General features: G+C 31.0%; 158 protein-coding genes, 1 pseudogene and 1 riboswitch. Of the genes and pseudogenes, 25 read left to right on the top strand and 134 right to left on the bottom strand.

The window, feature by feature from the left end; all coding sequences use genetic code 11:
• The 4 genes and pseudogenes from BUA92_RS23270 to BUA92_RS10610 all read right to left on the bottom strand — a co-directional run.
• Nucleotides 1-511, bottom strand: a pseudogene (locus BUA92_RS23270) (hypothetical protein); the annotation flags it as partial.
• A gap of 255 nt (nt 512-766) precedes the next feature.
• On the bottom strand, nt 767-1636 hold the full coding sequence (locus tag BUA92_RS10620) for a radical SAM protein (RefSeq protein WP_175550889.1): 870 nt from the start codon (nt 1634-1636) through the stop codon (nt 767-769).
• A gap of 23 nt (nt 1637-1659) precedes the next feature.
• On the bottom strand, nt 1660-3375 hold the full coding sequence (locus BUA92_RS10615) for a methyl-accepting chemotaxis protein (RefSeq protein WP_073019363.1): 1716 nt from the start codon (nt 3373-3375) through the stop codon (nt 1660-1662).
• Nucleotides 3376-3733: 358 nt separating this feature from the next.
• The gene (locus tag BUA92_RS10610) at nt 3734-4078 is read right to left on the bottom strand and encodes a winged helix-turn-helix transcriptional regulator (RefSeq protein ID WP_073019361.1); all 345 of its coding nucleotides are present in this window, start codon (nt 4076-4078) and stop codon (nt 3734-3736) included.
• 128 nt (nt 4079-4206) lie between these two features.
• On the opposite strand from BUA92_RS10610, the gene BUA92_RS10605 reads away from it, so the two are divergent.
• On the top strand, nt 4207-4599 hold the full coding sequence (locus BUA92_RS10605; RefSeq protein WP_073019359.1) for a pyridoxamine 5'-phosphate oxidase family protein: 393 nt from the start codon (nt 4207-4209) through the stop codon (nt 4597-4599).
• 48 nt (nt 4600-4647) lie between these two features.
• Here the strand turns inward: BUA92_RS10605 and purE are convergent, their stop codons facing one another.
• From purE to BUA92_RS10580, 5 genes are all read right to left on the bottom strand, one after another.
• Nucleotides 4648-5142, bottom strand: coding sequence for a 5-(carboxyamino)imidazole ribonucleotide mutase (gene purE / locus BUA92_RS10600; RefSeq protein ID WP_073019357.1), 495 nt, complete (start codon nt 5140-5142; stop codon nt 4648-4650).
• A 17-nt stretch (nt 5143-5159) separates the two neighbouring features.
• Nucleotides 5160-6332 carry a 5-(carboxyamino)imidazole ribonucleotide synthase gene (locus BUA92_RS10595; RefSeq protein ID WP_073019355.1) on the bottom strand — a complete coding sequence of 391 codons (1173 nt, stop codon included), beginning with the start codon at nt 6330-6332 and terminating at the stop codon, nt 5160-5162.
• A 142-nt stretch (nt 6333-6474) separates the two neighbouring features.
• Entirely contained in the window at nt 6475-7629 is a 1155-nt protein-coding gene (locus BUA92_RS10590) for a GGDEF domain-containing protein (RefSeq protein ID WP_073019353.1), read from the bottom strand.
• 136 nt (nt 7630-7765) lie between these two features.
• A complete protein-coding gene (locus BUA92_RS10585; protein ID WP_083553485.1) occupies nt 7766-9553 on the bottom strand; it encodes a PAS domain-containing protein in 1788 nt (595 codons plus the stop codon).
• Nucleotides 9554-9661: 108 nt separating this feature from the next.
• On the bottom strand, nt 9662-10540 hold the full coding sequence (locus BUA92_RS10580) for a LysR family transcriptional regulator (RefSeq protein ID WP_073019351.1): 879 nt from the start codon (nt 10538-10540) through the stop codon (nt 9662-9664).
• 111 nt (nt 10541-10651) lie between these two features.
• Between BUA92_RS10580 and leuC the strand changes: the two genes are divergently transcribed.
• Together leuC and leuD are read left to right on the top strand one after the other, a co-directional pair.
• On the top strand, nt 10652-12052 hold the full coding sequence (leuC, locus tag BUA92_RS10575; protein ID WP_073019348.1) for a 3-isopropylmalate dehydratase large subunit: 1401 nt from the start codon (nt 10652-10654) through the stop codon (nt 12050-12052).
• 13 nt (nt 12053-12065) lie between these two features.
• Nucleotides 12066-12677, top strand: coding sequence for a 3-isopropylmalate dehydratase small subunit (leuD, locus tag BUA92_RS10570; protein WP_073019346.1), 612 nt, complete (start codon nt 12066-12068; stop codon nt 12675-12677).
• Nucleotides 12678-12767: 90 nt separating this feature from the next.
• Here the strand turns inward: leuD and BUA92_RS10565 are convergent, their stop codons facing one another.
• The 3 genes from BUA92_RS10565 to BUA92_RS10555 form a co-directional block, all read right to left on the bottom strand.
• Nucleotides 12768-12989 carry a hypothetical protein gene (locus BUA92_RS10565; protein WP_073019344.1) on the bottom strand — a complete coding sequence of 74 codons (222 nt, stop codon included), beginning with the start codon at nt 12987-12989 and terminating at the stop codon, nt 12768-12770.
• Nucleotides 12990-13089: 100 nt separating this feature from the next.
• Nucleotides 13090-14028: an FAD:protein FMN transferase gene (locus BUA92_RS10560; RefSeq protein ID WP_073019342.1), complete on the bottom strand. Its 939-nt coding sequence runs from the start codon at nt 14026-14028 to the stop codon at nt 13090-13092.
• Complete coding sequence (locus tag BUA92_RS10555; protein ID WP_073019340.1) at nt 14021-14968, bottom strand: LysR family transcriptional regulator; 948 nt, start codon at nt 14966-14968, stop codon at nt 14021-14023. Before BUA92_RS10555 ends, BUA92_RS10560 begins: the two co-directional genes overlap by 8 nt.
• A 173-nt stretch (nt 14969-15141) precedes the next feature.
• Between BUA92_RS10555 and BUA92_RS10550 the strand changes: the two genes are divergently transcribed.
• On the top strand, nt 15142-15744 hold the full coding sequence (locus BUA92_RS10550; RefSeq protein WP_073019338.1) for an NADPH-dependent FMN reductase: 603 nt from the start codon (nt 15142-15144) through the stop codon (nt 15742-15744).
• Nucleotides 15745-15757: 13 nt separating this feature from the next.
• A complete protein-coding gene (locus BUA92_RS10545) occupies nt 15758-18181 on the top strand; it encodes a flavocytochrome c (protein ID WP_073019336.1) in 2424 nt (807 codons plus the stop codon).
• A gap of 100 nt (nt 18182-18281) precedes the next feature.
• Here BUA92_RS10545 and BUA92_RS10540 read toward each other — a convergent pair whose 3' ends face one another.
• The 7 genes from BUA92_RS10540 to BUA92_RS10505 form a co-directional block, all read right to left on the bottom strand.
• Nucleotides 18282-19193, bottom strand: a complete 912-nt coding sequence (locus BUA92_RS10540) for a ketopantoate reductase family protein (protein WP_073019334.1) — start codon at nt 19191-19193, stop codon at nt 18282-18284.
• Nucleotides 19194-19239: 46 nt separating this feature from the next.
• A complete protein-coding gene (locus tag BUA92_RS10535) occupies nt 19240-20265 on the bottom strand; it encodes a saccharopine dehydrogenase NADP-binding domain-containing protein (protein ID WP_175550888.1) in 1026 nt (341 codons plus the stop codon).
• Nucleotides 20266-20342: 77 nt separating this feature from the next.
• Nucleotides 20343-21779 (bottom strand): methyltransferase domain-containing protein, encoded by a 1437-nt coding sequence (locus BUA92_RS22840; protein WP_083553484.1) that lies wholly within the window; start codon nt 21777-21779, stop codon nt 20343-20345.
• Between the two features lie 223 nt (nt 21780-22002).
• Nucleotides 22003-22224 carry a DUF1659 domain-containing protein gene (locus BUA92_RS10515; protein WP_073019330.1) on the bottom strand — a complete coding sequence of 74 codons (222 nt, stop codon included), beginning with the start codon at nt 22222-22224 and terminating at the stop codon, nt 22003-22005.
• A gap of 126 nt (nt 22225-22350) precedes the next feature.
• Nucleotides 22351-22503 (bottom strand): hypothetical protein, encoded by a 153-nt coding sequence (locus BUA92_RS23265; RefSeq protein ID WP_175550887.1) that lies wholly within the window; start codon nt 22501-22503, stop codon nt 22351-22353.
• A 186-nt stretch (nt 22504-22689) separates the two neighbouring features.
• The gene (locus BUA92_RS10510) at nt 22690-22887 is read right to left on the bottom strand and encodes a hypothetical protein (RefSeq protein WP_073019328.1); all 198 of its coding nucleotides are present in this window, start codon (nt 22885-22887) and stop codon (nt 22690-22692) included.
• Nucleotides 22871-23170 carry a hypothetical protein gene (locus BUA92_RS10505; RefSeq protein ID WP_073019326.1) on the bottom strand — a complete coding sequence of 100 codons (300 nt, stop codon included), beginning with the start codon at nt 23168-23170 and terminating at the stop codon, nt 22871-22873. The genes BUA92_RS10510 and BUA92_RS10505 overlap by 17 nt, the downstream gene beginning before the upstream one ends.
• 168 nt (nt 23171-23338) lie before the next feature.
• On the opposite strand from BUA92_RS10505, the gene BUA92_RS10500 reads away from it, so the two are divergent.
• Nucleotides 23339-23680, top strand: a complete 342-nt coding sequence (locus tag BUA92_RS10500) for a winged helix-turn-helix transcriptional regulator (protein ID WP_073019324.1) — start codon at nt 23339-23341, stop codon at nt 23678-23680.
• Between the two features lie 94 nt (nt 23681-23774).
• Here BUA92_RS10500 and BUA92_RS10495 read toward each other — a convergent pair whose 3' ends face one another.
• Nucleotides 23775-24881, bottom strand: a complete 1107-nt coding sequence (locus BUA92_RS10495; RefSeq protein ID WP_073019322.1) for an ABC transporter ATP-binding protein — start codon at nt 24879-24881, stop codon at nt 23775-23777.
• A 109-nt stretch (nt 24882-24990) separates the two neighbouring features.
• Entirely contained in the window at nt 24991-25638 is a 648-nt protein-coding gene (pgmB, locus tag BUA92_RS10490; RefSeq protein ID WP_073019319.1) for a beta-phosphoglucomutase, read from the bottom strand.
• 102 nt (nt 25639-25740) lie between these two features.
• On the opposite strand from pgmB, the gene BUA92_RS10485 reads away from it, so the two are divergent.
• Complete coding sequence (locus BUA92_RS10485; protein ID WP_073019317.1) at nt 25741-26754, top strand: LacI family DNA-binding transcriptional regulator; 1014 nt, start codon at nt 25741-25743, stop codon at nt 26752-26754.
• Nucleotides 26755-26776: 22 nt separating this feature from the next.
• Here the strand turns inward: BUA92_RS10485 and BUA92_RS10480 are convergent, their stop codons facing one another.
• The 17 genes from BUA92_RS10480 to BUA92_RS10400 form a co-directional block, all read right to left on the bottom strand.
• Nucleotides 26777-28957 (bottom strand): glycosyl hydrolase family 65 domain-containing protein, encoded by a 2181-nt coding sequence (locus BUA92_RS10480; protein WP_073019314.1) that lies wholly within the window; start codon nt 28955-28957, stop codon nt 26777-26779.
• A complete protein-coding gene (locus tag BUA92_RS10475) occupies nt 28950-31262 on the bottom strand; it encodes a glycoside hydrolase family 65 protein (RefSeq protein WP_073019312.1) in 2313 nt (770 codons plus the stop codon). Before BUA92_RS10475 ends, BUA92_RS10480 begins: the two co-directional genes overlap by 8 nt.
• Nucleotides 31263-31270: 8 nt before the next feature.
• Nucleotides 31271-32152, bottom strand: a complete 882-nt coding sequence (locus tag BUA92_RS10470; RefSeq protein WP_073019310.1) for a carbohydrate ABC transporter permease — start codon at nt 32150-32152, stop codon at nt 31271-31273.
• 15 nt (nt 32153-32167) lie between these two features.
• The gene (locus BUA92_RS10465; RefSeq protein ID WP_073019307.1) at nt 32168-33103 is read right to left on the bottom strand and encodes a carbohydrate ABC transporter permease; all 936 of its coding nucleotides are present in this window, start codon (nt 33101-33103) and stop codon (nt 32168-32170) included.
• A gap of 91 nt (nt 33104-33194) precedes the next feature.
• A complete protein-coding gene (locus tag BUA92_RS10460) occupies nt 33195-34610 on the bottom strand; it encodes an ABC transporter substrate-binding protein (RefSeq protein ID WP_073019305.1) in 1416 nt (471 codons plus the stop codon).
• A 265-nt stretch (nt 34611-34875) separates the two neighbouring features.
• Nucleotides 34876-35457, bottom strand: a complete 582-nt coding sequence (locus BUA92_RS10455) for a DUF2271 domain-containing protein (RefSeq protein ID WP_073019303.1) — start codon at nt 35455-35457, stop codon at nt 34876-34878.
• 79 nt (nt 35458-35536) lie between these two features.
• A complete protein-coding gene (locus BUA92_RS10450) occupies nt 35537-36424 on the bottom strand; it encodes a VIT1/CCC1 transporter family protein (RefSeq protein WP_073019300.1) in 888 nt (295 codons plus the stop codon).
• Between the two features lie 157 nt (nt 36425-36581).
• Nucleotides 36582-37511, bottom strand: a complete 930-nt coding sequence (locus BUA92_RS10445; protein ID WP_073019298.1) for an ABC transporter ATP-binding protein — start codon at nt 37509-37511, stop codon at nt 36582-36584.
• Nucleotides 37501-38580: an ABC transporter ATP-binding protein gene (locus BUA92_RS10440; protein ID WP_073019296.1), complete on the bottom strand. Its 1080-nt coding sequence runs from the start codon at nt 38578-38580 to the stop codon at nt 37501-37503. Before BUA92_RS10440 ends, BUA92_RS10445 begins: the two co-directional genes overlap by 11 nt.
• A gap of 13 nt (nt 38581-38593) precedes the next feature.
• Entirely contained in the window at nt 38594-39640 is a 1047-nt protein-coding gene (gene opp3C, locus BUA92_RS10435; protein ID WP_021803465.1) for an oligopeptide ABC transporter permease, read from the bottom strand.
• Entirely contained in the window at nt 39633-40574 is a 942-nt protein-coding gene (locus BUA92_RS10430; RefSeq protein WP_073019293.1) for an ABC transporter permease, read from the bottom strand. The genes opp3C and BUA92_RS10430 overlap by 8 nt, the downstream gene beginning before the upstream one ends.
• 120 nt (nt 40575-40694) lie before the next feature.
• The gene (locus BUA92_RS10425; RefSeq protein ID WP_073019291.1) at nt 40695-42332 is read right to left on the bottom strand and encodes a peptide ABC transporter substrate-binding protein; all 1638 of its coding nucleotides are present in this window, start codon (nt 42330-42332) and stop codon (nt 40695-40697) included.
• Nucleotides 42333-42793: 461 nt separating this feature from the next.
• Complete coding sequence (locus BUA92_RS10420; RefSeq protein WP_073019288.1) at nt 42794-45316, bottom strand: cation-translocating P-type ATPase; 2523 nt, start codon at nt 45314-45316, stop codon at nt 42794-42796.
• Nucleotides 45317-45427: 111 nt separating this feature from the next.
• Nucleotides 45428-45533, bottom strand: a riboswitch (NiCo riboswitch).
• 153 nt (nt 45534-45686) lie between these two features.
• Complete coding sequence (locus BUA92_RS10415; protein ID WP_073019285.1) at nt 45687-46646, bottom strand: alpha/beta hydrolase; 960 nt, start codon at nt 46644-46646, stop codon at nt 45687-45689.
• 86 nt (nt 46647-46732) lie between these two features.
• Nucleotides 46733-47005 carry a hypothetical protein gene (locus tag BUA92_RS10410; protein ID WP_073019283.1) on the bottom strand — a complete coding sequence of 91 codons (273 nt, stop codon included), beginning with the start codon at nt 47003-47005 and terminating at the stop codon, nt 46733-46735.
• A complete protein-coding gene (locus BUA92_RS23010) occupies nt 46968-47405 on the bottom strand; it encodes a P-loop NTPase family protein (protein ID WP_073019281.1) in 438 nt (145 codons plus the stop codon). Before BUA92_RS23010 ends, BUA92_RS10410 begins: the two co-directional genes overlap by 38 nt.
• Nucleotides 47406-47631: 226 nt before the next feature.
• Entirely contained in the window at nt 47632-48390 is a 759-nt protein-coding gene (locus BUA92_RS10400) for a hypothetical protein (protein WP_083553483.1), read from the bottom strand.
• Between the two features lie 110 nt (nt 48391-48500).
• On the opposite strand from BUA92_RS10400, the gene BUA92_RS10395 reads away from it, so the two are divergent.
• On the top strand, nt 48501-49091 hold the full coding sequence (locus tag BUA92_RS10395) for a TetR/AcrR family transcriptional regulator (RefSeq protein WP_073019279.1): 591 nt from the start codon (nt 48501-48503) through the stop codon (nt 49089-49091).
• Here the strand turns inward: BUA92_RS10395 and BUA92_RS10390 are convergent.
• Nucleotides 49088-50098 (bottom strand): DUF2974 domain-containing protein, encoded by a 1011-nt coding sequence (locus tag BUA92_RS10390; RefSeq protein WP_242950132.1) that lies wholly within the window; start codon nt 50096-50098, stop codon nt 49088-49090. The two genes, BUA92_RS10395 and BUA92_RS10390, sit on opposite strands and share 4 nt — an antisense overlap.
• 480 nt (nt 50099-50578) lie before the next feature.
• Between BUA92_RS10390 and BUA92_RS10385 the strand changes: the two genes are divergently transcribed.
• The 4 genes from BUA92_RS10385 to BUA92_RS10370 are packed head-to-tail and all read left to right on the top strand — an operon-like array spanning nt 50579 to nt 54165.
• The gene (locus BUA92_RS10385) at nt 50579-51670 is read left to right on the top strand and encodes an ABC transporter permease (protein ID WP_073019275.1); all 1092 of its coding nucleotides are present in this window, start codon (nt 50579-50581) and stop codon (nt 51668-51670) included.
• Nucleotides 51670-52374, top strand: a complete 705-nt coding sequence (locus BUA92_RS10380; protein WP_073019273.1) for an ABC transporter ATP-binding protein — start codon at nt 51670-51672, stop codon at nt 52372-52374. Before BUA92_RS10385 ends, BUA92_RS10380 begins: the two co-directional genes overlap by 1 nt.
• 19 nt (nt 52375-52393) lie before the next feature.
• On the top strand, nt 52394-53062 hold the full coding sequence (locus BUA92_RS10375) for a response regulator transcription factor (protein WP_073019271.1): 669 nt from the start codon (nt 52394-52396) through the stop codon (nt 53060-53062).
• A 17-nt stretch (nt 53063-53079) separates the two neighbouring features.
• On the top strand, nt 53080-54165 hold the full coding sequence (locus BUA92_RS10370) for a sensor histidine kinase (protein ID WP_073019269.1): 1086 nt from the start codon (nt 53080-53082) through the stop codon (nt 54163-54165).
• 136 nt (nt 54166-54301) lie between these two features.
• On the opposite strand, the gene BUA92_RS10365 is transcribed toward BUA92_RS10370, so the two are convergent.
• From BUA92_RS10365 to BUA92_RS10355, 3 genes are all read right to left on the bottom strand, one after another.
• On the bottom strand, nt 54302-55129 hold the full coding sequence (locus BUA92_RS10365; RefSeq protein WP_073019268.1) for an exodeoxyribonuclease III: 828 nt from the start codon (nt 55127-55129) through the stop codon (nt 54302-54304).
• 262 nt (nt 55130-55391) lie between these two features.
• Complete coding sequence (locus BUA92_RS10360) at nt 55392-55991, bottom strand: DUF2271 domain-containing protein (RefSeq protein ID WP_073019267.1); 600 nt, start codon at nt 55989-55991, stop codon at nt 55392-55394.
• A 151-nt stretch (nt 55992-56142) separates the two neighbouring features.
• Entirely contained in the window at nt 56143-58089 is a 1947-nt protein-coding gene (locus BUA92_RS10355) for an alpha-L-arabinofuranosidase C-terminal domain-containing protein (protein ID WP_073019266.1), read from the bottom strand.
• A gap of 193 nt (nt 58090-58282) precedes the next feature.
• Between BUA92_RS10355 and BUA92_RS10350 the strand changes: the two genes are divergently transcribed.
• The gene (locus tag BUA92_RS10350) at nt 58283-59080 is read left to right on the top strand and encodes an AraC family transcriptional regulator (RefSeq protein WP_073019265.1); all 798 of its coding nucleotides are present in this window, start codon (nt 58283-58285) and stop codon (nt 59078-59080) included.
• 122 nt (nt 59081-59202) lie between these two features.
• Here the strand turns inward: BUA92_RS10350 and BUA92_RS10345 are convergent, their stop codons facing one another.
• The 3 genes from BUA92_RS10345 to BUA92_RS10335 all read right to left on the bottom strand — a co-directional run bounded on the left by BUA92_RS10345 (nt 59203) and on the right by BUA92_RS10335 (nt 61524).
• Nucleotides 59203-60057 carry a hypothetical protein gene (locus BUA92_RS10345; RefSeq protein ID WP_139259331.1) on the bottom strand — a complete coding sequence of 285 codons (855 nt, stop codon included), beginning with the start codon at nt 60055-60057 and terminating at the stop codon, nt 59203-59205.
• Nucleotides 60058-60516: 459 nt separating this feature from the next.
• On the bottom strand, nt 60517-60849 hold the full coding sequence (locus BUA92_RS10340; RefSeq protein ID WP_242950131.1) for an alpha/beta hydrolase family protein: 333 nt from the start codon (nt 60847-60849) through the stop codon (nt 60517-60519).
• A 372-nt stretch (nt 60850-61221) separates the two neighbouring features.
• Nucleotides 61222-61524, bottom strand: coding sequence for a hypothetical protein (locus BUA92_RS10335; protein WP_073019263.1), 303 nt, complete (start codon nt 61522-61524; stop codon nt 61222-61224).
• Nucleotides 61525-61739: 215 nt separating this feature from the next.
• Here BUA92_RS10335 and BUA92_RS10330 point away from each other — a divergent pair, with 215 nt between their 5' ends.
• On the top strand, nt 61740-62618 hold the full coding sequence (locus tag BUA92_RS10330; protein ID WP_073019262.1) for a CPBP family intramembrane glutamic endopeptidase: 879 nt from the start codon (nt 61740-61742) through the stop codon (nt 62616-62618).
• A gap of 17 nt (nt 62619-62635) precedes the next feature.
• Nucleotides 62636-63232: a TetR/AcrR family transcriptional regulator gene (locus tag BUA92_RS23735; protein ID WP_073019261.1), complete on the top strand. Its 597-nt coding sequence runs from the start codon at nt 62636-62638 to the stop codon at nt 63230-63232.
• 289 nt (nt 63233-63521) lie between these two features.
• Here the strand turns inward: BUA92_RS23735 and BUA92_RS10320 are convergent, their stop codons facing one another.
• From BUA92_RS10320 to BUA92_RS10310, 3 genes are all read right to left on the bottom strand, one after another.
• On the bottom strand, nt 63522-64502 hold the full coding sequence (locus BUA92_RS10320; RefSeq protein WP_073019260.1) for a VanZ family protein: 981 nt from the start codon (nt 64500-64502) through the stop codon (nt 63522-63524).
• A 155-nt stretch (nt 64503-64657) separates the two neighbouring features.
• Nucleotides 64658-66022, bottom strand: coding sequence for a 23S rRNA (uracil(1939)-C(5))-methyltransferase RlmD (gene rlmD / locus BUA92_RS10315; protein ID WP_073019481.1), 1365 nt, complete (start codon nt 66020-66022; stop codon nt 64658-64660).
• Between the two features lie 200 nt (nt 66023-66222).
• Nucleotides 66223-66552, bottom strand: a complete 330-nt coding sequence (locus BUA92_RS10310) for a winged helix-turn-helix transcriptional regulator (protein ID WP_073019257.1) — start codon at nt 66550-66552, stop codon at nt 66223-66225.
• Between the two features lie 193 nt (nt 66553-66745).
• Between BUA92_RS10310 and BUA92_RS10305 the strand changes: the two genes are divergently transcribed.
• Entirely contained in the window at nt 66746-67072 is a 327-nt protein-coding gene (locus BUA92_RS10305; protein ID WP_073019255.1) for a cupin domain-containing protein, read from the top strand.
• 16 nt (nt 67073-67088) lie between these two features.
• Complete coding sequence (locus BUA92_RS10300; RefSeq protein ID WP_073019253.1) at nt 67089-67469, top strand: VOC family protein; 381 nt, start codon at nt 67089-67091, stop codon at nt 67467-67469.
• Nucleotides 67470-67547: 78 nt separating this feature from the next.
• Here BUA92_RS10300 and BUA92_RS10295 read toward each other — a convergent pair whose 3' ends face one another.
• From BUA92_RS10295 to BUA92_RS10270, 6 genes are all read right to left on the bottom strand, one after another.
• Nucleotides 67548-67910 carry a DUF1540 domain-containing protein gene (locus BUA92_RS10295; RefSeq protein WP_073019251.1) on the bottom strand — a complete coding sequence of 121 codons (363 nt, stop codon included), beginning with the start codon at nt 67908-67910 and terminating at the stop codon, nt 67548-67550.
• 55 nt (nt 67911-67965) lie between these two features.
• On the bottom strand, nt 67966-68406 hold the full coding sequence (locus tag BUA92_RS10290) for a MarR family winged helix-turn-helix transcriptional regulator (RefSeq protein WP_073019249.1): 441 nt from the start codon (nt 68404-68406) through the stop codon (nt 67966-67968).
• A gap of 523 nt (nt 68407-68929) precedes the next feature.
• The gene (locus BUA92_RS10285) at nt 68930-70261 is read right to left on the bottom strand and encodes a DUF4179 domain-containing protein (RefSeq protein WP_073019247.1); all 1332 of its coding nucleotides are present in this window, start codon (nt 70259-70261) and stop codon (nt 68930-68932) included.
• Nucleotides 70262-70274: 13 nt separating this feature from the next.
• Nucleotides 70275-70808: an RNA polymerase sigma factor gene (locus BUA92_RS10280; protein WP_073019244.1), complete on the bottom strand. Its 534-nt coding sequence runs from the start codon at nt 70806-70808 to the stop codon at nt 70275-70277.
• 370 nt (nt 70809-71178) lie between these two features.
• The gene (locus tag BUA92_RS10275; protein WP_073019242.1) at nt 71179-71871 is read right to left on the bottom strand and encodes a DUF4956 domain-containing protein; all 693 of its coding nucleotides are present in this window, start codon (nt 71869-71871) and stop codon (nt 71179-71181) included.
• Nucleotides 71814-72608, bottom strand: coding sequence for a polyphosphate polymerase domain-containing protein (locus BUA92_RS10270; protein ID WP_073019240.1), 795 nt, complete (start codon nt 72606-72608; stop codon nt 71814-71816). Before BUA92_RS10270 ends, BUA92_RS10275 begins: the two co-directional genes overlap by 58 nt.
• Nucleotides 72609-72805: 197 nt before the next feature.
• On the opposite strand from BUA92_RS10270, the gene BUA92_RS10265 reads away from it, so the two are divergent.
• Both BUA92_RS10265 and BUA92_RS10260 read left to right on the top strand, forming a co-directional pair.
• A complete protein-coding gene (locus BUA92_RS10265; protein WP_073019238.1) occupies nt 72806-73483 on the top strand; it encodes a response regulator transcription factor in 678 nt (225 codons plus the stop codon).
• On the top strand, nt 73484-74758 hold the full coding sequence (locus tag BUA92_RS10260) for a sensor histidine kinase (RefSeq protein ID WP_073019236.1): 1275 nt from the start codon (nt 73484-73486) through the stop codon (nt 74756-74758). It abuts the gene before it with no gap.
• A gap of 58 nt (nt 74759-74816) precedes the next feature.
• Here BUA92_RS10260 and BUA92_RS10255 read toward each other — a convergent pair whose 3' ends face one another.
• The 16 genes from BUA92_RS10255 to nifH form a co-directional block, all read right to left on the bottom strand.
• Nucleotides 74817-75302, bottom strand: a complete 486-nt coding sequence (locus BUA92_RS10255) for a hypothetical protein (RefSeq protein WP_073019234.1) — start codon at nt 75300-75302, stop codon at nt 74817-74819.
• 125 nt (nt 75303-75427) lie between these two features.
• Nucleotides 75428-77515, bottom strand: coding sequence for a carbohydrate-binding domain-containing protein (locus BUA92_RS10250; RefSeq protein WP_073019233.1), 2088 nt, complete (start codon nt 77513-77515; stop codon nt 75428-75430).
• 140 nt (nt 77516-77655) lie between these two features.
• Nucleotides 77656-79017 carry a PTS mannitol transporter subunit IIBC gene (locus BUA92_RS10245; protein WP_073019232.1) on the bottom strand — a complete coding sequence of 454 codons (1362 nt, stop codon included), beginning with the start codon at nt 79015-79017 and terminating at the stop codon, nt 77656-77658.
• Nucleotides 79018-79315: 298 nt separating this feature from the next.
• Nucleotides 79316-80473 (bottom strand): mannitol-1-phosphate 5-dehydrogenase, encoded by a 1158-nt coding sequence (locus tag BUA92_RS10240; protein WP_073019231.1) that lies wholly within the window; start codon nt 80471-80473, stop codon nt 79316-79318.
• Nucleotides 80474-80492: 19 nt separating this feature from the next.
• Nucleotides 80493-80975: a PTS mannitol transporter subunit IIA gene (locus tag BUA92_RS10235; RefSeq protein WP_073019230.1), complete on the bottom strand. Its 483-nt coding sequence runs from the start codon at nt 80973-80975 to the stop codon at nt 80493-80495.
• A gap of 46 nt (nt 80976-81021) precedes the next feature.
• On the bottom strand, nt 81022-83148 hold the full coding sequence (locus BUA92_RS10230; RefSeq protein ID WP_073019229.1) for a BglG family transcription antiterminator: 2127 nt from the start codon (nt 83146-83148) through the stop codon (nt 81022-81024).
• Between the two features lie 282 nt (nt 83149-83430).
• Nucleotides 83431-84198, bottom strand: coding sequence for a beta/alpha barrel domain-containing protein (locus tag BUA92_RS10225; protein ID WP_073019228.1), 768 nt, complete (start codon nt 84196-84198; stop codon nt 83431-83433).
• Nucleotides 84199-84213: 15 nt separating this feature from the next.
• Entirely contained in the window at nt 84214-85221 is a 1008-nt protein-coding gene (locus tag BUA92_RS10220; protein ID WP_073019227.1) for a homocitrate synthase/isopropylmalate synthase family protein, read from the bottom strand.
• 34 nt (nt 85222-85255) lie between these two features.
• Entirely contained in the window at nt 85256-85564 is a 309-nt protein-coding gene (locus BUA92_RS10215) for a 2Fe-2S ferredoxin (protein ID WP_021803504.1), read from the bottom strand.
• Entirely contained in the window at nt 85561-88239 is a 2679-nt protein-coding gene (gene nifB / locus BUA92_RS10210) for a nitrogenase cofactor biosynthesis protein NifB (RefSeq protein WP_073019226.1), read from the bottom strand. The genes BUA92_RS10215 and nifB overlap by 4 nt, the downstream gene beginning before the upstream one ends.
• A 4-nt stretch (nt 88240-88243) precedes the next feature.
• Nucleotides 88244-89593: a nitrogenase iron-molybdenum cofactor biosynthesis protein NifE gene (gene nifE, locus BUA92_RS10205; RefSeq protein WP_073019225.1), complete on the bottom strand. Its 1350-nt coding sequence runs from the start codon at nt 89591-89593 to the stop codon at nt 88244-88246.
• Between the two features lie 81 nt (nt 89594-89674).
• Nucleotides 89675-91039, bottom strand: coding sequence for a nitrogenase molybdenum-iron protein subunit beta (gene nifK / locus BUA92_RS10200; RefSeq protein ID WP_073019223.1), 1365 nt, complete (start codon nt 91037-91039; stop codon nt 89675-89677).
• Nucleotides 91039-92622, bottom strand: coding sequence for a nitrogenase molybdenum-iron protein alpha chain (nifD, locus tag BUA92_RS10195; RefSeq protein ID WP_073019220.1), 1584 nt, complete (start codon nt 92620-92622; stop codon nt 91039-91041). Before nifD ends, nifK begins: the two co-directional genes overlap by 1 nt.
• A 23-nt stretch (nt 92623-92645) precedes the next feature.
• Nucleotides 92646-93029: a P-II family nitrogen regulator gene (locus BUA92_RS10190; RefSeq protein WP_021803508.1), complete on the bottom strand. Its 384-nt coding sequence runs from the start codon at nt 93027-93029 to the stop codon at nt 92646-92648.
• 17 nt (nt 93030-93046) lie between these two features.
• Entirely contained in the window at nt 93047-93376 is a 330-nt protein-coding gene (locus BUA92_RS10185) for a P-II family nitrogen regulator (protein WP_021803509.1), read from the bottom strand.
• A gap of 43 nt (nt 93377-93419) precedes the next feature.
• Entirely contained in the window at nt 93420-94241 is an 822-nt protein-coding gene (gene nifH, locus BUA92_RS10180; protein WP_021803510.1) for a nitrogenase iron protein, read from the bottom strand.
• A gap of 511 nt (nt 94242-94752) precedes the next feature.
• On the opposite strand from nifH, the gene BUA92_RS10175 reads away from it, so the two are divergent.
• On the top strand, nt 94753-95697 hold the full coding sequence (locus BUA92_RS10175; RefSeq protein WP_073019218.1) for a substrate-binding domain-containing protein: 945 nt from the start codon (nt 94753-94755) through the stop codon (nt 95695-95697).
• A gap of 59 nt (nt 95698-95756) precedes the next feature.
• Here BUA92_RS10175 and BUA92_RS10170 read toward each other — a convergent pair whose 3' ends face one another.
• The 15 genes from BUA92_RS10170 to uvrA form a co-directional block, all read right to left on the bottom strand.
• Nucleotides 95757-96860: an MGDG synthase family glycosyltransferase gene (locus BUA92_RS10170; protein WP_073019216.1), complete on the bottom strand. Its 1104-nt coding sequence runs from the start codon at nt 96858-96860 to the stop codon at nt 95757-95759.
• Nucleotides 96861-97014: 154 nt separating this feature from the next.
• A complete protein-coding gene (gene pyk / locus BUA92_RS10165; RefSeq protein ID WP_073019214.1) occupies nt 97015-98433 on the bottom strand; it encodes a pyruvate kinase in 1419 nt (472 codons plus the stop codon).
• Between the two features lie 92 nt (nt 98434-98525).
• Nucleotides 98526-99485 carry a 6-phosphofructokinase gene (gene pfkA / locus BUA92_RS10160; RefSeq protein WP_073019212.1) on the bottom strand — a complete coding sequence of 320 codons (960 nt, stop codon included), beginning with the start codon at nt 99483-99485 and terminating at the stop codon, nt 98526-98528.
• Nucleotides 99486-99931: 446 nt separating this feature from the next.
• A complete protein-coding gene (locus tag BUA92_RS10155) occupies nt 99932-103498 on the bottom strand; it encodes a DNA polymerase III subunit alpha (RefSeq protein WP_073019479.1) in 3567 nt (1188 codons plus the stop codon).
• A 129-nt stretch (nt 103499-103627) separates the two neighbouring features.
• Nucleotides 103628-105607 (bottom strand): methyl-accepting chemotaxis protein, encoded by a 1980-nt coding sequence (locus tag BUA92_RS10150; RefSeq protein ID WP_073019210.1) that lies wholly within the window; start codon nt 105605-105607, stop codon nt 103628-103630.
• 131 nt (nt 105608-105738) lie between these two features.
• Nucleotides 105739-106686: a DNA-binding protein WhiA gene (gene whiA, locus BUA92_RS10145; RefSeq protein WP_073019208.1), complete on the bottom strand. Its 948-nt coding sequence runs from the start codon at nt 106684-106686 to the stop codon at nt 105739-105741.
• A gap of 38 nt (nt 106687-106724) precedes the next feature.
• Entirely contained in the window at nt 106725-108050 is a 1326-nt protein-coding gene (locus BUA92_RS10140; protein ID WP_073019206.1) for a gluconeogenesis factor YvcK family protein, read from the bottom strand.
• A complete protein-coding gene (rapZ, locus tag BUA92_RS10135; protein WP_073019203.1) occupies nt 108047-108928 on the bottom strand; it encodes an RNase adapter RapZ in 882 nt (293 codons plus the stop codon). Before rapZ ends, BUA92_RS10140 begins: the two co-directional genes overlap by 4 nt.
• Before the next feature lie 196 nt (nt 108929-109124).
• Nucleotides 109125-110048 (bottom strand): UDP-N-acetylmuramate dehydrogenase, encoded by a 924-nt coding sequence (gene murB, locus BUA92_RS10130; protein WP_073019201.1) that lies wholly within the window; start codon nt 110046-110048, stop codon nt 109125-109127.
• A 68-nt stretch (nt 110049-110116) separates the two neighbouring features.
• A complete protein-coding gene (locus BUA92_RS10125) occupies nt 110117-110839 on the bottom strand; it encodes a phosphatase (RefSeq protein WP_073019199.1) in 723 nt (240 codons plus the stop codon).
• A 31-nt stretch (nt 110840-110870) separates the two neighbouring features.
• Nucleotides 110871-112733, bottom strand: a complete 1863-nt coding sequence (gene uvrC / locus BUA92_RS10120) for an excinuclease ABC subunit UvrC (protein WP_073019477.1) — start codon at nt 112731-112733, stop codon at nt 110871-110873.
• Nucleotides 112734-112748: 15 nt separating this feature from the next.
• Nucleotides 112749-114221 (bottom strand): peptidoglycan D,D-transpeptidase FtsI family protein, encoded by a 1473-nt coding sequence (locus BUA92_RS10115; RefSeq protein WP_073019197.1) that lies wholly within the window; start codon nt 114219-114221, stop codon nt 112749-112751.
• Nucleotides 114222-114224: 3 nt separating this feature from the next.
• The gene (locus BUA92_RS10110) at nt 114225-115445 is read right to left on the bottom strand and encodes an FtsW/RodA/SpoVE family cell cycle protein (RefSeq protein ID WP_073019195.1); all 1221 of its coding nucleotides are present in this window, start codon (nt 115443-115445) and stop codon (nt 114225-114227) included.
• A gap of 13 nt (nt 115446-115458) precedes the next feature.
• Nucleotides 115459-115902: an FHA domain-containing protein gene (locus BUA92_RS10105; RefSeq protein ID WP_073019194.1), complete on the bottom strand. Its 444-nt coding sequence runs from the start codon at nt 115900-115902 to the stop codon at nt 115459-115461.
• 204 nt (nt 115903-116106) lie between these two features.
• Nucleotides 116107-118932, bottom strand: coding sequence for an excinuclease ABC subunit UvrA (gene uvrA / locus BUA92_RS10100; RefSeq protein ID WP_073019193.1), 2826 nt, complete (start codon nt 118930-118932; stop codon nt 116107-116109).
• A 242-nt stretch (nt 118933-119174) separates the two neighbouring features.
• Between uvrA and BUA92_RS10095 the strand changes: the two genes are divergently transcribed.
• The gene (locus BUA92_RS10095) at nt 119175-119792 is read left to right on the top strand and encodes a lactate utilization protein (protein ID WP_073019192.1); all 618 of its coding nucleotides are present in this window, start codon (nt 119175-119177) and stop codon (nt 119790-119792) included.
• 105 nt (nt 119793-119897) lie between these two features.
• Here BUA92_RS10095 and BUA92_RS10090 read toward each other — a convergent pair whose 3' ends face one another.
• The 36 genes from BUA92_RS10090 to BUA92_RS09915 all read right to left on the bottom strand — a co-directional run bounded on the left by BUA92_RS10090 (nt 119898) and on the right by BUA92_RS09915 (nt 154765).
• Entirely contained in the window at nt 119898-120986 is a 1089-nt protein-coding gene (locus BUA92_RS10090) for a DUF871 domain-containing protein (RefSeq protein WP_073019191.1), read from the bottom strand.
• A 20-nt stretch (nt 120987-121006) separates the two neighbouring features.
• Nucleotides 121007-122158 (bottom strand): anhydro-N-acetylmuramic acid kinase AnmK, encoded by a 1152-nt coding sequence (anmK, locus tag BUA92_RS10085; RefSeq protein WP_073019190.1) that lies wholly within the window; start codon nt 122156-122158, stop codon nt 121007-121009.
• Between the two features lie 16 nt (nt 122159-122174).
• Nucleotides 122175-122495 (bottom strand): hypothetical protein, encoded by a 321-nt coding sequence (locus BUA92_RS10080; protein ID WP_073019189.1) that lies wholly within the window; start codon nt 122493-122495, stop codon nt 122175-122177.
• 18 nt (nt 122496-122513) lie between these two features.
• Nucleotides 122514-122825: a PTS lactose/cellobiose transporter subunit IIA gene (locus BUA92_RS10075; RefSeq protein WP_073019188.1), complete on the bottom strand. Its 312-nt coding sequence runs from the start codon at nt 122823-122825 to the stop codon at nt 122514-122516.
• Nucleotides 122826-123055: 230 nt separating this feature from the next.
• Complete coding sequence (locus tag BUA92_RS10070) at nt 123056-124390, bottom strand: PTS sugar transporter subunit IIC (protein WP_073019187.1); 1335 nt, start codon at nt 124388-124390, stop codon at nt 123056-123058.
• Between the two features lie 21 nt (nt 124391-124411).
• Complete coding sequence (locus BUA92_RS10065; protein WP_073019186.1) at nt 124412-124720, bottom strand: PTS sugar transporter subunit IIB; 309 nt, start codon at nt 124718-124720, stop codon at nt 124412-124414.
• A gap of 17 nt (nt 124721-124737) precedes the next feature.
• The gene (gene murQ / locus BUA92_RS10060) at nt 124738-125649 is read right to left on the bottom strand and encodes an N-acetylmuramic acid 6-phosphate etherase (RefSeq protein ID WP_139259329.1); all 912 of its coding nucleotides are present in this window, start codon (nt 125647-125649) and stop codon (nt 124738-124740) included.
• Nucleotides 125650-125809: 160 nt separating this feature from the next.
• Entirely contained in the window at nt 125810-126646 is an 837-nt protein-coding gene (locus BUA92_RS10055; protein WP_073019185.1) for a MurR/RpiR family transcriptional regulator, read from the bottom strand.
• A gap of 155 nt (nt 126647-126801) precedes the next feature.
• Entirely contained in the window at nt 126802-128775 is a 1974-nt protein-coding gene (uvrB, locus tag BUA92_RS10050) for an excinuclease ABC subunit UvrB (RefSeq protein ID WP_073019183.1), read from the bottom strand.
• Between the two features lie 175 nt (nt 128776-128950).
• A complete protein-coding gene (locus BUA92_RS10045) occupies nt 128951-130219 on the bottom strand; it encodes a PDZ domain-containing protein (RefSeq protein WP_073019181.1) in 1269 nt (422 codons plus the stop codon).
• Nucleotides 130220-130233: 14 nt separating this feature from the next.
• Nucleotides 130234-131490 (bottom strand): S41 family peptidase, encoded by a 1257-nt coding sequence (locus BUA92_RS10040; RefSeq protein ID WP_073019179.1) that lies wholly within the window; start codon nt 131488-131490, stop codon nt 130234-130236.
• 71 nt (nt 131491-131561) lie between these two features.
• A complete protein-coding gene (gene ftsX, locus BUA92_RS10035) occupies nt 131562-132452 on the bottom strand; it encodes a permease-like cell division protein FtsX (protein ID WP_073019178.1) in 891 nt (296 codons plus the stop codon).
• Nucleotides 132439-133128, bottom strand: a complete 690-nt coding sequence (gene ftsE / locus BUA92_RS10030; RefSeq protein WP_073019177.1) for a cell division ATP-binding protein FtsE — start codon at nt 133126-133128, stop codon at nt 132439-132441. The genes ftsX and ftsE overlap by 14 nt, the downstream gene beginning before the upstream one ends.
• Nucleotides 133129-133344: 216 nt before the next feature.
• The gene (locus tag BUA92_RS10025; RefSeq protein WP_021803536.1) at nt 133345-134190 is read right to left on the bottom strand and encodes a YitT family protein; all 846 of its coding nucleotides are present in this window, start codon (nt 134188-134190) and stop codon (nt 133345-133347) included.
• Between the two features lie 14 nt (nt 134191-134204).
• The gene (locus tag BUA92_RS10020; protein WP_073019176.1) at nt 134205-135053 is read right to left on the bottom strand and encodes a YitT family protein; all 849 of its coding nucleotides are present in this window, start codon (nt 135051-135053) and stop codon (nt 134205-134207) included.
• Nucleotides 135054-135229: 176 nt separating this feature from the next.
• Nucleotides 135230-136174 (bottom strand): transketolase family protein, encoded by a 945-nt coding sequence (locus BUA92_RS10015; RefSeq protein ID WP_073019175.1) that lies wholly within the window; start codon nt 136172-136174, stop codon nt 135230-135232.
• A complete protein-coding gene (locus BUA92_RS10010; protein WP_021803539.1) occupies nt 136174-136998 on the bottom strand; it encodes a transketolase in 825 nt (274 codons plus the stop codon). Before BUA92_RS10010 ends, BUA92_RS10015 begins: the two co-directional genes overlap by 1 nt.
• Nucleotides 136999-137225: 227 nt before the next feature.
• Nucleotides 137226-137579, bottom strand: coding sequence for a type II toxin-antitoxin system PemK/MazF family toxin (locus BUA92_RS10005; RefSeq protein WP_034856351.1), 354 nt, complete (start codon nt 137577-137579; stop codon nt 137226-137228).
• 7 nt (nt 137580-137586) lie between these two features.
• Entirely contained in the window at nt 137587-137829 is a 243-nt protein-coding gene (locus tag BUA92_RS10000) for a hypothetical protein (RefSeq protein WP_021803541.1), read from the bottom strand.
• Nucleotides 137830-137936: 107 nt separating this feature from the next.
• The gene (gene alr / locus BUA92_RS09995) at nt 137937-139097 is read right to left on the bottom strand and encodes an alanine racemase (RefSeq protein ID WP_073019174.1); all 1161 of its coding nucleotides are present in this window, start codon (nt 139095-139097) and stop codon (nt 137937-137939) included.
• A 24-nt stretch (nt 139098-139121) separates the two neighbouring features.
• Nucleotides 139122-139742: a germination lipoprotein GerS-related protein gene (locus BUA92_RS09990; RefSeq protein WP_073019173.1), complete on the bottom strand. Its 621-nt coding sequence runs from the start codon at nt 139740-139742 to the stop codon at nt 139122-139124.
• A gap of 53 nt (nt 139743-139795) precedes the next feature.
• The gene (locus tag BUA92_RS09985) at nt 139796-141298 is read right to left on the bottom strand and encodes an NAD(P)H-hydrate dehydratase (RefSeq protein WP_083553476.1); all 1503 of its coding nucleotides are present in this window, start codon (nt 141296-141298) and stop codon (nt 139796-139798) included.
• An 8-nt stretch (nt 141299-141306) separates the two neighbouring features.
• Nucleotides 141307-141678, bottom strand: coding sequence for a holo-ACP synthase (acpS, locus tag BUA92_RS09980; protein WP_073019172.1), 372 nt, complete (start codon nt 141676-141678; stop codon nt 141307-141309).
• A 134-nt stretch (nt 141679-141812) separates the two neighbouring features.
• Nucleotides 141813-142121 (bottom strand): DUF6514 family protein, encoded by a 309-nt coding sequence (locus BUA92_RS09975; protein WP_021803546.1) that lies wholly within the window; start codon nt 142119-142121, stop codon nt 141813-141815.
• 211 nt (nt 142122-142332) lie between these two features.
• On the bottom strand, nt 142333-142899 hold the full coding sequence (locus BUA92_RS09970) for a hypothetical protein (protein ID WP_073019171.1): 567 nt from the start codon (nt 142897-142899) through the stop codon (nt 142333-142335).
• A gap of 285 nt (nt 142900-143184) precedes the next feature.
• Nucleotides 143185-143847, bottom strand: a complete 663-nt coding sequence (locus BUA92_RS09965) for a ribulose-phosphate 3-epimerase (protein ID WP_073019170.1) — start codon at nt 143845-143847, stop codon at nt 143185-143187.
• 20 nt (nt 143848-143867) lie between these two features.
• Nucleotides 143868-145400 carry a phosphohexomutase domain-containing protein gene (locus BUA92_RS09960; RefSeq protein ID WP_073019168.1) on the bottom strand — a complete coding sequence of 511 codons (1533 nt, stop codon included), beginning with the start codon at nt 145398-145400 and terminating at the stop codon, nt 143868-143870.
• Nucleotides 145401-145430: 30 nt separating this feature from the next.
• On the bottom strand, nt 145431-145877 hold the full coding sequence (gene rpiB, locus BUA92_RS09955; RefSeq protein WP_073019166.1) for a ribose 5-phosphate isomerase B: 447 nt from the start codon (nt 145875-145877) through the stop codon (nt 145431-145433).
• A gap of 136 nt (nt 145878-146013) precedes the next feature.
• Nucleotides 146014-146685 carry a ribulose-phosphate 3-epimerase gene (gene rpe / locus BUA92_RS09950; protein WP_021803551.1) on the bottom strand — a complete coding sequence of 224 codons (672 nt, stop codon included), beginning with the start codon at nt 146683-146685 and terminating at the stop codon, nt 146014-146016.
• A 76-nt stretch (nt 146686-146761) separates the two neighbouring features.
• The gene (locus tag BUA92_RS09945) at nt 146762-147793 is read right to left on the bottom strand and encodes a zinc-binding dehydrogenase (protein ID WP_073019163.1); all 1032 of its coding nucleotides are present in this window, start codon (nt 147791-147793) and stop codon (nt 146762-146764) included.
• 15 nt (nt 147794-147808) lie between these two features.
• Nucleotides 147809-148849 (bottom strand): galactitol-1-phosphate 5-dehydrogenase, encoded by a 1041-nt coding sequence (locus BUA92_RS09940; RefSeq protein ID WP_073019161.1) that lies wholly within the window; start codon nt 148847-148849, stop codon nt 147809-147811.
• A 42-nt stretch (nt 148850-148891) separates the two neighbouring features.
• Nucleotides 148892-150163 (bottom strand): PTS galactitol transporter subunit IIC, encoded by a 1272-nt coding sequence (locus BUA92_RS09935; RefSeq protein WP_073019159.1) that lies wholly within the window; start codon nt 150161-150163, stop codon nt 148892-148894.
• Between the two features lie 82 nt (nt 150164-150245).
• The gene (locus BUA92_RS09930; protein WP_073019157.1) at nt 150246-150524 is read right to left on the bottom strand and encodes a PTS sugar transporter subunit IIB; all 279 of its coding nucleotides are present in this window, start codon (nt 150522-150524) and stop codon (nt 150246-150248) included.
• A gap of 41 nt (nt 150525-150565) precedes the next feature.
• Nucleotides 150566-151024: a PTS sugar transporter subunit IIA gene (locus BUA92_RS09925; RefSeq protein WP_021803556.1), complete on the bottom strand. Its 459-nt coding sequence runs from the start codon at nt 151022-151024 to the stop codon at nt 150566-150568.
• 75 nt (nt 151025-151099) lie between these two features.
• Complete coding sequence (locus BUA92_RS09920; protein WP_073019156.1) at nt 151100-154051, bottom strand: sigma 54-interacting transcriptional regulator; 2952 nt, start codon at nt 154049-154051, stop codon at nt 151100-151102.
• Between the two features lie 264 nt (nt 154052-154315).
• Entirely contained in the window at nt 154316-154765 is a 450-nt protein-coding gene (locus tag BUA92_RS09915; protein ID WP_073019155.1) for a COG2426 family protein, read from the bottom strand.
• Nucleotides 154766-154982: 217 nt separating this feature from the next.
• On the opposite strand from BUA92_RS09915, the gene BUA92_RS09910 reads away from it, so the two are divergent.
• Nucleotides 154983-156212 carry an FprA family A-type flavoprotein gene (locus BUA92_RS09910; RefSeq protein WP_073019154.1) on the top strand — a complete coding sequence of 410 codons (1230 nt, stop codon included), beginning with the start codon at nt 154983-154985 and terminating at the stop codon, nt 156210-156212.
• Nucleotides 156213-156256: 44 nt separating this feature from the next.
• On the opposite strand, the gene BUA92_RS09905 is transcribed toward BUA92_RS09910, so the two are convergent.
• On the bottom strand, nt 156257-156613 hold the full coding sequence (locus tag BUA92_RS09905; RefSeq protein ID WP_021803560.1) for a single-stranded DNA-binding protein: 357 nt from the start codon (nt 156611-156613) through the stop codon (nt 156257-156259).
• Between the two features lie 96 nt (nt 156614-156709).
• On the bottom strand, nt 156710-157540 hold the full coding sequence (locus BUA92_RS09900) for a YihY/virulence factor BrkB family protein (RefSeq protein WP_073019153.1): 831 nt from the start codon (nt 157538-157540) through the stop codon (nt 156710-156712).
• A 159-nt stretch (nt 157541-157699) separates the two neighbouring features.
• Here BUA92_RS09900 and BUA92_RS09895 point away from each other — a divergent pair, with 159 nt between their 5' ends.
• Nucleotides 157700-158581 carry an aldose 1-epimerase family protein gene (locus tag BUA92_RS09895; protein WP_073019152.1) on the top strand — a complete coding sequence of 294 codons (882 nt, stop codon included), beginning with the start codon at nt 157700-157702 and terminating at the stop codon, nt 158579-158581.
• A 73-nt stretch (nt 158582-158654) separates the two neighbouring features.
• Here the strand turns inward: BUA92_RS09895 and dapB are convergent, their stop codons facing one another.
• On the bottom strand, nt 158655-159491 hold the full coding sequence (dapB, locus tag BUA92_RS09890) for a 4-hydroxy-tetrahydrodipicolinate reductase (RefSeq protein ID WP_139259328.1): 837 nt from the start codon (nt 159489-159491) through the stop codon (nt 158655-158657).
• A gap of 158 nt (nt 159492-159649) precedes the next feature.
• On the bottom strand, nt 159650-160174 hold the full coding sequence (locus BUA92_RS09885; protein WP_073019151.1) for a ferritin family protein: 525 nt from the start codon (nt 160172-160174) through the stop codon (nt 159650-159652).
• Between the two features lie 155 nt (nt 160175-160329).
• Here BUA92_RS09885 and BUA92_RS09880 point away from each other — a divergent pair, with 155 nt between their 5' ends.
• Both BUA92_RS09880 and BUA92_RS09875 read left to right on the top strand, forming a co-directional pair.
• Nucleotides 160330-160875 (top strand): ECF transporter S component, encoded by a 546-nt coding sequence (locus BUA92_RS09880; RefSeq protein ID WP_073019150.1) that lies wholly within the window; start codon nt 160330-160332, stop codon nt 160873-160875.
• A gap of 14 nt (nt 160876-160889) precedes the next feature.
• A complete protein-coding gene (locus BUA92_RS09875; RefSeq protein ID WP_073019149.1) occupies nt 160890-162023 on the top strand; it encodes a pyridoxal-phosphate-dependent aminotransferase family protein in 1134 nt (377 codons plus the stop codon).
• Nucleotides 162024-162089: 66 nt separating this feature from the next.
• Here the strand turns inward: BUA92_RS09875 and BUA92_RS09870 are convergent, their stop codons facing one another.
• The 9 genes from BUA92_RS09870 to BUA92_RS09830 all read right to left on the bottom strand — a co-directional run bounded on the left by BUA92_RS09870 (nt 162090) and on the right by BUA92_RS09830 (nt 171390).
• Nucleotides 162090-163460 (bottom strand): putrescine aminotransferase, encoded by a 1371-nt coding sequence (locus tag BUA92_RS09870; RefSeq protein ID WP_073019148.1) that lies wholly within the window; start codon nt 163458-163460, stop codon nt 162090-162092.
• A 19-nt stretch (nt 163461-163479) separates the two neighbouring features.
• Entirely contained in the window at nt 163480-164955 is a 1476-nt protein-coding gene (locus BUA92_RS09865; protein ID WP_073019147.1) for an aldehyde dehydrogenase family protein, read from the bottom strand.
• Nucleotides 164956-164975: 20 nt separating this feature from the next.
• A complete protein-coding gene (locus BUA92_RS23005) occupies nt 164976-166028 on the bottom strand; it encodes a polyamine ABC transporter substrate-binding protein (RefSeq protein WP_139259327.1) in 1053 nt (350 codons plus the stop codon).
• Nucleotides 166029-166041: 13 nt separating this feature from the next.
• Nucleotides 166042-166851, bottom strand: coding sequence for an ABC transporter permease (locus tag BUA92_RS23000; RefSeq protein WP_073019142.1), 810 nt, complete (start codon nt 166849-166851; stop codon nt 166042-166044).
• Nucleotide 166852: 1 nt separating this feature from the next.
• Nucleotides 166853-167743 carry an ABC transporter permease gene (locus tag BUA92_RS09850; RefSeq protein WP_073019140.1) on the bottom strand — a complete coding sequence of 297 codons (891 nt, stop codon included), beginning with the start codon at nt 167741-167743 and terminating at the stop codon, nt 166853-166855.
• Between the two features lie 10 nt (nt 167744-167753).
• Nucleotides 167754-168893, bottom strand: coding sequence for an ABC transporter ATP-binding protein (locus tag BUA92_RS09845; RefSeq protein WP_073019138.1), 1140 nt, complete (start codon nt 168891-168893; stop codon nt 167754-167756).
• A 258-nt stretch (nt 168894-169151) separates the two neighbouring features.
• Nucleotides 169152-169895 carry an amino acid ABC transporter ATP-binding protein gene (locus tag BUA92_RS09840; protein WP_073019136.1) on the bottom strand — a complete coding sequence of 248 codons (744 nt, stop codon included), beginning with the start codon at nt 169893-169895 and terminating at the stop codon, nt 169152-169154.
• Between the two features lie 13 nt (nt 169896-169908).
• The gene (locus BUA92_RS09835) at nt 169909-170583 is read right to left on the bottom strand and encodes an amino acid ABC transporter permease (protein ID WP_073019133.1); all 675 of its coding nucleotides are present in this window, start codon (nt 170581-170583) and stop codon (nt 169909-169911) included.
• 12 nt (nt 170584-170595) lie between these two features.
• A complete protein-coding gene (locus tag BUA92_RS09830; RefSeq protein WP_073019131.1) occupies nt 170596-171390 on the bottom strand; it encodes an amino acid ABC transporter substrate-binding protein in 795 nt (264 codons plus the stop codon).
• Between the last annotated feature and the right edge of the window lie 233 nt (nt 171391-171623).

Here is a 171623-nt window from a genome sequence, read left to right as displayed (position 1 = left end):
CTCCGGTTACTCCAGTTACTCCGGTTTCTCCAGTTACCCCTGTTTCACCAGTTGCTCCTGTTCCACCTGTCGCTCCGGTTACTCCAGCACCACCTGTTGGACTAACAATATCATCTTCTACTATAACCATAGTTGCTTTTACTGGAACAGTAGAAGCTAAAATTGCTGTTCCTGATCCAATATAGTCTAATGTCAGAGCAACAGGTGCTGCACTAACCTCTATAATGCCAATCCCTACTACTTCTCCTGTTTTAGTAGGCATATTACCTTCTAAAATATCTCCCTGTGAAGATACAGCTGCAAATATAACTGAATTTGGAGCTGTTGCAGTTTGAACTGCTACCCACCAATTAAGAACATATCTTCCTGCTTCATTGAATGTTATTACTCCTGTTACTGGGTTATAACTAACATTTCCTGCTGAGTAAACAGTATTATCAAAAATAATGTTTGATCCAGATGCTATATTTTCTGCTACTAAAAGCTCTAGCTGTAAAGCTATATTACTCATAAATCTCCTCCTTACATATAAAATCTAGCTTATGGTCTTATTTAACCTAAAGCTCGTCATTTTATAATATGTTTACAACAATAGCATAGTTACAATTGATGTATTTCAGTATATTTTTATATACTTTCATGTGTATTAATGTAAAATATAGTAATTAAAAAATATAACAACTTATATACTCCAGAAATCATTTTAATAAAGAAAAATGTCTTAATGCATATTAAAAACTTATATACATTAAGACATAGTATTTGATTAGTTATAATTTAAAAATTGTTTTAAAAAACTTGAGCATTCTTTTCCCTGTTTTTTATATAGTTTATATTTATTAGTTAGTTTTCTATATTGCTCTAAATACCCATCTATTATTGATTGTTCTATTTTGTCATAATATTTGAGATTCTCACTATAATCTTCTTTTAAAATTGCAATCTGTAACTTGCTTTCTTCATAAAATTTATCTAGTTTCTCTAAGTTTGAATGAAAATTATAATGAGTTATTATTTTAATGTTGTTACTATATGCATATTTCTTTTTATACTTTAATAAGTTGTCCTTGATTCTTTCACATATTTTATTCTTAGTCCCGAGATCAAAATTTACATATACACTTATATCTCTATTTATTATTACTTTTATTATTTCATCAGTTAATAGAAATCCATTCGTTATTATATTTACATGATAATTTTCCCCTAGATTATCATGTATATACAGTATCTTATTAAAGTCCACTAGTGGATCTCCTCCATAGAAAACTAAATCACATTTTTCTATTTGATTTGAATAATCCTCTAATATATTCTTAACATTCTTAACAATCTCTTTTTCGTCTACATTTATTTTTATGTGATTACCATCAATGTTACAATTATTACAACTCAAACTACACCTATCTGTAATATTAATCATAATTATAATAGTATTATCATTTAGAAAAACCTGTATTTTATTATCGAATTGAAAAAAATCCTTTGTTTTACTTTTAGGTTTAAATATCAAATTTTTAATATCTGTTATATATCTCTCTAAATGACTACAAATATTCAAATTAACTTCTTTATTGTTATAAGCACATTGATTATAATCTCCTTCATAATATTCATTAGAATTATTATATCTCATTTTATCTCTAAACCCTCTTAACATTATACTTTAAACTTCTGTGCTAGCTCACTCAAGTCTTGGGAAACTTCAGCCTGAGCCTGTGAAGTTTTTGCTACATCTATTACTGCGTCTGTTACTTCATTAATACTTAAAAGTATGTCATCAGTACTATTAGCTGACTCTTCAGCTGTAGCAGATACATTTTGAATAGCTCTATTTACCTGCTCTATAACTTCATTTATCTGATTTGCTGATATTGATATTTCTTTTGTAATACTATTTATTTGCTCTGCATCTTTTTCGTACTGTATACCGGTTTCTAGCAGTAAGTCATAATTAGGTCTTACACTTGCTTCCATATAAACTAAGAAATCTTGTCCACTCTTAGATAAATTCTCAAAAGCATCTTGGACCTGCTTTACCATACTTTGAATTCCATTTACAGCATCACCCGATTGCTCTGCTAATTTTCTAACCTCTTCAGCAACTACAGCAAACCCTTTTCCTTTTTCACCTGCTCTAGCTGCTTCTATTGCAGCATTTAACGCTAGTAGATTGGTTTGCTCTGCTATTGCTCCTATAGAGTCAGCCATTATTTTTACCTCTTCTACTACTTTTCCATCAGCTATAGCTTTTAATATATTATTTTTATTTTCATTAAATATTATGTTTCCGTCATTAATATTTTTTTCTGCTCTTTGTTTTATCTTTTCAGCTCTTTGTTTTATTTGATCAACAGCTCTAAAGGCCTCATTACTTTTGTTTGCTAATTCATTAGTTGTTGCACCAATTTCTTCAGCTGAGGCACTAACTTCTTCAGTAGTTGCGCTAAGATCTTGTATTCCCTTAGATATCTGATTTGTGGCTTCATTTACTACTTCCATTTTACTGGATACCTCTTCTGTAGTTGCAGATAATTCTTCACTTCCTGCACTTATCTCTGATGATCCATTTATAATTTCACTTATAAGAGTTTTAACATTATCCTTTGCTTTGTTTAATTCAACGGTTAGAATACCTATTTCATCCTTAGAATCCACATCTATATCCTTAGTTAAATCTCCTGCACCTAATGCTTTAGCAAACTCTACTACTTTAGAGAGCTTTTTAGCTATTGATAGAGATATTAATAAGCCTAATATAACAGCTAAAACAAATCCTACTCCTGTTATAACAAAGGCAGTTATTTTTGAAAGGTTAAAAATCCTAAGATTTTCATTGTTTGCCTCTTCCGATTCATTAATATTCATCTGTATGATTTTATCAAACCCATCCTGTATCTCAGCTCTTGCCTTACTGATATCATTAACCGCTTTAGATGCTTCGCCATAATTTTCTTTTTTAGCATATTCTATGGCTTTTCCAACACCATCTTTATAAATTATTCTATTAGTCTGTATTTTATCAAAAGTTTCTTTTTCATTTGGATTCATTAAATTTTTTGAGTAATAATCTAATAACTCATCATTTTTACTAAATAAAGTTTTTATCTGACTCTCAAGTTCCTCATTAGTTTCTTTTTTATCATTTTGGTATACCATTTTTAATAAATTAGTTCTAATATCAGAAAAATTTGCATCGGCATCTGTAATTTTAAGAATTGAATTAATGTTGTAACTATATAGACTTACTGCATTGTCATTAATTTTCCCCATGCTATTTATACCCATAGCCCCTACTATACCTATAAATAATGCTACGATGATAAATAACGATACTATTTTGGGTGCAATTTTTAAATTGTTAAACCATTTCATCATTTTTCCTCCCCATTTTTTTACATTTATTTCTCTAATTTCTCTTTATAATGTTGATATACACAAAATAAATATTTTGTACTGAAATACACAACTTTATAAGATTTTTTTTAATATAATTAAATATTTTCAGCATTATAAAATAATAATTATTAATTTATTTAATTTTTTTCATAATTCTTTATAAAAGTTTGTATTGTATGTCATAATATGTTAAAATAAATCGTACAAAATATTTATAAGGTAGGATTATTTTTTATTATTAAATGATTGTAGAAATTTGACGAAAAAAGGAATAGCTTATAAACTAATAGATAGTTTATAAGCTATTCCTTTTCCTTGTTAGATTTACAAAACTCTACTTTGAAACAGAGTTATTCATATACTCTATGTACTTATTTCCAAAAATCTCAAATTCATCTAATACGCTAATAAATTCTCTTCCTATTTCCGTAAGAGAATATTCAACCTTTGGAGGTACCTCTGGATATACATTTCTTTTTATCATTCCAGAATGTTCTAACTCTCTTAACTGTTTAGTCAAAGTTGCTTGCGTAACCTCTGGTAGTTTTCTTTTTAACTCTCCAAACCTAAGAGTCCCTTTTTCCAAATGGTGAATAATTAATATAACCCATTTTCCTGAAAAAACTTTCTGAACCGTTGCATAAGGGCATTTTCCGAATAATTCTAAACTCTTATCCATTTCTCCTCCTAATAGTATCATATAAGATACTTACTATTGCAAAAACACGTACTTGTTATAAATAGACAAACAATATAATATATTTCTATAATATAATTTTATACTATAATATTGAGAGGAGCAATACTATGAACATAGCAGCACAATTTCTTTTTGATGCAAAAACTTTTTATTTAGCAACTAATGAAGGAGGACAACCTCGTGTACGCCCATTTGGAGCTGTAGCAGAATTTGATGGAAAAACTTACATTGCAACTAACAACAAGAAAAAGGTATTTGAACAAATATTAAAAAATCCTAAGGTTGAAATAAGTGCAATGTATAAAGGAAGATGGATTCGTTTGGCTGGAGAATTAGCTGTAGATTCTAGACAAGAAGCAAGAGAAGCTATGATAGAAACTAATCCTGCTTTAAAAAATATGTACAAAGCAGATGACGGCATTTTTGAAGTTCTTTATTTTACAGAAGGAACTGCATCTATTTGTTCTTTTAATGGAGAAACCGAAGAAGTAACTTTATAGGATATAAATAAAAGAACTAAGGCACACTTAGTTCTTTTATTTATATAATTATTTAATTGTACTCTCTAAGTCTTCAGCTTTTTTAAGTACCATACTTTCTAAATCCTTTTTATATTTATCAACTGCATTATAAACTTTTTCGTCTACAGTACCTAAAATTTGAGCTGCCAAAATCCCTGCATTTTTTGCTCCATTAATTGCAACAGTTGCAACTGGAACTCCTGGAGGCATTTGAACTACTGAATATAGTGAATCTACTCCATTTAATGTACTAGTTTTAACTGGAACTCCTACTACTGGTAGAGCTGTCATAGCTGCAACCATTCCTGGTAAGTGTGCTGCTCCACCTGCTCCTGCAATAATTACCTTTATTCCTCTGTCTTTTGCTTCTTTAGAATAACTGTATAATTTATCTGGAGTTCTATGAGCAGAAACTATTGTCATTTCATAAGGTACTTCAAATTGTGCTAAAATTTCAGCTGCTTCTTTCATTACTGGTAGGTCTGAATCACTCCCCATTATTATACCTACTATTGGTTTCATAACTTTCCCCCTCTTTTCTAATGCTTTATTTTAGAAATAACTTTTATGTATTTACTTGCTTCTAGAGCTCTTTCCTTAGCTTGCTCTACAGTTTCCCCAACTGCTGTTAAATGCCCCATCTTTCTATGTGGCTTAGTCTCTGACTTGCCATATACATGAAGATAGGTTCCCCCAACTTTTAAAGCTTCATAAGCTCCCTCTACAAAAGTTTCTCCACTGTAACCTGGTTCTCCTAATATGTTTCTCATCACAGTTGGTATTATTAAATCAGTTTTTCCTAAAGGAAGCCCAACTATTGCTCTTATATGATTTTCAAATTGTGAGGTTATACATCCCTCTATTGTATAATGACCTGAGTTGTGGGGTCTTGGCGCAACCTCATTTACCAGTACCTCTTCATCCTCTGTTAAAAACATTTCAATACACAAGATGCCTGCAGTATCAAAAATCTTACACACTTCTCTAGCTATATTTTTAGCTTTTTCTTCCACACTACTACTTATAGCAGCTGGTACTGAAGTTTCAAATAATATGCTGTCTTTATGTACATTTTCTGCTACTGGATATATAGCTATTTCTTTATCTCTACCTATACAACATAAAACTGATATTTCTTTTACGTATGGAATATATTTTTCAAGATATAGTGGCATAATATCGCCCTTTAATTCTGTAAATGCTTTAATGATGTCCTCTTTTGTTTTTATAAGACTATTTCCTTTACCATCATACCCTCCCAATGCACTTTTCAGCATAGCTGGATATCCAAACTTTTCTATAGCTAATTCTATATCGTGAGCTTTTTTAATTTCTATAAAATCCCCTAATGGAATATTGTATTTTTCAAGTTCTTTTTTCTGATTGTATTTGTTTTGAATTATTTTCAAACTGCTAGATTTAGGATAAACATCATACCCTTTTTCTTCTAGCTCTCTTAAAGCTTCTGTTGATATGTGTTCAAATTCGCAAGTTAAAACATCTACCTTTTTAGCCAGTTCTAATAGTGCCTCTTTATCATCAAAACTTGCTACAATCTTTTCATTTGCTAAACAACTAGCAGGACAGTCTTCTGATGGGTCAAGTATAGCTGTGAAAATCCCCATTTTAGCGGCTTCATTTATCATCATCTTTCCTAATTGACCACCGCCTATTATTCCAACTCTTTTTGAAATAAAATCTTCGTTAATCATAAACTATTCCTTTCATATTTAAACATAATTAATAAATCCCGTTATAATTCATCTTAATTTTAACACGAAAAATTAATTAATACAATAATTATAGGAATTTTATAAAATAACATTCGTGTATATACGAATGTTATTAAGGATTTTACGTATCATAATTCTTGATTAAATGTATTTTATTTCTCCCACTTTCTTTAGCGTGATATAGAGCCTCATCTGCAAATCTGTAGGCCTTTTCAAAACTTAATTCTCCAGCTCCATCAAGAATAGATATCCCAAAACTTGAGGTTATCTTGATTATTGTATCTCCTACCTTAAATTCATTTTTCTCAATAACTTTTCTCAATGAGTCTACTCTTTCTTCAATGTTTTCCTTCTCCATATTGGAAATAAATATTATAAACTCTTCTCCTCCAAATCTAGCTACCAAATCATCAGAAGTAATATTTTCTTCTACTAGTTTTGCAAACTGTTTCAATATTTCATCACCTACCGGATGTCCATACTTATCATTTATCTTTTTAAAAAAATCAATATCCATAACAACTATGTATGATTTACAAGTAGTATGTTTATCCATTAGAAGCTTTTCTAACTGTTCTTTAAAATATCTCCTATTAGGTATTTCTGTTAATAAATCATAATTAGATAAGTATTGAAGTTTTTTGTTACTTTCTTCAAGTTTCATATTTTTATGTAAGTGAGAAACTTGATTGTTATATACAAACTTAGCTAGAAAATATGCAGAAACAAAGAAAAACGCTCCATTCATTAGGTGGGAGAATAATATGTCTTTATTTTTCTGAAATACTATCATCTCTATGATAAAGGTTAAAAAACATGTTATATACATTATATTATTGTAAGGTTTTTTTATAATAATAACTAATCCACTATAGATTATATTCACCCCAAATGCCACTATCTGCCCAGTAGTAAATTGATCTAAGCCAGTAATTAAAGTTATACTAAGCAAAATAATGCCTAAAATAAAGTAGACACAGTTTTCATAAAAACTTATACTTCTAGCTAGTTCTCTTTTAGTTACTATTCTAAAATATACTGCAAAATATAATCCCAGCACTGAAATAATTCCATGCAATATTAAATATGAAATATATATCCACTTACCTGCACTTTCTGAAGATCTTATGCCTGGTAAATCATGAAATATAATTATAAATATCTCCATAAGAGCTGTTATAGTTAGTCCTATCACAAGCCTCTTCATATTAGTAATCGCTATTGATTTTCTAATTTCTAGTTCTTCTTTTTGACTTAAATCCATGGCTATATTCATTCGCAATTATTCTCCATTTTATGTATTTTAATTACTATTATATTACTATGAATTTTTTAATACAATGGAAACTACTTAATGCAAAAAACATCTAAGCCTCTCCCTAAGAACCTAGATGTTTTTATGTTTTCTTATTCTATTTGTTTTTATCTATTTCGGTTACTATCTTTTCTAAAAGATCTTTCGTTTCGAAGTCCCCTCTTTGAGCTATCATTTCTATTGTTGCCATTGAGGACATTGTTTTAAAAAGTATTGGATTCTTAAGTTTACTGAATTTAGGAGAAAGATTAACTAAAAAATTCTTTATATATGGATACTTCTTTACTATCTCCCCTATATTACTATCTTTTGTTATTCCATATTCATTCTCCGGAAGTTCTTCTTTCTTAACATCTGATTCACTATCTTCCTTTTTCTTTGTGCCTTCATTAGTCCAAGATAATAATCTTTGAGTTCCAGTTAAGCTTCTTATCTTAGTAACATCCTGCATCATTTCTAATACGCCTCTGAAGTTACCTTCTTCATCTCTTACTGCATTATAAATAATATATATGAACTTTCCATTAATCTCTAGCCAGAATTCAGCTTCATCCTGTTCCCCTTCTCTAAAGGCTCTTATGATCTCCTCAACCATATGAACACTTTCTCTAGGATGACAGTTCTGTACCTCTCTACCTATGACCCCTGCACTTCTTGGGAATACTCTATGTTTAGTATCACTATAGAATTTAACTATTTCATTTTCATCAACATAAGATAAATCAACTTGAAGATGCTTAAAAATTAAATTTATCTGACTAAGAGTAAGTTTTCCTTGAGCAACATCTAAAACATCATTTTTAGATGAAGAATTAAGCATGCCATGCTTTTGAAGTACTGCCGCCATATCCTTCATAAAGTCATTTTCATTACTTCCATTTAGATTACTCATAACATTACCCTCCTTATTTCCATAAGGTGCTGGTGTTTTAATTAGACAATATCCAATCTCATCATCACCTTTTCTCATCTTCACAAAGTCTTCATCTGAAAGTAAGTCCATTGAAGTTGGAAGTAATATCTCTTCTTCCTTAACCATCATGTCCTCAACCATTTCCATTACTTCTTCTTGAAGCTTTAAGAATTCCTGATCCTTATCTCCCTCTAAAAGTCCTCTAGATTTTCTTATTATTTCTTTAGTATTATTATCTAAAGTCCACATTACTTTTGATGGTTTATCAAATCCCTTACTTTCTAATGCTGGGAATAATTGATTTTGTTTTCTAGAAAAGTGAATGCTTATCTGACCTAATTTATCATATAACTCTAACCATTGATTTTTGATAAACTTCTTGTCTAACTGTTTTTTCATTTTGCTTAAAACTTCTCTAATAGCTGAAATCTCATCTAGATAAGTTTTAACAGGATGACCTGATGGTAAATCAAGTTTTTCACTTACTAATATTCCATCAAAAATCTCTAATATCTCATCCATTCTTTCTGCTAATAAATCATCTGATATTCCATACTTTTGAAGATATTGCTCACATATAGCAAACTCTTGAGCAGTAATCTTTTCAAAAGAATCTTTCATAGTTTTCTTTGCTTCTTCTATAGATATATTTCCCTTTATATAATCTAATTTTATCTCAATTATTTTATTAATCTTATCTTCATCTATATCTAGATTCTCTGTCATCTTTATCTTTTCTAATTTATCAATAGGATAAAAATAAGCATGGTACTCATCATCACTTACTTTTTCCACAAACTTATCAAACCCTTTTTCCTCCATCATTTTATACATAGGAAAAGGTTCAAAATCCTTAATTACATGTATTCCTTCATTTGGTTTCAATTCCTTAATAGCTTTAGTTACACAATCTCTAAAAGAATCATGTTCTCCTCTGCCGTCTATAGTTACATAGTTAATATCTTTTTTCATGGTGTACCTCCCATTATATTAATAAATATATAAACTCTAATTGATAATCAATATCATTAATATAATGATAGCACTTCCTTAAATTTAACTCTGTAACCATTGTTACGCTTATAGGAAATATTTTAAAAAAGTTTTAGCTGCTATAGATAATGGTATGCTTTTATGATAAGCCATTCCTATGCTTCTTTTAGGTATAGGAGGAGTTATTGGAATCTCTACAAGTTCTCCACTACCTAATTCCTTAAGTGTAAAATCTTTTATAACAGCCGTTATACCTAAACCTATTTTAGAAAACTCCACTAATAAATCCATATTACTTATCTCAATTTCTGGCTGAACAAATATATTATTATTACTTAAATACTTATCTATAAATTTCCTTGTTATATTATCTTTTTCTAAAAACATCAGAGTCCCAACATTAAAAATATCATTTATATTTTCAATATTTAATGAATCTAGATATTCCTTGTTAGCTACAAATATATCTTGAATTTCTACTAAATTTATATAATTAAAGAAATCTTCTTCGGGAGGTTCACTTACAAAGCAAATATCAACTTCTCCATATTTAAGAAGCTTCAAGGTTTCTAAGGTAGTTTTATTTATAAACTTTATCTCTATATTTGGATATTCTTTTATAAAATTTTTAAGCTTAGGTATAACAAAATGTTTGCATATAGTAGTACTTACCCCTATTTTTATACTTCCTTGTTCCTTCATCTTAAATTTATCCAAAACAGTTTCCCCTAAAGAAATTTCATTTAAGGCTCTTTCTACATATTTATAGAAAACTTCCCCTTCTTTTGTAAGCTTAACCCCTCTAGAATTTCTGGAGAACATAGTTATTCCTAACACATCTTCTAACTTTTTTATAGACTTACTCACTGCTGGCTGACTTATAAATAGTTCTTCAGCTGCTAAGGATATGTTTCCACACTTTGCTACCTTATAAAAAACTCTATATAATTCTAAATTGCTTTCCATTATATAACCTCCAGTTATATCAAACATAATTAATATATATTTCAATTATAAACCTAAATGTTATAAAATTACTATAAGCAATAAGTCAGACAAAAAAAGGGGGCTTTTTTAATGGCTAAAAAAACATTATACGAAAAAATTTGGGATAAGCATTTAGTTAGTCTTGGGGAAGGCGGACAAAACTTAATCTATATAGACCTTCATTTAATTCATGAGGTAACTTCACCTCAAGCCTTTGAAGGTTTAAGACTTGCAGGTAGAAAAATAAGAAGACCTGATTTATCATTTGCTACTATGGACCATAATGTACCTACTTTAGATAGATACAACATTAAAGATCCTATTTCTAAACAGCAAATGGATACACTAAGTAAAAACTGTGAAGATTTTAAAGTTACATTATTTGATTTAAATAGTCCTAATCAGGGAGTTGTTCATGTTATGGGGCCAGAGATTGGACTTACTTTACCTGGTAATACTATTGTTTGTGGTGATAGTCATACTGCAACTCATGGTGCTTTCGGTGCCTTAGCCTTTGGTATTGGTACAAGCGAAGTTGAACATGTACTTGCAACTCAATGTTTACCTCAAAAAAAATCTAGAACTATGAAAATCGAAGTTAAAGGTTCCTTTAAAGCTGGAATTACAGCTAAGGATTTAATTCTTGGAATCATAAGCAAATATGGAACAGACTTTGGAACAGGATATGTTATTGAATTTACTGGTGAAGCTCTTAAGGCAACTACCATGGAGCAGAGAATGACTATTTGTAACATGGCTATAGAAGCAGGAGCAAGATCTGGTTTATTCCAACCTGATGAAGTTACTTTTGAATACTTAAGAAATAAAGACTATGCTCCAAAAGATGAAGCTTTCGAAAAAGCTGTAGAAGAATGGAAAACTTTATGCTCTGATGAAGATGCAGAGTTTGATACAGTTCTTGAATTTGACTTAGATACCTTAGAACCACAGGTAACTTGGGGAACAAGTCCAGGAATGGGAGCAGGAATTAACGATTTAGTACCTTCACCAAAGGATTATAACGATTTAGATAAACAAAAGTCTACAGAAAAGGCTTTAGAATATATGCACCTTACCCCTGGCACTCCTATGAAAGATATAGAAATAAACTATGCATTTATAGGTTCTTGTACTAATGGAAGAATTGAAGACCTAAGAGCTGCTGCAAAAATAGCACAAGGTCGTAAAGTTTCTCCAAAAGTTACAGCACTAGTTGTTCCAGGTTCAGTAAGAGTTAAAGCTCAAGCAGAAAAAGAAGGTCTTGATAAGATCTTTATAGAAGCAGGTTTCGAGTGGAGAGAGCCAGGATGCAGTATGTGTTTAGCTATGAATCCTGATGTATTAAAACCAGGTGATAGATGCGCTTCAACCTCAAATAGAAATTTTGAAGGTCGTCAAGGTCGTGGCGGAAGAACTCATTTAGTTTCTCCAGAAATGGCAGCTGCGGCTGCAATATATGGACACTTTGTAGATGTAAGAGATTTACTATAAGGAGGATTATTTTATGGAAGCATTTATAAAACATACTGGAATCGTAGCTCCTTTAGATAGATCAAACGTAGATACAGATGCTATAATTCCAAAACAATTTTTAAAGAGAATTGAAAGAAGCGGCTTTGGTAAATTCCTATTTTATGAATTTAGATTTGATGAAGAAGGAAAAGATATTGAAGATTTCGTTCTAAATCTTCCTAAATATAAAGGAGCTTCTATCCTACTTTCAAGAGCAAACTTTGGTTGCGGTTCTTCTAGAGAACATGCACCTTGGGCATTAGAAGATTATGGCTTTAAAGCTATTATAGCTTCAAGCTTTGCAGATATTTTTTATAATAACTGCTTCAATAACGGAATACTTCCTGTAAAACTTTCTTCTGAAGAAATAGAAGCCTTATTTCAAAAAACTGAAACTATCGAAGGTTATAAAATAGAGATAGATTTAGAAGAAAAAAAGGTAAAAGATAATACAGGATTAGAATTTAGCTTTGATGTAGAAGATTTTAAAAGAACTAAACTTCTAAATGGATATGACGATATAAGTCTTACTCTATTAAAAGAAGAAGATATCTCTAAATTTGAAGCAACACATAATACTAATAAAACAGCAGCAACAATTTAAGTAAAAAGTAATCTTCTTAGAAGATAAAATAACTCTATTAAAAAGCCTTGCAGAATAATTTTATTAAATCCTTCTGCAAGGCTTTTTTCTTTATTTTTCTCTTTTATCTTTTCCCTTAAATAAAAGATATATATTAAACAAAACTCCTAAAATACCAATAGGTATAAATATTATAAGTTTTAAGTTATCGGTTTTTTGCCATATTATAACCCCAACTATAATTGCAAATATGATTACAAGGCATAAAGTAAAAATGGTTATATTAATAAGCTTATTATTTAATGAGTTTTTTGACCTAAAATTATCTCCCATAAATACCTCCTTCAAGCCATCTTCTAACACCATTATATTACTAATAAGGATTACTTATCAAGCTTCAAGGGTTACTTCTTAGAGAGAATATTTCTATCTATTAAGTTGTTATTGGATATATCTTTCCCTTAAGATTATTTGTGTAGGCTAAGTTTCCATCCACAGTTATTACAACCGCACCCATATTATTAATTCTATTAACTCTCTGGATAATTGATACAGCATCCAACCCAAACAATTGTGTAGTATATATATCGCAGTCCACGGATTTATCAGCAATAATAGTTAAAGATGCTACGTTACTTTCTATTGGATATCCTGTTCTACTATCAAATATATGGTGATATTTACTTCCGTTTTTTTCTAGTACTCTCTCATATATCCCTGAGGTTACAACGGATTGATTTCTTATTTTGACAAGTGCCACCGCATTTCCTCTTGGCAAAAAGGGATTTTGTATTCCTACTTTCCAGTCACCACCTTCAGATGGTGATTCTCCAAAAACAAGAACATTACCTCCCATATCTACCATAGCTGAACTAGCTCCATTTTCCTTAAAAAATTCCATAACTTTATCAGCAAAATACCCCTTAGCTATGGCTCCAAGGTCTATCTCCATGCCTTCTTTTAATAAATAGACACTCTTTTCTTCATCATCTAGTTGTATATTCTCAGGTCTTAAAAGTTCTAATACCTTTTTTATAGACTCTTTGTCTGGCACATGTGCCTCCTCAAAACCTATTCTCCATAATTTTATCAACGGGCCTATTGCTATATTTAAATATGTACTTTCAGATAAACTATGTTTTTTCCCTATATTTATCAACTCATACAGCTCCTCATCCACTTTTTGTGGAGCTAGTGCAGCTGCTTTTTTAAGCATCCCAAGCTGTGAGTTATCGCTATTAGCGCTAAAAACTTCTTCATAATGAATAAGCATATCACAAGCTTTTTTAGCTAAGTTTTCAGCATCTTTTCCCTTTATATAAAGAGTTATTTTTGTTCCCATTAGATATATAATCTTTGTATACTCATCCATTTTGTTCTCCTATATTAAAACTATTCTGCCCATGAGTTAGAAATGCATCTATAAGGTCTTTATCAATACTCGTAAGTTTTCTTTCACTTAGATATGCAATAAAATAATCTATACTCAACTCATCCATAGGAACCTGATATATATTATATTCAGAGGGGCTCTCCTTTACATAGACACTTTCTGGTATAAAAGTAACTCCCAAATTACTCATTGCAAGATTACGTATAGTATAAATCTCTGTACTTTCCATTATTATTTTGGGCTCTACCTTATAAACACTTAATAGCTGATCTATCTGTTTTCTTATTGCAGAACCCTTAGAAGTAAGTATCATCTTTTGACTCAATATCTTGCTTATGTCCATAGTCCCTTCTGGAATAATGGCTACATCTTTCCGATATAAATCGCAAGAGCGTGGAATAATAGCACGGTATCCGTGTTTTCCCCAGCTAACTGAATTTAAGTTTGGAGAAATATTTCTTGAATTTTGTCCAATCCAAAAATCCAACTCACCATTTTGAGTAAGTTTCTCATTTTTATCTGGTAAAGCCTCCGAAAGCTCTACTCTATAGTTTGGATGCATACCTAAAAATTTTGGTAAAAAGAGAGGTAAAAGGTAGGTTCCAAGACTAGGAAGCACTCCTATCTTTATAACCTTACTACCTATATCTGACACATCTGATATTTCCCTAAGTAGTTTTGCATAGTTATTTTCTATTGAAGTTAAATATTGATAATATATCTTCCCCTGCTCAGTTAAACGATATGGAAGTTTACTACGGCTTATAAGCTCACAGTTTAACTGCTCTTCTACCCTTTTAATAACCTGAGTTAAATACGGTTGAGAAATATAAAGTGATTTAGCAGCTTTTCCATAATTACTGTACTTTAAAATAGCATCAATATAATACAAAATATCCTGAGGATAGCCTTTTGACATTTCATTCATCCCTTTGTGAAACAATTAACTTGTTTATTCTTGTTTTTGATTATAACAAATATGTTATCAAACATCAATAAATAACTATTAGATATAATATATGGAGCATGTTAAAATTATATCAAACATACTACTAAAATTATGAAATTTTGATGTACAGAAAGGGGATTACCATGAAATATTTAGCAATCGTAGGCACCAATTCAGACGTGTCAACTAATCGTATGTTACTTCAATTTATGCAAAAACATTTTTCTAATGAGGCAGATATTGAAGTATATGAAATCAAGGATTTACCTCCATTTATTGAACTTGAGGATTCTGATATTATTCCTCAAAAAGTAGAAGAATTATCTGATAAAATCCTAAAAGCCGATGGAGTAATAATAGCAACCCCAGAGTATGATCATGCCATACCTGCTGTTTTAAAAAGTGCTCTTGAGTGGATTAGTTACACTAGCCAAGCACTTACAGACAAGCCTCTTTTAATAGTAGGAGCTTCTCTTGGTACACTTGGTTCTTCTCGTGCACAAGCACATCTTAGACAAATACTTGATTCACCTGAGCTTGCTGCTAGAATCATGCCAAGCAGTGAATTCCTTTTAGGAAGATCACAAGGTGCATTTGATAGCACAGGAAATCTTATATATGCTGATAAGTTAGCAGAACTTGATGAAATTTTTAGAGAATTTGTTCTATTTACTGATATAACATCAAAACTTTTAGCAGACAAAGTTTTAAATAAAAAAGTTAAAAAATTCACGTGGGAAGAGTAGGAGGATTAGTATAATGAAATTTATAGCAATTGTTGGAACTAGTGCAAAAAAATCATATAATCGTAAACTCCTTCAGTTTATGAAAAAATACTTTGATTCAAAGGCAGAAATAGAAATACTTGAGATTACAGACGTTCCTATGTTTAATCAATCTGATAATCAATCCTCAAGTGAAGTTATACAGATGTTTAACAATAAGATTATAGCAAGTGATGGTGTTATTATTGCTACTCCTGAATATAATCATTCAGTACCATCTAGCCTTAAAAGCTTAATTGAATGGCTAAGCTTTGACCTTCATCCACTTGCTGGAAAACCAGTAATGATCCTTGGTGCTTCTCTTGATACTCAAGGTTCATCTCGTGCGCAACTACATCTTCGTCAAATCCTAGATGCACCAGGGGTAGATGCAAATGTAATGCCAGGATATGAGTTTTTACTTGGAAATGCGAACAAAGCATTTGATGAGGAAGGTAATCTAAACAATGAAAGAACTATAGATTTCCTTGAAATATGTTTCCTACGATTCATGCGTTTTGCAAAGATTGCAAATCAGCTTAATGAAGAAGAAGAATTTACCTTTACTCCAGGAGTATATGAGGTAAGTGCAATAGGTCACAGTGGAAGTCTTCCAATGAAAGTATCCTTTAGTGAAAACAGAATAGAGAGTATAGATATAAATACAGATGGAGAAACAGAAGGTCTTGCCGATGTAGTTTTTGTAAGAATACCAGATAAAATAATCGAAGGACAAACATTAAATGTTGATGCTCTTTCTGGTGCTTCTGAAACTAGTACTGCTGTACTTGACGGTGTAGCTAAAGCAGTTAAGCTTGCAGGAGTTAACCCTGATATACTTAAAAGACGTCCAAAACCTGCTAGTAGCCTTATAAAAGAAGATGAAGAATATACTTGTGATGTAGTAGTTGTAGGCGGAGGCGGTGCTGGATTAAGTGCAGCTGCAACAGCACTTCAAAATGGTAAAAGTGCTATTGTTCTTGAAAAATATCCAGCAGTAGGTGGTAATACCATACGTTCAGGTGGTCCTGTAAATGCTGCAGATCCAGAATGGCAAGTAAAATTTGATGAAAATCCAGGTGAAAGACATACCATCGAAGCATTACTAGATACAGATGAGAGCTTAATTCACCCAGAATATTTAGATGATTTCCATGCACTTAGAAAAGAGTTTTCTGACTATAAGGAAAAGTTTGACACGCAAAAAGGTCATCTATTTGATTCTCCACTACTTCACAGAATGCAAACATATTTTGGTGGAAAAAGAACTGACCTTAATGGCAACTCAATATACGGACAATATGACCTAGTAAAAATTCTTACAGACAGAGCTTTAGAAAGTGTTAAATGGCTAGAGGAAATAGGAGTTGAGTATGATAAAAGTATAGTATTCGCTCCAGTTGGTGCACTTTGGCGTCGTGGTCATAAGCCTACTAAAAGCCATGGTTCATCATTTATACTTGCACTAACAAAATATGTACAAGATAACTCAGGAAAAATCATTACAGATAGTCCTGTAAAAGAATTTATTATAGAAGATGGCGAAATAAAAGGAGTTATAGCAACTGGTGTTAATGGTCAAAAGATAACTGTTCATGCAAAAGCAGTAGTGCTTGCAAGTGGTGGTTTTGGTGCAAACACAAAGATGCTAAAAGAATATAACACCTATTGGAGCGATATTGCTGATGATATAAAAACTACTAATTCCTACGCTATGACTGGTGACGGAATATTACTTGGTAAAACAGTAGGTGCTGCACTTACAGGAATGGGCTTTACTCAAATGATGCCTGTAGCAGATCCTGAAACTGGTGAACTATTCAGCGGAGTTCAAGTACCTCCTGAAAACTTTGTAATGGTAAATAAAGAAGGTAAAAGATTTATTAATGAATTCTCTGGAAGAGATGTTTTAACAAAAGCTTCTATAGAACAGGGTGGTTTATTCTACCTTATAGCTGATGATGAAATAAAGAAAACAGCTGCTAATACAAGTCAAGAAAAGCTAGACCGTCAGGTAGAAGCTGGTACTTTATTTAGAGCAGATACCCTAGAAGAGCTAGCAGTAAAAGTTGGTATGGATCCTGCAGTTCTTATTGATACTATTAATAAGTATAACTCATATGTTGATGCTGGATTTGATCCTGAATTCCATAAAGATACATTTAGCTTAAAAGTGGAGAAAGCACCATTCTATGCTACTCCTAGAAAACCAGCAGTTCATCATACAATGGGTGGACTTAAGATAGACACTAACGCTCATGTATTAGACGAAAATGATAAACCTATTAAAAACCTTTATGCAGCTGGAGAAGTTGCTGGGGGTATCCATGCAGGTAACCGTCTTGGTGGTAATGCATTAACCGATATATTTACCTTCGGAAGAATTGCTGGAAAAACTGCCGTTGATGAAATGAAATAGTTAAACTGTAAAAAAGCTAGATACAAATACACAGAGCCGATAACACGCATAAGTAAAAATGCGGTTATCGGCTCTATTTTTCCTTAAATTAAAGATATAATTAATATCCACTTTCTATAGCTTTAACTCTATCATAAAAATTCTTATTAACAGGGGTTTCTAGTAAGTACTTTTTCCCAAGCTCAAGAACCGCTCCTGAAAACAAGTCTACCTCACTTAAGCGTTTTGCCTCCATGTCTTGAGCCATAGATGGTTTTCCTGTTTCACTTAAACCATCTAATATATTGAGCCAATAATTTAAATCCTCTTCTGTAAGATTAATTCCTTCTTTTTCAGATAACAGAATAACTTCTCTCATAGCTCTAATCATGGTATCTCTAGCTTCACCTTGAACCTGAATTGTTCCATAATTTCCTCTATATAAAGCAACAGTTTGATTAACTCCAACATTAAGCATAAACTTGCTCCATAACCTTTTATACATATCCTTTTGAACCTCATGTGGTAACTCTACACTTTTAAAGAACTCCTCAACTAAGCTTACCTTTTCTGAAATAACACCAGCTTCTTTTTCACCAAAACAAATCATTCCCATATTTTTATAAGTTAGCTTGTTACCTTCCCTTACTGCATCCATTCCCTGAGCTACAGAATATAGAACCTTGTCCTCACCATAAGCTTCTGCAATTAACTTCTCACTAGTTATTCCATTTAATAAAGATAAAATTATTGTATTTTCCCCAACTTGATTTTTTATATCCTTTATAGCATCCTTAAGTGCAATATATTTCACTGCAATAATTACAAGGTCAGAAGGTGCAGTTTTCTCCTCTGGAGTTATAAAATTAAAATCACAAAGCTCATCATTACAATAAATATCTGAATATCTTTTTATTCTATCTTCACTGGCTATAATTCTTAAATCCTCTTTCTTCATCCTTTTAGATAAATGATTCCCAAATAATATGCCAAGAGCCCCAAGCCCTATAATAGATACAGTTTTAATTTTCATATAAAATTAAGCCCCCTTCAAATTAGTCTATAATACCATTATATAACTAATCAAAAGAATTTCTCAATATCGGTAATTCCGTTTCTGTATCAGCGAATGTCAGCTCAAATGATTCATTATTAAGAACTTCTTCAAGGTTCATAATATCAGAAATTTCCAGTATACCTTTTTTAAAATCCATAGTCGCCATTCGTCTTGCTGCTTCTGCAGCAATTAGCCCAGTGAATCTTCCCTCGTTATGTCCCCATGCACATATTCTCTCTTCATCAGCTTGAATGGATACTATAAAAATATCCGTTCCAAATTTAGGTTTTCTTAAAAACTCTTCAGCAAGCTTGTAAATCCTTTTATATTTTAGCAAGCCAAGCAATCCAATTTTTTTACTTCCATAAATAAGGGTTGTTATATTTGGCTGATCAAATCCCAAATATGTTATGAAGTTCTTATGCTTATACTTTTGGTTTAACATATGCTGATCAACAAAATTAAAATTATAGGTTCTTAAGCTATTTCCTTCAGTTACCATTGTATTTTTCAGTTGAAATGGTCTTATATATCCAAGGTTTTTATGGTGGTAGCCTTTTAAGAAATTATCTAAAGTCCATTTGATAGCCGCATCTCCATGCCTTTCTCCCAAACCTAAAACAAGCTGAATATCTATAGTTTCTGCCAAAGGATAGCTACGAACAAATTCCTCCGCCATAAGATTCGTAAGTCCTGGGGCTAATCCAATGCCTAATAAAATTCTACTTAATCCTAAAAGTTTTAACCCCCTTATTTTCTCAATAAATTCCGAGTTTGCAGTCACATCCATATAATCAATTCCATGTCTATCACAATATTCAACCAACTTAGTATTTTCCTGATCCACACAAACAATAACCCATCCAATACCTTGCATCTTCTCAAAGTCAATGTTATGAATATTCATCTCACAAATTTCTGCTTGTATTTCTTGCTTCTCTAAAAATCTTTTTATCTTTTCTCCGCTTCGACCAGCCAAAACCAAGTTATAGTTTTTAAGCTCTCTTGTAATATATTGACCTACTTTACCATGTCCCCCTATAATCATAATTTTATTCTTTGTATCCATTTGCACACTCCCTTTACTATAAAAATATTATAGGAACACCCTTGATAAGCAATCACTTATGAGTGATTTTGAATTAAACTTATTGCATGCTCTAAAAAACCTTTAATAGATTCTAATTTATCACTAGAGGTATTATCAAGAAAATCAAAGAGAGCTTTATCATATTTATCATGGTATTCTTCATGAGCATCATAGGCAACCTTACCTTTTTCAGTCAAATAAATCAAATAGCGTTTCTTATCTTCTGGATCATCTTCTTTAGTAATCAGACCACGTTCACTCAATTTTTGTAAAGTCTTATGAACCACAGGTCTGGTTATTCCATATTTCCGTGCAAGTTCAGCACTATGGATACCTGGATAATCCCCTATTGTTTTAATCATATGAATTTCTCCACGGTAAAATTTCATATCCTCACTTCCAAAATCAAGCATATTTGTTTTACCATTTGCAATTCTCTCTGTCAGCTCAATAAATGAATCAATAACCCCTCTAGCATCTACTGAAAAATCACTGCTGCCCTTTTGATAAATAAGCCCTTCAAACATAGATACTTTTATCTTATCTGCTACAGTAAGACCAGCTTTTTGGAGTGCATTTTCAATCTCCTCTTTACTAGGTGGCAAAGGAATCCCTTCCAAAAAACCTGATAACCAGCTCAACATATTCGTGGGAACATTACCTTTTTTATCTTCATAACTCCCTACGATAAAAAGATATCCACCATCCTTTAAAGAATCAGATACTTTTTGCAAAAATATAGACATATCACCCTCTACAAAATTTAAGATACCTGAGGCAATAATAAAGTCATAAGGTCCTCCTAAGGGATCAGAATTAAAGTTTCCTGATACCACTTCGATATTTTCCTGAACTTTATGTTGTCTCACAATTTCCTTTGTGACTTCAGAAACAGCCTGTGTTTCTATAATTGTAGCTTTACTATTTGGAAACTGTTTAACAAACTCAATATCCAAAATTCCTGCTCCAGCCCCAAGGTCCAGAACGTTCAGAGACTCATTACTATTTGGGTATAACTTAATGATTTCATCAATAAACGCCTGTACTCTTCCAGTATACATTTCTGGAATACTTAAACGTGCAAGCTCCGAAAAATCGTACCCATTCCTACTAACAGTTTGAGTAGTCTTTACCTTTTCTTCAAGTTCTGCAAGAGATGTCATTTTCTCTCTAAATAATAGAGTATCGCCTAAAAAAACTTGGCTATTTCTAGATAAGAAATCTTTTGTTTCTGGTGTATTTATATAAAAGTCTCCTTGTTTATTAACCAATCCACAGGAAATCAGTGATAAAAGCATGAATTCAATTTGATTTTTATCACATTTTATTGCCTTTGCAATATCTTCTGCGGTTTGTGGTGTATCTAGATAAGAAAAAATATTTAACCGTATTGCCGCAAAAAGTAACTGCCCCTCTTGGTAGTTGTGTATTATTTCATAATAACGTTTAGGACTATTTTCAATCTTATACATAAATAAAACATCTCCTTTTTCAGTGGATACCCTCGTTTAAATAACATCATTTTATATTGTTAGTATGGCATACATTCTATTTGTTTGTCAAGGAAACTATATTCTAAAAAAAATTAGACTAATATTAGCGAAAATCATTTTATATAATAATCTTCACTTAATTAGTCCAATCATAATATTCGTTACTATAATTACAATTAAATATATCCTTATCTTTTCCTCTTTATAAATCTATAAGTGAATACTTCACTCCTTTAGATATATTGTAAATAGGTGTGTCTAAAAGTTCCCCTATTGCATGCCCAAGCTCAAATAACTCCTCATCAGTAATATCAGTGTTATTTACATTAATTTGAGTTTTCTTAAATATATCCTTTCCTTCCTTATTAAGTCCTGCTTTATACTCAATAACTAATACATTTTCAACTAAAATTGACTCTATCATATTATTTCTCCTTATTCCTTATATAATTGTACTTATTAAAATCAAATACATATTATATATATGCATAGGAGCCTATTTTTGAACGACAAATATTGATCTTTTTTTATAAAGATTTATTCTTTTCTCTTAGTAAAGCTCGAAATTAAGCTGATTTATCATCTTAACAGTTGTTCTTCTCATCATATAGGTTAGTTTAATTTCAAACTCTTCACCATCAATTTCGTCGCCTTCTTGCATCTCTATATCTATAATATTTTTTTCATCATCAACTTTTGACAAATATTCAAATCTTTTTCCATTTAACTGGTTTTCTGGTTAACTGTTTTTTTGTTTTTCTGGTTAACCAGTTAACTGGTTAACCTCTTAATTGGTTTTCTTCTTAACCAGTTAACTGGTTATTAATTTTATATATAAAGAAAAAGCTCAAGAAAATTCTGAGCTTTTTATATTTTAATATCAAGTAATTTATTTTCTTTTTTTCTTTTTTTTAGATTCGTACATTTTAACATCTAAATACTTAATAAAATCTTTCACTTGTGAATCCCTGATAGGATTATAAATATCATATCCTATACTAAAACTTAATGGGAATTTATAATCTCCGATTATGTTGAAGTTATTAACCTGCTCATTTATGTTTTTAAAATTATCTATATCTATCAATATTCCTCCAACACTCAGCTTCTTTTGTCCATTTAGGTGTAGTAGGATTTAAAATATAAAAAACAGCCACTATAATAGGGAGAATAAGCCTTGCTATACCTGAGTTATTTCCAGTAGTTATGTTTAAAAATAATTCTAAACTTAAAAGTAATCCATTTACTATTAATGCTATCATATATATTTTTTCACTATACTGCATTCTTCCTGTTTTTCTAAAAAAGTTAACAAAAATAATTATTATAATACATAAACCAATAAGCGAATTTTGTATATAATAAAGCATGTTTTTCTCCTTTTTGTTTAATATCTTATTAATAAGAATATAGTATATATTTTCTTATTTCAATAGCTTTTATCTACCGCTTTATCCTTTTTAATATTAAATAATTTCTTTATTAGTAGAAGAAACTTTGTTATTATTAATCTATTAAATTTAATAGAGGTATTATAAATGATTGAATACAAAGATAAAAGCTATGTATGCTTATTGGATTTTGCAATGGATCTTGTTAGAGGAAAATGGAAGGCATTAATTTTATGCCATCTATATAATGAGCCTATAAGATTTTTAGAGCTTCAACGTAAGGTCAAAGGCGTAAGTCAAAAGGTAATGAATGAAAAACTTAAAGAATTAGAAAATGACGAGTTAATAGCTAAAGTGGTATATCCTGAGGTTCCTCCTAAGGTTGTGTATCATCTTACTTCTAAAGGTGTAGCTCTTACTAAGATACTTAAGCAAATGGAAGACTGGTCTCTTGAATATTATCCTGAACTTAAGAATAGCTGTAATTAAAATGTAATAAAAAATAATCTGTGCACCTTATATAATGAATAGTTAGAGGGGTATTCATCTCAACTTATACACAGATTATTTTTAAACTATTAAATTAGAATATGGTGTCTTGATTTTCTTCGTTAAATAAGTGAACTTTATCTAAATCTATCTCAAATTTTATATTATCTCCTATAACTTCTCCTTGATGTTTAGCTGTTTTTATTGTAAATGCCCTATCATTTGCTTTTATATGAAGCAAGACTTCTGCTCCTAAGTTTTCTACTACTTCTATTATCCCATTTACAATATAACTTCTATTACCCTCTTGTTCAGTTACAATTTTTATATCTTCAGGCCTTATTCCCAATATGGCTTGCTTTTCTATATAATTAGAAGCTTTGATTTTATGAGCCTTGTCCTTATCTAGAGCAACTTTTTGCCCAAATACTTCAACTATAATATTTTCATTTTCTTCTTTTACATCTCCATATAAGAAATTCATCTGAGGACTTCCTATAAAGCCAGCGACGAACATATTTGCAGGATGATTATATATTTCAGTTGGAGTATCTACTTGTTGAATTATTCCATCCTTCATAACTACTATTTTACTTCCTAAAGTCATAGCTTCAACTTGGTCATGGGTTACATATATAAATGTAGTTTGAAGATTCTGATGTAATTTAGCTATTTCTATTCTCATCTGGTTTCTTAGTTTTGCATCTAGGTTTGATAGAGGTTCATCGAGTAAAAATACCTTAGCCTCTCTAACCATAGCTCTTCCCATGGCTACTCTCTGCCTTTGTCCCCCAGAAAGTGCTTTAGGTTTTCTATCTAATAAGTGCTCTATATCTAATATTTTTGCTGCATCTCTAACTTTTTTATTTATTTCATCTTTTGGTATTTTTCTTAATTTCAACCCAAAAGCTATATTATCGTAAACTGTCATATGAGGATATAATGCATAGTTTTGGAATACCATTGCTACATCTCTATCCTTGGGAGCTAAGTCATTAACTAATTGACCATCTATGTATAGCTCTCCCTCTGATATTTCTTCAAGTCCTGCAACCATTCTTAAAGTAGTAGATTTTCCACATCCAGAAGGACCTACAAATACTATAAATTCTTTATCTTCTATCTCTAAATTAAAATCCTTTACTGCTGTTACATCCTTTGAATATCTTTTATAAATATGTTTTAATGATAAACTTGACATGTCTTATTCCCCCTAAATATTTTTTCCTCTCATCTGACATCCTAATTTAACTATATCATTGTAGATTTATATCATCAAACTAGAAAATAACTCTTCCTTGTAATATAGCTTAACTAAGAAGTTCATCCCAATCTACATTGCTTTGCATAGTTAATGAATTATAATCTGCACCTAATTGTTCATGTTCTGGTCCTACTCCTAATGATCTCATATGACATGCTCTCGCTGCCACTATTCCAGATTTAGAATCCTCCACTACCAAACATTCTTCATTTTTTAGGTTTAACTTTTTGGCGGCTACTATAAAAACCTCTGGGTCTGGTTTTGACTTAGTAACATCTAGTCCACAGCTTACTTCGTCTATATATTTATTTAATCCTGTTTTCTCTAAAATAAGAGGTGTATTTTTACTTGCTGAACCTATTCCTATTAATACACCCCTATCTTTAAGCATTTCTAAAGTCACTATAACATCTATTAAAACTGCCTGAGAATCAAGACTCTCTAATAATTCAACATAGTACTTATTTTTTTCTTCAGCAAACTTTAATTTATCTTCACGAGAGTAGATGGTTGTCCCTTTTGACAGTACTACCTCTAAGGACTCCATTCTACTTACTCCCTTTTGTCTTTTATTATCTTCTTCTGTGTAATTAGTGATCCCTAATTTGTGGGCTAATTTCTTCCATGCATAAAAATGCATCTTATCTGTTGAAACTAATACTCCATCAAGATCGAAAATTACTCCTTTAATCATTCTGCTATCTCCTTCTGATTTTTTACTATACAATTTCCTGTTTTAATGATAAAATATACCAAAGGTTTAACCTTAAACTTCCCAAGGAGGTGACGTATAAACATGGCAACAATCAAAGATATTGCCAAAACCGTTGGCGTAAGTTGTACAACAGTTTCTAATGTAATTCATGGAAAACCTGGTCGTGTTTCAGCAGAAACCATTATTAAAATTAATAAAGCTATCCAGGACTTAAATTATGTTCCAAACATGTCAGCTCGCTCTTTAGTTTCTAACTCATCAAAGGTTATAGGTGTTATAAATCACATAGTAACTACTCGTGATAAGAATTTTATGGAGGATCCATTTCATTCTATATTCATAGGTGCCATAGAATCTACCTTGCGTGAAAATGGGTATTATCTAATGCTCCGTACCGTAGAAACAAGTCAAGATTTGAACTTTTTTCTTAGAAACTGGAATGTGGACGGGTTAATTCTTACAGGAATTTATGAAGACGATTTTTATAGTGTTTTAACTAAATTAAATATTCCCGTTGTTTTAATAGATAGTTATGTTTCAAATCCTAATATCTGTAATGTAAGCCTTGAAGATTTTAATGGAGGTTATCTTGCTACTAAGTACCTTATCGATCATGGTCATAGAAGCATTGCATTTGCATCCCCCTTTATAAAATACAAAGGTGTTGTATCAGAACGTTTTGATGGTTATAAAAAAGCTCTTTCAGAGGCTAACATAGAATTTAATAAGGATCTTGTGTTTGAACAGGAACTTGATACTCCAACAGCCATTGCTTTAGGAAAATCTCTAGCTAAGCGAGATGACTTTACTGCTATATTTTCTACAGCTGATATATTAGCTGCTGGTATTATAACGGGTCTTAAACAAGCTGGTAAAAAAGTTCCTGATGATATTTCTATAATAGGATTTGATGATATTAATCTCTGTAACTTAATATCGCCTGCCTTAACTACCATTCATCAAGATGCTCATTTGAAAGGCAAGCTTTCTGTTAATTACATAATAGATAAACTTGAAAATAAACCTATCCACCAAAGGGAAACAATTCTTCCAGTTAGAGTTGTTGAACGTGATAGTGTAATGTCTATATCCTAGAATTCAGTAGGGGGAGATTCCTCTACTGAATTTGTTTTATATCGGCTTTATTATTTTCTATATTTACTTGATATAGTTTGTTTAAATAGGACACTTTAAATTTTAAACTCCTCCACCCTTCTGGCATACAAGGCCTTGCCTTAACTACACCATCTTCAAAATATATACCTCCAAAGCCTTCTACAACTGTCATATAAGCTCCTCCAGATGAAGCTGGGTGAGTTCCCCCTATATATATAAGTCCTGCCCACTGTTTACCTCCTCCAAGAATATCAGGAAGTGCTGACTTTAAGAAAAATGGATATGCACTATCAGGCATTCCACACTTACACGCTACTAAAGCATACATGCAGGCACTTAAGGATGATCCATGTTCTGTTCTAGGCTCATAATATTGCCAGTTCTTAAGCATTACTTCTTCTGAATATTCTTTATGAAATAAATTAAGCATGGTTATTACATCTGCTTGTTTTATAACCTTTGTATCTGAAGCAATTCCATATGCTCCACCCCAGTATTCCTTGTCATTTAATAATCTCTCTTTTAACCTATTAATCTCTATATCTTCCAAACTTTCATACCCATCAAATTGTGGAATTATAGATGTTTTATCCTCTGGTTTAGGTATATATATCTTACAGCTTGCATCCTCAAACTTTGATTCTAGTTCCTCTAATGAATATTCTTCCTCAAGCTTCCACTTATTTTTCTTTATCATTTTTATTACATCTAAGGCACTTTCAAAGGTGAACTTGGCCATTCTATTAGTATAAGCATTATTATTAACTCTTTCATGATACTCATCTGGTCCTATTACATCTCTAAGTTCATATACTTCTGAACCCACTTTAGTTAGCAATAAATCATGATAAAAGTTTGCACATTCAATTATTACTTTATATCCACCTTCTGTGATTAAATCATAATCTCCAGTTCTATTGATATACTTCATAATCCCATAAACAATAGCTGAAGAAATGTGAATCTGCTTATCTTTAAAATATGTTCTCATTGGACGTCCTGTAAATACATCTGTTACATTGTAATCTGAACATGCATCATATCCATTTTCTTGGCTTTCCCATGCATAAAAGGCTCCCTTATATCCGTAAAAACTTGCCTTTTTCATAGCGCCTTCTAATGTATCTATTCTGTATTTAAGTAAGGTTTTTGCTACATCTGGTTCAGTATTTAAGAAGAAGTCCAGCATAAACATCTCTGTGTCCCAAAATATAGCCCCCTTATAAGTTTGTCCTGATAATCCTCTTGCTGGAATTGATAAACTTTTAGAATGTCTAGGTGCTATAGAATGCAGATGATATATGGAATAATTAATCCCCTCTTCCGCCTTATCATCACCATCTATAATAATTTCAGAGGTATACCAGATTTTATCCCATTCCCTTTTATGTTCTTCTAATAATTCAAAATAACCCTTGTCCCATATATCTCTTACAAGTTCTACCGTTTCTTCTATTGGATTCTTACAATCTTTACTGGTATATACAGTAATAAACTTATATATTTCGTAAGTAAACCCCTTTTTTGCATTTATGCTTATCTTTCTAAGAAGCTTATTATCCTTCTCAACCTTCTCTTTTTTTGCTTCAAAGTTATATTTAATTTTTTCACTGACGCAAACCCTATCTTTATTTTCATGAGTTAAAGCATTGGAGATTAATACATCCTCTTGTATTGAGTACCTGATCTCATCATAATGAGGTCCATTAATATCCCATACCTCTCCATCTATTCCTGTATATATATTTAACTCTCCATCATAATCCGAAGTAACGTTATATTTCATAAGAATACAATGCTTGTTAACCATTGATGCAAATCGTTCAACCTCAATGCTCAACCGCCCTTTATCTGTACCAAAACTAGTTTTAGATTTAAATAAACCATATCTATAATCTAATGCTAGTGTATTAGTAGAAGGCTCCACCTTCGGCAAACGGTACTCTTGTCCATCAAATTCAACATAGGTGAAAAGAGCATTTGGTGCATTTAAGGGTTCTCTCCAAGCATCTCCTACCTGATCATAAATACCTGATAAATTTATAGCTGCAAACTGCTCCTTTTCATATTCTGGAAGAGTCCCTCTTATCCCAAGATATCCATTTCCTATAAGAAATTTATTGCCGTTTGCTGATATTTTATCCTTGTTATACGAATTTTCTTCTATCAACCAACTAATCATTTTCCCCTCTCCATTCACTTGGAATATTTATTTCCCTTTTTTCTTCACTTAAAGTTATGATTTCTTCATACACTTCAATTTGAATTTCTGTACCATTTAAAGTATAAAATCCTACATTTTCTTTATTAACTTCCACTACTATTACATCATCCTTATAACATAGTCTAAAAGAATATCCATTCCATTCTTTAGGAATCGAAGGTTTAAAACTAAGCACCTCTTTATCTGAACGCATTCCTCCAAACCCATATAAAATATTCATCCAAGCTGCTGCTATAGAGGTTGTATGTAAACCCTCATGTGTATTACGATTGTAGTTATCTAAGTCCATTCTAGTTGCAAATCCAAAGAAATCATAAGCCTCTCTATGTTTCTTTAATTGTGCTGCCAATATTGAGTGTACTGATGGTGAAAGTGAACTTTCGTGAATACATCTAGGCTCATAGTATTCGTAGTTAGCTCTAAGTTCCTCCTCTGTAAATCTGCTGTTATATAAAAGCATAAACATAAGAACATCAGGTTGTTTAATCATGTCGTTACGGTAAATTCTATCGTATGTCCAGTTATGATATAACGGAAAATCTTCTAGGGGAATCTTGTCTACATCTATATGAGGTAAATTGAAAAATCCTTCATGCTGTTCAAAAAGCTTTGTTTCTTTATTATAGGGAATGAACATTTTCTCCCCTATTAAGCGCCAATTTTCTATTTCTTCTTGTTTAACGTTTAACTTTCCAAGGATATTATCATATAAATCTTTATTTTTACTTTCTAATCTCTTTAAAACATCTAATGTATACTCAAGTGTAGTTTTACCCATATAATTTGTGTAACAATTATTGTTTACCATCATTTGAAATTCATCTGGTCCCATTACCCCATAATATCCATATCTTGATTTATCTGCACTCCAATCACCTCTTGTAGCAAGCATTCTGCTTATTTCTATAAGAAGTGGTGCACCTGTTTCAAATACGAATTCTTCATCTTTAGTTATATTCTCATAATGCCATATTCCATATGCAACTGCTGTTGATGGTTGAAGCTGTAGACTTGCATGCTGCCATAGGTTACAACATTCTCTTCCACTTATAGTTGCTATCGGAAAAAATGCACCTTCACAATCTAACTGCTTTGCTCTTGCCTTAGCCTCTGGTAATGTAATTAATCTAAATCTTAATAATTGTTTTGCTGCATCTAGGTTGTTAAAGATGTAGAAAGGTAAACAATATGCTTCAGTATCCCAAAAAGAGTTGCCGTTATATGCTTCTCCCGTTAATCCTTTTGCTCCAATTACATTACTTTGATCTGCTCCATGATAAGTTTGGTGCATTTGGAATATACAAAATCTTACTCCCTGTTGATTTAACTCATCTCCATCTATAACAATATCTGATTCAAGCCAGACTTTTTTCCACCACTCTATACTTCTATCTTTAATCTCATCATATTTAATTGATGTGATATTTTTCTTTTCATCTTCGCATTTAGATATAAATTCATCAAGTGAATCTTTATCATTCTTATTTACTAGATTGCTAATAACTTTAGTAAAGGTAGCTTTTTCACCATCTTTTAAGCTGATTTTAAAGCTTTTTAATATTTTCTTTTCCTCACTAATATCTTCTTCTTTTTCATATATACAATCAAAAGCGCAAGTAGAAAAAACATTTTGCTTTGTATTTATTGTGGTTCCAAGTATACTTAGCCACCTATCTCCACTACTATTTTCACTACATTTCCATAGGTTTTTTTCTGCCATATGATGAATATTTGTAAAATCTAAACCTGATACGATTGTTATATCACCATTAAAATTTATAGGCGTAATATTTATTCTCTGCCCTGCTAGCTTAGCATCTTCCATTGATAAAAAACGTTCAAATTCTAGCTTTACTTCTTTTCCTCCATCTACTTCCCATATAAATGAACGAGTTAAAAGCCCTGTATTTAAATCAAGTTCTCTTCTAAAATCTCTGAAACTACTTTTGTTTAAATCTAAAACTTCATCATCAAGAATTATACGTGTATATAACCAATCTACTGAATTAACCATAAACTCACTATCTTTTATTATTCCCTTGTATGAGGAGCCTGTAATCTCTTGTGATTCATACACTCCATTAAAATAACTTCCAAGGAGGCTATCTCCAGTGTACCCTTCTTCAAAATAACCTCTCACTCCCATATACTCATTTCCCAGGGAGTATATAGATTCAGATACCTCTGAGTAATCTTTATTAAATCCTTCTTCAATGATTTTCCACGAGTCTGTAACATAGTATTTATCCGCTATTTTTGCCATATTTAATTCTACTCCTTTACTGCACCTGCTGTGGCACCATCTGTAATTTGTTTTTGGAATATTGTAAATAGAATAATTGGTGGAATAATCGAAAAGGCTACTGCTCTTAACATATCTACTGCATTAACTTTATTAGAGGAGTGATATGCAAATAACTTAACCATTATTGTTTCTTTTTGAGTACCATTAAGTACTAGATAAGGTAATAAGAAATCTGACCAAGCTGCAGTAACTGTAAAAATAACAACAACCATTACTATAGGTCTAGATAAAGGTAATATTACTCTTAAAAATATTTGAAGTTCTCCACATCCATCTAATTTAGCTGCTTCTATTAACTCTTTAGGCAACCCTTCAAAAAAGTTTTTAAATAGTATTACATAAAATGCATTAGCTCCAAATACCAACCATAGAGGTAAAAATGAACCATTTAAACCTACTTTGTTAATATTCACAAATAATGCTACTATGCTTGTTGTAGCTGGAATTAATAAACTCCACATAACTAATCCTAATATTATTTTGTGTCCTTTAGGCTTGATTATAGCTAACACATAAGCTAAAAGACCATTAAAGGTTACTGAACACAAGGTTCCCCCAATTACTACTATGGTTGAATTTATATAATATCTAACAAATTTTAAGTTATTCCAAGTATCAACATACTTTTGAAAATTAAAAGTTGAAGGTAGTATAGTCGCATCTTTTCTAAATTCACTAATATCCTTAAAGCTAGCTAAAAACACCCATACAGAAGGAAATAAGCATACTATAAGTATTAATAAACATAGTATAAAAATTGTTATAGAAAGTATTTTTGTTTTTAATGATTTCATATCATAATAACGAATTGCTCCATCTGATTTTTCTTTATACTTATTAAAAAACATCTTATAACTCTCCTCCTACCCTTCTTTATTTGCTGTTAGCTTAAAATAAAGTACACTTAATACCGCAAGTATTATACATACAATAACTGATAAAGCTGCCGCTACTGGGAAATTATAATCCTTAAATGCAAAATTATATACTAATTGCATAATTGAAATACTAGCATTATTAGGACCCCCATTAGTCATAACCATTGGTTCATATAAAATTTGAAAAACTGCTATTATTTGAAGAATGAACATTGTCTTACCAAGTGAAAATAACTTCGGTAATGTTATATATCTTATTCTTTGTAATACTGAAGCTCCATCTATGGTTGCAGCTTCATATAGTTCAGGATTAATACTGCTTATACCGGCTAAATAGATTAAAGCTGTAGCTCCTGCACTTTTCCATGTCATACTCATAACAATAAGAGGAATTGTCCAACCGGGGTTAGTTAACCATAGTTGAGGATCTACTCCTATCTTCCCAAGTAAAATATTTAAGGTTCCTGTTCCACCAGGTTTAAATAAAAATCCCCACATTATCACTGTGGCAAGCCCTGGCATGATATTAGGAAAATAGATTCCTACTCTAAATAATCCTTTGAAGTGAATAGTCTCACTTATAAGAATAGCCGCTAATATAGGTGCAAAAAAACCTATAACCAACGACCAACCAATGTAACTAAAAGTATTTTTAAGTGCTGCCCAAAAATCAGGATGAGCAAATACGGTAAAGTAATTATCTAATCCTACAAATTTAACCAGCCTAATTCCATTTGCTTGATATAGTGAAAGTTTAATATTTTCTAATAAAGGTTCCCATATGAAAAAAGAAAATAAAATAAGTGTTGGCAACATAATAGCCCAACCTATTAAATCTTTTCTTTTCAGAACCTTTTTCTTCTTTACTGTAATTTCTGGAGTTGCACAGATTTGTAAATCATTCGTCTCAACTTTTCGCATTCTTCCCACTCCCTATGATTTTTAAGAATCCAAATAGGTTGTCTTATAAAGAAAACCTATTTGGATAACTAGACATATAAAATAACTATTTTTATTTATTTACTTTTTCATCTAAAATCTTTTGGTAATTAACATTAGCTTGTTTCATTAAAGCAGTAACATCAGCATTTTTGTCAGTGATAACTGCTTGTATAACTTTTGTAAGTTCTGAGTATAAATCTTGAGCTGATCCTGGTTCTTCTACACGAAGGTTTCCTTGCTTGTCTATAGCATCAAAATATGAAGAATATAATTTATCATCAACATTTTTGTTATCTTTTAATACTTTTGCTTCAGCATCAAGTACTTCCTTATTAACCCAAGCAGGGAATCTCTTAATTACAGGAATTCCTGTTTCTACTTTTCTCTTAGCATCAGCTTCCATACCTGCTATTGAATCTTCTGTTGCAACTGGTGCCTTACCCATAAGCTCAAGATAATCTAAAGCCGCATTGATTTCAGCTTCAGTAGCATCCTTTGAGAACATATATGGAGTTCCACCAGATAATGAATATTGAGCTCCATTAGGTCCTGCTGGCATAGCAAATATAGCTAAATCTTCTGCAGGAAGTCCATTATTTTCAGTAGGTTGCTCAACAGCATCATTTGCAGCTATATACATAGCAGCAGCGCCTGTTCCTAAGTTAGAGAAACCTGTTCCCCAATCTTCATTTGTAGGATCTGCAGTTAAAACATCATATTTCCATTTCAAATCTTTAACATAGTTCATTGCTTCTATAGCTTCTTTACTGTCAACGTGAGATTTATATTTACCATCAGCTTCTTGTGTAGTTAAAGTAGCTCCAAATGCCCAAGCTATATTAGAAAAATGCCAACCACCAGCTGCATCTTTAGCTAAAAGACATAGTCCAGCACTACCAGTCTTTTGTTTAATAGTTTGAGCTGTTTTAGCTAATTCATCCCATGTTTTAGGAATTATTGGACGTCCATCTGCATCAACTAGCCCAGCATCTTTAAATAATTTAACATTAGCCATAACCCCTAATGCATATCCATCACGTGGAATACCATATATTCTTCCATTTCCATCTGATAAAAGTTTCTTAATTGATGGATTTATTGCTTCATCCCATCCACGCTTTTTCAATATATCTGTTATATCAGCAACATATCCACCCTTAATAAGTTTTTGAGGTTCAGTATACCATGTTTCAAATATGGTTGGTAAGTTTCCAGCTTCAGCCATAGGTACAAATGTCTCTGTAGTGTACTTGTAGTATGATGGAACAACTTCAACATCCTTATCTTTATCTTCTAATTTAGCCTTGTAACCTTCATGTAATGTAATTTCACTTGTCATTGTAGCTTCAGGCCATATTCCAAGTTTTAATTTAACCTTTCTGTCTGAAGTGTTTGCAGTATTCCCAGTTTGTCCACACCCCGATAATACTGACATTGTTAGTACTGTAGTAAGCACTATGCTAGAGAGTTTTTTAAATCTGTTCATAAACTTTCCCCTTCCTCATCTTTCTTATATGTTGATTGATTTAACGTTAAACTAAATATTTTGAAACATTTTCTTTAAGATTAATGATAGTAAGTTGTTAAGATTTAACGTTAAACTAATGATATCATTTACATTTTTTATTGTCAATATTATTTATAGAAATATTTACAAGTTTTATTTGCATAAAAAAACATTATATAAAAAAGAACCCTATATGCTACACATCTTCATATACGATCCTTTTACTTACTTCTATATTTTTATATTATGGATTATATTTTGCTACAACCTCACCTATCATATCACTTTCTTTTGCTTCATTTCCTACATATTGAGGTTCTGCTTTTACAGTTGCTTCTTCTCCACCTATTTCTATCTTTCCACTATAAATTATTCTGCTAGTTAAACTTGTGGTTCCTTCCACAACAAATTTATAGCTTCCTTTTGGTATTTCTGCGCCATCTTTATCTTTAAGATCCCATATATAAACCATATCTCCTGACTTAGGTGTTGCTTCTGTAACTGCATCAATTTCCTTTGTCTTCTTTTTAGAGATGTTTGATTTTTTAACCCATGTAGGAATTGCATTTTCCTGAACCTTATATCCTTTTGTTGCTGTATATTTAGTTACGGATAAGGTTTTTATGTATTCTCCAGAATCACTTTCTATCCATACAGCAAATTGGTTGTTTGAACTTCCACTTTGTCTTACATATGGAAATGATATTTCTAAAGTATTTGGAGTATTTCTTTCTAGGTTTTTTGAAGATTCTTTATTACCACATGCAACAAAAATAAGTGACATACAAATCATAAGCTGCACTGTTATTATTTTTCTAAAGGTCATACTTATTCCCCCTTATGTTTTAATTAATTAACTACCTTAATATATTAAACCTAAATTTAGATATATATACTTTCAATTCTTATATATCTATTCCTAAAAAGCGTTTTACTAATAATCCAATTATAAAAGAAACTACTGCTACTGACAAACTAATTGAACTCATCTCTAAGAATTTTTTCTTAAATGAAATGCTTTTAGCTACTGAAATATAATAATTAAAGGTAGCTATTATTAGAATTACTAAAAATAACATTATAAGTAATGCCTGAACATACATTGAATCTCCAAGAATCATATATGGTAACAGTAGTATTACTACTGTTAATAAATACGCTATTCCTGTGTATACTGAGGACTTAAGGGCATCCTTTCCCCCTTCATTTTTTACTGATAAGTATTCTGATGATGCCATTGAAAGGGTTGCTGATATACCAGTTATAAGTCCAGCTAATAAGATTAAGTTATTGCTTTGCATTGCAAAAGTCCATCCTGCTAAGCTACCTGTAAATTCAACTAAAGCATCATTTAATCCAAGCACCATAGAACCAACGTATCTAAGTTTTTCTTCATCAATCATAGCTATTAATTCTTCTTCATGCTCAATTTCATCCTTAAAAATCTCTTCAACCCTTGGTACTAGTTTTATTAACTCCATTGAGCGTTCGATTCCATTGTCACTATTATAGTCTCTAAGTTTATTTTCCATATTTTTTATTACAAAGGTGTATCCAAGCAGTCTTGCCATAAATACATACCAATATACTATAAACATATTCGGTTCAACATCACACTTAGTATACTGCTTCCATATATTATAATGTTTGTACTCTTCATCCGCTATTTTTAATAACATATCATGGTCATTTTTATCTTTAACAAACTTTGCTATCTTTAAATAAACATAGTATTCTAACTTCTCATCTCTTTGATACTTTTTTATAACTTCCATTAATCTTAAATTCTCCATACTTATCAATCCTCTCTTTTAAAATTTAAGTTATTTTAGTTATCACGACTTCTTTATTATAATGCTCAATTTAATTGTGCACAATCTTTTTCTTTAAAAAGTTTTTGTTAGTTAAAGCAAAAAAATCCCCCAGAAATATAATTCTGGAGGCTTTTCATTATTTATTTGACCAAGTTTTATATTCTTCATCTGTAGCTAATACATAATGACTTCCACTTACATGTTTTTGTTTTCCTTGTTCGTAACTTATTCCACTTGTTTTGTAATCATAGCTTTCTGATATTCTTGTTCTCTCAACAATAGGGTTTGGATGTGGTATTGCTGATAATAGTGATTTTGTATAAGGATGAATTGGATTTGTGAAAATTTCATCCTTTGTTCCTGTTTCTAGAAGATATCCTAAATGAAGAACTCCTATTCTATCTGATATATATTTTACCATGGATAAATCATGGGCTATAAATAAGATAGCTGTGTTTGTTTCCTCTTGTATATCTTTCATTAGGTTTACTACTTGAGCTTGTATAGATACATCTAATGCACTTATAGCTTCATCTGCTATTATAAGTTTTGGGTTCATTATAAGGGCTCTTGCTATCCCTATACGTTGTCTTTGTCCTCCTGAAAATTGGTGAGGATATCTATTTGCATGCTCTTTTGATAAGCCTACTTTTTCTAATATTTTATAAACTTTTTCTTCTCTCTCTTCTTTAGTTTTATAAAGCTTATGAACATCTAAACCTTGAGCTATTATATCTAATACTTTTTTACGTGGATTTAAAGATGCCATTGGGTCTTGGAATATCATCTGCATATTAATTCTTAAATGCTTTTTTTCCTTTTCAGATAATTTTCCTGATATATCAACTCCATCAAAGTTTATCTTCCCTGATGTTGGGTCATATAGACGAATTATTGAACGTCCTATAGTCGATTTTCCGCTTCCTGATTCCCCAACTAATCCATAGGTTTCCCCTGGAAATATTTCAAAGTCCACTCCATTAACAGCTTTTACTGTGTATTTTCTACTTATCTTAAAATGTTGCTTAAGTTCTTTTACTTCTAATAAAGGCTTTTTATTTTCCATCTAGTTTCGCCTCCCTTAACATTCTGTCTATTCTTGCTTTAAGTTCAGAAGGCATCTCAACCTTTGGTGCTTTTTCATGTAAAAGCCATGTTGAAGCATAGTGAGTATCTGATATTTTAAACATTGGAGGTTCTAATCTGTTATCAATGTTTAATGCATAAATGTTTCTTGGTGCAAAAGCATCGCCTTTTACTTCTTCAGCTAAATTAGGAGGGGTTCCTGGTATTGTATATAACTTATCATCTTTTGTGTCTAAGTCAGGCATAGCTGATAATAAACCCCAAGTGTAGGGATGTCTTGGATCATAGAATATTTCATCTATCTTTCCTTTTTCAACTATTTTTCCTGCATACATTACAGCAACATAGTCTGCAACCTTAGCTACAACTCCTAGGTCATGAGTTATATAAATAACTGATATATTCATCTTTTTTTGAATATCTTTTATAAGTTCTATTATCTTTGCTTGAATAGTAACATCTAATGCTGTTGTAGGTTCATCACAGATTAATAAATCTGGGTTACATGCAAGAGCTATAGCTATAACTACTCTTTGTCTCATTCCCCCTGATAATTGGTGCGGATAGTTTTTCAAACGTTTTTCTGCATCAACTATTCCTACAAGTTCTAAAAGCTCTATAGCTCTTTTTTTCGCTTCTTCTTTAGGGGTTTTATAGTGCCATATCATCCCTTCCATAATCTGAGCCCCTATTGTCATAGTTGGATTTAAAGAAGTCATAGGATCTTGGAACACCATAGCTATACGAGTTCCATTTATTGTTGTTCTCATTTCCTTTTTTGAAAGTTTAAGTATATCTACATTAACCTTTTCTTTATCTTTATAATAGGAGAAGTTAATTTCTCCTGATTCTACTTGCCCATTACTGCTAAGTATACCCATAGCAGCCTTCATAGTTACAGATTTTCCGCTACCACTTTCCCCTACTATTGCTAAGGTTTCACCTTTATAAAGGTCTAATTCAACACCACGAATAGCACTAACTTTTCCTGAGGATGTTTTAAAGGATATTGACAAGTCTCTAATTGATAATATTTTTTCTTTTTCCATTTCTTCATCCTCCTTATGATTCTTTCATTTTAGGGTCAAATGCATCACGTATACCATCTGCAAGCATATTAAAGCTAAGCATTAATATAGCTAGTACTATAACTGGAGGCATTATCATATATGGATGGGTTGTAAAAGACTTAAATGACTCACTTATTAATGACCCAAGTGAAGCCATTGGAGGCGGTACTCCTAGACCAATAAAGGCCAAAAATGCCTCTGTAAATATTGCATTTGGTATTGAGAACATTGTGTTTGTAATTATTGCCCCTAAAATATTAGGTAGTATTTCTTTAAATATAATAAAGAAATCTTTTGCTCCTAAGGTTCTTGAGGCAAGTACAAATTCCTGCTCTTTAAGTTTTAACATCTGGGCTCTTGCTATTCTACTCATACCTATCCACCCTGTTATCATAAGTGAGAAGGTAATTGTAGCAAGTCCTGGCTTTAATACAATAATTAAAAGAGTAACTATAACTAAGTTTGGTATACCGTTTAATATTTCTGCAAAACGTTGCATAGCATTATCAACGGCACCTCCAAAATATCCTGATATAAGTCCATAACTTAATCCAAATAACATGTCTATTAAAACTGCTATTAAAGCTATATATAATGAAATTCTGGTTCCCATCCAAGTTCTAGTAAATATATCTCTTCCTAGAACATCTGAACCAAACCAATAGTAAACATCTTTAAGTTCATTATTCTCTAAATATTTGTTTGTTTCTACCTGTCCACCCGATGTATTCATGGTTTCACTACCATCAAAAATACCTAAACTCTCAAGTCCTGGAACTCTAGGCGCTAAATTTTGCTGTGAAATTATCTGTGACTCATATGTATGCCCATTAAGACTTACTCCGATTACAGCCATTAATGTTATTAGTATTATAAAAACTAATCCTATTACTGCTCCCTTATTTTTAACAAAGCGGTTTAATACATCTTTAAAGTAAGGCTGACTAGCATAACTCTTATCGATATGAGATATATTTTCTTCCCCAACTAATTCAAAATCATTAGGTAGAAATTCTAGATTTTCATTTAGTTTACTCATGACCGTCCTCCTTTGCTAATCTTATTCTTGGGTCTATAATTCCATATAAAATATCTACAATAAGCATAATTCCAATATACATAGCGCTATAGATAAATGCTAATGCAACTACTACGTTATAGTCATTTGCTTGTATTGCAGTAACTAATAGACTTCCTATACCTGGTATTGAGAAGATTTTTTCTATAACCAAGCTTCCAGTCATTAATCCTACAACTAAAGGCGCAAGTACAGTTACTATTGGAATAAGTGCATTTCTAAGCTGATGTCTAAATATTAATGCTATCCCATTTACACCTTTACTTTCTGCAAGTAACATATAGTCAGTTCCAAGCACTTCTAGCATTTCTGTTCTAGTGAATCTAGCTATTGTAGCTATGGTAAACATACATAGAGCTATAGTCGGTAATACCGCTGATTTAAATGGTGAATCTGCTGAATAAAGCAGCGGGAATATCGTCCATTTATATCCTAATGAATATGATAAAGCAAGGGCAAATACATAAGAAGGTAAACTAACACCTAAAACTGAAATTACAGTAGTTAATGTGTCCCATATTGTATTGTGCTTTAAAGCAGCTATTATACCTAAAACCAAACCTATTAGTGCTCCAAGCAAAACAGCCTGTCCTCCAAGTCTAAGAGATATAGGCAAACGCATTGAAAGCAATTGAGATATTGGTGTATTTTTCGAAATTGTGTAGGAAACTCCAAAGTCTCCTGTTAGCATATTTTTCACATAATTAAAAAATCTTATAAATACCGGTTGATCTAATCCATATTTTGCATTTAATAAAGCCACTTGATCTACAGTTAATTTTTCGTCATTAAATGGTGAACCTGGCATAAGTTCTAACATTAAAAATAATATTAATAAAATTGCTAATAAAGTGAGTAATGAAACTACTATTCTTTTGAGCAAGTATTTTTTCACGTTGAATTCCTCCTTCTCGGAATACTTAAGTAGCTAATCTGTCTGCTAAAGCTTCTTTTAAGCAATATTACAGTGGTTATAAAATAACCACTGTAATATCTTATTAATGAACATAACTTACTATTTCTTATCGACATTCTTGAAGATTCTATTGATACCAACAGAATGGAATTCAATACCTGATACGCCATCTTTAATCATAACAGCATTACCCTTTTGGTAAACAGGGAAAATAACTGCTTGATCCATTACTATCTTTTCTGCTTTCTTTAATTCTTCCCATCTCTTATCAAGATCTAAAGCAAGATCTCCATCTTGAGCAGATTTTATTATTTTATCGTAATCTGTGTTTGACCAGAAACCATAGTTGTTAGGGCTTCCTGTAGTCCACATATCTAAGTATGTCATTGGATCTGCATAGTCTGGACCCCAACGAGTTAATCCAAGTTCAAATGTTCCTTCTTGCATTCTTTCAACTCTGTTCTTCTTAGGCATTACTTCTAACTTAACAGTAACTCCTGGAAGATTTGTTTGTATTTCTGATTGAATGAATTGAGCTACATTTTGAGCTGATTCAGTATCTTCAACTACCATCTTATATTCAAATTTATCTTTACCTAATTCTTGTTTAGCTTTGTTATAGAATTCTACAGCTTTAGCTTTATCAGTTTTTAGATAAGTGCTTGCTGTTTCACGATAGTCTTTTCCATCTGGTCCTGTTGCAAGTAAGCTTGGTACTGCAAAGTCTGCTACTATAGAACCATCTTTTAATATGTTATCAACAACAGCTTTTTTATCATAAGATAATGCAAGAGCTTTACGAAGATTTTCATTTTCTAATCCAGCAACCTTTTGGTTAGGAGAAATATACCATAGGTATCCTGCCATAATGTTGTGGAATTCTTTATCAGCTTTAAATTGTTCTACTTGTTCTCCAGCAAGTGTTGCAACATCTAAATCTCCATTTTGATATGCAAGCATAGTTTGTTGAGCTTCTTTGATTACTTGATATTGTATACCAGCTAATTTAACCTTGCTAGCATCCCAATAATCTTCATTTTTCTTTAATTCTATTGTTGTTGCAGCTGGTTCATAAGCAGTAATTTTGTATGGACCATTGCTTAAAATAGTATCTGGTGATGTAGCGAATTTATCTCCGCTCTTTTTAAAGAATTCTTCATTAACTGGTAAAAATGAAGGGAATGACAATAATGATTCGAAGAATGGAACTGGATGTGATAATTCTACTACTAGAGTTTTATCATCCTTAGCTGTTACTCCTAATTCATCTAACCCCTTTTTACCTGTTGAAATATCATCAGCATTTTTGATTCCTGCTATACCAGCTATAAATGCATATTCACTAGCTGTTTTAGGATCAACTAGACGCTTCCAAGCAAAAACGAAATCCTTTGCAGTAACTGCAGTTCCGTTAGTCCATTTAGCATCCTTTAATGTGAAAGTATATTTTAACCCATCTTCACTTTTATCAACCTTATCAGCCATTGCCAAAATAGGTGATCCAGCTTCGTCTACAGAATATAATCCTTCTGTAACTGCAGCCATTACTTCAAAAGAAGTACCATCTGTTGCTATTTGTGGGTCCATTGATGCAACTTCAACATCAAGATGTACCTTTAATGTTTTTCCTGATCCTGCTGCGTCTGGTGTGCTTGTACTTTTTCCACCACAAGCTATTAAACTAACTGATATTGTTAGTGTAGCTACCAGAGACAATATCTTTTTAATATTTTTCATTGTATCCCCCCTAAAACTTCTTAAAAAAAAAGATAGAACCTGCCTGTCATTGCAAAACTCCATCGTCTTATTTATTATTATATATTCAATTTTCGCCTTGTCAATAAGTGTATCTATTAACCTATTGTTCATTTTTATAATATTTTTATATAAATTTTATAATTTTCTTAACGATTTGTAAATTGGAGGTTTATTAGTTATAGTATTTTTGTGGAAATTTTAAATTTATTTACTTAAAATTTCCTAATCACTAAATTTATCAAAATAATAAATTTTATCAAAATAATAAAAATTCAGTTATAGGGTAATATTTTTAATAAATGTTACAACTGCATATTGCTATATTATTTGTAATATGCAGTTTTGAATATCAATATATTAAAAGTAAATTCTATTTATTTCAGTAAATAAAAGCCAGTGATTTAATCACTAGCTCTATAGTTGCTATATATTCTTTAATTTCATATTGCTTTTAACTTCTTTATAAGTTTTATAATCTCATACCACAGTACAGCGGATGCTGCTATTATAACAGAAGCAAGGAATTGTACTCCTGTTAATGCTTCAAACTTTAGAAAAGATGCTATTGGTGTATATAATACAACTAAAACAACTAAAATAGTTAAAATATTCACTGCCCACATAACTTTATCTTTCATAAGCCTTCTAACTGTTTGAAATACAAAGTCATCGTTAGAGCTATTAACTTGTACTAAAAATAGATTAGAAATCATTATTATAACTATTCCCATAGCTCTAGCAACCGATGAATTTTCTACATTTTGCTTCAAGATAAAAAGGTAAGTGATAAAGGACGCTGCAAAAATCACAAGCCCTTGAATTATGCTTTTGGTGAATAATCTTAAATTAAGCAACTTTTCTTTCGGATTACGTGGGTTTCTATCCATAATATCCTCTTCCGCAGGCTGTCTTTCTAATACTATAGAACAGGTTGGATCAATTATTAGCTCTAAAAGTACTACATGAATAGGAAGTAACAATATAGCTGCAGGTGAAATTCCTAATATTGGTGCTAATAAGGATGCAAATGCTATAGGAATATGAATAGTAAAAACATAACCTACTGCTTTTCTTATATTATCATAAATTCTTCTTCCATCTTTTATCGTCTCAACTATAGTAGTAAAATTATCATCCATTAAAATTAAATCAGCAGCTTCTCTTGCAACTTCACTACCTCGCTTACCCATGGCAATTCCTATATCAGCATATTTAAGGGCTGGTGCATCATTTACGCCATCACCTGTCATAGCTACAATTTTACCATTTTCTTTAAATGCCTTTACAATACGCATTTTGTGTTCAGGTACAACTCTTGAAAAAATATTAACATTTTTCACTTTCTCACAAAGTTCCTCATCACTCATAGAATTAATCATATCACCAGTTATAATGTTATCACTATCTTTCATACCTATCTTCTTTGCTATAGAAGCCGCTGTAACACCATTATCCCCTGTAATCATTACTACTCTAATACCTGCTTTTTTGCAAACTTCAATATCCTTCTTTACACTTTCACGTGGAGGATCAGTAAGGCCAATAAGCCCTAGTAAATTAAGTGAGCACTCTGTGATTTTTTTAGGTATATCTATTTCTCTCTCTAGCTTTCTTGTAGCTACAGCAATTACACGTAGTCCTTCCATAGACATTTCTAAAATCTTCTGTTCTACTAATTCCCTATCCTTATCACTTAAATTACAAATTGTTAAAATTCGTTCTGGTGATCCCTTGGCTGCTATTACAATTTCACCATCTCTACGCCAAACATGTCCCATCATCTTCAATTCATTTGTAAATGCATACTCCGTAATAAGCTCATCATTAAATAAATGTTCTTTTGTAATTCCAAACTCATTACAATAACTTAACATAGCCTTTTCCATAGGATCGTAAGCATCTGTTTCACATCCAAGTCCCATGGTTTCTATTAATATATTATTATCACAATTAAAAGTCCAGGTTTCCTGTACAGACATCTTATTCATAGTAATAGTTCCTGTTTTATCTACACAAAGCACCGATATAGCTCCCAAAGTTTCAACAGATGGAAGTTTTCTAACTAGAGACTGTTTTTTTGCAAGTCTCCATGCACCCATAGATAAAAATACAGTCATTATAACAGGAAATTCTTCAGGTATCATGGCCATAGCAAGGGTTATACCTGATAAAATACTCTCTATAATTCTTGGTTTAAAAGAATGATCTGGAATATTAAAGTAGGTAAATGTTCCAACAGCTAAAAATAAGACTATTGCTATTAAAGCACATACTTTTACCAACTTACCAGTTTGTTTTTGAAGTGGAGTATCCTCGTCTGGAGCAGAAGCAATATCAACGCCTATTTTCCCATATTCAGTTGAAACCCCAATTTTATCAATTAAAACTGTTGCAGTTCCTTGAGTTACCAAAGTTCCTGCATAACAATAATCTCGTCTCCAATAATCACTTTTTTCCGTAACATCATTTTTTACTACCTTCCATACACCCTCAGCCTCACCAGTTAGAGATGATTCATCAACACAAAGATCATTACAACTTAAGATTACACCATCTGCTGGAATCTTTACGCCTTCATGAATAACCATTAAATCACCAGGAACTAGGTCTATACTGGCAATCCTATTCTCTTTTCCATCACGTATAACAGTAATATGAGGTGCTGATAAATCTTTTAACGCATTTAGTGTTTTATCAGTTTTCCATTCCTGAATTACATCAATACTGATAATACCTATAACAAAAATAAGCATTATGCTACCATCTCTTGGTTCGCCAAGAATAAAATAGATAACAGCTGCAACAATTAAAAGCAGAAACATAGGCTCACAAATTATATGAATCACCTTTTTAATAAAATTTCCCTTTTTCTCTTTTACTAGCTCATTTTTCCCAAAGTATTCTTGCAGTTTTCTTGCTTCCTCTGAACTTAATCCCTTCAGATTCATTTTGTAATTTTCCATAAAAGTTATCTCTCCTTTGCTATTTTAGCAATTATTTGATAGCTCCTTTGCCCCTCATGCAACTATATATGTTCACAAGGGCATGAAAAAAACACACCTATGGAACATAACTACTGTCCCACAGATGTGTAATAAATTACAATCCGCTGCCATGTAAATGGCCCGGCCCCATGACCTGATATAAATCAAGGTTCATCGCCTGCTCAGTTTGTACTGTTGATTATTCATTTCTAATTGAAATGTAATGCAGTGCAAAGAGATATTCTTGCAATACTATTATATGCTTATATCACAAGAAAGTTTATTATATACTCAAGATTATATAAGATTAAAATATTTAATGCAATCATTTCTATAAACTTTCATACTGCTATTTTAAATTTGTTGAAATAAACTCTTTAGTCATTTCTGCAATCTTATCAGCATTTGTCCAGTGCAAATAATGTCCTCCACTAAGAGTTTCAACCTTTTGTATAGATGCATTAGAGACTAACTCTTCATGTAGTTGTAACCAATAATTATCAGCATCTTCTGATTCTTGTGATAAAATCGCTAAGACTGGTAACTTATTTGGATATTTTATATCATAAAGTTCCTTTGTATTTGTGTTTACCATATTAAATTCATTTATCACAGATACATTTACACTATTCCAAGCCGTTGACATCTTCTTCAGCTTAAGTTGTTCATCAGAATAATAATTATTTTGGTTCATACCATCATCAACACTTGGCAAAAGATATGTACTCGCTCTTATTATTCCTAAGGTATTAAGTAATGGCAAAGATGTCGACATATCAGCATCTTTATTGATTTTAGTTTGATTAGGAGCAGATTCGTCAATTCCTATAATTGCCTCTACTTCATCTGGATAATTTATTGCATAATACATAGAATATATCCCTGATATAGAGTGTGGCATCAATATATATGGTCCACTAATTTCTAATTCTTTCAGTGCTAACCTTATTTCTTTCACAATATTATCAGTCGAACGTTCCTTTTTTGTAGTGTCACTAAAACCATATCCAAAATATTCAAGAATTACAACTCTATAATCCTTACTTAATCTTTCTGCCAAAGGCATAAAGTCTGTAATTGGTGAAGCAGTTCCTAAACCACTTAATAACACAACTGTCTTTTCTCCTGACCCACTTACATAAGCTTGCATATTTCTACCATTTACATTTAAAGTTTGACCTATTTTATATTTGTTCTTTTCTATTGGTTTCAAAATATTATGCGTTAAAGCTGAAATTATAACTAATCCAACTATAATTCCAGAAATCCATAGAACCACTTTACCAGCCATTTTAAGTATCTTTTTCATTACTTTTCCCTACATTATTATCATTAGTTTTAATTACTGTTAATGTTTATTTGTTAATTAATAGCTATACAAAATTTATAATATACTTATTTATCTAATCCAATTCTTTTATATGTTTGCATGAATATAATCCCAGAGGCTATTATCCATATTATTACTGCCCTATTTTTTGCATCTACCATCTCAATAGCACCTCCACTAAATATCTTTCTAAAAATTATATCCATATTATAATTTGGCAAAATCCCCGCTACATACTCTACACTTTTACTGGATCTTGAAAATATAGGAGTTCCTATTGTTCCTGCAGCCATTTGATTTTTAACACTTATTCCTACTGTTGCACCAATTTCTATCATAACAATTCTTTTGGGAATAACTTAGCTTCTTAATTTTTGTATTTGAAACGTCTAAAAGTGCTAACTTCATTAATACTTTTTTATAATCAACTTCGTTCCTAAAAATATCTGCAAAAAACTTCATATAATCGTCTATTGTCATATTTTCATAAAGAGCATCTTCTCTTAGTACAATCCCTATGTTTGCTATATTTCCCTTAACATACTCTGAATTTTTAATACCATCTATTAAAATTTCGCCTTTTCCTAATATTTCTTTTCCTAATATCAGATCTAGAAGCAAATCACTTATTTCGTTGCTACACTCTATACTTACGGAGCTTTTTTTATTTAAATCAACATCTATATTTTTTAAGACAATATTATTTTTCTCTTTATACAACTTCTTAATTTTAAGCATAAAATCATCCTTCTAAGTTTTTAATAGTTTCCCCACATGATAAATGAAATATATTAGTCATTTTCTTTAATAAATACTGAAATGCTTCATTACCTGCTATTATACTTTCTTAAAGCCTTATTTATTCTTACAGCCATTGTATCAAATAACTCCATTTACTACCATAAAATTAGCACTTAGATTTATTCTAAGTGCTAATTTAGACTATATAACTCTCTTAAGATGTCTAATCAGTAATTTTTTGATAAGCGTTTTGTAAGTTATCGTTTATTACTATTGCTTCACCATTACTTTCTAATTTAGACTCTTCTTCTAATATTTTTGCTTCATACTTCCATCCTTCTGGTAGTTCCAGTACATCACCTAAATTTTCTAAATCATCAATTTTTAAGTTTTTATTTATATTTTGAGAATATGATTGCATTCTATATCTTTCTCCCTTAGGCGATATTAACTCATAAACCATATTTCCCTTAAAGTAAGTATACACAGTATCTCTTTTAACTGTGTTCTCAGTATATGATGACTCACCTAAACCTTTTTCAAATATAGTTTTTTCTAGAGTTGCTCTTTGCGTCATTTGTATTCCACCAAAATCGGCTACTTTTCCATTTTTCGTATTCCCTTTTGCATCTATTGTATTAACTACCCAATTCCTTGGTCCATTAAGTAATACCTTCATAGCACCATATTCCTTAGCTAACTTTTCAGCATCAATTTTTTCCCATAATTCTTGTGGCAATTCATTGGAATCAATTGAATTATATACCTCAATATATAACTTTGCTCCTTTTCTATAAACAGGTATAATTTCTCCATACCTTAAGTTTCTCCAATCCTTTGGATGCTCAACAAATTGAGTTTTTTCCACTGCGGGGATATGTTTTGCAAGTTCATCAGTATTACCTCCAAATATGTATAATACAACTCCAATTAGAACCGTAACTATTGTAGCTAATATTATAATAGTTTTCTTCTTAATCATTTTAAAACTTCTCCCTTCTTTTTTAAGATACATTTGTTTCATAAAAAATTATATGATATACTTTTGTCCATGTAAATATAGTTGATTTTTATGAAACAGGAGTGGATAAAATGTATCATATCAAGAATGACAAGCGTTCAATACAAACCTCAAAATTTATATATAATGCTCTAAGTTCGCTATTAGAAGAAAAGAAGTATGAAGATATTAAAATTACTGAAGTTATAGAAAGATCTCAAGTTAGTCGTGCAACTTTTTATAGAAACTATGATTCTTTAGATGATATATTACGTTATGAACTAGATCAGAAATTTATTAAATTAAGTGAATATCTATATGCTAACTATAAATCTAATAAAAATACTAACAAAATACATCCATTATCTTTACTAAAACCTTTTTTAAGATTTTGGTATTTAGACTCTCTAATACTAGAACAACTTTTAGCAACTAATAAAAAAGAAATAATAATTGATAATATTTTAAGGACAACTAAGAACTTACTAGAGAAATCAAATATAGAATATAAAGAGAACATATTTTATGACTATATGTTAAATATTAGATCTAATATTATTTTCAGTGTCTTAGAAACATGGGTCTTAAATGACAAAAATCTTTCACCAGATGAACTTTACAAATTAACAATAGATCACTTAAATGAATCATTAACTGCTCGAATCAATGTTAATATGGATTAAAACAAACGTAAATTCTTTACATACAATGACAAAAGAGATCTTATTGTAGCAGAAACAAAACGCTTGGTTTCTGCATCAATACCTCTTACAGCTCCCATGGCTATACCTACTTTTTTGCGCCAATCCTCTGTCAAATCACTAAGGTTTACAACTCCAATGGATTCAAATACACTATAAAGTGTTGTAATGAATAACTCTCGCTTTTCATCATCCAAAGATGAAAGCCAATCATTAATAACGGTATTAGTATACTCTGCATCTTTAGTAAGTCCTTGTGTATATTTAAAATCACGTTCATTAACTACCCATGAAAAAGGGTCATGTTGCATAATCCAAAACTCGTTGCTTTCTACAACAAGATAATCTTCCTGATGCTGCAAAAGCATTCCAACTAAAGATGACTGTGGCAAAGTTTTATGTATCTTTGATTTGATATGTGCATATTTTTCGCTTGTAAAGATTTCTTCTCTAAAGCCAGGTCCATCGTGACTGTAAATTCCAACGATACGTTCTTGTATATCTTGATTACACTCCATAGCTGAATAAACAGCAACATTTCCTCCCTTAGAATGTCCCCCTACCATTAATAGATGTGGAAACCTTTCGGCAACAGCATTTAAATAGACAACGCCCTCTTGCTGAGCAGGAACTGGAGAAATAAAAGCCATGTTGAAGTCCTCTTTCCATCCTACAATAGTAGCATCAGTACCTCTATAGGCGACATAAGCTATCTCATCATCAATTAGGTAAGTTACAGCCGCAAATTGTTTTTGTAAAGTTATATCTAAACTGTCTGAATAGCAGCACATACGAATATCCCTAAACCTTGGACTCATTCCAAGCGCTATTAAAAGTCTATTATTGCTTTTTGGATCTCTGACATTCTTAAGCATATGAGGAATATGTTCTGCTTTTAACAAATCTCCAATTCTTACAGGCTCACTTCTATCTAAAATATTCGGTACAACTTTATTAAAATGAATATATGCAAATTGAGATAAAACCAAGCTATCTACTAGACTGAACTTAGTGGTTTTAAAATCTTCCATTTGTGACTCTGCATAATCTATAATATTCATGTTTTATCTCTCCTAAGCCATTGTTTTAAACTAATGCTAATATCTTTCCGTTTTTTATAATTTATTATGCTTATCCTACAAAGCTGTCAATTGTTTTTTTAGTAACCTTTTTAATTGTATACTTTCCTTTACATAGATAGTATTGTCTACTAAATTTTTATGTTCATTATATCAAATAATATTATTTACTTCCATTTTTATATTCCCTATTCTCCTCTTATTTTTAATTTGGTCATATTCAGGTCACATTACAGCTTTATATTATGTACATCGATAGTCATTACAGCTGTAATATTTATCTTAATATTTTTTGCAATTTGAGTAAAAACGCTGTTAAAAAATTACGTTTGAAAAATAAGACGAATATAAATCACACTCATGATAATCATATAAGGAAAGAGGTAAGTTATGAAATTAGCATGGAAAGAAATAAAACATGGCATATTAAAGTATGCACTGATAGAGAGCATACTAGTTCTGATGATATTTATGGTTGTATTTTTATCAGGACTAGCAAATGGACTTGGTTGGGCTATTAGTGCAACCATTGAAAAGACAGATGCAGAGTATTTCGTAGTAAGTGCAGATGCAGAAAACTTAATTTCAATATCTGATATAAAAACAGATGTACTAGAAGAAGTAGCATCTCAAACAAATGATAATGTAACAAATCTTAATATTAAAAGATCCAATATTAATACATCAGTAGATGAAAAGAAATTAGATATTACTTATTTTGCTATTGATCCAGAAAGTTTTCTTTCTCCAGAAATATCGCAAGGAGAATCACTAAAAGACTCCTCAGTAGAATATCCTGTTTTATTAGATGATTCCTTTAAAGATCAAAATATAACTCTTGGAGATGTGGTAAAGGATTCTGTAACAGGACTTTCTTTAACCGTAGTAGGATTTACACATGATGAAATGTATGGACACTCACCAGTAGGCTTTATCAAGGATGATACATTTACAGCCCTTAATCTACTAGTAAGTTCTTCTTATACTGAAAAGTATAATGCAATAGCAGTTCAAGGCTCAGACATCGATAATATAAATATAAACGGATTAGAAGTGATCGATAAAGAAACGGTTATTAATAATCTTCCTGGCTATTCTGCTGAGCAGTTAACTATTAAGATGATTCTTTGGGTACTAGTAATAATATCAGCAGCAGTACTAGGTGTATTTTTCTATGTAATTACTATACAGAAACAAAAACAGTTTGGTGTTCTTAAAGCCATAGGAATGAAGATGTCAGAACTTACAAGATATATTATTAGTCAGGTTCTAATTCTTTCAATGTTTGGAGTTATTATTGGCAATCTTCTTTCAATTGGTATGGCATCTATTCTCCCAAGTAGTATGCCCTTTGCTCTTAAAATCCCATCAGTTATTATTATATCTATTGTTTTTATCATGATTTCTTTACTCACAAGTTTAGTATCAATAATAAAAGTTGCCAAAGTTGACCCGATTGTTATAATAGGAGGAAACGAATAATGAAAAATGAATATGCATTACAGTTAAATAATATATCAAAATCTTATCAAGATGGTGAACAACAAAATAACATCTTAAAAAATGTTTCTCTTGAGGTAAAGCCAGGTCAATTTATTGCAATTATCGGTCCCTCTGGTTCAGGTAAAAGTACATTTCTATCCATATCAGGTGCGTTACTTTCACCTACAGATGGTAGCGTTGTGGTAGGAGGAGAAAAGCTTTTGAATAAACAAAACAAAAAACTTGTTAAAATTCGTAGAGAAAAGATTGGATTTATTTTTCAGAGTCATCACTTATTTCCTTATCTAACAGCAAAGGAGCAGCTTACATTAGTTCTAGATATGAATAAAAAAAATGGAAAATCTAAAATGAATGCAGATGATATGTTAAATGATCTTGGACTATCAGAATGTTCAAACAAATATCCCTCAAAGATGTCTGGTGGTGAAAAACAACGAGTGGCAATTGCAAGAGCATTTATGAATAATCCAGATGTTATTTTAGCCGATGAACCAACAGCGAGCTTAGATGGAGTTAGAGGTAGACAGGTAGTAGAGTTAATTAAGAAAGAAGTTAAAAAACATAATAAGGCTGCCATCATGGTAACTCATGATGAAAGAGTATTAGACCTAGTTGATGTGGTATACAGATTAGAAAACTCTCAATTAAAAAAGGTAGCTGATTATAAAGCAGTTAATCATTAAGAAGAAAGTAGGTGATAGCATGTTCTCCATTCTTGTTGTTGAAGATGATGAGATACTGAACAGAATGATATGTGCAAAGTTACATCAAGAGTCCTATCATGTTTTTACATCATTTGATGGAAAACAGGCTTTGGACTTACTGGACAAGGAACATATTGATTTGATTATTAGTGATATAATGATGCCAAATATGAATGGATATCAATTAGCCAAAGAGCTTCGTGATGCAGAATATACCATTCCAATTCTAATGATAACAGCTAAGAATCAATTTGAAGATATGGAAAAAGGATTTCGCGCTGGAACGGATGATTATATGATTAAGCCAATTAGCATGAGAGAATTAGTACTCCGAGTAAAGGCATTGTTAAGAAGAGCTCAAATTGCAAACGAGAAGAAGTTAGTAGTTGGCGATACCTTACTTGATTATAATGCACTAACAGTTAAGGTACATGATGAAATCTTCGAAATGCCTCCCAAGGAATTTTACTTACTCTTTAAGCTTCTTAGTAATCCTAATAAGATATTCACAAGACAAGAGTTATTGGATGAGATATGGGGAATGGATACTGATGTAGATGACCGTACTATAGACTCTCATATCAAGAAACTTCGTAGAAAATTTGAACATTGTACTGACTTTGAAATAGTGACAATTCGTGGGCTAGGCTATAAAGCAAAAATATAGGAAAGGATTATAGACCTATGACTAAAAAATTTAGAAAGAACAGAATATCTCTACGTTTTAAGCTTGCATTAGCATCCATTATAATCCTATGCGCTTCCTGCGGAATCGCATATTTCATGGTGCTTATTGGTTTTTCTTTATTTTATAATGGTCCAATCACCAGTAAAGTTGCTTTATTTATGTGTCTTGTTGCTTGTGCTATAACCATGATATTAAGTGTTGTAGCACTTTGGCATTCAGCATCTTATGTAATTAACCCTATTGTTGAAATTAGCGAAGGAGTACAAAAGGTAGCTGATGGCGACTTTTCAGTACAATTATCATTTAATAATAATCATAGAAGAAAGAAAAACGAATTATATCCCGACGAAATTTCTGTAATGGCAAGTAATTTTAACAAAATGACACGTGAATTAAATGGAATGGACTATATGAGAAAGGACTTTATGAGCAATGTATCACATGAAATTAAGACCCCAGTTGCAGCTATTGCAGGTTTCTCTGAAATGTTGTTAGATGGAGGACTTAGTGAAGAAGAACAAAAGGAGTACCTCTCATATATCTATCAAGAATCACAAAGACTTTCTCGTATGAGTGAAAACATGCTACATATGTCTAGATTAGATCATCAGAACATCGTAGACTTGAAGCAGAAAGTTAAAGTGGATGAACAAATTAGACGCTGTATTATTTTACTTGGAGAGAAGTGGCATGATAGGGACATTCAGTATGAACTTCAACTTGAACAATGTAGTATAGTAAGTGACTATGACTTACTCTTTCAATTGTGGACTAATCTAATTGATAATGCTATAAAATATTCAGAACAAAAATGTACCATATGGATTACAACTAAAGTCGTAGATAATTTTTTTCAGTTTTCAATTAGAGACGAAGGAATTGGAATATCTAAGGAAAACTTAATTAAAATATATGACAAATTCTATCAATGTGATGAATCACACAAAATACAAGGCAATGGTCTAGGTCTATCCATAGTAAAAAGAATTATAGAATTGTTAGATGGAAGTATTTTATGTGAAAGTGAGGTAGGAGTAGGAACTACCATGACTGTTATGCTACCTATTAACTCAAAAAAATAAATATATGTTTATCTCTAATGCCTATGAGGATATAGTAGATACTAATAAAGATTCATCAATAAAAAAGAAAACTGGATTTTCTAGGAGTAATGTCCTCTCCCGAAAAATCCAGTTAATGCTTACAATTCTTTATATACTACAAATCAATTTCAAGTAATATTGGCCCATGGTCTTGTCTTGTACCTGAATCAACCATTTCAGATTTTATAACCTTATCCGCAATACGATTACTAACTATCCAATAGTCAATTCTCCATCCAGAATTGTTAATTTTACTAGTTTTAGCTCTCTGAGCCCACCAAGTATAAACATCTTTTATTTCTCCGTGAATATAACGGAAAGTATCTGTAAACCCTTTTAATAAAAGATTTGTGAAACCTTGACGTTCCTCATCAGTAAATCCAGGTGAATTACGATTGCTATTAGGATGAGCCAAGTCTATTTCCTTATGAGCTACGTTGAAATCACCTGTTGCAATAACATATTTATCTTTATCTAGGCTTGCTAGATATTCTGCATATTTTATATCCCAAATCTGGCGTTCTTCCAAACGATTGAGTCCATCCCCTGCATTAGGAGTGTAAACTTGAGTTAAGAAAAAGTCATCAAACTCTAGAGTAATTATTCTTCCCTCATAGTCCATGGTACTTGGTGCACCGATTTCTGGATAGGTAACAACTGGTTCTAAATTCTCCTTATATAAAAACATTGTCCCAGCATAACCCTTACGCGCTGGCTCAACTGAACTGTTCCAAACAACTTTATAATCGGGAAACATCTCCTTCAAAATTTCTAAATGTTTTTTAGAAGGGCCATTACTTGGTAACTTTGTTTCCTGTAAAGCAACTACATCTGGATTATGTTCTATAAACGAATTTAATACATTTTTAGATAATAAAGCTCTTTCTGAAGAACTTGTTAGTGCTGCATTTAATGAATCAATATTCCATGAAATAAATTTCATTACTTATCCTCCTTTATTGACAGATCTATCTCATAAATTCTATGAATTTATCAACAAACTAACTGTAAGTTTTGCCTAGTTATTGTAGAATCTTATAAATTATTGTATCATAATGTATTTACCAAATAAACATAAAGAAAAAACCATTAAATGTAATATATGCATTCGATGGTTTAAATCCTATTTTTTCATAATAATCTTGAATTGTATAACATTGGTTCCAAAATACGTAGATTAAAAATGCCTACTTCTCCATTCTATACTATTTATTATATACTGCTTTTACTTCTCCTATCATATCGCTTTCTTTTGCCTCTTCTGTAGAATACTCAACCTTCGCCTCAGAAGATGAATCAATTCCTCCAACCTCAATCTTTCCACTATAAAGTACACGGCTTTCCCACTTTACAGTGCCTTCAACATAATAATTATATACACCTTTTGGTACTTCATTTCCATCTTTATCTTTACAATCCCAAACATATACTAGATAAGCTGACTTCTTAGGAGTAGACCCCGTAACAGTATCAATCTCCTGTGTACTTCCATCACTTATATTAGATTTTTCTACCCACGTCGGAATAGCATCTTTTCTTTTCTCATATCCTTTAGTTGCAGTAAATTTTGTAACAAAAATAGTCTTTATATATTCTCCTGATTCATTTTCTATCCAAACCGCAAATTGATTAGTTGCATACCCTTTCTGTTTTACATAGGGAAAAGAGATTTCTAATGTCTTAGAAATGCTGTCTTCTCCTTGTTTTATTGTAGGAACTGAAGGTGAATTATTATTACTACAAGCTGAAAAAATAATATTTATAACTATTAAAAATAATAAAGTAATCCCTTTTAAAGCTTTCATATCTTCCTCCTTTAATAAATTAATTAATTTATATTTTAACATATATTTTCCAATACATTTATTAAGATTATTTTACATTTAAAGAACATAAATAAAAAAGACTTTGAAATTTAATTCAAAATCCTTTTTAACTAACTAAGTTTAATGCTTTTTATACATCCTTACAATACATCTTAATCACATAAAATGACCTTGGATTTACTTCATAACTCATGTTGTTTTTTACTTTAATATCATATTTTTTAGGAGCTATATTAAATGGTTCATATATAGAATTAACATCTTTTTTTTGCCCTTCCATAATATACATTTCTCCATCTTCAGCTAGTGAAAATTTAGTTTCTAACTCAACATGAACAGCATGCTCCAAGGTATTAACAAGCTTTACTATTATATATTTTTTTTCCTTATCATAAGAAACAGTAAATGGTATCTCTTCCACATCATTTATTATTTCTAGAAGATTTGTTCCCATAAGTGTGCTGTACATCTTTTGAACATAGTAGCTTGGACTTCCGTAAGAATCCTCCCCATTAAAAAATACCATGTCATGTGACCATTGCATATATCCAAGCCTTGCAAAAAGTGGTGCATAAGAAGCAAGTACAACAACATCCGCATTTCTTTCTATTCCTGTAAGAAATGCTGCTTCTGACAAAGCTGCTTCCCAATCATTAAAGTCAGGTCTATTCATTTCAAAACCATAATGAGCAGCATATTCACCTGCAAAAACTTTAATATCTCTTGGATACTTATCATAAAAATGTACATTATCACAAAGCCACTTTGGTTCTACATAATAGTGTTCATCGACTGCATATACATAACTAGGATTATCATTTACTCTATCCTTATAATAACTCCATGCATCACTATATTTTTTAGAACTTACATCTGGGCCAGCAGAACCAATCAGTTTTATATATGGATATTTTTCATGGATTGCTCTTTCGAATATTTCATATCTTTTGAAAAAGTCTATATTCTCTGTTTCCCATTGCTCATTACCGATACCTATCATATCAAGCCCAAATGGTTCACTGTGACCCATTTGTTCTCTTATCCTTCCCCATCTCGAATCTACAGGTCCGTTTGCAAATTCTATTAAATCAATAGCATCCTGTACAAATTCCTTAAATTCAGGATCATCAATTTCAACTTTTTCAGAAGACATAAATTGGCATGCAAGCCCCACATTTATAACTGGGATAGGCTTAGCTTTTAGATATTCACATAAAAGAAAATACTCATAGTATCCAATTCCCAAACTCTGATTATAATGACTGTATTCACTTGTGTAATTATTTTCTTCGGTGCTTCCATGAACAGCCCAACGATTCCAGTTTACTTTCCTCTCTTCTACCTTTCCTATACTTCTTTTCCATTGATAACGGCTATCTAGAGTATTGCCTTCTACGATACATCCTCCTGGAAATCTTAAAAATCCTGGTTTCATATCTTTTAGCATCTCAGCTAAATCTTTTCTAAAAAGACCAAGAACAGCATCAGAAGATACCATTGATATAAAATCAAAGCAAACTTTTCCTGGCTTACTCAGTTTCACAATAAATTCCCCATATGAAATATCTTCATTAGAGATTAAATCTGCTTGATATCTAACCCATTCAGAGCTTACAGATTCTGTCACAACCACATTGGCTCTTATTTTCTCGTCCTTTACTACGCAAACCTCAATTCCACCCATATAATCTTCTGTTCTTGCATAAAAAGAAATATGATATGTCAAATCTTTTTTCATACAGATTCCATCATAAGCTTTATTAGTAAAACCCATCTGGTTTTCAGATGCTCTAAACTCCAAGTAATGTGGATTTATATTATTTTGTGGTTTAGTTGATTGTATATTTATTTCAGCACCATTTGCATCTTTTGGATAAGCGCCCCAACCATAAAGCCCATCAAATATTATCTCATAATTATCTTTAAATCCCCTAGACTCCACAAATTCAAAAGATCTATTTTCAATCATTTCTGCATACAACCCACCATCTAAGCCATAATTTATGTCTTCAAAGAAAAGACCTATCATTCCTTTATTAATATCTTTACTTAACTTATCTGTTATTTCAATTCTCATAAACATCACCCTTCAAAATAATTAATAAATTTTAATTTTTTCCACTCATTTATGTAATCAGTATACGTTGTCATATATTAAATATCAATTAAGTATCATGCGCTTTTACTAACATATTGTGCAAATTTTATATTGACAATATGTTAGTACAAAAATACAATAAATGTATCAAATTTTTAGGGATGGAATATCTATGCATATAATAAATATAGGCTATAATCATAGCCACGATGCTGATTTCAATATAAGTCGACCCAATGGTTCTGGAAACTATCTATTGCTCCTTCTAAAAACTCCTGCCATATTCACATTAAATGGCTCTGAAATTATAACAAGACCTGATTCCTTCATACTATACAGAGAGGATACCCCTCAGTTCTATCGCTCATTTGGTTCTCAATTTCAAAATGATTGGTTTCACTTTAAAATAGATCCAGAAGAAAAAGATTTATTTAATAACCTTGGGATTCCTCAAGATGAAGTAGTACACATTGGTAATTTAAATGAACTTTCAATAATAATAAATAACTTATGCTATGAAACCTATTCATCAAACCGTTACAAATATGATACTATCGAATTATATCTAAAACTATTCTTTTTAAAGCTAAGCAACAAAATACATAACTCAAATAATGAAATTATAAACACCCATTACAATAAACTATCTATTATACGGACAAAAATATATAATCAGCCATATATTAATTGGAATATTACTGAACTGTCCCACGAACTAAATATGAGTAGGTCTAGTTTTCAGCACTTGTATAAAAAATTATTTGGAATAAGTGCAATTACAGATGTAATTCTAAGCAGAATTGAGCATGCCAAATACTTACTCTCCACAACTGATATTCCAATCAAAAAGATATCAGAAATGTGTGGATATAATAATGATATTCACTTTATGCGTCAATTTAAAAAGGTAACGGAATTAACTCCTACGAAATATAGAGAGGAAAAAAATAATGAGATTAAAATTCAATAAGAGTATATCATTATCTCTTTCCTTATAAGTTTATCTTCCTGCACCACATCCATGTATTACAGATGGTATTTTTACAAAGTATTTTCTCCATTTGCCTTACTTGTAGCCAATTCAGTGTCTTGTTATTCCTCGCATTGTTTTTTCTTTAAAACAATAATTTCAAATAAATCTCCAAATTCATTTTGAAAGCTAAGTTCCTTTTGTTCAAAATGAGAGTCTATGTATGCCTTGAATTTGCTATTCTTTTTCTTTTTCTTATTTAATAGAAAGCCAGTAGAAGTCTCCACGTACCATGAAACATATCCAAATAAATAGTAAACACAAAATGAACTAAAACGCCTTTTCGAATTGTCTATAATTATGATCCCATCATCATTCAACACACTATAGAATTTCTTGAAAAGTATCTTTTGATCAATGTCACTTCTAAGCGAGTACCACAAACTCCCTTTTATGTCGAAGATCACATCAGCTTTTTCTTCCCCTACTTCTAACAGGTACTCTTCTATTTTCAAGGCCTCTTTTCCAGGGAAAAATCGCAGATTTTCATCGTTAATGTCTTTTACAGCATGGTTTTCAATTTCATCTATGTCCGCAATTACAAATTTTATTGAAATACCCTTTTGTTTTAGATCATCATATAGGAATTTTTCATAAATCCCTTTATTTGCCGCTGGGCTCACAAAAGTTAATCCTGATTTTTTGGGGACAAAGTTCTCTTTTTGGATGGCGTTATACATATGTACAAACCAATCGTTTCCTAGAAATCTTCGTGTAGTATCGTACCACTTGTCCAATTGAAAATTCTTTTTAGAATTTATATTTACCTGATTTCTTCTAAAAAGTAACCTTTCCCCGATGCTGAATCTTCCTAACAAAAAAATATATAATACTGATATGGGAAATAAAACAATCAGCAAGGAATTAAATATTATCAAATTATTCACAGCAATATTCTTCATTACGACTTCTGACATAGTCTTTGATTCCACTAAATAAGGTAATACTTCTAACAAACAATTACGAACGTAAAACGGATAAAAAAGCAAAAAAAGTATTGCAAGAGCAAATACAAATAAACGTAAATACCTAGCTCGATTCATAGTAACCCTTCTCCTTCTCTCTTCTTTGATTTTAGAGTTTTCGTCTTTCTAGGTCTCCAATAGCATTAATTAGCAAAGTTACACTATATTATTTTATACAAAAACTCAAAACCTAAACCTTAACGCAAATATTCCTAATTCTGCGAAAAAGTTAGACCCCATAAAGCAAAATTCCCCCAAACTAATTAGTCCGAGGGAACATGTCAATATGAACCACATTAAGCTATTATGTGTGTGAGAATAATTAACACGGTATATAAACGGAATATTATAATTCTTGAAGCCAATTTTCACAAAGTTTTGGCCAGATTGATACCGTGGGTTCATCCTCGCCTAAGCCTGAAGCATTGGGCCTTTGGAGAATATATGTAAATCAAATGGTATATTTAGCTCATTTAGAGCTTGATCAAAAAGTAAGTTTTGGTGCTGAAAATTCCAGTGATCGGTCGCTGTAATCCATAGAAAAGTCGGTGGTGTTTTCGCTGTAACATGTTTATGGTTTGAAGTAAAGTCTATAAATTCATCCACTGTAATATCTTTTGATAATAGAGAATCTGGCGGCAATTTTTCCTTAGAAAAGGGGGCTGTCTCAGCATAACATAAAATGATTGCATTAAGTTTAGAACTCGTTTGATCAATCGGATCGTTAAAATCTGGTTCTCCCAAAAGTATTTATTCCTATTTGATTTAGCCATTTTGCAATTGGTTTTCCTTCATTAATCTTGCCTAAGCCTTGGGGTGTCTTGCTTTAACCTTCCATATTTTCAGCCTAAATCCTACTCTCCTAACACGCTTAAATCGAATCCATCAGAACTTTATTTTAAAAGTCAGAAGATTATTTGAAAGAGCAGGGGATTATTATGGGGTTACACTACCCTTGACATCACTACTACTGTCTCCACATGGCTAGAGTGATCATTATTTATGTCTGCATTCTTGGGAACACTTCCTGTAATCAATAATCACATACCTAGTGCATTATTATTAAAATTCGGTTGTACTTTTGACATTTTTACCTAACACAGCTTCCACCTTGGCCTAGGCCTTATTTAGAGCCTCTTTATATACGAAGACATCCTGAGCACCTGAAACTGTATATGTTTTATTAAACAGGAAATGTGATATTCCCTGTACACCTGTCAGATGGCCCTTTTTTCTTCCAATATAGTAAAATTGGCAGATATAATCGAACCATATCTCTACTACCAAATTAATTTCACTCATCACTCTTTTCTTATTTACTTCTCCTGGTAGGCCTGTTTCAAATATATTTTTTTCTGCGAAGGAAAGGCTTTTCGGTATGATTGCAAGGGTATCTTCTTCCACAACAACATAATCCATGTAAGAACCTGAGGGAACCATTCCCGTGTGCTTTTCACTATGTGGATAGTACTGGTTTAGTTTATATGTATTCTAATAGTTTACCAAGAGCATGATCTTCATGAGTAAAAAAATAATTGACAAATACGAAAATATTAGATATCATACTTTTAACGACCACAGAGTCGGTAATGGTGTAATATCTAATTATAACAATATTAAAGGAGTGTATCAATATGAGTAATAAGATTTTGAATGCAAAAATTGGGTTAAATGTTAAATCATTTATTGGATTGATTGTCGCTGTAGCCATATGGATGATAGGCAGCTTGGGTTTTGTAATGTTGTTAAATATGATTTTTCCAGCAACAAGAGAAGGTTATGCCAGTTTGATTGTTGCATACCTATCTTTTATTTTTCTTCCTATAGGCATTTACATTGCATTGAGATTTGTTTTAAAGACATCTATCAAAGAGTTTCTCTTGAATGGAAACAAAGTTAGTTTGAAAATGCTGATTATTTATTTTGTCAGCACAATAATAATCTTTGTTATATTCATGTTAATCGATTTTTTTATAAATAGGGATTCCTATACTGTGACTATTAATATAATATCAATAATAAAAAACGATCTACTTTTCCCATTAATCCTATTGGCAGCTGTATCAGAAGAACTACTTTTTCGAGGTTATTTATACAATATGTTTATCAAATTAAAAAGAGGAACCTTATGGGCTATCATAATTCCTTCAATACTATTTGCTCTTGTTCATGGACTGAATGCTGAAATGTCCGCAAACCTAATATTAATGCCTCTATATTATTTCTTATGCGGTGTATTATTTTCTTTGGCTAGATATTTTACTGATGGATTAGGTGCATCAACCATAATACATTCGGCTTTTAACGCATGTATGTTTATGCTCTTATCATACTCTGATTCCACCATGGAAGCTTATCAAATACAGAGTATATTCTACAGAAAGTCAATGAATATTGAATATGTTCTACCTGTACTTGTAGGAATTACTGTTGTATACTATTTTTATCAACAACACAAAAAGAGAAATAAGGATGATTTCAATAAATCACATGACAAACAAGTCATAGTATAAATTTACAAGGAGGAAAGATGACTAGACGAAGATTGTCTCCTGAAGAATCGAAACGAATAATATTAGATTCGGCGAAAGAGCTATTCATTAATAATGGTTATAATAAAACCACGACTGTTGATCTGTGTAAAACAACAAATATGAGCAAAGGCAATATTTATCATCACTTTAAGAATAAGGAAGAAATTTTTTTACATGTATTGAAAGAATATGTACAAGAAATAGAGTCAAAATGGAAGGATGCATATGATGAAAATATGACACCCAGGGACAAATTTCTTAAAATAGCTAAGTTATACGGTGAAGATTTTGAGAGCCCTTTACTTGATGCTGCGATGGAATACTCTAAACAATATAAAGATAGTCCTGAAACCCTGGCGATGATTAACGAAATAATGCTGATTGTTGCAAACGAAGTAAAAAAAATATCTGAAGAAGCAGTCGCCATTGGCGATACAAAAAACGTAGATGCAGACTCTTTGGCATTTTCTGTAATGGCAATTCTTATTGGTGTATCTCAATTATGTATATCAACTCAAGAGATGGATAAGATTCAAGCAATTGATATGTATCTAACTACTATGAACAATCTATTCTCGGGGGTTTTTGTATAGTAAGAAATACCGAAGTAAATCCTCCGATGCAATTATATAATATCACCCAAGGCACATCTTTGCTGTTGCAATATTGCCCTCAACGTATTCAGGACGTCTCTTGAAATAACGTAAATCAGCAAAGTCTGTCTCTCAATCTTCACACAGTATTCTGTATAACTCGAGAGGATATCATTGGTTGATTTTGTACCCTACGTTCCTGGAAACATATAATTTCTTTTATCCTGCTTTTGAAAACTCATATCAAGGGAATATATCTATTAAAATCTGATATAAGGTTATTAAGTAATTACTCCCACCAATGTTTTATTTCTGCAATGCTAACATCCCATACTTTAGCGTTTCCAGTAACTATAATTTTAACATCTTCTATTTCCACATCAAAAAACGACTTTACTTTCAATATATCTTTATCTTCGTCTTCATCATTAAATTGGATCCATTCTTCTCCATTGATCACAATCTTAACCGAACCTTTATATACTTCATTGTCTGGAATACCACATTTTGCATAGAACCATAGATTTTTCTTACCTAAATTAAATGAATACTCCTTACCCATTCCATCCTCGCTGCTAAACAAATTAATTTCTGGCTGTACTTCTTCCCCTTGCACGGTAAAAGGAGAAAAATCTTCAGTTATTGGTGTACTTGTATTTACTTCATTTAATGCTTCAATAGGTCCTATTCTTTTATTAACATTTACACAATAATCAATTGTTTCAGAAACAACCATAACTCCAACAATTAGCACAAGCATAGATGCTACTGACGCAACAAGTTTTTTAAATTTAAACTTATAAGAAAATCCTACCCTATATCCCACAAATCCTATCATTGCTCCTAATGTATTTGATATTACGTCCATAATATCAAAGGTACCCATGAAAGTTAAAGATTGCACCACTTCTAAAAATAAAATTGCTGATATGAATAATACTATAAACCTTCTAAAACATACACGATACAACAATGGAACCACTATTCCAAAAGGAATAAAAGCAGCCATGTTTCCAAAATCGTATAGCCATGACATGGTTAGTTCTGGAAACCTTAACGAAATTCCTTCTGGGACAATAATAAACGTATATTGATTATATTCGCTTCTAGCCCCTATTCTATTAAACCCAAAGAACATGAAATACAATATTAAAGTTGTATATACAATAGTTCCTATAAAAACATATATACGTAATTTATCTTTCATCCCCTCAGAACTATCAGCTAACACTTCATTCCCCTTTGGAGCTTTTTCTTTTCCGTTTTTCATACTTTAAATCTCCATTCAAAAAATATAACATATTTTCTGTAACTCATCCAATTTGTCTTCAATGACGTCGATTAACATTATGAGTTTCCTCAAGGAGGCTGAGGCCTCTCCATACAACAATAGATGTATTTAAGGAAACCCCTTAAAATGAAGGCTTACATTCGTGTAATCGATGCTACTGTCTCAACATGCGAAGTTTGTGGAAACATATCTACAGGTTGAACTTTAACTGTTCTATAGCCCAATCCATCTAATATATTTAAATCTCTAGCTAGTGTACTTGGATCACAAGATACGTAAACTATTCTTTTAGGGTTTATAGTCGCTATTGCTTCTAATAGCACCTTTTCACAACCTTTTCTAGGTGGATCTACTACCACAACATCTGCCTTTATTCCTTTAGTTATAAGGTCTGGTATTACCTCTTCTGCCTCTCCTACAAAAAATTCTACATTATCCACATTATTTGCTTCTGCATTTTTCCATGCATCATCTATGGCTTGTGGTACTATTTCAACCCCATAAACTTTCTTAGCTTTTTGTGATAGAAATAGAGTTATTGTTCCTGTACCGCAATATGCATCAAATACAGTTTCTTCTCCTGTAAGGTCAGCAAATTCTAAAGCTTTAGAATAAAGCACTTCTGTTTGTGTTGGATTTACTTGAAAAAATGATAATGGGGATATATTAAACCTAAAGTCTCCTATATAATCAGTTATAGTATCCCTTCCCCAAATAGTTCTAGACTTCATCCCAAGTATTACGTTGGTTTCTTTGTCATTTATATTTTGAACTATAGAAGTTATTCCTTCTATATTATTTGTCATGAGTTCTATAAACTCTTTTTTATATGGAAGCTCACTGGAGTTTGTTACTGGAACTATCATTACCTCTCCAGTTTTAAATCCCTTTCTTATCATAATATGTCTCATGATACCTTTAGGATTATATCTTCCATCTACTGTAGCTGGAGTTATGTTGTATTTCTTCATCCACTTTTTAGTTAGCTCTACAACCTTATCCCCAATCTCATCTTGAATATGACAGGTTTTCATATCAATAATATCATGACTTCTAGGAGCATAAAAACCTATCTTAAGCTCCCCATTAACTAATCCTATAGGTAATTGAACCTTGTTTCTGTATCTAAAAGGATTCTCCATTCCAATAGGCTTTAGAACTATATTTTCATCTAATTTTCCTATTTTAGTTATACAATCCTTAACTCTTTCCTCTTTAAAATCTATCTGAGCCTTGTAGCTTGCATGTTGAAGCCTACAACCTCCACACTTTTCATATATCCCACACACAGGAATTTCTCTTTCTGGAGATTCGTCTATAATTTCTAAAAGCTTCCCATATGCATATGTCTTTTTTGTTTTTACTATTTTAACTTTAACTTTTTCGTTTTTTAATGCACCCTCTATAAATATTGGATAGCTACCAATCTTAGCTATTCCTTCTCCTTCATATCCTTGAGAAATTATGTCTAAAACATATTCTTTATTCTTTTCAACCAAATCTATCACCCTTGCGCTTTCCTAAATTCGATAATATTAGAATATCAGTTAACATTTTTTCATGCAACTATTATCCACACTTACTTCAGATTTATTCACAGCTTAATCAACAAAAAAGGTAAAAGCCTTTTTATTAGTATATGCTTTTACCTTTTCATTATTATATTCAAAATTCAATGCTTATTTTACTATAATTACATTTATATCTTTTCATCATTATGCTTTATATGCGAAACACCCCATGTATTCATAGAATCCAAAATCGGCTTTAATGAGTATCCAATCTCAGTCAATGAATATTCTACTCTAGGAGGAACCTCTGCATAAACCTTTCTTTCTATTATCCCGTCAGACTCCAACTGTTTAAGTTGTTGAGTTAACATCTTCTGGCTTATTCCATTAATTCCTTTACTTAATTCTGAAAATCTTTGAACCCCTTTATTTAATAGGTTTCTAATAATTAAAACCTTCCACTTATGTCCAATCAAATTAACTGTATGCTCAATTGGACAATGTTTATCACATGGCATTTTATTCCCCACCTCATCTTTATTCAATACATACCATTTGGTAAGTACTTAACTAAAAAGTGCCTTATTGCAAAAAGAAAGTTGCTATACTATGATGATTTTACAGCAGTTAATATATAAATTCAAGCGCTTGTATCAGTTCATTATGATTGCTGAATATTAGATATTATAACCATATAAAGGAGAAATAGTAATGCAAAAAATTAATATTGATAACATTACAGACTTTGTAGCTGATAAAAGTGCACGTAAAGGAATATTTAAAGAAGGTCAGCTAGATACAGGTCTTTTACTCTACACCCCTGGACAGACCACCCCTGATCATAAGCATTCAGACATTGATGAGGTGTTTTATATAATTTCTGGAGAAGGTACCATTACCATAAATAATGAGCCAATCTCTATAAAGGAAAAAGATATTATTTTTTCACCGCATGGTGAAACTCATGGATTTAATAATACATCCTCATCCAATTGGGTTGTATTACAAATCAAGATCCAACTACCAAAAGATAATTAATAGGAGGTATTAATTAATGTTTACTCACATTGACCATGTAGCAATCTCTGTTAAAGATAGAGAAAAGTCTATTGAATTTTATGAAAAAAACTTTGGTTTTAAAAAATACTTCGAACATGATGTCCCTGGCATACCTGAGATTGAAAAAGTTGTCTATCTTAAATTAGGGAACACAATTTTAGAACTTGAGCATTGGACAAACAATAAAATAAATTCAGGATCACATTTTTGCCTTATTAGTGATAGCTTTGATGAAGACTACTCTAAATTAGTCGTGGCTGGTGTACCCATAGTGGCTAAACCACATATTCCTAGCCCAAGAACCCCTGAAGAAAAAGGATGGAAACGAGTTGTTTTCAAAGGTCCAGATGATGAATACATTGAATTTAGAGGTTAAACTAATTAAATGAAATCAAAAAGGTAAAAGCTTTTATCATTATATGCTTTTACCTTATCTTTATTGTATATTAAAATTTTATCCCTCTATAAAGGTTTCACAGGCTGTTCCATAAGAGCTTTTAGCCTCTGGCCCAAATATAACTAAATTATCTGCTGAACATTCGCCTCTTTTGTTATATGTACATTTTCTTGCTTCACATTTAACTTCTGGAGACATTAATATTCCGCTATTATTTGAAAACATCTGTTTTAATTCACCAACATAATTAGTATTGCCAACACTAGTAACAGCATTTTTAAAACTTTTTTCAGCAAATGTACCACACTGAGTTCCTGAAGAACTAGAAGCATCATGTCCTGTTACTAATATTACATTTGCAGAACATAATCCCGATATATTGTTAACACAATCCATAGCACTACATCCAAGTTTATTCATAAAATCCAGCTCCTTCTTTTATATTACATCTCTATTATCTACAAAAGAAAGGCTTTTATTCATTATCCAAGTTTTTTATAAAAGTTTCTAAATACTTTTCTAGTAGCTTTATTTCTTGGCTAGATAAACCCTCTGCTGCCTTTTTTATAGTCTCATTATTTATTTGCTCAAGCTCTTCCATATTATATAAAGCCTTTTGCGTTAATAATAAATAAAAACTTCTTTTATCCTTAGGATTTTTAATTTTTTCTATCCATTCCTTATTTATAAGTCTATTAATAACTCCAGACAAAGTTGCTTTATCTAAATTTAATCTTCTTCCTATTTCTAAAGGGGTTAACTCTTCTATATCTCCCTTTAATTCTTCTATATTATAAATATCCTTCAAAACAGACCACTGAACTGCTGTTAATCCCAAATTTTCTAAGGATATATTTATTTTATTCTTTAAAAGTTTTGATGATCTATTAATTAATGTACCTATATTATTATCCATATTATCCTCCATATGGTTAGTATACAAACTAATAATATATTAAAAACGTCTTCCCATCAATAAAAACCTCTGAATTTCTAATTTTGTATCTTTCTTGAGAAAATTAATTTGATGGAGCTTTAAGAGAAGCCCATCAGAATAAAAGAGTCTTTTTAACTTTTTAAATGTTTTTCTTTTTTTCTTTTTTTCTTTTTAAATGTTTAAACATTTAACTTTTTAACTTTTTATTAAACATAGTATTTAATGAATCTAATGAAGCCTGAGAAACAGCTTCTACAGCAACAAGATGTTTAACTCTTTATTAAACATAATCTTAACAAGAATGACTTTAATGAGGCTTGAGAAGAAGCCTCTACAGCAATAATGTGCACTTCTATTCGGTGGACGCGGTTCTAAGCGTCAGTCTAATCCTTCTTTAATGAATTATGATAAAATGACTTTGATGAAGCTGAGGAGCTCTCCTACAGATCAGAAATGACTCTTTAGAAGCCTTAAAGCTAAGCCTCTAAAGAGTCATTGTTTTTTAATCTAGATTTACTGTGAATTTTAAATCATCATATATTTTTATTGTCTTAGATATATCTTGACATTCTATTGTGTAGTTTTTTCTGCTATCTATTTTTTCAAATACAGCACTATATTCTCCTATGTCTTCTTGTTTTGAGGATGTAATTCTATCATAATTCTTACCAGTTTCTTTATCCTTGATATTAATTGGATTAACCAAGAATCCATATTTAGTCTTATAGTAAATTTTTGTTCCTTCTTCTGTTTCTTCTATCTTATTAATAATCATATCACCATAGTTTTCTATGCTAATTTTACTCTCACCATTCATGTTAAGGTCTGTTTTTAGTGTTTCAACATTATTTTCGTATGTTTGAGTAAATGGAATAAATGTTAAGCTTTTGCTATCCTCATATTTTTCTTTAAAATTATATGAAGAGTAATAATTCTCAGCATCTCCTGAACCAGATCCTGATTTCATTTGAAGCATTCTTCCTTTATCATCTACAACTATATAATTTATATCAGTTACATTATCTTCATTTTTTGAGGACGTATAAATTACCGTATTTATAGGTGTTGTAATTACTTTATTTACTTTCATATCTGTAGCTAACTTGTTTAAGTTTTTATCTACGTTTATTTCTTTTACTTTACCATTTACTTTTTCACTTGCTACTTGAATATTAAAACCCCAATCACCTTTTATCTCTCCAAGAAACTCTTTTATGTTAAGAGTTAAAGTAAATTCATCCGGTATCTCTACATATCCTCCAAGTAGCGTTTTATCTTGTACTTCCTTTGGAACTTCATCTTTAGACACCTTAAAAGTCTCTACTCCTATATAAGTTTTATTACCATCTAAAAACTTTCCACTTCCACCCGAAGAAAAAGTTGTTAGATTACCATTTATGAAAAAATCCTTTTCTAAGATATGTGGATTAGATTTCATCGGTTCATCTCTTTCAACAGTATAAGCAACATTTAAATCTATTCCATCATATACTATACTCGAAATTGTAACTTTAACACCGTTACTCTCTTTAGTAACATTTATATCAGAAGAATATTTATCATACTCTTCGTAAACCCCATTATCTAAAAGTTTAAATATAGAACCTATTATAGGTATATTTTTTGCGTAGGCTGGCATTGTTATTCCAAGGGTTAGAAATGCTACAAATATAGCAGCTACTGATAGGGCTATTTTCAGTTTAGTTTTTTTCTTTTTTCTTGTATTTAGGTTTACTAAAGTATCATTAATCTTTGATTTTATGTCTTCTGGAACTTTTATAGTTTCTTTTTTAAGCTCTCTTTTTATGATTTCATCCATGTAATTTTCATTCATCACTAATTCCTCCTTACCTATCCTTTACTATCTCATAAAGTTCTTTTCTCGCTCTTGTAAGTCTGGATCTTACTGTCCCTTCAGGAATTTTCAATATCTTAGCTATATCCTTTTGTGCTATATCTTCATAATAAAACAGTAGTGTTACCATTTTTAAATCCTCATTTAATGAATCTATAGCTTTGCTTAAGTCTAGGTTCTCATAGTTATCTAAATGTGTTTTTTCATTTTCTATATTTTCTATTGAAATCAACTTCCTATTTTTCCTTATTATAGAGTTACTTTCGTTAATCAAAATTCTTATAAACCAAGTTTTAAAATATTCTTCTTTTTTAAGGGAGGATATATTTTCATAAGCTTTTATTATTGTATTTTGAATAGCATCTTCAACATCTTCTTTTGAAGATAGTATTCCTCTAGCAACTCTATAAAGGGTTTTCTCATGCTCTTTTATTAAAAAGGTAAAAGCTTCTTTATCACCATTCTTTATCGAAGTAATTACTGACTCTTTTTTAGCTTTAATTTTTATGAAAGGTATTACCTGCATCCTCTCTCCCCCTATTTCTATCATTCCTTAGCTAAGGTTACACTTATTAGATGTATTTGCTATGGAAAATGCTCGCAACATTTACAAAAATTATTTTCTACAAATTGCTTGTACATAAATATAGTTCGCACACTAATTAGTTGTTTATATAAATATGATATTTTTCACTAATTTTTCTTAAAAAACTACAAAAAAAGAGCACCTTTCGGTGCAAGTAAATTGAATCAGTTGCCATTAGATTCTTATTTTATCTAACTTGGCTATGAAAACGCGCATTTCCATAACATTGATATTATAGCCTAAAACTGCCATGTTTAATTGTTAACATTCTGTTAATTTTATTCTGAATAGGATAAATTCAATATTTTTCTTAATATTCTGCTGTTTCTGGAGCCATAAGTAAAGCTATATTTAGGTTTCCATTTCTACAACGTAGCTCGTCTAAAAATTTCTTTTGACTTACTGTTTTATCCATTGTCACGGTATAAACCAGTTCAAATAAACTTCCTAAATTAGTTGTTTTAACTTTTTTAAGCTCATATCCTGTTGTGAATTTCTCAAATACATCATCAAAAGCACCTTCGTAGTCTAAATCTTCCGGAATAGATATTTTTAATAACTTTTCTGATACATTTTTATTCCCAAAGTTTATTAAACTTAATATAAACATAAGTGCACAAAGGATCGCTGTAAATAATATTGCATAACCTATAAAGCCCGCTCCTGTAGCTAATCCTGCTGCCATAGCAAATAACACATATGATATATCTTTTGGGTCTCCTGGGGCACTTCTAAATCTTATTATTGAAAATGCTCCTGCTAAACTAAAGGCTCTAGCAACATTACTTCCTATCAATAATATTATTATGGCAACTACAGCTGGCAAAAGTACCATGGTTAGTGCAAAGTTTTGTGAGTATAATTTTTTACTGCTTGTTTTCATATAGGTAGTGCTAATTACTCCTCCTAGGATAAATGACGCCCCTATTATTAATAATGCAGTTACTAAAGATATTGTGGAATCAGTTGTTGTGGTTGTTGAGCTGAATATTGATTCAAGCATATGTTAAGTTCCCCTTTCGCATCCATACTATTTTTTATCATATTTTTATATTCATTACCGTATTTTGAAAAACTTGAGCTATACAATTTATATTCAGAAAGTAATTTTGAAAACCATAATGGCACAGTGTTTTCTGCTTTTACTTCCATAAGCCATAAATCATCTTCCACTAAATTATTTCCATAATCACCATACTCAAGTTTTAAATCATATCTTCTGGTTCTTATATTAGTATCAAAAGTTACTCTAAACTCACGATTTTCTTTCTCAAAATAAGCTATCCTGTCATAAGCTATATAAACCTTTGGTTCTAAATCATATATCTTCAATATATAAGATAGTTCCTTTAACACCTGCTTGTTCATATATTCCTTATACTCTGGCTTAATACCTGTATCTAAAAATTCATAGGCTTCATCTAGCTTCAAGGTTGTTCTCCTTTTATTAACTATACCTTTAAACTTTTTCTTAACCTCTAAATATACTTTGTCATTTTCTTCAGGTACTCCATAAGATCTTAGTCTAACTTTTTCCTTATATTTAGGTTTATATAAGGATCTTCTTATTAATAGGTCGTCCTTTGTATCATAATAAAGATTTGATATTTTATAGAACTCATCATTCTGATTAAATTCATCCATTTTCATACGTTTTAGTAATTCCCTCTTAAAGTCCATATATAATTCCTTATTCATTTGAAATTTGTTCTCGTATCTATTAAACACTTCTATAGCCATACAACTCACTCCTTATACTATTTCATTAATTTTTGTTAACAAGAACTTAATAATCTATGTTTAAAGTTTACTTTTTTAACCTTAAACCAACCTTAAAGAGTTTTTTAAGCTAATGTCTATCCTTTCCCCCTTTAAGCTTCATTTAAGCTTAGCTATGATATAATTAGGATAAAAACTACTTTAACAGGAGGAATATTATGAGGATTTTAGTAGTGGAAGATGAGATTCATTTATCAGAGGCTTTATCTCAAATATTAAAGAAAAATAATTATACTGTAGATGTAGTTCATGATGGTGAAGATGGATTAGATAATGCCTTAAGTGGTATTTACGATATTATACTATTAGATATAATGCTTCCTAAAATGGATGGATTAACAATTCTAAAGCATTTACGAAAGGAGGAAATAGCTACTCCAATTATACTTTTAACTGCAAAAGGAGATATCTCTGATAAAGTTAAAGGGCTAGATACTGGTGCAGATGATTATCTCGCTAAACCATTTGCAACTGAAGAGTTATTAGCTAGAATACGTGCTCTTTCAAGACGGAAAAGTGAAGTTATAACAGATAACACCCTAAAAATAGGCTCTATGGAGCTAAATCCAGCTACCTTAAAGCTATCTATGGGTGATAAAGAAATTAAGCTTATATTAAAGGAAAGTGAACTCTTAGAACTGCTTATTATACGCAAAAATGCTGTTACCTCTAAAGAGTTAATAATAGAAAAGATATGGGGCTTTGATTCTGAGGTTGAGCATAATCATGTAGAAGTTTATATATCTTTTTTAAGGAAAAAACTTTTGTTTTTAGATGGGGATGTTGAGATTAAAACCATACGTGGGGCTGGTTATATCTTGGAGGTTAAAAAATAAATGTTTAAAAAGCTTAGAAATAGATTTCTAATTCTCAACCTAGTAATTATTTCTGTAATGCTTCTTATTTCCTTTACTTCTATTTACGCAATAACCCACAAAAATATCTACACTCAGATAGATATGGATTTAGATAAGCTTTCCGGAAATGATGATAAAGGTAACAAACCTAAAATTAATGGTGACATGCCTAATGATAAACAGATGGATGGCCCCCAAAATGATTTTACTAAAGGGCAAGGTCCTATGGAAAGGTATGCCTTCACAGTTACTACTGATGGTAATTGGAACAAGTTAAGCACTTTTTCACGCTTTAGTATCTCTGATGAATTTTATGAATCAGCAAAAAAGGCAGCTATAAATAAGAAGGTTAATAGAGGATATATTTCAGTTGATGATACTGATTTAGCCTTTGTTATAAACCATAATTCTAGTGGTTATAACTTATATTTTTTAGACATAACCTTTCAAAAAAATACTCTCAGAAGTTTGATTTATACATTTACAATTGTAGCCTTCTTTATGTTAATAATCATTTTTCTAATTAGCAGATTTTTTGCTAATAGATCAATTCAGCCTATAAAAGAAGCCTTTGACAAACAAAAACAATTTATAGCAGATGCATCCCATGAGCTTAAAACACCTCTAACCGTTATAAATACAAATGTTGACGTACTTCTTTCAAATAAAGATGACTTAATACATAATCAATCTAAATGGCTATACTATATTAAATCTGAAGCTGAAAGAATGAATAAACTTACAAGTGATTTATTATACCTAGCTCAAGTGGATTATTCAGATGTAAAGATGATTTTTTCTGATTTTAACTTAAGTGAAGCCGTAGAACATATTATCTTAACTATGGAAGGAGTCGTATTTGAAAATAATATCGCCCTTCATTATGATATTGAACCTAACTTAATAGTATCCGGTAATATAGAGCAGCTAAAACAAGTTATAATGATTTTTCTTGATAACGCTATTAAATACACAGATAAAAAAGGTAAAATAAATTTAGTTCTAAATAAAGCCCATAATAAAATCAATTTATCTGTAACTAACACAGGAAAAGGAATTCCAGAAGAACATATCTCCAAAATCTTTAATAGATTTTATCGTACTGATAAATCTCGTGCGAGAGATAGTGGCGGATATGGGCTAGGACTATCTATAGCCAAAGCCATAGTCGAACAACATAACGGAAAAATATCTGTAAAAAGTATTGTAGATAAAGAAACTACTTTTACTATCGAATTACCTAAAAATAAGTAATAAAAGCCTTTATACTAGCTATAACTTAATTGCTAATATAACGGCTTTTTCATATTACCTATTCTACAATATTTAAAATATCTTTAGAGGGTTTTAATGGCCCTCTTGATGAATCAACATAGCCACCTTTATCTCCATATTGAAAACATTCGCTTTCATAAGCTTTATCAGATTTTAGATTAAAGTATAGTCTATAATAATTAATGGGTTGGAAGCCTTCCTTATTTCTTATGTCCATCTTCTGCTCCTCATCATATACAAACTCTATTCCCAAATTATTTTTCATACTTTCTTTAACAAATTTATCTATATCTACTCCATCTTTAACTACCGATATATTTTTCTTATCAATTCTATCATTAGTTAACTCAGCTATTTTATTAAAATTATGGTTACTTTTTTCTATCTCTTCTTGATTTCCGTCTTTATAAACTATAATTTTATCTGGTGTATTTATTGCCGAAGTATTCTCATCATTTTTATTACTACACCCTACTAAAAATAAAAAACACAAAAAAATACAACCTATAGTAACCTTTCTCATATCATCATCTCCTTAATTATGTATAATTTATTTATATTAATTATACATAACTTTCCAAAAAGTAGAAATAATTAAACATAATAAAAAACTATAGCTAAATGTGCTATAGTTTTTTACTAATAAATTTATTGTTTTGTTGGAGCTTGCTGTCCATCAGTTGATGTTTGCCCCTCTGTTGGTCTCTCACCATTTTGAGTTCCATTTCCATCGCTTAGAGGTTGTTGCCCATCAGTTGGTGCTCCTTGCATTCCTCCTTTACCACCTTGACCTTTCATTCCTCCTTGTTGACCTCCTCCTGGGCCCATTTGGTTAGTTCTAGCTTCTGTTACCCCTGATTCTGATAACCAAGTTACTGAGTTAGATATGGAAAAATCAACTACTTTTGTTCCATTAGTATATTTTCCGTTAGTGTAAAGTCCATTTTTTGCTGTTCCTGTTGATGATCCGCCCGAATATAATGTATAAGTTTTATCTTTTTGTATTTCTGGTGAACTTATAACTATAGATTGATAATCCTTATTAGGTGCTATAGTTATAATATCATTTCCTTCACTATCTTCTAAATGCACTATTGTTCCAGCTTGTTGTTTACTAGTATAAATCATGCTAATTGTGTTTTGTGTTGAGCTGTCTGATGTTGCTTGTGCCATTCCTGAACTTCCATAAGCTACTAATAATCCACCTGTCATCTCAAAGCTTCCATCATAGTCCAAGGCTCCATTTCCATCGTTTGTAGGTCCACTAACGATCACAGTTCCATTTGTCATATAAATATATCCGTTTGAGTCTAATCCATCTCCAGATGCATCAACCATAATATAACCACCATTTATAACCAATTGATTATTTTTATTCTCCTGTCCTGGTGCATTATTTTGAGCTGATTCATCATCTCCTCCAGCTGCGTTTATTCCATCATCACTTGCAACTATGTTTATATCTCCTCCATTTATAGTTATTACTGAACCCTCAAGCCCTTCATAACTTTTTGATATATCTATTTTACCATCGTTAATAACTAAAGTATTATCAGCATGCACTCCATCATCTCCAGCTGATAATGATAAGGTGCCTCCATTTATTACTATGCTATTATTTGTGTGTACCGAATCATCAGCAGAATTTATGTTTAATGTTCCTCCAGCTATTCCTATCTCTCCTGATGCTTTTAGACCTTTGGTACTTGTGATATCATCTGTACTACTTGATTCAGATGTTTGCTGTGTATTCGTATTTCCACCTTGTTGTCCTCCAAATCCTCCGGGTCCTCCCATATCATTATTGGTTTTGGCAGGTGCATTTTCACTTCCTCCGCCAGCAGTAATATTAAATTCACCATCTTCTATAAGCAAATAAGTTTCTGCTTGTATTCCATCTTGCTCTGCCTCTATGTTGAATTTTCCACCTTCAATTGCTATAAAACCTTTCGTTGTATCTGCATCATTTGTAGATTTAATACCATCTCCTCCTGCATTTATAGTAATGTTTCCAGAATTGACTGCAACTAAATCTCTTCCAACTATACCATTATCAACAGATTTTACTTCTATATCTCCTCCAGTTATTTTTAAATCATCTTTAGTCTTTATCCCTTTACTGTAATTACCATTTACAATCAATTTTCCTGACCCATTTATAGTAAGATCATTTTTGCTGAATAAAGCTGCATCTGGCTCCTCCTCTGAATCTTCTAATGAATATTCTTTTCCATCCGTTAATGTATTTACTGTGCCTTCTTCAATGGATATTATTGTTTTTCCTGCCTTTTTAGAGTATATTGCAGGATTATCACCGTTGCTTATATCCACTCCATTTAGTACTAATCTAACTATACCTTTATCCTCATTATCGATTAGTATTTGACCATCCGTTAAGGTTCCACTTAATACATAAATACCTGCTTTCGTTATGGTTATTGTGCTATCCTTAACTTCCACCCCATCTCCCTCTACTGTAGCTGATGCTCCATTTAATTTAATGTAATTAGGACTTTCATTTTTCCAATCTATATAACTATCTTCCTCATCGTAACTAACTAATTCACTTATTACTGTGCTTATACTCTTATCACCTATTATTGCTGCTATTGTTTGCTCTGTTGTCGTATTACTTGAAGTGTCTGTATTTGTTGTTGCACCTCTAGTACATGAATATAAAAAACTTGTACACAAAAGTGCTGCTATTAACTTACTATATATTGATTTTCTATTCATATTTAATTCCTCCATTTCATAGGTTTATTTTATTGTGCATAACTTAAACAAACCTTAAATGATTAATTTAAATACAAAAAAACTACCCAGTAGAGAAATTTAATTTCTATCTACTAGGTAGCTCAGTTATTAAGTTTATATTATTTTAAAGACTCTATTAAAGCATCTAACTTAGGATCTGACATGAAATTTTTAATTGTTACTAATTCAGCACTTGGGCAGCTCTTTTTTGCTCTGTCTGCTAAATTTTCTTGAGTTACAACTATATCAGCATCTCCTGGTATTTCATCAACTGATGAATGAGTTACTTCTATATCTAAACCTAATTTTTGAACTTTGCTTCTTATTTTTGAAGCTCCCATTGCACTTGATCCCATTCCAGCATCACATGCAAATACTATTTTATTTACTTTTCCAGTCTTTTTAACTTTTAAGCTTTGTACAGCTTCTTTAGCTGATTCTAAATCTTCTTCATCTTGTACCTTTGCATTTTTAACAAATATTGAAGCTACTAAGAATGAAACTACTGTTGAAACAGCAACACCTGCAATTACTGATAAGAATGATCCTTTAGGTGCTAATGCCATTATAGCTAATATACTTCCTGGTGATGGGCTTGCAACAAGTCCTGCACCTAATACCGAGAATGTGAATACTCCACTAGCTCCACCAGCTATTACTGCTAATACTAATGCTGGGTTCATTAATACATATGGGAAATATATTTCGTGAATTCCGCCTAGGAAATGTATGATTATTGCTCCTGGAGTTGAATCTTTTATAGATCCTTTTCCAAATACAAAGTATGCAAGTAATATTCCAAGTCCTGGACCTGGGTTAGCTTCTAGTAAGAAGAATACTGATTTACCAACTTCTTTAACTTGTTCTACTGCTAATGGACTAAGTATACCGTGGTTAATTGCATTGTTTAAGAATAATATCTTACCTGGTTCTATGAATATTGATACTAGTGGTAAAAGATTTGCATTTACCATAGCTTCAACTCCGCCTTGTAGTATAGTAGTTATTGCTACTACAACTGGACCTATACCTGTGTATGCTAGCATTGCTAAAATCATACCTAAAATACCGATTGAGAAATTGTTTACTAGCATTTCGAATCCAGCAGGTATTTTTCCATCTACTGCTTTGTCAAACTTTTTGATTACCCATCCTGATAATGGTCCCATTAGCATTGCGCCTAGGAACATTGGCATATCAGCTCCAACTATAACTCCCATTGTAGCTATAGCTCCGATAACCCCACCTCTTTGTCCACCTACTGTTTTACCGCCAGTATAAGCGATTAGTAGTGGTAATAAGTATTTTATCATTGGGTCAACTAATTTTGCAAAATAATCATTTGGTATCCAACCTGTTGGTATAAATAAAGCTGTTATAAGTCCCCATGCTATAAAAGCACCGATGTTTGGAAGTACCATTCCACTAAGGAATTTACCGAATACTTGAACTTTGTTTTTAAATCCACCATTTTGACTCATTTTTTATTACCTCCTTTTGATACTTTCATTATACGTTTACAGGTAGTATGATTTCAATCTATAGATACTGCTACATTGTCACCAAGGGTTAGTGACAAATTTTTATATCTTTTTATCTAGATAGTGACACTTCTAAACCATTGATTTTACTGAGTTGTAGCCATATAGTTTTTTTGGAGTCTCTATCTACTCTATAGATTTCAGCCATTCAACTTATATGTTTCTCAAAAATAAATGTTATTATAATGGAAATAGTTAGCAATAAAATTGCTAACTATTTTTATATACATACATGACATTATTTAAATAATTCTCTAACTTGTTCATACTTACTTTCTATACTTATAAGTATGTTTTCATCTGATATCTCAGAAACTTCTTGAACAGCTCCTTTGATTCCTTTTTCTTTTATTAGCTCTTGTAATTTTAAGCTTTGAGGATCTTCTGGGTTATTGTAATATAATACAGCACCTACTCCTAGTAGTAAATTTTCTGTACTTATACCATATGACATAGAGTTTAATAGAGGTTTAACAAGTCTATCACCTTTACTTAACTTTCTGATAGGTTCTCTTCCTACTCTTTTTATATCATCTTGAAGATATGGATTTTTAAATCTAGCTATTATCTTATCTATATACTTTAAGTGAGCATCTCTGTCAAAATCATATTTCTTTACTAATCCATCTCCGCTTTCTACCATAGCGTGGTATACAACTTCATAGATATCATTGTCATTTATGCTTTCTTCTATAGTTTTATAACCTTTTAAATTACCTAAATAGGCAGTTATTGCGTGCCCTGTATTTAATGTAAATAACTTTCTTTCTACATATGCTATAAGATTTCCAGTTAAGTTCATTCCACTTATTTCTGGAATTTCTCCTCTAAATCCGTTTCTGTCTACATTCCATTCATAGTAGTTTTCAACTACTACATCAAGTGGATTCTCCATTTTCTCACTTACTGGAGGAACAATTCTATCAACAGAGCTATTAGGGAAACCTACGTATTTATCCACAGTTTCCTTTTCTTCTTCTGTTAAATATTTAAATATTTCTTCTTTTAAAACTTCTGATGCTCCTACTGCATTCTCACAAGCTATTATGTTTAAGTTCTTTTCTACCCCTTTAGCTAATCTATTTTTTATTCCTTTTGCTAAAGTTTCTGCTATTTTGCTTAATATATTTACCCCTACTGCTGTAGTCATTATATCTGCTTCAAGTATAGCATTCATTAATTTTTCATCGTTTATATTTAAAGCTGAAACATTTTCAACTTTTTCATCTCTTTTTTCGTTATCTAATACATGAACCGTATACTTTTTAAGTTCATTTATTAACTCAACAACGGTATTGTTAGCATCTACGAAAGTAACCTCAAAACCAGAGTGAGCTAAAAGTTCACCTATAAATCCTCTTCCTATATTTCCTGCTCCTATTTGTATAGCCTTCATATCTCTTCCTCCTATTATTTTATACTGCACTAGCAAAAAGTTTGTATATTTTGTCTTTATCTCCAGTTGTATATAACTCTTTTGTTATTTCTTCATCTTCTAATACTACTGCTATGTTTGAAAGTATTTTTATGTGTTCATCACCTATTCCAGCTATACCTATAACTAAATATGCTTTTTCATCATCAAATTGTATTCCATTAGGGAATTGTAATACTACTATTCCTGATTTTTTTATATTTTTCTTAGCCTCACCTATTCCATGAGGTATAGCAACCCCCATGCCTATATAAGTTGTTACAACTTCTTCTCTTTCTTTCATAGCTTGAATATATTCTTCTTCAACATATCCAGATTCAACTAATAATCTTCCTGCCATTTCTATAGCTTCAACTTTACCAACTGACTCTAAACCTAATCTTATATTAGCTTTTCTTAATATATCACTCTCATTTTCTACTGCAACTTCTTCTTTTTTATTTTTCTTAAAAAAATTGAACATTTATTTGCACCTCTTTTTTCTTTTTTTAATTTCTATATTAATGATATTATAAACTTTTTTTATCTGTAATTTTTTGAACAATTTTAAAATAAAACTTAGTATATAAATTTTCTAAATAATTCATTAGCTGTTCTTTATCTTTAACAATAAAATCTTTTACTAAATTTTCATCTTGAATGATAGCTTCACTTATTTCACTAACTGTTTTTAATAATATAGTATTATTTTTCTTAGGTACTATTATTACAACAACAACTTTTAAATTTGGAAAATCTCCTACTTCTTTTTTCGGTCTTATTAATCCAAATTTTACTCCTTGGAATGAATCTAAGGTACAATGTAACAAACTTATCCCAAGTTCCTCTATAAATGTTGATCCTAATTTTTCTCTATATAATAATCCTTCTTTTATAAGAGCCTTTTCATTATTATCTTTTGAAAACAATATTGATGTTTTTTCTATTAATTCTTCTTTTGTGGTTATTTCATTATCTTCATAAACTTCAAAGCTATCTAATAAGGATTTTATTGCGTTTCCATAACTTGTCAGAGTTAATATATCCTCATACTTCTGCTCTTTATTTACTGTTGCTCCTTTTTCATTTCCAGAAATCCTATACCTATTTACTGGCATATTCAAAAACTTATTTATCTTCTCTTTGTCTTTATCAGTTAACATAGGACTTACAATAATACTTGGAAATTTAACATCTAAGTTTATTGTGGATATAATTAAATCTATATCTTTTTCCATTAACATTTTATCATTTATAGTAAATGCAGAAACAGTATCAACTATATCAATATTAGGAAAAAGTATTAAAAGTTTTGCTGATAATAGTCTAGATGTTCCTATACCACTTCCACATGCTACTATTATTCTTGGTTTTGCTAGATTATTTTTTATCCTTTCTATAGCTGCTGCTATATGCATAGCTATATAGGCAATTTCTGATTCTGGTATAGTTCCTTTTCCTATATTCTTTAATACCATACAACATCTTTTGCTGACATTATATATATCTTTATAGTCTTCTTTTATTCTGTCTAACAGCGGATTTCTTATAACCAAATTCATTTTTAGCCTGCTTACAGCTGGTCCTAAATGATTCACTAAATCCTGTTCTAGCTTTTTATCCTTTGTTAGGGGATAGGAAGTTTCAATTTCTGCTGTTTTTATTATCTCCATAGCTAATTTAGATAAATGAAATTGAGTAATATTTTTATAGTCTTCCTTTGAAGTTACCATATCTAGTTTTGCACCTTTAAGATGCATTGTTATATAACCTATTTCTCCATCTGGTATACTAACATTAAAAGCTTCGGAAAGCTTTTTAGATAACTTTCTAGCTATATCAAATTCTGGTAAGTTTCTAAGTTCATTTAGAGCTTCTTCATTAAAATCAATTTTCTCTTCATTTTTTATTCTCTGTATTGCTAGAGATAAATGTACTATAAGCGCTATATATGCACTATCTGCTAGATGTAATTCTTCTTCACCCTCTAATTGAGAAACGTATTTCTCTATAGTTTTAATAGTGTCTTTTTCTATAAGACTTAGCAGTCTATTTTTTATATCTAATTCCAACTTATTTTTATCTTTTTTATCTAAAGATATTTTTTCTTTTATTATGTTTATAATTTGTTCTTCATCTACAAATTCATAAACCATAGAAGTTATTGCCTGCCTTGTCTTGTCTTCTTCTCCTTCTATATATATCCCGAGTCCTGGCTTACGTACTAATTTTAAATCTCTTTCTTTTATCCAACCTTCTAGCTTATCTAAATCATTACTTAAAGTTCCTTCTGATACATTTAATACAGAAGTAAAATAATAAAGCTTGATAGGCTCCTTTGATAAAAGCAACTCACATAATATAAATAATCCTCTTTGTTTAGGCGAGTAATCCTCTATTAAGAATTGATTATTTACTAATTCTAATAGCCTTTTTTTCCCTTCTTGAGTTTCCTTTAATATTAATCCAACTCCAGGTTTTCTTACAAAATTAAATCCATTTGCTTTTAAAAATTTCTCTATATAAGGTATGGTTCTTAAAACAGTTCTTGAGCTTACATCTATTTTCTCTGCTATAGCGTTTATTGTTATTGGATTATCTTTATCAGATTCAATTATGGACATAATTATATCTTTCTCTCTTAAAGTAATGCCCATTATTCCATAAACACCTCTCTCTTAAATTCATACGACGAATCTAGTTTTCTTCGTAAATCCAGCCTTTTATACTATATATTTTAGTTTTCACTGCCTATTTATTCAACCTAAACTTAATCTATCCTAGTCATAATGTATTAGTGACAAAACTAAAAATCCTTTTGTAATAAGTGACATAATTAAATAAGTCCATAAAAAAACTAACTATATTACAATTAAATTGAACAATAGTTAGTTTTTTTATAAAGCACACTATATATACTTAAAATACTAATTTTATTTTTATATTGAGTTTTTCAAAGCTCCATCATTAATGTTAAAAAGCCTAGATGAAACTCTAATAAATTCTTGTAAATTGCAGTTACCAGCTCTTTCCCCTATTCCATTCATAGTGCAATCTACAAATCTTGCTCCGCTTTTAGCTGCTTCAATTGAGTTTGCAAGTGCCATTCCAAAATCATTATGTGCATGCATTTCTATATCTATAGGTACATTTTCTAATATATTAGTAATGGCTGTTCTTGTAGTAGATGGTATAAGTATTCCTACAGTGTCTGCATATCTTATTCTATTTACTCCTAAGTCTTTTAATATTTTAGCCATGTGTATTATAAAATTTATATCTGCTCTTGATGCATCTTCAAATCCTACTGTTACTTCATAATCCTTGTCTTTAACGAAATTAACACATTCTCTCATCTTATTTACAACCCATTTTCTATCTTTTTTAAGTTTAGAGTAAATCTGTATATCTGATACTGGTATACTTATATGAATAATATCTGGATTACAATCTATAGAATCTATCAAATCTTGTTTATTCAACCTATTCCATACAGATATCAATGAATTTTTCTTCTGCTCCATGATTTTATATATGCATCTTTTTTCTATTTCACCCATAGCAGGTATTCCTGCCTCTATTTGATATATTTTGTTATTATCCATGATCTTTGCTATAGCTATTTTCTTCTTTAATGAAAATGCTATATCAGGACTTTGCTCTCCATCTCTTAAGGTTGTATCTACTATAAATATATTATTATTCATGAAATACCTCCTAAATCATTTTATACTATTATATATATCTGATACCTCTTTATCATTTAAGCCTCTTCCTCTTCTTGTGCTTAATTCTCTAATCTTATCTAACATTGTTCCTAATCTATCTTCTTCAATCGGAAGTCCCAATTCTCTCAACTTCTTTTTTATTGCCATTTTTCCTGAATGTTTTCCTATTACTAACCTTCTTTTTATTCCAACTTTGGTTGGGTCAAAAGGTTCGTATATTTCTGGATTTTTAAATATTCCATCTGCATGTATTCCAGATTCAAATTCAAATATATTTTTACCTATGATAGGTTTATTACTTGGTGTCGCATTCCCTGTTATTTTTTCAATTAAGCTTGCCATTTTAGGAAGTACTGATAAATCTTCATCATTTTGTTGATTTAGTATGAAGTTTTTAGAAGCTAGAAGTTCCTCTAATGCACAATATCCACCTATACCACCAAAGCTTGTTGTCACACTTTTCCCCATCATTTTTATCCATTCTATAGCTATTGCAGTAGAACATCCATAATTGTTTTTTGGATTTAAATTTATATTCTCTCCCCATATTTCTTTTAAATTGTAAAATACTTTTTTATAGTCATATAATATTAAATCATCCAATCCAGTTATTCGTATAAAATTATTAGCATTTAACCCTAATTTAAAATTAGAGAAAATTTCTATATCTTTAACATTATTTATATTTATTTCTATCATAAAGTTAACTTTTTCTAAGATATATGAGGGGATATTATTGAGGTTAAAAATTATAAAATTTACATTGTCATACTGGTTCACTTCTAATCTATTTTCAACATTTAATATATATTCTACCCCTTGGGGCAAGGGTAGTAAAATATCTAAAATCCTTGGGGTAACCTCAATATAGTCCCCTCCTATTAATTTAAGATAATTGCATAATTCTCTAAGCTCATTTTTAAATTTTTTAAGCTTGTCGCCATAAATCTCATAAAGTGCAACAAAAGTTTTATCTATAATCGTTATTTTTTTATTTTCCATGCATATTCCCCCTTAGTTGCACTTAAAGTTTATACTATATAAGTAATCTTTCTACTTTTTCTCCACCTTCTATGTGACTATCCATAATTTCTTCTACATCGTCAGGTGTTACAGATCCATACCAAGTTCCTTCTGGATATACCACAACTATAGGACCCTTATCACAGATTGAAAAACAACCTGTGTTAGTTATCATAACTTCTCCTGATAAATCTCTATCGTCAACTTCTTCTATAAATCTTTGAAGTATATTTACAGAATCCTTTGAATGGCAAAACCCCTTTTGAGTTCCATTGATTCTACAACTTGCACACACAAATATATGATGTTTTGGGCTTATCATATTATTTCTTCCTCCTTAATATAAACTAGTTTATTATCCTCTTTATTTTTTATAATTTCTTCAGCCGCAACCTTTATGGCCTTTTCTATTCTTTCATAGGTAACAAAAACCTTTATTCCCTTATCCTTTAACCTATTGGCTGGTGCATCACCAATTCTCAATGTTAAAACTCCTGAACAATCCTCAATTGATCTAAGTATTTTTGATATTTTATCATCTCTCTCGTCGCACTCTTCTGATCCTTGGCAGTATTTTTCTACTGATCTTCTTTCAACTAAAGAAACAATCCCTTCTTTGTAGTCATATATATAAAATTCGGTAACATGCCCAAAATGCTTATCTACTAACATTCCACTTTTTGATGCTACTGCAAATCTTAATGCTGATTCTTCCTCTTTTACTCCATCTTTTGATGAAAAATTCCTAAATTTAATAGATTCATCATTTTCCAATGTTCCTATAGCATCTGCTCTACATTGTTTGCAATGATACATTTGCTCTATATGCTCTCCACATGTCTTTCTTAAATCCATTAGTTCTTTATTACTAACTAAAGGCATATCTTGAAATACGCTTCCCTTAACTGGTATAAGCTGCATTATATTTGTAATAGTTGCTCCATATTCTTTTACTGTTTTTACAACTTCCTCTATATGTTCATCATTGATCCCCTTAAGCATTACGATATTAATCTTGCAGACTATCCCTTTGCTTGTTAAGAATCTAAGCCCTTGCAACTGATTATTTAGAAGAATTGATGCGCCTTCTTCCCCAATATACTTAGTTCCAAAATAGTCAACAAATTTATATACCTTTGCGCCTATTTTAGGATCTACAGCATTCATAGTTATAGTCACATGACTAACTCCTAGTTCAACTAGATCATTTGCATAAAAGGGTAACATCAAACCATTAGTTGATAAGCAGAATGTAACATCTTTATCAAATTCTTTTATTAACTTAAGAGTTTTTTTAGTTTCTTCAAAGTTTGCTAAGGAGTCTCCTGGCCCTGCTATTCCAACAACAGTTAAGTTAGGCATTTTTTCTTTTACAAATTTATATTTTTCAAATGCTTGTTGTGCTGATAATACTTCTGTTGTTACTCCTGGGCGGCTTTCGTTTGGACAATCATATTTTCTTAAACAATAGTTGCAACTAATGTTACACTTAGGTGCTATAGGCAGATGTATCCTTGCATATTTATGAGCCGATCCACAGCTAAAACAAGGGTGAGTTTTAGTTTTTTCATCAATTGATTTAGGTTCTATTGTTACATTTGATACTTCTTCCACTTTCTTTCCCTCCTCTTTATAGAATTGAGTATAAATACTTTTTCTATATTTTCCTTCTTTAACTTCTAATATTTTATTTGTTACTTCATCAATCAGGTTTAAAGAACCAACATATCCTATACTCAATATTCTTTGACCACCTATCCTATCATGTATAGGGAAAGAAGCTCTTATTAAAGGAATCCCTTGCTTCTCTTCTATTCTTCTTCCATCGGAACTTCCAATCATAAGATTTGCTCCAAGATCAAGTGCATATTTTTCTATATCTTTAAAATCCGTATTATCTAGTATTTTATATTCATCTATAAACAATCTCTCAGCCACTTCATTTAATTCATCTTCTATTAATATCTTCATTTCTTTACAAGAGGTTCCTGTAGCAAGTAATACTGGCATAGCACCATTTTCAACACACAGCCTTGCTGTAGAGTAAACAAAATCCGGTTCTCCATATATAACTACCCTAGCCTCGGCATTATATTTATGAGAATCTATCATAGCATCAATATATCTTCCTCTTTGAGCTTTATATCTCTCTGGTACTGGTTTATCAGTTATTTCACTTAATAGTTTTAAAAACTCATCTGTATCTCTTAACCCTCTAGGCACATTGCATCTATAGTTTTTTATGCCAAATTTATCTTCAAGATATTTTCCAGCTGAATAATCATCTTTAACAAAGCTGCTTATTTCAATTGTTGCTCTAGCTCCCCCCATTTTTGATATATCTTTTATATCTGTTCCTGCTACTGATAGCCTGTTGTATTTCTCAGTTCTTGGGGAATCTAGATTCTCAGATATATCTGGAAGTAATATATAGTCAATATCAAAGCTATCCAAAATCTCTTTTAATTCCCTTACATCCGCTGGACTTATATATCCTGTAACTACATTTATTTTGTTATTCTTCTCTTCTTCCATTTCTGTATTTTCCACTATACATCTTAATGCTTTTAGATATCCCTCGTATTGGCTTCCACCATAACCTGGAGATGGAACTGGTATTAATTTCACTTTTTCATCTGGGTGTTTTTCATGAAATATTTTTGATAGACGGGAAACATCTTCACCTATAGTTTCAGCTAAACAAGTTGTGGCTACTGCTATTACCTCAGGATTATATAACTTAATTAGGTTCTCTAGCCCTTTCATTAAGTTTTTTTCTCCACCATAAACTGTTCCTTGCTCTGTTAATGAAGATGAAGCTATATCTATAGGTTCATTATAATGTGTTGCCATGTGCCTTCTAATATATGTACTGCATCCTTGGGACCCATGTAGGATTGTCATTGCTCCTTTTATTCCATAAAAAGCACTTACTACTCCCATAGGCATACACATATTACAAGGATTAACTGTCAAGTTTACGTATTGTTCTCCCATACTATCACACCCCTACTTTTGTATATTTCCAAACTGGACTATTTATTGTTAAGTTTATTTCTTTAGCAAAATTAACAGCTCCTTCAAATCCTGCTAAAGGATGTTTTCTCTCATGATTATGATCACAAAAAGCTATACCAAGCTTATATGCTAGAGGTCTTTCTTTAACACCACCAACTAAAACATCTGCTCCCTTTTCATTCATAAACTTTTCAAGTTCATAAGGGTTTGCATCATCTAATATAACTGTTCCTGGTTTTGCCAAGTTACCTATAACTTCATAATCATCTTTTTTCCCAGTTTGCGTTCCAACCACTACAGTTTCCATACCCAATTCTTCAAACTGCTTTATTAATGATATTGCTTTAAATCCCCCACCAACATATATTGCTGCTTTTTTCCCCTCAAGGTTTTTTCTATACTTCTCTAGTACATTTCCTAAATTAGCTCTCTCTTTTTCTACAAATGCTAGCGTTCTTTTTATTATTTCTTTATCTCCCAAAGCATTAGCTACATTTATAAGAGAAATCATTGTATCTTCTATTCCCATGAAACTTACCTTTATAAATGGTACTCCCATTTCTTTTTCCATTCTTTTTGCAAGATATGTCATGGAACCTGCACATTGAACTATATTTAAACTAGCGCCATCTGCTTTTTGAAGCTCCTCACACTTTGCATCACCTGTTATTTGTGAAACAACATTTATCCCCAAATTATTAAGATAGTTTTTAATTATCCACATTTCACCTGATAAATTAAAGTCTCCTAATATATTTACTCCTTTAATCTTAGGGGACTTAGTTCTTCCTATTAAATTCATAAGAGCATTGCATGCTGTCTTATATCCCATGGATTTATGTCCTGCAAATCCTGGAGACATTACTGGTATAACTGGAATTCCATATTTCTGTTCAGCTTGTTTACATACTGCTTCAACATCATCTCCTATAACTCCAACTATACAAGTTGCATAAACAAATATTGTTTTAGGTGAATGATTTTTCATGATTCCTTCTATTGCACCAGCTAATTTTTTCTCTCCTCCAAAGATTACATCCTTTTCTTTTAAGTCTGTTGAAAAACTATTACGATATAGTTCTTCTCCACTAGATAAACTTCCTCTTATATCCCATGTATAACTAGCACATCCTATAGGTCCGTGAACTATATGGAAAGCATCCGTTATGGGATTAAGTACAACTCTAGCACCACAATATACACATGATCTTTGGCTAACAGATCCAGACACACTTTCACTATCACACTTCATAGAGTTACCATGATCGCCTTCTTTACAAAAAATAAAATCTTTTCTTTCATCTAAAATTTCTGCTACTGGTTTTGCTTCCATAATAAATCACCTTCCTTATAAAGTAAAAAAGGACTTCCAAGGGAAGATTTCCTCCCTTGAAAATCCTTTTTAAAAAATAAATTACATTACCATTTCAAAATCTTCATCTTCACAATCTCTATCTATTCTATCCATTAATGCAGTAAGAATTAATTCTAGAACTCTCATAGCTCCTCTATATCCTACTATTGGCATATATGAATGAACATATCTATCAATAATTGGGAACCCTGCTCTTACGAATGGAATATCCTCAGCTCTTGCTATGTATTTTCCATGAGTTCCACCTATTAATAAATCTACACCTTCATTTTTAATCCATTGATGTAATTCAAAAAGATCGCTAGCAGCTTTTGCTACACATCCTTCTACTCCAAACTCTTCAAATAGAGCTTTAGCAGACTTTTCAAAAGCTATTCCTGGAGTACCTGTTATAACGTATTTAGGAATCATTCCTAATTCTAATACAAACTTAGTTAGTCCAAGTACAGTATCAGGATCTCCATATATAGCAACTTTTTTACCATATACATATTGATGTGAATCAACTACTGTATCAACTAGTTGTCCTCTTTCATCTTCTAAATCTTCTGAAACTTCTCCTTTAGAGAACTTAGATAATTCCATTATAAAATCATCTGTAGCTCCAATTCCTATTGGTAAAAGTAATGTTTTATATGGTACATTACATTTCTTCTCTAAATCTGTAGCTCCTAACTCAGAAGCAAAACTTCCTAGAGCAAGTGTTAATTCACTGTCTCCCATTGCCTTTATATCTTCTATCTTAGTACCGCCTTTAGGATACATTTCATATGTTCCAGTCATAGGAGCATCTAAAACTCCGCTTGTATCTGGAAGCATTGTGAAGTCTATTCCAAAGTCTTTCATAAGACGTTTCATTTCTCTCATATCTCCTGGATTTGTGAAACCAGGAATTACATTTAATTTTCCATTGGAAGTTCCAGTTGAGGTTGCAAGATATTTGATAAATCCTGAAACCATATTAGAAAATCCTGTTACATGTGATCCTACATAACTTGGTGTATTGGTATGAACCATGTATTTTCCTTCTGGAATATTAATTGAAGTTATAATTGAGTTTAAGTCATCACCTATTGTCTCTGATAAACAAGTAGTATGAACTGCAATTATTTCTGGATCATATATTTCAAATAAATTTTTAGCAGCAGTTCTAAGATTGCTTCCTCCACCAAATACTGATGATCCTTCAGTAAATGATGATGTTGAAGCTATAGCTGGTTCCTTAAAATGTCTTGTTAAGTACATTCTATGGAATGAACAACATCCTTGAGATCCATGGCTGTGTGGCATGCATTTATGAACACCTAATGCTGCGTACATTGCGCCAACTGGCTGACAAGTTTTAGCTGGATTTATTTTTAGGGCTTTTCTCTCTTTTACTTCTTTTGGTGTTAAATCTAACATTATACCACACCTCCTAATGTTCCTTCTAATATAGGTTCCTTTTTCCAAGGAGCTACTGTATAGTTCCAAGCTGGAGTATATATTCCCATAGTAACGTCCCTTGCAAAGTTTACAGCTCCTTTAAATCCTGCATATGGTCCACTATAGTCATATGAGTGTAATTGTCTTGATAAAACTCCACCTTTTTGAGCTACAAATTTATCCTTTATTCCTGAGAAGAATATGTCTGGCTTTAATAACTTTAAGAACTCTTCTGTTTCATAATGATTTAAATCATCAACAACTATTGCTCCCTTATCCATGCTTTTTTCCATACCACCGTAGTAGTTTAATGCTATTTCATCTTTTAATTGAGCATATCTTTCTTCTGGAATAACTAATCTGAATTTTTCTGGATCTTTTTCTAATTTTAATTCTTCTATATTTTTAGAATCTGCATCAACTTTCATAAATGGTACTACTTCGCTTCCTTCGTAGTCATCTCTATGAGCAAATTCATAACCTGCCAATAAAGTCTTCATACCTAAACTTTCTAATAGGTTTTGATAATGGTGAGATCTAGATCCTCCAACAAATAATGCTGCTGTTTTTCCAGTTAATTTATTTTTGTATAATTCCATGTATTCTTCGATATCTTGAAGTTCTTCTGCAATTATTTCTTCTGTTCTTTCTATAAGATCTTCATCTCCAAAATACTTAGCAATTGATCTTAATGATTCTATAGTACCATCAACACCTACAAAATTAACTTTTAGCCAGTCAGTACCATATTTAGTTTTCATCATTTCACCAATATAATTTATTGATCTATGACATTGGATTATATTTAAATCTGCTGTGTGTGCACTTTTAAGTTCTTCGTAACTTCCATCACCAGTCATTACTGATACAATATCATAACCGATTTTCTTTAATACTCTGCTGATTTCCCAACCATCTCCACCGATATTATATTCACCTAATAAGTTTATGGAGAATTTTTTAGGTACATAACTTCCTGTTCCTATAACATTTTTCATAAGACCATTGTTAGCTATGTGGTGACCTGCTGATTGAGATACCCCTTTATATCCTTCACAAGAAAATGCTAGAACTTTAATTCCATATAATGCTTCAGCCTCTTTTGCTACTGCATGAATATCATCTCCAATTAATCCAACTGGACAAGTAGAACAAATCATTATTGATTTTGGGCTAAATAACTCAACTACTTCTTTGATAGCTTGTTTAAGTTTCTTTTCTCCTCCAAATACTATATCGCCTTCTTGCATATCTGTAGAGAAACAATATTCTAAAAAGTTTTGTGTGTTTTCATCACTTTTTCCTTTATGCCTTCTTGTTCCCCATGTATAGAAACCACAACCTATTGGACCATGTGTAATTACTGCAACATCTTTTAAAGGTCCAAGTACAACCCCTTTACAACCTGCATAACAACATCCTCTGTTTGTCATTATTCCTGGTATTGTTCTTACATTCGAAGTTAACTCTGGTGCTTCTTCAGATATTTCTCCTATATGAGCTTTTCTATTTTTAAATACTTTGGCACTATAACCATCCAAAACTTTATCTATAGTACTCATTAAATTCACCTCCAAATTTACTTTTATATAACTATTTCTCCAGACTTATTGTCTCTTACTCTATATACTTCATTAACTGGTAAAACAAATATTTTTCCATCTCCCGGATTTCCTGTGGAGTTAACCTTTATAATTATATCTATAATTTTTTTTACATCTTCATCTTTAACTACTAATGTGAATAATCTTTTAGGTATAAGTCTTCCAAGCTCTGATATATTTTCAGCTACAGGTGAGGCAGGTATGTTTTCATCAAGAACTAAATCTTCAATTAAAGCCATATTTAATGATTTTTTCCCTCTCCCTAAAACTTTTCTACAAGTAAATGAGGGGAATCCAGCCTCTGCGAGAGATTCTTTTGTTATATTTACTTTATTCGAACGAATAATTCCTATTATTTCTTTCATTTATAGCACCTCAACTTTTATAAGACTTCTTTTCCACTACTTATGGTATACGCCGTTTCTACTGGAGACACAAATATTTTCCCATCACCAAAAGCTCCTTTTATTCCTGTTCTTGCAGTTCTCATTATTATTCTTATAACATCATCTTTATCTTCTTCATTTTTTACTACTACTAGGATCATTTCTTTTGGTAATTCATCATAATATATATCTCCAACTTTAATTCCTTTTTGCTTTCCACGTCCAAATACATCCATTTTAGTCACTTCTGGAAATCCAGCTGATAAAAGTTCTGATAGTACTGTTCCTACTTTTTCAGGTCTTATAATAGCACGAACCATTAACATAACAATTCTCTCCTCTTATTCACATATGTTCTTTATTATTTTCTTATAGATCCATTAATCCATATTGCATTAATATTTCTTCTAATCTATCTTGGCTCATTGGTTTTGGAATTACAAACATATCGTTATTATCAACTTTACTTGCTAATGTTCTATATTCATCTGCTTGTTCACAAGTTGAATCAAATTCTATTACTGTTTGTTTGTTTATTTCAGCTTTTGTTACCATTGGACTTCTAGGTACAAAGTGAATTAATTGACTTCCTAATTCTTTAGCAAAGTTATCTAATAATTCATATTCATTTGCAACTTTTCTTGAGTTACAGATGATTCCACCTAATCTAACTCCACCAGTGTTTGCATATTTTTGGATACCTTTTGCTATATTGTTAGCTGCATATAATGCCATCATTTCTCCTGATGCTACTATATATATTTCTTGTGCTTTTCCTTCACGTATTGGCATTGCAAATCCACCACATACAACGTCACCTAATACATCATAGAAAACATAATCTAAATCTGATTCGTAAGCACCTAATTGCTCTAGCATATTAATTGAAGTTATTATACCTCTTCCTGCACATCCAACTCCTGGTTCTGGACCGCCTGATTCAACACATTTTATACCTCTAAATCCTGGCTTTAAGATTGAATCTAAATCTACGTCATCTCCTTCTTCTCTTAATGTATCAAGAACACTTTTTTGTGCTAATCCTCCTAGTAATAATCTTGTTGAGTCAGCCTTAGGATCACATCCTACTACCATTATCTTCTTGTCCATTGTAGCAAGCCCTGATGTTAAGTTTTGTGTTGTTGTAGATTTACCTATTCCACCTTTTCCATAAATAGCTACTTGTCTCATTTTTATACTCCTCCTTCAAACTGAATATTTATTATAAACTTATCTAAAACTGAGTTTTAGATAAGATTTATACTTAATTTTAGATAATAAAAAAAGAAGTCCATAATTTAGATAATTCATAAATAACCTAAATTTCTAGACTTCTTTGCCCGCTTAGTTAACAGACTTCTTTGTCCAATATAAAACATAATTTAAATTTCATAAAAATATCATATTTAAATGAAATTTTATCAACTATACACATAATTTTTTATTAGTTTGTTTACTTGTAATTTATGTTCTTAATATTATCATATATTTTTTTGCTTTACAATAGGAAAAATGAAGTTTTTTACTATTATTCTAATTGAAACCTATTATCATTTCACGAATTATAATGATACTGCCAATGTAAATGTTTTTGATATTATAAAACTTTTTTTATTTTTTTTATATTTCATTCGTAAAATTGATTAATATTTCTTCTATGCTATAATTTACTTATATTCCTTATTCGAAAGGAGATTTAATTATGACTCAAGATAAATCCTTAACACCTCAAGAGGTAGCAGATATTTTAAAGATAGCAAAAAATACTGTGTATGAACTAATAAAAAGAGGTGAACTTAAAGCTTATCGAGTTGGAAGAAAATTCAGAGTAGATTTTATAGATGTGGAAGAATATAAAAACAATTCCAGAGACAATAAAAAATCAATATTTAGTGAAATAAGTAGTGTAAATATTGAAAATGCTAAAATAAATCCTCCCATTCCAAATACAGGAGTTATTTTATGTGGTCAAGATGTAGCTTTAGATATTTTGTGTAGACATATTGAATACCATCCCAAGGGCATTCAAATACTTAGATCTTATATGGGATCATACAATGCTTTGTATTCCTTATACCAAGATAAGGTTCATATAGCAACAACTCATCTTTGGGATGGAGATACTGATAGCTATAATATTCCTTATATAAAAAGATTAGTTCCTGGAATACCAACCATAACTGTACATTTAGCTTGCAGAAATATAGGATTCTATGTTAATAAAGGAAATCCTAAAAATATTAAATCCTGGTTAGATTTAGATAAAAAGAACATCTCCATAGTTAATAGAGAAAAAGGCAGCGGTGCAAGGATATTATTAGATGAGCATCTACGCTTACATAATATTGATCCTGAAAAAATAAATGGATATGCTAAAGAATGTACATCTCATCTAGCCGTTGCAAGCGCTATTTCTCGTGGTGATGCAGACTTAGGAATAGGCACTGAAAAAACAAGCCTGCAAGTTCAAGGTATAGAATTTATACCAATGAAAAAAGAACGCTATGAAATAGTTATAAAAAAACAAAATTCTACTATGCCTTATTTTGATATCTTAATGGAGATTTTAAATTCTGATGAGTTTAAATTAGAGCTTCAAGGTCTTGGTGGATATGATATAACTGAAACTGGTAAAATAATAAATTAAAAAAGTGGACTTCGCATCAGCAATTCTTAAATGCTAATGCAAAGTCCTTTTTTAAGAAACTAGCTTGCAATTATTGATGTAACTAAATTAAGTGTATTATCTAGTGAAATCTCCTTAACTATTTTATCTATATTATTTACCATATTTTTTAGTTCTTTAGGATCATTAAATAATCTTTTAATTATATTATTTAAATTATCTCCTTCTGCATATATAGCAGCCTTTTCATTAACTAAAAATCTAACATTCTCTTCTTCTTGTCCTGGTATGTAATAAGGTATTATAATTGGAAGCCTCTTAACTAATGCCTCAGTTACAGTTAAACCACCTGGTTTTGTTATAATCAAACTTGCTCTATCCATTAACTGAGATACATTTGTTGTAAACCCTAAAATTATTAACTCTTTACTTATTGGTACTGTTTTATAGTTCTCTTCAAGTTCTCTTTTTAAAATTTCATTATTTCCACATACAGTTATTATTTTTAAAGGAATATCTAAATTCATTAGCTCAAATAAAGCTTTTTTCATAGATTTTAGTCCCATACTCCCACCCATTAGTAATATAGTAAATTCTTTTTCTCTACTTATACTATTAGTGAAATTCATAAAATCTCTCTTTACAGGAATTCCATAGCTATATATTCTTCCTTTATCTATTCCCTTTTCTATAAGACTTTCTTTCGTGTATTCACTTCCTACTATATAGGCATCCACACTTTTGTCCACATAAGTACTATGAGCTTTATAATCGGTAACTATAGATATAAATGGAATATTAATTTTATTTTCTTTTTTTAGATTTGCTATAACTTTAACCAATAATGGATGAGTAGATATTATTATATTAGGTTTATATTCTTTTATAATTTCATAAGTACTATCCTTTATAGATTTCCCTAATATTCCACCTATACTATTACTGGTTAATTTGTGATTGCTTGCTTTATATAACATTCCAAATAAACTAGGTACTTTAGTTGCAAGAATTTCGTATCCTCCTGATACCAATTTATCTAAAACTTCTCCAGTCTCTTTTATAGGTTCTATACATTTAACTTCGTAGCTTTGTTTTTCAAGCTCTTTTTTTAATGAATCTGCTACTGAATTATGACCTTGTCCTGTTGATGCAGTTACTATCAATACCTTTTTTACAAGATTCATAATAAAAATACCCCCTAAGTTATTTCTTATATTAATTTTATTATAAACCCATAAGATTAAAAGCACCTTAAGTAAATCTAAACAAATTCTTAACTTATTCATAAAAAAAATAAAACTGTCTAAAGATACTTATCATCTTAGACAGTTTTATGTATTATTCTACTATGCTTATTTTCATCATGTTAGTAGCTCCAACTTTTTCAACGGGAACTCCAGCAACTATTACTACTGTATCACCTGACTTAACATATTTAGTTGTTTTAGCTATATCAACAGTTTTTTCCATCATTTCATCTGTTGAATTAACTCTTTCAGCTACTATTGGATATACTCCCCAACTTAAAGCTAATTTCTTTGCAACTTTCTCGTCTGGAGTTACTGCAATAATTGCACAATCTGGTCTACATTGAGATATTCTCTTTGCAGTTGCCCCTGATTGAGTTGATGATATTATTGAACTCGCTTTTAATTCATATGCAGCATTACATGCAGCTCTTGAAATAACTCCACCAATTGCTGGTATATGTCTTTTAGCGCTAGATACTGCTAATTCATAACTTAATTGATTTTCAGTTTCTTTAGCTATTTTAGCCATAGTTTCAACTGATTCTACTGGCCAGCTTCCATTTGCAGATTCACCTGAAAGCATTATAGCATCTGTACCATCTAATATAGCATTAGCTACGTCTGAAACCTCTGCTCTAGTTGGTCTTGGGTTTCTTATCATAGAATCTAACATTTGAGTAGCAGTAATAACTGGTTTACAAGCAGCATTACATTTATCTATAATCATTTTTTGCACAGCTGGAACTTTTTCTATTGGAATTTCTACTCCTAGATCCCCTCTAGCTACCATTATTCCATCAGAAACAGCTATGATTTCATCTATATTGTCAACACCTTCTTGGTTTTCTATCTTAGAATATATATCTATATGACTTCCGCCATTTTCTTCTAATATTTTTCTAATAGCTATAACATCTTCTGCTTTTCTTATAAATGAAGCAGCTACCATGTTAACACCTATTTCACAACCAAATTTAAGATCGGATTCATCTTTTTCAGTCATAGCTGGTAATTTAATTGCTACTCCTGGTACATTAACACCTTTATGAGTTCCAACCATTCCTGTATTTTTAACAACACAGTTTACTTTACCTTCTTCAACTGATTTAACTTCTAATCCAACTAAACCATCATCTATTAATATAGTATCGCCAGCTTTAACATCTTTAGCTAAACCTGTATAAGTTACAGAACATTTTGTAGTATCTCCAACAACATCTCCACCTGGATATATTGTGAAATCTGTTCCAACAGTTAATTCAACCTTACTTGGTTCAAATTTTCCGGTTCTTATTTCTGGTCCTTTTGTATCTAAAAGAACTGCTATTTCTCTATTATATTTTTTAGCTAATTCTTTTACTTTGTTTATTCTTGTTGCATGCTCTGCATGATCACCATGTGAAAAGTTGTGTCTAGATGCATTCATTCCTGCTTCTATAATTTTTGATAAAATTTCATCGCTATCACTAGCCGGTCCAATTGTACATATTATTTTTGTTTTTCTCATAGATAACACTCCTTATTTTTTAATTCCAAAATGCGTAAATAAAATAAATTAAAAATAAATATATTTAAAAAGCTATTGCTTTTAAATTAATTTTATGATGATATTTCAGTAGCTATATCATATAATTTTTCATCAAATTTTCTTTCTATAGCTAACGCTTCATCTATATCCACATCAATTACTTGATTATTTCTTATTCCTATTACTCTAGCAGTTTTTCCTTCTAATAAAACTTCCACTGCTCTATGACCTAATTTTGATGCAAGCACTCTATCGGAAGCTGATGGACTTCCACCTCTTTGAATATGTCCAAGAATAGTAGCTCTTGTTTCAATTCCAGTTACTTCTTCGATGTATGAAGCTAATTCTTCAGCTCCACCTACTCCTTCAGCAACTAAAATTAAATTGTGCATTTTTCCTTTAACTTTTCCTTCTAATATAGTTTTGCATAATTCATCTTTGTCAAAACCTTTTTCTGGCACTACTATTGATTCTGCACCACCTGCAAGACCTGCATATAAAGCTAAATCTCCACAGTTTCTTCCCATTATTTCTACTACAGAAACTCTCTCATGAGAAGTTGAAGTGTCTCTTAATTTATTTATAGCGTCAAGCACTGTATTTAAAGCTGTGTCAAATCCTATTGTGTAGTCAGTATAAGCTAAGTCATTATCTATAGTTCCTGGAAGTCCAACAGTTTTAACTCCAAGTTTAGAAAGAAGTTTAGCTCCTGTGAAAGATCCATCTCCACCTATTACAACTAATGCGTCTACTCCATAAGCTTTAAGTATTTTTGCGCCTTTTTCTCTGCCTTCTTCTGTTTTAAATTCATTACATCTTGCAGTCCTTAAAACTGTTCCACCTCTTTGTATAATATCTGATACTGAACGTCTGTCCATTGGGTGAAGTTCTCCACTAATTAAACCAGCATATCCTCTTTCAACACCCATTACTTCCAATCCATTATGTAATGCGGTTCTTACAACTGCTCTTATTGCAGCATTCATTCCTGGTGCATCTCCACCACTTGTTAAAATAGCTATTTTTTTCATTAATTATGCCTCCTCTACACTATAGGGACACAGCTAGTCCCACATATGCTAAAATTTACCCACCACTTTTAAAAAAAACGTATTAATCCTATTTTCATACTTAATACTACTTATTATTCGAAGTTTTCTCAAAATTATAAATATATTAAGACAAATTAATTTTACTTAAAGTTTCGGGTATTTTCAAGCTTTTTACTAGGTTTTATTACAAAAAATAATGTAATCTATTTCATTTAACTATATTATACCCATTTCTCTTATTAATTATTATTTATTAACTTTTTGTCAAAGCTTTTATAAGATTTAAATATTTAATAAACTATTTAAAAACTTTCAACATTTTTTTCTATAAATCTACATCATATATACTATATCAAAAACCTTTAATTATTTCAAATACAAATAATGAAAAAAGGAGCTCCCAAAAAAATTGAGAGCCCTCATTTTTAATCAACTAATTTTACATTATCATTTCCAAATTTCTTTCTTAGATAATCTAAAGCTCCCTTGTCTAAATCTACCCAACAATCTCTAGATAATCTAAAGTTTTGTTTTTCTTTTTCAGTAAAAATATTAACTGGTGTATCACCTTTGTATTCGGTCAAAAGAACTTTAAGAAGCTTATTAATCTCTTTTGCCTTGCTAGTATTCTCTACGCGAATATAAACTTTTTCTGTGTTTATTTTTTCTAACGGAGTTATATCTTCACACAGAATTTTAGGTAATTCTTCTTCGTTTATACTTACTCTTCCTCTTACTACAACCAAGCTATCCATATTAATAAGTGAATTTACTTTCTCCAAAGTTTTAGGGAATACTACAACCTCCATAGATGCTGTTAAATCCTCTATCTTAACAAATGCCATCATAGTATTGTTCCTAGTTACTTTTCTACTTACATAACTTATTATTCCTGCAACTACAACTCTAGTTCCATCTTCTATAGAATCTTCCTTATATCCACTCATACCAACTGTAAGTACGTCATGTATATCTTCTTCCAAAACTTCCTTTGTAGCCATTATTTTATCTATAGTGGTGCTAGTTTGTAATTTAATACTTTCTTTATAATCATCTAAAGGATGCCCACTTAAATATAAACCAGTCATCTCTTTTTCCATTGTTAAAATATAATTTTTCTTAAATTCATTTATCTGCGGATATGTAACCTCTGGTATAGATACCTTTTCATTAAGATCAATAAATAAATTCATTTGTCCATCTATATTCCTTCTCTTATCTCCAGCAACTGAATCCATAACTTTTTCATGAACTGCTAAAAGTCTTGATCTATATACATTAAAACTATCAAAAGCTCCTGATTTTATTAAGCTTTCAACTGCCCTCTTATTTATAGATGAAAAATCCATCTTATTACAAAAATCTTGTAGGGATGTGAATTTCCCCTTCTCATTTCTTGCTTTTACTATTGATTCTACAACGTTATAACCTACATTTTTTATTGCAGCTAATCCGAATCTTATAGTATCTTCTTTAACTGTAAACTTAGAATAACTTTCATTGATATCAGGTAACAGAAGTTTAATGCCTAATTTTTCTGCCGAGTTTATATAGGCTGCTACTTTATCATTATTTCCCATTACTGAATTAAGCATTGCAGCTATAAATTCTACAGGATAATACCTCATTAAAAATGCAGTTTGATAACCTACTATTGCATAAGCAGCTGCATGGGATTTATTAAAAGCGTAACTTGCAAAGTCAATCATTTGATCAAATATTTTATTTCCAGCCTCTTCTGAAATACCATTACCTACACAACCTGGAACTTCGATATTTCCTTCTTCATCTACTATTCCATAGATGAAGTTTCGTCTTTCCTGCTCCATTACCTCGTGCTTTTTCTTTGACATAGCTCTTCTAACCATATCTGAACGCCCTAAAGAATAACCTGCAAGGTCTCTAACTATCTGCATTACCTGTTCTTGATATACCATAACACCATAAGTAACATCCAATATATTTTCTAATTCAGGTGTTATATATGTAACCTTATCTGGATTTTTTTTACTTTCTATATATCTAGGTATTTCTGCCATAGGGCCTGGTCTATATAATGATATACCCGCAATTATATCCTCTAAAGAATCCGGCTTTAAATCCTTCATGAAGCTAGTCATTCCAGCTGACTCCAATTGGAATACACCTACAGTTTTTCCCTCTCCTAACATCTTATAGACTTCTTTATCATTAGTATTAATATCATCTAAATCGATCTCTATACCTCTATTTTGTCTTATCATATCAACAGCATCCTTCATTACTGTTAATGTTCTAAGTCCTAAGAAATCCATTTTTAATAAACCAAGTTCCTCCAAGGTATTCATATCAAATTGAGTTACAATATTATCTTCATTTTTCTGTACTGGAACATACTCTACCAGTGGTCTTGAAGCAATTACAACACCAGCCGCATGGGTTGATGAATGCCTTGGCAATCCCTCTAAATCTCTACTTACATCTATTAAGTTTCTTACTCTATCTTCATCATCATATAGTTTTTTTAGCTCTGGATTTAGATTCAATGCTTTTTCTATAGTGATTCCTAACATGGTAGGAATCATTTTAGCTATTTTATCAACCTCTGCATAAGTATAATTCATAGCTCTTCCAACGTCCCTTATACAGGCTCTTGGAGCCATTGTTCCAAAGGTTATTATCTGCGAAACATTGCTTTCACCATATTTATCTACAACATAGTCAATAACTTCTTGTCGCCTTTCATAACAAAAGTCTGAATCTATATCAGGCATACTTACTCTTTCAGGATTTAAGAAACGTTCAAATAAAAGATTATATTTTATTGGGTCTATTTTTGTTATACCTAACGTATAAGCTACAATTGATCCTGCTGCAGACCCTCTTCCAGGACCTGTTGGGATGTTATTTTCATTTGAAAATCTTATAAAGTCCCAAACTATTAAGAAGTAATCTACATAACCCATCTGGTTTATTACTCCAAGTTCATACTCTAATCTATCCACAAGTTCTTTTACTTCAGTACTAATAATTTTATATTTCTCTATATTTTCATAAGAGTATTTTTCATTGGTTATATTATACTTTTCTAATAATCCCATAAAACATACATCTCTTAAGTACTCATAAGGATCTTGACCTTCTGGTAGTGGAAACTTAGGTAACTTTGATTTATGAAACTCATAATCAAAATTACATTGTTCAGCAATTTTAATTGTATTCTCAAGTGCCTCGGGAACATAAGAAAATAATTCCCACATCTCTTCTGGAGACTTTAGATAAAACTCATCAGAAGGATATCTCATCCTCTTTTCATCTTCTACTGTTTTTCCTGTTTGAATACACAATAATATATCATGAGATTTATAGTCCTTCTTCTCAATATAGTGAGTATCATTAGTAGCAACTAAAGGTATTCCAGTTTCTTTAGAAATTTCTATAAGACCTGCATTAACCTTTCTTTGCTCTTCTAATCCATGATATTGGAGTTCTAGATAAAATCCTTCTTTAAATATATCCTTATATTCTAAGGCAATATTCTTTGCCTTATTATAATTACCATTATTTAATGCTGAGTTTACTTCTCCTCCTAGACAAGCACTCAATCCTATTATACCTTCGCTATGTTTTCTCAAATATTCATGATCTATTCTTGGCTTATAGTAAAAACCATCCGTTGAGCCCTTTGATACAATCTTCATCAAATTTTCATAACCTTGCTGATTTTTAGCCAAAAGAACTAAATGATGGGTTTCATTTTCACTATCATTATTTTTTATGTACATAGATTTAGGCACCACATAAACTTCACAGCCTAATATAGCTTTTATACCCGCTTTCTTCGCCTCTTTATAAAAATCGACACATCCATACATTACACCATGATCAGTTATTGCTATTGATTCCATCCCTAATTCTTTTGCTTTTTTTATTATTTTAGATATTTTACCTGAACCATCTAACAAAGAGTATTCTGTATGTAAATGTAGATGACAAAACTTCTTTTCACTCACTCCATCACTTCCTTCCCTATCTTCTATTTTAGACAAAAATAGCCCTAAATAAAATAGGTAAATCATCAAAGTTATAAATAAAATAAGACCACTACACAATATTGAAGCGATCTTATTTCAAAAAACACCTTATTCTATTTTAAATATCTCTACGTTCTCTTTCATTACTGCAGTCATATCCTTTAAGTCTTTAGATGTTACAGAAACATCAAGTGATGATTCTTTCATTTCCTCCATCGAAGCCGATATTTCTTGTGCTAATGAAGATATTTCCTGGGAAATTGATGCCACATTTTCACTTTTTATGACGATATCATCCTTATTAGACGACAACCTTTCAACGTACCTACTTACATTATTTATCCTAGGAGTTATTTCTTCAATAGATGATGATATCTCTTTAAAAGAAGTCATCGATGTATCTATTGTCTCTCTTTGTTTCACTATCTCGTTATTCATCTTTTCACTAGTCGAGGAAATATTTCGTGTATCTTTCAATAAATCAGATGCTATTTCAAAGATTTTATTTGAAGCTATTTTACTTTTTTCTGCTAGAGTTCTAACTTCATCAGCTACTACACCAAACCCTTTTCCTGCATCACCAGCAGCCGCCGCCTCTATTGCAGCATTTAAAGCTAAAAGATTGGTTTGTTCTGATATGGATTTGATTACTGAAGTAAACTCATTAACTTTTTTAATATTTTTGTCCATTAAATTTATTTTTTCTTTAAATTCACTAAATGTCACTATAAGCTCTAACAATCCTTGGACAACCATTTCCATAGAGTTATTAGACTTTTTAGCTTTTTCATCAATATCTACCGCTCTAGTATTTATCTCCTCAAATTGTACTACTATTTTATCAAGTTCTCGTCCAAACTTATTCACTATTTCTACTGTATCGGTTAATTCCTGTGCTTGAGTATCACTTCCACTTGCAACTTCTTCTATTGCATGGGCTATGTTTTCAGTTGAATACACAAACTTACTTGAAATATTTGATAGATTTTCGGACTTCATATCAATACTATCTGAATTTATTTTTATTAAGGAAATTATTTCAGAAATATATTGCTGGGTTTTATTAATAGCATTTGCTATGTCTCCAACCTCATCTTTTTTCTTCTTTAAATTCTCTTCTACACCTTTTGTTAAGTCCCCAGTTGAAAGTATAGTCATATGATTGTCTATTTTCTTTAAATTTCGTGTTATTAGGTTTATTATTATTAATGTTGTCAATACGCCAATAATCGCAACTATGCCTCCTAAAGCAGAGAAATACTTTGACAACTCATCAACCTCCTGCTGTATTCCCTGTTTATCTAGGTATTGACCAAATGACCACCCAATTACTTTTATTTTCCCATATGTTATTATATTATCTTTATTGTTGAGTTTGTATTCTCCTGAAGATACCTCACCTTTTATCATTTTTTGTTCTATATCTGCTAATCCAACATTAGCATCGAGCTCACTTAACTTTTTACCTATAAACTCTTTGTTAGTATGTATCTGTATAATTCCTTGTTCATTTAGTATAATCCCTGCCCCATATCCTGAGACTTCCTCTTTAACTATTCTGCTAAGCTCTGGCTCAATTCTATTTACAACTAGTATTTTAGATATCCTACCATCTACTACTATCGGAACTAAATAAGAAAATATAGGATTATTCTCTCCATCAATCCCAACTTTTTTTACTAACCCTTCTCCATTAAGCACTCTAGTTAATAACTCTTTATCTTCAAGCATTCCAGTTGTGTCATCACTATATTTTATGCTCCCATTTTCATCTATAATTCCTATAGATATATGATCCCTTGATTTTTTTTGAGAATCAAGTAAATTTTTTAAGGTTTCCCAGGGAGTTTTTCCATCCTTCAAGATTTGAGAATTAACAATTCCCCACATACTTGTTAAATTATCATTAAAAATATTATTGATATTATTTATTTTTTCATTTGTTAATTCCATTAGAAATCTCTCTGAATTATTGGTTATGTGTTTTTTAGATTCACTTATAGCTACATAAGATAAAACTGAAACTAAAAGAATTATCATAGATACAATTGGTATTAATAGCTGATTTCTAATACTTTTCTTTATCATTGTTTTTATTCCTCCAAACAACCATCTTAATACCAATTTTACATAAAATAATTAAAGGTGTATTATTATTAATACACCTTTAACTGAATCTTTAACATTCATAACAATAACTTAATCTAAGTTTAACTATCTTATTTCCCTCGTAGCTCTTCTGCTATTTTTTCTATTTTTCTTAATCTGTGATTTACACCTGATTTCCCTACTGGTGGATCTAGCATTTCTCCTAACTCTTTTAAAGATTCATCCGGATAATTTAATCTAAGCTCTGCTATATCTCTTAAATTTTTAGGTAATCTTTGAAGACCTATTTCCTTTTGAATGAGTCTTATACTTTCAACTTGTCTTACTGCAGCATTAACAGTTTTACTTAAGTTTGCAGTCTCACAATTTACAAGTCTATTTACATTGTTCCTCATTTCCTTCATTATCCTTATATTCTCTAGCTCTAATAGGCAAGTATGAGCTCCTACTATATTTAAAAGATCAACTATCTGTTCGCCTTCTTTAATATAAACTATATAACTGTTTTTTCTCTGAATAATTTTAGAATTCAATCCAAACCTATTAACAAGTTTACTTAAATCTTTAGCATATTCTTCACTATGAGTCACAAATTCTAGATGATATGCTTTTTCTGGATTAGATATACTTCCTCCTCCAAGTAATGCACCTCTAATATATGCTCTAGCGTTTTCATCACTAGAAACCATTTGTTCTTCTATACCATAGCTTAAAGACATTATGCCTTCAACTTCTTTAAATATACCAGTTTCATAAAGTAGTTCTTTTACTCCCATTTCTTCTGTAACTAGAACCATATAAATATTGTTCTTTTTTAAAGAACTACTCTTTTTAACCATAAGTTTAGAGTGAATACTAAAGTGTTCTTTAAGAAGAGTAAATATTAATCTTGCTGAACCTGGGTTTTCTGTTGTTATCTTAAAACTAATCTGCCTACCACTAAAGGCTAAAGTTCCACTTACCTTCATTATAGCTGATAATTCAGCTAAAGCCTCTTCCCTAGTTATATCTGTATATCTGCATATTTCTCCTTTAACCTTAGATGAAAATGATGACATAGGATCTCCCTTCCCTTTATACTTCCTTTAATATATAATTATTTACTTTCTTTTAACCTTTGGGATAGATACATATACTCTATTATCTTCTTCTTATCATAAAGAAGAGCTTTCTCCATAACTGTAGTCATTATTACTTTTGCGAGTTCCTCTGAATTATGTCTAATGAAGCCATCTTTATATTTAACTAAATTGGCTTCTATAATCTCTATTCCCATCTTATTTATAATCTCTTTATCAATTATTACTTCTTGAGAACCTTCTTCCCTATATTTTTCAATAAGATTTTTAGGTAATTCTTGAACATTTGCTATAACATAATCGACTATATCTTTCCCACAATGTTTATACAAAACTCTTAAATGATCTGAAACTTTAAAATTATCTGTTTCTCCTGGCTGAGTCATTATATTAGAAACATACATTTTTAAACCACTACTTCTCTTAATGGTTGTCGATATTTTTTTTACTAATAAATTTGGCAAAACAGAAGTATATAAACTTCCTGGTCCCATAATTATTACATCGGCTTCTCGTATAGCTGTTAATGCCTCCCTTAATGGCTCCGCATTTTCAGGTATAATCATTAACTTCGAAATTTTAGTTTTTTGGGCAATAGCTTCTTCTGGTATTTGAGATTCACCCTCTACTGTATTACCATTTTCATAAAATGCTTTCAATCTCATGTTTTCCAAAGTAACAGGTATAACTTTCCCTGTTACTGCTAATACCGAACTCATCTTCTGAACAGCATCCTCAAAATTATCTGAAATTCCATCCATTGCAGCTAAAAATAAATTACCGAAGCTTTGATTCTTAAGCCTTCCATCTTTAAATCTATATTGAAGTAGTTCTTCCATCAAGGGCTCTGTATCAGCCAAAGCTAATATACAGTTTCTTATATCTCCTGGAGGAAGAATACCTAAATCTTCTCTTAAATCCCCAGATCCTCCACCATCATCTGCAACTGTAACTATAGCAGTTATATTAGAAGTATAATACTTTAATCCTCTTAGCATTGTGGAAAGACCTGTCCCCCCACCAATTACTACTATTTTAGGTCCTTTTACTAATAATCTTTTTTCATATATAAGATTTTGCATTTTATCTGAATCTAAGGATACCTTTATATATCCTTTATTTATAAGTGCTATTATTCCCCTCATCACTTCAGTTACTGAAACGTATAAAACAAAAATCCCTGTTATTATTAAAAATACATAAAATACTTTATACATGATGCTATACATACTGTGTAAAGCAAGTTCCGTAAAACCGTAAGCTACTAAAAGCACTCCTAATAATCCAAATAAGATCCATCTTTTAACCCTTATTCCAGGTCTTAACCAGTCTAGGAACCTCATAACTTTCTAGCTCCCTTATAGGTATCTTCATTCACATCCCTATGCTCAATTCCAACCGTATAATCATTGCTTAACCTTTCATAAATATCATTAGCAATTGCAACAGATCTATGTCTTCCTCCAGTGCAACCTATTGCAATAATCAATTGTCTCTTTCCTTCTTTAGTATAGTTTGGTATAAGGAATTTAAGCATATCTTCAAGCCTTTCAACAAATCCTATAGTCTCTTCTTGAGATAATACATAGTCTTTAACAGGTTTTTCATTTCCAGAAAAAGGTTTGAGTTCTGGTATATAAAAAGGATTTGGAATAAATCTAACATCAAATACCAAATCAGCATCTACAGGTATTCCATATTTAAAACCAAAGGATAATACAGTTACAGATAATTGCTTTTCTATAACCTTTCCATCTCCATAATTCTCATTTATTTTCTCCCTAAGATCTTTTATTGCATATTTTGATGTGTCTATAATTATATCTGCTCTATCCTTAACTTCCCTTAATTTCTTTCTTTCACTTTCTATTCCTGTTATAACTCTTCCATCTGGAGCTAATGGATGACTTCTCCTTGATTCCTTAAATCTTTTTACTAATATATCATCTGATGCTTCTAAAAATAATATCTCATACTTAAATTCACCATCTTTTAAATATATTAAGCTTTCAAAGAGGTCATCAAAAAAAACTCCCCCTCTAATATCTATAACAAGTGCAACCTTATCTATCTTTCCTTCACTTTGAATACACGCTTCTGCAAATTTAGGTATTAATTTAGGTGGTAAGTTATCAACACAAAAATATCCTAAATCCTCAAGGCTTCTTGTGGCTTCCGTTTTTCCCGCTCCTGACAATCCAGTAACAATTACAAATCTCATAAGTTCCCCTGACAATATTGCCTTAAGCAAAATCAGGATTTCACCGTCCTTTCTACTAAAAATCTATAATAAATTATATCATAAATACTTAATTTTTGTATTAATATTTATGTGCTTACTCCCTCCATTATGATGAATATTATTTTAAATACCACTAAGTAAAAAACTCAGCCCTAAAAGCTGAGTTCTTATTTATCTAATTATCTTTTTCTTCTCCAATTATCCTGACTTCAGTATTAAGCTCCACCCCAAATTTTTCTTTTATTGTTGCTTGAATATGAGCTATTAAATCTAAGATATCTTTAGCAGTTGCGTCTCCTTTGTTAATTACAAAACCTGAATGTTTTTCAGATACAGCGGCTCCCCCTAAAGAGAAACCTTTAAGACCAGCATCTTGTATAAGCTTACCCGCAAAGTATCCAGGTGGTCTTTTAAATGTACTTCCCGCTGAAGGATACTCAAGCGGTTGTCTTTCTTCTCTTCTTCTAGTTAATTCATCTACTCTATTTTTAATTAACTCTTTATCTCCAAACCTTAATTCAAAACAAGCGCTTATAACAACAAAACCATTCTCCATAATATACGAAGTTCTATATCCTAATTTCAGTTCATCCGTTGACAACTTTACTAGTTTTCCATCTCCGTCAATTATTTCGGCCCATTTTATAACATGAGATATTTCTCCATCGTAGGCTCCTGCGTTCATATATACAGCTCCGCCAATACTTCCTGGGATACCACAAGCAAATTCAAATCCTGTCAAAGAATTATCTAGTGCAGCTTCTGAAACCTTAGATAATAAAGCTCCGCATTCTGATATTATAGTATTCTCTTTCACTTCTATATTATCTAACTCGCAAAGTTTTATTACAACGCCTCTTATTCCACCATCTTTAACTAAAAGATTTGATCCATTACCAATTATATAGTATGGAATATTTTCATTTTTGCAAATATTTATAATTTCCACAACCTGCTCTTTCTTTTTTGGATTAAGCAAGTAATCTACTGGTCCACCAACTTTAAAATATATATGTTCACTCATTGGCTCATTTATCTTTATGTCATTTTTATCAAGTATTTTCTCTAGCTTATTTAATAAAAAACCGTACTGATTCATATTGAAACCCCTTCTGATTAATAGTACTCTAATATATAAGTATAATAAATAATCCTAAATTTAACAAGCTATATGTCTTTAAGCTTATTTTTCTTCACTAAATAGTTTATTATCTTATCTTTATTTGTGTTCATTATTAACTCTTCTGGAAAAGAAATTTCTTGTAAAAGTTCATGGGCTACATCAAATTTACCTATTTGAGTACATACATGGGCATCTGAACTGACTATTATATTAACCTCATATTTTTTACATAACTCAATTACTTTTTTACAATTCTTTTCACTTCCTGGCCTTGATCTAAATGAACTATTATTTACTTCTATTATTTTATTCTTTTCTTTTGCTTTTTTTATAACTTTCTCTATACATATTGGGAATTGGGGATTTCCTATATGACCTAATATATCAACCTTTGGGTTTTCCATTACATTTAAAAGTGCATTCGTATTCTGCTCTTCAGTTCCAGATTCTATAACAACATCATGTAAAGATGCAATTATTAAATCAAGTTTATTTTGTGTTTCCATTGGTATATCTATATTCCCTTCAAAGTCTACAATATTAGCTTCGCATCCTCTTAAGTGAATTACATCATACATTTCTCTTGGTAAAACCTTAAGATTATTAAAAAAGAATATATGTGGTCCTCCAGGCATAGCTGGTCCGTGTTCTGTTGTTGCTAAAACCTTAACTCCGTTTTCAGATGCCCACTTAATATTTTCTAACCATGTACTATAAGCGTGCCCTGAATCAATAGTATGTGTGTGCGTATCTACTACATATTTCATAGCTAAAGCCCCTCTTTCTTTCCCTATTTATTTAATTGCCACTAAAGTACTTTTTTATACTATCTGCAGCTTTTTTATCTATTCCAGGTGTTTCTAATAATTCTTCCACAGTGGCTTTTTTGATATTATCTACACTTCCGAATTTTAGAAGTAGGTTTCTTCTCCGCTTTTCTCCTACATAGGGGATATCTTCTAATATAGAATGAAGAGTTCTCTTATCTCTTAAACTTCTATGATAGGTTATAGCAAATCTATGAACCTCATCTTGTATCCTTGTAAGCATATGAAATAAATTGCTTCTCCTTGACAATAATATCTCTTGATTATTATAAATAAGCCCTCTTGTACTATGTTTGTCATCTTTAACCATTCCACAAACAGGTATATCTACGCCAAAACTCTGTAAAACTTCAAGTGCTATATTAACTTGGCCTTTTCCTCCATCCATTAAGATTACATCTGGAAATACAGAGAATTTACCACCTCCAAGAGTTAATTTTCTCTCTTGAATTTGCTTAACTTCTTCTAATCCATGAGCAAATCTTCTTGTTAATACCTCTCTCATACTTTCATAATCATTAGGACCTTGAACTGTTTTTATTCTAAACCTTCTATAATCGCTATTTTTAGGTTTACCTTCTTCAAATACTACCATAGTTCCTACAGAATCCACTCCTTGAATATTTGATATATCATAAGCCTCTATTCTCATAGGCAACTCATCTAACTCTAAAATTTCTCTAAGCTCCTCTAAAGCTACCCTATTTATTTCTTTATCGCTTAATATCTTATCTTTAAATTTATCTAAAGTTACCTTTGCATTTTCTTCTACCATATCAAGAAGATTTATTTTCTCTCCTTTTTTAGGTATCTTTATCCAAACCTTTGACCCTCTTTTTATAGTTAGAAACTCTTCTAATAACTCTAAATCATCTACATCTGGTACATAAACATTCTTAGGTATTTGCGCTGTTCCACCATAAAAACTAGTAATAAATTCTCTTAAAATTTCTCTTTTATTATATCCCGCTTTATCTTCAAATACAAAATGCTCTCTTCCACTGATTTTTCCATCTCTTGAAAAGAATATTTGTACACAACAATCTTTTTCATCACAATAAAGATTTATATAATCTTCTTCTCCTTCTTTAACTGTAAACATCTTTTGTTTCTCTATTATATTTTCTATCGCTAATATCTTATCTCTATAACCTCCAGCTTCCTCGAATTCTAATTCATTTGAAGCCTTTAGCATTTTTTCTTTAAGTTCCTTAACTATATAATTATCTTTGCCGTTTAATATATCTATAATCTGATCTATCATCTTTCTATACTCAGCTTTCGATATAAGTGCAGCGCAAGGAGCCTTGCATAAATTAATATGGTAATTTAAACAAGGTCTTGTTTTTTCCCCACCTTCTATAATTGATCTCTTACAAGTTCTTAGTGGGAATATCTTCTTTATTAAAGTTATAGTCTCATAGACAGCTGTGCCATTTACATAAGGTCCAAAATACTTATTACCGTCTTTAGCATAATTCCTAGTAACGAATACTCTTGGAAAATCTTCATTCATCGTTATCTTAATAAACGGGTAAAACTTATCATCTTTAAGTGCAATATTATACTTAGGGCTATGTTTTTTAATTAGATTACATTCTAATAAAAGAGCCTCCATTTCTGAATCTGTAACTATATATTCAAACTCAGAAATATTAGCCACCATCTTTTTAACTTTTTCTGAATGATTTTTAGAACTTTGAAAATACTGTCTTACTCTATTTTTTAAAACCTTTGCCTTCCCAACATATATAATCTCACCTAAAGAGTTTTTCATTATATAAACTCCAGGTTTCTCAGGAAGGTTCTTCAAATGATATTCAAAATCAAATATAAAAACCACCTCTTCCTATTTGCCCATGGCTGTTTTTAATACCTTTCCTGCAGTTTCTGCCGCTGCTACACCGCCGACTCCTCCATTTTCGATTAACACCGCAATTGCATATTGAGGATTATCTGCTGGAGCAAATCCAATAAACCAAGCATTTGGAACTGCATCTTTCCCATCTGGAAGCTTATAATCGGCTGTACCAGTTTTACCAGCCACATTAAGTCCTTTAAAATAGGTCCATTGACTGTTCTCTCTACTACTTACTACATTTCTCATGTAATCTTTAATTATTGCAGCATTTTCACTTGAAAGGCTTCTTCCTATATTTTTTGTATCTATATTCTTGACGGTCTTCCCATTTTTATCAACTACTGTATTTACAAGTTTAGGCTCAACCATTACTCCATCGTTAGCTACGGCAGAAGCTATTAATGCCATCTGCATAGGTGTAGCTAAAATAGAACTTTGACCTATTCCTGTTTGAGCTATGCTTCCTTTTTCTGAATCATCTATGGTAGGGAATTGAGAAGTTTCTATAACTACTCCATTAGCAGGGATGTTTTTATTAAAATAATAATTCTCTGCTGTAGTCTTAAGCTTACTATTTCCTAAATCCATAGCTAGTGTACCAAAAACCACATTTGATGAAACCCTTAATGCATCCTTTAATCCTATAGAACCATATGAAGCTCCAGCATAGTTACTCAAGGATTGCTTAGAATTAAATACTATCTTTCCGTTATCATTAAAGGTTCTATTCGTAACTCCAGGTAAATTTTCTAATGAAGATGTTAAAGTTACAATCTTAAAGGTTGATCCTGGAGCATACATACCAGCTGTACTTCTATTAATAAGTGGAAAATTTGATTGCGCTCCTGAATTAGCTGCTTTCATAACATCGTCTAAATTATTAGGATCATACGTAGGACTAGAAACCGAGGCTATAATTTCTCCAGTTTTAGGATTTAACACCACTACTGCTCCTTTTTTATTTTCTAATGCTTGATAAGCAGATTTTTGTACATTAGTATCTAATGAGGTAACTAAAGAATTCCCGACTATATCCTCATCTTCATCTATTCTATTTTTAAAAGCTTCTTTAATTTTTAAAGTATCTAATAAACTATTAACCGAATAAGATATTTTATTATAATTTCTTAATTCCTTGTCATAAGTATTTTCTAATCCTGTTAGTCCATACTTTTCATTTGCATATCCTAAAATATGTGAATATAATGATCCTTGAGTATATTTTCTTTCTTGAGTTAATGCATCTTTTCTTTTACTCTCCGTTAGAGCCACCATATTTCTATCATATATAGTTCCTCTTAAAACCTTATTTCTTTCCGCCCACAATCTCTGATTACCTGTTTTTTCTGCTATATCAGGAGCTTTAAAAGCCTGAAAATAAGCTATATAAGTAATTAAAGCTAAAAGTAAAAAAGAAAAAACTATCATTACTTTTTTTATACTACTTTGAATATCTTTCATACTTTAACCCTCCTCTGATATCTTTTGCATAATTCCAAGTGCAAAAAACATTGTTAGCATAGAAGTTCCACCATAACTTATAAGAGGAAGCGTTATACCAGTCAATGGAATAACAGCAAATACTCCACCTATAATTACTAAAACCTGAGCTGCAATCATTGCTGAAAATCCAACTGAAATCAGTTGAGAAAATCTATCTTCGACCTTAAGTGCACTTCTCATACCTCTATAAAATAAAAGGAAGTAAAGCATTAATATACCTATCCCAAATACCATTCCCATTTCTTCGCAAATAACTGCAAATATAAAATCCGTTGTATTTACTGGAATGAATCCTGGATACCCTTGCCCTAGTCCTGTTCCTACCATACCACCTGATGATATAGAATAAAGCCCTTGAACTATTTGATAACTTTCGTTATTTGCATATGCCCATAAATCCTTCCATATAAGAACTCTATTTCTTACATGAGAAAATAATCCATAGGCTACTACTGATCCTACAGAAAATAGCCCTAAACTCATAAATACGTATTTCCCTTTAGCTGTAGCTATATATAATATAGTTACTGAAATTCCAAAGAAAATTAAGGCAGAACCTAAATCTCTCTGTAAAACCATACATCCTATGGATGCCATAACTACTGCTGCTGGCTCCACAAGTTGTTTAAAGTCTCCCATTAAATTCTTCTTGTCTTCATAATTTCTTAAAGCCGAAGCCAGGTAGAGAACTAAAAATATCTTTCCGAATTCTGATGGTTGAAATCCAAAACCTCCAAATAGCACCCAGTTTTTTGCTCCATATTGTTCTTTACCGATAAGTAAGGCCATAGGCATAAACAGAGCCGTAGCCGCTAAAAAATAGTATCTATATCTATTAAAAGTTTTTAGGTCTGGAAGTAATACTATTATAAGAATATAAGCTGTTATTCCTGCTATAAACCATATAATTTGCTTTATAGCAACTTTTTCATCTAATCTATATAAAACTGCTATCCCTATTACTGCTAAAACAGCTGCAAATATAAGTATAAACTTATCTCCATCTGGATAGTATTTTCTTATAACAAAGTGAGAAAACCCTATAAGTATAATTAATACTCCTCCCATAATTAAAGCTCCTATATCTATAGGATCTTTAAGGACTGCTAGATTAACGAAAAGTGCTATGGTTAAAAAGTATACTACTGCTAAAAGTTTTCTTTCATCCTTTAAAGTCTTCATTTTTTCACCCCAGTTACATCACTTTAAATACTACTGTACCTATTTTTATTTCATCATTCATTTTTAACTTCATTCTTCCTTGTAGTTTTTGATTATTAATATAAGTTCCGTTAGTACTATCTAAATCCTCTAAATAAAACTCATTATTTCTCACATATAACTTAGCATGGTTACCTGAAACAAAGGTATCAGATAAAATAATAGAATTATCATCTTTTCTTCCTATTGTTACAGTGTTTCTAACATGTATAAGAGAGCCTTTCTTTAGATTAGAGTTTTGTCCTTCATTAACAACTTCTAACCCATAGGCTAATTTTTCTTTATTAGATGAACCCTTTGTTCTATTTCCGCCTTTTACATCTTTGTACATAATTTTAAGCGCGTAGTAAATAATTATGTATAATACCACAATAAATAAAATTGCAAAGACCACTCCTATCAATTTCTGAAAACTCATGTACTCACCTCAATTATTATTTCATACTCTTATTTATATTGTCTCACTAGTACATTAATGATTATACAACAAAAAAACTACAAATATTGCATTTTTCAGGTAATCTTAAGAAATTCCTATAAAATTATATATTATTTTAGGGTACCCACTAGTCAATTTATGACACTTTATGGATACCCCAACTCAATCAACTTACACCTGATCTTATTCTAAATATTTTTTAAGATATTTACCAGTGAATGAACTTTCAACCTTAATAATTTCTTCTGGAGTTCCTGTAGCTACTATAGTGCCACCTCCATCTCCACCTTCTGGACCTAAATCTATAATATAATCCGCACATTTAATCATATCTAAATTATGTTCAATTACTACTACAGAATTTCCGGCTTCAACAAGTCTTCTAATTATCTGAGTTAATCTATTAACATCATCTATATGTAAACCTGTTGTTGGTTCATCAAGAATATATAAGGTTTTCCCTGTACTTCTTTTTGAAAGTTCATAGGCTAATTTTATTCTTTGAGCTTCTCCACCAGAAAGTTGTGTTGATGGTTGACCTAATCTTATGTATCCTAGACCTACATCATACAAGGTTTCAAGTTTATTCTTAATTCTTGGTAGATTCTCGAAGAATTTTAATCCTTCTTCCACTGTCATATTTAATATGTCATCTATATTTTTACCTTTATATTTTACATCTAAAGTCTCTCTATTATATCTTTTTCCTTTACAAACCTCGCAAGGTACATAAACATCTGATAAAAATTGCATTTCTATTTTTATAATTCCGTCTCCAGAGCAAGCCTCACATCTTCCACCCTTTACATTAAAAGAAAATCTGCCTGGTTTATACCCCTTCATTTTTGCCTCAGTAGTTTGAGAGAAAAGTTCACGGATTATATCAAAAACTCCAGTATATGTGGCTGGATTAGAACGTGGTGTTCTTCCTATTGGGCTTTGATCTATATCTATTATCTTATCTATAGCCTCATATCCCGTTATTTCTTTATGTTTACCTGGAACGATATTAGCTCTATTTATAATTTTATATAATCCTTTATATAAAATTTCATTAACTAGGGTACTTTTCCCGGAGCCAGATACACCTGTAACCATTGTTAGTAATCCTAATGGAATTTTAACATTAACATTTTTAAGATTGTTTTCCTTTGCTCCTTTTATAGATAAGAAGTTACCATTTCCTGTTCTTCTCTCACTAGGTAATTCTACTACTTTTTCTTTTCTTAAATATTGGCCTGTTATAGACTCTTTACAATTCTTAATAACATCTAAAGTTCCAGCAGCTACTATATTTCCACCATGTTCTCCAGCTCCTGGTCCTATATCTACAACAAAATCAGCTTCTTTTATTGTATCATCATCATGTTCAACTACAATAACCGTATTTCCAACATCTCTTAGGTGTTTTAAGGTCTTAATCAGCCTGTCATTATCTCTTTGATGAAGTCCTATACTAGGTTCATCTAGTATATATAAAACTCCCATTAAAGATGATCCTATTTGAGTTGCTAATCTTATTCTTTGTGCTTCTCCTCCTGATAGAGTTCCTGAGTTTCTTGCTAAGTCTAAATAATCTAATCCTACATCCTTTAAGAAACTTAGTCTGCTTTTTATTTCTTTTAGAATTTGTTCACTTATTACCTTATTTTTTTCTGATAACTCCAAGGAATTTATATAACTGAGTTCATCATTTACGGATAATCTTGTGAATTCGCTTATATTTTTCTCTCCTACAGTTACAGCTAAAGCTTCTGGCTTAAGCCTATGTCCTTTACACTTAGGACAATGATTATTGCTCATAAACTTTTCTACTTCACCTTTAATAAGATCAGAGTTAGTATCTCTATATCTTCTTTTAAGATTATTAATTTCTCCCTCAAACGCATGATTGTAGGTTCCTTTAATCCCTTCCTTTGTATAATCTACTGAAACTCTCTCACCCTTAGTTCCATATAATAATAGCTCTACTATGTTTCTTGGAAGATCTTTTATAGGAGTATTCAAATCGAAACCATATTTTTTGCTTAAAGAATTTAATACTGCAAAAGTCCATGCATCTTCCTTAAGTCTTCCATCTCCCCAAGAGGCAATAGCTCCCTCCATTATAGATAATTCCTTATTAGGTATCACTAAATCTTCATCTATTTCCATTAAAGTTCCTAAACCATCACAGTGGTCACATTTTCCAAAAGGAGAGTTAAAAGAAAATAATCTAGGTGCTAATTCATCTATACTTATTCCACAATCAGCACAAGCAAAATTTTCTGAGAACAATACATCTTCTTCTCCAACTTTATTGATTATTACTAAGCCGCCGCTAAGTTTTAATGCCATCTCTAGAGAATCAGTTAACCTTCTCTCTATATCTGACTTTATAACTAATCTATCTACAACAGCTTCTATGTTGTGTTTGTTATTCTTTTCTAGCTTTACTTCCTCTTCAGTAATTTCGTATATTTCTCCGTCTATTCTTGCTCTCACAAAGCCATTTTTTCTTATGCTATCTAAAATCTTTTCATGAGTCCCTTTTCTGCCTCTAACAAGAGGAGATAATACTTGTATCTTTGTTTTTTCCCCCATTGCCATAACATGATCTACAATCTGATCCACTGTTTGCTGGGTTATCTCTTTTCCACACTTAGGGCAATGTGGAGTTCCTATTCTAGCATATAACAGTCTTAAATAATCATAAATTTCTGTAACTGTACCAACTGTAGAACGTGGGTTTTTTGATGTAGTCTTTTGGTCAATTGATATAGCAGGAGAAAGTCCCTCTATGTATTCAACATCTGGTTTATTCATTTGTCCTAAGAATTGTCTAGCGTAAGCTGATAGGGATTCAACATATCTTCTTTGTCCTTCTGCATAAAGAGTATCAAATGCTAAAGAAGACTTCCCAGAGCCTGATAATCCAGTAAATACCACTAGTTTATCCCTTGGAATTTCTAAACTTACGTTCTTTAAATTGTGAACTTTTGCACCTTTAATAATTATCTTATCCTTCATTTAATCCTCCTGTTGATCAATATACTTCTATAGATTCCTATCTAATATTTTTGCCTAAAATTCTGAGTAAATTCAAATTTGTTATATATATTGTTGAACATCTGTTCGTATAGTTTATATTTTAAATCTTTCAAGTGCATTAGTCAACAATCTATTATATAGAAATATTTATATATTTCTATATATTGCTGCTCTCTTATTTATTTGATATACTATTTCTCAAAAGTCTTAGAGGTGAGTAAATGAATCAAAGTATTACTAAATTAATAAATAGTCTTGAAAAAAATAATATGGCTGGCTACTTTGTAAACAACAATGAAGAGCTATTAAATTTAATATCTGAATTAATAATCAAAGGGTCTTCAGTAGGTTCAGGTGATTCTATAACTTTAGAAGATACAGGTATTTTTAAGTTTTTAAGAAATGGCAATTATAGATTTTTAGATAAATTTAATCCATCTTTATCGAAAGAAGAAAAACGTGATTTATATATAAAGAATTTTAATGTTGATACATTTATTACTGGTACAAGTGCCATTACTCTAGACGGAAAAATTTTCAACATAGATGGTAATGGAAGCCGTGTTGCCCCTATGCTCTACGGTCCTAAGCAAGTAATTATTGTGGTTGGTATTAACAAAATAGTTGAAAATCTAGATAGTGCAATCAAAAGAACTCGCCAAATAGCTGCCCCCTTAGATGCAAAACGTTTAGGGAAATCTACTCCCTGTACTAAATTAAATAGATGTATAGACTGTAACCATAAAGAACGCATATGTAATGATTTTGTCCTAATAACAGGTCAATTTATAAAAAATAGAATAAAAGTTATAGTAATTAATGAATCTCTAGGTTATTAGAACTTTAAACAATTAAAACTTTATAACTTTTTATAAAGTTTTAATTGTTTAACTGTATAAAGTTATAACTTTTCCACAAAAAAAACTGCTGCAATGCAACAGTTTCTACTTAACCTCTTTTAATCTAAATTTTTGCCATGGTTCAATAAAATCTAATAAAAACTGTTCTTCTGGAACTATTCTCCCCACAACATTAGATTTTCCTGAGTTTTTCATTTCTTTTTTTACTAAATGCAGTTCCCCTGCATAATGTCCATAAAGACAAGTCTCTATAACTAGATCTCCTTTTTTCATATCTATTGTGTTAAATGGAATAAATTCATGTCCCTTAAACTTAACTCTGCTTTGTGTACTCCTAATAACATAATCCGAAACATCTCCTCTGTTAAAATGCAATTCTTCTAAAAGAATTTTTCTTTCAACACTAGGTACATCTTTATTTATTTCAACATTAAATGATAAACAATATGGATCTATCTCGCTTAATTGCCTCAATTCCTCTTCTGATGCAAAGCAGTTAGCTATTATTATATCATCAATCAATCCAGTAGCCCATAAATGTTTAGCTTGTGCTACTATACCCATTTCTCTATGAATTTCTAAAGTACATAACCCTTCATTTACTGGCCAAGGACCAAATGTAGCCTCAGTGGAGTTTACAAATGCTGCTGTAGTTATTCCTAATTCTTTATACTGTTTTGAGCACTTTATAAAATGATCATAACTTAATCCTGTATATCTATGTGGATAAAAATTATGACAAGCCATTATGTTATTCATATTAGGTTTATAAGATTGAATATTATCTATATACTTTGTTCCTGAGCTCATATTTAATTCTATCTTTAATCCTTGGGGATTATAAGTCATTAAGGATTCCTCGTTCCCTGTAAAACCCATGTCTAACCTTACTCCATAGGCTCCTATTTCCTTAAAAAAGCTTAGGTCTTCATAACTTATATTTAAGTCTCCAAAGACTCTAGGGGAAACGTCAGCCATTACCTCCATATTGTATTTGTTTGCATGCTCAATTGTTTTTTTAAATTCTTCAACAATCTTTTCTTTATCTCCCTCAACGGATAAAAGACAAGTAAAAACTCTCTTAAACTTGTATTTCGCAGCTAAATCTATATAAGCTAAATTTTCTTCTAATGTTGCATGTGTAGGATAAATTGAAATTCCTAATTTTCTCATATCTCTATCTCCTTTTATTTTTATATAGGCGGTAATGTTATATTTCCTAGTATAACTCTTTTGCTTGCCCCTGTAGCTCCCAAAACATTTCCGGCCCTTCTATTAACAGTTTCATAAGCTAATAAGGCAAATGCCACTGCTTCTTTTGCATCTGATGATAATCCTAAATCTTCTTGTATTAATACTTTAACATCCTTAAGTTCTTCTTTAAGCATTTTGATCAGGGTTTTATTATAACTTCCCCCTCCACCTAAAATTACTTCGTCTATTTTTAGTTTTGGAAAAATAAATTTTTTATAATTATAAGCTATAGATTTAGCGGTAAACATGGTCATAGTTGCTATTATATCTTCAGCCTTTAAATCCCCATATTTATTTAAAATACAATCTACTAATTGTTTTCCAAATAATTCTCTTCCAGTAGTTTTAGGTGGTTTCATAGATATATATTCTATACTCATTAGTTCATTAAGTAGGTCTTGCTTTATACTTCCAATGCTTGCAAAATAACCATCTTTATCATATGATATTCCTTTTAAATTTTTAGTAACTTCATCAATTATCATATTTCCTGGTCCAGTATCAAAAGCATAGACATCTTCTAATTTGCAATATCTCGGTAATACAGTAGCATTCCCTATACCTCCAATATTTTGTAAGATTCTATTTTTATCTCCTCTATAAAGCAGATATTCCGTATATGGAACTAAAGGAGCTCCTTGACCACCAGCCGCCATATCCATAGTTCTAAAATTAGAGATAACTGTGGTTTCTGTTTCATATGCTATAATTGCTGGTTCTCCTATTTGTAGTGTTGATTTTATATGTTCTCCATAAGCTTTTGGAATATGAAAAATAGTCTGACCGTGTGATCCTATAATATCCAGTTTATCAATATCAAAATTTGCTTTTTTGCACAAATTTTTTACAGCATTACTAAATGCATATCCTAATTCAAAATTTAAACTGCATATGAGTTCTACATTAGAACTTTCTTTACTTAAGGCTCTTTTTATTTTTTCTTTTAGTTCTTCTTCCAATGGCTCATTTATAAAATCTATTAGCTTTACTTCTATTTTGCCATCCATTTCTACTATATTTATTAATGCCGAATCAATACCATCTAAAGAAGTTCCTGACATCAGTCCCACTACATAGCTTTCTTTTTTCATGACATAACCTTCTTCACTATTTTTTCTTTTTATATTTAGGAATAGTATTATTATAGATTACTCCTTTTAATTCCTTCTTCTCAATCATCAATCTTGTTGTCTCAAAGAATATTATACAACTCATGCCAAATACAAATCCCGATATTTGTAATACAAATTTAGGTAAATTTTCAAATGCCACTGTAGGAATTATTATTATAAAAGGAGCTATAAAAGCAATATACCATCTATATTTCATCAAATTCCATTTTTTCACTTCAATCATGTATTTTGTGAGTTTTGCAGTTATAGCTACAAAAGCTATTAATAGTAATATATTTAAAAGAGTGTTTATCATAAAAAACACCTCCATTTTTTATTTTTTTAATTCTTTTATTTCTTTACACATTTCTATCATTTGAACTATCAAATTTTGTTCTGAGATTGCTGTCATAAGCTGATCTTGTGCATGAACCATTAACAAGCTCATTTCAACTTTTTCTCCATTTATTTCTGACTGTATAAGCTCTGTTTGAGTCTTATGAGATAACCTTAGTTCTTCTTCACTTTTTTTAATTGAATCCGCTGCCTCATCAAACCCTCCTTCTCTTGCAAATTTTAAAGCATCAAAAGCATGTCCTCTTGCGTCACCACAGTGTAATATTATTTCAAAAATTTTTTCTTCCATTATTTTTCCTCCTAATGTTATTATTTTTTTATAGAAAAATATAGCATCATCTATATAACTATATATATATATAACTATATATAGTACTCATGCGGATTATAAGCACTTTCATATCTTTGGCTTTAAGTTCCCTAAAGAAACTACATATCAAAATATAATCTAAAAAGGGAGCAGTCGCTAATAAAATTTATCTGCTAATGCGACAGCTCCATGATTATTTTATAATTTAACTATACTTGAACAGCTCCGTCAACTTGAGCATTTTCTTCTTTAATAAGTTTTGCTTCATATGATTTAAAGAATGGATAGTATATAGCAACACCTATTAATATATTTATTATTACTAGAACAGGTGCTTTCCAGTCACCACCAGTAGCTAGATATGCTCCTATAGGTGCTGGTAGAGTCCATGGAGCATTAACTACAAATCCTGATATCATTCCCGATTTAACTGCTATATAACTTAATATTGTCATTACAGTTGGTGCTAATATAAATGGTATAGCTAATATTGGATTTAAAACTAATGGTACACCAAATATCAAAGGCTCATTAATATTAAATAGTCCTGGAATTAATGAAAATCTTCCTACAGACCTTAGATAAGTCGATTTGGAGAATATTAGAAGTAAGCACAATGATAATGTGGCTCCGGATCCTCCTATCCAAACAAACCATTGATAAAATTGCTCAGGTGCAACATATGATAGTTTATTTGATGCAATTCCATTAGATAAGTCTAAGGCATTTTGTTCTAACATTATTAGCCACATAGGTCTCAATATAGATCCTATTATAGATACTCCATGAACACCTGCTGACCATAATAGAGTTATTAATATAACAGGTAGTACTACTCCAATTAAACTATTTCCAACTATATTATTTATTGGCTTAAAAACATTTATAATTGCTTGGTTTAAATCAAACCTTAATACTACTCTTACTACCCAAGATGCTATTATAACAACAGCTGCTGGAATCAGAGCTTCAAAACTTCTTGCAACAGATTCAGGAACTTGATCAGGCATTTTTATAGTTATCTTATGTTTCTTTAATATTCTTAATGTTTCAACTCCGAATATCATCATAATTATTCCTGTGAACATTCCTGCTGCCCCTAAATTTCCCATAGGCAATATCCATCCCGGAGCAGTTATTTTATCTGCACCTTCAACTCCTGCTTTAATAGCATTATTTACTACTCCATCGATGTTTAGTGGAATTGTCATCATTAAAAAGCCTGCTAATGATAGTACTCCTCCACTCATTCCATCTAGTTTATATGATTTTGCTAAACTATACCCCATACCATATACAGCATAGATAGACATTAGCCCCATTGTTATCCTATATGGAATCATTATATTTGCTACATGTGGTGCTACTAAAGTCTTTAATGAATCTATAGGCGGTTGAGCCACGATAATGAAAAAGCACCCTACTATGATAAGTGATAAAGTTGAAATAATTCCGTCTCTTATTGCCTTTAAGTACCTTTGTTCAGCAAGCCTAGCCATCGGTGGCATAAACTTTTCTTCAATCCATGTTAAAAAATTCTGCATTCTTCATCTCTCCTTCATATATTATTTTTTATGTTTTTTAATTTGTTCTAAAGTCTTTGGAGCTCCTAAAGGTGTATATCCCATAGGTATTATAAGCTCTATTGGTACATTATATTGTGTTGCTTGATTCTTAAAAGTTTCAAATCTATGCTTAACTTGAGGCGCTACTATAGCTAAATCATACTCTCCAGTAGCTAACTCATCCTCAAATTCGGATGTTCCAACAGCCTTAATATCTAACTCAAAATTTTGTCTATCAGCCTCTCCCTTTACAGCTTTTACAACTATTGCAGATGACATTCCCCCTGAACATACCATTAATACTTTCATGTAAATCCCTCCTAAATCTATTTTTTTATTGATTCAATAGCCTTGGCTATGTATCCATAATTTTTATTTAAAATTGTTTCAGCATTTTCCATTTCTAAATTAGAAACAATCATGAATATAGATAATTTTACATTATATTTAGTTTTTTCTAATACTCTTGAGGCCTCCTCTTTACTTACCCCAGTAGCTTCTACTACTATTCTCTTTGCTCTTTCTATAAGTTTTTCATTACTTGCCTTTACATCTACCATTAGATTACCAAATACCTTGCCTATTTTGATCATTACTCCAGTTGATATCATGTTTAAAACTAACTTTTGTGCTGTACCTGCTTTCATTCTAGTTGATCCAGTTACTACTTCTGGCCCTACTACAGGACTTATTGGAATATCTGCTATACCACTAATCTCTGAATCAGGATTACAAGTTAAAGAAACAGTTTTAGCTTGTATACTTTTAGCATATTCTAAGCCTCCAATTACATAAGGCGTTCTTCCGGATGCAGCAATTCCTACTAGAACATCCTTATTAGAAAAATTTATACTTTTCAAATCCTCGGCACAAAGTTCTTTTGAGTCTTCTGCACCTTCTATAGCATTGAACATTGCTTCTTTTCCTCCAGCAATAAAGGCATGTACCAAGCTAGAATCAACGCCATAAGTAGGAGGACACTCAGATGCGTCTAACACACCTAGTCTTCCTGATGTTCCTGCTCCACAATAAATTAATCTTCCTCCATTTTGAACAGCTTCTGCTATGATATCTATAGATTTAGCTATGTTATATATCTCTTTCTCAACTGCTAATGGTACACTTTTATCCTCATTATTTATGAGTTTAAGCATTTCTATAGTAGTCAGCTTGTCTATATTTTTAGTGTTTTTATTTCTACTTTCTGTTACTAGTTTATTTAAATTAATTCCATTCAAAATATCACCTCACGTAAATGTTTTCACCTTCAATTATCATTATACACTTTTGAAATAATATTTCAATATTTATTTTAATTTTATGAAATAAAATTTTATTTTATTCCTATTTTTGTGGAAATAAAAAAACATTTTCTAAAATATAGAAAATGTTTTTCATCTATTTCAATTTTTTGACTATTTCCTTTGTTTCCATTAGCATATCTTCAATTTTATCAAAATTCCCAATAGCTACACCTAGAAATAGTATATCTATAAGTGCCAGTTGATCCATTCTAGATGATATAGCTCCAAATCTTAGTTGTCTTTCCTCATTAGGTATGTTTAAAGATATATCACTTATGCTAGAAAGAGGATTCTTATTACAATTAGTTATACTTATTACTTTTGCTCCTTTTTCTTTAGCTCTTATTACCCCTTCATTTACCTCTCTTGTTTTACCACTATAGGATATTCCTATAGCCACATCTTTATTTGTGATATGTACTGCCGCTGCTAGCTGTAAATGACTATCTATATTAAATATAACCCTTTTATTTATCCTAACTAGCTTATACATTAAATCCATAGCTACTAAAGATGAAGCCCCTATACCAAATAGATATATGGTATTAGCCTCTCTCATTAAATTTATAGCCTCCTCTAAATTCGTAGTATTTATCAAACTATATGTCTCTTTTAAAGAAGTAACCGCCCTATTCACTACCTTTTCTGCTATATCTGATACGGAATCTTTAGGTGAAATAATGGTATCTAACTCTTCCTCTTCGGAATTTGTAGTTTTAGCTATCTCAATTTTCAATTCACCAAATCCAGAAAATCCTAATTTCCTAGAAAATCTTACAATTGAGGCTGGAGAAGTTCCTGTTTTTTCTCCTAACTCTTGTGCCGAAAGATTAACTACCTCTTCTTGATTTTTCAATATATACTCACTTATCTTTTGTTCAGATTGTGTGAAGTCCTCTGAGTATTGTTTCATTCTAACATGAAATCCCATATAACCCTCCAAATTTTTATTGATATCTAATTAATAATTTTATCATAAATCTCACTTATTGTTATATTATTTCATTTATTAATATAATTTAATAAGTATTTTTTTCTATCAAATTTAAATAGGGTTATTGCACTATTAAACATAGTGCAATAACCCTATTTCTTGTCTTTAAGCTTCTTTATCTTATCTCTTAATTCTGCTGCTCTTTCAAATTGTAGATTTTTAGCTGCATCCATCATTTCTTCTTCATATTTCTTTATTAGTTCTGCCTTGTTTTCTATGCTTTCAGTAACTAACTCAGATAATCCGTATACTTCTTGATCCTCAGCAACCTTTGTAGCTTCAATAACCTCTCTTACATCTTTAATTATTGTGGTTGGAGTTATTCCATGTTCCTCATTATATTTAATTTGAATATCTCTTCTTCTATTAGTTTCCTTTATAGCTTTATCCATAGCGTTAGTTATTTTATCTGCATACATAATAACCTTTGATTCAGCATTTCTAGCTGCCCTACCAATAGTCTGAATTAGCGAAGTTTCAGAACGAAGGAATCCTTCCTTATCGGCATCCAATATAGCCACCAAAGCTACCTCTGGTATGTCTAATCCTTCTCTCAATAGATTTATTCCTACAAGAACATCTTCCTCACCCAATCTAAGATCTCTTATTATTTTCATTCTTTCAATTGTCTCTATATCAGAATGCATATATGTTGTTTTTACTCCTAGATCTTTAAGATACTTAGTTAAATCTTCAGCCATTCTCTTAGTTAATGTGGTTACTAACACTCTAAAGCCTTTATCTACAGTATTTTTTATTTGACTGTATAAATCATCTATCTGTCCTTCTACAGGTCTAACTTCAATCACAGGGTCTAGAAGTCCTGTTGGTCTAATAACCTGTTGTGCTATATTAGTAGAATTATCTATCTCATATACAGCTGGTGTTGCAGATACAAAAACAACCTGATTTATTTTTTTCTCAAACTCTTGGAATTTCAGTGGTCTATTGTCATATGCACAAGGAAGTCTGAATCCATACTCTACCAAAGATTCTTTTCTACTTCTATCTCCTGCATACATCGCTCTAACTTGCGGCAAAGTTACATGAGATTCATCTATAAAAAGCAGAAAATCCTCTGGAAAATAGTCAATTAAAGTTTGAGGTGAGGTTCCTGGAGCCCTTCCATCTAGAATTCTAGAGTAATTTTCTATTCCTGTACAATATCCCATCTCTCTAATCATTTCTATATCAAAATTTGTTCTTTGTTTTAATCTTTGAGCTTCTAAAAGTTTTCCTTCTGCATTTAGTTCCTTAAGTCTATCCTCTAATTCAACTTCTATGGTTGTTAAAGCTTTTTCTACAGTTTCATTAGATGCAGCAAAGTGGGATGCAGGTGTTATAGATACATGTTTTCTATCTCCAATTATCTTACCGGTCAAAACATCAAATTCTCTTATCTTTTCAATTTCATCTCCAAAAAATTCTACTCTTATTCCTTTGTTAGATGATGATGCTGGTATTATGTCTAAAGAATCTCCTCTAACTCTGAATGTACCTCTAGCGAAGTCTATATCATTTCTTTCATATTGAATTTCTATAAGTCTTCTCATTATTTCATCTCTATCTTTTTCCATACCAACTCTTAAAGATATAGTAAGTTTCTTATATTCTTCTGGGTTACCTAATCCATATATACAAGATACGGAAGCAACAATTATTACATCTCTTCGCTCTAGTAATGCTGACGTAGCTGAGTGACGTAACTTATCTATTTCGTCATTAATTGACGCATCTTTTTCTATAAAAGTATCTGTATGAGCTACATAAGCTTCTGGCTGATAATAGTCGTAATATGACACAAAGTATTCAACAATATTGTTTGGAAAAAACTCTTTAAATTCAGCACATAATTGAGCTGCAAGTGTTTTATTATGTGCAAGTATTAATGTAGGTTTCTGAACTTCTTCAATTATATTTGCCATAGTAAAAGTTTTACCAGAACCAGTTACACCTAATAAGGTCTGCCCTCTTTCACCATTTCTCAAGGAATTTACAATACTTGCTATAGCTTGAGGCTGGTCGCCTGTAGGTTTAAATTTTGATTCTATTTTAAAGTTACCCATATTTCCCTCCTACTCCTTAATAAAACTAACTTAAATCACTCATCGAACATAAGTTCCTAAATATATTCTATATTTATATTCTCTCTTAGTCAATATTTACTCATTAATTAAAAATGTAAGCTAAACCCATAAATAAATACTTATTTTCAGATTAGCTTACATTACTTATTAGTCTTTATTCTTTATTGTTTTTCCTATTTCTAACCTTCTCTAAAACACTTCTAAAATCATTATCTAAAGGCATAGCATCTTCTTGCTTAACCATTTTAGGAACTAATACTACCCCTATTCTTCTATTTATATCTGGTTTTAATGTATAGTCACATATTATCCCATTTATATTTTTCACTTTTAATTTTACATCATTGAAGCTTTCTTTAACAATCTTATATATTTCAGCTTCATTGCTAATTATTTCTTCATTTATACCAAGTATCTTATCACCACTTTTGATACCAACATCAAATGCAGGTGATCTTGGTGCTACTTCAAGCACACATATTCCTTCTTCATCGCTGGTATATATCGGCGACTTTTTTTCTTCTATGTAGCTAGATAACCTAAGCATTGCTTCATGGGCTAGAGGCATAAATATCAAAGCAATTATACTTCCTGCAATCCCAAGGCCTGCTATCAATGCAACACCACATAATAAAATTCCATAAAGAGAAATTAATGAACCAGACAGTAATGTCTTTTCTCTTTTAGTACTGGAAAAAGTAATAGATGAATATCCTACAACTCCATAATAGGGAAATAATCCTATTATTGCTGTCTTTAAAATATCTAGTGTATAGCTGTGATTAAGTATTGGCCACCAATCAGGGGTTCCTACACTTTGTGTTCCTATATAACTTCCTGATGAATTCATTATTATTAACACAGCTATAGGCAAAGACCAGTATCTATTAAGTGCAAACCCACCTAATATCTTACCATTCTTATTAGTAAATACAGGTATAGCTCCTCTGCTTCCATCAATAATAACTAAAAACCCTTCTACTATATGAATAATTCCTACAAACATTACTAAATGTACTATATCTAGTTTTATTGGAGATTGATCTCCATATATAAACGTTAAAATTAATGTTAAGGCTCCTATTATAGCCCCACTATATGAAAAACATACGAATCTAGGTTTATATAACATCAATAACATTGATACTAAAAACAACCACTCTATCCTTGAATTTTCATTAAACATTATACCAAAGTAAGTTAATAATAAGCTTCCAATTGCACCTGCAAAAATACCTAAAACTATTTGTGACAAAGTAAGTTCTAGGGGAGAGTTAATACTCTCCCCTACTATCATTTTTTGCATAAATGATATCTTCTTATTTTTAAAATAGAACATTACCCCTAATAATATAACAACTATTATCGATGGTCCTATTATCGCAGATGCTACAGATCTTAATGTATATAAGGTTAGATCCATAGTCTTAAATCCTCCTATTTTAATTTTTCTGTTATCAACTCTAAAGCTTTAGCAAATTGAGGATCTTTACTTCTATTATATTTTGCAGTTGCCAATTCTTTTGGATACTCCACTTCATAATCAGCTTCAATTCCACTTTTATGAATATTGTTTCCATTAGGAGTATACCACTTAGAAATTGTTACCTTTAATAAAGTCCCATCGTCTAATTCTAGAGGTCTTTGAACTACACCTTTTCCGAAAGTTTTAGTTCCAACTAAATCCGCTACTTTATAATCTTTAAAAGCTCCGGATACAATTTCTGAAGCTGATGCTGTTCCATTATCTATAAGTACCACTAGAGGCGTTCCAATGAAGCTACCACCTTGTGATAAAGCATGTTCTTCTTGATTATACTTATCTTTTGTTGCTACTATTACTTTATCTTTTTGAATAAATTGAGATGCTACAGATACTGCGGTATGCATATATCCACCTGGATTTCCTCTAAGGTCTAATATTATACCTTTCATTCCTTTACCCTTTAAATTGTTTAAGGTATCTAAAAATTCTTTATCTGTATGTTCATCAAAAGAACTTATTGTAACATATCCAACTCCGTTTGATAACATCTCACCTTCAACAGATTTTACTGTTATAGTATCTCTTTTTAGTTTAATATCAAAATTGCCTTTATCTTCTCTATATAATGTTAGGGTAACGTCTGTTCCTTTTTCCCCTCTGATCATAGCCACAGCTTTGTCATACTCTTTAGATGAAACGTCTTTTCCGTCAACCTTTAATATAACATCACCTTTTAAGATACCTGCTTTTTCTGCTGGAGAACCTTCAATAGGTGTTACAACTACTATATTCTCATCCTTTATGTCAAGTTGTATCCCTACTCCTGAGAAGTTTCCTTGCATTTTACTATTAAAACTTTCAGCCTCTTCTTTTGTCATATATACTGTGTAAGGATCTCCTAATGATTCAGTCATTCCTTTAATAGCTCCATCTACTAATTTATCCTCATCGATTTCACCATCATATTTTAAATAAAGCTCATCTCTAATTGAAAATAGTTTTTTAAATTTCTCTACATTGTCTATTCCTTTAAGTGATTCACTTATTTCCCCTCTTCCCCAAGGAATTACTAGTCCATTTAATGTTAGCCTATTCCCTAAGAAAAAGAAGAAAATATTACTCCCTAGAAATAGCAAGGCAATTATTACTGCTATCAAAATCTTAGGAAATTTTGATTTTCTTTTTACTTCAACAAATTTATTATTCATATTTTGTCTTCCTTTCATACATCCTTGCTTTAAATATATTAACATATGTAGAGAATATTATACCATATTTGTTAAACTATTAAGAATTTTCTAAGAGCTATGAAACTTCCAAATGCACCAATTAATATTCCACCTATTATAAACTCTCCAAGCATCACTGTTAATACATAACTAGGAGATACCAATGTCATAGTAATAAGTTGTTTAGATATTACAGAGAATAATACACTATAAGATGAATATAGAACAATATTAGATAATACAGCACCTAATAAACCTATAATTACACCTTCTATTATAAATGGCCATCTAATAAACCAATCTGTAGCTCCAACAAACTTCATTATTCCAACTTCTCTTCTTCTTGAGAAAACTGTTAGCTTTATTGTATTTATAATTAAGAATAGCGATACTCCTACTAATATTATAAATAGTACTACGCCTACCCATCTTATAGCTTTTGTAAAAGAAGCAATTTTATTAATCAATTCTTGATCATTTTCTACGCTTTCTACGCCAGTCATATCAGATACGGAATCAGCCACTACTTCAGCATATTCTGGTTTCTCTAGTTTTACTAAAAATGAATTGGTAAGTGGATTGTTTTTATCATCATATCCATTAAGTAAATCTTTATATTCATTTAATTGACCTTTAAATTTTTCTAAAGCTTCTGCTTTAGATTCATATACAACATCTTTAACTCCAGTTTCTTTTTTTAACTGTATTTCAATTTCACGTTGATCCATCATTGTAATATCGTCTTTAAGTACTACCATTATCTCAACTTTAGATTCTATATCTGCTACACCTTTACCTATGTTTAATGCTGTTAACAAGAAAACTCCAAATATAAGTAATGTAACTAAAACTGTAGCCATTGATGCAATACTAATAGTTAAATTTCTTTTTATACTTTTAAATGCATCTACTATAAAATATTTTATACTACTTAATTTCATCTTCATACCTACCTTTCATGATGTCTCTTGCTATTGTACCTTTTTCTATAGCTATAACTCTCTTTTTCATAGTATCAACTATGTCTTTAGCATGTGTAGCCATTAATATAGTAGTACCTGCTCTATTTATATCATCTAATAAGCTCATTATTTCTGTAGAAGTTTCTGGATCTAAGTTCCCTGTAGGCTCATCTGCAATTAATACCGATGGATTATTTACTATTGCCCTTGCCAAAGAAACCCTCTGTTGTTCTCCACCAGAAAGTTCATTTGGGAACATTTTGTATTTGTGCGATAATCCAACTAAAGATAATACCATAGGCACTCTTCTTCTTATTTCTCTTTGAGAAGCTTCAACTACTCTCATTGCAAATGCAACATTTTCATACACATTTAGAGTAGGAATAAGTCTAAAGTCTTGAAAAACCATTCCAATTTTCCTTCTATAATATGGTACCTGAGCTCTTTTAACTGCTGATAAATCAGTTCCATTAACTATTATTTTACCATTAGTAGGATCTACTTCTTTTATAAGCATTTTTATAAAGGTTGATTTACCTGCACCTGAAGGACCAACTAGGAAAACGAATTCTCCATTTTCTATTTTTATATTAACATCTACCAGAGCTTTTACGTTGTTATTATAAAGCTTACTTACATTCTTAAATTCTATCATATAAACACCTCTCAATTTTTTCATCAAAATAGTTAGCCAGTTTTGTCATATATAGTTTTATTATAGCATACAAAAAATTTATTATGAAATCCAATTTTTAAAAGTTTTTTAATAATTTCTATTTTTCTGTAGAATTATATCAATATATTTAATATTTTAAAGAAAAAAAGAAGAACTTAGATACAAATCATAAATTCTTCTTTTTATAAAAATTAGCTACTCAGGTAGTATATTAAACCCCTCGCCTAAAACCTCTCTTACGTCATTAACTGTAATAAATGCTCTTCTATCAATTTCTTTAATTTTACCTTTTAGTTTGATGAAATCTCTTCTATTTAAAACTGTATATATTATTTTGGTTTCTTCCTTAGAATAGCCTCCAGTACCATTAATTACCGTGCAACCTCTATCTACTTCGTTAATAATATAATTAACAATTTCTTCACCTTTTGAGGTTATTATCATTACCTGTTTACATATATTAAATCCTTCTATAAATTTGTCCACTAAATTCCCTACCATAAATACACTTATTAAACCAAACATACCTAGGTCTATCCCAAATATATATATTGCAAGTAACGTTACTATAAAATCTGAAATTAGAAGACACTTACCTATATCTAAATGGATGTATTTATTTAATATTTTAGCTATAATAGCGGTTCCACCTGTAGAAGAGTTTTGAGAAAACACTATAGCAATCCCTATTGAACTTATTACACTTCCTATCACAGTAGCAAGCACTAAATTTTCTGTAATTGCTACAGGATTCAAGAACTTTTCAACTACCCAAAGTGATGCCGAAAGCCCAAATGCTGCATACAAACTCTTGGTGCCAAAGCTTCCTCCTATTAATAAAAATGCTAAAGAGAATAAAATAATATTTGCTCCAATCATTATAATCCCTGTAGAAATACCAAAAATCCTGTTAACTACTAGTGCTAATCCTGATATTCCACCTGCTGCAATTTCATTCGGATAAAAGAAATACTCCAACGCAACAGCTAATAATAATACTCCCAGTGTTATTAAGAAGTATTCCTTTATATATTTTTTCATCTTTTGTCCCCCTATTACTCTAACTCTCCAAACCCTTCACCTAATACTTCATGTGCCTCTCCTACTGTAATAAATGCTCTAGGGTCTATTTCTCTTATATAATTCTTAAGTTTAATAAATTCTGTTCTCCCTAATACTGTATATAAAATACTGATATTATTTTTATTAAATCCACCCTTTGCAGTAAGAAATGTACACCCTCTATCTAAATCATTTAATATAAATTCACTTATTTCCATATTCTTATCACTAATTATCTTAATTTCTTTTCTAACTTTGAATCCTTCTATTACCTTATCTATAGTTAATCCATTCAATATAACACTAAAAAGTGCATATAATCCAACATCAATTCCAAATGTAATAGCTCCGGCTAAGGTTACTAAAAAATCCACTGCCAACAGAGACTTACCAATATCCAGCATTATATACTTATTTAGAATCTTTGCTAATATATCAGTTCCTCCTGTTGATGCATTTACATTAAATATAAGTGCCATACCGAGAGAGCTAATTAACGTCCCAAAAACTGCCGCTAACATTAATTCTTCAGTTACAGCTACAGGATTTAAAAACTTTTCAACAGACCACATTACAAACGATAAACCAAAACTTGCGTATATAGTTTTCGCTCCAAAGCTTCCCCCAATAAGTAAAAATGCTAATGCAAATAATATTAAGTTCAATATAAACACGAATGCCCCAGTATTAATCCATGGTAAATAGCTTGTTAGTACTATAGCAATACCAGTAACCCCTCCAGCTGCTATTTTATTAGGTATAAAAAAATACTCTAGTGAAAATACCACCAAAATTATTCCTAATGTTATAAAAAAATAATCTCTAAAAACAGTTTTTTTCATAGCTACCCTCCTCATAAAATAGTTTTTCATATTAACAATTATTTTATCCTTTTTTTATCATTCTATTTTTTGTATTGGAAATTATTAAGTTTTAATATCACCTTTAATATTTTAGCTCAAAAATTAAAAACAGTATAGCAAATTATTCTTGCCACACTGTTTTTTCTGTTTTTAAATTATCTTTTTAAAGAAATAGACTTTTTAACAGCCTTAACTATTTCCTCTGAAGTTAATCCGTAAACTTTAAGAAGTTCTTCTGGTTTTCCACTCTCTCCAAAAGTATCTTTAACACCAACTTTAACTATTGGAACTGGATATGTTTCTGCTAAAACTTCTGAAACTGCTGATCCAAGTCCACCTATAACATTATGTTCTTCAACTGTAACTAATGCACCTGTTTCTTTAGCTGCCTTTGCTAGGAGTTCACTATCTATAGGCTTTAATGTATGTATATTAATAACTCTAGCATTAATTCCTTCACTTTCTAATATACCTACCGCTTCCAAAGCAACATCTACCATTATTCCGTTAGCTATTATAGTTACGTCATTACCTTCTTTTAAAGTTACACCTTTTCCTATAACAAAAGAGTATTCAGGGTTATCGTTTATTACATTAACTGCCGCTCTACCTAGTCTTACGTAACAAGGTCCATTATATTCTGCTACAGCTTTTATCGCTGCTTCTGTTTCTACGGAATCACTTGGCGAAATTACTGTCATATTTGGTATACTTCTCATAAGTGACAAATCTTCTATTGCTTGATGAGAAGCCCCATCTTCTCCAACTGTTAATCCGGCATGTGTAGCACATATCTTAACATTTAATTTAGGATAACATATTGAATTTCTGATTTGTTCAAAGGCTCTTCCAGCTGCAAACATAGCAAAGGTACTTACAAACGGTATTTTCCCACATGTAGAAAGTCCAGCTGCTACAGACATCATATTTCCTTCAGCTATTCCCATGTTTATAAATCTATCTTCACAAACATTTTTAAAATCTGCTGTTTTTGTTGACTTAGATAAATCTGCATCTAATACTACTATGTTCTTATTAACTTGTCCTATTTCTGCCAAAGCCTTTCCATATGCTTCTCTTGTAGCTATCTTTTTACCCATTAGTTTTCTCCTCCTATTTCTCTTAACGCTTGTTCGCATTGCTCTTTATTAGGTGCTGTTCCATGCCAAGCTGCTTCATTTTCCATAAAAGATACCCCTTTACCTTTTATTGTTTTAGCTATGATAGCAGTTGGCTTATCTTTCGTAGCCTTGGCTTCTTCTATAGCATTCAGTATATCTTCATAATTATGCCCATCTATTATGATTGTTTTCCATCCAAAAGCTTCAAATTTCTTATCAATTGGAGATGGATTCATTACTTCATGTATATCCCCATCTATTTGAAGTCCATTAAAATCGACAAATATAGTTAAATTATCTAATTTATAATGTGCAGCACTCATAGAAGCTTCCCATACCTGTCCTTCTTCTAATTCTCCATCTCCAAGAAGGGCGAAAACTCTATAGTCTTTATTGTCTAATTTTCCTGCCAAAGCCATTCCTACAGCAGCAGATATCCCCTGCCCTAATGAACCTGTTGACATATCTACACCTGATAAGTCGTTCATATTAGGATGTCCTTGAAGATTTGATCCAAGTTTTCTTAAAGTTTTTAATTCTTCTACATCAAAATACCCTTTTCTTGCCAAAGTTGCATATAAAACTGGAGCAGCATGGCCTTTTGATAATACAAATCTATCTCTATTTGGATTTTGAGGATCTTTAGGATCTATTTTCATCTCATTAAAATATAGTGTTGTTAGTATATCAGTTGCTGATAAAGATCCACCTGGATGCCCTGACCCTGATTCAGTAAGCATGGATACTATATCCTTCCTTATTACTTTAGCTATTTCTTTTAGTTCAGCAATTTTATTACTCATACTTGTCCCCCTGCTTAAAAATTTATTTTTCTACGATTATTTTCCAGTTGCAATTATAACATATAATATAACATTTTGTATATATAATTGACTTATATAAGCTATATTTTTTACTGTTTATTTTTATTATGCTATACTATTTAATTTAAAATAAAAATAGGTTATTTAAAATTAATCAATTTCAAATAACCTATTAATATAATAATACTTTTAAATTGAGTCTTTTCTTAAGAAAGTCCTAAGCTTATCAATAAAGCTTTATCTACTTTTTTCATATCGCCTTCAGTCATATGACCAATTTTTTCTTTTAACCTTCTCTTGTCCAAAGTTCTAACCTGCTCAAGCAATACTACTGAATCTCTATTTAATCCATATTCTTCAGACGAAATTTCTACATGAGTAGGAAGTTTTGCTTTGTTTATCTGAGAAGTTATTGCAGCCACAATAACTGTTGGACTATACCTGTTTCCGATGTCATTCTGGATTATAATAACCGGCCTTATGCCTCCTTGCTCCGATCCTATTACCGGACTTAAGTCAGCATAAAAGACATCTCCTCTTTTTACTACCATATTGGTCATCTGTCTATCACACTCCGCATAACCACTTCTCGTATTCATCAGTTTCTTGTATACAAGAATCCATACAAGTTTCAGCTAATTCTAAATTAATCTGTGCCATTTCTTCGTAGGCTTTAATTATTTCTGATTCGTTTAAAACTACTTCTTGACCCTCAATATATAATATTAAGTTGTTTTCATTAAATTTACTGTTTTTTTCATTATTATTGAATAAATTTAGTTTTATAGAATTATCCTTTGATATAGACATAACCATTCCTCCTAGGTAGAAAAAGAGTTTATGTACTAATTATATTGCAAATTATGTCAATATGTCAAAGGATTTTATCTCTTCATTTTCCATATTTTAGTTTTTAATTACACATAGTTTCTTATTTTGACAATTTTCTCATTGTTTATGTAAACTCTTGGCACTCTTCTGCCAATCATACATATAATTTCATAATTTATTGTATCTAAAAGTTCTGCTAAATCATCTGCATTAAATCTTGTATTACCATGTTCACCTAAAAGTATTACCTCATCCCCAACGTTTACTGTACCTACATCAGTTACATCAATCATACACTGATCCATACACACAGCTCCTACTATGGATGCTAATTTTCCATTTACAATTACCTTTCCTTTATTAGAAAGTGCTCTTGTATAACCATCAGCATAACCTATAGGCAATGTTGCTATGACTCTTTCCTTATCTGTTTTATACTTTCTTCCATAGCTTATATACATATCTTTAGGAAGTGTTTTAACATGAACAACGCTAGTTTTAAGAGTTAATGCTGGTTTTAAATCTAGTCTTTCTTTTATAACTTCATTGGACGGATAATATCCATACATTATTATTCCTGGTCTTACTGCATTAAAATGTGCCTCTGGTAAATCCATTATTCCAGCACTATTTGATGCATGCTTTATATTAATTTTAATTCCTTCATTCTCTAGGTCATCAACAAACTTATTAAACTTAGCTAGTTGCTCTAATGAATAAGTTTTATCAGCTTCATCCGCTGTAGAAAAATGAGTAAAGATTCCTTCAATATTAATATTAGGTAATTTACTTATTTGTCTAACAGCTTCCATTCCTTTTTCATTTGGCAAGAATCCTATTCTTCCCATACCTGTATCTACTGCAATATGAATTTTAGCCGTTTTATTTTTTTCTTGAGCTATTTCTGAAAGTTTCTTTGCGTACTCCAGATCATAAACGGTCTGCTCTATATTATTATTTAATATATCTTCTGCAAAAGTTAATGGTGTAAAACCTAAAATTAATATCGGTACATTTATTCCAGATTTTATAATCTCTAAAGCCTCTGTTATTAAGGCTACAGCTAAATCAGTAACTCCAGATTTTAACAATACTTGAACAATATCCAAAGCTCCATGTCCATATGCATCTGCTTTAACTACTCCATATATTTTCTTGTTTTCACAAAGACTTTTTATTTGTTTTACATTATGCTCTATACGTCCTAAATCAACTTCTGCCCATACAGGTCTAATACTATTCTCCATTATTCACACCTCTTAATACTCTCTCTATTCTCCTAAATCAAATAGAGTTTCATCCACCTTAGCATCTCGTATAAAATTATTATAAAAGGCTTCTACTACTAATTCTCCTTTTTTATTAAACACTAAAAGCTTTTCTGGAACTCTTTCGTATATATCTACATATAATATGGCTCTATCTAAATTAGGATTATTATTATCAAGCACTACGTTAACTTTAAGATATCTCTTATTTATCTCTTTATCATACTCCATCTCCATAGTACTTCCATCATTTAAATACTTAGAAAGATTGTTAATAAAACTAATTGAATAAAAACTATAATCTTGAGTTGTAGTCTCATAGCCCTTATTTAAAATTTTATCCCAAGCTTTAACCTTTCCTTCATTATTATACACCTGTATTCTATCTTCTCCAAAGTCCACTCTATTACCTTTATTGTCACTATAAAGTTGATTAGTTTCTTCTTTTATTTCTCCTCTTGAATTTTTAATAACATACCTTACGTCACATTGATAACTTTTAAGCTCTCTTATGTCACTTATAATTTTTTCATCACTTCTTGAGAACTTCAAGTACACTATTGAGCAAAAAGATAAGCCTATTGCTAAGAATATAAGTATTAAAAACAGGATTTTTCTCTTCATAATTCCTCCAAACTAATTAATCCTACATTAATACTATTATCACATAATTTTATTTATTCATCCTTTGATACAAACTCTTTTAAAAACAAAGGTAAATTTTCTACTATATTGCTGGCATTAACTATATACATTATTTTTGATAGTTTTTCTCCTATATATCCATGCAAATATGCGCCTAATTTTGTTGCTTGAAATACATCTACTCCTTGTCCCATCAAAGCACCAATTATACCAGACAAAGTATCTCCCATTCCCCCTGAAGCCATGGCGCTATTTCCAGTTGGATTAACACATACTCCATTTCCATCAGATATTACCGTATACAATCCCTTTAATAATAAAACTATATTATATTCTTTGCTAAATTTTTTTACTAATTCTATTCTATTTTCATTTACATATCTTATGGATTTACCAGTTATTCTACTCATTTCTCCTGGGTGAGGAGTCATCACTACCTTACATTTACATTTATGTAACAGACTCAAGTTATTTTCTAGTACATTAATTCCATCAGCATCTATTAAAAGGTTACCTTTAAAAGTTTCAAGAATTAATTTTAACTTATCAAGAGTTTCAACAGTATTTTCAAGTCCAGGGCCAAAAACAATGACATCAGATTTATCTATAATTTCTTTGAATTCCTCTGATTCATAGTCCCCAACCATAGCTTCCGTTAATTTGCTATCCAAAGATGGTTTCAACGTTTTATCTGTATACAGATAAACCAGACCCGCTCCTGCTTTTACTGCAGCTTGAGTACTAAGATATGCTGCTCCTGAGTACCTATTACTTCCTGCAACAACACACACTCTACCAAACTTACCTTTATGATAATGTCTTTTTCTTTTGGGTATAAGATTTTTTACATCTTTTTCTTCTAACATCCAAATACTTTCGGATACTTCTTTTTCAATTTCATTAGGTATTCCTATATTCTCTACTATTAGTTCACCGATATAATCTAATGCTTCGTAATTTATAAAACCTTTTTTAATCGATTGAAATGTAATTGTTTTATCAGAAATTATAGCTTCTCCTAAAGGAACTCCTGTGTCACTACAAAGTCCTGATGGAATATCTATTGAGATTTTATAAGCTTTAGACTTATTTATTTCATTTATCAGCTTTGAATATATCCCATCAATATTTCTATTCAAACCAGTCCCAAAGATGCAATCTACCAAAACCTTACACTCATTTATGCTTTTTTTGAAAACACTTAAATTTTTATCCTCTGACAGCAAGATAATTTCTACTTTTAGACATTCTAACAACCTAAAATTAGTATTAAAATCACTTGTTTTACCACTGGTATCTGCTGCTATAAATACTCTAACTCTCTTATTCAAGTTAAGTAGATGCCGTGTTAATGCTAGTCCATCACCCCCATTATTTCCGGGACCACATATAATTAGTATGTCATCCAAATCTTTAAAGTGTTTCAATAGAGAAAATACCGCATTCTCCATCAATAAAATACTTGGAATACCCCACTTGTCTATTGAGATCTTATCCATTTCTCTTGAAGACTTAGAAGTTAGTATTTCTATCATATCTCCTCCTATATTTTTTCTAATACTACATATGCAACTGCATTTGTAGTATTATGAGATATACTTAAATGAATTCTTAGATTTTCTTTTCCCACCAATTCCTTAGCCTTTCCATGAAGTAAAATACCTGGCTTCCCTAAAGTGTCTCTTGTTATTTCTATCTCTCTTAAAGAGAACCCTCTTACCCCTGTACCTAACGCTTTTGAAAAGGCTTCTTTAGCTGCGAAATTTCCTGCTAAACTCTCATACTTATTTTTTTTATTTTTAACGTACAGTATCTCTGATTCATTAAAAACTTTTCCTAGAAAACTTGTAGTTCTTTCTATTGCATTTTCTACCCTATTTATTTCTATTATGTCAACTCCTATACCATAAATCATAAGCTTCCTCCTGAAGTTTCACTTTATATCTAAAATTTTATACTTAAATTATATAATTACAACTAACAAGTTTTCAAAATAATAATTTTTTCATAATAAAAAGAAAGAGCTCTAAACCCTTTCTATATTATTCTTTAATTAGGAAAATCCATAACACATTCGTCTATTGTTTCTCCTAAAACATCTACTAGATGTATAGGTGATACTCTATACTTATAGAGTAAATCTACCATATTTTCTACTTTGTTATACACTGGAGAAATCTTATTTATACATTCCCTCTCTATATTTATTAAATTTTCATCATTGAAGTCCATCCTTTCAACTTCTATGCCGTAGGCAACCATATTTCTATAGTCGGTTTTAACTAATCTGTACGAATACTCATACCTACTGTTATCTTGTACACTTTCAACAACTTTTTCATTCTTTAAAATAATCATTGATTTTTCTCCCCCTTAATAACTTATAAATCCCCTTTGGCATAAAATAAACTCTAAAAAAATCATATCATAATCTACTAAAAAAACTTTGTCAAACAATGGTTCAAATAAAAAAAACTTTCTATTATTTATAGACAATTTATTTGTAAAAAGAGCAAATCTGTAAACAACTTCCTCCTAATACCCTTTGTTAATGGGGGTTAAAATCGAATTATTTAGTTTTTTGTGGTATTATTTTTGTTAATTCTACATCAAAAGACAAATATGCACATATATCTTCTAAAATAAGTATTGATGCTATTGACATAGGCAGCATATCTTCTCTTACATGAGCTAGTGAATACCTGTTTTTATAACTTTCTGCGACTTCTTTTCTAAATTTAATATCTTTATATATCTCGTTCAATATTCTACATAAATCTTCATATAACTTAATTATAAAAGTTTGCTTCTCTTCATAAGAATACTTTTCACTTAGCTCTATTAAAGTATCTATATCAGTATATTTATATGTAGTTTTTAAATTTTCAATTAAATTTTCTCCTACATAACTACCAATTATCTCTTCATTAATTAGAGCGATCTCACCTTTTGTATTAAATAAAACCATAAATTCTACACTTGTTTTCCCTATGGTCTTTAGCTCCTCTATAATCTGCTTTATATTATTATTAAACTTAGTAGTATAGTTAGTCTCTAACATGAAATACTCTACTTCTCTTGCACATACTAAATTTATAAACTCAAAAAAACTTTTTGACGATATCTTTTTATCCAAGCTAATCCCCTCCTTATGCCAACTTATTCTTACTATTCAAGTACTATTTTATGCATAAGCAGTTAATTTTATTACGAAAAAAGAATCGGATATACCGATTCTTTTAAAAACATCTCTCTAAAAATTCCCTTTTCCATAGCTGAAATTTGTGTATACGTTAACAACCCTAATTGAATTATACCAATATTCGTAAATAAAATCAACTCTAAAATAAAATTGCTATTATTATATTTCATATAAATAGAGAATGTTACAAATTTCAAACTTATAACATTCTCTTTAACATTATTTAAATATTAGTTCTCTTACTATTCTTGCTTTATCTTTATAGCTCTCTTTGTCTTTATTAAACAATGCTGATGTTCCTAATACATACGTGTCTATGTCCCTATTTTTCAACTCTAAAATAGTGTTTTTATTTATACATCCATCTACTTCTATAACAGGTTTTCTGTCAAATGAATTCATATATTCATTTAATTCATCTATTTTATTCAATACGCTATAATTAAACTTTTGGCCTGCAAACCCTGGATTTACCGTCATCATTAAAACCATATCTATTCTTTTCAAATATGGCTTAATACTCTCAATAGAAGTTTCTGGACTTATTGCTAAAGATACCTTTATTCCTTTATTTCTTATACGTTCAATATCCTCATCTATATTTTTACTTGCTTCTATATGAAATGACATAAATTCCGGTTTTAAATATGAATACATATCTATGTATTTGGGTACGTCTACCGTTGCTAAATGTATATCTAATGGTATTCTCGTAGCCTTGCTTATAGCCTCTAATACATATGGTCCCATAGCTAAGTTATTAACAAAAACACCATCCATAACATCACAATGTAGAAGTTCAATATTTGCTTCCTCTAGCCTCTTTAATTCTATAGCTAACTCTAATTGATTAGCACACATTATAGATGCAGCTAACTTCATATTACTCAACCCCTTATAAATCATTGTACAATTATAGTATATTTAGATATATTAGATAAGTCTAGTTCACTATACTTTTCCAAGAAAGGTGCTAATCTATCTAATATTTTATTTACTCCTCCTATACTATCTGATTCAACATTAAGAGGAAGTACGGGTTCATGTAGGGACAATCTAAGTAGAAACCACCCATCTCCAGAATTTTCATTGCAGTTTATCTTTATTCCTTCAAAGTTTTCATGATCTACACTCCAACCTTCAACTTTATAAGCATACTGCTTTACTCCACTTATTACCTGTTCCCCATATGATTTAAAATTCTCTCTTCTTATCTTAAGTCTTATATCTTCACTTTCTTTTGGATGTTTTAATTCCCTAATAAGGCTTGATATCTCTTTTCCTTCTTCTTTAAGCTTAGCCATTTTTATTAATATTTTAGCTATAAGATAAGCACCATCATCTAAAAAGTAGTTTTCCTTTAAAGCTGCATGGCCAGATGTTTCTATAGCTAATTGACTATCTGTGCCTTCTTCATTTAGTCTTTTAGATTCGTTTATTACATTTTTATATCCTCTTTTGAATCTATGATGAACTCCACCTAAAGTACTTATAAACTCAGCTAATCCTGTAGATGTTACTGAATCAGTAACTATTATTGATTTTGGATGTTCTTCAAGCACTATAGAAGATATTAGCCCTATAAGAGAATTCTTATTTATTTCTTCTCCTGTATTAGATACTATTGCAGCTCTATCTACATCAGTATCAAAGATTATCCCAAGATCTGCATCCCATTTTAACACGGCCTTTTTTATAGATTCCATGGCCTTTTTATTTTCTGGGTTAGGAATATGATTGGGGAAAGTTCCATCAGGGTCTAAGAATTGACTTCCTTCTGTATCAGCTCCAAGCTCCATTAATACTTTATTAGCAAAGAAACCTCCAGCCCCATTTCCAGCATCTACTATTATTTTTGCTCCATCTAATGGTTTATTGTAATTTTTCTTTGAGTTTACTGATGACCTGATTTTATCAACCAACAAGTTTGAATACTCATCTATTAAGTTTACTTCTTTAAGTTCTCCCTTAGTTGTATAGCTCATCTCGGAGTTGTAGGTTGAGAATAAGATATCTTCTATATCTTTCTTCTCACAACCCCCTTCTTTAGTGAAAAACTTAAGTCCATTATAGTAATAAGGAAGGTGACTTGCCGTTATCATTATAGCTCCATCACATTTGTAATTATCTAATAGTGTTGTCATAAACATAGCTGGCGTTGTACTCATATTACAGTCATACACATCACACCCTACATTTATAAGTAAATCTATTAAAGAAGTTCTAAGCTCTGGTCCTGACAATCTTGAATCCATACCTACTGCTATTTTTATCTTACTTTTACCGCTACATTTATTTTCTTTTATCCACTTTACAAATCCATTTCCTATAAATCTTATTACCTGAGGTGTTAGATTTACTTTATGCTCTGACGTTTCTATAGCTATTCCTCTGATATCTGTTCCATTCTGTAACTTCTTTAATTCTTCTATCACAATAAATCCCCCCTTTATCTATAAAAACTTCTATATATTACCTTGTTCTACAGCTGTAATACAATCTAATCTATCTTGATGACGTCCACCTTGAAACTCAGCATTAATCCATATATCCACTATATCTAAAGCTAGGCCTTCTCCTATAACTCTTTCACCTAAACATAATATATTTGTATTATTATGTTCCTTAGTAGCTTTAGCTGAAAAAGTATCTCCAACAACTGCTGCTCTTATACCATCAATTTTGTTTGCCACTATAGACATACCTATTCCTGTACCACAACATAATATTCCTAAATCACTTTTTTTATCTACTACAGATTTTGATACATTTATAGCATAATTAGGATAATTAACGCTTTCAGAACTAAATGTACCATAGTCGTCTACCTCTATATTCTTAGATGTAAGGTATTCCTTAATCTTTTCCTTCAATTTAAAACCACCGTGATCGCAACCTATTGATATTTTCATTTTTATCATCCTCTCTATATATTCAATATTTATTCTGTTGTAAGAAAGTAAATGACGTAGTATAATTAATTATTAATAAAAGAATAGGAGAATACTCGCAATATTCTCCTTATCTTTATTATTAAAATGTGAGGGGTTAAGGGGTATTAATAATTTCATTTATTTTATTATTAAACAAATCAATATTCTCTGACAAATCTTGTTTAAATAAAGATGAACCTATAACAATATCTCTAGCTCCACACTTAATAACATCTTCTATGTTATCTATGTTTATTCCCCCATCTACTTGAATAGTAAAGTCGTAATTACCATCCTCTTTTATCTTATTTAATTGTTTTATTTTCTCTAAAGCAAAAGGTACAAATGCTTGTCCTCCAAATCCAGGCTCAACAGACATTATTAGAACTCTATTTAGTAGTGGATAAACATATTCTAAGCACTGTAGTGATGTAGCTGGATTTATTGCTACCCCTGCTTTAATTCCAAAACTTTTTAAATAATGTATACTTTTATATAGATGAGTCGCTACTTCTGCATGTATTGTTATACTGTTTGTACCTGCCTCAACCAAAGTTTCAACAAATTTATCTGGATCAGTAACCATAAGATGAACATCAAATTCTGCATCTGTTAATTTTCTTAAAGAAGCTATTTGGTCCAATCCGAATGATATGTTGGGAACATAGTGTCCGTCCATAAGGTCTATATGGATTGATTTTATATCTTTTTGATTAAATACTCCGAAATCCTCTGCGTAATTACATACATTTGCTGATAACAATGATGGTGAAATTATTATATCCATTTATATCCCCCCTCAATCTTAAGTTCTACTTCTAAAGCTACTTTATTAACTTTATCTTTTATTACGTCTTTAGTTATTAAGATTTTATAACAACCTTAATTTCGCTTCCTTGCATAGCTGCATCTATACCGTCTCTCCAGTTCTCAAGGTCTACCATTTTAGTTACTAATGTTTCAGTATCAACTTTCTTATCTCTTAGTAATTCTAAAGATGTTATCCAAGAACTTGGTTTTTGAGATCTAGATCCAATATATCTTATTTCTCTTTGAATAATAGCTTCTTGATCTAATTCATTTTTTACTTTAGCGAATAAGCCTACTTGAACAAAGTCACCTTTTTTCTTTGTAAGTCTTAATCCTTGATTTACTGCATGGATAACTCCTGAACAATCGAATACCTTATTAGCTCCATATCCATTAGTTTTTTCCATTACTATCGCATCTAAATCTTCTTGAAGTAAATCTACAACTAAATCTATACCTAACTTTTTAGCTAATTCCATTCTCTCTTTATCTTTTGTAACACCTGCTAATATTACATAAGCGCCTTGAGACTTTACTACTTGGCTAAGAAGTAATCCTATTGGACCTGGTCCAAATACTAATGCAACTTCGCCTGCATTTATAGTAGTTTTTTCTAATGCTGCATGTACACAACAAGCAAGTGGTTCTGTTAATGAAGCTGCTAGTAAGCTCACATTTTCAGGTAATACATGAACACTTTCTTCTCTTGATAATACATACTCTGCAAAACTTCCATTTGCTTGAGTTCCTATACCTTTTCTAGTAGAGCATAGATTATAATCTTTACTCTTACAGAAATCGCACTCACCGCAAGTTTCAAAAGTAGTTTCACTAGTTACTCTGTCTCCAACCTTTACCTTTGTAACACTTTCACCAACTTCTACTACTACACCTGAAAATTCATGACCTAGTACTACAGGTGTTTTTATGTTTCCATATTCACCTTTAAAAGAGTGTAAATCCGATCCGCATATCCCACTATATTCAACCTTTATTTTTACTAGATTTTTTTCAGCTTTTGGCTCTTCTATATCTAGTAATGCCATTTTGTCATATCCTTTTTCGGTTTTTGTCAATGCTTTCACTTCTAAATCCCCCCTCTAGTCTTGTACTATCATTATTTTGTTATATTCTTCTTTTCTGTCTCCTATCATTTTAAAAGCTTTAGCTGTATCTTCTAGAGTGAATCTATGTGATATTAACTCTTTTAACTTTATCTTCTTTTGTTTTACATACTCTATACTCTTAACCCATTCTTGTCCTGGGAAAGGTGCTGAATATGAATTCCAGAATCCTTGGATATTTAACTCTTTTCTAAATATTCCTTCAAAAGCAGCCTCTGATAATTCAATACCAGCATGACCTATTCCTTGATATCCTATTTTACCTTTCTTTTTAGTAACAAGAAGGCATTGTTCTTGAGTTATTTTTGAACCCGCACATTCAATACAAATATCTACACCCATTCCATTAGTTAATTCTAGTATTCTTTCTACTGGGTTTTCCTTCAATGCATTGATTGCAACATCTGCTCCAAGATTTAAAGCCTCAGATATTTTTTTATCAGATATGTCTACTGCTATTACTCTCTCAACTCCAGCTACCTTAAGCCATTGAATTGTTAATTGACCTATAGTACCAGCTCCTAGAACTGCTACAGTATCACCAACTTGAGGTTTAATATTTAAAACTCCATGTAATGCTACCGCCAATGGCTCTATCATTGCTGCTTCTTCATAGTCGATGTCACCTATCTTTAGGACATTTTGAGCTTTCACATTTACAAATTCTGCAAAACCTCCATAAGATTGTGCTCCTAACATTCCATAACTTTCGCAAAGTGAGAAATGACCTTTTTTACAATATTCACATTCAAAACATGGTTCAAATGGAATAGCAACAACTCTATCTCCTATTTCTACGTTTTTAACATTTTTACCTTTTTCAACTATATAACCTGCAAATTCATGTCCTAATATAGCTGGTAAAGGATACTTCCAATTTTTTAATGCTCTTGGAGGATCTGACCCGCATATACCTGCCGCCATTACCTTTATTTTAACTTCATCATCTCCATAAGGTTTGATATCTATATCTTCATACCTTATATCTCCTACTGAATGCAATACTGCTGCTTTCATAATTTCCTCCTTCTAACAAATATTATTTATATAGTTAAAGCTTTAGAAAAAAGCTTTAGCAAGCTCTGCAAATTTTAATATTAACCAGTTAAATAAGTTACCACCCATATCTAAACTTGATATTTGAGTCATTCCATTTGGCATATTGAAGTCTGCATTTGCCATCATTGCTGTATGAACATCTGCAAAGTTTGTTGCCATGAATAATGATATTGCTATAAGTATAGTTCCTGTAATTACTGAGTGAACAATATTTCCTTTTCTAAATCCAACTATAAATGCCATGTAGAATGGAATTGTTGCTAAGTCACCGAAAGGTAAAACTTTATTTCCTGGCAATATAACAGCTAAGAATATTGTTATTGGAACTAATATTAAAGCTGTTGCCATAACTGATGGATGACCAACTGATACAGCTGCATCTATACCGATATATAATTCTCTACCAGCATATTTCTTTTGAAGCATAGTTTTAACTGCTTCTGATATTGGAATTAAACCTTCCATTAATATCTTAACCATTCTTGGCATTAGAAGCATAACACCACCCATTGATATACCAGTTTTGAATATTGAACCAACATCTAAACCTGCTAAAATACCAAGTATACAACCAAGGATTAATCCCATCATCATAGGTTGACCGAATATACCAAATCTCTTTTGAATAGTTTCAGCATCTGCTTTTATGCTATTTATTCCTGGGATTTTATCTACTACTTTACCGATTAAGTATCCTAGTGGAGCAAATGCTGCTGTAGATCCAGTAGGAAGAGATATACCATCAAGTTCATAGAATTCTGATACCATTGGAGCTGTTTTATCAGCAACAATTAATACAACGATTTCGTATAAAACTGCACAAAGTATTGCAAACCACCAGCTGCCTGTAACTATATATCCAGTTGCTCCAGCTGCTATAAAGTGCCAGTAATTCCATATATCTATATCTAATGTTTTTGTTGTCTTAGTGAATATCATTATTAAGTTTACAGCTAAACATATAGGAATCATTATCGCTGCAACTGGTGATGCCCAAGCTGCTGCTGCTGCTGCTGGCCAACCAGCGTCAATTACAGTTAAGTTTAAACCAAATCTCTCAACCATTTGTTGAGCAACTGGTCCTAATGTGCTTGTAAGTAAGTTAGCAACTAAGCTTATACCTACAAAACCTATACCTATGATTATTCCTGAGTTAAAAGCTTTCTTAAAACCTGTACCAAATATTAGACCGATAATTAAAATTGCTAGTGGTAAAATTGCTGTAGGTCCGATACCTAAAATGTACTGAACGATTTCCATAAGTTTGTCCATTATAAATTCCTCCTCAAAATATAAATTAAATATTATTTAACTGTCTCTCTATCTTTAGAATAAAAAGACAGTATAAATCTTTTTACTTAAGATAACTTAGTATCTTTTCATCTAACTTTTCTGTACCAATTCCAGTTATATAAGCTGTTGCTTTTAAAGCTGGTATATTATAAGTTGTTGGTAAAATAGTTGTTGATACTATTAAGTCTGCCCCTTCTTGCTTAGATGCAACCTCTGCAATTTTACATTGAATTACTTCTGCATCTAATCCATTTTCTTTAACCAATCTTTCCACTCTGTCACAAACCACTGTTGATGTTGCTATTCCAGCTCCACATGCTACTAAAATACGTTTTCCCATAATAAACTCCTCCTAATAATTCTTTTATTTTTTGATTAATGTTAACTTGCTTCTAATATACTCTTAATTTCGTTTACATCTTTTGATGAAATTATCTTTTTAACAACTTCTTCTTCTTGGATTAAACCCATTAGTTCTTTTAAAACCTCTAATTGACTATGAGGTTTATTTAAACCTAACATAAAAATTAAATTAACTTCCTCTTCTTGAGTTTCGTCATCCATTAACTTAAATGTTATTGGTTTTTCAGGCACTATTATAGCTATAAACTGTTCCTTTATATATTCTGCCTCTGTATGAGGAATGGCTACACTATAGTTTTCCAATTTTATTCCTGTAGGGAATACATCTTCTCTCGACAACAAACCTTCTAAGAAGTCGCGTTCCACATAGCCATGTTTAAATGCTTCGTCATGCATCATTTGAAATAATTCATTTCTATTTTTGCAAGGTAGATTTACTTTTATCAATTCTTTCTTAATATAATTATTTATCTCCATCCCCACTTCTCCTTCCTGAGCTAGATACTATTTATATTAGCAAGGGTCATGCCAACATTATGGAATATTTTGATTTTATGAAAACATTTTCTTGATATCTTTTACAGATTGAGCTGTTTTCAGCTTTTCAGTAAGATCCTCTTCCCTAATCATGGAAAATAATTTTTTAATTTCTTGTCTATTATTTTCTTTTAATGCCAACATCACTACTAAATCTACCATAACTTCCCCTTCCCACTGAACTGGATTATTTAGTTTTGCTATGGCAATTGCCGGTTTTATCACGTTTTCTGGCAATCCGTGAGGAATTGCTATTGTATTATTAAATATTCCACTACCCATGGCTTCTCTTTTATATAGACTTAATATAAATTTGCTATTAACATATCCCTTAGCTTCTAAAGTTTCTGCCATCTTGTCTATAATGCTCTCTTTAGATAATTCATCCATATCTAAAAATACTAAGTCTTCTTGTATTAAATCTATTAACCTTTCTTCATTTACAACTTCTTCTTGTGTGTATATATCCATAAATTTAGATATTCTGCTTATTCCTTTACCATTTAATATACTTTCATAGGATACAAATGGAACATTGCTTATCTTAGGATTTATTGTTCCACAAACTGCTACCACATTATATTCCTCTGAAAGTAACTCTATCTCCTCCTCTATATCTTCTTTATTTATAAAGCCCATAGGGAATATTTCTATATCTTTATTATCTCTTTTCAAGTGATTTTCAAGATATTTCTTTATACTTAGGGCATTACCTTCTCCAGTTAAGCATATTGTTACTAAAGCTTTTTTCTTTTCATCTACATTTGCTCTACTAGATATCTCTGACTTAAATGTACCCTGATATAATCTTGACTCCTTTAATTCTTCCATTATGTTATCAAGACTATCTCCTTCTATTGAAGCTTTTCTAACTGCTTCCAAAGCTAGCAGTGTATCAACTCTTCCTATTGTTTTAGCTCTAATTCCAGTCCTTTCTTCAATAGCACTAGCAAATCCACCTAGGGACCCCATATCTACAAGTAAAAGACAGCCTTTACCTTCATCTATTTGTTTAACAACCTTTATAGTTCTCTCTAGTGCACTTTCTGGGGATTCATCTAGAGCGATTTCTATTCCTATGGTATCATCTACTCCTAATAGTTGATTTACTACATCTGCCATCCCTTCTGCTACATGACCATGAGTTATTATAATTACTCTTACTTTAGGTTCTAGTATTAACTCGTCTGAACAAAACTTATTAATATATAGTGCTATATATCCGGCTTCATCGTTTGGTATTGGTAGATTAGTAGCTTTTTCTATAGTCTTTCTAATCTTTTCTGCTACTTGAAACTCTTGGGGAAGCACCTTTTTAGTAACATCTATATTTGATTTTGTTATGCTCTTCCCAGTAAGTACTCTCTCAATAGTAAAGTTAATGTGTATTGCAAGTGCTATAAAAAAGCTGTTATTTATAAACTTATATTTATCCCTTACAATATCTAGTATTTTTTCGGTTATGTTTATAACTTCAGGTCTTACTATAGTCTTTAATTCATTTATATTAAGAACCTTTGTAATATTTTTATTATCAATTATCCTTCCTAACTTACCTTCAACTTTTTGCAAAAGAATCTCATCAATTTCTTCTGACTTCATCCCTTGACTCTCAAGATTCTGGAACTCATTCTCTATATATTGATATATCTCGTTCTCATTTACGTACTTAGTAATTTCACTTTTATGACTTTTCATATTTTTAATATCAATATATAGATCGTCAGTAACTAAGCTCATTATTGTTTTGTTTATTTTATTTCCTTTTAAGAACTCACTTTTAATAATGTTACTTAAGTCTTCCATATCAATAATTACTTCGCTGATGTTTTTAGACATGTATTTAACATATCCTTTTGCACATATTACTTGTATATCACTCTTAAGCTGTCCGATGTTCCCTTGACAGTTATATAACATTAAGCACATAAGCACATCTCTAGTTACTAAAAGATTCCTATTAACTCTATTGGCTTCTCTAACTAAAAACATTGTTATAATCTCAAGTTTTTCTGATAGCGGTCTATCTGTTAGCTTAGGCAACTCTATTAACATTGGAATTCTTCGCCTAAAGGTTAATAGCAGATTAGATTCTGGATTTTCTGTGGTAGCTCCTAGTATTAAAACATTTACATTTCTTTCAGTATTTGTCTCTCCAAGTTTTCTATACTTACCTTTATCTATTAAATAAAATAGAATTTCTTGTCCTTCTGGCGGCAGTCTATGGATTTCATCTAAAAATAGTACTCCTCCATTAGCCTTTTCCACTAATCCTTCCCTATCTGAGTTGGCTCCAGTATATGCACCTTTTACCACACCAAATAATTGAGATATTAGAAGATTTGGGTTTTCAGCATAATCTGCACAGTTAAATATGATAAATGGAGCGTCTTTGGATTTAACATTGTTAGCTACAGCAAATTCATACATGCATTCTGCTAATTCACTTTTACCGACTCCCGTTCCGCCGTATATTAATGTATGTAATCCATTTGGGGGGTAAAGTATAGCTGCTTTTGCTAAATCAATCTTGTTTTTAAGACTTCCTCTATAACCTATTAATTTTTTAAATCCTGATTCATCTTCCTCTGCTTTTTCTTCTCTTTTTATATATTCTTTAAATGTATTAGAAGATTTTTTTAAATCTTTACTATCATCATTTTTTGATTCAGTACCCTCTAATAAATCTTTCATATTTCTAGCCACAATATTTCTAGAGATATTGTATCCTCTTTCAATCATCAGATCAGTTATCTTCCTCTCTGACATGTTTGGATTTTTAGTTAGAATATCTTTTAAGTCCTCTAACAATATTTTTTTTCTTCTATCTCTAGAGTCTGGAATATTTAGTTTGTTTCTTTCACTTATAATCTTTAATCTAGGTAAAGATAATATTTTAGCTAATTCTTGATCTGTATAAGGATTCTTTTTATCTTCTTGTTTAATAATTTCTACTAGTTTTTCCATATCTATATCACCCCGTTACTGAATCTAGCTTATATTTCGACTGATCTATTATCACCACCTTTCCATAATAATAATTAATTTTATGTTAATCAATTTCTAATGAAATATTATTATATACTGTTTTTTTTATTTAGCATAGTTCATTATCTTATAATCTGAACTTTTTATACCAATATAACAAGCAATATTTATGCCAATTTATCCTTTTATTCCAAATAAAAAAGGCTATCAAATTTGATAACCTTCTTTAACAAAGTATTTCCCTTAAAATAAAGCTGGGAAAATCATACATAAAACTGTTATTAATATAGCTGAACCTGCTGCTCCTACTGCCGCACAAAACATTGACTTTTTAAAATCCAATCCTAAAAAAGCCGCTATAGCTGTTCCTGTCCACACACCTGTAGTAGGAAGTGGTATAGCTATAAATGCTATAAGTCCAATCTCTTTATACTTTTCAAGATTATGTTTATTTTTACTTATTTTATTATCTATAAGATTTGTTAACTTTTCAAATTTAGGATATTTTTTTAACCACTTATAAATAGCATTAAATAGTAGCAAAATAAAAGGAGCTGGTATTAGACTTCCTATGTATCCAACCAAAAAAGCTTGTAATGGAGGCATTCCTGAAATTATTGCTAGCGGAATAGCGCCTCTTTGCTCTATTAAAGGTGTAGCAGAGAGTAATATAACCCAAAATAATGAACTCATTAATTAATATCTCCTATTCTAAAACTTAATAACTTATTGTTAGTTCATAATTATATTGTAAAATAGCTATTTTATCAACAAATTATTACCATTTAATAAATTTGTAAATTAATTCTACAGTATTTATTTTTATCAACAATTATTATATAATGAGATTAATGGATAATTATTATTATATAATAATAAAATGTTATAATATATAAGGAAGGTGTAAAATATGCGCTCTTTAGAAATAAAAAAAGATATTCATTGGGTTGGAGCTTTAGACCCAGATTTAAGAATTTTTGATATTATAATGTATACTCCTTATGGAACAACTTATAATTCATATGTTGTTAAAGGAAGTGAAAAAGTTGCTGTTTTTGAAACTGTAAAAGAACAATTTTTTGATCAATATTTGGCACGCTTAAAAACTCTAGATATTGATGTTACCAAAATAGATTATATAGTTGTAGATCATACAGAACCTGATCATGCAGGTTCTGTCGCAAAATTACTAGATTTATCTCCTAAAGCAAAAGTAGTAGGTTCTGCACCTGCAATTAAGTTTATGGAGAAAATAGCTAATAGAGATATAGATGCTATTGTGGTATCTGATAACGACAGTATAAGTTTAGGAAATAAAACTCTTAAATTTATATCTGCTCCATTCTTACACTGGCCAGACACTATATATACCTATATACTAGAAGATAAAACACTTATTACTTGTGATTCTTTTGGAGCACACTATTGTTTTGAGGACGTATTTAATGATAAAATTCCTGATCAAGAGCAATATAATGAAGCGTTAAGATATTACTTTGATTGTATAATGGGACCTTTTAAATCTTATGTTTTAAGTGCAATAGATAAAATTAAAGATTTGGATATAGACCTTATCTGCCCTGGTCATGGTCCAGTTTTAAGAGAAGATCCATGGAAGATAGTTTCTTTGTATAAAGAGTGGAGTACTCCTCCAGCTCCTAAAGAAATAAAAAAAATTACAATTTCTTATGTATCAGCCTATGGATATACAGAGCAGCTAGCTAACAAAATATCTGAAGGAATTCAATCCGTAGGTAAATTTGATATTAAGTTATATAATGTTATTCATAATGATTTAAAAGATATAGTAAAAGATATTTCTGATTCTGAAGGTATTTTATTTGGTTCACCAACAATAGTTGGAGAATTACTCGAACCAATCAGAGATGTTTTAGCTAAACTTAATCCTGTAATTCACGGTGGAAAATTTGCAGGAGCATTTGGTTCATATGGTTGGAGTGGTGAAGCAGTTCCTAGAATGGAAACTCGTTTAAAGGAATTAAAAATGAAAATATACACTCCTGGCTTAAAGATACTATTTAAACCATCTCCTGAAGACCTGAAAAAAGCCTTCGAGTTTGGTGTTGGATTTGCTCAAACTATTATGGATAAAGCAGTTAAAAAAGGAGCTTTAGTTTAATATATAGCTTAATCAAATAATTCCTGGGGATAAACCCCCAGGAATTATTTGATTTCATCCAAAACCGCTTCTTTTTCTTGTTGTCTTCTTTGCAAAAACTTAAAATCTTCTGCGATAACTTCTGCTATGTATTTTTTGTTTCCTTCTTTATCTTCATAACTTCCTGTTCTTAAGCGGCCACTTAATGTTAGCATAGTTCCTTTTTTTCCATACTCACAAATTACTTCTGCTTTTCTTCCCCACATTACTACAGGGATTAAGTCTGATTTTCTAGTTCCATCTGATGCTTTAAAATTTCTTTCTACAGCTATAATAAATTTAGTAAATACTTTTTCTGTCTCTTCTAGTACTCTAAGTTCAGGGTCTTTGATTATTTTTCCCATTAAAACTATTTTATTCATTAATTTAACCTCCTGAATTACTTTATTGTAAATTCTAACCATAATTCAGGATATTATTCAAATATAATTTATAATCTTTATAAATTTAAAAACTATTTATTCCATTAAAATCGCATTAATTTCTCCACCTAAAAGAAGTATAACAGAAGTTATATAAAGCCATGTCATCAATACAATCACAGCACCTAAACTTCCATAAAACCTAGAATAATTGGAAAAATTATTTACATAAAATGAGAATAAAGACGACACAACAATCCATCCTAGTGTTGTAGTTACCGCTCCTGGTAATGCGTCATGCCACTTTAATCTTTTACAAGGAGCAAAATGATATAATGTGGCAAATACAAATATCATAACAAATATAAGTATTGCAAATCTCAGTATATCCCAAGCGAAGGTTATAATATTATCAAAAGGGAGTTTGGCAATTAAAAACTCTCTAATAACTCCTCCAAATACAACTAAAAATAATGTTAAAATTATAATTAATACTACTCCGATTGTACAAAGTATAGAAATTAAAGTCCCCTTTATATATCCTCTTGTTTCTTTTATTCCATAAGCTTTATTTAATCCTTTTATAACTGCTGCAAATCCTGACGAGGAGGACCATACAGATAATATTACTGAAAACCAAAGCAACTGGCCCTTTTGTCCGTCTAAAACCTCTACAACAGTAGATTCAATAAGTAAATAGGTATTTATAGGTAATAATCCTTCTAAATATTTTAGTGTATCTGTTGTACTTATATTACTGAATCCTACAATAATCATAATTAACATTAGAAGTGGAAAAAATGAAAGTAGTAAATAATAGGCTAATTGAGCAGAAAGTGCAAAAATTTCATCCTCATTAACTCTAACTATTAACTTTTTAATAAAACTCCAAAGGCAATTCTTATCCATAAAACAATCTTTTTTCATGCCATTGTCTCCTTAACTTAATTGCTATAATTTATAATTACACTCTCGTACTACTTATTATACCAAAATACCTACATAAAGATTTATAATAACTTACTATTTCTTTTATTAATGATATAATTGTAGTGAATTAGTTATTTTGCAGGAGGTAATACATTTATGAACTTGTTGATAGAAAATGAATTTTTAAAAGTTGAAGCTAATGCTTATGGTGCTGAATTACATAGTATTAAAACTAAAAATAATGTAACAGAATTTCTATGGAGTGGTGATGAAAATTATTGGAAATACCATGCTCCAATTTTATTCCCAATAGTGGGGAAGGTTTCAGAAAATAAATATAGAGTTGATGGAAATACCTATGAGCTTCCTCAACATGGATTTGGTAGAGTATGCAATTATGAAGTAATATATAAATCTCAAGATTCTTTAGAATTTCTTTTAAAATATAACGAAAAAACTTTAGAAATATATCCTTATAAGTTTTCACTTAAAGTAAAATATACCCTTATAAATAATTCTATAAAGGTAAGTTACACTGTAGATAATTTAGATGATAAAGATATCCATTTTTCAGTAGGTGCTCACCCTGCTTTCCTTTGTTCAATAGAAGAAGGTGAAACTATAGATGACTATTATTTTGAGTTCTCTGAAAAGGAAACTGCTTCTATAATGGAACTTTCTCCAATTACAGGACTTTATACAAATAAAAATATTCCTTATCTAGATAATGAGAATAAACTTCTTTTATCAAAAGAAGTTTTTAAAAATGACGCTTTAGTATTTAATAATTTAAAATCCACCAAAATTTATTTAAAGTCTAAAAACCATAATAAATATATGTCTATGGATTTTAGTGGATTCCCTTACCTAGGATTGTGGTCTAAACCTACAGGTGCACCTTTTGTATGTATTGAACCTTGGTATGGTCATGCTGATTACGAAGGTTTTACTGGAGAATTTAAAGACAGAGAAGGCGTAGAAAAAATAGAAATAGGAAATACTTTTGAATGCTCTTACGTTTTAGAATTTTTTAGCTAAAATCATAGAAAAGGTGTTGAAAAATAATTTTAGAAATCATTTTTCAACACCTTCTTTATTTAAATTATATTTATTAATTTTCCATTTGATTTACTAATATACTTCTTTCTGAGAACTTATTCATTATTTCTTTTAGATTAAGAACATCATCCATCTCATAATAGCCAGTCTTATCAACGATAAATCTTACTGCTCTTAATGCCCCTAAAGCAAAAGCCTTTCTGGAAAAAGACTCATGTGTTATCTCTATCTTATCATGTTCTCCAGCCATTATTACTTTATGTTTGCCCACTATCCCACCAGCTCTTACTGATAATATAGGAATGGAATTAATATCAATATTATTAATATTTTCTTCATAACCATGTCCTTTAACTATTTCATTTGCAATCTTTTTAGCTGTACTTGTAGGAGCTTCTTTCTTTTCTTTAAAATGAGATTCTATAATAGTAGAATCATAGTCTTGGAGAATACCTGCTGCTATATTAGTAAGCGTCATTAATACGTTTACTCCTACTGTTATGTTTGGCGCATGAACTATGGCTGTTTTATTTTCTCTAGCTAAATTAACTAACTTTTTGTGTTGCAATTCATTAAAACCTGTAGTTCCAATAATTATTTTAACTTTCATCTTAGACAATATTTTTGCATTTTCTATCGCAGCTTCACTTTTAGAGAAATCTATTGCTACCTGAGGTTTATATTTTAAAATATGACCTTCAAGTTCATCGGGCTCTATTATATTTACCCCAGTATTACTTATATTTAATACTTCTCCTAAATCCCTATTAGCCTTTTCACTATCTTTACTACATACCACAAAAGTTAGGTCTATATCCTCTTCTTCCAATAAAACTTTAGCTATTTCTTTTCCTGTTCTACCTAACCCTAATAAACAAACTTTTATCATCAACAGTTCTCCTTTCATTTTAATCACAACTTAATTATATTTTATAAGTTGTCAGTGGTCAACTATTTTTTACCAATATCAAAAAGTATATTAGATATTTGTACTTTAAATAAAATGTAGCACTAATCTAAAAATCAGTGCTACATCCTTCTAACCTTTTATATATCCCATTCTATAGGACCATAAGTATCCTTATCTAAAAGTACTAAAACTTTAGTAAGTTCTTCAACGTGTTCTTTTTCTTCTTTAGTTATACTATTTATAATCTTATTTACATACTCATCACAAATTTCATTAACCATGTGATCATAAAGTATTATTGCCTCTAGCTCTCCTTTGATAGCATCTCTTATAAACTTAAGTAAATCGTCTTTTGCTGGTCTATTTTTTATCCCTAACTTTTCTCTTCCTCTATTGGATAGCTTAACTTCATTTTTTACTTTCTCCTGCATAGCACTTTCTTCATCATCTACTTTTCTTAAGGCATCTAGGAACATTCCATAATGTCTTTTTTCTTCTTCCATTATATGATGAAATATTTCCTTTACTTCTCTATTATCAGTATAACTAATGAAATAACTATAGTCATCTATAGCAACTAACTCTGATATCATGCCTTCTCTAAGTAGATTAGCAGTAGACCTAGCTCTCCCCTGAGGTTGTCTATCTGTAGTATAACTCATAAATTTTCTCCCATTTTTATTGATATATTATATATTATTAAACTTACAAGTTTAGTGATACTAAAAGTATTTATAATTGTATGCATACATTTTAAATTTTATTATATTTGCGTTAAGATATATTCAATAAAAATTACCAAGGGGGCTTAGTGTTAATGAATAATACTACTACAAATCAATCAAAAATAAAAAACCTTGCTTTATACGGTCTGTTTATAGCTTTAGTTTACGTAGCTACTAGATTTATAAACATACCTGGTCCTACTTCTGGAGGACTATTTCATCTAGGTAATGTAATGGCTTTTACTATTGCTATAGTTTTTGGCAAAAAAGCTGGTGCCATATCGGGGGCGTTTGGCATGGCTTTATTTGATGTAACAAGTTCATATTTTATATGGGCACCATTTACATTTATAATAAGATTCACTATGGGATATATTATGGGATATCTTTCTCATAAGGCTGGTTCATCTAAATCAAAAGTAATAATATTCAATTCTTTAGGAATAATAATTGCAACTATAATTATGGTTGGTGGTTACTATCTTACAGAAGCTGCGATGTTAGGCAATTTTATAGCACCTATTCAATCTATATGGGGTAATTTTATGCAATGTGTTGTTGGTGCCGTAATAGGACTTCCTTTGGCTTACTATCTACAAGGAGCTTTTTCTCGTAGAAATATTCTAACTAACCTATAAAGGAGGTTATTATTATGAATACTTTATTAATGACACCTGGACCTACTTATATTAAAGAAAATGTACGACTTGCCTTAGCAAAAGAAATAACTAATCCTGACTTAGATTTGGAGTTTTTCGACTTCTATAAAAATATATGTTCAAAATTACAACTTCTATTAAATACAAAGAATAAAACTCTACTTTTAGCTGGAGAAGGAATATTAGGTTTAGAGGCTGCTTGTGCTTCCTTAATAGAAGATGGAGATAAGGTTTTATGTATTGAAAATGGTATATATGGAGAAGGCTTTGGAGATTTTTCTAAAATGTATGGCGGCAGAGTTGACTATTTTCATGGTAATAAAAGAAAAGGAATTGATATAAATCAATTAGAAAACTTTCTTAAAGAAAATCATGATTATAAAATAGCAACATTAGTTCATTGTGAAACACCATCTGGTATAACTAACCCAATAAAAGACATATGTAAGCTTCTTAATAGTTATAATATAATTTCCGTAGTTGATGCCGTATCTAGTATAGGTGGGGAAGAAGTTTATGTAGATGACTGGAATATAGATATTATAGTAGGTGGATCTCAAAAGTGTCTTTCTGCTCCAGTTGGACTAACATTTTTGAGTTTAAGCTCTAAAGCTCTAGATGCTATAAATAATAGAACTCAACCTATAAGAGGATTTTATACTAATCTTTCTGTTTGGAATACTTGGTATGAGGATAAATGGTTTCCTTACACTCAGCCTATAAGTGATCTATATGCATTTGATATTGCTTTAGATAATATATTGGAAGATAAAGAAGGGGTAATTTCTAAACATTCAAAATATGCCACTGCTCTTAGAAATACTCTAAAAGATTCTGGGCTAGAGCTATTACCAGAAACACATCCCTCAAATACAGTTTCTACTATATTAGTTCCTGATAATCTTAACTACAATGACATATTTAATAAGATGCTTAAAGAACACAATATAATGATAGCTGGTGGGTTTGATTTTTTACAAGATAAGGTGTTTCGTATAGGACATATGGGTGAAAACTGTTATGAAGATAAACTTTATTTAACACTTAAAGCTTTAGATTCAGTATTAAGAGATTTAGGATTTAACTTAGAAAAACATCTTCATAAAGAATTTGTAAATCAATTATAATAAAAGTGACAGTAGACAAAATTCAGAGAATTAATCTCTTATTGCCAACTGTCACTTTAAAATTTATTAACCTATTTTAGAATCACTATGATTAAAAAGTTTTTTTGTATCAGCTAATGCCTCATCTAATCTTTTTAATACCTTATCAAAATCTTCATATGAAGTTGTAGCTGCAGGTTCAAATCTTATAGTTTTAGAATTTACTAGAGTTCCAGCTGTCATTACTTTTCTTGAAAAAAGTCCTTTTGCAACTGAAAAACCCATTTCAGTTCTATTAAACTCTACTCCTATCATTAATCCAACCCCTCTAACTTCTTGAATTAGTTCAGGATATTTACTTTTTAGCTTGTTTAATCCCTTAAGCAAATATTCCCCTTTTTCATGAGCTTGTTTCGGAATATCATGTTTTAACATATATTTTATAGTAGCTAATGCGGCAGAACAAGCAAGTGGATTACCTCCAAAAGTTGGTGATCCTAAAATCCAAGGATTATCTTGAAGCTCCTTCACCCATAAATGTGGTCTTGCAATAATTCCTGTTATAGGCATAATTCCCCCACCAAAAGCTTTACCGTAAGTTAAAATATCTGGAACAACCCCCTCTGCTTCACAACGAAACATGGTGCCAGTTCTTCCCATACCAGTTTGAATTTCATCTAAAATTAGACACACATCATACTCATCACATATTTTTCTTACCTCTTTTAGATATCCCTTTGGTGGAATAATAATACCTCCCTCCCCTTGTATAGGCTCAAGTACAACTGCTGCAACTTTTTCACCTACATGTGTTAAATTTCTTATGGCTTTTCTTATATCCTCTGCATTTCCATATTCAACATGCTGTACTTGTTGTATCATAGGAAGATATGGAGTTCTATAGGTATCCTTTCCTCCTAGAGAAATAGCTCCCATAGACTTACCATGAAATCCGTTTACGGCAGAAATATACCAGCTACCTCCAGTAGCTATTCTTGCAAGTTTTATAGCCATTTCTACAGCTTCAGCTCCTCCATTTGTAAAGAAACAATAGTTTAAATCTCCTGGAGTAATCTCAGCCATAACTTTAGCAAGGTACCCTCTTAATGGATCTAAAAGCTCTTGACTATGAAGGGCTTGCTTCTTAAGTTGAGCTTCAACAACCTCTAATATCTCTTCATTTCTATGACCACACATAAAAATCCCAAAACCACCTAAACAATCTATGAACTCTTCTCCATTTACATCATAAAAATATGAATCATTGTCAGTCCATTCAACAAAAGCTGCATTTGTAGAAACTGATTTTCTATACTTTAACCAGCCAGGATTCACATAATTATTATAATTATCAACTGCTTCCTTTACTATTTTCTTCTTATCGTATGCCGTCAGTTCATCACCAGTTACATAGCTTAGGATTCTTTCTAAATCCTCAAGCACAAATTTCTTTTCCATAAATATCTACTCCTTTTCATTATTCTTTAAACCAATATAATGGTTCAGGTTTTAAATTAATATTAATTTGCTTCACTTCTGTATACTCCTCTAAACCAAAAGTTCCAAGTTCTCTTCCTATTCCACTTTGTTTATATCCACCCCAAGGTGCTTCATTAAATGTTGGATGATATGAATTCACCCAAGTAATTCCGGCTCTTAATTTTTTTATAACTCTCATAGCTTTAGCTCCATCTTGAGTAAATACTGCACCAGCAAGTCCATAAACTGTATCATTTGCTAGTTTTATCGCTTCTTCTTCTCCTGTAAATTTCTGTACCACAAGAACCGGTCCAAAAATCTCTTCTTTAACTATTGTCATATCTGGAGTTGTATCTATAAATATAGTAGGTTCAACGAAAAATCCATCCTTCAATTCTTCAGTGTTAATCTTATTTCCACCGCAAACTAATTTTGCACCCTCCTTTTTACCTATTTCAATATAATTTAGAACCTTATCCATTTGTATTTTACTTACAAGAGGTCCCATTTCAGTTTCTGGATCAAATCCTAATCCAACCTTGATTTTTTTAGCTCTCTCTACAAGTCTTTCTATGAACTTATTATATATTTTATCTTCAAGAATTAATCTTGAACCTGCTGAACAAACTTGTCCTTGATTGCAAAATATACCAAACAATGCATAATCAACAGCTGTCTCAAAATCTGCATCCGCAAATACAATGTTTGGAGATTTACCTCCAAGCTCTAATGAAATATTTTTTATATTTCCTGTAGCTGCCTGCATTATACTTCGTCCTGTTTTAGTACCACCAGTAAAAGCAACCTTATCTATATCCATATTAGCTGCAATTTCATGTCCAACTACAGCGCCTGCTCCCATAACCAGATTAGCAACACCTTTTGGAATACCTACAGATTCAATTACTTCGAATAATTTAATAGCACTAAGTGGAGTAACTTCTGATGGCTTAAATACAATTGTATTTCCTGCCGCTAATGCAGGAGCAATCTTCCATAAAGCCATTAAAAGTGGATAGTTCCATGGAATTATCTGACCACATACTCCTATAGGTTCTCTAACTACCATTGACTGCATATTAGGGTCAGGAACTTCATAAATTTGTCCACTTGGCTTATTAACAAGACCTGCATAATATCTTAAGCATGCAACTCCATCTTGTACATCCCCCGCTGTTTCTCTAAGTGGTTTTCCATTATCTAAAGTATCTATCTCAGAAAATTCTTTTTCCATACTTTCTAATTTATCTGCAATTTTATATAGATAACTTGCTCTCTCTATAGCTGTAGTTTCCATCCAGCCATCTTCATAAAAAGCTCTTTTGGCAGCTGCTACTGCTTTTTTAACATCTTCAGCCGTTCCTTCTGCAACCGTCTCTATAACCTTACCCGTAGCTGGATTTATAATTTCTCTTATTTCTTCTGAGGATGAAGTTACCCATTCACCATCTATATACATCTTTTTAACATCCATAGCTCTTTCCTCCTTTATAACTATTGTTTAAATGAATTCCAAAGATCATCAAACTTTGATGTAGCTTCTCCAACATCCTTAACATATTCTCCTTTTGTGAATACTTCTGTAGGCAAATTTGAAGCCTTATTATTTTTATACTCATCTGGTAATAAATCATAAGCTGCCTTATTTACAATTTTATAAGGATATTCTTCTGCTATCATTTCTGTTATCTCTGGTCTAAGGATAAAGTCTATAAACTTCTCAGCTGCCTCTTTATTTTTTGCACCTTTAGGAATAGCCATATTGTCTAAGAATAAATAAGTCCCTTCCTCTGGAAAAACTGGTTGTATATTTTCATTTTCTTGGTAAGCAAGTGCAGCTTCAGCATTCCACATAAAGCCTATAGAAGTTTCTCCACTTATCATTGAAGTTTTAGGACTATCACTATCGAAACTCCTTATATTAGGTTTTAACTTTGTTAAATATTCTTTAGCTTCTTGAAGTTTTTTATCATCAACTTCATTCATTGAGTATCCTAATGCTCTAAGTGCAATACCTATAAGAGCTCTTTGGTCATCTAAAGCCACTATAGAATCTTTATATTTAGAATTCAAAAGATCTTTAAATGATGTTATATTATCCTTAACCTTATCTTTATTTACAGCAATAACTGCCGCACCTGCTAAATAAGGAACAGAATATTCATTTCCTTTATCAAAATATTGATTTAAATACGCCTCATCTAAATTTTTAAAGTTTGTAATCTTATCAGTATCTATCTTTTCAAGTAATCCTTTATTAATCATTATATCTACCATATAGTCACTAGGTACCACAATGTCGTAAGTTCCTTCATTTGCTGTTTGAACTTTTGCTAATAATTCCTCATTTGAAGAGTAGTTACTATAATTAACCTTTATTCCATACTCTTCTTGAAATTTATCAATAACAGATTGCGGTAAGTACTCTGTCCAGTTAAAAACATTTAACTCACCCTTACTTTCAGAAGACTTCTTTCCACAACCGTATAGCCCCCCAACTAAAATAGTAGTTGTTAATAAAATCCCTAAAACCTTTTTAAATTTCATTTCTACACCCCTCTTAATCATTATTGTAATTTAAACTTTTTTCTTTCCTTATTTGTATATATTGAGCCGCTCCAACTACCATAAAGGTTGCTACCAGCATCAAAGTTGAAAGTGCATTTACATCTGGAGTAACCCCCGTTTTAACCATTGAAAAAATCTTTAAAGGTAAGGTATTGCTTTGTGGACCTGTAGTAAAAAAGCTTATTATTACATCATCTAAAGATAAAGTAAATGCTAGTAGTACCCCTGACATTACTCCTGGCCATATAACGGGTAAAGTTACCTTTAAAAAAGTTTTTAATCTGCTAGCACCTAAGTCCATAGCCGCTTCTTCTATGGATTTATCAAACCCACTCAGCCTTGATCTTACAGTTATAACCACAAAAGGTATGCTAAAGGTTGCATGGGCAAGCACTAAAGAAAATAAACCTAAATCTATTTTTATAAGTGAAAAAAATGAAAGTAACGAAATTCCCAAAACTATTTCAGGAATAACTACTGGTACATATAATAAACTATCTATTACACTTTTCCCCTTAAAGCTGTACCTGTACATTCCCACAGCCGCTATCGTTCCTATTATTCCAGAAACTAAAGTGCTAAAAAAAGCAACTATCATTGTATTCTTTAAAGCCTCAAGAAGTGGACCATTGGAAAATAATTCCTCGTACCACTTTAAAGTAAATCCCTCAAAATTAATGTTTAGTTTTGAACTATTAAAAGAAAATAATATCAACACAAAAATAGGCAGATATAAAAATAAATAAACAAGACATACATATACTAACGTTGATATATTAAACAACTTTTTACTTCTATTCATACTAAAATCCCCTTCCTATGTCCTCCATATCTCCTCCAGTTTTTGAGTATATTCCAACAATAACTATTGTTAATATTATTAATACCATGGATAAAGCTGCTCCTAGAGGCCAATTCCTAGCTGTTAAGAATTGATTTTTTATTAAATTCCCTATAAGCATTATTTTGCTTCCACCTAATAAATCTGGAATAAAGAAATATCCTAAAGTTGGTATAAATACTAATATAGAACCTGCAAAAATCCCTGATTTAGTTAATGGAAGCGTCACCTTTAAAAATGATTTCCTAGGTTTAGCCCCTAAGTCATTTGCTGCTTCAAGTAGAGATTTATCTAACTTTTCAATAGAAGAATATAAGGGCAATACCATAAATGGAAATAGAGTATATACCATGCCAATCATTACAGCAATATTTGTATACATTATCTTTAAAGGCTCATTAATAATATGAAATGTCATGAGTACTTGATTTAATAACCCCTCAGTTCTAAGAATAATAATCCACCCATAAGTACGAATTAGTGAATTAGTCCAAAAGGGTACTATAACTAACATTAATAATATTACCCTTGTCATTGGTGATCTTTTTGATATGAAATATGCAAAAGGATACCCTATTATTAAACATAAAAAGGTAGTAGCTGCTGCTATAATTAAGGATCTTAAAAATATATTCAGGTATAAAGGATCAAATAGTGCTTTGTAATTAGCTAAGGTAAAGGAAGCTTCAACGCCACCATATACCCCCTTTTCCATAAAGCTAATTCCAAGAACATATATAAGCGGTATTAATACAAATAGTAAAAGCCAAAAAGTAACTGGTCCCACCATAGTAATTATTGGTATTATTACTTTATTAAAATTATTAACTATCTTTTTATTAACTGTCTCCATTCTATACCCCCTATACACTTATGGTCCTTTTATTTTCTATAAAATCTAACCCTCTCTCTTCCTCTATAAAATTTACTTCATTGTCTTTTGAGTGCATAACTACAGCATCTTTAACATTCCAATGTACATATACCTTTTTGCCTATTGGAATTAAATCCTCTCCTGTTAACCTATTTATTTTTATCTCTTCTCCCGAAGATAAAACAACAATACTCTTAATCATAGATCCAACATATACATGCTCTTTAACTATACCTACTATAGAGAACCCCTCTATGGATTGCATGGACATATTGATTTTTTCAGGTCTTACTGATACATATACTTGCTCATTCTCCATAAATCCTTTAGCATAAGAAACCACTTGTCCTTCATCAACATCTATTTTTAAATAGTCTCCATTATTTGCTCTAATAGTTCCAGAGAATATATTTGATTCCCCTATAAAATCAGCAACAAATTTTGATACTGGTCTTTCATATATCTCATCTGGAGTTCCAACTTGCTCTAATATTCCACCATTCATAATGGCTATTCTATCACTCATAGTAAGAGCTTCTTCTTGATCATGGGTAACATATATAAATGTAATTCCAAGTTTTTTCTGTAATCTTTTAAGCTCCATCTGCATCTGTTTTCTAAGCTTTAAATCCAAAGCTCCTAAAGGTTCATCAAGTAGCAGCACCTTAGGTTTGTTTATAAGAGCTCTAGCTATTGCTACTCTTTGCTTTTGACCTCCTGAAAGTTGATCTGGCTTTCTTTTCTCAAACCCTTTAAGCTGAACTAACTCTAACATTTCCTTAACTCTTTCTTTAATTTCTGACTTGTTTACCTTCTTCATACTTAGCCCAAAGGCAACATTATCATAAATATTCATATGAGGAAAAAGTGCATAGTTTTGAAAAACTGTGTTTAAATTTCTTTCATAAGGAGCCTTATTACGAACATCCTCTCCCTCAACACTTATAATTCCATTAGTTGAATCCTCAAAACCTGCTAACATTCTTAAGGTAGTAGTTTTTCCACATCCTGAGGGTCCAAGCATTGTTAAAAATTCACCTTCATAAATTTCCAGACATAAATCCTTAACTATATGATTTTTTTCAAAACATTTATCAACATGTTCCAGTTTAATAATTACTTTTTTCATCTTGCACCACCTTATCTTAATTAAACAGAAAAAGCCAATTTCTTGAAATAAAGAAATTGACTTCATTGTCTATATATCTATTAAATAATAAAAAACAAGGCGCTTTCATGTTACTGAAAACGCCTTTGTTAATACTATTAGTATAGCATATGAGTATTAATATTGCCAATATATTTTTAATAAATCATAAAATATTTTTCTCGCCACTTATTAATTCATTATATATTCAAGCATATTTTAATTAATATATCAATTATACTAATCATTTATTATGTTCAAGAACTGTCTTAATCGTTCGTTTTTTGACTCTCTAAATATATAATTTGGTGTACCTTCTTCAACTATAATTCCATTATCCATAAAGACAACTTTATTAGCCACATCTCTTGCAAAGCTCATTTTATGAGTTACTACAATCATTGTCATTCCTTCCTTTGCAAGCTCCTTCATTACATTTAAAACTTCAACCTCCAGCTCTGGATCTAACGCCGATGTAGGTTCATCAAATAAGATTACCGCTGGATCCATGGCCATGGCTCTAGCTATTGCCACTCTTTGTTGTTGCCCTCCTGATAATTCATGAGGGTAGCTGCTTTTTTTATCACTTAACCCAACTTTACTAAGTAACTCATCTGACTTACTTATAGCTTCTCCCTTACCTCTCTTAAGAACAGTAATCTGTCCTTCTATAATATTCTCTTCTACAGTTTTATGTGGGAAAAGATTAAAACTTTGAAACACCATGCCTGTATGTTTTCTAAGTTCTAATATTTCTTTTTGACTGACCTTATTTGGGTCGTGGAAAATAATTTTGTTTTCTCCTAAATTTATTTCTCCGTCATTGGGTATCTCAAGTAAATTAATACATCTTAAAAAAGTTGTTTTTCCAGATCCAGATGGACCGATTATAACAACAGTTTCACCTTTATTAATATCTAAACTTACATTTTTTAATATTAAACTATCCCCAAACCTCTTTATTAAGCCTTTTATTTTAATCATATAATTCCTCCAATTATTTAGCTACATACTTATCTAATCTGAGTTCTATCAATCCTTGAATAAAGGTTAATACTGTACAAAACATCAGATAAATAAATGCAGCTTCGCAATACAATACAAGAGGTTCATAAGTGCCTGCTGTTATTCTCTGTGCTACTTGAAACATTTCTGTCAAAGTTATAGATGCTGCAAGAGAGGTATCCTTAACCAAACTTATAAAAGAATTAAATAACGGAGGTATTGATACCCTTGTAGCTTGAGGTAAAATTATTCTATCTAAAGCCTGCCTTTTAGTCATTCCTATAGAATAGGCAGCTTCCCATTGTCCTTTAGCTATAGATATTATTGCCGCTCTTATTACCTCAGAATTATATGCTCCCATATTCATAGTAAATCCAATAATAGCTGATGGAAGTGGTGCTAATATAACTCCAATTTTAGGTAATCCATAAAAAATTATAAATAACTGTACTAATAAAGGGGTTCCTCTTATTATCCAAACATAAAATTTTGCTATTCCCTCTAATAGCCAAGCTCCTGATATTCTCATTAAAGCTATAAACAAAGCTAATATCAATCCTAGTGCAAATGATATTACAGCTACAGGTATTGTAAACTTAATCCCAGCCTCAAGTAATGGAAAAAAAGAATCTTTAACTATCCTTACTATTCTTTCATCAAAATTCATAAGCTTATCCTTCTATTTAGATACATCTGTACCAAACCATTTTTCTGAAATTTTTAAATATGTTCCATCACTTTTCATATCTGCTAATGCTTTATTAACAGCATCAACTAATTCCTTATTATTTTTTCTAAACATTATTCCACACTTATCCGCATTTTCGTATTCAGCCACAATTTTTACCCCTAAATCAGGTTTTTGTTTAGTTAAATCATAAAATGATAAACTGTCATTAACTGTAGCATCAACCCTTTTTGAAGTTAATAAATCTATAGATTGATTAAATCCATCTGATTGAACTATTTCAGCACCATATTTCCTAGCTATATCTGCTAAATTACTAGTTAAACTTTGAGCTGACTTTTTTCCTTTTAAATTATCAAAGGCTTTAATATCTGTATTGTCTTTATTAACTATAAGAACTGCTTTTGAAACTATATATGGATCTGAAAAGTCATATTTTTCTTCTCTCTCTGCTTTTATTCCAACTTGATTAGCTATAGCATCAAATCTTTCTGCATCTAACCCTGCAAACATTCCATCCCATTTTGTTTCAACATACTCTGCTTTAACACCAAGCCTATTGGCTATTTCATTTGCTATGTCTATATCAAAACCAGTTAAAGTCCCAGTACTATCATAGTATGTAAAAGGTGCATAAGTACCTTCAGTTCCTATTTTTATAACTCCCGCCTTTTTAACCTTATCTAAAAGTGTAGCATTTTCGCCATTCTTAGCTGCACCAGAATCTTTTGCTGTACATCCAACTAAAAGCATTGACGTAAGTATCAAAGTAAATATTTTTTTCATCTCTATCTTCCTCCTATGTTTTATCTCTAATTATTTTCTTCATAAGTTTATGTATTTATTCACTGATTAGATTTCTTCAATTCTTCTTTTCTTGCACTTCTGCCCTGTAGGAGCTTCTTCCCAAGCTCCACTAGATTCCTTTTCTTGCTTTCTTCTTTTCTTGCTTTCTTCTTTTCTTGCTTTCTTCTTTTCTTGCTTTCTTCTTTTCTTGCTTTCTTCTTTTCTTGCTTTCT

It is taken from the genome of Clostridium intestinale DSM 6191 (assembly GCF_900130055.1).
Classification (GTDB): domain Bacteria; phylum Bacillota; class Clostridia; order Clostridiales; family Clostridiaceae; genus Clostridium_T; species Clostridium_T intestinale.
Note: the sequence above shows the minus strand (reverse complement) of the source record. Positions and strands in the feature narration are given on the sequence as shown.

What these genes read in the sequence shown, in the direction of transcription:
- BUA92_RS10620 (WP_175550889.1), bottom strand. Translation starts at nt 1,636, where the DNA reads ATGAGATATAATAATTCTAATGAATATTATGAAGGAGATTATAATCAA.
- BUA92_RS10615 (WP_073019363.1), bottom strand. Translation starts at nt 3,375, where the DNA reads ATGAAATGGTTTAACAATTTAAAAATTGCACCCAAAATAGTATCGTTA.
- BUA92_RS10610 (WP_073019361.1), bottom strand. Translation starts at nt 4,078, where the DNA reads ATGGATAAGAGTTTAGAATTATTCGGAAAATGCCCTTATGCAACGGTT.
- BUA92_RS10605 (WP_073019359.1), top strand. Translation starts at nt 4,207, where the DNA reads ATGAACATAGCAGCACAATTTCTTTTTGATGCAAAAACTTTTTATTTA.
- purE (WP_073019357.1), bottom strand. Translation starts at nt 5,142, where the DNA reads ATGAAACCAATAGTAGGTATAATAATGGGGAGTGATTCAGACCTACCA.
- BUA92_RS10595 (WP_073019355.1), bottom strand. Translation starts at nt 6,332, where the DNA reads ATGATTAACGAAGATTTTATTTCAAAAAGAGTTGGAATAATAGGCGGT.
- BUA92_RS10590 (WP_073019353.1), bottom strand. Translation starts at nt 7,629, where the DNA reads ATGAATATAGCCATGGATTTAAGTCAAAAAGAAGAACTAGAAATTAGA.
- BUA92_RS10585 (WP_083553485.1), bottom strand. Translation starts at nt 9,553, where the DNA reads ATGAAAAAAGATATTAACTATGTAACTATAGACGGCAGAGGAGAACAT.
- BUA92_RS10580 (WP_073019351.1), bottom strand. Translation starts at nt 10,540, where the DNA reads ATGGAAAGCAATTTAGAATTATATAGAGTTTTTTATAAGGTAGCAAAG.
- leuC (WP_073019348.1), top strand. Translation starts at nt 10,652, where the DNA reads ATGGCTAAAAAAACATTATACGAAAAAATTTGGGATAAGCATTTAGTT.
- leuD (WP_073019346.1), top strand. Translation starts at nt 12,066, where the DNA reads ATGGAAGCATTTATAAAACATACTGGAATCGTAGCTCCTTTAGATAGA.
- BUA92_RS10565 (WP_073019344.1), bottom strand. Translation starts at nt 12,989, where the DNA reads ATGGGAGATAATTTTAGGTCAAAAAACTCATTAAATAATAAGCTTATT.
- BUA92_RS10560 (WP_073019342.1), bottom strand. Translation starts at nt 14,028, where the DNA reads ATGGATGAGTATACAAAGATTATATATCTAATGGGAACAAAAATAACT.
- BUA92_RS10555 (WP_073019340.1), bottom strand. Translation starts at nt 14,968, where the DNA reads ATGTCAAAAGGCTATCCTCAGGATATTTTGTATTATATTGATGCTATT.
- BUA92_RS10550 (WP_073019338.1), top strand. Translation starts at nt 15,142, where the DNA reads ATGAAATATTTAGCAATCGTAGGCACCAATTCAGACGTGTCAACTAAT.
- BUA92_RS10545 (WP_073019336.1), top strand. Translation starts at nt 15,758, where the DNA reads ATGAAATTTATAGCAATTGTTGGAACTAGTGCAAAAAAATCATATAAT.
- BUA92_RS10540 (WP_073019334.1), bottom strand. Translation starts at nt 19,193, where the DNA reads ATGAAAATTAAAACTGTATCTATTATAGGGCTTGGGGCTCTTGGCATA.
- BUA92_RS10535 (WP_175550888.1), bottom strand. Translation starts at nt 20,265, where the DNA reads ATGATTATAGGGGGACATGGTAAAGTAGGTCAATATATTACAAGAGAG.
- BUA92_RS22840 (WP_083553484.1), bottom strand. Translation starts at nt 21,779, where the DNA reads ATGTATAAGATTGAAAATAGTCCTAAACGTTATTATGAAATAATACAC.
- BUA92_RS10515 (WP_073019330.1), bottom strand. Translation starts at nt 22,224, where the DNA reads ATGATAGAGTCAATTTTAGTTGAAAATGTATTAGTTATTGAGTATAAA.
- BUA92_RS10505 (WP_073019326.1), bottom strand. Translation starts at nt 23,170, where the DNA reads ATGCTTTATTATATACAAAATTCGCTTATTGGTTTATGTATTATAATA.
- BUA92_RS10500 (WP_073019324.1), top strand. Translation starts at nt 23,339, where the DNA reads ATGATTGAATACAAAGATAAAAGCTATGTATGCTTATTGGATTTTGCA.
- BUA92_RS10495 (WP_073019322.1), bottom strand. Translation starts at nt 24,881, where the DNA reads ATGTCAAGTTTATCATTAAAACATATTTATAAAAGATATTCAAAGGAT.
- pgmB (WP_073019319.1), bottom strand. Translation starts at nt 25,638, where the DNA reads ATGATTAAAGGAGTAATTTTCGATCTTGATGGAGTATTAGTTTCAACA.
- BUA92_RS10485 (WP_073019317.1), top strand. Translation starts at nt 25,741, where the DNA reads ATGGCAACAATCAAAGATATTGCCAAAACCGTTGGCGTAAGTTGTACA.
- BUA92_RS10480 (WP_073019314.1), bottom strand. Translation starts at nt 28,957, where the DNA reads ATGATTAGTTGGTTGATAGAAGAAAATTCGTATAACAAGGATAAAATA.
- BUA92_RS10475 (WP_073019312.1), bottom strand. Translation starts at nt 31,262, where the DNA reads ATGGCAAAAATAGCGGATAAATACTATGTTACAGACTCGTGGAAAATC.
- BUA92_RS10470 (WP_073019310.1), bottom strand. Translation starts at nt 32,152, where the DNA reads ATGTTTTTTAATAAGTATAAAGAAAAATCAGATGGAGCAATTCGTTAT.
- BUA92_RS10465 (WP_073019307.1), bottom strand. Translation starts at nt 33,103, where the DNA reads ATGCGAAAAGTTGAGACGAATGATTTACAAATCTGTGCAACTCCAGAA.
- BUA92_RS10460 (WP_073019305.1), bottom strand. Translation starts at nt 34,610, where the DNA reads ATGAACAGATTTAAAAAACTCTCTAGCATAGTGCTTACTACAGTACTA.
- BUA92_RS10455 (WP_073019303.1), bottom strand. Translation starts at nt 35,457, where the DNA reads ATGACCTTTAGAAAAATAATAACAGTGCAGCTTATGATTTGTATGTCA.
- BUA92_RS10450 (WP_073019300.1), bottom strand. Translation starts at nt 36,424, where the DNA reads ATGGAGAATTTAAGATTAATGGAAGTTATAAAAAAGTATCAAAGAGAT.
- BUA92_RS10445 (WP_073019298.1), bottom strand. Translation starts at nt 37,511, where the DNA reads ATGGAAAATAAAAAGCCTTTATTAGAAGTAAAAGAACTTAAGCAACAT.
- BUA92_RS10440 (WP_073019296.1), bottom strand. Translation starts at nt 38,580, where the DNA reads ATGGAAAAAGAAAAAATATTATCAATTAGAGACTTGTCAATATCCTTT.
- opp3C (WP_021803465.1), bottom strand. Translation starts at nt 39,640, where the DNA reads ATGAGTAAACTAAATGAAAATCTAGAATTTCTACCTAATGATTTTGAA.
- BUA92_RS10425 (WP_073019291.1), bottom strand. Translation starts at nt 42,332, where the DNA reads ATGAAAAATATTAAAAAGATATTGTCTCTGGTAGCTACACTAACAATA.
- BUA92_RS10420 (WP_073019288.1), bottom strand. Translation starts at nt 45,316, where the DNA reads ATGGAAAATTACAAAATGAATCTGAAGGGATTAAGTTCAGAGGAAGCA.
- BUA92_RS10415 (WP_073019285.1), bottom strand. Translation starts at nt 46,646, where the DNA reads ATGAAAAAGATACTTAAAATGGCTGGTAAAGTGGTTCTATGGATTTCT.
- BUA92_RS10410 (WP_073019283.1), bottom strand. Translation starts at nt 47,005, where the DNA reads ATGATAGAAATTGGTGCAACAGTAGGAATAAGTGTTAAAAATCAAATG.
- BUA92_RS23010 (WP_073019281.1), bottom strand. Translation starts at nt 47,405, where the DNA reads ATGCTTAAAATTAAGAAGTTGTATAAAGAGAAAAATAATATTGTCTTA.
- BUA92_RS10400 (WP_083553483.1), bottom strand. Translation starts at nt 48,390, where the DNA reads ATGATTAAGAAGAAAACTATTATAATATTAGCTACAATAGTTACGGTT.
- BUA92_RS10395 (WP_073019279.1), top strand. Translation starts at nt 48,501, where the DNA reads ATGTATCATATCAAGAATGACAAGCGTTCAATACAAACCTCAAAATTT.
- BUA92_RS10385 (WP_073019275.1), top strand. Translation starts at nt 50,579, where the DNA reads ATGAAATTAGCATGGAAAGAAATAAAACATGGCATATTAAAGTATGCA.
- BUA92_RS10380 (WP_073019273.1), top strand. Translation starts at nt 51,670, where the DNA reads ATGAAAAATGAATATGCATTACAGTTAAATAATATATCAAAATCTTAT.
- BUA92_RS10375 (WP_073019271.1), top strand. Translation starts at nt 52,394, where the DNA reads ATGTTCTCCATTCTTGTTGTTGAAGATGATGAGATACTGAACAGAATG.
- BUA92_RS10370 (WP_073019269.1), top strand. Translation starts at nt 53,080, where the DNA reads ATGACTAAAAAATTTAGAAAGAACAGAATATCTCTACGTTTTAAGCTT.
- BUA92_RS10365 (WP_073019268.1), bottom strand. Translation starts at nt 55,129, where the DNA reads ATGAAATTTATTTCATGGAATATTGATTCATTAAATGCAGCACTAACA.
- BUA92_RS10360 (WP_073019267.1), bottom strand. Translation starts at nt 55,991, where the DNA reads ATGAAAGCTTTAAAAGGGATTACTTTATTATTTTTAATAGTTATAAAT.
- BUA92_RS10355 (WP_073019266.1), bottom strand. Translation starts at nt 58,089, where the DNA reads ATGAGAATTGAAATAACAGATAAGTTAAGTAAAGATATTAATAAAGGA.
- BUA92_RS10350 (WP_073019265.1), top strand. Translation starts at nt 58,283, where the DNA reads ATGCATATAATAAATATAGGCTATAATCATAGCCACGATGCTGATTTC.
- BUA92_RS10345 (WP_139259331.1), bottom strand. Translation starts at nt 60,057, where the DNA reads ATGTCAGAAGTCGTAATGAAGAATATTGCTGTGAATAATTTGATAATA.
- BUA92_RS10335 (WP_073019263.1), bottom strand. Translation starts at nt 61,524, where the DNA reads ATGGATTATGTTGTTGTGGAAGAAGATACCCTTGCAATCATACCGAAA.
- BUA92_RS10330 (WP_073019262.1), top strand. Translation starts at nt 61,740, where the DNA reads ATGAGTAATAAGATTTTGAATGCAAAAATTGGGTTAAATGTTAAATCA.
- BUA92_RS23735 (WP_073019261.1), top strand. Translation starts at nt 62,636, where the DNA reads ATGACTAGACGAAGATTGTCTCCTGAAGAATCGAAACGAATAATATTA.
- BUA92_RS10320 (WP_073019260.1), bottom strand. Translation starts at nt 64,502, where the DNA reads ATGAAAAACGGAAAAGAAAAAGCTCCAAAGGGGAATGAAGTGTTAGCT.
- BUA92_RS10310 (WP_073019257.1), bottom strand. Translation starts at nt 66,552, where the DNA reads ATGCCATGTGATAAACATTGTCCAATTGAGCATACAGTTAATTTGATT.
- BUA92_RS10305 (WP_073019255.1), top strand. Translation starts at nt 66,746, where the DNA reads ATGCAAAAAATTAATATTGATAACATTACAGACTTTGTAGCTGATAAA.
- BUA92_RS10300 (WP_073019253.1), top strand. Translation starts at nt 67,089, where the DNA reads ATGTTTACTCACATTGACCATGTAGCAATCTCTGTTAAAGATAGAGAA.
- BUA92_RS10295 (WP_073019251.1), bottom strand. Translation starts at nt 67,910, where the DNA reads ATGAATAAACTTGGATGTAGTGCTATGGATTGTGTTAACAATATATCG.
- BUA92_RS10290 (WP_073019249.1), bottom strand. Translation starts at nt 68,406, where the DNA reads ATGGATAATAATATAGGTACATTAATTAATAGATCATCAAAACTTTTA.
- BUA92_RS10285 (WP_073019247.1), bottom strand. Translation starts at nt 70,261, where the DNA reads ATGAATGAAAATTACATGGATGAAATCATAAAAAGAGAGCTTAAAAAA.
- BUA92_RS10280 (WP_073019244.1), bottom strand. Translation starts at nt 70,808, where the DNA reads ATGCAGGTAATACCTTTCATAAAAATTAAAGCTAAAAAAGAGTCAGTA.
- BUA92_RS10275 (WP_073019242.1), bottom strand. Translation starts at nt 71,871, where the DNA reads ATGCTTGAATCAATATTCAGCTCAACAACCACAACAACTGATTCCACA.
- BUA92_RS10270 (WP_073019240.1), bottom strand. Translation starts at nt 72,608, where the DNA reads ATGGCTATAGAAGTGTTTAATAGATACGAGAACAAATTTCAAATGAAT.
- BUA92_RS10265 (WP_073019238.1), top strand. Translation starts at nt 72,806, where the DNA reads ATGAGGATTTTAGTAGTGGAAGATGAGATTCATTTATCAGAGGCTTTA.
- BUA92_RS10260 (WP_073019236.1), top strand. Translation starts at nt 73,484, where the DNA reads ATGTTTAAAAAGCTTAGAAATAGATTTCTAATTCTCAACCTAGTAATT.
- BUA92_RS10255 (WP_073019234.1), bottom strand. Translation starts at nt 75,302, where the DNA reads ATGAGAAAGGTTACTATAGGTTGTATTTTTTTGTGTTTTTTATTTTTA.
- BUA92_RS10250 (WP_073019233.1), bottom strand. Translation starts at nt 77,515, where the DNA reads ATGAATAGAAAATCAATATATAGTAAGTTAATAGCAGCACTTTTGTGT.
- BUA92_RS10245 (WP_073019232.1), bottom strand. Translation starts at nt 79,017, where the DNA reads ATGAGTCAAAATGGTGGATTTAAAAACAAAGTTCAAGTATTCGGTAAA.
- BUA92_RS10240 (WP_073019231.1), bottom strand. Translation starts at nt 80,473, where the DNA reads ATGAAGGCTATACAAATAGGAGCAGGAAATATAGGAAGAGGATTTATA.
- BUA92_RS10235 (WP_073019230.1), bottom strand. Translation starts at nt 80,975, where the DNA reads ATGTTCAATTTTTTTAAGAAAAATAAAAAAGAAGAAGTTGCAGTAGAA.
- BUA92_RS10230 (WP_073019229.1), bottom strand. Translation starts at nt 83,148, where the DNA reads ATGGGCATTACTTTAAGAGAGAAAGATATAATTATGTCCATAATTGAA.
- BUA92_RS10225 (WP_073019228.1), bottom strand. Translation starts at nt 84,198, where the DNA reads ATGAATAATAATATATTTATAGTAGATACAACCTTAAGAGATGGAGAG.
- BUA92_RS10220 (WP_073019227.1), bottom strand. Translation starts at nt 85,221, where the DNA reads ATGGAAAATAAAAAAATAACGATTATAGATAAAACTTTTGTTGCACTT.
- BUA92_RS10215 (WP_021803504.1), bottom strand. Translation starts at nt 85,564, where the DNA reads ATGATAAGCCCAAAACATCATATATTTGTGTGTGCAAGTTGTAGAATC.
- nifB (WP_073019226.1), bottom strand. Translation starts at nt 88,239, where the DNA reads ATGGGAGAACAATACGTAAACTTGACAGTTAATCCTTGTAATATGTGT.
- nifE (WP_073019225.1), bottom strand. Translation starts at nt 89,593, where the DNA reads ATGGAAGCAAAACCAGTAGCAGAAATTTTAGATGAAAGAAAAGATTTT.
- nifK (WP_073019223.1), bottom strand. Translation starts at nt 91,039, where the DNA reads ATGTTAGATTTAACACCAAAAGAAGTAAAAGAGAGAAAAGCCCTAAAA.
- nifD (WP_073019220.1), bottom strand. Translation starts at nt 92,622, where the DNA reads ATGAGTACTATAGATAAAGTTTTGGATGGTTATAGTGCCAAAGTATTT.
- BUA92_RS10190 (WP_021803508.1), bottom strand. Translation starts at nt 93,029, where the DNA reads ATGAAAGAAATAATAGGAATTATTCGTTCGAATAAAGTAAATATAACA.
- BUA92_RS10185 (WP_021803509.1), bottom strand. Translation starts at nt 93,376, where the DNA reads ATGTTAATGGTTCGTGCTATTATAAGACCTGAAAAAGTAGGAACAGTA.
- nifH (WP_021803510.1), bottom strand. Translation starts at nt 94,241, where the DNA reads ATGAGACAAGTAGCTATTTATGGAAAAGGTGGAATAGGTAAATCTACA.
- BUA92_RS10175 (WP_073019218.1), top strand. Translation starts at nt 94,753, where the DNA reads ATGACTCAAGATAAATCCTTAACACCTCAAGAGGTAGCAGATATTTTA.
- BUA92_RS10170 (WP_073019216.1), bottom strand. Translation starts at nt 96,860, where the DNA reads ATGAATCTTGTAAAAAAGGTATTGATAGTAACTGCATCAACAGGACAA.
- pyk (WP_073019214.1), bottom strand. Translation starts at nt 98,433, where the DNA reads ATGAGAAAAACAAAAATAATATGTACAATTGGACCGGCTAGTGATAGC.
- pfkA (WP_073019212.1), bottom strand. Translation starts at nt 99,485, where the DNA reads ATGAAAAAAATAGCTATTTTAACAAGTGGTGGAGATGCACCAGGAATG.
- BUA92_RS10150 (WP_073019210.1), bottom strand. Translation starts at nt 105,607, where the DNA reads ATGATAAAGAAAAGTATTAGAAATCAGCTATTAATACCAATTGTATCT.
- whiA (WP_073019208.1), bottom strand. Translation starts at nt 106,686, where the DNA reads ATGTCATCATTTTCATCTAAGGTTAAAGGAGAAATATGCAGATATACA.
- BUA92_RS10140 (WP_073019206.1), bottom strand. Translation starts at nt 108,050, where the DNA reads ATGAGGTTCCTAGACTGGTTAAGACCTGGAATAAGGGTTAAAAGATGG.
- rapZ (WP_073019203.1), bottom strand. Translation starts at nt 108,928, where the DNA reads ATGAGATTTGTAATTGTTACTGGATTGTCAGGAGCGGGAAAAACGGAA.
- murB (WP_073019201.1), bottom strand. Translation starts at nt 110,048, where the DNA reads ATGAATCAGTACGGTTTTTTATTAAATAAGCTAGAGAAAATACTTGAT.
- BUA92_RS10125 (WP_073019199.1), bottom strand. Translation starts at nt 110,839, where the DNA reads ATGAAATATGTAGTAGATACGCACACACATACTATTGATTCAGGGCAC.
- BUA92_RS10115 (WP_073019197.1), bottom strand. Translation starts at nt 114,221, where the DNA reads ATGAAAGATATTCAAAGTAGTATAAAAAAAGTAATGATAGTTTTTTCT.
- BUA92_RS10110 (WP_073019195.1), bottom strand. Translation starts at nt 115,445, where the DNA reads ATGAAGACTTTAAAGGATGAAAGAAAACTTTTAGCAGTAGTATACTTT.
- BUA92_RS10105 (WP_073019194.1), bottom strand. Translation starts at nt 115,902, where the DNA reads ATGAGTTTTCAGAAATTGATAGGAGTGGTCTTTGCAATTTTATTTATT.
- uvrA (WP_073019193.1), bottom strand. Translation starts at nt 118,932, where the DNA reads ATGAAGGATAAGATAATTATTAAAGGTGCAAAAGTTCACAATTTAAAG.
- BUA92_RS10095 (WP_073019192.1), top strand. Translation starts at nt 119,175, where the DNA reads ATGAATCAAAGTATTACTAAATTAATAAATAGTCTTGAAAAAAATAAT.
- BUA92_RS10090 (WP_073019191.1), bottom strand. Translation starts at nt 120,986, where the DNA reads ATGAGAAAATTAGGAATTTCAATTTATCCTACACATGCAACATTAGAA.
- anmK (WP_073019190.1), bottom strand. Translation starts at nt 122,158, where the DNA reads ATGAAAAAAGAAAGCTATGTAGTGGGACTGATGTCAGGAACTTCTTTA.
- BUA92_RS10080 (WP_073019189.1), bottom strand. Translation starts at nt 122,495, where the DNA reads ATGATAAACACTCTTTTAAATATATTACTATTAATAGCTTTTGTAGCT.
- BUA92_RS10075 (WP_073019188.1), bottom strand. Translation starts at nt 122,825, where the DNA reads ATGGAAGAAAAAATTTTTGAAATAATATTACACTGTGGTGACGCAAGA.
- BUA92_RS10070 (WP_073019187.1), bottom strand. Translation starts at nt 124,390, where the DNA reads ATGCAGAATTTTTTAACATGGATTGAAGAAAAGTTTATGCCACCGATG.
- BUA92_RS10065 (WP_073019186.1), bottom strand. Translation starts at nt 124,720, where the DNA reads ATGAAAGTATTAATGGTATGTTCAGGGGGAATGTCATCTGCAATAGTT.
- BUA92_RS10055 (WP_073019185.1), bottom strand. Translation starts at nt 126,646, where the DNA reads ATGGGATTTCATGTTAGAATGAAACAATACTCAGAGGACTTCACACAA.
- uvrB (WP_073019183.1), bottom strand. Translation starts at nt 128,775, where the DNA reads ATGGGTAACTTTAAAATAGAATCAAAATTTAAACCTACAGGCGACCAG.
- BUA92_RS10045 (WP_073019181.1), bottom strand. Translation starts at nt 130,219, where the DNA reads ATGGATCTAACCTTATATACATTAAGATCTGTAGCATCTGCGATAATA.
- BUA92_RS10040 (WP_073019179.1), bottom strand. Translation starts at nt 131,490, where the DNA reads ATGAATAATAAATTTGTTGAAGTAAAAAGAAAATCAAAATTTCCTAAG.
- ftsX (WP_073019178.1), bottom strand. Translation starts at nt 132,452, where the DNA reads ATGAAATTAAGTAGTATAAAATATTTTATAGTAGATGCATTTAAAAGT.
- ftsE (WP_073019177.1), bottom strand. Translation starts at nt 133,128, where the DNA reads ATGATAGAATTTAAGAATGTAAGTAAGCTTTATAATAACAACGTAAAA.
- BUA92_RS10025 (WP_021803536.1), bottom strand. Translation starts at nt 134,190, where the DNA reads ATGAAAAAATATATAAAGGAATACTTCTTAATAACACTGGGAGTATTA.
- BUA92_RS10020 (WP_073019176.1), bottom strand. Translation starts at nt 135,053, where the DNA reads ATGAAAAAAACTGTTTTTAGAGATTATTTTTTTATAACATTAGGAATA.
- BUA92_RS10015 (WP_073019175.1), bottom strand. Translation starts at nt 136,174, where the DNA reads ATGGGTAAAAAGATAGCTACAAGAGAAGCATATGGAAAGGCTTTGGCA.
- BUA92_RS10010 (WP_021803539.1), bottom strand. Translation starts at nt 136,998, where the DNA reads ATGAGTAATAAAATTGCTGAACTAAAAGAAATAGCTAAAGTAATAAGG.
- BUA92_RS10005 (WP_034856351.1), bottom strand. Translation starts at nt 137,579, where the DNA reads ATGACCAATATGGTAGTAAAAAGAGGAGATGTCTTTTATGCTGACTTA.
- BUA92_RS10000 (WP_021803541.1), bottom strand. Translation starts at nt 137,829, where the DNA reads ATGTCTATATCAAAGGATAATTCTATAAAACTAAATTTATTCAATAAT.
- alr (WP_073019174.1), bottom strand. Translation starts at nt 139,097, where the DNA reads ATGGAGAATAGTATTAGACCTGTATGGGCAGAAGTTGATTTAGGACGT.
- BUA92_RS09990 (WP_073019173.1), bottom strand. Translation starts at nt 139,742, where the DNA reads ATGAAGAGAAAAATCCTGTTTTTAATACTTATATTCTTAGCAATAGGC.
- BUA92_RS09985 (WP_083553476.1), bottom strand. Translation starts at nt 141,298, where the DNA reads ATGATAGAAATACTAACTTCTAAGTCTTCAAGAGAAATGGATAAGATC.
- acpS (WP_073019172.1), bottom strand. Translation starts at nt 141,678, where the DNA reads ATGATTTATGGTATAGGAGTTGACATAATAGAAATAAATAGGGTAGAA.
- BUA92_RS09975 (WP_021803546.1), bottom strand. Translation starts at nt 142,121, where the DNA reads ATGATTATTTTAAAGAATGAAAAAGTTGTTGAAAGTGTACAAGATAAC.
- BUA92_RS09965 (WP_073019170.1), bottom strand. Translation starts at nt 143,847, where the DNA reads ATGAAGTTAGCTGCATCTATAATGTGTGCTAATCAATTAGAGTTAGCT.
- rpiB (WP_073019166.1), bottom strand. Translation starts at nt 145,877, where the DNA reads ATGAAAATATCAATAGGTTGCGATCACGGTGGTTTTAAATTGAAGGAA.
- rpe (WP_021803551.1), bottom strand. Translation starts at nt 146,685, where the DNA reads ATGGATATAATAATTTCACCATCATTGTTATCAGCAAATGTATGTAAT.
- BUA92_RS09940 (WP_073019161.1), bottom strand. Translation starts at nt 148,849, where the DNA reads ATGAAAGCAGCAGTATTGCATTCAGTAGGAGATATAAGGTATGAAGAT.
- BUA92_RS09935 (WP_073019159.1), bottom strand. Translation starts at nt 150,163, where the DNA reads ATGGACAAACTTATGGAAATCGTTCAGTACATTTTAGGTATCGGACCT.
- BUA92_RS09930 (WP_073019157.1), bottom strand. Translation starts at nt 150,524, where the DNA reads ATGGGAAAACGTATTTTAGTAGCATGTGGAGCTGGAATAGCAACATCA.
- BUA92_RS09925 (WP_021803556.1), bottom strand. Translation starts at nt 151,024, where the DNA reads ATGGAGATAAATAATTATATTAAGAAAGAATTGATAAAAGTAAATCTA.
- BUA92_RS09920 (WP_073019156.1), bottom strand. Translation starts at nt 154,051, where the DNA reads ATGGAAAAACTAGTAGAAATTATTAAACAAGAAGATAAAAAGAATCCT.
- BUA92_RS09915 (WP_073019155.1), bottom strand. Translation starts at nt 154,765, where the DNA reads ATGAGTTCATTATTTTGGGTTATATTACTCTCTGCTACACCTTTAATA.
- BUA92_RS09910 (WP_073019154.1), top strand. Translation starts at nt 154,983, where the DNA reads ATGCGCTCTTTAGAAATAAAAAAAGATATTCATTGGGTTGGAGCTTTA.
- BUA92_RS09905 (WP_021803560.1), bottom strand. Translation starts at nt 156,613, where the DNA reads ATGAATAAAATAGTTTTAATGGGAAAAATAATCAAAGACCCTGAACTT.
- BUA92_RS09900 (WP_073019153.1), bottom strand. Translation starts at nt 157,540, where the DNA reads ATGAAAAAAGATTGTTTTATGGATAAGAATTGCCTTTGGAGTTTTATT.
- BUA92_RS09895 (WP_073019152.1), top strand. Translation starts at nt 157,700, where the DNA reads ATGAACTTGTTGATAGAAAATGAATTTTTAAAAGTTGAAGCTAATGCT.
- dapB (WP_139259328.1), bottom strand. Translation starts at nt 159,491, where the DNA reads ATGATAAAAGTTTGTTTATTAGGGTTAGGTAGAACAGGAAAAGAAATA.
- BUA92_RS09885 (WP_073019151.1), bottom strand. Translation starts at nt 160,174, where the DNA reads ATGAGTTATACTACAGATAGACAACCTCAGGGGAGAGCTAGGTCTACT.
- BUA92_RS09880 (WP_073019150.1), top strand. Translation starts at nt 160,330, where the DNA reads ATGAATAATACTACTACAAATCAATCAAAAATAAAAAACCTTGCTTTA.
- BUA92_RS09875 (WP_073019149.1), top strand. Translation starts at nt 160,890, where the DNA reads ATGAATACTTTATTAATGACACCTGGACCTACTTATATTAAAGAAAAT.
- BUA92_RS09870 (WP_073019148.1), bottom strand. Translation starts at nt 163,460, where the DNA reads ATGGAAAAGAAATTTGTGCTTGAGGATTTAGAAAGAATCCTAAGCTAT.
- BUA92_RS09865 (WP_073019147.1), bottom strand. Translation starts at nt 164,955, where the DNA reads ATGGATGTTAAAAAGATGTATATAGATGGTGAATGGGTAACTTCATCC.
- BUA92_RS23005 (WP_139259327.1), bottom strand. Translation starts at nt 166,028, where the DNA reads ATGAAATTTAAAAAGGTTTTAGGGATTTTATTAACAACTACTATTTTA.
- BUA92_RS23000 (WP_073019142.1), bottom strand. Translation starts at nt 166,851, where the DNA reads ATGAATAGAAGTAAAAAGTTGTTTAATATATCAACGTTAGTATATGTA.
- BUA92_RS09850 (WP_073019140.1), bottom strand. Translation starts at nt 167,743, where the DNA reads ATGGAGACAGTTAATAAAAAGATAGTTAATAATTTTAATAAAGTAATA.
- BUA92_RS09845 (WP_073019138.1), bottom strand. Translation starts at nt 168,893, where the DNA reads ATGAAAAAAGTAATTATTAAACTGGAACATGTTGATAAATGTTTTGAA.
- BUA92_RS09840 (WP_073019136.1), bottom strand. Translation starts at nt 169,895, where the DNA reads ATGATTAAAATAAAAGGCTTAATAAAGAGGTTTGGGGATAGTTTAATA.
- BUA92_RS09835 (WP_073019133.1), bottom strand. Translation starts at nt 170,583, where the DNA reads ATGAATTTTGATGAAAGAATAGTAAGGATAGTTAAAGATTCTTTTTTT.
- BUA92_RS09830 (WP_073019131.1), bottom strand. Translation starts at nt 171,390, where the DNA reads ATGAAAAAAATATTTACTTTGATACTTACGTCAATGCTTTTAGTTGGA.